At 71.9% G+C, this 188,740-nt stretch carries 168 protein-coding genes; 78 read left to right on the forward strand and 90 right to left on the reverse strand.

The window, feature by feature from the left end; all coding sequences use genetic code 11:
* The coding region (locus tag ACFVS8_RS17395; protein ID WP_387065119.1) for an HYR domain-containing protein at positions 1 to 935 on the forward strand (935 nt) is incomplete at its 5' end.
* Between the two features lie 46 nt (positions 936 to 981).
* Here the strand turns inward: ACFVS8_RS17395 and ACFVS8_RS17400 are convergent.
* Both ACFVS8_RS17400 and ACFVS8_RS17405 read right to left on the reverse strand, forming a co-directional pair.
* A complete protein-coding gene (locus ACFVS8_RS17400) occupies positions 982 to 3,159 on the reverse strand; it encodes a bifunctional lysylphosphatidylglycerol flippase/synthetase MprF (RefSeq protein ID WP_387065122.1) in 2,178 nt (725 codons plus the stop codon).
* Positions 3,160 to 3,218: 59 nt separating this feature from the next.
* On the reverse strand, positions 3,219 to 4,613 hold the full coding sequence (locus ACFVS8_RS17405) for a PLP-dependent aminotransferase family protein (RefSeq protein WP_387065125.1): 1,395 nt from the start codon (positions 4,611 to 4,613) through the stop codon (positions 3,219 to 3,221).
* Between the two features lie 290 nt (positions 4,614 to 4,903).
* Here ACFVS8_RS17405 and ACFVS8_RS17410 point away from each other — a divergent pair, with 290 nt between their 5' ends.
* From ACFVS8_RS17410 to ACFVS8_RS17450, 9 genes are all read left to right on the forward strand, one after another.
* Positions 4,904 to 5,752: a nitrilase-related carbon-nitrogen hydrolase gene (locus ACFVS8_RS17410; protein ID WP_387065128.1), complete on the forward strand. Its 849-nt coding sequence runs from the start codon at positions 4,904 to 4,906 to the stop codon at positions 5,750 to 5,752.
* A 27-nt stretch (positions 5,753 to 5,779) separates the two neighbouring features.
* Positions 5,780 to 7,216 carry a dihydropyrimidinase gene (gene hydA, locus ACFVS8_RS17415; RefSeq protein WP_387065130.1) on the forward strand — a complete coding sequence of 479 codons (1,437 nt, stop codon included), beginning with the start codon at positions 5,780 to 5,782 and terminating at the stop codon, positions 7,214 to 7,216.
* Between the two features lie 32 nt (positions 7,217 to 7,248).
* The gene (locus ACFVS8_RS17420) at positions 7,249 to 8,265 is read left to right on the forward strand and encodes a TIGR03842 family LLM class F420-dependent oxidoreductase (RefSeq protein ID WP_387065132.1); all 1,017 of its coding nucleotides are present in this window, start codon (positions 7,249 to 7,251) and stop codon (positions 8,263 to 8,265) included.
* Positions 8,262 to 9,260, forward strand: a complete 999-nt coding sequence (locus ACFVS8_RS17425) for an ABC transporter permease (protein WP_387065135.1) — start codon at positions 8,262 to 8,264, stop codon at positions 9,258 to 9,260. The genes ACFVS8_RS17420 and ACFVS8_RS17425 overlap by 4 nt, the downstream gene beginning before the upstream one ends.
* A complete protein-coding gene (locus tag ACFVS8_RS17430; protein WP_387065138.1) occupies positions 9,257 to 10,186 on the forward strand; it encodes an ABC transporter ATP-binding protein in 930 nt (309 codons plus the stop codon). Before ACFVS8_RS17425 ends, ACFVS8_RS17430 begins: the two co-directional genes overlap by 4 nt.
* Entirely contained in the window at positions 10,186 to 11,031 is an 846-nt protein-coding gene (locus ACFVS8_RS17435; protein WP_387065141.1) for an ABC transporter permease, read from the forward strand. The genes ACFVS8_RS17430 and ACFVS8_RS17435 overlap by 1 nt, the downstream gene beginning before the upstream one ends.
* Before the next feature lie 37 nt (positions 11,032 to 11,068).
* Complete coding sequence (locus tag ACFVS8_RS17440; protein WP_387065143.1) at positions 11,069 to 12,217, forward strand: ABC transporter substrate-binding protein; 1,149 nt, start codon at positions 11,069 to 11,071, stop codon at positions 12,215 to 12,217.
* 121 nt (positions 12,218 to 12,338) lie between these two features.
* Positions 12,339 to 13,649: an aspartate aminotransferase family protein gene (locus tag ACFVS8_RS17445; RefSeq protein ID WP_387065147.1), complete on the forward strand. Its 1,311-nt coding sequence runs from the start codon at positions 12,339 to 12,341 to the stop codon at positions 13,647 to 13,649.
* A gap of 67 nt (positions 13,650 to 13,716) precedes the next feature.
* Positions 13,717 to 15,216, forward strand: a complete 1,500-nt coding sequence (locus ACFVS8_RS17450) for a CoA-acylating methylmalonate-semialdehyde dehydrogenase (RefSeq protein WP_387065149.1) — start codon at positions 13,717 to 13,719, stop codon at positions 15,214 to 15,216.
* Between the two features lie 155 nt (positions 15,217 to 15,371).
* Here ACFVS8_RS17450 and ACFVS8_RS17455 read toward each other — a convergent pair whose 3' ends face one another.
* On the reverse strand, positions 15,372 to 16,157 hold the full coding sequence (locus ACFVS8_RS17455; RefSeq protein ID WP_387065151.1) for an enoyl-CoA hydratase/isomerase family protein: 786 nt from the start codon (positions 16,155 to 16,157) through the stop codon (positions 15,372 to 15,374).
* 129 nt (positions 16,158 to 16,286) lie between these two features.
* Positions 16,287 to 17,231, reverse strand: a complete 945-nt coding sequence (locus tag ACFVS8_RS17460; RefSeq protein WP_387065154.1) for a LysR family transcriptional regulator — start codon at positions 17,229 to 17,231, stop codon at positions 16,287 to 16,289.
* 539 nt (positions 17,232 to 17,770) lie between these two features.
* Between ACFVS8_RS17460 and ACFVS8_RS17465 the strand changes: the two genes are divergently transcribed.
* From ACFVS8_RS17465 to ACFVS8_RS17485, 5 genes are all read left to right on the forward strand, one after another.
* On the forward strand, positions 17,771 to 19,168 hold the full coding sequence (locus tag ACFVS8_RS17465; RefSeq protein WP_387065157.1) for a threonine/serine exporter ThrE family protein: 1,398 nt from the start codon (positions 17,771 to 17,773) through the stop codon (positions 19,166 to 19,168).
* 62 nt (positions 19,169 to 19,230) lie between these two features.
* Positions 19,231 to 19,803 carry an orotate phosphoribosyltransferase gene (pyrE, locus tag ACFVS8_RS17470; protein WP_387065159.1) on the forward strand — a complete coding sequence of 191 codons (573 nt, stop codon included), beginning with the start codon at positions 19,231 to 19,233 and terminating at the stop codon, positions 19,801 to 19,803.
* Entirely contained in the window at positions 19,803 to 23,162 is a 3,360-nt protein-coding gene (locus tag ACFVS8_RS17475) for a hypothetical protein (RefSeq protein WP_387065161.1), read from the forward strand. The genes pyrE and ACFVS8_RS17475 overlap by 1 nt, the downstream gene beginning before the upstream one ends.
* An 11-nt stretch (positions 23,163 to 23,173) precedes the next feature.
* Positions 23,174 to 24,106: a nucleoside hydrolase gene (locus ACFVS8_RS17480; protein WP_387065164.1), complete on the forward strand. Its 933-nt coding sequence runs from the start codon at positions 23,174 to 23,176 to the stop codon at positions 24,104 to 24,106.
* Positions 24,107 to 24,215: 109 nt separating this feature from the next.
* Positions 24,216 to 24,395 carry a hypothetical protein gene (locus tag ACFVS8_RS17485; protein WP_387065166.1) on the forward strand — a complete coding sequence of 60 codons (180 nt, stop codon included), beginning with the start codon at positions 24,216 to 24,218 and terminating at the stop codon, positions 24,393 to 24,395.
* Here ACFVS8_RS17485 and ACFVS8_RS17490 read toward each other — a convergent pair.
* Positions 24,392 to 25,855, reverse strand: coding sequence for a PLP-dependent aminotransferase family protein (locus tag ACFVS8_RS17490; RefSeq protein WP_387065169.1), 1,464 nt, complete (start codon positions 25,853 to 25,855; stop codon positions 24,392 to 24,394). The two genes, ACFVS8_RS17485 and ACFVS8_RS17490, sit on opposite strands and share 4 nt — an antisense overlap.
* 125 nt (positions 25,856 to 25,980) lie before the next feature.
* On the opposite strand from ACFVS8_RS17490, the gene ACFVS8_RS17495 reads away from it, so the two are divergent.
* The 8 genes from ACFVS8_RS17495 to ACFVS8_RS17530 all read left to right on the forward strand — a co-directional run bounded on the left by ACFVS8_RS17495 (position 25,981) and on the right by ACFVS8_RS17530 (position 36,793).
* Positions 25,981 to 27,033 carry an aldo/keto reductase gene (locus ACFVS8_RS17495; protein ID WP_387065172.1) on the forward strand — a complete coding sequence of 351 codons (1,053 nt, stop codon included), beginning with the start codon at positions 25,981 to 25,983 and terminating at the stop codon, positions 27,031 to 27,033.
* Between the two features lie 284 nt (positions 27,034 to 27,317).
* Positions 27,318 to 28,955 carry an ABC transporter substrate-binding protein gene (locus tag ACFVS8_RS17500; RefSeq protein WP_387065175.1) on the forward strand — a complete coding sequence of 546 codons (1,638 nt, stop codon included), beginning with the start codon at positions 27,318 to 27,320 and terminating at the stop codon, positions 28,953 to 28,955.
* A 61-nt stretch (positions 28,956 to 29,016) separates the two neighbouring features.
* A complete protein-coding gene (locus ACFVS8_RS17505; RefSeq protein ID WP_387065177.1) occupies positions 29,017 to 30,006 on the forward strand; it encodes an ABC transporter permease in 990 nt (329 codons plus the stop codon).
* Entirely contained in the window at positions 30,003 to 30,893 is an 891-nt protein-coding gene (locus ACFVS8_RS17510; protein ID WP_387065180.1) for an ABC transporter permease, read from the forward strand. The genes ACFVS8_RS17505 and ACFVS8_RS17510 overlap by 4 nt, the downstream gene beginning before the upstream one ends.
* Complete coding sequence (locus ACFVS8_RS17515) at positions 30,893 to 32,608, forward strand: dipeptide ABC transporter ATP-binding protein (protein ID WP_387065183.1); 1,716 nt, start codon at positions 30,893 to 30,895, stop codon at positions 32,606 to 32,608. The genes ACFVS8_RS17510 and ACFVS8_RS17515 overlap by 1 nt, the downstream gene beginning before the upstream one ends.
* Positions 32,605 to 34,062: an NtaA/DmoA family FMN-dependent monooxygenase gene (locus ACFVS8_RS17520; RefSeq protein WP_387065187.1), complete on the forward strand. Its 1,458-nt coding sequence runs from the start codon at positions 32,605 to 32,607 to the stop codon at positions 34,060 to 34,062. Before ACFVS8_RS17515 ends, ACFVS8_RS17520 begins: the two co-directional genes overlap by 4 nt.
* Positions 34,059 to 35,372, forward strand: coding sequence for an acyl-CoA dehydrogenase family protein (locus tag ACFVS8_RS17525; RefSeq protein ID WP_387065190.1), 1,314 nt, complete (start codon positions 34,059 to 34,061; stop codon positions 35,370 to 35,372). The genes ACFVS8_RS17520 and ACFVS8_RS17525 overlap by 4 nt, the downstream gene beginning before the upstream one ends.
* Entirely contained in the window at positions 35,369 to 36,793 is a 1,425-nt protein-coding gene (locus ACFVS8_RS17530) for an NtaA/DmoA family FMN-dependent monooxygenase (RefSeq protein WP_387065193.1), read from the forward strand. Before ACFVS8_RS17525 ends, ACFVS8_RS17530 begins: the two co-directional genes overlap by 4 nt.
* Before the next feature lie 16 nt (positions 36,794 to 36,809).
* On the opposite strand, the gene ACFVS8_RS17535 is transcribed toward ACFVS8_RS17530, so the two are convergent.
* The 9 genes from ACFVS8_RS17535 to ACFVS8_RS17575 all read right to left on the reverse strand — a co-directional run bounded on the left by ACFVS8_RS17535 (position 36,810) and on the right by ACFVS8_RS17575 (position 45,424).
* Positions 36,810 to 37,268 carry a hypothetical protein gene (locus tag ACFVS8_RS17535; protein WP_387065196.1) on the reverse strand — a complete coding sequence of 153 codons (459 nt, stop codon included), beginning with the start codon at positions 37,266 to 37,268 and terminating at the stop codon, positions 36,810 to 36,812.
* A gap of 37 nt (positions 37,269 to 37,305) precedes the next feature.
* Positions 37,306 to 38,103, reverse strand: a complete 798-nt coding sequence (locus ACFVS8_RS17540) for an HAD-IIA family hydrolase (RefSeq protein ID WP_387065199.1) — start codon at positions 38,101 to 38,103, stop codon at positions 37,306 to 37,308.
* A gap of 104 nt (positions 38,104 to 38,207) precedes the next feature.
* On the reverse strand, positions 38,208 to 38,549 hold the full coding sequence (locus tag ACFVS8_RS17545; RefSeq protein ID WP_387065202.1) for a hypothetical protein: 342 nt from the start codon (positions 38,547 to 38,549) through the stop codon (positions 38,208 to 38,210).
* Positions 38,546 to 39,526, reverse strand: coding sequence for an MvdC/MvdD family ATP grasp protein (locus ACFVS8_RS17550; protein WP_387065205.1), 981 nt, complete (start codon positions 39,524 to 39,526; stop codon positions 38,546 to 38,548). Before ACFVS8_RS17550 ends, ACFVS8_RS17545 begins: the two co-directional genes overlap by 4 nt.
* Before the next feature lie 2 nt (positions 39,527 to 39,528).
* Positions 39,529 to 40,833: a M12 family metallopeptidase gene (locus ACFVS8_RS17555; protein ID WP_387065208.1), complete on the reverse strand. Its 1,305-nt coding sequence runs from the start codon at positions 40,831 to 40,833 to the stop codon at positions 39,529 to 39,531.
* Positions 40,834 to 41,019: 186 nt separating this feature from the next.
* Positions 41,020 to 41,352, reverse strand: coding sequence for a UBP-type zinc finger domain-containing protein (locus ACFVS8_RS17560; protein WP_387065211.1), 333 nt, complete (start codon positions 41,350 to 41,352; stop codon positions 41,020 to 41,022).
* Positions 41,349 to 42,995: an FAD-dependent oxidoreductase gene (locus tag ACFVS8_RS17565; protein ID WP_387065214.1), complete on the reverse strand. Its 1,647-nt coding sequence runs from the start codon at positions 42,993 to 42,995 to the stop codon at positions 41,349 to 41,351. The genes ACFVS8_RS17560 and ACFVS8_RS17565 overlap by 4 nt, the downstream gene beginning before the upstream one ends.
* 87 nt (positions 42,996 to 43,082) lie before the next feature.
* Positions 43,083 to 44,654, reverse strand: a complete 1,572-nt coding sequence (locus ACFVS8_RS17570; RefSeq protein ID WP_387065217.1) for a transporter — start codon at positions 44,652 to 44,654, stop codon at positions 43,083 to 43,085.
* The gene (locus ACFVS8_RS17575) at positions 44,636 to 45,424 is read right to left on the reverse strand and encodes an ABC transporter ATP-binding protein (RefSeq protein WP_387065220.1); all 789 of its coding nucleotides are present in this window, start codon (positions 45,422 to 45,424) and stop codon (positions 44,636 to 44,638) included. The genes ACFVS8_RS17570 and ACFVS8_RS17575 overlap by 19 nt, the downstream gene beginning before the upstream one ends.
* A gap of 191 nt (positions 45,425 to 45,615) precedes the next feature.
* On the opposite strand from ACFVS8_RS17575, the gene ACFVS8_RS17580 reads away from it, so the two are divergent.
* The gene (locus tag ACFVS8_RS17580; RefSeq protein WP_387065222.1) at positions 45,616 to 46,311 is read left to right on the forward strand and encodes a VOC family protein; all 696 of its coding nucleotides are present in this window, start codon (positions 45,616 to 45,618) and stop codon (positions 46,309 to 46,311) included.
* A complete protein-coding gene (locus ACFVS8_RS17585) occupies positions 46,304 to 46,441 on the forward strand; it encodes a hypothetical protein (protein WP_387065224.1) in 138 nt (45 codons plus the stop codon). The genes ACFVS8_RS17580 and ACFVS8_RS17585 overlap by 8 nt, the downstream gene beginning before the upstream one ends.
* Before the next feature lie 109 nt (positions 46,442 to 46,550).
* Here ACFVS8_RS17585 and ACFVS8_RS17590 read toward each other — a convergent pair whose 3' ends face one another.
* The 5 genes from ACFVS8_RS17590 to ACFVS8_RS17610 form a co-directional block, all read right to left on the reverse strand.
* Positions 46,551 to 47,870 carry a serine hydrolase domain-containing protein gene (locus ACFVS8_RS17590; protein ID WP_387065226.1) on the reverse strand — a complete coding sequence of 440 codons (1,320 nt, stop codon included), beginning with the start codon at positions 47,868 to 47,870 and terminating at the stop codon, positions 46,551 to 46,553.
* A 204-nt stretch (positions 47,871 to 48,074) separates the two neighbouring features.
* Entirely contained in the window at positions 48,075 to 48,728 is a 654-nt protein-coding gene (locus tag ACFVS8_RS17595; RefSeq protein ID WP_387065228.1) for a metal-dependent transcriptional regulator, read from the reverse strand.
* Positions 48,729 to 48,863: 135 nt separating this feature from the next.
* The gene (locus ACFVS8_RS17600) at positions 48,864 to 49,742 is read right to left on the reverse strand and encodes an alpha/beta hydrolase fold domain-containing protein (RefSeq protein WP_387065231.1); all 879 of its coding nucleotides are present in this window, start codon (positions 49,740 to 49,742) and stop codon (positions 48,864 to 48,866) included.
* 104 nt (positions 49,743 to 49,846) lie between these two features.
* On the reverse strand, positions 49,847 to 50,488 hold the full coding sequence (locus ACFVS8_RS17605; RefSeq protein ID WP_387065234.1) for a hypothetical protein: 642 nt from the start codon (positions 50,486 to 50,488) through the stop codon (positions 49,847 to 49,849).
* A gap of 320 nt (positions 50,489 to 50,808) precedes the next feature.
* Entirely contained in the window at positions 50,809 to 52,125 is a 1,317-nt protein-coding gene (locus ACFVS8_RS17610; protein ID WP_387065237.1) for an Nramp family divalent metal transporter, read from the reverse strand.
* A gap of 248 nt (positions 52,126 to 52,373) precedes the next feature.
* Here ACFVS8_RS17610 and ACFVS8_RS17615 point away from each other — a divergent pair, with 248 nt between their 5' ends.
* Complete coding sequence (locus tag ACFVS8_RS17615) at positions 52,374 to 53,012, forward strand: TrmH family RNA methyltransferase (RefSeq protein WP_387065566.1); 639 nt, start codon at positions 52,374 to 52,376, stop codon at positions 53,010 to 53,012.
* A 209-nt stretch (positions 53,013 to 53,221) separates the two neighbouring features.
* Here the strand turns inward: ACFVS8_RS17615 and idi are convergent, their stop codons facing one another.
* From idi to ACFVS8_RS17660, 9 genes are all read right to left on the reverse strand, one after another.
* On the reverse strand, positions 53,222 to 53,779 hold the full coding sequence (gene idi / locus ACFVS8_RS17620; RefSeq protein ID WP_387065240.1) for an isopentenyl-diphosphate Delta-isomerase: 558 nt from the start codon (positions 53,777 to 53,779) through the stop codon (positions 53,222 to 53,224).
* Positions 53,776 to 55,179, reverse strand: coding sequence for an alkaline phosphatase family protein (locus ACFVS8_RS17625; protein ID WP_387065242.1), 1,404 nt, complete (start codon positions 55,177 to 55,179; stop codon positions 53,776 to 53,778). Before ACFVS8_RS17625 ends, idi begins: the two co-directional genes overlap by 4 nt.
* On the reverse strand, positions 55,176 to 56,378 hold the full coding sequence (gene eboE / locus ACFVS8_RS17630; protein WP_387065244.1) for a metabolite traffic protein EboE: 1,203 nt from the start codon (positions 56,376 to 56,378) through the stop codon (positions 55,176 to 55,178). The genes ACFVS8_RS17625 and eboE overlap by 4 nt, the downstream gene beginning before the upstream one ends.
* Entirely contained in the window at positions 56,378 to 57,313 is a 936-nt protein-coding gene (locus ACFVS8_RS17635) for a TatD family hydrolase (RefSeq protein WP_387065247.1), read from the reverse strand. The genes eboE and ACFVS8_RS17635 overlap by 1 nt, the downstream gene beginning before the upstream one ends.
* A gap of 1 nt (position 57,314) precedes the next feature.
* On the reverse strand, positions 57,315 to 58,004 hold the full coding sequence (locus ACFVS8_RS17640) for an EboA domain-containing protein (protein ID WP_387065250.1): 690 nt from the start codon (positions 58,002 to 58,004) through the stop codon (positions 57,315 to 57,317).
* Positions 58,001 to 58,891 (reverse strand): sugar phosphate isomerase/epimerase family protein, encoded by an 891-nt coding sequence (locus tag ACFVS8_RS17645; protein WP_387065253.1) that lies wholly within the window; start codon positions 58,889 to 58,891, stop codon positions 58,001 to 58,003. The genes ACFVS8_RS17640 and ACFVS8_RS17645 overlap by 4 nt, the downstream gene beginning before the upstream one ends.
* On the reverse strand, positions 58,888 to 59,838 hold the full coding sequence (locus tag ACFVS8_RS17650; RefSeq protein WP_387065255.1) for an SCO3242 family prenyltransferase: 951 nt from the start codon (positions 59,836 to 59,838) through the stop codon (positions 58,888 to 58,890). Before ACFVS8_RS17650 ends, ACFVS8_RS17645 begins: the two co-directional genes overlap by 4 nt.
* Positions 59,835 to 61,139 (reverse strand): inositol-3-phosphate synthase, encoded by a 1,305-nt coding sequence (locus ACFVS8_RS17655; RefSeq protein ID WP_387065258.1) that lies wholly within the window; start codon positions 61,137 to 61,139, stop codon positions 59,835 to 59,837. Before ACFVS8_RS17655 ends, ACFVS8_RS17650 begins: the two co-directional genes overlap by 4 nt.
* An 85-nt stretch (positions 61,140 to 61,224) precedes the next feature.
* On the reverse strand, positions 61,225 to 62,331 hold the full coding sequence (locus ACFVS8_RS17660) for a polyprenyl synthetase family protein (RefSeq protein WP_387065260.1): 1,107 nt from the start codon (positions 62,329 to 62,331) through the stop codon (positions 61,225 to 61,227).
* A 245-nt stretch (positions 62,332 to 62,576) separates the two neighbouring features.
* Between ACFVS8_RS17660 and ACFVS8_RS17665 the strand changes: the two genes are divergently transcribed.
* Positions 62,577 to 63,593, forward strand: a complete 1,017-nt coding sequence (locus ACFVS8_RS17665) for a magnesium and cobalt transport protein CorA (RefSeq protein ID WP_387065263.1) — start codon at positions 62,577 to 62,579, stop codon at positions 63,591 to 63,593.
* Between the two features lie 60 nt (positions 63,594 to 63,653).
* On the opposite strand, the gene ACFVS8_RS17670 is transcribed toward ACFVS8_RS17665, so the two are convergent.
* Positions 63,654 to 64,304 carry a TetR/AcrR family transcriptional regulator gene (locus ACFVS8_RS17670; RefSeq protein ID WP_387065266.1) on the reverse strand — a complete coding sequence of 217 codons (651 nt, stop codon included), beginning with the start codon at positions 64,302 to 64,304 and terminating at the stop codon, positions 63,654 to 63,656.
* A 133-nt stretch (positions 64,305 to 64,437) separates the two neighbouring features.
* On the opposite strand from ACFVS8_RS17670, the gene ACFVS8_RS17675 reads away from it, so the two are divergent.
* The 3 genes from ACFVS8_RS17675 (at position 64,438) to ACFVS8_RS17685 (ending at position 66,792) form a co-directional block, all read left to right on the forward strand.
* A complete protein-coding gene (locus ACFVS8_RS17675) occupies positions 64,438 to 65,985 on the forward strand; it encodes a DHA2 family efflux MFS transporter permease subunit (protein ID WP_387065269.1) in 1,548 nt (515 codons plus the stop codon).
* 109 nt (positions 65,986 to 66,094) lie between these two features.
* Positions 66,095 to 66,391 carry a hypothetical protein gene (locus ACFVS8_RS17680; protein ID WP_387065272.1) on the forward strand — a complete coding sequence of 99 codons (297 nt, stop codon included), beginning with the start codon at positions 66,095 to 66,097 and terminating at the stop codon, positions 66,389 to 66,391.
* A gap of 32 nt (positions 66,392 to 66,423) precedes the next feature.
* Positions 66,424 to 66,792 (forward strand): nuclear transport factor 2 family protein, encoded by a 369-nt coding sequence (locus ACFVS8_RS17685; protein ID WP_387065274.1) that lies wholly within the window; start codon positions 66,424 to 66,426, stop codon positions 66,790 to 66,792.
* A gap of 92 nt (positions 66,793 to 66,884) precedes the next feature.
* Here the strand turns inward: ACFVS8_RS17685 and ACFVS8_RS17690 are convergent, their stop codons facing one another.
* The 5 genes from ACFVS8_RS17690 to argG form a co-directional block, all read right to left on the reverse strand.
* Positions 66,885 to 68,786, reverse strand: a complete 1,902-nt coding sequence (locus tag ACFVS8_RS17690; protein WP_387065277.1) for a YhgE/Pip family protein — start codon at positions 68,784 to 68,786, stop codon at positions 66,885 to 66,887.
* Complete coding sequence (locus ACFVS8_RS17695) at positions 68,783 to 69,451, reverse strand: hypothetical protein (RefSeq protein WP_387065279.1); 669 nt, start codon at positions 69,449 to 69,451, stop codon at positions 68,783 to 68,785. Before ACFVS8_RS17695 ends, ACFVS8_RS17690 begins: the two co-directional genes overlap by 4 nt.
* Entirely contained in the window at positions 69,448 to 70,092 is a 645-nt protein-coding gene (locus tag ACFVS8_RS17700) for a TetR/AcrR family transcriptional regulator (protein ID WP_387065283.1), read from the reverse strand. Before ACFVS8_RS17700 ends, ACFVS8_RS17695 begins: the two co-directional genes overlap by 4 nt.
* A gap of 48 nt (positions 70,093 to 70,140) precedes the next feature.
* Entirely contained in the window at positions 70,141 to 71,658 is a 1,518-nt protein-coding gene (locus ACFVS8_RS17705) for a phospholipase D-like domain-containing protein (RefSeq protein WP_387065285.1), read from the reverse strand.
* Positions 71,659 to 71,849: 191 nt separating this feature from the next.
* Entirely contained in the window at positions 71,850 to 73,277 is a 1,428-nt protein-coding gene (gene argG, locus ACFVS8_RS17710; RefSeq protein ID WP_387065288.1) for an argininosuccinate synthase, read from the reverse strand.
* Positions 73,278 to 73,358: 81 nt separating this feature from the next.
* Between argG and ACFVS8_RS17715 the strand changes: the two genes are divergently transcribed.
* The 4 genes from ACFVS8_RS17715 to ACFVS8_RS17730 all read left to right on the forward strand — a co-directional run bounded on the left by ACFVS8_RS17715 (position 73,359) and on the right by ACFVS8_RS17730 (position 85,650).
* Complete coding sequence (locus tag ACFVS8_RS17715; RefSeq protein WP_387065291.1) at positions 73,359 to 74,177, forward strand: NAD(P)H-hydrate epimerase; 819 nt, start codon at positions 73,359 to 73,361, stop codon at positions 74,175 to 74,177.
* An 84-nt stretch (positions 74,178 to 74,261) separates the two neighbouring features.
* Positions 74,262 to 74,804 carry a DUF3151 family protein gene (locus tag ACFVS8_RS17720; RefSeq protein ID WP_387065293.1) on the forward strand — a complete coding sequence of 181 codons (543 nt, stop codon included), beginning with the start codon at positions 74,262 to 74,264 and terminating at the stop codon, positions 74,802 to 74,804.
* A 1-nt stretch (position 74,805) separates the two neighbouring features.
* Positions 74,806 to 76,092 carry an adenylosuccinate synthase gene (locus ACFVS8_RS17725; RefSeq protein WP_387065296.1) on the forward strand — a complete coding sequence of 429 codons (1,287 nt, stop codon included), beginning with the start codon at positions 74,806 to 74,808 and terminating at the stop codon, positions 76,090 to 76,092.
* Between the two features lie 141 nt (positions 76,093 to 76,233).
* Positions 76,234 to 85,650: a DUF5979 domain-containing protein gene (locus tag ACFVS8_RS17730; RefSeq protein WP_387065298.1), complete on the forward strand. Its 9,417-nt coding sequence runs from the start codon at positions 76,234 to 76,236 to the stop codon at positions 85,648 to 85,650.
* Between the two features lie 71 nt (positions 85,651 to 85,721).
* Here the strand turns inward: ACFVS8_RS17730 and ACFVS8_RS17735 are convergent, their stop codons facing one another.
* Positions 85,722 to 85,940, reverse strand: coding sequence for a hypothetical protein (locus ACFVS8_RS17735; protein ID WP_387065301.1), 219 nt, complete (start codon positions 85,938 to 85,940; stop codon positions 85,722 to 85,724).
* 150 nt (positions 85,941 to 86,090) lie between these two features.
* Here ACFVS8_RS17735 and ACFVS8_RS17740 point away from each other — a divergent pair, with 150 nt between their 5' ends.
* A complete protein-coding gene (locus ACFVS8_RS17740) occupies positions 86,091 to 86,735 on the forward strand; it encodes a GNAT family N-acetyltransferase (protein ID WP_387065304.1) in 645 nt (214 codons plus the stop codon).
* Here the strand turns inward: ACFVS8_RS17740 and ACFVS8_RS17745 are convergent.
* The 5 genes from ACFVS8_RS17745 to ACFVS8_RS17765 all read right to left on the reverse strand — a co-directional run bounded on the left by ACFVS8_RS17745 (position 86,719) and on the right by ACFVS8_RS17765 (position 91,420).
* Positions 86,719 to 87,459, reverse strand: coding sequence for a sulfite exporter TauE/SafE family protein (locus ACFVS8_RS17745; protein WP_387065307.1), 741 nt, complete (start codon positions 87,457 to 87,459; stop codon positions 86,719 to 86,721). The two genes, ACFVS8_RS17740 and ACFVS8_RS17745, sit on opposite strands and share 17 nt — an antisense overlap.
* An 85-nt stretch (positions 87,460 to 87,544) precedes the next feature.
* Positions 87,545 to 89,008 carry a cation acetate symporter gene (locus tag ACFVS8_RS17750; RefSeq protein ID WP_387065309.1) on the reverse strand — a complete coding sequence of 488 codons (1,464 nt, stop codon included), beginning with the start codon at positions 89,006 to 89,008 and terminating at the stop codon, positions 87,545 to 87,547.
* On the reverse strand, positions 89,005 to 89,460 hold the full coding sequence (locus tag ACFVS8_RS17755; protein ID WP_387065311.1) for a heavy metal transporter: 456 nt from the start codon (positions 89,458 to 89,460) through the stop codon (positions 89,005 to 89,007). Before ACFVS8_RS17755 ends, ACFVS8_RS17750 begins: the two co-directional genes overlap by 4 nt.
* Positions 89,457 to 90,206 carry a LytR/AlgR family response regulator transcription factor gene (locus ACFVS8_RS17760; RefSeq protein ID WP_387065314.1) on the reverse strand — a complete coding sequence of 250 codons (750 nt, stop codon included), beginning with the start codon at positions 90,204 to 90,206 and terminating at the stop codon, positions 89,457 to 89,459. Before ACFVS8_RS17760 ends, ACFVS8_RS17755 begins: the two co-directional genes overlap by 4 nt.
* Positions 90,203 to 91,420, reverse strand: a complete 1,218-nt coding sequence (locus tag ACFVS8_RS17765; RefSeq protein WP_387065317.1) for a sensor histidine kinase — start codon at positions 91,418 to 91,420, stop codon at positions 90,203 to 90,205. The genes ACFVS8_RS17760 and ACFVS8_RS17765 overlap by 4 nt, the downstream gene beginning before the upstream one ends.
* A 199-nt stretch (positions 91,421 to 91,619) precedes the next feature.
* Between ACFVS8_RS17765 and ACFVS8_RS17770 the strand changes: the two genes are divergently transcribed.
* Positions 91,620 to 91,991, forward strand: coding sequence for a DUF485 domain-containing protein (locus ACFVS8_RS17770; RefSeq protein ID WP_387065320.1), 372 nt, complete (start codon positions 91,620 to 91,622; stop codon positions 91,989 to 91,991).
* On the forward strand, positions 91,988 to 93,616 hold the full coding sequence (locus ACFVS8_RS17775; protein ID WP_387065323.1) for a cation acetate symporter: 1,629 nt from the start codon (positions 91,988 to 91,990) through the stop codon (positions 93,614 to 93,616). Before ACFVS8_RS17770 ends, ACFVS8_RS17775 begins: the two co-directional genes overlap by 4 nt.
* A 268-nt stretch (positions 93,617 to 93,884) precedes the next feature.
* Here the strand turns inward: ACFVS8_RS17775 and ACFVS8_RS17780 are convergent, their stop codons facing one another.
* The 8 genes from ACFVS8_RS17780 to ACFVS8_RS17815 all read right to left on the reverse strand — a co-directional run bounded on the left by ACFVS8_RS17780 (position 93,885) and on the right by ACFVS8_RS17815 (position 100,348).
* Positions 93,885 to 94,874 carry a patatin-like phospholipase family protein gene (locus ACFVS8_RS17780; RefSeq protein WP_387065326.1) on the reverse strand — a complete coding sequence of 330 codons (990 nt, stop codon included), beginning with the start codon at positions 94,872 to 94,874 and terminating at the stop codon, positions 93,885 to 93,887.
* A 159-nt stretch (positions 94,875 to 95,033) separates the two neighbouring features.
* Positions 95,034 to 95,234 carry a hypothetical protein gene (locus ACFVS8_RS17785; protein WP_387065329.1) on the reverse strand — a complete coding sequence of 67 codons (201 nt, stop codon included), beginning with the start codon at positions 95,232 to 95,234 and terminating at the stop codon, positions 95,034 to 95,036.
* A gap of 103 nt (positions 95,235 to 95,337) precedes the next feature.
* A complete protein-coding gene (gene lpdA / locus ACFVS8_RS17790) occupies positions 95,338 to 96,738 on the reverse strand; it encodes a dihydrolipoyl dehydrogenase (RefSeq protein WP_387065332.1) in 1,401 nt (466 codons plus the stop codon).
* A gap of 140 nt (positions 96,739 to 96,878) precedes the next feature.
* A complete protein-coding gene (locus ACFVS8_RS17795; protein WP_387065334.1) occupies positions 96,879 to 97,190 on the reverse strand; it encodes a hypothetical protein in 312 nt (103 codons plus the stop codon).
* 58 nt (positions 97,191 to 97,248) lie between these two features.
* The gene (locus ACFVS8_RS17800) at positions 97,249 to 97,740 is read right to left on the reverse strand and encodes a peptidase inhibitor family I36 protein (RefSeq protein WP_387065337.1); all 492 of its coding nucleotides are present in this window, start codon (positions 97,738 to 97,740) and stop codon (positions 97,249 to 97,251) included.
* 12 nt (positions 97,741 to 97,752) lie between these two features.
* Entirely contained in the window at positions 97,753 to 98,745 is a 993-nt protein-coding gene (locus ACFVS8_RS17805) for a hypothetical protein (RefSeq protein ID WP_387065340.1), read from the reverse strand.
* Positions 98,742 to 99,254: an RNA polymerase sigma factor gene (locus tag ACFVS8_RS17810; protein WP_387065341.1), complete on the reverse strand. Its 513-nt coding sequence runs from the start codon at positions 99,252 to 99,254 to the stop codon at positions 98,742 to 98,744. The genes ACFVS8_RS17805 and ACFVS8_RS17810 overlap by 4 nt, the downstream gene beginning before the upstream one ends.
* A 224-nt stretch (positions 99,255 to 99,478) precedes the next feature.
* Positions 99,479 to 100,348 (reverse strand): carbohydrate kinase family protein, encoded by an 870-nt coding sequence (locus ACFVS8_RS17815; RefSeq protein WP_387065344.1) that lies wholly within the window; start codon positions 100,346 to 100,348, stop codon positions 99,479 to 99,481.
* A gap of 230 nt (positions 100,349 to 100,578) precedes the next feature.
* On the opposite strand from ACFVS8_RS17815, the gene ACFVS8_RS17820 reads away from it, so the two are divergent.
* The 14 genes from ACFVS8_RS17820 (at position 100,579) to ACFVS8_RS17885 (ending at position 112,021) form a co-directional block, all read left to right on the forward strand.
* Complete coding sequence (locus ACFVS8_RS17820; protein WP_387065347.1) at positions 100,579 to 101,601, forward strand: DMT family transporter; 1,023 nt, start codon at positions 100,579 to 100,581, stop codon at positions 101,599 to 101,601.
* Positions 101,602 to 101,802: 201 nt separating this feature from the next.
* Positions 101,803 to 102,162 (forward strand): GntR family transcriptional regulator, encoded by a 360-nt coding sequence (locus ACFVS8_RS17825; RefSeq protein ID WP_387065350.1) that lies wholly within the window; start codon positions 101,803 to 101,805, stop codon positions 102,160 to 102,162.
* Positions 102,159 to 103,061 carry an ABC transporter ATP-binding protein gene (locus ACFVS8_RS17830; RefSeq protein ID WP_387065353.1) on the forward strand — a complete coding sequence of 301 codons (903 nt, stop codon included), beginning with the start codon at positions 102,159 to 102,161 and terminating at the stop codon, positions 103,059 to 103,061. The genes ACFVS8_RS17825 and ACFVS8_RS17830 overlap by 4 nt, the downstream gene beginning before the upstream one ends.
* Entirely contained in the window at positions 103,058 to 103,828 is a 771-nt protein-coding gene (locus ACFVS8_RS17835) for a hypothetical protein (protein WP_387065356.1), read from the forward strand. Before ACFVS8_RS17830 ends, ACFVS8_RS17835 begins: the two co-directional genes overlap by 4 nt.
* A gap of 168 nt (positions 103,829 to 103,996) precedes the next feature.
* Complete coding sequence (locus ACFVS8_RS17840) at positions 103,997 to 104,488, forward strand: hypothetical protein (RefSeq protein WP_387065359.1); 492 nt, start codon at positions 103,997 to 103,999, stop codon at positions 104,486 to 104,488.
* Between the two features lie 192 nt (positions 104,489 to 104,680).
* Positions 104,681 to 105,832, forward strand: coding sequence for a lytic polysaccharide monooxygenase (locus ACFVS8_RS17845; protein ID WP_387065362.1), 1,152 nt, complete (start codon positions 104,681 to 104,683; stop codon positions 105,830 to 105,832).
* 118 nt (positions 105,833 to 105,950) lie between these two features.
* Complete coding sequence (locus ACFVS8_RS17850; RefSeq protein ID WP_387065365.1) at positions 105,951 to 106,691, forward strand: ABC transporter ATP-binding protein; 741 nt, start codon at positions 105,951 to 105,953, stop codon at positions 106,689 to 106,691.
* Positions 106,688 to 108,013, forward strand: a complete 1,326-nt coding sequence (locus ACFVS8_RS17855; RefSeq protein WP_387065368.1) for an FtsX-like permease family protein — start codon at positions 106,688 to 106,690, stop codon at positions 108,011 to 108,013. The genes ACFVS8_RS17850 and ACFVS8_RS17855 overlap by 4 nt, the downstream gene beginning before the upstream one ends.
* 74 nt (positions 108,014 to 108,087) lie before the next feature.
* Positions 108,088 to 108,411, forward strand: coding sequence for a chorismate mutase (locus ACFVS8_RS17860; protein ID WP_092969250.1), 324 nt, complete (start codon positions 108,088 to 108,090; stop codon positions 108,409 to 108,411).
* On the forward strand, positions 108,408 to 109,325 hold the full coding sequence (locus ACFVS8_RS17865; protein WP_387065372.1) for an SDR family NAD(P)-dependent oxidoreductase: 918 nt from the start codon (positions 108,408 to 108,410) through the stop codon (positions 109,323 to 109,325). Before ACFVS8_RS17860 ends, ACFVS8_RS17865 begins: the two co-directional genes overlap by 4 nt.
* Positions 109,322 to 109,582, forward strand: a complete 261-nt coding sequence (locus ACFVS8_RS17870; protein ID WP_387065375.1) for a hypothetical protein — start codon at positions 109,322 to 109,324, stop codon at positions 109,580 to 109,582. The genes ACFVS8_RS17865 and ACFVS8_RS17870 overlap by 4 nt, the downstream gene beginning before the upstream one ends.
* A 163-nt stretch (positions 109,583 to 109,745) precedes the next feature.
* Positions 109,746 to 110,921, forward strand: coding sequence for an alcohol dehydrogenase catalytic domain-containing protein (locus tag ACFVS8_RS17875; protein WP_387065378.1), 1,176 nt, complete (start codon positions 109,746 to 109,748; stop codon positions 110,919 to 110,921).
* A gap of 40 nt (positions 110,922 to 110,961) precedes the next feature.
* Positions 110,962 to 111,570 carry a hypothetical protein gene (locus ACFVS8_RS17880; RefSeq protein WP_387065381.1) on the forward strand — a complete coding sequence of 203 codons (609 nt, stop codon included), beginning with the start codon at positions 110,962 to 110,964 and terminating at the stop codon, positions 111,568 to 111,570.
* 31 nt (positions 111,571 to 111,601) lie between these two features.
* Entirely contained in the window at positions 111,602 to 112,021 is a 420-nt protein-coding gene (locus ACFVS8_RS17885; protein WP_387065383.1) for a pilus assembly protein CpaE, read from the forward strand.
* Between the two features lie 3 nt (positions 112,022 to 112,024).
* On the opposite strand, the gene ACFVS8_RS17890 is transcribed toward ACFVS8_RS17885, so the two are convergent.
* Genes ACFVS8_RS17890 through purL form a run of 3 tightly spaced genes read right to left on the reverse strand, consistent with a single transcriptional unit; the run spans position 112,025 to position 115,645 of the window.
* A complete protein-coding gene (locus tag ACFVS8_RS17890; protein ID WP_387065385.1) occupies positions 112,025 to 112,273 on the reverse strand; it encodes a hypothetical protein in 249 nt (82 codons plus the stop codon).
* The gene (locus ACFVS8_RS17895) at positions 112,273 to 113,283 is read right to left on the reverse strand and encodes a GNAT family N-acetyltransferase (RefSeq protein WP_387065388.1); all 1,011 of its coding nucleotides are present in this window, start codon (positions 113,281 to 113,283) and stop codon (positions 112,273 to 112,275) included. The genes ACFVS8_RS17890 and ACFVS8_RS17895 overlap by 1 nt, the downstream gene beginning before the upstream one ends.
* Positions 113,284 to 113,305: 22 nt before the next feature.
* Positions 113,306 to 115,645 (reverse strand): phosphoribosylformylglycinamidine synthase subunit PurL, encoded by a 2,340-nt coding sequence (gene purL, locus ACFVS8_RS17900; RefSeq protein ID WP_387065391.1) that lies wholly within the window; start codon positions 115,643 to 115,645, stop codon positions 113,306 to 113,308.
* A gap of 302 nt (positions 115,646 to 115,947) precedes the next feature.
* Between purL and ACFVS8_RS17905 the strand changes: the two genes are divergently transcribed.
* From ACFVS8_RS17905 to ACFVS8_RS17925, 5 genes are all read left to right on the forward strand, one after another.
* Positions 115,948 to 116,694, forward strand: coding sequence for a DUF5058 family protein (locus ACFVS8_RS17905; protein ID WP_387065393.1), 747 nt, complete (start codon positions 115,948 to 115,950; stop codon positions 116,692 to 116,694).
* A 42-nt stretch (positions 116,695 to 116,736) separates the two neighbouring features.
* The gene (locus tag ACFVS8_RS17910; protein ID WP_387065396.1) at positions 116,737 to 117,366 is read left to right on the forward strand and encodes a hypothetical protein; all 630 of its coding nucleotides are present in this window, start codon (positions 116,737 to 116,739) and stop codon (positions 117,364 to 117,366) included.
* Positions 117,367 to 117,473: 107 nt separating this feature from the next.
* Positions 117,474 to 118,751 (forward strand): amidohydrolase, encoded by a 1,278-nt coding sequence (locus tag ACFVS8_RS17915; RefSeq protein ID WP_387065399.1) that lies wholly within the window; start codon positions 117,474 to 117,476, stop codon positions 118,749 to 118,751.
* A 36-nt stretch (positions 118,752 to 118,787) separates the two neighbouring features.
* Entirely contained in the window at positions 118,788 to 119,801 is a 1,014-nt protein-coding gene (locus ACFVS8_RS17920) for an Lrp/AsnC family transcriptional regulator (RefSeq protein WP_387065402.1), read from the forward strand.
* 182 nt (positions 119,802 to 119,983) lie between these two features.
* On the forward strand, positions 119,984 to 121,183 hold the full coding sequence (locus ACFVS8_RS17925; protein WP_387065404.1) for an MFS transporter: 1,200 nt from the start codon (positions 119,984 to 119,986) through the stop codon (positions 121,181 to 121,183).
* Between the two features lie 123 nt (positions 121,184 to 121,306).
* On the opposite strand, the gene ACFVS8_RS17930 is transcribed toward ACFVS8_RS17925, so the two are convergent.
* A complete protein-coding gene (locus ACFVS8_RS17930) occupies positions 121,307 to 121,774 on the reverse strand; it encodes a DUF3817 domain-containing protein (RefSeq protein WP_387065407.1) in 468 nt (155 codons plus the stop codon).
* A gap of 219 nt (positions 121,775 to 121,993) precedes the next feature.
* Here ACFVS8_RS17930 and ACFVS8_RS17935 point away from each other — a divergent pair, with 219 nt between their 5' ends.
* Positions 121,994 to 122,527 carry an adenine phosphoribosyltransferase gene (locus tag ACFVS8_RS17935; protein ID WP_387065410.1) on the forward strand — a complete coding sequence of 178 codons (534 nt, stop codon included), beginning with the start codon at positions 121,994 to 121,996 and terminating at the stop codon, positions 122,525 to 122,527.
* Between the two features lie 58 nt (positions 122,528 to 122,585).
* On the opposite strand, the gene ACFVS8_RS17940 is transcribed toward ACFVS8_RS17935, so the two are convergent.
* From ACFVS8_RS17940 to ACFVS8_RS17975, 8 genes are all read right to left on the reverse strand, one after another.
* Positions 122,586 to 123,608 carry a DUF389 domain-containing protein gene (locus ACFVS8_RS17940; RefSeq protein ID WP_387065412.1) on the reverse strand — a complete coding sequence of 341 codons (1,023 nt, stop codon included), beginning with the start codon at positions 123,606 to 123,608 and terminating at the stop codon, positions 122,586 to 122,588.
* A 186-nt stretch (positions 123,609 to 123,794) separates the two neighbouring features.
* A complete protein-coding gene (locus ACFVS8_RS17945) occupies positions 123,795 to 125,387 on the reverse strand; it encodes an AMP-binding protein (protein WP_387065415.1) in 1,593 nt (530 codons plus the stop codon).
* 92 nt (positions 125,388 to 125,479) lie between these two features.
* The gene (locus ACFVS8_RS17950) at positions 125,480 to 126,688 is read right to left on the reverse strand and encodes an alcohol dehydrogenase catalytic domain-containing protein (RefSeq protein WP_387065418.1); all 1,209 of its coding nucleotides are present in this window, start codon (positions 126,686 to 126,688) and stop codon (positions 125,480 to 125,482) included.
* Complete coding sequence (locus ACFVS8_RS17955) at positions 126,679 to 127,593, reverse strand: phosphonatase-like hydrolase (protein ID WP_387065421.1); 915 nt, start codon at positions 127,591 to 127,593, stop codon at positions 126,679 to 126,681. The genes ACFVS8_RS17950 and ACFVS8_RS17955 overlap by 10 nt, the downstream gene beginning before the upstream one ends.
* Entirely contained in the window at positions 127,590 to 128,795 is a 1,206-nt protein-coding gene (locus ACFVS8_RS17960) for a TIGR03364 family FAD-dependent oxidoreductase (RefSeq protein WP_387065424.1), read from the reverse strand. The genes ACFVS8_RS17955 and ACFVS8_RS17960 overlap by 4 nt, the downstream gene beginning before the upstream one ends.
* On the reverse strand, positions 128,792 to 130,462 hold the full coding sequence (locus tag ACFVS8_RS17965) for a PhnE/PtxC family ABC transporter permease (RefSeq protein ID WP_387065427.1): 1,671 nt from the start codon (positions 130,460 to 130,462) through the stop codon (positions 128,792 to 128,794). The genes ACFVS8_RS17960 and ACFVS8_RS17965 overlap by 4 nt, the downstream gene beginning before the upstream one ends.
* Complete coding sequence (gene phnC / locus ACFVS8_RS17970; RefSeq protein ID WP_387065430.1) at positions 130,459 to 131,352, reverse strand: phosphonate ABC transporter ATP-binding protein; 894 nt, start codon at positions 131,350 to 131,352, stop codon at positions 130,459 to 130,461. The genes ACFVS8_RS17965 and phnC overlap by 4 nt, the downstream gene beginning before the upstream one ends.
* 58 nt (positions 131,353 to 131,410) lie before the next feature.
* Complete coding sequence (locus tag ACFVS8_RS17975) at positions 131,411 to 132,334, reverse strand: phosphate/phosphite/phosphonate ABC transporter substrate-binding protein (RefSeq protein ID WP_387065433.1); 924 nt, start codon at positions 132,332 to 132,334, stop codon at positions 131,411 to 131,413.
* A 203-nt stretch (positions 132,335 to 132,537) separates the two neighbouring features.
* Here ACFVS8_RS17975 and ACFVS8_RS17980 point away from each other — a divergent pair, with 203 nt between their 5' ends.
* A complete protein-coding gene (locus ACFVS8_RS17980; RefSeq protein WP_387065569.1) occupies positions 132,538 to 133,278 on the forward strand; it encodes a GntR family transcriptional regulator in 741 nt (246 codons plus the stop codon).
* A 73-nt stretch (positions 133,279 to 133,351) separates the two neighbouring features.
* On the opposite strand, the gene ACFVS8_RS17985 is transcribed toward ACFVS8_RS17980, so the two are convergent.
* Together ACFVS8_RS17985 and ACFVS8_RS17990 are read right to left on the reverse strand one after the other, a co-directional pair.
* Positions 133,352 to 134,281, reverse strand: a complete 930-nt coding sequence (locus ACFVS8_RS17985) for an EamA family transporter (protein WP_387065435.1) — start codon at positions 134,279 to 134,281, stop codon at positions 133,352 to 133,354.
* Positions 134,282 to 134,544: 263 nt separating this feature from the next.
* Entirely contained in the window at positions 134,545 to 134,913 is a 369-nt protein-coding gene (locus ACFVS8_RS17990; RefSeq protein ID WP_387065438.1) for a hypothetical protein, read from the reverse strand.
* Between the two features lie 125 nt (positions 134,914 to 135,038).
* Between ACFVS8_RS17990 and ACFVS8_RS17995 the strand changes: the two genes are divergently transcribed.
* Both ACFVS8_RS17995 and ACFVS8_RS18000 read left to right on the forward strand, forming a co-directional pair.
* Complete coding sequence (locus ACFVS8_RS17995) at positions 135,039 to 135,758, forward strand: flavodoxin family protein (RefSeq protein WP_387065441.1); 720 nt, start codon at positions 135,039 to 135,041, stop codon at positions 135,756 to 135,758.
* Positions 135,759 to 135,838: 80 nt separating this feature from the next.
* On the forward strand, positions 135,839 to 137,188 hold the full coding sequence (locus ACFVS8_RS18000) for a mechanosensitive ion channel family protein (RefSeq protein WP_387065444.1): 1,350 nt from the start codon (positions 135,839 to 135,841) through the stop codon (positions 137,186 to 137,188).
* A gap of 31 nt (positions 137,189 to 137,219) precedes the next feature.
* Here the strand turns inward: ACFVS8_RS18000 and purQ are convergent, their stop codons facing one another.
* Positions 137,220 to 137,918 carry a phosphoribosylformylglycinamidine synthase subunit PurQ gene (gene purQ, locus ACFVS8_RS18005; RefSeq protein WP_387065447.1) on the reverse strand — a complete coding sequence of 233 codons (699 nt, stop codon included), beginning with the start codon at positions 137,916 to 137,918 and terminating at the stop codon, positions 137,220 to 137,222.
* Between the two features lie 4 nt (positions 137,919 to 137,922).
* Positions 137,923 to 138,195, reverse strand: coding sequence for a phosphoribosylformylglycinamidine synthase subunit PurS (gene purS, locus ACFVS8_RS18010; protein ID WP_387065449.1), 273 nt, complete (start codon positions 138,193 to 138,195; stop codon positions 137,923 to 137,925).
* Between the two features lie 164 nt (positions 138,196 to 138,359).
* Between purS and ACFVS8_RS18015 the strand changes: the two genes are divergently transcribed.
* Positions 138,360 to 138,947: a PadR family transcriptional regulator gene (locus tag ACFVS8_RS18015; protein ID WP_387065451.1), complete on the forward strand. Its 588-nt coding sequence runs from the start codon at positions 138,360 to 138,362 to the stop codon at positions 138,945 to 138,947.
* 40 nt (positions 138,948 to 138,987) lie between these two features.
* The gene (locus ACFVS8_RS18020) at positions 138,988 to 140,529 is read left to right on the forward strand and encodes a DHA2 family efflux MFS transporter permease subunit (RefSeq protein WP_387065453.1); all 1,542 of its coding nucleotides are present in this window, start codon (positions 138,988 to 138,990) and stop codon (positions 140,527 to 140,529) included.
* A 91-nt stretch (positions 140,530 to 140,620) separates the two neighbouring features.
* Here the strand turns inward: ACFVS8_RS18020 and ACFVS8_RS18025 are convergent, their stop codons facing one another.
* The 4 genes from ACFVS8_RS18025 to kynA form a co-directional block, all read right to left on the reverse strand.
* Complete coding sequence (locus ACFVS8_RS18025) at positions 140,621 to 141,127, reverse strand: hypothetical protein (RefSeq protein ID WP_387065455.1); 507 nt, start codon at positions 141,125 to 141,127, stop codon at positions 140,621 to 140,623.
* A gap of 163 nt (positions 141,128 to 141,290) precedes the next feature.
* Positions 141,291 to 142,514 (reverse strand): kynureninase, encoded by a 1,224-nt coding sequence (locus tag ACFVS8_RS18030; protein ID WP_387065571.1) that lies wholly within the window; start codon positions 142,512 to 142,514, stop codon positions 141,291 to 141,293.
* 32 nt (positions 142,515 to 142,546) lie between these two features.
* Positions 142,547 to 143,563: an amidohydrolase family protein gene (locus tag ACFVS8_RS18035; protein ID WP_387065457.1), complete on the reverse strand. Its 1,017-nt coding sequence runs from the start codon at positions 143,561 to 143,563 to the stop codon at positions 142,547 to 142,549.
* Between the two features lie 4 nt (positions 143,564 to 143,567).
* Positions 143,568 to 144,446, reverse strand: coding sequence for a tryptophan 2,3-dioxygenase (kynA, locus tag ACFVS8_RS18040; RefSeq protein ID WP_387065459.1), 879 nt, complete (start codon positions 144,444 to 144,446; stop codon positions 143,568 to 143,570).
* A 189-nt stretch (positions 144,447 to 144,635) separates the two neighbouring features.
* Here kynA and ACFVS8_RS18045 point away from each other — a divergent pair, with 189 nt between their 5' ends.
* Entirely contained in the window at positions 144,636 to 145,295 is a 660-nt protein-coding gene (locus ACFVS8_RS18045) for a TetR/AcrR family transcriptional regulator (protein WP_387065461.1), read from the forward strand.
* Positions 145,296 to 145,355: 60 nt separating this feature from the next.
* Here the strand turns inward: ACFVS8_RS18045 and ACFVS8_RS18050 are convergent, their stop codons facing one another.
* Entirely contained in the window at positions 145,356 to 146,198 is an 843-nt protein-coding gene (locus tag ACFVS8_RS18050) for a VOC family protein (protein ID WP_387065463.1), read from the reverse strand.
* A gap of 203 nt (positions 146,199 to 146,401) precedes the next feature.
* Here ACFVS8_RS18050 and ACFVS8_RS18055 point away from each other — a divergent pair, with 203 nt between their 5' ends.
* Complete coding sequence (locus ACFVS8_RS18055) at positions 146,402 to 146,929, forward strand: DUF1269 domain-containing protein (protein ID WP_387065465.1); 528 nt, start codon at positions 146,402 to 146,404, stop codon at positions 146,927 to 146,929.
* A 15-nt stretch (positions 146,930 to 146,944) separates the two neighbouring features.
* Here the strand turns inward: ACFVS8_RS18055 and ACFVS8_RS18060 are convergent, their stop codons facing one another.
* Entirely contained in the window at positions 146,945 to 147,889 is a 945-nt protein-coding gene (locus ACFVS8_RS18060; RefSeq protein ID WP_387065467.1) for a phosphoribosylaminoimidazolesuccinocarboxamide synthase, read from the reverse strand.
* A 52-nt stretch (positions 147,890 to 147,941) separates the two neighbouring features.
* Positions 147,942 to 149,255, reverse strand: coding sequence for a phosphoribosylamine--glycine ligase (gene purD / locus ACFVS8_RS18065; RefSeq protein WP_387065469.1), 1,314 nt, complete (start codon positions 149,253 to 149,255; stop codon positions 147,942 to 147,944).
* 175 nt (positions 149,256 to 149,430) lie between these two features.
* On the opposite strand from purD, the gene ACFVS8_RS18070 reads away from it, so the two are divergent.
* From ACFVS8_RS18070 to ACFVS8_RS18080, 3 genes are all read left to right on the forward strand, one after another.
* Entirely contained in the window at positions 149,431 to 149,844 is a 414-nt protein-coding gene (locus tag ACFVS8_RS18070) for a sterol carrier family protein (RefSeq protein WP_387065471.1), read from the forward strand.
* A gap of 57 nt (positions 149,845 to 149,901) precedes the next feature.
* Positions 149,902 to 150,444, forward strand: a complete 543-nt coding sequence (locus ACFVS8_RS18075; RefSeq protein WP_387065473.1) for a putative immunity protein — start codon at positions 149,902 to 149,904, stop codon at positions 150,442 to 150,444.
* A gap of 92 nt (positions 150,445 to 150,536) precedes the next feature.
* Positions 150,537 to 151,028: a DUF6790 family protein gene (locus tag ACFVS8_RS18080; RefSeq protein ID WP_387065475.1), complete on the forward strand. Its 492-nt coding sequence runs from the start codon at positions 150,537 to 150,539 to the stop codon at positions 151,026 to 151,028.
* A gap of 15 nt (positions 151,029 to 151,043) precedes the next feature.
* Here the strand turns inward: ACFVS8_RS18080 and ACFVS8_RS18085 are convergent, their stop codons facing one another.
* From ACFVS8_RS18085 to ACFVS8_RS18095, 3 genes are read right to left on the reverse strand one after another with little or no spacing between them, the layout of a single operon-like run.
* The gene (locus ACFVS8_RS18085) at positions 151,044 to 151,919 is read right to left on the reverse strand and encodes a heme ABC transporter ATP-binding protein (RefSeq protein WP_387065478.1); all 876 of its coding nucleotides are present in this window, start codon (positions 151,917 to 151,919) and stop codon (positions 151,044 to 151,046) included.
* Positions 151,916 to 153,025 carry a FecCD family ABC transporter permease gene (locus ACFVS8_RS18090; protein ID WP_387065480.1) on the reverse strand — a complete coding sequence of 370 codons (1,110 nt, stop codon included), beginning with the start codon at positions 153,023 to 153,025 and terminating at the stop codon, positions 151,916 to 151,918. The genes ACFVS8_RS18085 and ACFVS8_RS18090 overlap by 4 nt, the downstream gene beginning before the upstream one ends.
* Complete coding sequence (locus ACFVS8_RS18095; protein ID WP_387065482.1) at positions 153,022 to 154,182, reverse strand: hemin ABC transporter substrate-binding protein; 1,161 nt, start codon at positions 154,180 to 154,182, stop codon at positions 153,022 to 153,024. The genes ACFVS8_RS18090 and ACFVS8_RS18095 overlap by 4 nt, the downstream gene beginning before the upstream one ends.
* 153 nt (positions 154,183 to 154,335) lie before the next feature.
* Between ACFVS8_RS18095 and ACFVS8_RS18100 the strand changes: the two genes are divergently transcribed.
* Entirely contained in the window at positions 154,336 to 159,480 is a 5,145-nt protein-coding gene (locus tag ACFVS8_RS18100; RefSeq protein ID WP_387065484.1) for an HtaA domain-containing protein, read from the forward strand.
* A 95-nt stretch (positions 159,481 to 159,575) separates the two neighbouring features.
* A complete protein-coding gene (locus tag ACFVS8_RS18105; protein ID WP_387065486.1) occupies positions 159,576 to 160,022 on the forward strand; it encodes a potassium transporter Trk in 447 nt (148 codons plus the stop codon).
* A 110-nt stretch (positions 160,023 to 160,132) separates the two neighbouring features.
* Here the strand turns inward: ACFVS8_RS18105 and purF are convergent, their stop codons facing one another.
* Together purF and ACFVS8_RS18115 are read right to left on the reverse strand one after the other, a co-directional pair.
* Positions 160,133 to 161,590 carry an amidophosphoribosyltransferase gene (purF, locus tag ACFVS8_RS18110; protein WP_387065488.1) on the reverse strand — a complete coding sequence of 486 codons (1,458 nt, stop codon included), beginning with the start codon at positions 161,588 to 161,590 and terminating at the stop codon, positions 160,133 to 160,135.
* A 129-nt stretch (positions 161,591 to 161,719) separates the two neighbouring features.
* Positions 161,720 to 162,229 (reverse strand): carboxymuconolactone decarboxylase family protein, encoded by a 510-nt coding sequence (locus ACFVS8_RS18115; protein WP_387065491.1) that lies wholly within the window; start codon positions 162,227 to 162,229, stop codon positions 161,720 to 161,722.
* A 73-nt stretch (positions 162,230 to 162,302) separates the two neighbouring features.
* Between ACFVS8_RS18115 and ACFVS8_RS18120 the strand changes: the two genes are divergently transcribed.
* A complete protein-coding gene (locus ACFVS8_RS18120; protein WP_387065494.1) occupies positions 162,303 to 163,688 on the forward strand; it encodes a PLP-dependent aminotransferase family protein in 1,386 nt (461 codons plus the stop codon).
* Between the two features lie 16 nt (positions 163,689 to 163,704).
* On the opposite strand, the gene ACFVS8_RS18125 is transcribed toward ACFVS8_RS18120, so the two are convergent.
* Positions 163,705 to 164,139, reverse strand: coding sequence for a hotdog fold thioesterase (locus ACFVS8_RS18125; protein WP_387065497.1), 435 nt, complete (start codon positions 164,137 to 164,139; stop codon positions 163,705 to 163,707).
* Between the two features lie 42 nt (positions 164,140 to 164,181).
* Positions 164,182 to 164,793 (reverse strand): zinc-binding alcohol dehydrogenase, encoded by a 612-nt coding sequence (locus tag ACFVS8_RS18130; RefSeq protein WP_387065500.1) that lies wholly within the window; start codon positions 164,791 to 164,793, stop codon positions 164,182 to 164,184.
* A gap of 90 nt (positions 164,794 to 164,883) precedes the next feature.
* Here ACFVS8_RS18130 and purM point away from each other — a divergent pair, with 90 nt between their 5' ends.
* Positions 164,884 to 165,987: a phosphoribosylformylglycinamidine cyclo-ligase gene (purM, locus tag ACFVS8_RS18135; RefSeq protein ID WP_387065502.1), complete on the forward strand. Its 1,104-nt coding sequence runs from the start codon at positions 164,884 to 164,886 to the stop codon at positions 165,985 to 165,987.
* 17 nt (positions 165,988 to 166,004) lie between these two features.
* Positions 166,005 to 166,805, forward strand: coding sequence for an LLM class flavin-dependent oxidoreductase (locus ACFVS8_RS18140; RefSeq protein ID WP_387065505.1), 801 nt, complete (start codon positions 166,005 to 166,007; stop codon positions 166,803 to 166,805).
* 24 nt (positions 166,806 to 166,829) lie between these two features.
* On the opposite strand, the gene ACFVS8_RS18145 is transcribed toward ACFVS8_RS18140, so the two are convergent.
* Positions 166,830 to 167,039, reverse strand: a complete 210-nt coding sequence (locus ACFVS8_RS18145; protein ID WP_092969401.1) for a DUF3073 domain-containing protein — start codon at positions 167,037 to 167,039, stop codon at positions 166,830 to 166,832.
* Positions 167,040 to 167,219: 180 nt separating this feature from the next.
* Here ACFVS8_RS18145 and ACFVS8_RS18150 point away from each other — a divergent pair, with 180 nt between their 5' ends.
* Positions 167,220 to 168,404, forward strand: a complete 1,185-nt coding sequence (locus ACFVS8_RS18150; protein WP_387065509.1) for an FAD-dependent oxidoreductase — start codon at positions 167,220 to 167,222, stop codon at positions 168,402 to 168,404.
* A 122-nt stretch (positions 168,405 to 168,526) separates the two neighbouring features.
* Here ACFVS8_RS18150 and ACFVS8_RS18155 read toward each other — a convergent pair whose 3' ends face one another.
* From ACFVS8_RS18155 to ACFVS8_RS18175, 5 genes are all read right to left on the reverse strand, one after another.
* Positions 168,527 to 170,626 (reverse strand): APC family permease, encoded by a 2,100-nt coding sequence (locus ACFVS8_RS18155; RefSeq protein WP_387065512.1) that lies wholly within the window; start codon positions 170,624 to 170,626, stop codon positions 168,527 to 168,529.
* Between the two features lie 123 nt (positions 170,627 to 170,749).
* Positions 170,750 to 171,130, reverse strand: coding sequence for a fluoride efflux transporter CrcB (gene crcB, locus ACFVS8_RS18160; RefSeq protein WP_387065515.1), 381 nt, complete (start codon positions 171,128 to 171,130; stop codon positions 170,750 to 170,752).
* On the reverse strand, positions 171,127 to 171,546 hold the full coding sequence (locus ACFVS8_RS18165) for a fluoride efflux transporter FluC (RefSeq protein WP_387065517.1): 420 nt from the start codon (positions 171,544 to 171,546) through the stop codon (positions 171,127 to 171,129). Before ACFVS8_RS18165 ends, crcB begins: the two co-directional genes overlap by 4 nt.
* Positions 171,547 to 171,610: 64 nt before the next feature.
* Complete coding sequence (locus tag ACFVS8_RS18170; RefSeq protein ID WP_387065520.1) at positions 171,611 to 172,186, reverse strand: GNAT family N-acetyltransferase; 576 nt, start codon at positions 172,184 to 172,186, stop codon at positions 171,611 to 171,613.
* Positions 172,187 to 172,197: 11 nt separating this feature from the next.
* A complete protein-coding gene (locus ACFVS8_RS18175; protein WP_387065523.1) occupies positions 172,198 to 172,956 on the reverse strand; it encodes a MerR family transcriptional regulator in 759 nt (252 codons plus the stop codon).
* A 232-nt stretch (positions 172,957 to 173,188) separates the two neighbouring features.
* Here ACFVS8_RS18175 and ACFVS8_RS18180 point away from each other — a divergent pair, with 232 nt between their 5' ends.
* Both ACFVS8_RS18180 and ACFVS8_RS18185 read left to right on the forward strand, forming a co-directional pair.
* On the forward strand, positions 173,189 to 174,094 hold the full coding sequence (locus ACFVS8_RS18180; RefSeq protein ID WP_387065526.1) for a DUF4097 family beta strand repeat-containing protein: 906 nt from the start codon (positions 173,189 to 173,191) through the stop codon (positions 174,092 to 174,094).
* The gene (locus ACFVS8_RS18185) at positions 174,091 to 174,747 is read left to right on the forward strand and encodes a PadR family transcriptional regulator (protein ID WP_387065530.1); all 657 of its coding nucleotides are present in this window, start codon (positions 174,091 to 174,093) and stop codon (positions 174,745 to 174,747) included. The genes ACFVS8_RS18180 and ACFVS8_RS18185 overlap by 4 nt, the downstream gene beginning before the upstream one ends.
* Positions 174,748 to 174,797: 50 nt before the next feature.
* Here the strand turns inward: ACFVS8_RS18185 and ACFVS8_RS18190 are convergent, their stop codons facing one another.
* Positions 174,798 to 175,553, reverse strand: coding sequence for a YitT family protein (locus ACFVS8_RS18190; RefSeq protein ID WP_387065533.1), 756 nt, complete (start codon positions 175,551 to 175,553; stop codon positions 174,798 to 174,800).
* Between the two features lie 62 nt (positions 175,554 to 175,615).
* Here ACFVS8_RS18190 and ACFVS8_RS18195 point away from each other — a divergent pair, with 62 nt between their 5' ends.
* A complete protein-coding gene (locus ACFVS8_RS18195; protein ID WP_387065535.1) occupies positions 175,616 to 177,079 on the forward strand; it encodes a PLP-dependent aminotransferase family protein in 1,464 nt (487 codons plus the stop codon).
* Positions 177,080 to 177,157: 78 nt separating this feature from the next.
* Here the strand turns inward: ACFVS8_RS18195 and ACFVS8_RS18200 are convergent, their stop codons facing one another.
* Positions 177,158 to 178,558, reverse strand: coding sequence for a chaplin family protein (locus ACFVS8_RS18200; RefSeq protein ID WP_387065538.1), 1,401 nt, complete (start codon positions 178,556 to 178,558; stop codon positions 177,158 to 177,160).
* Between the two features lie 121 nt (positions 178,559 to 178,679).
* Positions 178,680 to 179,813, reverse strand: a complete 1,134-nt coding sequence (locus tag ACFVS8_RS18205; protein WP_387065541.1) for a hypothetical protein — start codon at positions 179,811 to 179,813, stop codon at positions 178,680 to 178,682.
* 135 nt (positions 179,814 to 179,948) lie between these two features.
* On the opposite strand from ACFVS8_RS18205, the gene ACFVS8_RS18210 reads away from it, so the two are divergent.
* Positions 179,949 to 183,392: an efflux RND transporter permease subunit gene (locus ACFVS8_RS18210; protein WP_387065544.1), complete on the forward strand. Its 3,444-nt coding sequence runs from the start codon at positions 179,949 to 179,951 to the stop codon at positions 183,390 to 183,392.
* A 104-nt stretch (positions 183,393 to 183,496) separates the two neighbouring features.
* Here ACFVS8_RS18210 and ACFVS8_RS18215 read toward each other — a convergent pair whose 3' ends face one another.
* Genes ACFVS8_RS18215 through ACFVS8_RS18225 form a run of 3 tightly spaced genes read right to left on the reverse strand, consistent with a single transcriptional unit; the run spans position 183,497 to position 188,077 of the window.
* Positions 183,497 to 185,587 (reverse strand): ABC transporter ATP-binding protein, encoded by a 2,091-nt coding sequence (locus ACFVS8_RS18215; RefSeq protein WP_387065547.1) that lies wholly within the window; start codon positions 185,585 to 185,587, stop codon positions 183,497 to 183,499.
* A complete protein-coding gene (locus ACFVS8_RS18220; RefSeq protein ID WP_387065550.1) occupies positions 185,584 to 187,320 on the reverse strand; it encodes an ABC transporter ATP-binding protein in 1,737 nt (578 codons plus the stop codon). The genes ACFVS8_RS18215 and ACFVS8_RS18220 overlap by 4 nt, the downstream gene beginning before the upstream one ends.
* A gap of 13 nt (positions 187,321 to 187,333) precedes the next feature.
* Positions 187,334 to 188,077: a TetR/AcrR family transcriptional regulator gene (locus ACFVS8_RS18225; protein ID WP_387065554.1), complete on the reverse strand. Its 744-nt coding sequence runs from the start codon at positions 188,075 to 188,077 to the stop codon at positions 187,334 to 187,336.
* A 124-nt stretch (positions 188,078 to 188,201) separates the two neighbouring features.
* Between ACFVS8_RS18225 and ACFVS8_RS18230 the strand changes: the two genes are divergently transcribed.
* A complete protein-coding gene (locus ACFVS8_RS18230) occupies positions 188,202 to 188,633 on the forward strand; it encodes a hypothetical protein (protein ID WP_387065557.1) in 432 nt (143 codons plus the stop codon).
* Positions 188,634 to 188,740 lie beyond the last annotated feature (107 nt).

Below are 188,740 nucleotides of genomic sequence, written 5' to 3' on the forward strand. Positions count from 1 at the left end.
CGTTGCTCGAGGGGATCGTCGGTTCGCCGCCTCCGGGGTTCGACGTTGCGATCACAGACGGGTCTGCGACGGTCACGATCGTCGACGACGAGACCGAGGACACGATCGCGCCGACGGTGACGATCGAGCAGGGCGGGTCGCAGGATGATCCGGCTCTGGTGACGTCGCAGCCGGTGGTGTTCGATGTGGTGTTCAGCGAGCCGGTGACGGGGTTCGTGAACACGGATGTGGTGCTGTCCGGTTCGGGTAACCCGACGATGGCGGTCGTGGTGCCGGTGTCGGCGACGGAGTACACGGTGCAGGTGTCGGGTGCGGTCGCGGGTGAGGTGGTCGCGGAGGTCGCGGCGGGTGCTGCTGAGGATGCCGCGGGCAACCTGTCGGAGGCGTCGACGTCGGTCGACAACAAGGTGATGCTCGAGGACATCGCGTCGCCCGATCCGCTGACCATCACGGCGCCCGATGACCTCGTGGTCGACGTGCCGTTCGGCGAGACGGGCGCGAACGTCGACTTCGACGCACCGACGACCACGGGCGGTGTCGCCCCGATCACGGTCGACTGCGACGCGACATCCGGTGACTTCTTCCCGATCGGGGTCACGACCGTGACCTGCACGGCGACCGACTCGGCCCCGCCGGAGCAGGTCGTGCTCTTCGCCGTCGTCTCCGACACGTTCACGATCACCGTCGTCGAGGGCGAGGAACCTCCGGGCGAGGAGCCGCCGCCCACGACGGGTCCGACCGATCCCGGCACGACGCCTGGCGGCACGAACGGCGGCTCAGGCACCGCGGGCAGCGGCTCGAACGGCTCGGGCGGCATGGCCCCTACGGGTGTCGACGCGGCCCCGATGATCCTGCTGGGCCTCGCACTCATGCTGGCGGGAGCGGCTGCGGTGAGGTTCCGGGGGCGCCGCGCCGCGGCATCCGCTCGTCGATGAGGAGTTGACGAGCTGAGGGAGGCCGGAGCGGGCGGGGGCGCGGCGGCTACTTGCCCATCGTGAGCCCGGCGCGCACGAGCTGCGGCACCGAAGCGTCGGGCAGGTAGGCCCGCACGAGGGCGATGCCGATGCGGGCGAGGTCGGCGCCGTCGCTGTAGAGCAGGTACATCGGCTCGGCGCGCGGGTTGAACTTCTGCTTGAAGCGGTGCAGCGAGCGGAACCCGTACGCCGGTTCGAGGATGCCGCCGAGCCGATCGAGGATGACCTCGATCTGGCGTTCGTCCTCGGGGTCCTCGGATCGCGCCAGCGGGGCGCCCGAGAGCGACAGGAACTCGGCGCCCTCGTCGCGGAACGCCAGGGCCGACGACCCGATCAGGAACTCCATGACGGGTGGGAACGAGCCCCCGTCGCGGCGTCGCATGAGGTCGAGCGTCCACCCGCGCACCCGACCGCCGGGTGCGTAGACCGGCAGCCAGCTCAGGAATCCCTGCACGGTGCCGTCGGCGGCCGTGGCGATCGCCGTGCGCACGGCGGGGTCGAGCGCCTCGTCGATCGAGCCGAGCGTGAAGCGCATCTCGGGCAGACCCTTGTCGCCGACCCACTGTTCCGAGATCTCGGTGATCTGGGCGCGCACCGACCGCGGCTCCGACGATAGGGTCGTGAGCCGGAACGTCACGTCGTCGCGAGCGCCGCGGTTGATCGCCGTGCGCACCGCACCCCACTTCTTGCCCGTGAACTCCAGGCCCGGCAGGTCGACGATGGTGTCCTCGGCGATCTGCAGCGCCCGCCAGCCCTCGGGCATGGCGTCGCGCACGGCCGCTCCGGCGCTGAACACGCAGACGACGAAGCCCGCACGCTCGGCACTGTCGATGAACTCGGTGAGGGTCGCGCCCACCTTCTCGGGAGGGGCGATCGGGTCGCCGAGCACCAGTGCCACGCCATGGTGCGTCTGATAGGCGACGACCGTCGTCGGATCGGAGCCGAAGAAGTGCCGGTTGTCGCGCCAGGTCGCCATCCACGAGAGCGCCCCGCCGCCGTCCTGCTGCACGATGCGGCGGACATCGTCGATGCGCACGCCGGGGCGGTTGAGGCCCTTGTCGCCGGGGAGCCGTCGACGCAGGCGCGCGCGGAACGCCCGCCGGCAGACGGTCAGCCACACCAGCATCACGGCCCAGAGGAATCCGGATGCCGCGGCGAACGCCAACCCTTCACGGCTGTCGTAGTCGGCGGCGTCGTCGTACAACTCGGGATGGACGATGAGGAACACCGCCAGGGCGCCCGCGAGCACGTTGACGCCCGCGAGGATCACCGCGATCACCATCGCGACCCGGTAGCCGCGCAGCAACCCGGGTGCGATCACGAGCACGACGATCGCGTCGATGAGCACGTCGGCCATGTCGATGCCGCCGACGGAGGTCATGCCGAACGGGCCGTACGTCGGCGCGATCGACGCGATGACCTGCACGACCGTGAGCGCGATGATCATCACGAACGCCACGTAGCGCTGTTCGCGCACGGTCGGCTTGGTGAACGAACCCGCGTTGACGAGCAGCACCATGCCGACCGCCATCGCATGCTCCACGTCGGCCACCGTGCCGAGGAACAGCACGCTCACGAGCGTGAACGCGGTGAGGATGAGCAGCGCGCGCCCTCTCCAGGGCGACGGCAGGCTCGCAGCCGCCGCGGCGATGCACGCGAACACGCCCCCGGACGGGCCGACATCGACCTGCGTGACGAGGGTCTCGGCCCAGTGCGAGCCCATCTCGGCGAAGCCGGCGATGACGACCGCCGCGCCGATGACCGCGAGCACCTGTCCGCCGAAGAAGTGCGCGGCCGCACGTCCGGTGCCCCGCCGGAATTCGAGCCAGCCCACGCCGACGGCGGTGAGCAGCAGCACGAGGTAGCCCCACGGGTCGGCGACGAGGAACGTGCCCGTGATCGTCGTCCACCAGCGCCCGTCGGCGAACGACGGCACTCCGTAGGCGAAGGTCTCGTACCAGTCGGCGTCGCTGACCGACGAGACGAACCCGCCGACCAGGATGCCGACGAGCACGAGCGTCGCGAGCAGGGCGATCGTGAACGGCAGGCGCCCGAGCGTTCGGAGCACGCGTTGCGTGGGCGACGGCGGGACCGGCGCTCCGTGCGGCGGTTCGGCCGCGGGCGGTTCGGTCGGCTTCACGGCGACGGATGCCTCGTCGGCCGTCGTCCTCGTCGAGTCGGTCATCCGGACTCCCCCCATGCGACCGCATTCGGGGGCAGACTATCCCACCGCGGGAGCGCGGGTCAGTAGCCGCCCGCCGCGAGGTGCGTCGCGGCCGAGGCGAGGTCGTCGGCGACGGACTCGTAGTCGCCGGTCAGCGCCCCGACGGTCACGCGCACGAAGTCGCCGCCGGTGCGCTGGCGCATGCCGTTCGCGGCATCCGTGGCATCGGATGCCGCGAGGAACGGCGTGCCCGCCGCCACGCGGATGCCGGCCGCCGCCAGCTGCACGAGCGCGGACCGCTCGCCGAGCACCGGCATCCAGAGGTTGATGCCGTCGGCGGGTGCTGCGGCGACGCCGCGGGATCGCAGGGCCTCGCCGAGCGAGCGCTGGCGGGTGTAGTAGGCGCGGCGCGCCTCGGTCACGGTGTCGATCGCGGTGCCGTCGGTGAGCAGGTCGAGCAGGATGGTCTGCAGCATCCGAGAGGTCCAGCCCGGCCCGAGCATGCGTCGGCCGGCGATGTGCTCGACGAGGTCGCGCGGGCCTCCGAGCGCTGCGATCCGCAGGTCGGGGCCGTGCGACTTCGAGAAGCTCCGCACGTGCACGACCCGGTCGGGCAGCCAGGTGCCGAGGGTCACGTCGCCCTCGATGGAGATGAGGCCCGAGTGGTCGTCCTCGATGACGATGAGGTCGTCGACGCGTTCGGCGGCCTCGATCGTGCGCGCGAGCGCCTCGGCCCGTTCGGCGGTCATCGACGCGCCCGTCGGGTTCTGTGCGCGGGGCTGCAGCAGCACGGCGACGGGGCGCTTGCGCAGCGCGGCGGCGAGGGACTCGGGCCGCATGCCGTGCCCGTCGAGGCGAACGGGCAGGGGCACGGCCCCGAGTACCTCGAGCAGGTCGAGGAACGGGGGGAAGCCCGGGCTCTCGACGACGACGCGGTCGCCGAAGCGCACGACCTGCTCGAGCGTGCGCGAGATGGCGTCGAGCGCGCCGTCGACGACCATGATCGACTCCGCGTCGCTCGGCCATGAATCGCGGAGCACGCGTGCGAGCTGCGGGATCACGGGTTGGGCCTGGTAGCTGCCGGTCTCGGCCTTCGCCGAGACGCGGGACAGCGCGGGGCCGAGGGCGGGCAGCAGCAGCGGGTCGGGCGTGCCGCGCGAGAGGTCGAGCCGCACGGGGTCGTCGGGGGCCGCCATGCCGCGCATGCGCGGGGCGAGGCGAGCGGATGCCGCGCCGCGCACGAAGCTGCCGGCGCGGCCGCGGCTCTCGATGAGGCCGGCCCTGGCGAGGGCCTGCCAGGCCTGGCTGATCGTGGCCGGGCTCACGCCGAGTGCTGCGGCGAGTTCGCGCACGGTCGGGAGTCGTTGGCCTGCGGCGAGCTCGCCCGCGTTGATGAGCCGGGCGACCTCGCCGGCGATGCTGCGAGGCGACGAGTCGGCGAACTCGGCGAGGTCGATGAGTCGAACGGCGTCCACACGAGCGGTATCCACTCGAATACTTGACCCCACCATTGCCTCCAGCGGGTGCGAGGGACAGGATGTTTAACCACAGCGTCACAGAGTGAAACAGAAGAGAAATGTTCAAGCCGAACAATAACAGAACGGGCCACAAGCCCCGTCTTCGGCCATTCGTTCGGCAGTTCCACCGGCAGTTCCATCGGTACATCTCGGCGTCGCAGCAGCACCCGACGAACACCTGACACGAGCACCACGCCAGGCGATCCTCGAGGCAACGGCAACGACGCCGCCCGACTCAGGAGACATTCATGACGATCGTCAGAGCGGCCATCACGCAGACCACGTGGACGGGCGACAAGGACTCGATGCTCGACAAGCACGAGCAGTTCGCGCGAGATGCGAAGGCGCAGGGCGCCGAGGTGGTCTGCTTCCAGGAGCTGTTCTACGGGCCGTACTTCGGCATCACGCAGGACCAGAAGTACTACCGGTTCGCCGAATCGGCCGAGGGCCCCATCGTTCAGCGCTTCGCCGACCTCGCGAAGCAGCTCGGCACGGTCATGGTGCTGCCCATCTACGAAGAGGCCGAGACCGGCGTCTACTACAACACCTCGGTGCTCGTCGACGCCGACGGCACGATCCTCGGCAAGTACCGCAAGCACCACCTGCCGCACCTCGACCGGTTCTGGGAGAAGTTCTACTTCCGCCCCGGCAACATGGGCTACCCCGTCTTCGACACGGCCGTCGGCCGCGTGGGCATGTACATCTGCTACGACCGCCACTTCCCCGAGGGATGGCGCGAGCTCGGCCTGAACGACGCCCACATGGTCTTCAACCCGAACGCCACGAAGCCCGGACTCTCGAACCGCCTCTGGGAGGTCGAGGGCCCGTGCGCCGCCGTCGCGAACGGCTACTTCGTGCTGCAGCCGAACCGCGTCGGCCGCGAAGACAACGAGTACGGCGACCTCGCCGTCGACTTCTACGGCACGAGCCAGGTCATCGACCCGCGCGGCAACTTCGTCGGCGAGCGCGGCTCGGGCACCGACGAGGAGATCCTCGTGCGCGACCTCGACATGGACATGGTGCAGCAGATGCGCGACGACTGGCAGTTCTACCGCGACCGCCGGCCCGACTCCTACGCGAAGATCGCGAAGCCGTAACCCGAACGCCGACGCGAAGGAGCGATCATGGCCACCACCCTCATCTCCGGCGGCACCGTCGTCTCGGCCACGGGCCGTGCGGCGGCCGACGTGCTCGTCGACGGCGAGACGATCCGCGCGGTGCTCGCCCCGGGCAGCACCCTGCTCGGAACGGATGTCGCGGCATCCGTCGACCGCGTGATCGACGCCACGGGCAAGTACGTCATTCCCGGCGGCATCGACGCGCACACCCACATGCAGCTGCCGTTCGGCGGCACCGAGGCATCCGACACCTTCGAGACCGGAACCCGCGCGGCCGCCTGGGGCGGCACCACGTCGATCATCGACTTCGCCGTGCAGACCTACGGCCAGCGCATCGAAGACGGACTGGCCGCGTGGCACGAGAAGGCGGCGGGCAACTGCGCCATCGACTACGGCTTCCACCAGATCGTCGGCGACGTGAACGCCGACTCGCTCGCCGCGATGAAGCGCCTGCCCGACGAGGGCATCTCGAGCTTCAAGCTGTTCATGGCGTACCCGGGCGTCTTCTACAGCGACGACGCCCAGATCCTCAAGGCCATGCAGATCTCGCGCGACACCGGCCTGCTCACGATGATGCACGCCGAGAACGGGCCGGCCATCGACGTGCTCGCCCAGCAGCTCGTCGACGCCGGCAACACCGACCCGTACTACCACGGCATCGCCCGCGCCTGGGAGATGGAGGAGGAGGCGACGCACCGCGCGATCATGCTCGCCAAGCTCACCGGTGCTCCGCTCTACGTGGTGCACGTGTCGGCCAAGCAGGCGGTCGAGCAGCTCGCCTGGGCGCGCGACAAGGGCCAGAACGTGTTCGGCGAGACCTGCCCGCAGTACCTCTACCTGAGCCTCGAAGACCAGCTCGGGGCATCCGGACCCGAATGGGGTTCGTTCGAGGGCGCGAAGTGGGTGTGCTCGACGCCGCTCCGAAGCCGCGCGGAGGGCCACCAGCACTCGATGTGGCAGGCGCTGCGCACGAACGACCTGCAGATGGTCTCGACCGATCACTGCCCGTTCTGCATGAAGGACCAGAAGGAGCTCGGACTCGGCGACTTCCGCAAGATCCCGAACGGCATCGGCTCGATCGAGCACCGCATGGACCTCATGTACCAGGGCGTCGTGACCGGCGAGATCACCCTCGAGCGCTGGGTGGAGCTCACATCGACCACCCCGGCGCGCATGTTCGGCCTGTACGGGCAGAAGGGCGTGATCCAGCCGGGTGCCGACGCCGACATCGTCGTCTACGACCCGAACGGGCACACGTCGATCGGCTACGACAAGACCCACCACATGAACATGGACCACTCCGCGTGGGAGGGGTTCGAGATCGACGGCCACGTCGACACGGTCGTGTCGCGCGGCAAGGTCGTCGTCGACGGCGGCGAGTACCTCGGCACGAAGGGCGACGGCCGGTTCCTCAAGCGGGGCCTCAGCCAGTACCTCATCTGACCCGACCAGCCCGCAAGAGAACGGAGCCCCCGATGGATTTCGGCGTCGTCCTGCAGACCAACCCGCCCGCCTCCCGAACCGTGCACCTCGCCAAGCTCGCCGAGCAGTACGGGTTCAGCACCGCCTGGACGTTCGACTCCCACCTGCTCTGGCAGGAGCCGTACGTCATCTACAGCCAGATCCTCGCCGAGACGCACCGCATCAAGGTCGGCCCGTTCGTCACCAACCCGGCGACGCGCGACTGGACCGTGACGGCGTCGATCTTCGCGACCCTCAACGAGATGTACGGCAACCGCACGATCTGCGGGATCGGCCGCGGCGACTCGGCCGTGCGCGTCACCAACGGCAAGCCCGTGACCATGAGCGAGCTGCGCGAGTCGATCCACGTGATCCGCGAGCTCGCGAACTCGCGAAGCGTCGAGTACAAGGGCTCGCAGCTGCAGTTCCCGTGGTCGAAGGGCTCCGAGCTCGAGGTGTGGGTCGCCGCCTACGGGCCCATGGCGTTGAAGCTCACGGGCGAGGTCGGCGACGGCTTCATCCTGCAGCTGGCCGATGTCGACATCGCCGCCTGGATGATCAAGACCGTCCGCGACGCGGCCGAGGCCGCGGGGCGCGACCCGATGTCGATCAAGTTCTGCGTCGCCGCACCCATGTACATCGGTGACGACTGGACCCACATGCGCGACCAGACCCGCTGGTTCGGCGGCATGGTCGGCAACCACGTCGCCGACATCGTCGCGAAGTACGGCGCGCACGGCACGGTGCCCGACGCGCTCACCGACTACATCCGCGGCCGCGAGGGCTACGACTACAACTCGCACGGCCGGGCCGAGAACGACCACGTCGACTTCGTGCCCGACGAGATCGTGGAGCGGTTCTGCGTGCTGGGCTCGGCCGACCAGCACATCCAGAAGCTCACGCAGCTCGCCGAGCTCGGCGTCGACCAGTTCGCCGGCTACCTCCAGCACGACAACAAGGAGGAGACGCTCCGGGTCTACGGCGAGACCGTGATCCCGGCGCTCTCCGAGCACATCACGGCGAAGGCATGACCGACGTCGACGTGCGCAGCACCGACCCGACGACGGATGCCGCGGGCACGACGCCTGCGCGCGGCATCCGCTCGTCCGGGTCGCCCGAGTCGAGGGGCGCACGCCGGCGCGGCGGCTCAGGCGGGCGCCGTCGTTGGGCCGCGATCGGCTGGGGCGTGTTCGGCATCCTGCTGCTCGTCGTGCTCTGGGAGGGCTACAAGCTGCTCGCCCCGGCCGACGGCGTGCTCATCGGCGAGACGCGGGTGCTCCCGCGCACGACCGACCTCGCGATGCCGCACGTGTGGGACATGTTCGGCCGGCTCGCCGAGCCCGTGACCCGGTCGCCGTCGGCGCAGCCGCTGTGGCTCGTCATCGCGCTCGCCGCCCTCACGACGCTCGGCATCGCCGCGGCCGGATGGCTCGTCGGCGTGGTCGTCGGCGTCGGCCTCGCGCTCGTGATGCAGCGGTGGCGCATCGCCGAATGGGGCCTGCTGCCGTGGATCGTGCTCAGCCAGACCGTGCCGCTCATCGCCTTCGCCCCGATCGTCAAGAGCTGGGGGTCGCGCGTCGAGATCGGCTCGTTCGAGTGGCAGGACTGGATGTCGGTCGCGCTCATCGCGAGCTACCTGGCGTTCTTCCCGATCGCGATCGGCGCGCTCAAGGGCCTCCAGTCGCCCGACCGCATCCACGAGGAGCTCATGCAGACGTACGCGGCCGGCTACTGGCCGACGCTCTGGAAGCTGCGGTTCCCTGCGGCCGTGCCGTACCTGCTGCCCGCGCTGCGCCTCGGTGCGGCGAACGCCGTCATCGGCGCCGTGGTCGCCGAGGTGTCGACCGGCCTGCAGGGCGGCATCGGTCGCCTGCTCATCCAGTTCGCCGGGCAGGCCTCCGGCGACCCGGCCAAGGCGTGGGCGCCGATCTTCGGCGCGATCGTGCTCGGGCTCGTGGCCGCCGGATCGGTCGCGCTGCTCGGCGTGATCCTCAAGAACTACCGACGAACGGAGGAAGCCGCATGAGCGCTCCCGAGACCCCCGCCGGGCGCGATGCCGCGCCGACGACGGCAGCCGCGGCATCCGTCGCCCCCGTTTCGACCGCCGAGCCCGCCGTGCGGGTGACCGGCGTCGACAAGCGATTCGAGACGCGCGGTGGCACCGTGCACGCGCTCGAGGGCATCGACCTCGAGATCGCACCGGGCGAGTTCGTCTCGCTCATCGGGCCGAGCGGATGCGGCAAGTCCACCCTCATGCGGTTGATCGCCGACCTCGACGCGCCGACCACGGGGGCGATCACGGTGTTCGGCAAGACACCGACGCAGGCGCGGCTCGACCAGGAGTACGGCATCGCGTTCCAGCAGGCCGGACTGCTGCCGTGGCGCACGGTCGCGGCGAACGTGGCGCTGCCGCTCGAACTGCACGGCGTGGCATCCGGCGCCCGCAAGGCCAAGGTCGACGAGCTGCTCGACATGGTCGGACTCGCCGACTTCGCCGACCGCTACCCCGACCAGCTCTCGGGCGGCATGCAGCAGCGCGTCGCGATCGCCCGCTCGCTCGCCGAGCAGCCGCGCCTGCTGCTCATGGACGAGCCGTTCGGCGCGCTCGACGAGATGACGCGCGAGAAGATGCAGTCCGACCTCGTGCGCATCTCGGCCGAGACGGGCGCCGCGGTCGTGTTCGTGACGCACTCGATCCCCGAGGCGGTGTTCCTCAGCGACCGAGTGGTCGTCATGTCGCCGCGGCCGGGGCGCATCCGCGAGATCGTGCCCATGCGGCTCGGCGGTGCGCCTGCTGCGGCGGCCGGTGGGGCGACGGATGCCGCGGCTCGCGCCGAGCGCACCGAGGGACTCCGCGAGGACCGGTCGTTCTTCGAGATGGTCACCGCCGTGCGCGAGGCCCTGCACGGCGCACCCGTCGCCACCGGCGCACGCGGAGTGGAGACGCGCTGATGAGCGCGCACCTGAGCCCGCGCACCGAGACGACGCTGCGCATCGTCGCGCCGATCACGGTCGGGGTGCTCGTGCTGGGCATCTGGCAGTTCCTGGTCAGCGTCGTCGGCGTCTCGGACTACCTGCTGCCGAGCCCGGCGTCGATCGTCGAGGAGCTCGTCGCATCGTGGGACTCCATCGTCTCGGCGACGATCATCACTGGCACGAACGCGCTGATCGGCCTCATCGTCGGCACGCTGCTCGGCATCGCCCTCGCCGCGCTCGCCGCGAGGTGGCGGGCGGTCGACCAGATGAGCGCCCCCGTCATCGCCTCGCTCGCGGTCGTGCCGATCGTCGCGCTCGCACCGGTGCTGAACTCGATGTTCGGCGCCGACAGCCAGTTCGGCCGTCAGGCGATCGCCGCGATCGCGTCGTTCGTGCCGGTCTTCGTGAACACGCTGCGCGGGTTCCGCCAGACCACGCCCGTGCACCGCGAGCTCATGCGCGCCTACGCGGCGACGCCCGGGCAGGTGCTGCGCACGCTGACCCTGCCGACCGCACGGCCGTTCATCCTCACCGGCATCCGCATCGCCTCCTCGCTCGCCGTGATCTCCGCCCTCGTCGCCGAGTACTTCGGCGGACCGCGCGGCGGCCTCGGCAGCCTCATCTCGACGTCGGCCGCGTCGAGCGCGTACGCCCGCGCATGGGCGTACGTCGTGGCATCCATCGCCCTCGGCCTGCTCTTCTACCTCGCGACGCTCGCGCTCGAGCGCCTCGTGCTCAGGACCCCCACCCAGCGCGCCACCGACCGCACCACCGGAACCAGCACCACCAGCACCAGCACCGAGACCAGCACCACCCACTGAGAACCAGCACCACCACTGAGAATCGGGAAGGACTGACATGAAGCACAGCACACGCCGCGGACTCGCGGCCGGAGCGTTCGCCGTCACGGCCGCGTTCCTCCTCGCCGCCTGCTCCTCGGGAGACGGCGGTGACTCCGGCGGAGGCGACTCCGGCGAGCTCACGCCCGTGAAGCTGCAGCTGCAGTGGCTGCCGCAGGGCCAGTTCGCCGGGTACTTCGCGGCCGTCGACCAGGGCTTCTTCGAAGAAGAGGGCCTCGACGTCGAGATCATCCCGTCGGGCGGCGACATCGTGCCGCAAGACGCGCTCGCCAACGGCGACGTCGACTACGCGATCGCGTGGGTGCCCAAGGTGCTCGGCTCGATCGAGCAGGGCGCGAACCTCACCGACATCGCCCAGATCTTCCAGCGCTCGGGCACCCTGCAGGTGTCGTGGGCCGACTCGGGCATCGACTCGGTCGCCGACTTCGAGGGCAAGAAGATCGGCTCGTGGGGCTTCGGCAACGAGTGGGAGATCTTCGCGGCCATGGCCGCCGAGGGCCTCGACGCCTCGACCGTGCAGATCATCACGCAGGACTTCAACATGAACGCGTTCCTGCAGGGCGACATCGACGCGGCGCAGGCGATGACGTACAACGAGTACGCGCAGCTGCTCGAGACCGTGAACCCCGACACGGGCGAGCTCTACCAGCCCGAGGACTTCAACGTCATCTCCTATGAAGACACCGAGGGCGCCATGCTTCAAGACGCCATCTGGGCCGACACCGAGCGCCTCGAGTCCGACAGCGACTACGCCGACACCACGGTCAAGTTCCTGAAGGCCGTCATCAAGGGCTGGGCGTTCGCGGCGGCCAACCCGCAGGACGCGGCCGACATCACGATCGCGGCCGGCTCCGGCTGGGGCCCGAGCCACGAGCTCTGGATGGTCAACGAGACGAACAAGCTCATCTGGCCCTCCGACAACGGCATCGGCGTCATCGACGAGACCGCGTGGGACAAGACCGTCGCGGGTGCGCTCGCCGCGGTGAACGAGACCGGCGCCCACCTCATCACCGAGGAGCCGCCGGCCAGCGCCTGGTCGAACGAGTACATCGAGCAGGCGCTCTCCGAGCTCGAGGGCGAAGACCTCGACCTCACGGGCGCCGATTGGTCGCCCATCGACGTCACCCTCGAAGAGGGCGGCAACTAGCACGACGGATGCCGCGCCGCCGGCCGATCCCGTCGGCGGCGCGGCACCCGGGGCAGGTCTCGCCCCTTCGGGCACGAAGCGCGTCGAGAGCACCGAACGAACAGGAAAGGGCACCGAAGCCATGACCGACACCGACGACCTCGACGTCATCGCACGCGAGCTCGACCTCGAGCACGTCTTCCACTCCTGGTCGGCGCAGGCGCAGCCCTCCTCGCTCGTCATCGCGAGCGGGCGCGGATGCCGCGTCTGGGACCACTCCGGACGCGAGTACCTCGACTTCTCGAGCCAGCTCGTGAACGTCAACATCGGCCACCAGCACCCGACCGTGGTGGAGGCGATCCGCGAGCAGGCCGAGCTGCTGACCACCATCGCGCCGTCGACCGTGAACCTCGCGCGCGGCGAGGCCGCGAAGCGCATCGTGGGGCACGCGCCCGACGGGTTCCGCAAGGTGTTCTTCACGAACGGCGGCGCCGACGCCAACGAGAACGCGATCCGCATGGCCCGCCTGCACACCGGGCGCGACAAGGTGCTCTCGACGTACCGGTCGTACCACGGCAACACAGGTGCGGCGATCGTCTCGACGGGCGACTGGCGGCGCATCCCCAACGAGTTCGCACGCGGGCACGTGCACTTCTTCGGGCCCTACCTGTACCGGTCCGAGTTCTGGGCGACGACGCCCGAGCAGGAGTCGGAGCGCGCGCTGCACCACCTCCGCCGCGTGATCGAGGCCGAGGGGCCGTCGTCGATCGCCGCGGTGCTGCTCGAGTCGATCCCCGGCACCGCGGGCATCATGCTGCCGCCGCCCGGGTACCTCGCGGGCGTGCGCGAGCTCTGCGACGCCCACGGCATCCTGCTGATCCTCGACGAGGTCATGGCCGGCTTCGGCCGCACCGGGCGCTGGTTCGCCTTCGACGGCCACGACGTGCGGCCCGACCTCATCACGTTCGCGAAGGGCGTGAACTCGGGGTACATCCCGACCGGCGGCGTCATCATCTCCGATCCCGTGGCGGCGACGTTCGACGAGCGCGTCTTCCCCGGCGGACTCACCTACTCGGGGCATCCGCTCGCGATGGCCTCGATCGTCGCGACGCTCGACGCGATGGCGGCCGAGGGCGTCGTCGAGAACGCGCGAGCCATCGGCGAGAACGAGATCGGCCCCGCGCTCGCCGCGCTGGCCGAGAAGCACGACGTCATCGGCGAGGTGCGCGGCGAGGGCGTGTTCTGGGCCATGGAGCTCGTCGCCGACCGCGCGACGCGCGAGCCGCTGCCTGCGGCGAGCATGGGCCGGCTCAAGGCCGCCATGGTCGAACGCGGGCTGCTGCCGTTCGTGCAGGACAACCGCATCCACGTGGTGCCGCCGTGCGTGGTCACCGCAGGCGAGGTCGCCGAGGCCGTGTCGATCTACGACCACGTGCTGGGCACCGCGCTCTGAGCACCGCATCCGGGGCGGCGGGCTTCGAGCACCGCCCCTCACGAACTCGACGCAAGGGGAGAAGAAGATGACCGACATCACCACCATCGACCACTGGATCGACGGGGCGCCCGCCGCCGGGCAGTCCGAGCGCACCGGCCCGGTCTACAACCCGGCGCTCGGCGTCGAGCAGAAGCGCGTGCGCATGGCGTCGACCGAGGACGTCGATGCAGCCGTCGGCGCCGCCGCGCGGGCGTTCCCGGCCTGGCGCGACACGTCGATCGCCAAGCGCCAGCAGGTCATGTTCGCCTTCCGCGAGCTGCTGAACTCGCGCACGGGCGAGCTCGCGGCGATCCTCACGAGCGAGCACGGCAAGGTCACCTCCGACGCCGCGGGCGAGATCGCGCGCGGGCTCGAGGTCGTCGAGCTCGCGTGCGCGATGCCGGGGTACACGAAGGGCGAGTACTCCGAGAACGTGTCGACCGGCGTCGACGTCTACACGCTGAAGCAGCCGGTCGGCGTCGTCGGCATCATCTCGCCGTTCAACTTCCCGGCGATGGTGCCGCTGTGGTTCTTCCCGCTCGCGATCGCTGCGGGCAACACGGTCGTGCTGAAGCCCTCCGAGAAGGATCCGTCGGCCGCGGTCTGGATGGCCGAGCTCCTGCAGGAGGCAGGGCTCCCCGACGGCGTGCTCAACGTCGTGCACGGCGACAAGGTCGCGGTCGACGCGCTGCTCGAGCACCCGGTCGTGCGCTCGATCTCGTTCGTCGGCTCCACCCCGATCGCGCACTACATCTACTCGACCGCAACGGCCAACGGCAAGCGCGTGCAGGCGCTCGGCGGCGCCAAGAACCACATGCTCGTGCTGCCCGACGCCGACCTCGACCTCGCCGCCGACGCGGCCGTGAACGCGGGCTTCGGCTCGGCCGGCGAGCGCTGCATGGCGGTCTCGGTCGTGCTCGCGGTCGACTCGGTCGCCGACGAGCTGGTCGCGAAGGTGAGCGAGCGGATGTCGCGGCTCACGACCGGCGACGGCACCCGCGGGTGCGACATGGGCCCGCTCATCACGCGCGAGCACCGCGACAAGGTCGCGGGCTACCTCGACGTCGCGGTCGACGACGGGGCGACCCTCGTGGTCGACGGGCGCGACCCCGAGGTCGACGGCGCTCCCGACGGGTTCTGGCTCGGCCCGACGCTCATCGACCGCGTGCCGACCTCGTCGGTCGTCTACCAGGACGAGATCTTCGGCCCCGTGCTCTCGATCGTGCGCGTCGACGGCTACGAGCAGGGGGTCGACATCATCAACGCCTCCCGCTACGGCAACGGCACCGCGATCTTCACGAACGACGGCGGTGCCGCCCGGCGGTTCCAGCGCGAGGTCACGGTCGGCATGATCGGCATCAACGTGCCGATCCCGGTGCCGGTGGCGTACCATTCCTTCGGCGGGTGGAAGGACTCGCTGTTCGGCGACGCGAAGGCGTACGGCCCGAAGGGCTTCGAGTTCTTCCTGCAGGAGAAGGCGGTCACGTCGCGTTGGCTCGACCCGAGCCACGGCGGGCTCAACCTGGGCTTCCCGCAGCACGACTGACGCGCGCGGTCGGCCCGTCCAGCCCCTGGCTGGAGGCCGCACCTCAGGCGAACGCACGCTGCTCAGGTCACTTCTCGCGAATACGGCCTGAACAGCGGGCGCGTGCCTGAATCCGGCGCGGGTGGCGGGTGCGGGTGCACTCGGGCGGGCGAGGATCAGCCGCGGGCGCTGCGTGCCGCGAAGGCGGCGACCCTGGCGGATGCCTCGGGGCTGTCGAACGCCGCGCCGATCGTGCGCGCCTCGTCGTCGAGCGCCTCCTGGAACGGGCGCGAGAGGCCCGAACGCACGAGCCGCTTCGCCTGTCCGAATGCCGCAGAGGCTCCCGAGAGCCAGACGTCGGCGATCTCGCGTGCGCGGGCGTCGAGCGCCTCGGGCGCGACGACCTCGGCGACGAGCCCCCAGTCGAGCGCCTCCTGCGCGCTCAGCGTGCGCGAGGTGAGCGTGAGCTCGAGCGCGCGCCGGGTGCCGACGGCCTCGGGCAGCAGCGTGCTGACCCCGCAGTCGGGCGTGAGGCCGATATCGGCGTAGCGGCTGGCGAAGCTCGCGCGTTCGCTGGCGACGATGACGTCGGCGACGAGCATGAACCCGAGGCCGCCGCCGGCGACGGGGCCCTGCACGGCGGCGACGATCGGCTTGGCGCTCTCGCGCAGCATCCGGTGCCCGGCGTGGATCGCGTCGGCGAGCTCGGTGACGACCTGCCCCGCCGACGTGCCGTCGCCCCCGAGCTCCGACATGGCCCGCACGTCGCCGCCGGCGCAGAACGCCCGCCCGTTCGCGTCGAACAGCACGGCGCGGATGTCGTCGCGGGCCGCGATCTCGCCCGCGTGGCGATGCCACAGGGCGATGGCCTCTGGGCCGACCGCGTTCAGGCGCTCGGGGCGGTTGAGGGTGAGGTGCGCGAGCCCGTCGTGCACGCGGAAGAGGATGGCGTCGTCGCTCATGGTCGGGGAGTCTAGCCGCGCGCCCGCCGAGGCCGAAGGCCGTTGTCGATCTCCGACTACCGCGCATGGCGGAGGTGCGCTCCGGTGCACCGAGGGCGATGAAGCGACTGGGGCGTTCGCCGTGGCCGATCAGCCGTGGGCGTCGCCCGCGCCGCGCGACGGATGGGCGTACGACTGCTCGAGCCGGGCGGCGCGGGTGGTCAGCACGTCGAGCACCGTGCGCACGGCCAGCCGCTCGGCGACATCCGGTCGCATGAGCGCGACGATCTGCCTGGCGGAGGTGACGCCTCGGATCGGCTTCAGCACGACGCCCTCCGGCACTGCGCCCGAGGTGTAGCGCGGCACGAACGCGACGCCCTGGCCGGCGGCGATGAACGCCTCGATGATGCGCATGTCGCTGAACCGCTGCGAGACCGTGACCCGCTTGCCGCCCTGCTCCTCGATGGCGTGCAGGATGCGCTCGAACGGGAACCCGAGCGGAACGCCGAGCCAGGTCTCGTCGACGAGGTCGGCGCTCGTCACGTGCGCACGGCCGGCGAGGCGGTGGTCGGTCGGGATGCCGACGTCGAGCGGCTCGGTGAGCAGCGGCACGACCTTGAGGCCGCGACCGCCCCACGGCAGCTCGCCGGGCATCGAGTGCGCCAGCACGATGTCGTAGTCGGAGGTGAGGTCGGGGAACCCCGCCAGCTCGGGATCGAGGTCGGTGCAGCGCACGACGAGGCCGGCGACGCTCGCGAGATCGGTGAGCACGCCCGGCAGCAGGCTCGCGCCGATCGTGGGGAACGTCAGCAGCGTCACCTCGCCGCTCGGGTGGTTGCGGAACTCGTCCCAGAGGGCGGTCGCGCGTTCGAGGGCCACGGCGACCTCGGCGGCGCTGCGGGCGAGCGCGTGCCCGGCGCTCGTGAGCACGAGCCCCCGACCGCTGCGCTCGGTGAGCGGCATGCCGGCCTCGCGCTCGAGCACCTTGAGCTGCTGCGAGACCGCGGAGGGCGTGCGCCCCGTCGCCTCGGCGACGGCGGTCACGCTGCCGCGCTCCGAGAGCTCTCGGAGCAGGTCGAGTCGGTTCACGTCCATGTAGTCAGCCTACATATTCATTACAGTTCTGTGAGCTTGTGCTGAATCATTTTGGAGAGGATGATTGAGACATCGAAGGGTTGCAACGGCGCAACGAACCGCTCGATCACACGCCGTCACCATTCGAAAGGGAACCATCATGGCCACGCTCATCTTCGTCGCAGCAGCATCCATCGCCGGAGTCGTCGGCACGATCGTTCTCGCCTCGCGCGACGGCTACCGTCGCCAGCCGACCGAAGCTTTCGCGCGCACCGTCTGAGGTCGCGCGAACCGCCCGGCATCGCCGGGCCCAGGGCCGCCCACGGAGAGGGACACTCCGCAGGGCGGCCCTTCATCGTGCGCCCGGCGCGCATCGGCATGCACTGGGGGGATGCCGATGCGCGCCGGTCGCCGCGCGGTCGCCGGAGCCCGCGACGCCGCGCCGCGGCATCCGTCGCCCGCGTGTGCTCGCCGACCCGGGGCGTGCAGGCGGATACCGTGAGCCACGATGCGGGCGCGCGAGGCACGCGACCCGCGGGGTGAGTGGGCGAGGGGGAGCGATGACCGACGTCGTGGCCGATCAGGCGGTGCTCGGCCGCTTCCTGCTCGGGCTCGCCCAGGGCATGAATGCCGCGGGCGAGTCGGTCGACAAGATCGGCGAGACGATGGGCGTCGTGTCGCGCGCCTACGGCCGCACCGACACCGACGTGGTCGTGCTGCCCACCGTGGTGCTCATCGAGACCGGGTCGGCCGGAGATGAGCGGGTCGCGATCCGATCGGCGATCAACGTCTCGTTCCGCTTCGACCAGATCGCGGCCCTCTACCGCCTCATCGAACGGGCGCGGGCCGGGTCGATCGAGCCGATCGACGGCATCACCCGCCTGAACGAGATCGGTGCGATGCGCCAGCGCTTCGCGTGGCCCGTGCGGGTGTTCGGCCATGCGCTGCTGACCACCGGCCTCTGCCTGCTGCTCGCCCCGACGTGGCAGGGCGCGCTCATCGCGTTCGCGCTCGGCGCCCTGCTCGGCCTGCTGAAGCTCGTGCGCTCCCCGACCCTGCAGCTCGTGTTCCCCGTGTTCGCGGCGTTCGTGAGCGCGCTGGCGGTCTTCCTGCTCGCGCCGCACATCGAGATCGGCGATCCGATCCGGTTGCTCATCGCCCCCCTCGCCACGTTCCTTCCCGGTGGAGTGCTGACCACGGCGACGGTCGAGCTCGCGGCCGGGCAGATGGTCGCCGGTGCGTCGCGGCTGGTCTTCGGCCTCGTGCAGCTCGCGCTGCTCGCGTTCGGCATCCTCGCGGCCGGAACCCTCATGGGCGTCGACGACTCGAGCTACCTCCCGCTGGAGGCGACCGGGACCCTGCCGTGGTGGATCCCGGCGATCGGCGTGCTGCTGTTCGCAGTGGGCAACTACCTGCACTTCTCCGCGCCGAAGGGCACGTTCGGCTGGGTGCTGCTCACGCTGATCGTGGCGTTCACCGGCCAGCAGTTCGGCATCGCGCTCGTGGGAGAGACCGTGAGCGGGTTCATCGGCGCCCTCGCGATGACGCCCGTGGTGCTCTGGATCGCGACGCTCCGGCACGGCGCCCCCTCGCAGCTGACCTTCCTGCCCGCGTTCTGGCTGCTCGTGCCCGGCGCGGCCGGCCTCGTCGGCATCACCGAGGCCGTCGGATCGAGCGCCGGACTCGAGAACTTCGTGGGCGCCCTGGTGTCGGTCATGTCGATCGCGCTCGGCGTGCTCATCGGCACGGCGCTGTACCGGGTCGTGCACCACGGCGCCGCCGAGATCGCGCAGTTCCACATCGAGGTGCCCGCCGCCCTCTCCGAGTCCGAGGAGCCGCCGTTCTGGGCGCGCATCCTCCCGGGCACTCCGAGGTCGTTCTGGGGGCGGCGGCGACCCCGTGAACCGGAGGATGTCGCGGAGCAGGCGCCGCCCGAAGCGGGCGACCGGCCCGACTGAGGCGTCGCAGATCCCCCGAATACGGACCTTCCTCTCAGGCGAGTCCGCCGTAGAGTATTCGGGTGACGCTCCCAGACCCCCACAGCAGCGCCGACGTCCGTCAGCAGCTCATCGACCACATCTCCGCCGATGCGGTGTTCCACGGCGACTTCACGCTCACGAGCGGCAAGAAGGCGTCGTACTACGTCGACCTCCGCAAGGTGAGCCTCGACCACCGAGTCGCGCCGCTCATCGGCCAGGTCATGATCGACCTCATCGCCGACGTGCCCGACGTCGCCGCGGTGGGCGGTCTCACCATGGGCGCCGACCCGATCGCCTCCGCCGTGCTGCACCAGGGCGCCGCGCGCGGCCTCGCCTACGACGCGTTCGTCGTGCGCAAGGAGCCGAAGGACCACGGCCGCGGCCGTCAGGTCGAGGGGCCGGATGTCGCGGGCAAGCGCGTCATCGTGCTCGAAGACACCTCGACCACTGGCGGTTCGCCGCTCAAGGCCATCGAGGCGCTCCGCAAGGTCGGTGCCGAGGTCGTCGCCGTCGCCGTCGTCGTCGACCGCGCCACCGGTGCGCGCGAGGTCATCGAGGCCGCCGGCGTGCAGTACCTCGCGGCGATCGACCTGGACGACCTGGGCCTGGCCTGATGTCGGGCGATCGGCAGGGTGGCGACGGGGCCGACTGGCTGCTCGCGCAGTTGGCGGCCGGCGGCGGTGCGCCGCGCCCGCAGCATCCCGTGACGCCTCCGTCGTTCGGGCAGCCGGCGCCGTCCGGCGAGGCCCCGATCGCTCCGACCCAGCCGTTCGCCCCCGCTCCCGCACCGTCACCGGCTCCGGCTCCTCGTCGCAACGAGGAGGTGCTCGACTGGTTCTCGCTCGCCGAGCCCCCCGCACGCGACACCGGAACCCGCGCGCTGCCCGTCGTCGGCGAGGTGCTGCCGCCCGCAGCTCCGTCCGCGACCGGCGCCCCGTTCGCCTCGCAGACGCATCCGCAGGCCCTGCCGATCGTGCCCCCTGCGCAGTCGGCGCCGGCGTGGAACCCGACGCCCCCGGCCGGGCCGTCCGCCTCCCCGCAGGCCCCCGTCTGGCAGACGCCCGCGACCCCCGCTGCACCGCCTGCCGCATGGCCCGCGGCCCCGGCCGCGCCCGCAGCTGCGCCGCACTGGGCCCCGACGCCCGCGCCGGGCTCGCCCTCCGCTTCGCCGCAGCCCCCGGCGTGGAACCAGCCGGCCCAGCCGCAGGTTCCCGCGTGGAACCAGCCGGCCGAGCCGCAGGTTCCCGCGTGGAACCAGCCGGTCCAGCCGCAGCCCTCGTCGCACGCGCCGCTGACCGTCGAGCCGCCCGTGGGCAGGCCGCCGTTCCAGCCCGCGGAGCCGACGCCCGCCGCCTGGGAGTCCGCGCAGGCTCAGCAGCATCAGCCGGCCGAGCCGGTCGTGCCCGGCCCCGCGACGCCGACCGGGCCGTTCGCACTCACCTGGGGCGAGCCCGAGGCCGACTCGATCGACTCCGAAGACGCGCTCCGCGCCGCCTTCCGCCGTCTGTCGCAGCCCGAGGCCCCTCCGGCCGCGGTGCCGCAGGCGTTCGTCGCGCCCGCCGAGCCGGCCATGCCGGCGCACCCCGCGGCGAACCCGGCACCCGAGGCGTTCGCAGCGACGACCGACGACGATGGCGACGACTCGCCGTTCGCCGGGTTCGCGCCGCCGCCCGTCGCCCGCAGCTCGTTCACCCCCGTCACCCCCGCGACCGCCTCGGGAGACTTCGGCGCGGACCTCTGGTCGGCGATGCAGGAGACCGAGGTGCCCTCCGTGCCCTCGCAGCCCGCCCCGGAACTCACGCGTCGTGAACGTCTCGCGCTCGAGCAGCAGCAGTCCGCCGCCCAAGCCGAGGCGACCGACGTCGCCCACACCCGGGCGATCCCCGTCGTCGACCAGGCCTCGCAGGCGCCGCAGGTCGAGACGCCGTGGTACGAGGCACAGCAGGTCACGCCCGAGGCTCCGCAGCCCGCGGCGTTCGACGCACCGCGCACGCCGTTCCCCGCCTTCGCCGCAGCACCAGCCGAGGTCGCGCCGACGCCGGCGCCCGCGCAACCGGTCGACGACCTGCTCGCCGCGCTCGGCGGAGGTGCCGCGGCCTCGTTCGCGGCCGGTGCCGCGTCGTCCGCGTCCGCGGCTCCCGCACCCGCGGCTCCGGCGCCGGCGGCCCCCGCGCCCGAGCACAATCGATTCGCCGCGTTCGCCGCCTTCACCGAGGAGACGGCGCAGTTCGAGGCCCGCACCCCGGCCGAGCCACGGCATCCGTTCGACGCCCTCGACCAGGCCGAGCCGGAGCCCGTCGACGCGGTGCAGCCGCAGACCCCCGAACACGACCCGTTCGCCGCATTCGCCGCGCGACAGGCCGCCGAACCGGATGCCGCAGGCCGGCCCGCATTCGACGCGCAGTCCCTCCGCGGGCCGCAGGTCGACGACGAGCCCGACGGGCTCGCGGGCCTGGGCCTCGCCTTCGACGACGACCCGATCGCCGCGGAACCCGAGCCGTTCGTGCCGCAGTTCGGGACCGCCCGTGCCTGGTCGGCCGTACCGGCCGAGGCCGACGACGAGGCCGCCGAGGCCGACGACGAGGAGCCGGTCTACCAGTGGGGCATCCGCCCCGACCCGACGGCCGACGATCCGCACGCCGACGCGCCGATGGGGTCGCCGCTGCGATCGCTGGCGTTCGGCGGAGCCGCTGCCGCGGCGGCCGCACCGATCGCGCCCGTGGTTCGATCGGCCGCACCGGTCGCCGATCCGATCGACGAGGCGGCCCTCGAGTCCGAGCCGTTCGGCGCCGATGGCGACTGGTTCACCGAGCCGGCCCCCGAAGAGCCGACCGCGGCGACGGCGATGCTGCCGGTCGTGCCGGCGCAGCACGACCCCGCGCCGACCGAGGCGTTCTCGAACGATCCGTTCGCATTCGCCGACGGGGCCTCGAACGACCCGTTCGCGTTCGCCGACGAGCCCGATCACGACCCGTTCGCGAACCCGGCGGGCGCCACGCAACGACTGCCGATCGCGCCGACCGAGTCGTGGAACGCCGATCGGCAGCCCGACGCCGTCGAGCCCGACGACGACAACCCGTTCGCGTCGCTGTTCGCGCCGACCGGACCTGTCGGTGTGGCCGCAGGCGCCGGAGTCGCTGGAGCCTCCGCGGCGTCCGGTCGATTCGGCGCGTTCGCGGCGGCCTCCGGCTCCGGCTCGGGGGCGTCCGGCTCCGGCGGAGCCTTCGGCGGCGCCGCGGGCGGCGCTGGCGGCGCATCCGGCGGCGCGACCGGCCCGATGCGCGGCGGTGCGAGCGGCGGCCATCCCGGCGGCTCCGGCGGAGGCTACTCCGGCGGTTCCAGCTCGGGCGGCTCCGGCTCCGGCTCGGGCGGCAAGGGCGGCTCCGACACGGGCTCCGGCGGGCGGGGCCCGGCGAAGCCGCTCATCTGGGTGGCGGGCGGCCTGCTCGTGCTCGTGGTGCTCGCGGGCCTGTTCTTCTTCGGCACGAAGCTCGTGGGCGGCGACGCCGCCGCGTCGCTGTCGCCCTCGGCGAGCGAGAGCGACGCCGCATCGGACACCCCGGCCCCAGAGCCGACCGCACCGCAGCCGATGGGCGTCCACGCGTGGAACACGCTCTTCGGCGGCGAGTGCCTCGACCCGTTCGCATCGGCGTGGGAAGAGGAGTACACGGTCGTCGACTGCGGCGTCGCGCACGCCGCCCAGCTCGTGTACCGCGGCACCCTGCCGGGTGACGAGGCGGCGGCGTTCCCCGGCGAGGCCGAACTCGGTGCGCAGATGAACACCCTCTGCACGGCGGCCGGGATCGTCGACGTGGCGGCGGCATCGGGCGTGCCCGACCTGCAGGTGCAGGGCAGCTACCCGGTGACCGAGGAGCAGTGGGCCGCGGGCGAGCGCACGTACTACTGCTTCGCGAACCGCGCGGGCGGCGAGCCGCTCACGGGATCGATCGCCGGCCCGGGCCCGAGCGCCTGATCCGCGGCCGCATGGGCACACCCGTCATCGTCGACTGCGACCCCGGGCACGACGACGTCTTCGCAGTCTGGCTCGCCGCGGGGCATCCGTCGCTCGACCTCCTGGCCGTGACGACCGTCGGCGGCAACGTGCCGCTCGAGCACACGAGCCGCAACGCGCGCATCGTGCTCTCGGTCGCCGGGGTGACCGACGTGCCGGTCGCGGCCGGCGCCGCCGGTCCGCTCGTGCGCGGGCTCGTGACCGCCGAGTGGATCCACGGCGAGAACGGGCTCGGCGGCCCGGTGCTGCCCGAGCCGACGGTGCCCCTCGACAGCCGTTCGGCGACCGAGCTCATGTCCGACGTGCTCGAGGCCTCGTCTGCTCCGGTCGCGATCATCGCGACCGGCCCGATCACGAACGTCGCGGTGCTCCTCCGCGACCGACCCGACCTGGCCCCTCGCATCCGCGAGATCGTGTGGATGGGCGGCTCGACCGAGCGCGGCAACGCGACGCCGTATGCCGAGTTCAATGCGCTCGTCGACCCGGAGGCGCTCGACCTCGTGCTGCGCAGCGGCATCCGCTTCACGATGGTCGGCCTGAACGTCACGCATCGAGCGCTCGTGACGCCCGAGGTGCGGGCGCGCCTCGCCGCGGTCGGCACCCGCACCTCGGCGTTCGGCGACGAACTGCTGGAGTTCTTCTGCCGCACGAACGACGAGGTGTTCGGCATGCCCGACGGCCCGCTGCACGACCCGGTCGCGGTCGCCGTGCTCGCCGACCCGGCATCGGTCGAGCTCCGGCACACGCGACTCGATGTCGAGCTCGCGGGCACCGAGACGACCGGAGCCACGAGCGTCGACTTCGACGGCATGCTCGGGCGCGAACCCAATGCCCGGGTGGCGGTCGATCTCGACGTCGAGCGGTTCTGGGCGGGCGTCGTCGACGCCGTCTCGCGCCTCGCCTGAGGGCATCCGGCCGCGACGACATCCGGCCGGATGTCCCGGTTCGGAGCCACTGCGCAGGCTGCGGCGATACGATTCGGGCAACCCGTTCCCGACCGTCGAGGAGGTAGCCGTGGACTGGACCTTCTGGGCCGGACTCGTCGGCATCGCCGCCCTGTGGGGCGTCACGCAATGGGCATTCTCGTCGAGGCGGATGGCCGAGCGTCGTCGTGCCCGCGAGCCCGAATCGGCCGATGCCGCGACGAACCTCGATCGCGACAAGGCGCAGGCCGACGTCTGGCGGGGCCTCTAAGCCCCTCGTCGGGCCGGCACCGAGCGGATCGCGGCCGCGAGCCGTGCCACGGCCTCGTCGACGAGCGCGTCCGACAGGTTGCCGTAGCCGATCACGAGCGCGTCGAGCGCGCCCGGTCGCCCGGCCGTCGCCCGGTACCTCGCGAGGTCCGACACGGCGACGTCGAGGGCGGATGCCGCGTGCCGCACGTCGCGGCTCGCGACCCCCTCCGGCAGTTCGAGCATGGCGTGCATGCCCGCCGCGATGCCGGTCAGGGGCAGGTCGGGCAGCTCGCGCTCGAACGCGGCGAGCAGCGCGCCCCGCCGCCGCTTGAACCTCGTGCGTGCGGCGCGGAGGTGCCGTTCGAGGTCGCCCGAGCCGATGAAGCCGGCGAGGGCGACCTGGTCGAGCACGGATGGTCGGGCGCGGTCGGCGAGCGGCACCCGCGACCGCAGCCCCTCGGGGATCACCGCCCACCCGAGGCCGAACGCCTGCGCCATCGACTTCGACAGCGACCCGACGAGCGCGACCCGCTCGGGCGCGAGGCCCTGCAGCGCGGCGATGGGGCGCCGGTCGTAGCGGAACTCGGCGTCGTAGTCGTCTTCGATGAGCACGCCGTCGACGTCCCGCGCCCAGCGCACGATCGCCTCGCGGCGGCCCGACGAGAGCGCGGCGCCGAGCGGGAACTGGTGCGCCGGCGTGATGAGCGCGGCGCGGGCGCCGGTGCGGTCGGATGCCGCGACGAGGCGTTCGACGTCGATACCCCGGTCGTCGACCGGCACGGGCACGGGCGTGAGCCCCGCGGATGCCGCGACCTCCCGGAGCCGGCCCCACCCCGGGTCCTCGACGAGGATGCTGCGGTGCCCGCTCGCGCGGAGCCCCGCGACGATGGCGGCCATGCCGTCGGTCGCGCCGTGGGTCACGACCACGTCGCCGGGCGAGGCGACCGCGCGCCGGGACCGGGTCAGGTAGTCGGCGACGGCCGTTCGCGCGAGCGGATGCCCGTGGGGGTCGACGACCATGAGCTCGGCGTCGGGCAGGGTGTCGAGCGCGTGCCGCACGGCTGCGGCCCACCGTGCGCGCGGCGCGTGGCGCAGGTCGGGGATGCCGGGGCCGAGGTCGAACGCCGGCCGCCGGTACTCGCCGCGGAGCGGGGTGTGCGTGCGGGCCGTCGACGCGGCATCCGGAACCTGCGGAGCGTGCGCGGGCACCCGGGTGCCGGAGCCCACGGCGGCCTCGAGGAAGCCCTCGGCGACGAGTTGGCCGTAGGTCTCGGTGACGACCCAGCGCGAGACGCCGAGGGTCTCGGCGAGCAGGCGGCTGGGCGGCAGCGCCGATCCGGCGGGCAGCACGCCCGTCTGCACGGCGTCGCGGATCGCGCGTTCGAGGCGGTCGCGGAGGGGCGCCGGTCCGTCGCCGAGGGGGAGCAGCGTCTCCCACGCCAGGGCGGTCGCCGGACGCGGAACGGTGGGTGGCGGCATCCGCTCGCTCCTCGAATCGGTCTGGTCTGAAGGCACTCGATTGGAGTGTATGCCCGAACCGATGCCCCCGTACCGTCGAGATCGTCAGGGCGCGCGACGCGCCACGGAAGGCACACGGAGGAACCATGCGATACCGCACGATCGGCGACGGCCGCACCAGCTTCGACGTCTCGACCATCTGCCTCGGCACCATGTACATGGGCACGAAGATCGACGAGGCGACCTCGTTCGCGATCCTCGACCGTTTCGTCGAGGCGGGCGGCCGGTTCATCGACACCGCGAACAACTACAACCACTGGGGACTCGGATACGGCCGCGACAGCGAGGACATGATCGGGCGGTGGCTCGCGAGCCGGGGCCGCCCCGACGGACTGCGCATCGCGACGAAGATCGGCGCGGGCAAGGCCGACCCGAACCTGCCGCTCTCGAACACGCCGCCCACGAACTTCGAAGGGCTCGGCGCCGGCGTCATCGACCGCGAGGTGCGCGAGAGCGCCAGGCACCTCGGCGTCGAGCACCTCGACGTGGTCTACGGGCACGTCGACGACCTCGAGACGCCCCTCGCCGAGACCGTGGGGGCGTTCGGCGCGCTGCAGGACGAGGGCCTCGTCGGCATCACGGGCATCTCGAACGTCGCCCTCTGGCGCGTCGTCGAAGCGCGGGAGGAGGCGCTGCGCCGGGGCATCGCGCCCTACGGCGTCGTGCAGCAGCAGTACAGCTACATCCACCCGGCGCCGAAGCTCGGCCGGCACAACTTCGCGACGCCCGAGCTGCTCTCGTACGCGGCGTCGACGGGCGTCGACGGCCGGCCGCCGCTCGCGGTGACGGTGTACTCCCCGTTGCACCAGGGTGCGCTCACACGCACCGACAAGACCCTCTGGGGCGGCGTCGACCACCCCACCACGCGCGAACGCCTCCGCCTGCTGCACGAGGTCGCCCGCGAGGCCGGGGCCAGCCCGAACCAGGTCGCGCTCGCGTGGATGATGGGGAGCGAGATGCCCGTCATCCCCGTGACCGGTCCGTCGAACGTCGCCCAGCTCGAGGAGGTGCTCGGCGCGGCCGACCTCGACCTCGACCCGGCGCTGCGGGCTCGGCTGGACGCCGAACCCGAGCCGGCGCCTGCCCCGGGCGTCGGGTCTGACGAGCCTGAGCGGGCGGCCGGCGCCGAGGCAGCCTGAGGCCTGGCAGAGCGACCGCCGGCCGGTCCGATTCTCGGTGTCGATGACGCCGTGTGTCGGCCCGGCCGGCCGTTCGCGCGCCTTCGCTGCGTCACGGCACGTCATCAACCGGTGCCGAAACCGGCGCTGGAGCGCTCTCCGTGACCTCGATTGACCTGTCGTGACCGAGCGTGACCCGTATGACGGGCCATGCTCGCGGGGCCTCCGGGTCGTGGGTAGCGTCAGCGCGACCCGAGCCGGACCGAGGCTCGACGGAGCCGATGACCCCCCGAGGAGCACACGACATGACCGTACGACGACCAGTGGCATTCGCGATGACCGCCGCGGCCGCCATCACCGCACTCGGCCTCGCCGGCTGCGCGACCACTCCCGCCGCGAACGGCGGCGAGCGCGTCGAGGGCGGCACCATCGTGTACGGCCACCAGCAGGAACCCGCGTGCGTGTTCGGCGGCTGGATCGAGCAGGCCTACCTCAGCTACAACGTGCTCGACAGCCTGGTCTCGCTCGACGAGAACCACGAGGTCGTGCCCTGGCTCGCCGAGGAGTGGAGCGTCTCCGACGACGGCCTGCACTGGACCTTCGAGCTCAAGCCCGACGTGAAGTTCACCGACGGCAGCGATTTGACCGCCGAGGTGGTCGCCTACAACTTCGACTACTGGGTCAACCAGGGCGGCAACAGCACGGCGCTCGCCTGGCTCGGTGGCTACTACGAGTCGGCCGAGGCGGTCGACGACCTCACCGTGCAGGTCGACCTCTCGCAGCCGTACCCGCGACTGGCCGACAACCTCACCCAGGGCTACTTCGGCATCCAGTCGCAGGAAGCGCTCGAGACCCGCACCGACGAGGAGAACTGCGAGGCCCCGATCGGATCGGGCGCCTTCGTCGTCGACCACTGGGACCGCGGCCAGGAGATCGTGCTCACCCGCAACGAGGACTACACGAGCCCGCCCGCGAACGCGGAGCACACCGGTGCCGCATACGTCGACGAGGTGCAGTGGAAGTTCATCTCCGATGCCACCACGCGCGTGGCGGCGTTGAAGAGCGGTGAGCTGAACGCCATCTACGACGTGCCGGCAGTGCAGTGGGGGAGCACGGAGGACGCCGGCTTCCAGCTCGAGAAGTACATCACCCCCGGCCGGCCCCAGCAGCTCACCTTCAACACCGCGCAGGGCGTCTTCACCGACGAGAAGGTGCGTCAGGCGTTCGCCTACGCGCTCGACCGCGAGCAGATCGTCGAGTCGATCGGCCACGGCGTGATCCCCTACGAGGGCAACGGCGGCGTCAGCCAGTCGACTCCGGGCTACAGCCAAAAGGCCGCAGACTGGTACACGCAGGACCTCGACAAGGCCGCCGAACTGCTCGACGAGGCAGGCTACACCGAGACGGATGCCGACGGCATCCGCTCGAAGGGCGGCGAGCCCCTCGCGGTGACCCTGCCCTACTTCGCCGGCTCGATCATCAACGCCGACGGCGCGTCGATCCTGCAGGGCGTGCAGGAACAGGCCAAGCAGGCCGGCTTCGACGTCGACCTCATCCCGGTGCCGCAGGCCGAGGCGTTCGCCGGCGCCTACAGCCAGCCCGACGAGCGCGACATCTACCCCGGCTACTGGACGGCGGTGACGAGCGGCATTCTGCAGATCAACTGGGGAGCCGGGGCGGACGGCAACCCGAACAACTGGAACGCCTCGTTCACCGACTACCCCGAACTGCAGGCCATCATCCTCGAGGCCAACTCGGAGCCCGACGTCGATCGGCAGAATGCGCTCTACGAGCAGGCCCAGGAGTACATCGCCGAGCACGCACTGGCCATCGGCGTCTACGACCGACTCTCCACGCTCGCCGTCTCGCCCAGCCTGAAGGGTGTCTGGCAGGAGAACGCACAGGGAGGACCGACCTTCTATGACGCCTACTTCGTCGGGTAGCACGCGGGTCGCCGAGCGCGGTTCCTCGCCGGCGACTGCGGGCACGGGGGTTCCGGCCCCCGTGCCGGGCCCGCCGGGCCCACTCGCCGTTCAGGGTCGCCGCGGCGCGCGCACCACCCGCCTCATCGCCTCGAAGACCGTCGGAGCCGTGCTCGTGCTGCTCGGGGCCGCGACCGCGGCGTTCTTCGCACAGGCCTCGCTGCCGGGCGACCGGGCGACCGTGATCCTCAACATCCGCGCCGGGCAGGCGGTGGCCCGCACGGCCGAGGAGCTCGCGCCGATCAACGCCGAGTACCGCCTGCACGACCCGATCGTCGTGCAGTACCTGACCTACCTCAAGGGGCTGCTCGTCGGCGACCTCGGCACCTCCTACCAGCAGCACCGACCCGTGATCGCGATCATCGGGGAACAGCTCGGCGCCACGATCGTGCTCACGCTGACCGCGCTCGTGTTCGCGTGGATCATCATGGTCGTCTGGGTGACCCTCACCGCGGGACGGGGATCGGCGGCGAGGGCCGTCGGCGGGTTCTTCGACACGGCCGCGGCCGGATTGCCGCACTACTGGCTCGGCATCATCCTGCTGCTCGTGTTCGCGCTGACGCTCGGCTGGTTCCCCGTCATCGGCGGCACCGGGCCGGTGGGCATCATCCTGCCCGCGCTCACGCTGGCGATCCCGCTCGCGGGGTTCCTCGGGCAGGCGACGCGCACCGAGTTCGAGCGCGCCCTCGACTCGCCGTTCGTGCTGAGCGCACGCATGCGCGGCATGGGCGATGCCGGCATCCGACTCCGTCACGTGCTGCGCCATGCGGTGCTGCCCGCCGTGACGCTCTCGGGCTGGGCCCTCGGGGCCACGATCTCGGGCGCCGTCGTGGTCGAGGCCGTGTTCGCGCGGCCCGGCATCGGGCAGGTGCTCGTGACCGCGGTGAGCAGTCAGGACATGCCGGTCGTGATCGGCATCGTCATGCTCATCGCCGCCTTCTACGTGCTCGCGAACCTGCTCGTCGACATCGCCTACGCGCTCATCGACCCGCGCCTGAGGAGGACATCATGACCGTCGTGACCCGACCGGTGGAGGGCCGGGGCGCATCGGGCGCCGCGGCGCCCGGAGGCGCGAAGCCGTTCGCCCGCCTGCGCCGTCAGCCATGGGACCTGTTCGTCGCACTCGCCGCGACGGCGGTGTTCGCCCTGGCAGCGCTGTGGCCCCAGCTGCTCGCGACCCAGGGGCCGCTCGCGATGGACCTCGCGAACACGCTCCAGCCGCCGTCGCCCGAGCACTGGTTCGGCACCGACGAATCGGGCCGCGACCTCTACTCGCGCGTGGTCTACGGCACGGCCGCCTCGCTCGGCGTCGGCATCGGGGCCGCGGCGGTCAGCCTCACGTTCGCCGTGCTGCTCGGCGCGCTCGCCGCGCTCGGCAACCGGCCGACCTCGGCGGCCGTCGGATGGCTGCTCGAGGTGGCCTTCGCGTTCCCGGCGCTGCTGCTGTCGCTGCTGCTGATCGCGGTGCTCGGCCCGTCGATCCTGACGCTGATCCTCGCGGTCGGCATCGGCACGGCGCCGGGCTACGCACGCATGGTGCGTGGCCAGATCCTCTCGGCCAAGGATTCCCCGTACGTCGAGGCCGCGGTCGCGCTCGGCCACCCGCGCGGGCGCATCCTGCGCCAGCACGTGCTGCCCAACTCGCTCCGACCCCTCGTCGCGGTCTTCGCCCTGTCGATCGGCCAGTCGATCGTCTGGGCGTCGAGCCTGTCGTTCCTGGGGCTCGGCATCGCGCCGCCCTCGCCGGAGTGGGGCGCGCTCCTCGACGCCGGTCGCGGCTACATCACGGTCGCCGGATGGCTCACCGTGATCCCGGGCCTCGTGATCGTGGTGCTGGCCCTGACCACGACCACGCTCGGCCGTCACCTGCAGTCGTTCCTCGAGAAGGGGGAGAAGTGATGAGCATCATCGAGGCGGATGCCGCAGGGCAGGACCTCGCCGTCGACATCGACGGGCTGCCCGGCTTCCGGCCGCGCCTGCACGTGCGAGGACTCTCGGTCGCCTTCGAGACCACCGCGGGCGTGCGGCCCATCGTGCACGACGTGTCGTTCGACCTCCAGCCGGGTGAATGCGTCGCGATCGTCGGCGAGTCCGGCTCGGGAAAGTCGGTGACGGCTCGCTCCCTCGTCGGGCTCGCGGGACGGGGCGCGCAGGTCGCGGCCGACGAGCTCACGTTGCACGAACGCGACGTGCTCGGCCTGACCGAACGCCAGTGGCGCGGCATCCGCGGGGTCGAGGTCGGCTTCATCCTGCAGGACGCGCTGGTCTCGCTCGACCCGTTGCGACCCGTCGGCGCGGAGATCGCCGAGGGCCTCCGGCTGCACGGGTGGGGCGATCGGTCCTCTCGCCGCCGCAAGGTCGTCGAGCTGCTCGAATCGGTCGGCGTGCCCCGACCCGAAGCGAGGGCGAGGCAGCGGCCCGACCAGCTCTCGGGCGGCCTCCGGCAGCGAGCGCTCATCGCCTCGGCGCTCGCGCTCGACCCCGACGTGGTCATCGCCGACGAGCCGACCACGGCGCTCGACGTCACCGTGCAGGCCCAGGTGCTGGCATTGCTCGAGGCGTCCAAGCGACGAGGCGCTTCGATCATCCTCATCAGCCACGATCTCTCGGTCGTGGCGCAGCTCGCCGACCACATCCTCGTGATGCAGGACGGCCGAGTCGTCGAGCAGGGTCCGGCGCGCGACCTGCTGAGCTCGCCGGCCGAGGAGTACACCCGGGCGCTCATCGCCGCGGTGCCGAGCGAGGAGACCCGCGGCGGGGCGCTCAGCCCGGCGGGCCGCGAACTGCTCGCCGCGGCACCGCCGGCCACCGAGGTGCTCGACGAGGTCGTGCTCGAAGCCCACGACCTGGTTCGGCGCTTCCGTGCGCGCGACGGCTCGGTCACGACCGCGGTCGGGGGCGTCTCGTTCGCCCTGCATCGCGGCGAGACGCTCGGCATCGTCGGCGAGTCGGGCTCGGGCAAGAGCACGACCGGCCGCATCGCGCTGGCGCTCGAGCAGGCGGACGCGGGCACCGTCACGCTCCTCGGACAACCGTGGACCGAGCTTCCCGAGGCCAGGCGGAGGGCGCTCCGCTCGCGCATCTCCGTGGTGTCGCAGGACCCGCTGTCGAGCTTCGACCCGCGCTGGAACGTCGAACGCATCCTGCTCGACGCCCTCGCCAGAGGCGAGTACCCCACGACCGCCGCGCGCGTGACCCGCATCCGCGAACTGCTCGACCAGGTCGGGCTGCCTCACGCCGTGCTCGCCCGGTTCCCGCTGCGGCTGTCGGGCGGGCAACGACAGCGCATCGCGATCGCGCGCGCGCTCGCGGAGGCCCCCGACATCATCGTGCTCGACGAGGCGGTCTCGGCGCTCGACGTCACCATCCAGGCCCAGATCCTCGACCTGCTCGTCGCACTCCAGCGACGCTTCGGCCTCAGCTACCTGTTCATCTCGCACGACCTCGGCGTCATCGCGCACCTGAGCCACCGCGTGCTCGTGATGAAGGACGGCGTCGTCGTCGAGTCGGGAACGCCCGACGACGTCTTCCACCGCCCTCGCGAGCCCTACACGCGCGAGCTGATCGCATCCATCCCCGCCTTCGAACCGCACCGAGCACAGGAGACCCCATGACCGTCCCGCTGCACTTCAACGCCTTCGTGATGAACACGAACTCGCACATCCACCACGGCCAGTGGCGCCGCCCCGATGCGGGCCAAGTCGACTTCGAGGATGTCGAGCTCTGGATCGAGCTCGCCAAGAAGCTCGAGGCAGCGAAGTTCGACGCGCTCTTCTTCGCCGACGTGACCGGCGTCTACGGCGACGCCGACGCGGACTTCGACGTCTACATCCGAGAGGGCCTCCAGATCCCCTCCAACGACCCCATCCCGCTGGTCGCGGCCCTCGCGGTGCACACCTCGCGCATCGGGCTCGCGCTCACCTCGAACGTCGCGCAGAGCCATCCGTACCAGTTCGCCCGTCAGGTCTCGACGCTCGATCACATCTCGAGGGGCCGGGTGGCGTGGAACATCGTGACCGGCCTGCAGGACAACGGCGCGCGCAACTTCGGCCACCCCCGGTTGACCGACCACACCGAGCGCTACGCGTGGGCCGAGGAGTACGTCGACGTGACGTACAAGCTCTGGGAGGGGTCGTGGGACGAGGGGGCGCTCCTCAAGGACCGCGAACGCGGCATCTACTCCGACGCATCGAAGATCCACAAGATCAACCACGTCTCCGAGCGGTACTCGGTGCAGGGCCCGCACCTGCCGTCGCCGTCGCCCCAGCGCACCCCCGTGCTCTACCAGGCGGGCTCCTCGGAGTCGGGTCGCGCGTTCGCCGCGAAGCACGCCGAGGCGACGTTCATCATCTCGCCGAACCCGGCGCTGGCGAAGCAGCTCATCGACGACACCCGCCGCCAAGCGGTCGAGGTCGGCCGTCGCGCCGAGGACATCAAGTTCTTCCAAGGGCTCTCGTTCGTGATCGGCGACACCGAGGAGGAGGCCAAGGCCAAGGCGGCCGAGGTCGAGCAGTACGTCTCGATCGACGGCTACCTCGCCCACTCTGCGCTCGTCGACAAGACCGGGCGGGTCTACGACCCCGAGACGCCGCTGAAGGACGTCGACACGAACACCGCCAAGGGCTTCGGCGAGTGGGTCTCGAAGGCGATCACCGACCGCGAGCCCCTCGTGCGCGACGTCGCCCTGCTCATCTCGAGGTCGACCCGAATCGTGGGCACGCCCGACCAGATCGCCGACGCCCTCGTCGAGTGGCAGGCGGCCGGAGTCGACGGCATCAACGTCATCAACTGGGTGATCCCCGGCTCCTTCGAGGAGTTCGCCGAGAAGGTGTTGCCCGTGCTCCGCGAGCGCGGTCTCGCCCAGAACGAGTACGGCGACGACACGACCCTGCGCGGTCGCCTGTTCGGTGCCCCTCGCCTGAACGACCGGCACCCGGCGGCGAGGTATCGCGGCGCGTTCGGCCGTGATGCGGTTCCGAGCACCGGTGCACGGGTGAACGAGGGCGGGGCGGATGCCTCCGGCTCCGCTGAGGCCGATCTCGTCGAGGCCCAGGAGGCCGCCCGGTGAGCCTGCCCGCCGATGTCCGTGCCGATGCCGATGCCGGTGCAGGTGCAGGTGCCGGCACGGGCGTCCGGCCCGGAGCGCGGCTGACCGCAGCGCGGCAGCGCCTCGCACCCGTTTTCGCCCACATCGCGCAGACCGCGGTGTCGCACGAACTGGAAGGCACGCGCCCGTTCGCCGAGACCCGTGCGCTCGCCGAGGCGGGCTTCGGCGCACTGCGCCTGCCGGTCGAGGCGGGCGGCGGCGGACTGGGCGTCGCGGAGTTCTTCGAGCTGCTCGTCGAGCTCGCCGCCGCCGACCCGAACCAGCCGCAGCTCTGGCGCAACCACATCGCGTTCGTCGAGGATCGCCTGGCGGGCGGCTCCGAGCGGGATCGCGAATGGCTGGTTCGCATCGCCGACGGGGCCGTGATCGGCGGTGCCTGGTCCGAGACCGGCACGACGTCGATCCTCGGCGACACCCGTCTCGAACGCGTTGACGGCCGCCTGCTGCTGAACGGCACGAAGTACTACAGCACCGGGTCGATCTACGCAGACCGGGTGGGCGTGCTCGCGCTCGCCGAGGACGGCGAGCTCAGGATCGCCCTGATCGACGCCCGCAGCGAGGGACTCGAGCTCGTCGACGACTGGACCGGCTTCGGCCAGCGCGCGACGGGCAGCGGCACCACCCGCCTGCGCGATGTGGTCGTCGCCGAAGACGCGGTGCTCGACTTCACCGACCGATTCGTCTCGCAGGAGGCGGTCTTCCAGCTGGTCCTGGTCGCGGCGCTCGCGGGCGTCGCACGCGCAGCCCGTGTCGACGCGGTCGAGTCCGTGCTGGCCCGAGCGAGGTCGTACCCGCATGCGCTCGCGGAACGCCCGCGCGACGACGCCCAGGTGCAGCAGGTCGTCGGGCGGATCGCCGCGCACGCCGCCGTCGCCGAGGCATCCGTCGCCCGTGGTGCCCACGCCCTCGATGCGGTCGTCGCGGCCGTCGCGGGAGCCGAGTCCGTCGCGCCGGCCGCGGCCGGTGCACGCGACGGCGAGGTCGAGACCGCCGCCCGATCCGCGGCGATCGCCGTCTACGAGGCGCAGGTCGCGGTCGCCGAAGCCGCACTGCAGGCCTCGACGCTGCTCTTCGACGCGCTCGGGTCGTCGGGGGTGCAGCGTTCGGCGGCGCTCGACCGGCACTGGCGCAACGCCCGCACGCTCACGTCGCACAACCCGCGCATCTACAAGGAGCGCGTGATCGGGGACTTCTACCTGAACGGCGCCGATCCGCTGAGCATCTACTCGCAGGCACCCAGGGATGCCGCGACGAACGAGGACCCCGAATGACCGAGAAGAAGCAACTCATCCTGAACCTGTTCGAGATGGCGTGCATCAGCCACATCTCGCACGGGCTGTGGCCGCTGCCCGGCAACAACCGGCACCGGTTCGACGAGCTCGAGTACTGGACCGAGCTGGCCGGGATACTCGAGGACGGCGGGTTCGACGCCGTCTTCCTCGCCGACGTGATCGGTGCGTACGACGTGTTCCGCGACGGGCCGGAGACGGCCCTCCGCGAGGGCCTGCAGAGCCCGAACCTCGACCCGCTGCTGCTCGTTCCCGCGATGGCGGCCGTCACGAAGCGCCTCGGCTTCGGCGTGACGTTCTCGACCACATACGAACCCCCGTTTGCGTTCGCCCGACGTGCGTCGACGCTCGACCACCTCACCAAGGGGCGGTTCGGCTGGAACATCGTGACGAGCTACCTGCCGAACGCGGCGCGCAACTTCGGCCTCGAGGGCGAGATCCCGCACGACCGGCGGTACGAGCTGGCCGACGAGTACCTCGACGTGCTCTACAAGCTCTGGGAGGGGTCGTGGGACGACGACGCGGTGGTCTACGACCGCGAGCGCCGCATCGCGACCGATCCGTCGAAGGTGCGTTACATCGATCATGTCGGCGAGACGCATCGCGTCGCCGGACCGCACATCGTGCACCCGTCGCGGCAGCGCACGCCCGTGCTGTTCCAGGCGACGGGGTCGCCGGCAGGGACCGAGTTCGCGGGTCGGCACGCCGAGCTCGTGTTCACGGGCGGGCGCACGACCGAGGAGTTCCGAGCGAACCGGCAGACCATGCGCGAAGCCGCCGTGCGCAACGGCCGCGGCGCCGACGACGTGAAGTTCATCGCCAGCGCAGTCGTGGTGGTGGGGCGAACCGAGGAGGAGGCGGCCGACAAGTGGCGCCTCTACCAGGAGTTCGCGAGTGTCGACGGCTACCTCGCTCACGCGAGCCTGCCCGTCGACCTCACCCTCGCGCCCCGCGACATCACCGTCGCCGAGGCGATCGAGCGGTCGGGCAAGGTGCTCGAGCGGTCGTCGTTCCTGCCGCTGCACCTCACCGTCGGGCAGCTGCTCGACGGCCTCGTCGGCGGCCGTCGCGAGCGGTTCCACGTGGTCGGCACGCCGAAGACCGTCGCCGACGAGATCGAACGCTGGCTCGACGAAGACGGCATCGACGGCATCAACCTGCGGCAGTACCACTCATTTGGCACAGCCCAGGACTTCGCCGAGCTCGTCGTGCCCGAGCTCCGCAGGCGCGGGCGGCTGCCGGATGCGGACGATGCCGCGGCCACGAGCCTGCGCGACCGGCTCTTCGGGCGGGGCGACCGGCTGCCGGACACGCACGTCGCAGCTCGCTATCGCGGCGGCGCGAACCTCCACGTGCCGGTGCCGCCCCTGCGGTTCCCCGGACGGGGCGCCGACGCCGCGTGACGACGCGGGCGTCGGGTCAGTCGCCCTGTTCGACCTCTTCGTCGTCTTCGTCGGGTTCGGCGACGCTCAGCACCTCGATCTCGAGAGCGTCGTCGAGCTCGGCGTAGATCGAGAGGGTCGGGTACTGCGTGGGCGCCTCGTAGACCAGCACGAGCGTGGCGTCGCTCGACACGATCGCGCCCTGCAGCTCGAGCTCGTCGGCGAGCAGCTCGTAGTCGGCCGCTTCGGGGGAGTCGGCATCGCCCTCGAAGTCGGAGTCGACCAGCTCGTGCACGATCTCGTCTTCGAGTCGGTCGAGCGCCTCGCCCGTGAGCGACGCCAGCGCGCGCTGCATGATGGCGAGCATCTCGGCGGCGTCGAACTGCTCGCCGTCGTCGAGCGCGAAGAGCACCGCGGCATGGCGGTCGCCCGGGAGCGCGACGACGGCGCTCAGCTCGCCGTCGTCATCGAGGTCTATGTCGGAGAGTTCGATCATGGCGTCCTCCTCGGGGCCGGTGCGGTTCGACGAACGGTCAGAGCTCGGTCTCGGCGGGCTCGGAGCGCACGAGCTCGTGCACGCCCGACAGGATCTCGTCGGGGCGGAACGGGTACTTCTCGATCTCGGCCTGGTCGCTGATGCCCGTGAGCACGAGCACGGTGTGCAGGCCGGCCTCGATGCCCGCGACGATGTCGGTGTCCATGCGGTCGCCGATCATCGCGGTGTTCTCGGAGTGAGCGCCGATCTTGTTGAGCGCCGAGCGGAACATCATGGGGTTCGGCTTGCCGACGACGTAGGGCTCCATGCCCGTGGCCTTCGTGATGAGCGCGGCGATCGCGCCCGTGGCGGGCAGGGGGCCGTCGGCGGACGGGCCCGTGGCATCGGGATTCGTGACGATGAACCGGGCACCCGCGCCGATGAGGCGGATCGCCTTGGTGATCGCCTCGAACGAGTAGTTGCGGGTCTCGCCGACGACGACGTAGTCGGGGTCGGTCTCGGTCATGATGAACCCGGCCTCGTGCAGGGCCGTCGTGATGCCGGCCTCGCCGATCACGAACGCCGAGCCGCCTGGCAACTGCTGCTTGAGGAAGTCGGCGGTCGCGAGGGCGCTCGTCCAGATGCGGTCTTCGGGCACGTTGAGCCCGCTCGCGCGGAGGCGGGCCGAGAGGTCGCGCGCGGTGAAGATCGAGTTGTTCGTGAGCACGAGGTAGGGCGTGCCGGAGTCCTCCCACTGCTGCAGCAGCTCGGCCGCGCCCGGCAGGGCGTGGTTCTCGTGCACGAGCACGCCGTCCATGTCGGTCAGCCAACACTCGACTTCATCGCGTCGTCCCATGCGCCCAGCCTATGTCGCGAAGGTCACGGCCCGATGACGGCCGAACGGCGGGCGGATGCCGGTGGCGGCCGTCCGCGGCATCCGTCCCCGTCGGCGACGTCGGCTCAGACGACCGCCACGGGCACCTCGCCCGCACGATCGGCCGATGCGCCGAGCGTCTCGGCCGGGATCGAGATCGTCGAGAACAGGTCGCCGCGTGCGAGGTCGCGGCCGCCCGAGCGGGAGACGTGCACGCGCACGATGACCCCCACGGGCAGGTCGTCGTCGGCGTCGATGGCGAACGGCACCCGCCCGCCCGGAACGACGGCGACGTCCTGCAGCACCGTCTCGGAGAGACGGATCGACGAGGCATCCGCGATGCGCGCGTCTTCGAGGCTGACGAAGACCGTCGCCGTGCCCGGCGTCGCGAGGCCGTCGAAGGCAATCGTGCCGAATCTCGTGCTCATGCGACCACCATGCCACTCGCCGCGCGCTCCCGCACGCGGTCGCGACGGGCGAGGGCGTCGGCGACGGCGGCCGTGATCGGCAGGCCGGTGCGCTGCTCGGCGAAGAGCCAGAGCCCCGCCGGATTCACCTCGAAGAACACGTACTCGCCGTCCGGGGTGCGGCGCAGGTCGATCGCGCCGTACACGAGCCCGAGTTCGGCCATGAGCCGGCGCAGGGCGGTCACGACGGCGTCGGGCAGGTCGAACGCCCGCACCTCGGCCTCGTCGAGCACCATGCGCATGTCGGACGGCAGGCTCGTGCCGGTCGCGTCGATCTCGGCGGCGTACGGTTCGCCGTCGATCATCGTCACCCGCAGGTCGACGCCGGGCACGTACTCCTGGAGGATCGTCGGCGCGAACCGCACCTGGTCGAGCCGGTCGACGTCGGATGCCTCGAGCAGGTGCGTCTCGCGCCAGGCGTCGGCCCGTGCGAGGAACGCCTTCGTGATCACGCGTCCGGTGCCGAGCTCGGCCACGAACGCACGGGCGCTCTCGGGGCTGCGGGTCACGACGGTGCGGGGGAGCGCGAGCCCGACGGCGGATGCCACGCTCCACTGGAGCGGCTTGTGATGCGCCCGTGCATCGGCCGCGGGCGGGTTGATCCAGTCCGCGGCGAGCGCGGCGACGACTCCGTCGAACACCTCGGCCGTCTCGCTGTACACGAAGCCGAGTGCCGCGGGGTCCACGATCGAGGGGTCGGCCTCGACGGCTCGGAGGCGTCGCCACCATCCGCCGCGCGCCGCTGCCAGGTCGAACTCTCCCGACTCGTTCACGAGTCGCACGGTCGATGCGCCGGAGCGGTCGTAGCCGAGCTCGAGCGAGCTCGACGTGCCGAGGGTGCCGGCATCGAGGAGGACGACCTCGCGGCCGTCGCCGAGCAGGAGCTCGACGACGGCCGCGGTGTGGTCGTCTCCGGGGTAGCTGACCACGAGGATCATCGTCAGATCCCCGCCTCTGCGGCGATGTCGTCGGCGAGCGCCGCCAGCGACGCGCGCACCGCGTCGAGCGCCGTGACCGCCTCGGCGAGGGCGACGGCGCGCCGCGCAGCCGCTTCGGTCGGGTCCGCGGCGTCGCCGAGCCCCGCCTGGGCGGCGGCTGCCGCCTGGAAGCGGCCGACGAACCCGCTCTCGCGACCGAGCACGAACGGCAGCGCCGGGTTGGTGACCAGTTCACCCGGCCTGATGCCGCCGAGCTGCTCGACGATCGTGGTCAGCACCTCGTCGGCCGGCCGCTTCTGCACGTCGATGATCGGGTCCTTGATCGGCTCCTTGCGGATCTCCTTGAACGGCTCCTTCACCAGTTCCTTGAACCCCTCCTTCGTGAACTGCTTGCCGCCGCCGTCGATGATCGGGTCCTTCGGGATCTCCTTCAGGTGCTCCTTGAACACCGTCTTCGGCCAGGCGAGCCCCGGGTACATGAGCTTGACGCCGGCGACGTCGCCCGCGGAGAGCTCGTCGCGCTGGCCCATGACGACGCCGGGCGGAATGGCGGCGATCGCCACGATCGTCGCCTGCCCGTTCTTCGAGAACGCCGTCGGGCCGTAGTGCATGATCGACCCGAAGTCGTAGGCCCCGAGGTCGGTGCCGTCGTTGATCTGCTGGTTGAAGTTCGGCTCCTTGCCCGCCTCGATGTTCTCGAAGTGGATCTGCACGAAGGAGTTCCGGTCCTCGCGCGACTGCTCGTGCCAGAGTCCGATCGCGTGCCCGAGTTCGTGGATCGTGTTGCCGACCCCGCACCCGGATCCGAGCACGATGTTCTGCTGGCCGCCGCGCCTGCCGACCGACGACGAGCAGCCGCCGCCGTCGACGAACCGCACGAAGTCGGCTTCGCCCGCGCGCGGCACGATCTGCAGCGGGGTCTTGGACTGCCAGTGGGCGATCGCGTTCGTGACGCGCGACGGGTTCGGCAGGTTGGGGTCGATCTCGTACGGGACGCGCCCGTTCGGCCAGCGGAACTGGTCTCCGCTGATGCCGACCGAGCGCATCACGCCCTCCGGATCGCTGGTCAGCCGTGACACGTCGCGCGCCCTGGCCTCGTCGGCCGTTCCGATGATGATGTCGCCTTCGACGATCGCGAGTCCGTCGACCTCCGCCCAGACCACGGGTTTCGAGGTGAAGCCGAAACCGTCGATGAGCGCGGTGCCGCCGATCGGGCCGTCGGCCTCCTCGCAGTGCTTGGGTGCAGCCGCCGGTTTGCGGGTCGAGCGAGCCCGATTCCCGCCTGCCGGGGGCTTTCTCTCAGCCATGTCCCACTCCTCTCGGGATGCGGGCGAGCGCCCGCTCGATCCGGTCGATCCGGATCTCGCGGCCGATCATGCTCCGAGCGGAGGAATGTCGCGTCAGTGGCAGCACGGAGCCATGAGGAATCCTCAGGGTCGGCCGCGTGCGAGTCTACTCCGCCGGGGCCCGTTCGGCCCCGGCCCGGCCCCGGCTCAGTGCAGCAGGGAACGCCACTCGGCCGGCACTCGGCCCTCCGGCCCCGGAGCCGGCTGGTCGTCGGGCCGGGCGAACGGCGGGCTGAGCGGCACCGAGGGTGCGGACGTCTCGGAGAAGTAGTCCCAGAACCAGTGCTCTCCGGGCTCGAACGACGTGGCGACGCGGTGCCCGGTCTGCTCGGCGTGACGGCGCGCGTGCTGCGCGATCGACGAGTCGCAGCATCCGACGTTGCCGCAGTCGACGCACCGGCGCAGGTGGAACCACCATCCGCCGCCGCCGATGCAGTCGTCGCACCCCGTGCCCGACGGCGGAGGCGCGAGCTCGCTCATGCGAACACCTGCGCGGCCGCGAGCGCGAGATGCACCGACGCGACGGCGCTCGAACCCTCGCCGACGGCGGCGGCCACGCGCTTCATCGAGCCGCGCCGCACGTCGCCGGCCGCGAAGACCCGCGGCACCGAGGTCTCGAACGGCAGCGGCATGCGGCCCATCGCCTGCCACTGCTCGTTCAGCCCGATCACGTCGGCGCCCGTGTGCACGAAGCCGTCGTCGTCGCGTTCGAGGCCGCCGAGCCAGTCGGTCGCCGGGTCGGAGCCGATGAAGCAGAACAGGCCGCGGCAGTCGACGGTCATCGGCGCGGCATCCGAGCCGTCTCCGGCGTGGCCCTGCTCGAGCGTGACCTGCTCGAGCGCGTCGCCGCCGTGCAGCGCCGTGACCTGCGTGCCGGTGTGCACGTCGATGCGCACGTCTTCGGTGATGCGGTCGACGAGGTAGCTCGACATCTGCCGCGAGAGGTCGTCGCTGCGCACGACGAGGCGCACGCGGCATCCGCTCATCGCGAGGGCGAGCGCCGCCTGCCCGGCCGAGTTCGCGCCTCCGACCACGATGACGTCGCCGCCGGCCACCTGCCGGAGCTCGAGGGCGGACGCCGCGTAGTGGATGCCGGCGCCCTCGAACTCCTTCCACCGGTCGAGGGCGAGCGAGCGGTAGGCGACGCCCGTCGTGACGATCACGGCACGCGCCTGCACGACCGCGCCGTCGGCGAGGGTCAAGTCGATCAGCCCGGCGCCCGCGTCGAGCCGCACCGCCTCGCACGGTGCGATCACGTGCACGCCGAACTTGATGGCCTGCAGCGACGCCTGCGCGGTGAGGTCGTCGCCGCTCACGCCGAACGGGAAGCCGAGGTAGTTCTCGATGCGCGACGTCGACGACGACTGCCCGCCGGGCGCGACCGAGTCGAGCAGCACGGTCTGCAACCCCTCAGAGGCGCCGTAGATCGCCGCCGCGAGGCCGGCCGGCCCGGCGCCGACGACCGCGAGGTCGACGACCGCGTCGTCTTCGGCCGCGTACGCGAGCCCGAGCACCTCGGCGAGCATGCCCGGCGTGGCGTTCGGGATGTTCTCGCCCTGCACGATCGCGACCGGCAGGTCTTCCACGGTGAGGCCGTGCCCCGAGTACCGCTCGGCGATCTCGGGGTCGTCGATGTCGGCCCACGTGTGCACGAGGTCGAGTCGCTCGGCGTAGCGCCGCAGGGCGACGGCCTCGCGCGAGCGGCCGGAGCCGACGATCTTCAGCGTCCACGCGGCCGGTCCGCTGCGCAGCTGCTCGCGCCTGGCCCAGAGCGTGCGAAGCATGAGGTCGCACAGCTCGTCGTCTTCGGCCATCATTCGCTGCAACGACTCGTGGTCGATGCGGTGCACGAGCCCGGCCTCGGCGACGCGCGCCGTGAGGAACGCGCGCTGCCCGTTCAGCAGCCCGAGCTCGCCCGCGAAGCTGCGCGGCCCGAGCGTGGCGATGCGCGTCTCGCCGATCCACTTGAGGGGCTCGCGCACGATGTCGACCGCGCCCGACTCGACCAGCACGAGGTCGTACCATCGGTCGCCCGTGGCGAACAGCACGTCGCCGGGCTGCGTCGGCGTCGCCACGCCGTAGCGCAGCATCCGGGCCCACTGCTCATCGGTCGGTTCGGGCATGTTTCGGGTTCCTGCGGCTCCCATCCCTCAATCGTGCACGACGATGCCGCGGAGCGGGAGGGTCGGTTTGCGATCCGCCGCGTTCGACTACCCCTGGCGCTGCAGCTCCGCCAGGAGTTCGGGCCCGCGTCGATCGAGGATGTCGCCGCCGACACGGACGCCGACGATCAGGACCACGGTTCCGAGCAGCACTCCGAGCGCGAGCGAGATCCACCCGAAGAGCATCTCGCCGCTCGCGAACCCGATGATCGCGATCACGAGCTCGGGCAGCACGAGGATCGCGAGCGCCGTCCAGGTGATGAACAGCGAGAGGGTGAGGCTGAGGCCGCCTCCGGGCTTCGACTTGAACGGGCTCTCACCCGGAGCGGGCACGGCGAACACGAATCGGCCCGAGATGAGCGACGACAAGCCGAAGCCGCTGAGGAGCACGCCGATCGTGATGCCCAGCAGGCCGGGCAGTGCGCTCCAGGCATGTGTCAGCCAGACCGTTCCGACCACGGTGAGCAGCGACACCGGGACCGCGAACGCCGCGAGCGCGAGCACCCGGCCGATCCGGTCGTCCCGCCCGCGCACGCCCATCTGCAGATGCAGGGCGAACGCGGTGCTGTCGTACGAGACATCCGTGTAGATCGACATGGCGAGCAGGACCGCGATGATCGGCCCGACCGAGTTGAGCGGGGCGAGGTCGCCGTTGGTGCCCGCGTAGAAGAGCACGAAGACCGGCACCAACGGCAGCATGATGAGCGACTGCGCGTACCGGGGATCGCGGATCCAGTAGGTCAGGGCCCTTGCGGCGACCGCGCCCGCAGGGGTTCCGGGGAACACGCCGAAGAACCCGGCGCCTCGGTTCGCGGCCTTCGCTTGCGTCGAGCGCGCGGGGGTCTCGAGCGCCTTGGCGAGACTCCAGCGCCACACCAGCGCGAACACCGCGAGCGTCGCGAGGCCGATCAGGAACTGCAGGCCGGCCCGGCCGAGGTCGCCGGATGCCACGTCGGCCGGCACCGCCCAGATCGCGCCGAGCGGGGTCCACGCGACGATCGACGCGATCTGCGGCAGTGCGTCGAAGTTGTCGCTCAGGAGCCGTTGCAGGCCGAGCAGGATCGGCCCGAGCAGGATCAGCGGAACGAAGACGACGAGCCCCTTGGCCTCGCGGAACCGGCGGCCCTCGCCGATGATCGAGGTGAGCGCGACCAGCATCCGCGATCCGACGACGCACGTGAGCACGCCGATCACGGCGCACACGATCGCCGCTGCAGCCGCGGCGGGGTGCCGCCACCAGGTCACCGCGGTCGAGAGCGCGGCGATCGAGGTCACGATGCCGGGAACGCCGAGCACGCCGCTCACGGCGAGCCCCACGAGCAGTTTCGGGAGCGGGATGGGGAAGGGCACGAGGCGGGCGGGTTCGACCGTCTGGTCGATGCCCGACGTCAGCACCGGCAGGATCGTCCAGCCGAGGATCAGTACGGCTCCCGCGAGCACGACGATCGCGCCCGCCACCTCGACGGGAGCGAAGCTCAGGCCGAACAACCCGGCGACGACCCCGACGAGGATCCCGAGGCCGTAGACCGCGCCGATCGCCGCGGCGGCCAGCTGCCAGGGGCTTCGACGCAGCGAGTTCCACAGCAGGATGAACCGCAGCCTTATGAGAGTCGCAACCACTCGGGCCCACCTCCCGCGCGCCGTCCGCCGACGAGCTCGACGAAGCGGTCCTCGAGCGACGCACCGTCGCGCACCTCGTCGGTGGTGCCGGTGGCGAGCACCCGGCCCTGCGCGATGATCGCGACGTGGTCGCACATGCGCTGCACGAGATCCATCGCGTGGCTCGAGACGATGACGGTGCCGCCGGACTGCACGTACCCGTCGAGGATGTCGCGGATGTTCGCCGCCGAGACGGGGTCGACGGACTCGAAGGGCTCGTCGAGCACGAGCAGCCGGGGAGCGTGCACCATCGCGCACGCGAGGGCGATCTTCTTGGTCATGCCCGCCGAGTAGTCGACGACCAGGCTGGAACCGGCGCGTTCGAGGTCGAGCAGTTGCAGCAGATCGGCGGCACGAGCTTCGACCACGTCGCGAGGCAGCCCGGCGAGCAGGCCCGCATAGGTCACGAGCTGGAATCCGGTGAGGCGGTCGAAGAGCCGCACGCCGTCGCTCAGGATGCCGACGAGCTTCTTCGCCTCGAGCAGGTCGCTCCAGACCTCGACGCCGCGGATGCGGACCTCGCCCGCGTCGGGTCGGAGCAGCCCGGTCGCCATCGACAGGGTCGTGGTCTTGCCGGCGCCGTTCGGTCCGACGAGGCCGAAGAACGAACCGTTCGGCACCTCGAGATCGAGCCCGGCGACGGCGACCTGATCGCCGAAGCGCTTCGTGAGCCCTCGCAGCACGAGGGCCGATGCGGCGGGCGCCTCCGCCGGCCGAGCAGTGTCCGTCATACGTGGTCTCCGATTCGATCGTCGATTTCGCGAACCCGACCCACCCTACGAACCCGAGTGGGCGAGCGGATCCCCCGTGCGACGGATTCGTCGGCCCGAGCGCGTGCGGATGTCGGAGCGCCCCGGTACGGTGGGGCCCTGCCGGGTCCCGGCAGGCGGACCGGGCCCGAACGACGGCGGAGGGTTGCGACATGGGCGACATGGGCGTGGGCGACGTGGGCGACACGGGCAGTGCATCGGGCCGCATCACCGCGGCAGCGTTCCATCGGGCAGCCGGGGTCGCCGAGTGGCGCGTGACGGCCACGGGGCCGCAGGCCGTGTTCTCCGCGACCTCCCTCGCGCAGGCGGCGGGCCTCGTGGCGCCCATCGTGGCCGCGGCCGAACGATTCGGCGTGCAGCCCGACATCGACGTGCGGCCAGAGGCGGTCGTCGTGCGCATCCCCGATCGGGACTTCGAGGGCATCCCCGAGGCCGCGCCCGGCTTCGCGGCGGACGTGTCCGAAGCCGCCGCCGAGCTGGGGCTCGTGGCCGACCCGTCGCGGGCGCAGTCGATCGGCGTCTACATCGCCCAGCACTCCGAAGCAGACGTGCGCCCGTTCTTCCTGGCGGCGCTCGGGTACGACCCGCTGGGCGACACCGATGCGGTCGATCCGCTGCGCTGCGGACCCCAGCTCGCGTTCAACCCGATCGCCGGCGACCGGCCCGCGAGGGGGCGCTCCCACTTCGACGTGTTCGTGCCCGCCGACCAGGCCCAGGCGCGCGTCGACGCCGCGCTCGCCGCGGGCGGCCGGCTCGCCGACGGCTCCCGCCCGCCCTACTGGTGGTCGCTCGCCTCGCCCGACAACCACGGCGTCGACATCGCGCCATGGCCAGACACCGATGAGTGACGCCGGGCCGCGACCGGCCTGCCCGACCTGCGGCGACCCGTTGGGGTTCGAGATCCTCGACGACGAGCGCTTCCTCGTCGTGTGGTCGTGCCTGAACTGCGGTGCGGTGCGCACGACCGAGCCGGCCTAGCCGACGTCGTCGCGGACCAGGGCCTGATCGGCCCGGTTCGTCGATCGCGGGTCGGTCGGTGCGGTCGGGTCGGTCGGGTCGGTCCTGACCGACCGATCGCGTGGCGCCGTCAGCGCAGCGCGGCGATCGCGTCGGCCACGAGCTCCACCTCTGAAGGCTCGTCGTCGGCCTCGGGCGTGAAGCCGAGTCGGGTGACGACCAGGTCCTCCGACGGCACCACGATGATTTTCTGCCCGTCGTGACCCGAGGCGTAGAACGTGTCCTCGGGCAGGTTCGGCCAGCGCAGGCTGCCATCGGGCATCACGTTGACGCGCCAGGCCATGCCGTACCCGGGGTCATCGGTCGCCGTCACGTCGGTCACCGTGAGCGTCTGCTCCATCCAGTCGTCGGGCAGCAGCTGCTCGCCGTTCCACTCGCCGCCCTGCAGGGCGAACTGCCCGAGCGCGGTCCAATCACGGGGGGTCGCCCAGAGGTACGAGGAGCAGACCGGCGTGCCCGCGGCATCCGGCTCGAAGACACCCGACGACAGGCCGAGCGGCGCGAGCAGCTTCTGGCGGGGCAGGTCGGCGCCGAGGCCGGTGCGCTCGGCGAGCACCGAGCAGAGCAGCGTCGTGCTGCCGCTGGAGTACTCCTGCACGGTGCCGGGCTCGCTCTCGAGGGGCAGGCCCGCGACGTAGGCTCCCATGTCGCGCTCGCCGTAGAGCATCTGCGTGATCGGCGTGCCGAGGTCGTAGGTCTCGTCCCACTCGAGACCGCTCGTCATGCGCAGCAGCTGCTCGACCGTGATGTCGGCGCGCCCGTCGGTCCACTCGGGGCGCAGGTGGTCGTCGCCCAGCGAGACGACGCCCTGCTTCACGAGCATGCCCGTCATGAGCTCGGTCGCGCTCTTGGACATCGACCAGCCGAGCTGCGGGGTCGTCGCGTCGAAGCCGTCGGCGTAGCGCTCGGCGACGAGCTCGCCGCCCTTGGCCACGACCACGGCGCGCGTGCCGAGCGCGTCGGCCTGCTCGGTGGGAAGGTCGTCGCCGAACGCCTTCGCGAGCGCTGCGTCGAGCGCCGGATCGGCGGCGGGGGTCGCGGCATCCGTGAACGGGTTGCCCTCGGAGGTCGCCGCCGACGCGGTGCCGAGCTCGGGCCGGTCGCCGTCGAGCGTGCAGCCGAAGCCCTCGGTGTACCAGGCGTGCTGCGCCGCGAGCACGCCGAACAGCGAACCGGTGGTCTGGTCGCCGTCGACCGACTCGCGCAGGTAGGGCACGAGCGGGTTCGGAGGCAGGTCGGTCTCGGGGTCCTCGCGCCCGCTGACCTGGGTGACGGCGCAGGCGTTGTGCGCCGCGTACCCGGTGCCGGTGAGCAGCATCGGACGCTGCCACCAGTAGACGGCGATGACCCCCGCCACGACGACGAGCACGATGACGAGGAGGACGACCATTGTCCTGCGAAGAATACGCACCGCGGGATGCTAACAGGGAAGCCGCCGAATCCCGCATCGGAGTCGGGAACGGGCCTCCGCCTCGCCTCCGCCTCGCCCCGGCGTCGCCTCGTCCGAGGACGCCTCGACGCCGTGCGGTGGGTTCGATCCGACCTCACCGCGTCGAAGCGTCCTCGGCCGTGCGGCGCGGACGAAGGGGGAGCGTCAGGCCGTGACCCAGATCGCCGCCGCGACCTCCGGCTCGAGCTCGGCGACCTCGCCGGCGGCCCGCAGGCCGATGCGGCCGCCCGGGGCATCCGTCACCTCGATCTCGATGCCCGGCACGATGCCGCCGTCGGCGAGCGCACGAAGCACCTCGGGGTCGCGATCGCTGATGCGGATGACCCGCCCCGCATGGCCGGGTTCGGCGTCGGAGAGCAATAGGAACGGCTCGGTCGCGACCTCGCCCGCCGCCGAGGGGATCGCATCGCCGTGGGGGTCGCGCGTCGGGCGGCCGAGTCGCAGGTCGATGGCCTCGAGCAGCCGGTCGCTGAGGGAGTGCTCGAGCACCTCGGCCTCGTCGTGCACCTCGTGCCACTCGTAGCCCATCTCGGCCACGAGCCAGGTCTCGATGAGCCGGTGGCGCCTGACCACCGCCAGGGCTCGCTCCCGCCCGGCGTCGGTGAGTCGGAGCGGCCCGTACGGCACATGCGCGACCAGCCCCTGCGCCGCCATCTTCTTCACCATCTCGGTGACGGATGACGGGGCCACGCCGAGCTTGTCGGCGAGCACCTTGGGCGTGATCGGGTCGGGCTGCCACTCGGTGTGGGCGTACACCGTCTTGAGGTAGTCCTCGATCGCGGGGCTGGTGGCTGGCATCGGCCTCAGGATATCGGGCGCCGCCATCCGCGCCGGGCCGGGTGGCGGTCAGGTGCGAGTCAGGCGCCGATCGGGCGCGGGCAGGCGCCGAGCGGGTGGCGGTCAGGCGCGGGTCAGGCGCCGATCGGGCGGCAGTCAGGCGCCGAGCCGCGCGGCGAAGAACTCCGCGGTGCGGGCCACGGCCGCCGACGGATCGGCGCCGGCGAAGACGTGGCCCGCGCCGGGCACGGCTTCGAAGGTCGCGTCGGCCCCCGCGTCCACGAGCTCGTCGGCCAGGTCGGAGCTGTTCGACGTCGTCACCGTGTCGTCGGCGTCGCCGTGCAGCAGCAGCATCGGCGCGGCGTGCGCAGTGACATGGCTCCGCGGCGACGCCCACGCGGCGATCGAGGCATCGGGATGCTCCGCGAGCAGCGAACCCGTGTAGGAGTACCAGCCGACGACGGCGTCGACGCGCGACTCGACCGCAACGACGCCGACCCGCCCGACGAGCGCGGGATCGCTCGGGCGTAGGCCGGCGAACGCCGCGAGGAAGCCACCCGCCGATTCGCCCATGACGCCGATGCGGTCGGCATCGAGTCCCAGCTCGGGGCCCACGGTGCGCAGCCAGCGGATCGCCGCGTGCACGTCGTGCAGCGCCGCCGGGAACGGCGCCTCGCCGCTCAGCCGGTACTGGGCCGAGGCCGTCGCGATCCCGGCATCGGCCAGGGCCTCGGCCACGCCGAACAGGGGGTCGTGGTGACTGCCCCAGAGGAAGGCCCCGCCGTGCAGGTAGAGCACGACCGGCACCGGGCCGTCGGCGGGGGGCACGCGCAGGTCGAGCACCAGCGGGCGGAACCCGGCGAGCCGCGCGTAGGCGACGTCGGTGTAGCGGCGGTCGCCGCGCTCGTCGACGACGGGCGACAAACCGGATGCCGCGTCGGGCTCCTGCTGCCTCGCGAGCGTCGGAGGCAGGTCGGGGCCGGTCGCGAGCATCGCGGCGAGGTCTGCCGCGCTGAGCGGCGTGCGTGCGGTCACCCGCCCACCGTAGCGCCGACGACCGACCGCCCCGCCCGTCGCGTGGATCGCGACGGGCGGGGCGGTCGGAGTGCTCGGCGGGAGTCGCCGATCGAGGCCTGCGATCAGTCGAGCAGGCCGCCGAGGTCGAGGTCGCCCGCGAGGCCGCCGGTGACGTCGCCGACGAGGCCGTCGACCGAGCCGCTCACGTCGCCCACGAGCCCGTCGACCGTGCCCGTGACGTCGCCGACCGAGCCCGTGACGTCGCCGACGGAACCGGTGACGTCGCCGATGTCGACCAGGTCGCTCACGTCGCCGAGGTCGACGTTGGTCTCGTTGCCCGACCCGATCGGCGCCTGCACGTCGTTGCCGGAGCCGACCACGTTGCCCGAGCCGTTGCCCGACGCGACGTCTCCGACGTCGTTGCCGGAGGCGATGTCGCCGGGCGCGACCACGACGGGGCTCTCGTTCGAGAGGTCGCCGCCGGTGATGTCGCCGCCCGTGACGTCGCCGCCCGTGATGGGCGAACGGCTCACGATGCCGCCCAGGTCGTCGAACGACACGGGGCCGAGGTCGAGCAGGTCGGTCGCACCGCGCACGCCCGTGTCGCCGAACAGGTCGGTCGTGGTGGTCGACTCGGTGACGCTGGTCTCGTCGCCGATGCGGTCGTCGGCCATGGCGGGGGCCGCGACGCCCGCGGCGGCGAGTCCGACGGCCGCGAGGGCGGCTGCTCCGACGAGGGTGCGCTTGGCGGTGAACGTGTTCATGGGATGAACCCTTCCTCTCCGTGCGCCGGCGTCGGTCCCCGTTCGGGACCCTCACGACCGGCACGGGGGTCGATCCGGCACGGGCGCCCGAACGGTTTGGGGGTCGCGGTCGACGCGCCCGGGTTCCGCAGCGCTCGCCGTGACTTGCTGTGACTGGCTGGGTGCGGCGATCAGCAGGATGACGGGGAAGCCGAACCGGTCGCCGAAGAAGGCTGGCAGGACGCCGGGAGCCCGCCCGCGGCATCCGTGCTATTCGCGAGGACCCGGCCGGACCCTCGCGTCGGGGGCGTCGCGCGAGGGCCGGCCGGAGAAGTGCGGGGTCAGGCCCCCGTGAACACCAGCCAGAGCAGCACCCCGTTCAGCGTGATGAGGAACACGGATGCCGCGATGCCCGCCGCCGTCGTCGCCCAGCGGTTGGCGTATCGCCCGAGCACGCCCCGTCTCGCCGTCACCGAGACGAGCGGGATGAGCGCGAACGGGATGCCGAACGACAGCACGACCTGGCTGAGCACGAGCGCCGTCGTCGGGTCGAACCCGAGGGCGAGGATCGCGAGCGCGGGCACGAGCGTCACGAGCCGGCGTGCGAGCAGCGGCACGCGCACGTGCAGGAGGCCGTGCATGATCTCGGCTCCCGCGTAGGCGCCGACCGAGGTCGAGGCGAGCCCGGAGGCGAGCAGGCCCACGGCGAAGAGGGTCGCGACGATCGGGCCGAGCGACGCCGCGAGTGCGGCGTGCGCGCCCTCGAGGCTGTCGGTGCCCTCGACGCCCGCGAGGTTCGCGGCGGCGAGCAGCAGGATGCAGAGGTTCACGGTGCCCGCGATGGCCATCGCGATCGTGACGTCCCAGCGGGTGGCGGTGAGCAGGCGGGCGGTCGGGATGGCGCGTGCCTCGGTCGCGTGCTTGGGCGCGAACCGGTCGCGGGCGAGCGCCGAGTGCGCGTAGATGGCGTGCGGCATGATCGTCGCACCGAGGATCGAGGCGGCGAGCAGCACCGAGTTCGCGTCCTCGAAGCGCGGCACCAGGCCGCCGAGCACGCCCGCCGGGTCGGGCGGCGCGATGAAGACGCCGACGCTGAAGCCCACGGCGATGATCACGAGCAGCCCGATGATGACGAACTCGAAGGGGCGGGCCCCGCGCTTGGACTGCAGCACGAGCAGCACGAGCGAGACGCTGCCAGTGATGAGGCCGCCCCACACGAGCGGCACGCCGAACAGCAGGTTGAGGGCGACTGCGCCGCCGATGACCTCGGCGATGTCGGTGGCCATTGCGACGGCCTCGGCCTGCAGCCAGTACGCGCGGCGGCCCCAGCGGTTGCCGATGCGCTCGCCGAGCACCTCGGGCAGGCTCTTGCCGGTGACCACGCCGAGCTTGGCCGACAGGTACTGGATGAGCCAGGCCATGACGTTGCCGATGACCACGACCCAGACGAGCAGGTAGCCGTACTGCGCTCCGGCGGTCATGTTGCTCGCGACGTTGCCCGGGTCGAGGTAGGCGACGCCCGCCACGAGCGCGGGCCCGATCAGCCACGCGAGACGGGGGGCGGATGCCGCGGGGCGGCGGCCCGAGGCATCCGTCGCCGTGTCGGCGGTCGGCTGCGGTCGCGTCGGGGTCGTCTCGTCGTCGAGCGTTTTCGGCATACCGAAACCATAGCAATATTTAGGCAAGCCGAAAAGTACGGTCGAGCGATACGAGAGGGCGCCCCCGGGGCGCGGCGAGCCTCGGCCGACCGGCGGGCGTGCCGCCGCCCGGTTTCGCGGTCGCAGCCCGTCGTCGCCGTCGCCGTCGTCGCCGCGGTCGTCGCCGTCGTCGCCTGCGCACGCGCGCGGGTAGCGTGGGGCGCGTGAGCGAAGAGCAGCCGTCGACCGAGGCCGGGCCCGAGCGCGAGCTGCCCGAGCCCGAGCGCCCCGAGCCGACCCTGCCGCACGGCGTGCCGCCGTGGCCGGGCGGGCGCGAGGCGTGGCCCGCCGATCCGCACTACGACCCCGACCTGCTCGAGCACGGCGACACGCGCAACGTGATCGACCGCTACCGCTACTGGCGCCTCGACGCGATCGTCGCCGACCTCGACCTGCACCGGCATCCGTTCCACGTCGCGATCGAGAACTGGCAGCACGACCTGAACATCGGGTCGATCGTGCGCACCGCGAACGCCTTCGCGGCCGAGACGGTGCACATCATCGGCCGCCGCCGCTGGAACAAGCGCGGCGCCATGGTCACCGACCGCTACCAGCACGTGCTGCACCATCCGGATGTCGCCGACTTCGTCGACTGGGCCGCCTCCGAGGGCCTGCCGATCATCGCGGTCGACAACGTCGATGGGTCGGAACCCGTCGATGCGGCGCCGCTGCCCACGCGGTGCGTGCTGCTCTTCGGCCAGGAGGGGCCGGGACTCAGCGACGAGGCGATCGCGGCATCCGACCGGGTGGTCGAGATCACGCAGTACGGCTCGACGCGCTCGATCAACGCGAGCGCGGCGGCGGCCATCGTCATGCACGAGTGGGTGCGGGTGCACGCGAAGCACTGACCGGGGCCCGTCACGGTCAGACCGGGCCCTGCACGAAATTCAGGAGATCTCGGCCTCTGGGCTTCTCCGGAGGGCGAAGGCCAGCATCTCCTGAATTTCGGATGTCGCGCGGCTCGGCCGCCCCGGTCGGCGGGGCTGCTCGGTCCGGGTGGGGGCCGGCTCAGCGGGGCCGCCCAGGTCCGCGGAGGCCCGGTCCGTCGGAGGCCGGGTCAGCGGACCCCGAGCAGTCCGGCCGCGCGGAACTCCGCCGCCTGCAGCACGCTCCACGGGCTGAGCAGGAACGGAGCATGCTCGGCGGTCGTGAGGAAGTCGGCGGTCTCCACCCAGACCCACGACACGACCTCGTCGGGGTCGGGCGCGAGTTCGGTCGGCAGTTCGGCGAAGAACACCGGGCACACCTCGTGCTCGACCATGCCGCTCGCGTCGACGGCCCGGTAGCGGAACTCGGGGAGCACGAGCCGGATGTCGCGGGGCTCGACGCCCAGCTCAGACCGCACGCGACGCGCGACCGCCTCGGCGGGATCCTCGCCGGGCCGGGGATGCCCGCAGCAGGCGTTGGTCCAGACGCCGGGCCAGGTGCGCTTGGCGAGCGAGCGCCGGGTCAGCAGCATCCGTCCGTCGGCATCGAAGCCGTAGCACGAGAAGGCGAGGTGCAGCGGGGTGTCGAACCCGTGCACGAGCGCCTTGTCGAACGTGCCGATCGGGGTGCCCGCGTCGTCGAGCAGCACGACCTCCTCGATGACGCGGCCGACGACCGGGCCGCTCACGATGCCGCCGCGGGCTCCGGCACGCGAGCGGCCTCGAGCACGAGGTCGCGCACGCGGGCGGCGGGCACGAGATCGGGCGACGCGTCCCAGAAGGGCAGCTCGGCATCCGAGCAGATGAGGAGCGGCGTGTCGGCGTCGGACTCGGGCAACCGTCCGTGCGTGCCGCGCACGTGGGTCGGATCGAGCGGCACGACGTTCATCGCGTACCGGAACCCGAGCTTCTTGCGCACCAGTCCGAGACCCGCGCGCGCCTTGGCGAACGGGTCGGCCGGGTCCATGAACAGCTCGGCGGGGTCGTAGCCGGGCTTCTTGTGGATCTCGACGCCGCGCGCGAAGTCGGGCGCCCGATCGTCGTCGAGCCAGTAGTAGTACGTGAACCAGGCGCCCGGCGCGGCGACCGCCACGAGCTCGCCCGAGCGCGCATGGTCGAGGCCGTAGCGGGCCTGGGCCTCGCGATCGAGCACCTCGTCGACGCCCTCGAGCCCGAGCAGGATCTCGCGCACGCGCGGCACGTCGGCGGGGTCGCGCACGTACACGTGGGCGACCTGGTGGTCGGCGACGGCGAACGCCCGCGAGGCCATCGGGTCGAGCAGCTCGCGCCCCTGCTGCTCGTGCACCTCGAGCAGGCCGGCGCGGCGGAGGGCGCGGTTGACGTCGACGGGTCGGTTCGCGGGGGCGATGCCGTACTCGGCGACCGCCACGATGGTCGCGCCGGCCGCGATCGCGTCGTCGAGCAGCGGTGCCAGCGCGGCGTCGAGCTCGGTGGCCGCCCGGTCGGCCTCGGGCGAGTCGGGGCCGAAGCGCTGCAGGTCGTAGTCGAGGTGCGGCAGGTACGCCATGACGAGGTCGGAGGCCTCGTCGCGCAGCACCGAGCGGGTCGCCTCGACGATCCAGGCCGTCGAGGCGATCGACGCGGTCGGGCCCCAGTAGCGGAACAGCGGGAACTCGCCGTGCTCGCCCACGAGTCGATCGTGCAGGGCGGGCGGGCGCGCGTAGAAGTCCGGCGACTTGCGCCCGTCGGCGTGGTAGACGGGCCTGGGCGTGACCGTGACGTCGGTCGTCGCGCCCATCGCGTACCACCAGCACACGTTCGCGGTCGTGAAGCCCGGCTCGAGCCGACGAGCGGTCTCCCACACCTTCTCGCCCTCGACGAGCGCGTTGTGCTGGCGCCAGAGGTTCACCTCGCCGATGTCGCGGTGGTACCAACCGTTGCCGACGATGCCGTGCTGCGCCGGCGCGAGGCCGGTCAGCATGGTCGACTGCACGCTGCAGGTGACCGCGGGCAGCACGGTGCCGAGCCTCGCGGAGGCGCCTCCGGCGGCGACGGCGCGCAGGCGAGGCATGTGCGACAGCGCCCGCCCGGTGAGCCCGACGACGTCGAGCAGCAGCACCCGGGTCATGAGAGCACCGCCTCGGTGACGGATGCCGCGGCGCGGCCGCTCGCGTTCGCGCCCCCGTCGTCGGGGTCGCCGAGCAGCTCGGCCACCGCCCAGCGCAGCTCGGATGCGATCCCCTCGACGAGGTCGCCCGCACCTCCGGGGAGCACGGTCCAGGTGTAGGTCTCGACGTCGAGGTGGGCGTCGTCGCCGTCTGGCAGCTCGCGCACGGCCGCCACGGCGCGACGCAGCACGTCGGTCGTCGACGAGAGCGGATGCTCGGGCTCGAGGTGCAGCGGCACGTGGAAGTGCACGCGCCACGGGCCGTCGGTGCGCAGCCCGTCGACCTCGTCGAGGGCGTCGGGCAGGTCGTCGACGCGGATCACCGCGCCGTCGGGCGCGAGCGCCCGCGTCTGGTGCAGGTAACGGGGTTCGGCGAACGCCGTGAGCGCTTCACGCGCAGCCGGTTCGGCGGGGTCGGCGATGTGCAGCGCCGCCGAGGCCTGCACCTTGGGGATGCGGATGCCAGCGGCCCCGACCCGGCGCACGGTCTCCACGGGGTCGGCGAACGAGGTCGCGAGGTGGCACGTGTCGAGGCAGATGCCGACGAACTCGGGGTCGATGCGGCCGAGCGCGGTGGGGCCGAGGCGGGGGGCGAGCCAGCCGACGATGTCGTCGACGGTGTCGAGCACGCACCCGGGCTCGGGTTCGATCGCGAGGCGGATCGTGCGGCTGGTGCGCTCGCGAAGCTCGCGCAGTTCGTGCGAGACTCGGGAGAGGGTGGCCGTGGCCAGGTCGTCCTCGGTCGGGGTCCACGGGAACCGCCAGCCGAGGGGCAGCGTCGAGATGCTGCCGACGCCTCCCTCGGGAAGCAGGTCGGCGAGCACGCGCGCGCACTCGAGCGTGTAGTCCGCGCGCCTCGGGTCGGTCCAGTCGGGTCGGTAGACGTCGAGCTTCACGACCTCGGCGTGGAACGACGTGTAGGGGAACGCGTTGATCGTGCGCACCTCGAGCCCCTCGGCCTCGAGGCCGTCGCGCAGCCGGTCGCGGGCTGCGGAGTCCGATGCGAGGCGGTGCGCGAGCGGCGCGGGCAGCCACAGGCCGACGCCGAGCCGGTCGAGGCCCGCGGCCCGACGCGCCGGGCCGGCGTACCGGGAGAGCTGGTCGAGCACGCCGTCGAGATCCTCGGCCGGGTGCACGTTGGTGCAGTACGAGAGCTCCATCAGGCGGGCACCCCCCGCAGCACCGAGTTGCCCTCGAACGTCGACGGCACCGGCCCCGCGGCATCCGTCGAGCCCGCGGCTTCCGCCGACCCCGCGGCATCCGTGGCCTCCGGATCGGTCGCCCCCTCGAAGCCCGGCACCGGGTCGAGGTTCAGCCGCCCGCTCTGCCCGTAGAACTCGACCGGGTTGCGCCACAGCACGAGGTCGACGTCGTCGGCGGTGAAGCCCGCGTCGAGCATGGCGTTCGCCGTCGCGAGCGTCTTCAACGGGTCGGAGTGGCCCCAGTCGGCGGCGCTGTTGGCCAGCATCCGCTCGGTGCCGTACTCGCGCAGGATCGCGACGAAGCGGTGCTCGTCCATCTTCGTGTCGGGGTAGATCGAGAAGCCCATCCAGCAGCCGCTGTCGGCGACATCCGCCACCGTGGTCTCGTTCAGGTGGTCGACCACGACCATGCCGGGCGCGAGGCCCGACTCGCGCACGACGTCGAGCGTGCGGCGCGTGCCGGCGGCCTTGTCGCGGTGGGGCGTGTGCACGAGCGCGGGCAGGCGATGGCGGAGCGCCAGTTCGAGGTGCGCGGCGAACACCTCGTCCTCCTCGGGCGTCATCGAGTCGTAGCCCGTCTCGCCGACGGCCACGACGCCGTCCTTCGCGAGGTAGCGGGGCAGCACGGCGAGCACCTCTCGGCAGCGCGGGTCGTTCGCCTCCTTCGGGTTCAGTCCGATGGTCGCGTGGTGACGGATGCCGTACTGGGCGGCGCGGAACCGCTCCCACCCGATGAGCGCATCGAAGTAGTCGGTGTAGCTGCCCACGTTGGTGCGCGGCTGGCCGAGCCAGAACGACGGCTCGACGAGCGCACGCACGCCGGCGTCGTACATGGCGCGGTAGTCGGTCGTCGTGCGCGAGGTCATGTGGATGTGCGGGTCGAAGATGCGCATGTCAGTCCTCCGTAGGGTCGGTGGTGCTCGGGGTCTCGTGCCCGGCCGCGAGCCGGGTCATGTCGTCGGTGACGGCGCGCGATGCGGCTCGGCGCTCGGCGACGAGCCCGGCGGCCATGCGCGCGAGCTCGGCGTCGGTGCGGCGGTCGAGGCCGGCCACCGCGTCGAGCGGGATGCCCATGAAGAGGGCCTTCAGCACGCCGTGCCGCCAGGCGTGCTGGTCGAGGTGCGCGGCCGGGAACGGGCCGAGCGCGGCCGCGACGAGGCGTGGGTCGTTGCTGCGCAGCGCCTCGGCGACGAGGCGCAGGCCGGTCGAGATCACGGGGTCGAGGCTCGCGGATGTCTCGGACTGCGCGCCCGCGGCATCCGAACCGTCGGTGGCGATCGCCCCGTTCGACTGCGCCCCGTTCAGGCCGCGCAGCACCCCGCGTTGCTCGGCGTCGTCGCCGAACCGGTACAGGTCGGCGAGCTCAGCGGCCGCAGCCTCGGCCGGGAGTGCCCCGAGCAGTGCGACGACGAGCGCCTCCCGCGCGGCGTCGTCGGAGGTTCCGCCGACGAGGCCGAGCGGGTCGGAGTCGGGCGAGAGGGGCGAGCGCCCGACCTCCCGGCCCGCGGCGGGGAAGAGCTCGGCGATCCGGTCGGGCTCAGCGGCGACGAGTCGCACGGCCTCCGTGGTCCAGGGGTGGTTCATCGTGCCTCCCAGGCGTGTTCGAGCGCGGTCATCGATCTGGCGGCGACGCCGGGGGCGTCGTGGGCGTGGCGGGGGAGCTCGACGGCGGCGAGCCCGCGGTAGTCGAGCTCGTCGAGGGTGCGCAGGGCCGAGGCGAGGTCGAGCGAGCCGTGCCCGAACTCGAGGTGCTCGTGCGCGGCGGGCAGCATGTCGTCGACCTGCACGTTCCGCAGCAGCGGGCCGGCCGCGCGCAGGGCGCCGACGACGCCGTCGGGCTCCACGACCACGCAGTGCCCGAGATCGACGGTCAGGCCGAGCGCGTCGGGATCGTCGAGATCCGCCCGGAGGGCCAGCGCGTCGGCGACGGTCTCGACGAGCATGCCCGGTTCGGGCTCGAAGGCGAGCGGCACGCCCGCGTCGGCGGCGCGGTCGACGAGCCCGTCGAGGCGGAGCCGCAGCCGGTCGTGCGCCTCATCGGCCTCGACGTCCTCGGGCAGCACGCCCGACCACAGCGACACGCAGTCGGCACCGAGGATCGCGCCCAGGTCGATCGCGCGGCGCAGGAACAGCTCGCGCAGGCTCGCGTCGTCGTCGAGCAGGTTCGGCCGGTGCTTGCGGAACGGGTCGAGCAGGTAGCGCGTGCCGGTCTCGACGACGACGCGCCAGCCCAGGTCGTCGAGGCGGCGCCGCAGCCGCGCCGCGGTGCGGTCCGCATCGCTCGCGAACGGGTCGAGGTGCGGGTGCCCGAGCGTCAGCGCGATGCCGCGGTACCCGAGCGCGTCGAGCACCGTGATCGCGTCGTCGAGCGGATGGTCGGTGAACCCGTTCGTGCCGTAGCCGACGGCGAAGCGTGCGCCCGCGAGCCCGGACGCGACAGCGGGGTCGAGGCCGGTCGTCGTGCCGTTCACGTGATGTCTCCTCGCCGGCCGCGCCGCGCACGGAGCCGGATCGTCGCGTGCACCGCCATCAGCCCGGCCGCGACCGAGAGGCCCCCAGCGCGGGCCACGAGCGCCGCCTGCAGGGGCACGACCGATCCGATGCCCGCGCGGGTCGCGTCGCGCACCCGCCCCGGTGTCGGCTTCTCGAGCGCGGCGAACTGGCCGGGCAGCGCGGCCAACAGGTAGGCGGCCGAGCCGAGGGCTCCGCCGATGCGGGCGGCCGCGCCCTGCGGGTTGCGCCCGCCCGACGCTCCCGTCGTCGAGGTGCGCGGTCCGCGGCCGGACGCCAGGGTGCCAGCAGCCGAGGGCGCCGGGCCCGTGACGGCGTCGACCGCGGCGGCGGCCGCACCGGTCGCGACGAGCGCGAGCCCGGCATCGGCCCCGGTGCCGCCGTGCACCTCGCCCCGCGAGAGCGCCGTGACCCCGAGCGTGTGCACCGCGATCGCGAGCGCTGCGGGCAGTGCGCGCGGCGACCCGCCGGCGCCCAGCAGCACGTCGAGCCCCCGGCATGCGGCCATCGCGACGGGGCCCGCCGCCGTGGGCTTGGCGACCACGTCGTAGGCGACGACGGATGCCACGAGCGGCACGGCGACCGCGACGCCGCGGCGTCCGCCGCCGGCCGCGGCCAGCACGAGCCCGATCGCGCCGAGGCCCGCGGCGACCATGAGCGCGCGACGTGGGCTCACCCGGCCCGACGGGATCGGCCGCTCGGGCCGCTCGACCGCGTCGACGTCCCGGTCGGCCCAGTCGTTCAGGGCCATGCCGCCGCTGTAGATCGCGACCGAGGCGAGCGGCAGCACCCAGCCGCGACGGCCGAAGCCGCCGTTCGCCGCCTGGGCGCCGACGGCGGTGTCGCCGAGCACCGTGAGCGCCGCCGGAGCCCGCACGAGCTCGATCAGGTCGGAGGTCGTCGTCACCGCACGGCGCCGATCGGCACGGGGTCGGTGGTCGCCTCGGGTCCGGCGGCGTCCGCGGGCCGTGCCGCGGGCTGCGCCGCGAGCTGTTCGCCGAGGTCGGACGACCACGAGCGCAGGGCCGCCACCTGGTCGGCGAAGGCGTGCACCTCGCTCCCCCACGGGTCCTTGAAGAAGCAGCCGAGCGCCGGCACGACGCCGCGCACGTCGGCCGCGCCCGCCAGCGACAGCAGTCGCGCGAGGTCGATCACGAGCGGGGCGGCGAGCATCGAGTCGTACGCCGTCCACGTGGTCTGCAGCGTGATGCGGCTCGACAGGAAGCCCTCGGCGTGCACGTGGTCCCAGGCCGTCTTCACGTCGCCGAGGTCGGGCACGTTGTCGATGTGCAGCGGCGCGACGACGTGATCGCCGACGAGGCTTTGCAGCCCGCGGGTCTTCGACGCGAGCTTGCTGCGCACGGCCTCTGGGTCGGCGAGCGTCTGCCCGTCGCCGCCGCCCAGCAGGTTCGCGCCGGCCCACGAGAGCACGCGCATGCCCCGCTCGACGAACATGGGCGCGAGCACGGTGCGCAGCAGGGTCTCACCGGTCTTGCCGTCTTGGCCGGCGAACGCGATGCGCGACCCGGCGATCTCGCGGAGGGCCGGCAGGGCGAGCCCGGCCGAGGGCGTGAAGCAGGCGTAGGCCGCCCCGGCCTCGACGGCCGCCAGCGCGGCGAGGGAGCTCGCGGGCAGCACCGCCTGCTCGGGATCGGCGAGCGCTGCGGCCAGGAGTTCGGCGTCGTGGAACTCGGGTCGGTCCGCCGGAAGGGGCTCGGTCGACGAGACGTCGATCACCGTGACGTGGGCGAGCCCGTGGCGCTCGCGGAATGCGGCGATGTCCGACGCGATCCGGGCGATCACGTCGGCCTGGCCCGCGTCGGGGGCAGCGGTGGGCGCCGGCCGGATCTCGGCATCGGTCGCGTCGAGCTCGGCCCGCACCGCGGCCACGATCGCGCCGGGGATCATGCCGGTCGCGGCGAGCTGCTCGGCCCGGTGACCGAGCGGCACGGTGCTCACGTCGTGCCCGCCGATGACGATCTCGTCGAAGCCGGGCAGGGGCACGTCGTCGAAGCCGGGACCGGCCGTCGTGCAGCCGGTTGGCGGCGCGACGTGCGCGGCGAGGGCGTGCACGCCGACCGCGACCGTCGTGGCGACCGAGCCGCGGGCGCCGATCAGCCAGAGCCCCACGCGCCCGCGATCCCAGGCGGCAGCCATGGGTGCGGAACGACCCTCGGCGGTGTCGTGCTGGATGGGAGTGTGCTCCACGTCGGTCTCCTTCGATCGATGGTCGTGCGGGTGTTGCGGTCGTGCGGTGCGGTCGGTGCGCGCGAGGCTGGCGGGCAGTCGGGGTTCAGCTCGCCCGGTGCCTGAGCGCCCCGGCGAGATGCGCGAGGTACTCGGCGAGTGCGCCGGGCAGTTCGGCGCGGGCCGAGCGGATGCCGTGGTCGAGGTGCTCGTCGACGAGGTCGTGCACGGCCGCCCGCGCGCCGGTGGCGGTGACGATCGCACGGATGCGCGCGGCATCCTCGTCGGTGACGTCGGGCGCGCCGAGGCGCTGCGCGACGTGCGCCCGGTCGGCTGCATCGGCGCGCTCGAGGGCGATGCGGATGTGCTCGGTGCGCTTGCCGTCGCGCACGTCGGACAGGCTCGACTTGCCGGTGGTGCCCGGGTCGCCGTACAGGCCCAGGTCGTCGTCGCCGAGCTGGTACGCGATGCCGAGCGCGGTCCCGACGCGTTCGATGGCGTCGAGGGCCGCCGGTCCGTCGGCTCCGGCGGCGATGGCGCCCAGCCGGAGCGGAAGGGTCACGCTGTACGAGGCCGTCTTGAGCCGGGCGACGTCGAGCGGCCTGCTGCGCTCGGGCGGCAGGGTCTCGCTGCGCACGTCGAGCAGCTCGCCGGCGATGGCCTGCTCGATCGCGTCGAGCGCCGCGGTCGCCAGGCGCAGGCGCACGTGCTCGGCGGCGGGTGCGGTCAGCAGGGCGAGCACGGCCGCGTTGAGCGCGAGGTCGCCCGAAAGGATGCCGGATGCCTCGCCCTGGCGGTTCGCCGCGGCGGCGTCGAGGCCGGTGCCACGGGCATGCGCCTCGGCCCGGCCGATCACGTTGGGGCGGCCGTGGCGCACGCGGTCGCCGTCGATGACGTCGTCGTGCGCGCACAGGCCGAGGTGCACGAGCTGCACCGCGCCCGCGACCTGCCGGAGGAGGCCTCGATCGGTGCCCCCGAACGCGAGGAAGGCGGCGGCGACGAGTCGGGGCCGCAGGTACTTGCCGCCGTCCGCGGCACGCGAGGCGGCGACGAGGTCGGTCATCTCGGGGCCGGCGTCGGCGGTGCGGAGGCCGACCTCGATCCAGATCGAGGCGGCGAGCGACGCCGGCTCGCCGAGCACGTCGTCGATGCGCACGGCGAGGTCTTCGGCGAGCCCCTGCTCGGCGGCAGCGGTGACCGGTGCGGGGAGCATGCAGACCTCCGTCATCGTCGACTGGGTGGTGCGGTCACCGGCGGATGCCGGCTCGGATCGAGCCGTCGAGGGAGAGGTGAATCACGCTCGGTTTCGCCGACATCCGACCTGATGTGAAGGCTAACTCGATCAAAGTTACAAAGTCAATGAACGAGATTTGCATGTGCGACATGCAAAAGTGACGGATGCCGAGGCGCGCCGCTCCGGCGCCGATCGCCCGCCGCGAGCCGCGCCAGACTGGTGCCGTGCCCGTCGTCGACAACGCCATCTACCGGGACGGCCTGCGGGTCGCCACCCCGGACTCGCTCGAGGAGACCTTCGAGACCCGCGAGCGGCACGGGGGCTTCGCCTGGATCGGCCTGTACCGGCCGACCGGCGCCGAACTCGATGCGCTCGCGGCCGAGTTCGGGCTGCATCCGCTGGCCGTCGAGGACACCCGCAAGGGCCATCAGCGCGCGAAGCTCGAGCGCTACGGCGACACGCTGTTCGTGGTGCTGAGGCCCGCCAGGTACCTCGACGACGTCGAGCAGGTCGAGTTCGGCGAGCTGCACGTGTTCATCGGGCCCGACTTCGCCATCACGATCCGGCACGCGGAGGCGCCCGACCTCGCGAAGGTGCGCCGACGGCTCGAATCCTCGCCCGAGCTGCTCGCGAAGGGGCCGGAGGCCGTGCTGTACGCGGTGCTCGACGAGGCGGTCGACGAGTACGCGCCGGTCGACTCCGGTCTCGAGAACGACATCGACGAGATCGAGGAGCAGCTCTTCTCCGGCGACCCGGAGGTCACGAGGCGCATCTACGACCTCGCGAGCGAGGTCATGGAGTTCCAGCGCGCGACCAAGCCGCTCATCGGCATGTTCGACGCGCTCGAGCGGGGGTTCGAGAAGTACGGCATCGACCTCGAGCTGCAGCGGTACCTGCGTGACGTGAAGGACCACGTGATCCGCATCGTCGAGCGCGGCGACACCTTCCGCCAACTGCTGCAGAACGCGCTCCAGGTGCACTCCACGCTCGTCGCGCAACGTCAGAACGAGGAGACGAAGACGCTCTCCGAGGCCGCGGTCGCCCAGAGCGAGCAGGCCAAGAAGGTCTCGAGCTGGGCGGCCATCATCTTCGCGCCGACCCTCGTGGCGGGCATCTACGGCATGAACTTCGTGCACATGCCCGAGCTCGACGAGCCGTGGGGATACCCGTTCGCGCTGGCGGCCATGATCGCCTTCGCCGGCGTGCTCTACGGGCTCTTCAAGCGCAAGGGCTGGCTGTAGGGACGGCTGTGCTCTTAGAACGGATGCCGCGGGCGGCCGCCGCGCGAGGGTGCCGCCGCGTCAGCGCGGCTCGCCCGACGGCAGGCCGAGTGCGGGCAGGATCACGCCGTCGATGATCGAGAGCAGGAACTCGCGGTCGACGGGCTTGCGCAGCAGCATGAGCCGGTACGAGGCCATCGAGGCGCTCACGACCGACAGGGTCTCGAGGTCGTGCTCGCCCGTGATCTCGCCGCGATCGACCGCCCGCTGGAACAGCGCGCGGTTGAGGTTCGCCCGGGGGGCGACGAGCGTCGCATAGGCCGCGTCGGCCAGCTCGGGCGAACGCGAGAGCATCGAGGCGAGGCCGGCCATGATCTGCAGCTTCTTCTCGGCCTCGGCGATCGACCGCGGCTTGATGAGGGCGACGAGGTCGCCGCGGAGCGTGCCGGTGTCGGGCAGCGGCGCCCCGAGATCGCCCTGCTTCATGCACGCGACGGCGTCGAGCACGAGTTCGGCCTTCGAGGGCCAGCGCCGGTAGAGCGTCGCCTTGCCGGCCTTCGCCCTGGCCGCGACCATCTCGACGGTCATGCCGTCGTAGCCGGTCTCGGCGAGCACCTCGAGCGCGGCGTCGAGGATCTCGGGGTCGCGCGAGTGATCGCGCTTCCGGCCGAGGCGCGGGGCGGATGCCTCGGCGGCGCCGCCGGCCTGGGCGGGGAGGTCGAGCTGCGTCATTGCGGCTATCCCATCTCGAGCTTCGTGGTCGTGCGGCGTCGAACCGCCGTACGGGACCAGCATAGTTCAGGAACTGTTCATATCCGAAACTTCAAGGTTCCGGAACGCTGGCGTTCCGTATATAGTCTCCGTCATGACCAACGCATCCCCGCCCTCGACGGCCGCGGCGACCGCCGCGACCACGGCCCCGTCGGCTCCCGCGCACTCGTCCCGACGCTGGTGGACCCTCACCGTCGTGGGGCTCGCCCAGCTGATGGTGGTCCTCGACTCCACGGTCGTGAACATCGCCCTTCCGGCGGCGCAGGCCGACCTCGGGTTCACCGACGGACAGCGCCAGTGGATCATCACCGCGTACTCGCTCGCCTTCGGCAGCCTCCTGCTGCTCGGCGGCCGCCTCTCCGACCTCATCGGTCGCAAGCGCACGTTCATCATCGGGCTCGTCGGCTTCGCCGCGGCATCCGCACTGGGCGGCGCGGCGGGCACGTTCGAACTGCTCGTCGGCGCGCGTGCCCTGCAGGGTGCCTTCGGGGCGCTGCTCGCCCCGACCGCGCTCGCCGTGCTCACGACGACCTTCGTGATCCCGAAGGAGCGCGCCCGCGCGTTCGGCGTGTTCGGCGCGATCGCGGGTGCCGGCGGCGCGGTCGGCCTGCTGCTCGGCGGCGTGCTCACCGAGAACTTCGACTGGCGCTGGAACCTCTACATCAACGTCGTCATCGCCGCCGTCGCGATCGTCGGAGCCATCGTGTTCGTCACGAACGCCAAGCGCGTCGGAACGCGCCCGAAGCTCGACATCCCCGGAACCCTGCTCGTCTCCGCAGCCCTCTTCTCCCTCGTCTACGGCTTCTCGAACGCCGAGTCCGAGGGGTGGGACTCGCCGCTGACCTGGGGCTTGCTCGCGGCATCCGGGGTCCTGCTGATCGCCTTCGTGCTCTGGCAGCGCCGAGCGAGCCACCCGCTGTTGCCGCTGTCGATCGTGCTCGACCGCAACCGCGGCGCGGCGTACGCGTCGGTGCTCATCGCCGGCGCGGGCATGTTCGGCATCTTCCTGTTCGTCACGTACTACCTGCAGGCCTCGCTGGGGTACTCGCCCATCCAGACCGGCCTCGCGTTCCTGCCGATGATCGCCATGCTCGTGCTCGCGGCCCAGCTCTCGACGAACCTGTTCGTGCCGCGCTTCGGGCCGAAGGTCATGGTGCCGTTCGGCATGCTGCTCGGCGCGACCGGCATGGTCTCCCTGACCCACCTCGGCCTCGACAGCACCTATGCGGCCGACGTGCTGCCGCCGCTGCTCATCCTCGGATTCGCGATGGGGTCGATCATGCCGGCCTCGATGCAGACGGCGACGCTCGGCGTCGACCGTCGGTTCGCGGGCGTCGCCTCGGCGATGGTGAACACGAGCCAGCAGGTCGGCGGGTCGATCGGCACGGCCCTGCTGAACACGCTCGCCGCGACGGCCGCGACCGACTACCTCGCGGCGCACACGCCTCCGACGGCGCAGATCGCAGCCGAGGCGGCCGTGCACAGCTACGCGGTCGCGTACTGGTGGGGCGCCGGGTTCTTCGCCTTCGGCGCGGTGCTCGCGGCCCTGCTGTTCCGCCGTCGCGGGCACGGCCTGTCGCTCTCGCACACGGCTCAGCCGACGGATGCCGCGACCGCCGTCGAACCGGCCGTCATGGCCTGAGCCACGACGACGCCCTGCGACGCGCCACGGCCGACGCCCTGCGCGACCGGGATCGGGTGTTCATCCGATCCCGGTTGCGTGTTCGCCGCCCGACGCGCACCATGAACGCATGACGACCGATGCCTCGAGATCCGGGCGCGCCCGGTTCACGGGCGTGGAGATCGTCGGGGCTGCGATCATCAGCCTCGCGGCGATCGGCCTGGTCGTCTCGGTCGTGATCTACACCTCCGGTGCCGAGGCCGCGTTCTTCGGGCTGCTCGGGGCGTTCTTCCTCGGCATCACCGGATTCGGCGTGCTGGTCGCCGGACGCGAGGCGAGACGCCGGCGCGACGAGCGGGCGGCGGTCGCGCGCGGCGCGATCGAACGGGAGTCGCCGCAGCGCCCGACTCGACGGCCGGGCCTCTAGCCGCGGCATCCGATCGCGGTTACCGTTGGGCCATGACTGAGATCACCGACGATCTGCCCGCCCGTCTGCTGCACGAGGAGCACGCCGGATGGAAGGCGATCCTCGACGGTCGCGGCGGCGAGCACTACCAGCGGGCGATGACCCGTGATGCGCTGATGGTGGTCGAGGGGGCCACGCTCGGTCGCGACGAGATCCTCGCGCGGTTCCGCGCCACCCCGCCGTGGGAGTCCTACGAACTGCACGAGCCCGCCGTGATCCGCCTCGGCGAGCGCGCCGGCATGGTCGTGTACCGCGCGGTCGCGAAGCGCGGCGACGACGTCGCGAACCTCCGCATGTCGACCACCTACCTCTACGACGACGGCGCCTGGCACGTGGCGGCGCACCAGCAGACGCCCGCGTAGCCCGGTTCGACGCACGACGAGCGCGAGACGAGGGGCGGATGCCGCGGCATCCGCCCCTCGTGTCGTACGCCCGGCGCGGCCCGAGCCAGGCCTCAGCCGATCAGGCTCGGCTGCAGGTCGCGCAGCGTGCGGAAGTGCGTCATGCGGGTCACGCCGATCGCGGCGAGCACGAGCGCGCCCAGCATCCAGATGAGCAGCACGACCGCGTCGGACGCCGCCCGGCCGAGGTCGCCGCCGTACATGGACTGGCGCATCATGTCGACGACGTAGCCCATGGGCAGCACGTGGTGCAGCGCGGCGAGCGGTGCGGGCAGTGTCTGCCACGGGAACGTGCCGCCTGCGGTCACGAGCTGCAGCACCATGAGCACGAGCCCGAGGAACTGGCCGACCGAGCCGAGCCACACGTTCAGCGCGAGGATGATCGCCGCATAGGTCGCCGACGCGAGCACCATGACCCCGAGCGTGCCGAGCGGATGCGTCATCGGGAACCCGAGGGTCACCGCGAGCACGGTGAACAGCCCGATCATCTGCACGGCGCCGAGGATGCCCGGCGTCAGCCATCCGGCGAGCGTGACGCGGATCGGCGAGTGCAGGGCCGTGACCGCGCGCCGCGAGATCGGCTTCACGATGAGGAAGAGCGCGTAGATGCCGATCCACCCGGCGAGCGCCGCGAAGAACGGGGCGAGGCCCGCACCGTAGTTGCCGGCCTCGGTGAGCGCGTCGGTCTCGAGCGAGACGGGGTCGGCGATGGTCTTCGCCTGCGCGTCGCGCGTGGCCTGGTCGGAGTCGGGGATCTGCGCGGCGCCGTCGGCCAGGCCGGACTGCAGGGTCTCGCCGCCGTCCTCGAGCTGTCCGAGGCCGTCGCCGAGGGTGCCGATGCCGTCCCGGAGGGTGGCGGCGCCGGAGGCCGCGGCGGCAGCTCCGGAGGCCGCGGCATCCGCTCCGTCGGCGGCGGTCGCCGCGCCGGCGGCGAGGTCCGCACTGCCGCTCGCGACCTGCGCGGCCCCGTCGGCCAGCTGGTCGATCTGCCCGACGACCTCCTGCACGCGGTCGTTGCCCGCCGCGATGTCATCGGCCAGCGGGTCGAGGCGCGCGAGCACCTCGTCGATGGTCGCCTGATCGACGCCGGCGGCCGCGAGCCGCGCCTGGATGTCGGCGCGGGCCTGCGGCACGGCGGCCGCGGCGTCGCCGACGACGGTGCCGACGCGATCGGCCGAGGCCGCGAGCTGCGCGTTGCCGTCGGCCACCTGCTGCGCGCCGTCGGCGAGCGCTGCACTGCCGTCGGCGAGTTGCCGGGTGCCGGCGGCGAGCTGCTGCGTGCCGGTCGCGAGCGCGGCGTTGCCGTCGGCGAGCTGCGATGCGCCGGTGCCGAGCTGCGATGCGCCGTCGATCGCGGTCGCGGTGCCGTCGACCAACTGCTGCGCGCCGTCGGCGGCCTCGACGAGCTTGCCGCGGATCGTCGAGATCGAGTCGAGCAGCAGCGAGGCCGCCTCGCGCCCGACCTGCTCCGCGACGGTCGTGCGGATGGTCTTCACCGCCTGCTCGCCGATCGTGCCGGCGAGGTAGCTGTTCGCGTCGCTCGTCTCGAGCACGATCTCTGCCTGTCGCGGCTCGTCGGTCTGGATCGACGCGAGCGCGTCGCTGAAGTCGGCGGGAAGCGTGATGACGAAGTCGTAGGTGGAGTCGGCGAGGCCGTCGGCCGCCTGCTCGGCGGAGACCTCGTGCCAGTCGAACGTGCCGTCGGCGATGAGCTCCTCGGCGACCTCGTCGCCCACGTTCCGCGCCGGCGCGTCGTCGGTCGCGGCGGTGCCTTCGTCGGCGACCACGAGTGCCACGGGCACCTCGTTCAGCTTCGCGTACGGGTCCTGGTTGGCCCAGAGGTACAGGCCGCCGTAGAGCACGGGCACCGCGACGAGCGCGATGAGCGCGATCACCGACATGCGCGTCGAGAACAGGCGCCGGAACTCGGCGGCGATCATCTGCGGGATCTTCACGCCAGGCCCCCTTCGGCGATCACGTCGTGCTCGGCCGCCTCGTCGGGTTCGTCGCCCTGCATGCGCGCGAGCATGGTGTCGGCCGCGAGTGCGGCGGCCGACGCGTCGCCCGCGATCACGAGCACGGCGAAGCCGCGGTCGGCCAGCGAGCGGGCCTGGTTCCACCACCCGACCGGGTCGCCTCCGTGGCGGTCGGGGGCGACGATCACGAGCCCTTCGATGCCGTCGCGGAGGATCGCGAGCTCGGTCAGCAGGTGCAGCCGCTCGTGCGGGTCGACGTTCGAGATCGGGATGCGTGCGACATCCGTGAGCCCGAGGTCCGCGAGCCAGTTCGCGACCGCGATCGGGTTCGACGGGATGCCGGCGAACATGAGCTCCTCGGCCGCGACGCCGGCCACGGTGATGTCGGGCGCAGGGTCGCTGACGCCGGGTGCGTCGACGAGGGCGATCCGCCGGCGGATCGCGGCGGCATCCGTTCGGCCGTCGATGGTGACGGTGCCCGAGTCGGGGCGCATGCGGCCCGCGGCGATGAGGCCGAGCACGGTGGGCCGCTGCTCGGTCTCGGCGCGGGCGAGGGTGGCCTGGCCCGACTCGTAGGCGATGGTCGTGTTCGGCAGCGCGTGGGCGCGCCGGCCCTTGGCGACGGCGCGCAGTTCGATCCTCATGCGGAGGCCTCCATGGTGAGTTCGGGTGCCGAGGCGATGAGCGCGCCGGCCTCGCGCCAGCTCAGCCCGGCCGTGCCGAGCACCGACGCCATGACGAGCCGGTGGCCCTCCGCGTCGGTGAGCGGTGCGACGGAGGCCTCGAGCAGCACGGCGATGGCCGATCGCTCGATGAGCCTCGAGAGCGTCGCGGGCGGCATGTCGGGTCGGAAGCCGCCGTCGGCGATGCCGCGGGCGACGATCGCGTCGAGGCGTTCGCGCACGGGCGCGAGCGCCCCGGCGACCTGCTCGACGTGGGGTTCACGCACGGCCATCGCGGCGAGGAGGCGCACGTGGCCGATGGCGTGCCAGAGCCTCGCGCCGAGCATCGCGAGCGCGGTCGGGGCGTCGTGGTGGTCGGTCTCGGTCGCGACCAGGTTGAGCCGGGTCGCGCCGGAGGCGATGAGCGCGGCGACCAGTTCGTCGCGGCCTGCGAAGTGCCCGTAGAGGGCGCGTCGCGTGAGGCCCGCGGCGGCCGCGATGGCCTCGAGCGGGGCGTCGGGGTTCTCGCCGAGGGCTGCGGCTGCGGCGGTCAGCAGGGCTTGGCGGTTCGCCGCGGCATCCCGACGGGGTGCGCGGCGGACCTCGTCGGTGATGGTCGGCATCCCCTCATCGTACGAAACTGCACACCGATGTGCAAGTTAGGGTGCTGACTACTGCAGCGCCGAGGTGAGCCGTGCGACTCCGTCGAAGAACGTGCGCGACAGCGGCTCGCGGTTCCACTCCTCGAGCGTGAGCTCGCGGCCGGCGTCGCGGTACCCCTGCTCGACCTCGCGCATGTCGGCGACGAACGACGCGCCCCGCACCAGCAGCGAGATCTCGAAGTTCAGGTTGAACGAGCGGATGTCCATGTTGCTCGACCCGATCACCGCGACGTCGTCGTCGATCGAGAGGTGCTTCGCGTGCAGGATGTACGGCGCCGGATACAGCCAGATGCGCACCCCGGCCCGCAGCAGGGCGCCGTAGTACGAGCGCTGGGCGTGCCACACCGAACCCTGGTCGCCGAGCTCCGACACGAACAGCTGCACGTCGAGCCCGCGCAGCTTCGCCGACGTGATCGCGTAGACCATCGCCTCGTCGGGCACGAAGTAGGGGCTCGTGATGATCACGCGCTCCTGCGCGGAGGCGACGAGCGAGAGGAACAGGCGCAGGTTGTTCTCGTCGGCGTAGGCCGGCCCGCTCGGCACCACCTGGCACACCAGCGGGGCGGATGCCGCGGCCCCGCCGTCATCGCCCGTCGTCGCCGCGGCGGGCGCCGTCGCCGAGGTCGCGGGTGCCGGGCGTTCGGGCGCCACGCTCGCCTCGTCGAGCAGTTCGTCGGTCTCGGCGTACCAGTCGGAGCGGAACACCGCGTCGACCGACCGCACGACCGGGCCGGTGAGGCGCACCACGAGCTCCTGCCACATGAGCCCGCGCTTGACGTTCTTGGGGGAGTCGTAGTCGCGCGAGATGAGGTTCTGCGAGCCCGTGTAGGCGACTCGGCCGTCGACGACGACGAGCTTGCGGTGGTTGCGCAGGTCTGGGCGTTCGTAGTTGCCCTTGAACGGCTGGAACGGCAGCAGGAAGTGCCACTGCACGCCGATGCGGTCGAGCTCGGCGAACGTGGCCTCGTGCACGCTCACCCGTCGCGACGCCACGTGGTCGAGGAGCAGGCGCACGGTCACGCCGCGCGCGACCGCGCGTTCCATCGCCGCGAAGAACTCCTTCGTCGTCTCGTCGAAGGCCACGATGTAGAACTCGACGTGCACGTAGCGCTCGGCCGTGTCGAGGTCGGCCGTCATGCGCGCGATCGACTCCGCGTAGTCGCCGAGCAGCTCGGCGGACTCCCCCTCGAGGGCGGGCAGGGCGCCGAGTCTGCGGTTCTGCTCGACCGTCGTGCGGAACCAGGCCGGCCACGAGGCATCCGGTTCGAGTGCGAGCGCCGAGCCGCGCTGCTCGAGCGCGTGGTTGATCTGCACCTGCTTGTCGCGCCGCCGCTTCGAGAGCTTCACGTTGCCGATGAGCAGGAACAGCACGATGCCGACGAACGGGATGAGGAAGATCGCCAGCAGCCACGCCATGGCCGCCGTGGGCTTGCGGTCGCGCGGCACGATGATGAGCGCGGCGATGCGGATGCCGAGATCGACGAGCCAGAGGAGCAGGCCGATCAGCGCCGCGAGCTCGGTGCTCATCGTGCGGCCCGCTGCGCGGGCGGGACGGAAGCGGACATCGTGGCTCCTCGAGGTCGAGCCGCTGCGCGGCGCGGACGATGCACCGAGTATGGCACCGCGGGGGCCCGGAACGCGGGACCGCAGACGACGGGTGGGGCCCGTTCCGAAGCGGAACGGGCCCCACCCGTGGTCGTGCCGAGGTGCGGTCGCGCTCAGTCGGTGCCGAGGTCGAACGCCGACGCCTCGTTGGCCGCGTCGGTCGCGGCCTCGAGCTCGGTCTCGCCGGAGCCCGCGATGATCTCGGCCGCGGCGCCCACCGACAGGTCGCCCACGAGGGCTGCGGTCGCGCCGCCCACCAGGTTCAGGTGCGCGTACTGCTCGAGGCGGGCGCGCGAGTCGGCGATGTCGAGGTTGCGCATCGTGAGCTGGCCGATGCGGTCTTCGGGGCCGAACGCCTGGTCACCGACGCGCTCCATCGAGAGCTTCTCGGGCTGGTAGCTGAGCGCCGGGCCGGTCGTGTTCATGATCGTGTAGTCGTCGCCGCGGCGCAGGCGCACGGTGACCTCGCCCGTGACGGCCGAGGCGACCCAGCGCACGATCGACTCGCGCAGCATGAGCGACTGCGGGTCGAGCCAGCGGCCCTCGTACATGAGGCGGCCGAGACGGCGGCCCTCGTTGTGGTAGTTCGCGATCGTGTCCTCGTTGTGGATCGCGTTCACGAGCCGCTCGTAGGTCAGGTGCAGCAGCGCCATGCCCGGAGCCTCGTAGATGCCGCGCGACTTCGCCTCGATGATGCGGTTCTCGATCTGGTCGCTCATGCCGAGGCCGTGGCGGCCGCCGATGCGGTTCGCCTCGAGCACGAGCTCGACCGCGTCGTCGAAGCGCACGCCGTTGAGGGCGACCGGGCGGCCCTGCTCGAACGTGACGGTGACGTCTTCGGCCGGGATCTCGACCGACTCGTCCCAGAACTTCACGCCCATGATCGGCTCGACCGTGGTGATTCCCTCGGAGAGCTCCTCGAGCACCTTGGCCTCGTGCGTGGCGCCCCAGATGTTCGCGTCGGTCGAGTACGCCTTCTCGGCGGAGGCGCGGTAGGGGAGGTCGCGGGCCTGGAGCCACTCGCTCATCTCCTGGCGGCCGCCGAGCTCGGTCACGAAGTCGGCGTCGAGCCACGGCTTGTAGATGCGCAGGCGCGGGTTGGCCATGAGGCCGTAACGGTAGAACCGCTCGATGTCGTTGCCCTTGTAGGTGGAGCCGTCGCCCCAGATGTCGACGCCGTCTTCGAGCATGGCGCGCACGAGCAGGGTGCCCGTGACCGCGCGGCCGAGCGGGGTCGTGTTGAAGTACGCCTTGCCGCCCGAACGGATGTGGAACGCCCCGCACTGCAGGGCCACGAGGCCCTCCTCGACGAGCGCCGTGCGGCAGTCGACGAGTCGCGACAGCTCGGCGCCGTACTCGATCGCGCGGCCGGGCACGGCCTCGACGTCGGGCTCGTCGGGCTGGCCGAGGTCGGCGGTGTAGGTGCAGGGCACCGCGCCCTTCTCGCGCATCCACGCGACGGCGACCGAGGTGTCGAGGCCGCCGGAGAAGGCGATGCCGACGCGTTCGCCGACGGGGAGGCTGGAGAGGACTTTCGACATGGGTACCAGCCTACTTGCGCGCGTCTGCGCGTGCTGACGGGTGACGGCCGCCACGAGGGCCGTCGGCGTAGGCTCGCGCGCATGGATGCCGCATCCGCCCCGCCGTCGCCCGGCGACGGGTACTCCGCCGCGCAGGTGCAGGCGGCCGAGCGACCGCTCATCGACGCGGGCGAACCGCTCATGCAGCGCGCCGCCCTGTCGCTCGCCGACGTGGTCTCCGGGCTGCTGCGGTCGACGGATGCCGCGGGCCGCCGCCGAGGCCCGCGCCCGGTCGTGCTCGTGCTCGCGGGGTCGGGCGACAACGGCGGCGACGCCCTGTACGCGGCCGCGCACCTCGCCGAGCGCGGCGCCGACGTGCGGGTCGTCGCCGTCGGATCGCGCGTGCACGAGGCCGCCGCGGCGGCGGCGCGTGCAGCGGGCGCGCTCGACGTCGCCCCTCCCATGTCCGGTGACCCGGCCGCGTCCGCTGCACCCGGTGCCGGGGCGGATGCCGCGTTCGACGACGCCGTGCAGGCCACCGACGTCGTCGTCGACGGCATCCTGGGCATCGGCGCCGCCGCGAGCCCCGCGCTGCGCGGCACCGCCCGCGACGCGGTCGCGCGCATCCGGGCGCTGCTCGGCCGGTCGTGGACCGATCGCACGGGCGTCGGCGCGCGGCATCCGCTCGTCGTCGCCGTGGACCTGCCGAGCGGAGTCTCGCCCGACGACGGCAGCGTGCCCGTCCCGGTCGTGCTGCCCGCCGACGTGACGGTGACGATGGGGGCCGTGAAGGCCGGGCTCCTGGTCGGGCCCGCGGCCCCGCTCGCCGGGCGCATCGTGCTCGTCGACCTCGGTCTCGGGCCGGCGCTCGCCGACGTGCGGCCGGTCGTGCGAGACGGGAGCCGGCACCGGCCGTCCTGACCGCGCTCGGACACGCGTTCGCGCACCCGCCACCGCCGGAACCGCGCTCCCCGGCCGCAGACGGGCCATGCGTTACGGTTGAGTGTGACTCAGGAACAGACAGGACCCGAGGCCGAGGCGGTGCTCGCCGACGAACCCGAGGTTCGCGAGGCGCTCGCCACCGCTGACCGTGCGTCGCTCGCCGACGTCGTCTCCGAGCATCCGTCGTCGCCCCTCGCATGGGCCGAGCTCGCCGATCTCGCCGACTCCGAGGGCAACCCCATCGCCTCCTTCGCCTATGCGACCGTGGCGGTCGACCTCGCCGAGGAGCAGCTCGCGGCATCCGGCTGGCAGCCGGGCGCCGCCGTGCCGTGGTCCGACGAGCCGAACCGCGCCTACCTGCGGGCGCTCGACGCCAAGCGCCGGGCTGCGTCCCAGCTCGGCCTCGACGAGCGCGCCACGCGGCACGCCGACGAGCTCGCCTCGGCCGACGCCGAGGCGCCCGGCCGCATCGCGTCCGAGTACACGCCCACCCAGGTCATCACCATCGTGACCCCCGGTCTGCTCATCGAGCAGTCCGAGGTCGCGGCAACCACCGGCGACCCGGTCGCCGAACCCGTCGCGCTCGACGCGACCGGAGAGGACTGAAATGCCCGCAGCCGTCCTGATCGGTGCACAGTGGGGCGACGAAGGAAAGGGCAAGGCCACCGATCTGCTCGGTTCGCGCCTCGACTACGTCGTCAAGTTCAACGGCGGCAACAACGCCGGGCACACCGTCGTCATCGGCGACGAGAAGTACGCGCTCCACCTGCTGCCCTCCGGCATCCTGACCCCCGGGGTCACGCCGGTGATCGGCAACGGCGTCGTGGTCGACGTCGAGGTGCTCTTCGAAGAGCTCGAGGCGCTCGAGAGCCGCGGCGTCGACACCTCGCGCCTGCGCATCTCGGCGAACGCGCACCTCATCACGCAGTACCACCGCACGCTCGACAAGGTCACCGAGCGCTTCCTCGGCAAGCGGCAGATCGGCACCACCGGCCGCGGCATCGGACCGGCCTACGCCGACAAGATCAACCGAGTCGGCCTGCGCATGCAGGACCTCTTCGACGAGAACATCCTGCGCCAGAAGATCGAGGGCGCACTCGACCAGAAGAACCACCTGCTCGTGAAGGTCTACAACCGCCGTGCCATCGCCGTCGACGAGATCGTCGACGAGCTGCTCGGCTACGTCGACCGTCTGCGCCCGATGGTCACCGACACCGCGCTGCTGCTGCACCAGGCGCTCGAGCGCGACGAGACCGTGCTCTTCGAGGGCGGCCAGGCGACCATGCTCGACGTCGACCACGGCACCTACCCGTTCGTCACGTCGTCGAACGCGACCAGCGGCGGCGCGGTCACGGGCTCCGGCATCGCGCCCAACCGCATCGACCGGGTGATCGCCGTCATCAAGGCGTACACCACGCGCGTCGGCGCAGGCCCCTTCCCGACCGAGCTCTTCGACGAGTGGGGCGAGTTCCTCAGCGAGAAGGGGCACGAGTTCGGCACGACGACCGGCCGCCGCCGTCGCACCGGGTGGTACGACGCGCCCATCGCCCGCTACACCGCCCGCATCAACGGGGTGACCGACTTCGTGCTGACCAAGCTCGACGTGCTCACGGGCATCGAGCGCATCCCGGTCGCCGTCGCGTACGACGTCGACGGGCAGCGCTTCGACGAGGTGCCGGTCTCGCAGTCCGACTTCCACCACGCGACTCCGATCTACGAGGAGTTCCCCGGCTGGACCGAAGACATCACGGGCGCCCGGGAGTTCGACGACCTGCCCGCGAACGCGCAGGCCTACGTGCGTCATCTCGAGGCGATGTCGGGCTCGCGTATCTCGGCGATCGGCGTCGGACCGGGCCGCGACGAGATCATCCAGTTGCACGACCTGCTGGCCTGAGCCGCGGCACGCGCGGGCGCAGTCACGCCGGGGTCACGGAATGATCCCTGCCCTTCCGTCGGTCTCGCCCCCTCGATAGGGTGGCGGTGATCGCCCTGCCGCATTCGCCGTGCGATGGGGTGCGACGGACCGGGGGGACCGATGCGCAGATTCCGACGTTGGATCGCAGGATTCGCGGCGATCGCCGTCGTGGGCGTGCTCGCGCTGCCGACGGCGATGTCCGCGGTCGCGGCACCCGATGATGCGGAGTTCACGACCTTCACCAAGGTCGTGGCGCCCCCGGTGCAGGAGTCGTACGCGCCGGGCGACCAGTTCAGCTACACCATCACCCTGACCTGCAACAGCCCGATCGTCGACATCTGCGTCGCCGCGAACGTCACCGATACGCTGCCGGCCCCGCTCGTCTTCGACCCGACCGTGCCCAACCCGGTCGTCGTGTCCGGCGGCGGGACGCCCGCGCCGACCGTGACGGTGAACGGCAGCGACTTCGATGTCGCGTTCAACGAGGCCGGCACGGCCGGCACCGGCCTGCGCACCGGGCAGCAGGTCAGCATCACCGTGTTCGTGCAGGTGCCGCCCGACGCGAGCGCCGACTACAACGGAACCGTCACCAACACCGCGACCGCAGCCGCCGACAACGCGCTGCCGAAGGACGCGAACGCCGACGTCGTGCTCGACATCCCCGAGGTCCTCGACACGACCGTGACCAAGAGCGTGGACGACCACGTCGCCGACGGGCAGTCGGTGCCCGCCCTGCCCGGCCAGCCCGTCGACTACACGATCGGCGGCGGCAACGCCTCGAACCGATCCGTCGACGAGATCGTCGTGCAGGATCCGGCCGACGGGGTCGCCAGCCCATTCGACAGCTACCTCGACTTCACGGGCATCACCTCGATCACGCCGCCTGCCGGCGCCGACCAGGTGCAGATCGAGTACCTCGACGAGGACGGCAACTGGGTCGTCGCGTACCCCACCGGCCCGATCCCGACGGACTTCACGAACATCCCCGACGTGCCCGACGACCAGGTGCACGGACTCCGGTTCACGTTCTCGTCGTCGACCGGCCAGTTGCCGCCGACCCCCGCCGGCGAGGAGGCCGCGATCGGCATCTCGAGCGAGACGAACGACTCGGTGCTCGACATCCCGCTCGACGAGTCGGTGTCCGTACCCAACACGGCGTCCTCGAACGTCGTCGTCGACGACCGCACGAGCCCGCCGAAGACCGCCGACGGTGATGTCGACATCGCCAACACGGGCCCGACCGTCGACACGGTGAAGTCGTTCTCCGATCCGACGCTGCTCGCCGGGCAGTCGAGCACGGCGCTCATCACGTCGACCAACGGGCCGCGCCCGGTGACGTCGATGACGATCGAGGACCCGACCCCGGGTCAGCCGAACCTCGCCGACCAGGGCCTGATCTTCGACGGGTTCGGCAGCGGCGTCGAGTGGCCGCCCGACGCGGATGCCGTCTCGGTGACGTACACGTACGCCGACGGCACCTCCGAGACGTTGACCGGGAGCACGCCGAACGAGATCCCGGCGCCCACGGGCGACCCGGCCGACGTCGTCGGGTTCTCCGTCACCTTCACCGGGCCCATCGAGGCGAACGCGATCGCCGAGCTCCCATTCGACGTGATCGCCGATCCGGTCGACGGGCAGCTCGACGTCGTGAGCACGAACGAGACCACGTCGACCGTGACCGATTCCACCGGTCAGACGGGTCAAGACGACGACTCCGCCGACATCACCAGGCAGCCCGCCCGGGTCTCGACCAACATCGACAAGAACATCGTGCAGGACGAGGTGTGGGACATCCCCGGCAGCACGACGGATGTCTCGTTCCTCGCCGACGTGAACAACCAGGGCGAGAACGCCTCGACCGTCGGTGCGGACTCGCTGGTCGTCAGCGACCCCGCCGACCCCCAGCCCGGCGACCCGCCGTCGACCTTCTGGAACACGTTCGACATCAAGCAGCTGTCGGCAGGCGTGCCGGCGAACGCGAACCTGACCATCGAGTACTGGGACGGGAACGAATGGGTCACCCTGCCGGGCGCCGAGCTCATCGAGGGCCAGACCACGTTCAACTACTCGGTACCCGCCGACCTGCAGGACGACATCCAGGGCATCCGGTTCGTGTACACCCCGAAGCCCGGCGAGACGTTGCCGCCGGGGTTCCAGGTGTCGCCGACGATCCAGGTTGCGACGCGCGACCAATTCCGCGACGGCTCGGGCAGCGTGCACGACGCCGCAGAGGCGGCCGACCCGCTCAACGTGCAGAACGACGCGTCGTCGACGGTCACGAATCCCGATGACACCTCGCCGGAGGACAACACCGCCACCGACACCGACGACATCGACGTCAACCCGTGGCCGCCGGACGGCCCCGGCGTCGACCTGATCGACAAGACTTGGCTCCAAGAGGACGTCTTCGCGTTCACCGACGACCAGCGCACCGCGCGCATCTCCTGGTCGACGCAGGGCGTGCCCTTCGAGTCGGTTGCGATCACCGACGACCCGACCGCGGGCGCGGACTTCTCGAACATCGCGGCATCCGCCTACGACGCGTGGGACCTCGCAGCGATCGAGGCCATCGACGCCGCCCTCGACCCGCTGATCACCTACGACCGCATCGCGAGCGTCGAGCTCTACGACGACACCGCCGACGGCTGGGTCGACGTCACGGCGGCGGCGTGCGGCGCGGCCGACACCACGGGCACGGCCTGCGACGGAGGGTTCCCGGGATTCGAGCTGTCGGATGCGCAGCGCGAGTCGACGCTCGGCGTGCGGCTGACCTACGTCGAGGGCTCGAACCGGGGCGCCGGCACCGGTCCGGCGCCGGGCTCGGGCGTCGCCTCGTCGACCGGCAACGGCCGCGGTCTCGACCTCACCTTCCAGCTGCGTCAGGTGAAGCGCTCCGACGGCGGCCCCGTCGTCGGTTCCCTGCACGACGAGACCTACAACTCCGGCCTGAACGGGGTCGTGGTGAACACGGCCGGCATCCACGGCGAGGGCCCCGCTCCGGTCGACGGCACCGACGCCGACGACATCACGATCCTCGACACGACGGTCAACGTCTCGGTCACGAAGACCTTCGACCAGGACGCGCTGCCGATCCCGCCCGAGTCGGCCGCTCAAGAGGACTACCCGCTCGTGAGCGCGACCATCACGGCGCGCAACGAGACCGAGGCGAACATCGCCGAGCTCGTGGTCTCCGATCCGGCGACGCCGCCTGCAGCCCCGACCGACACCTACAACACCTTCAACCTGTACGCGATCGGCACCATCAGCGTGCCCGCCGATGCGACCGAGTCGATCGTGACGTTGACCCGCGAGGGCGGCGGCACCGACGACCACACGATCGCCGAGGCGCAGGCCCTCACGCCGACCGACCTCGCCGACGTCGTCGGGGTGACCGTGACGCATCGTGATCCGGATCGCGTGGCGATCCTCACGACCGAGCAGACGAGCATCGTGCTCACGTACCAGCTGCGCGAGTTCCTCCGGGATGCCCCGACGACCCGCCCGACCGAGGGCGACGTCGTGACGAACGTGGCCTCCGCCGACGGCAGCCGGCCAGGCGGAGCCATCACCGATGAGGCGCACGGCACCGACGACGACACGCTCCAGTTCGTGCCCGCCAGCTACGGTGTGGTCGCGGGCAAGTCGATCTCTCCGACTTCGCGCTACGAGGACGAGCCGCTCGACGGCTACACCGTCACGATCGGCGGTCAGCCGACCGGCAACGTCCGCACGACGGTGCTCACGATCACTGACGACGAACCGACCTTCTGGAACGCGTTCGAGTTGGCGTCGTTCCCGCAACGGACCATGCCGGCGAACATCGGCCAGATCCGCGTCTCCGCGCTCGTCGGCGTCGACTACGCGCTCGTCGGCTCCGACCTCACGCAGACCTGCGGCGGCAGCGCAGACCTCACCGCGTGCTGGGTCGTCGGCGACTGGCAGGACGTCGCGGCGGACAACACGGTGACGCCGGTGCTCCCGGCCGGCGCGGCCGCGGCCGACGTGCGCGGCATCCGCTTCGAGGTCAGGCAGGACGAGAACGAGTCGAACTGGGAGAGCCCGCGCAACCCGATCGTCTCGTTCGCGTTCCTCGCCGATCGCCTCGAAGACCTGCATTACGGGCCCAACGGCGAGATCGACTCGGTGCCCGTGCCCTCGACGCTGCCCGGACTCGAGGCGGCACCCGGCGAGCCCGTGCAGGGCACCATGACCGACGAGGTCGACGTGCACGGCACCGGATCGTGGCAGACGCCCGACGGCGTCACCTGGGAGGCCGACGCCAGCGCCCAGGACACCACGCAGCTGCTGCACCGGCCGAACTCGATCAGCGTCACGAAGGCCCCTGGCAACGGCCAGGGCGGCGCGGCCTCGCAGCAGTTCCCGCCGTTCGCCGAGATCCCGTACGTCATCCGCATCACCAACACCGGTGAGTGGCAGATGACCGGACTCGAACTCACCGACACGATCGCGACCGACGCGCAGGGCTCCTACCTCGTGCCGGTTCCCGGCGCCGATCCCGTGTTCGAGTTCACGCTCACCGATGCCGACGGCAACACACTGCCGAGCGACGGGTTCAGCGGCACGCTGGACACCGCGACCGGCATCGTGACCATCGTCGTGCCCGACGACTTCGTGTTCGCGCCGGGCGACGTGCTCGTGATCGCCGCGCACCTGCAGTTCCGCGACGGCCTCGCGCCCGGCACCCCGGTCACCAACACCGTGAGCGCCACCAGCGACCGCGACTTCGAGACCTGCGAGCACACCTCGAACAACGTGCCGATCGCCGACACCGAGAACGTCGCCGACTGCGCGGCCGACACGTCGGTGACCCCGAGCGCCGCAGCGCCGATCACGCTCGCGAAGTCCGTCAAGGGAGTCGCGGCGGGCGTGCCCGGCGTCGACCCGAGCGATCCGAACTACGACGACCTCGGCGTGCTCAACACCGCGGCGAATCCGAATGCCGCGAACTGCGCCGAGCCGAACGCGGGCAACGGTTACTACGTGAACCAGTGCGTGCCCATCACCCGGCCGGGCGGCGTCGAGGAGTGGCGCATCGACTTCACGAACCGAGGCAACGTGCCGGCCGACGCGATCGGCGGCATCGACGTGCTGCCCGCCGTCGGAGACACGGGCGTCGTCGTGGGCTCGCCGCGCGGGTCGCAGTGGTCGCCGATCTTCCTCGGGGAGCTCGCGCTCCGTCAGTCGACCGCCGTCATCGTCCCCCAGTACATGACCACCGTGCCGAACCAGGCGTGCAACGCGGCCGACATCCAGTACTCGATCCTGACCGAGAGCATTCCGACGACCGACCCCTGCTACGACGACGTCACGACCCGGCAGTGGATCACGTACGACAACACGACGCCGCCCGCCGAGCTGGCAACGGCGAAGGCGCTCAAGGTCGTCGTCGACTTCCCCGACGGAGCAGGGCTCGCTCCCGGTGCCACCGGTGCGTTCAGCTTCCGCACGCAGACGCCGGCCTACATCCCCGACGCCTACGACGACGGCCTCCCCATCGCGTGGAACACCGCGGCTGCCGGTTCGCGAGCGACGTTCCAGGGCGAGGAGGTGTACCGCGGTCCCGTGGAGCCGGTTCGTGCCGGCGTGGCCTTCCCGACCGGCGAGCTCCAGCTGCAGAAGTCGCAGGTGGCGCCCGACAGCTTCCCGTTCCCGCTGCCGGACTCGTACCAGTTCGAAGTGGAGTGCACGTCGGACGGCGAGGCGGTGGCCTTCGTCGACACCGCCGGCGCCCCCGCCTCGCCGGTCACCGTGCCGGCCGACGGCACACCGGTGACCGTCGGAACGGGCACCGACCTGCCCTTGTACTCGACCTGTACGGTCGCGGAGCAGTTCTCGCAGGGATCCACCGTGTCGTACGACCCGCCTGGCATCGGAGGGCGATCGGGCGAGGTGACGGCGATCCGAGATCTCGAGGATCGCACCGACATCCATCACCCGTTCCCCGCCGACCCGATCGAGGACGCGACGGTCACGGTCGAGAACGAGTACGTGATCGGCGGATTCTCGGTCTCGAAGGACGTCATCGACGGCGGCGCCCTCGACCAGGACGGTAACCCGATCCCCTATGACCCGACCTTCACGTTCACCGCGAGCTGCCTCTGGTTCGGCGCCGAAGTGGTGCCCGAGGCCGACCGTACGTTCACCCTGCAGGGCGGGGAGACGAAGGACTTCTCGGGCCTGCCGGTCGGTGCGAACTGCACGGTCACCGAGACGAATGCCGCCGGAGCCACCGACACCACGATGGTCATCACCGAAGACGGCGTCGACACCGACCTCGGCGAGACGACCTCGGCCGACTTCACCCTGCTGCCCGACGAGGAGGACGGCACGCACCTGACGGTGCTCACCGTGACGAACACGTACACGGTCGGGTCGCTCGCAATCCAGAAGGACGTCACCGGCTCCGGCGCCGACGAGTGGGCCCCCGACGAGTTCACCGTGCACCTCACCTGCACGTGGGACCAGGCGACCACGAACCCGGTGTACGACGGCGACCTGGTCGTTCCAGGCAATGACAGCGTCATGGTCGACAACCTGCCGACCGGTGCCGAGTGCACGATCACCGAGCCCGACGACGGCGGCGCGACGGGCGACCCGGTCATCACGCCCGAGACCGTCACGATCGGCGTCGAGGGCGAGGATGGCGACCCGGTGCTCGTCACCGTGACGAACGAGTTCCGCACCGGCGGGTTCCAGATCGAGAAGACCGTGGTCGGTCCTGGAGTGGGATTCAGTGAGGACGTCGACTTCACGTTCTCGTACGTCTGCACGTACGAGCTGCAGGAGGTCGCGAGCGGCGAGCTCACGATCACCGGTGACGGCACGGCGGGTCCGCTGCTGTCGGACGTCGTCGACGGGCTGCCCGTCGGCACGTCGTGCGACATCACCGAGACCGACAACGGCACGGCCGACGGCGACCCGCCCGTGCTGCCCGTGACCGTGTTCATCCCCGAGGAGGCCGACGGTACCCCGCAGGTCGTCGCGGTGGAGTTCGAGAACCGCTACTCGGCCGGCACGATCGCCGTCACGAAGGTCGTCGACGGTGACGGAGCGGGCCTGCCGGGCATCGCCGACGCGACGTTCACGGTGCACGTGACCTGCTCCCTCACCGACGGTGGCACGCCCGTCTTCGAGGGCGACGTGGAGGTCACCGGCGGCCAGACGGTGCCGGTGCTCGACCCCGACACCGGAGACCCGCTGCTGCTGCCCGTCGGAACGCACTGCTGGGGCGACGAGACCGACGACGCCGGCGCGACGGAGTCGAGCGTCGACTTCGACTCCTTCGACAACGCCGTCATCGTCGAGGCATCCGACTCCGACGACCCCGAGGCGCTGTCGCTGACAGCCACCAACACCTTCGACCTCGGCGACGTGTCGATCCAGAAGGAGGTCACGGGCAACCCCGACCACGCCGAGGGCTTCACGTTCGAGATCCTCGTGACCTGCACGTTCGATCGCGGCCCGGACAACGACCCGATCGTGATCTACGACCAGGAGCCTGTCGAGCTGGAGGCCGGCCAGGTCGTCACGCTCTTCGAGATCCCGTTCGGCTCGGAGTGCTGGGCCGAGGAGCCCGACCAGCAGGGTGCGACGGGGGTCGTGATCAGTGCCACCGAGGAGAACCCCGTCACGATCATCCCCGAGGCCGAGGACATCACGATCTTCGTGACCAACGACTTCCCCGACGCGGGCTTCACCGTGACGAAGACGGTCGACGACGGCGGCGCGGTCGACCAGGACGGCAACTCGATCGTCTACGACACGGTGTTCTCGTTCACCGCGGTCTGCACCTTCCAGGGCCAGACCGTGCTCGACGAGTCGTTCCAACTCTCCGACGGCGAGGTGCAGGAGTACGGGACGCTGCCGGCCGGCGCCGAGTGCACGGTCACCGAGACCGACACCGGCGGCGCGACCGGCACCGGGATGGTCATCACGCAGGACGGCACCGAGACCGACCTCGGCGAGACGACGAGCGCGGTCTTCACGCTGTTGCCCGATGACGAGGGCCAGCATGTCAATGCGCTCGGCGTGGACAACCCGTTCACGGTCGGCTCGCTGCAGCTCACCAAGGAAGTGAGCGGCACCGGAGCCGACGAGTGGGCGGGCGAGTTCGGCGATTACGAGGTGCACGTCCTGTGCACGCTCGAGGCTGCCGATCCCGACACCGTCTACGACGGAACGGTGACCCTGACGACGGATGCCCCGGACAATGTCGTGACGATTCCGAACCTGCCGACCGGCGCGGAATGCACCGTCGACGAGACCGACCTCGGCGGCGCGACCGACTGGACCGCTGACCCGAACCCGGTGGTGATCGGCGACGATGAGAGCGGACCGGTCGAGATCACGATCGACAACGACTTCCGCACGGGCGCGCTCAACGTGCTCAAGGTCGTCAGCGGCCCAGGCGTTCCCGAGTTCTCGACCGGGCCGTTCGTGTTCCAGGTGATCTGCACCTACGAGGACGAGACCGTCGTGTCGGTGGATCTGGTCGTCGTCGGGGAGGAGGACTCGACGGGTCCGTACCTGAGCGAGACGATCACGGGCATCCCCGTCGGGTCCGAGTGCGTCGTCACCGAGGTCGACGACGGCGGCGCCGACGAGACGCCGGACCCGGTGACCGTGACGATCCGCGATCAGGATCCCGTGGGCGTGGAGACCGTCGAGACCGCCGGTCCGTTCGAGAACGAGTTCTCCGTCGGCCTCCTCGGCATCGCGAAGGAGGTCGACGGCGAGGCGGCCGACGCCCCCTGGGTCGCCGACGCCGTGTTCACGATCGACCTGACCTGCGAGCTCGACGTGAACGGCATCCGCACCACGGTGTTCTCGCGGACGCTGGAGGTGATGGCCGGCGACATCGAGCCGATCACCGACGCGGACGGCAACGTCGTGGAACTGCCGGTCGGCACCCACTGTTACGGCGTGGAGTCCGACCCTGCGGGCGCGACGGCGACCCGTGTCGACCACGACTCCTACGACAACGCGATCATCGTGCAGGCCGACCCGCTCCCGCAGCCGCTGCTGGTGACGGCGACGAACACCTTCGAGTACGGGCAGGTCGAGCTCGAGAAGACCATCAGCGGGTCTGCCGAGGCTGCGGCGGGCAAGACGTTCACGGTCGAGGTGACCTGCACGTTGGACCGCGGTGACAACAACGAGCCGTACGTGCTGTTCGACCGCGAGCCGGTGCAGATCTCGGGCGGCGAGACCGTGGTGCTCGACAAGCTCCCGGTCGGCGCCGAGTGCTGGGTCGAGGAGACCGAGTCCGGCGGCGCGATCGCCGTCACCGTCAGTGCGCCGGAAACCGACCCCGTCGTGGTCGGCCTCGACGACGTCGTGACGATCACGGTCGACAACGAATTCGCACCGCCGCTGCCGTCGAACACCGCGGCGACCGGTGTCGACGGCGAGGGCCTCGCACGATTCGCCGGGCTGGCCGCACTGCTCCTGCTCGCGGGTGCGACGGTGCTGGTCGTCGTGCGCCGCCGCCGACGTGGAACCGGCTCGCCCGACTAGGCGAACCGCGGAACGCGAGCGGCGCCCCACCCGGATGCGGGTGGGGCGCCGTCGTCGTTCGGCGGAGCCGGCTACTGGTTGCCGACGGCCTTGTCGATGTTGGCCTTCACGTCGTCGATCATGCCGTCGTGCTCGTCGGGCGCGATCTTCTTCACGGCCTCGCCGATGCCGTCGAGCACCTTGTCGCTGATGTCCTCGGCCTGCTCGCTCTTGAGGACCTCCTGGATCTTGTCCTTGTTCTGCTCGATGAACTCCCCGGCCTGCTTGGCGAGGTCGTCGATTCCGGCCATCTTGGTCCTCCAGCTCCCCGGCGCCTTCGCCGGCTCGTTCCAGCCTACGTCGCGTCGTCATCGTGCGGCAGGGCCTTTCGTCGATGGTGCGCCACCGGCAGGTCGCGACGGTGATCGGATGCCTCGGCCGACCGTGCGAGACTGGTCGCCGTGCCAGCCACCAGCCCCGCCGACGCCCCGCTGCACGGGCGTTTCGTGACCCTTGCGCCCCTCACCGCAGACGACCTGCCGGAGCTCGCACGTGCGCTGCGGCATCCGGAGGTCTTCGCGGGCGGGTACGGAGGGGGACCTGCCGGCCTGCCCCGAGACGACGCCGCGTTCGTCGCGTGGGCCGAGCGGTACTACGCCGTGTCGGGTGGCGCGATCTCGTGGGGCGTGCGCCTCGCATCGGGTCCGGGCGCCGGAACGCTCGTCGGCGCGACGAAGCTCGCCGACGTCGAGCTGGGCAACGAGGCCATCCACATCGGCTGGACCGCGTACGACCCCCGCGTGTGGAGCACGCCCGTCAACGTCGAGACCAAGCTGCTGCTGCTCGGCCTCGCGTTCGACCACGGCTTCGGTCGCGTGAAGCTGCAGGCCGATGCGCTCAACGGGCGGTCGCGTGCGGCGATCCTGAAGCTGGGGGCGCAGTTCGAGGGCGTGCTGCGTCGACGGGTTCCGCGCGCCGACGGCTCGTGGCGCGACACCGCGATGTACTCGGTCATCGTCGACGAGTGGCCCGCGGTGCGCGACGGGCTGCAGTCCCGTCGCGACGCCTGGGGCGACGCCCCGATCGGGCTCAGCCCCAGAGCTTGATCGCGCCGTCGATCAATGCGGCCGCGCCGCCGAGGTAGGCGATGCAGATGACCGCGATACGTGCCGCGTGGTGCGGGATGCGCCGGTGAGCGAGCTCGCCGCCTCCGAGCCCCGCGAGTAGGGCGATGATGACGAACGGCCACTGGTCGGCGGCGAGCGCGGGCAGCGACCACCCGGTCTCGACGAGCTTCACGCCCAGCGAGGCGGCGCCGATGACCACGAAGTAGGGCTGCAGGGTCGCGGCGAACGCGGCCTGCGGCCAGCGGGTGGCCTCCGCGTAGACGCTGAGGGCGGGTCCGCCGACGCCGGCTGCGGCATTCATGATCCCGGATGCCGCGCCCGACGCGACGGCGGGCGGCCAGCCCGTTGCGGTGTGCTCGGTGCGCGTGACCAGGAGCGAGACGGTGAGCGCGGCGATCACGAGGATGCCGATGCCGACTTGCAGCACGGCGCCGGGAACCCTGACGGCGAGCAGCCCGCCCACCGCGACGCCGACGAGGGCGGGGGCCACGAGCAGGCCGAAGCGGCGCCAGTCGACGTACCGCCACACGCGGGGCAGGATGATGGCCGACGAGACGACCGCGCAGAGGTTCACGACGATGACGCCGTCGAAGGGACCGAGCAGGATCACCAGCGCGGGCGAGGCGACGAGCGCGAACCCCATGCCGGTGACGCGCTGTGCGAAGGCGCCCACGAGCACGGAGAGGGCGACGGCGACGAGCACCGCAGTATCCTACGCAGGATCGGGGCGCTCACCGGACGCCGTCGTGACGAACGGGATCGCCCGCGTTGTACACCGCGACCGCGACTCAGCGAGCCCGCTCCGGCGTGTGCAGCCGGGCGAGGAACGCATCGGTGCCGCGCGGCCGGCGCCGGCGATCCGCGCGCGACGCGAGCACCGTCACGAGCAGGGCCGTTGGCACGGTCCACGCCGCCGGCTGTTCGAGGAAGGGCCGGATGCCGGGCGCCGCCGCCCCGATGAGGCCGCCGCCGAGGATCGCCGCCCCCGAGAGCACGGCGCCCGTGAGCATGCCCGCGACGGCGCCGCGAGGGGTGAGCCCGCGCCACCAGATGCCGAGCAGCAGGATCGGGCACAGGGTCGAGGCCGTGAACGCGAACACGAGTCCGACGCTGCCGGCGAGCCCGGTCGACTCCGTGGCGAGCGCGACCACGAGCGGCACGAACGACGACGCGACCGCGGCGATGCGGAATCCGCGCACGCTGCCGCCGAGCAGGTCCTGGCTGATGACGCCGGCCAGTGAGACCACGAGCCCAGACGAGGTGGAGAGGAACGCGGCGAACGCCCCGGCGATGACGAGCGCCGTGAGCAGGTCGCCGCCCCATCCGGGCATGAGCCGGTCGGGCAGCACGAGCACGAGGGCGTCGGCGTCGCCCGAGGCGACGAGGTCGGGTGCGAAGGCCCGGCCCAGCAGGCCGAACGCGGTCGGGAACAGGTAGAACACCGAGAGCAGCACGAGCACGATGACGGTCGTGCGACGAGCCGCGTCGCCGTCGGGGTTCGTGTAGAAGCGCACGAGCACGTGCGGCAGCCCGAGGGTGCCGAGCAGCAGCGCGATCATGAGCGAGACCGTGCGGTAGGGGTCGAGGTCGCCCGGCCCGGCGGCGGCCGGGAACGCGGCTGCCGCGTCGAGTGAGGGCTCGACCCCGCCGACGAAGATCAGCAGCACGATCACGGGCACCGCGATGGCGGTGAGCTTGAGCCAGAACTGGAACGCCTGCACGAACGTGATCGAGCGCATGCCGCCCGCCGCGACCACCACGGCGACGATGACCGCGACCGCGAGCGAACCGGCCCACGACGGCAGGCCCGTCGTGATGCGCACCGCGAGTGCCGCGCCCTGGAGCTGCGGCACGATGTAGAACCAGCCGATGACGATCACGAGCGTGCTCGTCACGAGCCGGGCGGTGCGCGACTCCAGCCGCGCCTCGACGAAGTCGGGGATCGTGTACGCGCCCGACCGGCGAAGCGGGGCGGCGACGAACAGCAGCAGCATGAGGTATCCGGCCGTGTAGCCGATGGGGAACCAGATGCCGCCGGCGCCGGTCGTGAGGATGAGCCCGGCGATGCCGAGGAAGCTCGCCGCCGAGAGGTACTCGCCGCCGATGGCCGACGCGTTCCACCACGGGCGCACCGTGCGCGAGGCGACGTAGAAGTCGCTCGTGGTTCGCGAGACGCGCAGCCCGTAGAAGCCGATGAGCGCCGAGGCGAGTGCCACGGCCGTGATCGCCGCGTAGCTGATCGCGGCGTTCATCCGGCCTCCGTCAGGGCGCGGTACCTGGCCTCGTTCCTGGCCGCAGCCCGCGCGTAGAGCACGCCGACCGTGATCGCGAGGGGGTAGACGCCGACCGCGAGCAGCAGCCACGACAGCGGCACACCCCAGACGAAGGTGTCGTCGAAGACGGGCGTGAGCACGATCGCGAGCACGAACAGCGCCGTCGCCGCGGCGAACCCGGCGGCGTACGTGACGCCGAGCCGCAGCTGCGATCGGATCAGCGACCGCACGTAGACGCTCTCGGGCTCGCTCCCCGGGCTCGCGCCGACCGGCCCCCTCGCACGGGCGGATGCCGCGACCGCGCCGGTTCGCGGTGCCGTCACCCGCACCCGGGCCGGCGGGGTCGGCCCGGCCGGGGTCGCCCCAGGCGGGGTGCTCCCGGACGGGCCGTCCGCGGCATCCGGAACCAGGCGGTCGGGCACGTCGCTCATGTGCGGGGCCGCAGCGTCGCGGACTCGAGCCGCTCCCGCAGCGCGGGGAGCAGGCGGCGGCTCACGGGCAGCTCGGCTCCGGCGATGGTCACGCTCGGACGGTCGGTGCCGAGACGGATGCGCGTGAGGTGGGGCAGCGAGACGAGGTACGACCGGTGCACGCGCACGAAGCCGGCATCCGCCCACTGCCGTTCGAGGTCGGCCATGGGCACGCGCACGAGGTAACTCGCCTCGTCGGTGTGCAGGCGCGCGTAGTCGCCCTGCGCCTGCACGTAGCGCACCTCGTCGCGGCGGATCATGCGGGTCGTGCCGCCGAGCGTCACCGCGATCATCTCGGGCGGGGCGACCGTCGGGATGCCGCCGGTCGGCGTCGCCGCCCCGGACTTCAGCACCTCGACGATCCGCCCGATCGAGCGCTGCAGCCGCTCCGTGCGCACGGGCTTCAACAGGTAGTCGACCGCGGCGAGGTCGAACGCCTCGAGCGCCCCCTCCTCGTCGGCGGTGACGAACACGAGCGCCGGGCGATGCTCGAAGCGCTGCAGGGCGCGTGCCAGGTCGAACCCCGTCAGCCCCGGCATGTGGATGTCGAGGAACGCGGCGTCGACCGGCTCGCGGGTCAGCAGGCGGATCGCCTCCGAGCCGGACGACGCCTGGTGGATCGTGCCGATGCGCGGGTCCTGCGAGAGCAGGAACGCGAGCTCGTCGATCGCCGGCTGCTCGTCGTCGGCGATGAGCACGGAGATCATCTGGTCTGGCTCCCGTCTCGTGCGATGGCGGTCGGCGTGTTCGGGTTCGGGCCCGGCTGGGACTTCGGCACGCGCATGCGCACGAGCGTGCCCGCCCCGAGATTGGTCTCGACCACGAGCCCGTGCTCCTCGCCGTACACCTGGCGCAGGCGGGCATCGACGTTGCGGAGCCCGACGTGCTCGCCGGGCGAGCCGCCCGCGAGCACGCCCTCGAGCACGACGGGGTCGATGCCGACGCCGTCGTCCTCGACGCTGATCTCGGCGAACGCGCCCGAGTCCGCGGCCGTGATCGTGATGCGCCCGCCGCCCTCCTTCGCCTCGAGCCCGTGGCGCACCGCGTTCTCGACGAGCGGCTGGATCGACAGGAACGGCACCACCGTCGAGAGCACCTCGGGCGCCACCTGCAGCGTGACGCGCAGGCGGTCGCCGAAGCGCGCACGCTCGAGCTCGAGGTAGCTGTCGATCGAGCGCAGCTCCTCGGCGACGGTCGTGAAGTCGCCGTGCCGCCGGAACGAGTACCGCGTGAAGTCCGCGAACTCGAGCACGAGCTCGCGCGCCTTCGCCGGATCGGTGTTGATGAACGACGCGATCGCGTTCAGCGCGTTGTAGATGAAGTGCGGACTGATCTGCGCCCGGAGCGCCCGCACCTCGGCCTCGGCGAGGGCCGCCCGCGAGGCGTCCAGCTCGCCGAGCTCGACCTGCGAGGCCACCCAGCCGGCGACCTCGCCCGTCGCGCGCACGAGGCCCGCCCGCACCGGCGACGCGAAGGCCACGATGGCACCCGCCGAGCGGTCGGCGACGAGGATCGGCGCGGCCGCGGCATCCGTCTCGCGCGACCCGACCGCGATGCGCCGCTGCACGTGCGGCTTGCCCGCGGACTGCGCCGCCCGCGCCAGGTCGGCGGCGATGCGGCGCACGTCGTCGTCGCCGTCGATCGCGACCCGGCCGGCGGCGTCGACGAGCGCGAGGCTCTCGCACCCGAGCATCGCGCGCAGGTATCGCACGGCGCGGTCGGCGTCGGGCGCGTCGAATCCGCCGCGCACGTGCTTGGCCGCCCGGCTCGCGAGGTGCAGCGTCTGGTACGTCGCCTGCTCGGCGTCGGTGCCGAGCTCGCGCTGCGCGAGCACCAGGCGGCGCAGCAGCAGCACGACGCCGACCGCGAGGGCGCCGGCGACCACGCCGGCACTCGCGGCGAGCAGCATCGACTCGGGCATGCTCGAAAGCGTAGCCGTCGTTCGTCGGCGCCTCCGAACCGTTCGTCGCACAAGCGGTGCCGTTCAGCGACGACGAACGGCGGAGCGACCACGCGCGCCCGGGCACGCGGCAGCATGGGGCCACTGCTCGCCGCCACCGGCATCCGGAGCAGTGGGCGCGGACATCCCCCCGTGCCGGACCCCTCGAAGGAGAGACGCCATGGGCAACGACGCCCTGAGCGCGGAGACGACGCAACCCGACGTCGATTTCACCGCGGTGCAAGCATCACCCCGATTCCAGGAGCTGCGCGGTCGCCACCGCAGGTTCGTCTTCCCCGTGCTCGCGGCCTGCCTGGTCTGGTACCTCGCGTACGTGCTGCTCGCCGTGTACGCGCACGACTTCATGTCGACCCGCGTCTTCGGCAGCGTGAACCTCGCGATGGTGCTCGGCCTCGCCCAGGTCGTCACGACCTTCGCCGTGACCATGTGGTACGTCAGCTACGCCAACCGGCGCCTCGACCCGATCGCGGCCGAGATCCGCGACGAGATCGAGTCCGGCGTCGAGTTCGAGCAGAGGGAGGCCACGCGATGAGCGCGCTCACGATCGTGCACGCCGCCGAGGCGACCGCCTCGCCGGGCGAGCCGTGGTTGAACATCGCCATCTTCGGCGCCTTCGTCGCGATCACGATGGTCATCGTGTTCCGCGCGAGCCGCAACAACAAGACCGCCGCCGACTACTACGCGGCCGGGCGCTCGTTCACGGGAGGCCAGAACGGCTCGGCCATCGCGGGCGACTACCTGTCGGCGGCCTCGTTCCTCGGCATCGTCGGCGCGATCGCGATCACGGGCTACGACGGGTTCCTCTACTCGATCGGCTTCCTCGTGGCGTGGCTCGTCGCACTGCTGCTCGTCGCCGAGCTGCTGCGCAACACGGGCCGGTACACGATGGCCGACGTGCTCTCGTTCCGCCTCAAGCAGCGCCCCGTGCGCATCGCCGCGGCGATCACGACGCTCGTGGTCTGCTTCTTCTACCTGCTCGCCCAGATGGCCGGTGCGGGCGGACTCGTCTCGCTCCTGCTCGGCATCACCGAGACGCTCGGCCAGTCGCTCGTGATCACGGTCGTCGGCGCGCTGATGATCCTCTACGTGCTCATCGGCGGCATGAAGGGCACCACGTGGGTGCAGATCATCAAGGCCGTGCTGCTCATCGCCGGCGCCGGCGTGATGACCGTGTGGGTGCTTGCGCTCAACGGCTTCAACTTCAGCACCCTGCTCGACAACGCGGTCGAGGTCGCGGGCAACCCCGCCATCCTCGACCCGGGCCTCAAGTACGGCGTCTCCGACATCTCGAAGATCGACTTCGTCTCGCTGGGCCTCGCGCTGGTGCTCGGCACCGCGGCCCTGCCGCACGTGCTCATGCGCTTCTACACCGTGCCCACCGCCAAGGAGGCCCGCAAGTCGGTCGTCTGGGCGATCTGGCTCATCGGCATCTTCTACGTGTTCACGCTCGTGCTCGGCTACGGTGCGGCGGCCCTCGTGGGCGCCGACGTCATCGCCGCGGCACCCGGCGGCCCGAACTCGGCGGCCCCGCTGCTCGCCTTCGCGCTCGGCGGACCGTTCCTGCTCGGCCTGATCTCGGCGATCGCGTTCGCGACGATCCTCGCGGTCGTCGCCGGCCTCACGATCACCGCTGCGGCCTCGTTCGCCCACGACATCTACGCGAGCGTCGTGAAGAAGGGCAAGCCCGAGCCGGGCGCCGAGGTCAAGGTCGCGCGCCGCACCGTGATCGTCATCGGCATCGTCGCGATCCTCGGCGGCATCGGGGCCAACGGCCAGAACGTGGCGTTCCTCGTGGCCCTGGCGTTCGCCATCGCGGCATCCGCCAACCTGCCGACGATCGTCTACTCGCTGTTCTGGAAGCGCTTCACCACAAAGGGTGCGCTCTGGAGCATGTACGGCGGCCTGATCTCGGCCATCGTGCTGATCATCTTCTCGCCGGTCGTCTCGGGCTCCGAGACGTCGATGCTGAAGACGGCGGAGATCAACTTCGCGATCTTCCCGCTGTCGAACCCCGGCATCATCTCGATCCCGCTCGCGTTCCTGCTCGGCTGGATCGTGACGATGCTCGACAAGACCAAGGAGGACCCGAAGAAGCAGTCCGAGATGGAGGTGCGCTCGCTCACCGGCGTCGGAGCCGAGAAGGCGACCCAGCACTGAGAGACCGGCCGGCGTGGGGGCGCCGGCCGACCGTGTTCCGACGGCGAGCGGGGGATTGCCCGTCGTCGGAGCGGCTTCGATGCGGCGGGAATGCCTGCCCGTGCCGCATCGAACGAACAAGCGGGGCGGATGCCGCGGCTGCACGCCGTGACATCCGCCCCGTTTTCGCGTGCACGCGCACTGCGAGCGACCCCGGCCGGACCTCTCGACGGGGGTCGTGCACCGGGCGGGCTGAGTCCGTCGGGCGCTTCGGGCGCGCCGGGTGCGGTCAGCCCCAGAAGGCGGTGAGCTCCGGGGCGAGCGCCGCCCCCTGGTCGAACCCGGCCTGCGCCGCGAGGGGGCGCAGCGACGGGTCCATCGCGTTCGCCCCGAACAGGTGCTCGACGTCCGCGCGGGGGAAGACCGTCTCGACGCGGCTGCCGCCGGCACGGAGAGCCTCGACCTGCACCTCGAGCCGCAGGCCCCACTCGGCCGGGAAGAGCGAGCGCCCGCCGAGCGGCGACAGCACGAGCACCCGTTCGAACCCGGCGGCCAGGTCGGCGTTGTCGGGATTCGAGCGGTAGCCCCCGTCGAGGTACCGGCCGGCGCCGATGCGGAACGGCTGACCCCCACCCGACGTGCTCGCCGCCACCGCATCGACGAGGTCGACGTCGCTCTCGCGGCCGAAGACGACCGAGTCGCCGGTGGTTGCATCGATCGCCGTGAGCCGGAGTCCGCGATCGACCGGCCAGTCGCGGGCCGCGAACCTGGCCGCGACCGTCGAGCGCCACTGCGCCGACCACGACCCGTCGGACGCCGCGTCGCGCGCCAGCGCCTGCGCGCCGAGCGTGCGCCGCAGGTCGGCGGGGCCGGCGGCGTCGGCGATCATCGCCTGGAAACGTGCGAGGTGATCGGAGACGGGGCGGTTCGGGGCGCCCTGCGGAGACGGCGGGGTCTGTGTGCCCGGTGCGTTCTGCGTGCCCGGGGCGTTCTGCGCGGCCGGTGCGCCGGCGGGGCGCCGCGAGGCGATGCCCGCGACGGCCGAGACGGTCGCGGCGAACAGATCGGCCGGGGTCGCGCCGGCGAGCTGCGCTGCGGCGGTGGCCCCGGCCGACGTGCCGACGGTGAGGTCGGCCGAGGTCACGTCGAGTCCGGCATCGGCCAGGCCCGCGACGATGCCGATCAACCAGGCGTTGCCGGTCGAGCCGCCGCCGCCGAGCACGAGCGCGCGCCCTTCGGGGGCGCCGTGCGTGGACGTAGAAGAGGAGGAATGTTCCATGGGAGTCGCCTTTCGCGAATGCGGTCGAGCGCTCCCGTGACGACGACTATGCGCGTCGCATGATCGTGGACTGCGTGGGAGCACCCGGTGCGGATACTGCGTGCATGGGGCTCACCTCCTCAGGTCGGATCACGATCGAGGGAACAGTACCACCGGTGGCTACGACTTCGATCCACGCCGCCGTCGGGCGATGCCCCAGCCGAGGATCGCCAAACCGACGGCAGCGACGATCGGGCCGACGAACGCCCAGAGCATCTCACCGCTCATCGCCGATCCCGGCAGGATGCCGACGCCCTGCAGCGTCCAGACCACGCCCGACAGCGTCAGCAGCGCGCCGACGACCATGAGCACGAAGTTCATGCGATCCGCCCTTCCTCGAGGTGCAGGCGATGCGAGTGTCCAAGGCGGGCCGGCCGCGGCATCCGATGCCACCTCCTGGACGCTCGCGGCGCGCACCATCCGCCTACATGTTGATCATGTGCCCCGTGAGCCCGTGGAACGCCTCCTGCAGCGCCTCCGACAGGGTCGGGTGCGTGTGCACGTTGCGCGCGAGCTCGAGGGCGCCGAGGTCCCACTTCTGGGCGAGGGTCAGCTCGGGCAGCAGCTCCGAGACATCCGGGCCCACCATGTGGCCGCCGAGCAGCTCGAGGTGCTTCTTGTCGGCCACGAGCTTCACGAAGCCGACGGGCTCGCCGAGGCCGTTGGCCTTGCCGTTGGCGCTGAACGGGAACTTCGCGACGACCACGTCGTAGCCCTCGTCGCGGGCCTGCTGCTCGGTGAGACCGAACGAGGCGACCTGCGGCGAGCAGAACGTGGCGCGCGGCATCATGCGGTAGTCGCCGAGTTCCATGGTCTCGGCGTCGCCGATGGTCTCGGCGGCGACGACGCCCTGCGCCTCCGCCACATGGGCGAGCATGAGCTTGGCGGTGACGTCGCCGATGGCGTAGATGTGCGGCACGTTCGTGCGCATGCGCTCGTCGATCGCGATGGCGCCGCGCTCGGTCAGCCGCACGCCGGCGGCCTCCAGGCCGAAGCCCTCGACGTTCGGCGCGAAGCCGACGGCCATGAGCACCTTGTCGACCTCGAGGCTGCCCGCGTCGCCGTTCGACGCGGTGTACGAGACGGTGACCGACGAGCCGTTGTCGACGACCGTCTCGACCTTCGTCGAGGCGAGGATCGGCACGCCGAGGTTGCGGTACTGGCGGGTGATCTCCTTCGAGACCTCGACGTCTTCGTTCGGCAGCGCCCGGTCGAGGAACTCGATGACGGTCACGTCGACGCCGTAGTTCTTCAGCACGTAGGCGAACTCCATGCCGATGGCGCCCGCGCCGACGATGGCGATGGAGCGCGGCAGGTCGCGCGTGAGGATCTGCGTCTCGTAGGTCACGACGTTCGGCGAGAGCTGCACGCCGGGCAGCAGGCGCACGCGCGAGCCGGTCGCGATGATCGCGTTCGCGAAGGTGAGCTGCTCGACCGTGCCGTCGGCCTTCGCCACGTCGATCGCGTTCGGGCCGGTGAACGACCCGCGGCCGTCGAACTCGGTGATGCCGTTCTTCTTCATCAGGAAGTGCACGCCCTTGACGTGCTTCTCCGAGACCTGGCGGCTGCGGTCGAACGCGACGCCGAAGTCGAAGTGCGCGTCGCCCGAGATGCCGAAGGTCGCCGCCTGGTCGTGGAAGATGTGCGCGAGCTCCGCGTTGCGCAGCAGCGCCTTCGAGGGGATGCAGCCGACGTTGAGGCACACGCCGCCCCAGTACTTCTCCTCGATCACGGCGACCTTCAGGCCGAGCTGGGCTGCGCGGATGGCGGTCACGTAGCCGCCGGGGCCCGCGCCGAGGACGATGACGTCGAAGTGTGTGGTCATGCCTGCCAGCCTATGCACCCGGGCCCCCGCCCGGGGCGGTCAGGCGGACGGTTCGTCGTGCGGATCGGGCAGGTAGGCCGTGATGTCGAGCGGTTCGGTCGGCGGCAGCTCGAGCGCGGCCGGGTCGATGGTGGGGTTGCTCATGCGGTGCTCCTCGCGTCGTTGCGTTCGGTCGATCGGGTTCCGGATGCCGGTGGCGTGCGGTGCGGCTCCGGACTCGGCATCGGCGCTCGCCGGCCGGGCCTGTCGGCCACGGCGACCATCGCGAGCACGGATGCCGCAGCGACGGCGATGCACGCCGCGACGACGGTGAACGCGAGCACGCCCGGCCCTCGCGACTCCGGCGCGAGCGCTGCCGAGAAGGCGAGCATCGCGGCGCCGGCCGCCAGCCCGGCGATGCTCGCGGCCAGGGTCGCCCCGGCGATGCCGACGATCACGGTACGGACGCGCATGCGACCACCTCCCTCTGCAGGTGGTGTTTCCGCTTCGCGCGTGGGCGTTACACCGCGGTCAGCATCCGATCTTCGTGATCGACCAGCTCGTGTTCTGCCAGCTGTTCGCCCCGACCGATCCGACGGCGCCGAGGTCGTTGTACGCCCGGACGACCGCGTCGCCGGAGTTCGCGATCGATCGCACCGCCGAGCCGAGCGGGGCGACGGAGGCGGTGGCGCACGAGGAGAAGCTCAGCCGGTCGCCCTGCAGGTTCGTCGACGAGTACACGCAGTGCGCGCCGGTGGCGCAACTGCCGATCGACCTCGCCGCCGCGTCATCGGGATCGGCGCCGGAAGCGGGATCCGGGTCGGAGAGCGTGAGGGTGACCTCGCCGTCGCCCCACGTGATCTCGTTCGATGCGGACTGCACGCCGCCGGGGAACTCCACGAGCGCCAGGTCGATGCGCTGCTGGAGGTCGTCGTCGGGTTGCGATGCGGCCACTGCGCCGGCCGGGGCGACGAGCAGCGCGAGGGCGACGGCCGTGGTCATCGAGATCAGGGTGATGCGCATCGAAGCAGCCTCTCACTCCCAGGCGACATAGCTCCAGACGGAGGGCGCCTGCACGTCTTCGCGGTCGTGGCCCACGTACGTGGTCTCGCTCGAGAGGATGCCGAGCCCCTCGTCGGAGACGATGATGCGGTCGACGAACTCCCCGGGGGGCCGGGTGGCGGTGGCGAACGAGATGCCCGGGCGACCGAGCCGGTCGACCACTGCGCCTTCGACCTCGAGGTCCGGAAGGGTTGCGAGGAACCCGAGCGCTGCCGCCGTCTGCTCGGTGGTGAGCCGGCGCTCCCCGAGCAGGTTGGTGAGCTCGGTGAGGTACGCGCCCGTCGTGAGCTCCGTGCCGCCGGTCGGCAAGCTGAGGAACGGGCCGAACTCGGCGGCGGTCGTCGGGGGCTCGCCGTAGAAGTACGGGAACTCGCCCGGGCCGAACTCCTCGGCCCAGACCAGCTCGCCCACCTGGTACCCGTCGACGTGGATCGGGCGACCGTCGGAGTCGTAGGGCTCGCCGCGCCGGACCTCGATCCGGGATCCATCTGGGCTGTGCTCGACCGTGCGGCGCTCGGGCTCGATCGTGGACTTCTCGATCTCGCCGTCGTCGCCGACCAGCATCGAGCGCGCCCATGACTGGGTCGTGATGGTCGTGGGGCCGGGGGTGCCCGAGGCATCCGACGGCCCGCCGGCTGGCTTCAGGCTCGTGCTGAGGTGCGTCAACAGTTCCTCCGCGGTTCCCTCGATCGGCGTGGGCTGCAGCAGTGGCGGGGAGGCCGAGGCGTACACCGCCGACGGGCGCGGCACGACGAGCATGCCGATCGTGACGGCGAGCAGCACCGCCACGGCCGCCGCGATCGAGAGGGCCATCGGCGTGCGGCGGCGTGCGTGCGGCTTCGGGGCGACGGCGCCCGAGACGACCGCTCGCATCGTGACCTCGGCTGCCGGCGAGAGCGGGTCTCCGCGGTGCGGCAGGTCGGGGCGGGCGCCCGTGAGGCGCCGGCTCAGCTCGAACTCGTTCACGACGCCTCCCCGTTCACGACCTCGACGACCGGGGGGTCCTCGGTCAGGGCGGTCTCCAGTCGCTTCTTCGCCCGATGCAGGCGCACCCGGAGCGTCGCGGCGGAGCATCCGAGGATCTCGGCCATCTCGTCGCGCGTCAGGTCCTCCCAGAACGCCATCCAGATCAACTCCCGATCGGCCGGGTCGAGTCGGTTCACGGCCGTGCGCACGTCGAGCGCGTCGTCGGAGGCGCCTGCGGCCGGATCCCGGTGGTTCGTCTCGGCCTGCTCGACCCGGCGGGCGTGCCGGGTGCGTCCCCGGTACTGGTTGCCCACCACGTTGCGCAGCGTCGAGTAGAGCCAGGCGATGCTGAACACGTGCGCGGCCTCGTCGCGGCGGCGCCAGGCCTGGGCGAACACTTCGGCCGCGGCATCCTCTGCATCGCCGAGATCATTCAGCCGGTTGTACGCCGCCGAGACGAGCACCGGATGGTAGGTGCGGAACAGCACCTCGAACTCCCGCTCACCCATGCGGGATCGCGGACGTCGAAGCTGGAGGCACCATCACATTCTGGGGTGTTTCCGGCGCGCGTCAGTTCGTTACACCTCGTCGTCGCAAGCGTCGCGTCGACCGGGTCGGTCCCGGATGCCTCAGGCCGTCGCGGCGTGCGTTCGCGAAATTCAGGAGATCACGGGGTTCGCGGTCGGTGAGGCGCCCATACGGCCGGATCTCCTGAATTCCGTGAACCGCGAGGTCAGGCGGATGCCGCGAGCAGGCCGTCGAGCGACGGGTGCAGGTGCCGCGTGGTGAGCGCGGTCGCGGCGTGCCGCGCGCCGGCCTCGAGGGCCGCGTCGAGCCCGGCGCCCGCCAGGTGCGCGTCGAGCACTCCGGACATGAAGGCGTCGCCCGCCCCGTTCGTGTCGACGACCTCGACCGGTACGGCCGCGACGCGGTGCACCGTCAGGTCGGCGTCGACGGCGACCGCCCCCTGTGCGCCGAGCGTGCAGACGACGACGGATGCCCCGCCGAGCACGCAGCGCTCCATGAACGGCACCGGGTCGTCGCCGATGCAGTCGGCGTTCATGAAGATCCAGTCGGCGGCCTCGATGAACGGGCGGTGGAACTCCGCCCGCCCGTCGTAGTCGTGGATGTCGGTCCAGATCGGCGTGCCGGTCGCGCGCGCCGTGGCGATGAGCCCGCGAGAGCGCTCGGAGAGGTCGAGCACGATCGCCGCGGCATCCGTCATCGCCTGCACGAGCCCGGCCGACGGAGGCGTGCCGGGGTCGGCCGGCGTCGACAGGTAGAGCGACACCCGCTCGCCGGCCGCGGTCATGAGGTTGAGGTGGCGCTCGGTCGCCTCGACGGGCAGGTCGTCGACCTCGATGCCGGATGCCGCGAGCACGCGTCGCACGCGCTCGCCGTCGGCGTCATCACCGATGAGCGTGTGCAGGCGCACCGGTCGCCCGAGCCCGACGAGCCCGAGGGCCTTGCCGGCCGAGGTGCCGCCGATCGTCTCGTGCTCGGCGAGCGCGAACTGCATGTGCGGCACGGGCTCCGGCAGGCGGTCGAGCAGCACGATGCGGTTCCACGAGGCGGCGCCGGAGATCACGATGGGTGCGGTCATGCGGGCAAGCCTGCCGCACGGACGGCTGGCACTGCAAGCGCTTGCAGTGGGTCGGGCCGCCGTCGTCTCGGTCGCTCGTGGCCGGCTGGACGCCCGTGGCGCGACCAACGAGTGACCGAGCGATGCCGGTTCGCCGACGAACGGCGCCGGGCTGCCGACGTTCGGCGGATTCCGGACAACGAGTCGCCGAGCGATCGAGGCGGCCCGTCCGCGGGCGTACCCTCACGAGAGTGAACTCGAGCCCCACCCCGACCGCAGCCGCCGCGAGCACGACCGGCGGCCCCGCGGCATCCGCCCCGGGCGACGGGCCCCGCACGTCGGGCCAGGTGTCGACGTGGGTGCAGTTCATCGCGATGGGCCTCGTGTGGGGATCGAGCTTCCTGTTCATGAAGGTCGCCCTCGACGGCGTCGCCTTCGGCCAGGTCGCCTGGTCGCGAACCGTGCTCGGCGGGCTCGCGCTCGGCGTGATCGTGCTCGTCATGCGCCCGCGCGTCGCGGGCCCCGACGGAACGCCTGGTCCGATCCTGCCGCGCGAGGGCATCGTGTGGGTGCACTTCCTGGTGGTGTCGCTCACGACCTGCGTGATCCCGTACCTCTGCTTCGCGTGGGCCGAGCAGTACGTGTCGTCGAGCCTCGCGTCGATCTACAACGCGACGACGCCGATCATGACGGCCCTCATGGCGACGCTCGTGTTCCGCGTCGAGAAGCTCGGGCTCGGCCGCTGGTCTGGCGTGGCCGTCGGCATCATCGGCGTCGTCGTGGTGATCTGGCCCTGGCAGTACTCCGCGTTCACGGGCTCGCTCGCCGGGCAGCTCGCCTGCCTCGTCGCGACGCTCTGCTACGGGTTCACGTTCGGGTACCAGCGCAAGTTCCTCAGCCAGCGTCCGATCGCGCCGGCCACGTTCGCGTTCCTCTCGATCGGCGTCTCCGCGATCGTCATGCTCGCCCTCACGCCGTGGCTCGCGCTCGAACCCGTCGACCTGTCGTGGCCGGTCGTCGGCTCGCTGCTCGCGCTCGGCATCCTCGGCACGGGACTCGCGTACATCTGGAACATCAACGTGCTGCGCAAGTGGGGCCCGACCGCGACCTCGACCGTGACCTACGTGACGCCGGTCGTCGGCGTCGCGCTCGGCGTGCTGCTGCTCGGCGAGCGGTTCTCGTGGCACGAGCCCATCGGCGCGCTGCTCGTGCTGCTCGGCATCCTGCTGGCGCAGGGCAGGCTCCGGATGCCGCGGCGCGGCGCCCGCGCATGACGCCGACCCGAGGCATCCGCTCGCGCTGATCGCCCGCACGGAGCGCCTGCCCCGCGGCATCCGCCCACTCCGGTCGCGTCAGATCGTCCAGTGATTGCCCGTCTGGGCACGAGTTCCGGATCAGGGGTTGACAGGCGCGCCCGCAGGTGGTTGGTTAGTCAGTGAAGTAACTAACCAACGAACCGAGCAGGGCGAGGCGGCATGGACGAATCGCGACCGATCTTCATCCAGATCACCGAACAGGTCGAGAACGACATCATCGACGGCACGCTCGCCGAGGGCGCGCAGATCCCGTCGATCAACGAATTCGCGACCTTCCACCGCATCAACCCGGCCACCGCACTCCGCGGGGTCAACCGGCTCGTCGACGACGGGACCGTCGAGAAGCGAAGGGGCATCGGAATGTTCGTCACCATCGGCGCCAGGGAGCGCCTCATCGAACGGCGCCGGGCCGACTTCGCCGCCGCCTACATCAGACCGCTCATCGTCGAGGCCGAGAAGCTCGGGCTCGACGTCGACCAGCTCGCTGCGCTCATCCGCGCGGAAAGGATCGAATCATGACCACCGTCGTCCGCGCACAGGGGCTCACCAAGCGCTACGGCTCGTTCACCGCCGTCGACGCCGTCGACTTCACGCTCGAGGAGGGTCGCATCTACGGCCTGCTCGGTCGCAACGGTGCAGGCAAGACGACCATCATGCAGATGCTCACCGGCCAGCTCTTCCCGAACGCCGGCGAGCTCGAGGTCTTCGGCCGCACGCCCGCCGAGCACGCCGACGTGCTGCGCCGGCTCTGCTTCATCGCCGAGTCGCAGCGCTACCCCGAGGACTTCACCCCGGCGCACGTCTTCAAGTCGGCGCCGTGGTTCTTCGAGAACTGGGATGCCGCGTTCGCCGAGCGTCTCGTCGCCGACTTCCGCCTGCCGACCAAGCGCCGCATCAAGAAGCTGAGCCGCGGGCAGCTGAGCGCGGTCGGCGTCATCGTCGGGCTCGCGAGCCGTGCACCGCTGACGTTCTTCGACGAGCCGTACCTCGGACTCGACGCGGTCGCACGCCACATCTTCTACGACCGGCTGCTCGAGGACTACGCGGAGCACCCCCGCACGATCGTGCTCTCGACGCACCTGATCGACGAGGTCGCGAACCTGCTCGAGCACGTGATCCTCATCGACCAGGGCCGCATCCTGCTCGACCGCGACGCCGAAGAGGTGCGCGGCTCGGCCACCACCATCGCCGGCTCGCGGGCCGCGGTCGACGCGTTCACCGCCGACCGGCCGGTCATCGGCCGCGAGGGCATCGGCGGACTCGCATCCGTCACCATCGACGGGCGGCTCGACCAGGCCGAGCGCGTGCGCGCGGCCGAACTCGGACTCGAGCTCGCGCCCGTCTCGCTCCAGCAACTCATCGTGCACCTCACGGGCACCGACCTCGCCGGCACGGCCGAACAGGAGAAGGCAGCATGACCACCGCAACCGCGACCTCACCGGTGCGAACCGAAAGCCGTTCGCGCTTCAACGAGATCTGGCGCATCGTGCGCCTGCACACGGTCAACCCGTCGATCTTCTTCGGCGTGCCGTGGTTGATCCTCGGAGGCGCCTGGGCGATCACCATGGTGCTCGCGCTCATCGTGGCGAGCGCCTCCGGGGCGCCGGCCGACGACATCCTCACCGGGTTCCGCTACAGCTGGGCCGTGCTCTCGCCGCAGTGGTACCTCGTGGCGGTCGGCGTGCAGGCCATCGCGTTCACGTTCTCGTTCGCGCTCGGCTTCGGCGCGACCCGCCGCGACTACTGGATCGGCACGGGCATCATGTTCGTGGTCGTCGCCGTCGAGATGGCCGCCGCCATCGCCACGCTCGTGCAGCTCGAGAAGCTCACGAACGGCTGGTGGATCGGCGCAGGCATGTTCGACGCCCTCTGGTACGGGCAGACCACCTGGCTGAACGATTTCTACACGTCGTTCGCGCTGCAGATGTTCGTGCTGTTCGTCGGCGCCGGCGTCACGACGATCTACATGCGGTGGCGCATGAAGGGCATGCTCTCGCTCACCGCCGCGGTCGTCGTGATCGTGCTCGGAGGCCTCGCCCTGCTCACCGCGACGAACTCGTGGATCGGCCTCTGGTCGTGGCTCGGCTCGATCGGCATCACGGGCGTCTTCACGATCGTGCTCGGGCTCGCGGTGGTCTGCGCGGTCGGCGGGTATCTCGTGATCCGGCGGGCGACACCCCGCTGATCGGTGCCCCAGGTCGGGGCGCTCACGGCCGCGGCGCGGCATCCGATGGGGGTCGGATGCCGCGCCGCACCCGTGTTCGGACGGCGCCGTGACTCCTCCCGAGGTAGGAGGGTGGTACTGGTGAGTGCCGCCCGTAACGCCGACGGCCCTCGTGGAAACATCGCAGGCATGCCCATGAAGACCACGCCCGCCGTCGCCGTGATCGCAGCACTGGCGGTGATGCTCGGCGGCGCCGGGTGCGTGGCCGATCCCCGGACCGCCCCGCCGCCGCCCGCGTCGACGCCGCCCGCGTCGACGCCGCCTGCGTCGACGCCCGCGGCCGAGGCGTTCGATCAGATGAATCCCGATGCGAGCCATATCTGCGGCCAGGTGAGCGCACTGGCGGGCATCGCCTTCCGTTCCGACTGGGAGCACGAGCAGGGCCTCATCGACGATGCGTCGTACGCCGCGCGGGTCGTCGCGGTCGAGCAGGGGTGGACGACACTCGTCGCCGGGGCCGATGAGCTCCGCGCCGAGGTCGCGTTCGCGAAGCGCGCCGCCTCCGAGGGCGGCATCTCTGACAACCCCGAGTTCACCAGGGCGAGCGAGGAGCTCGCGGCGGCGTGCACCGCGGCCGGATCGCTGATCGCGATCTCGGCGCTGCCCGGGCAGGGCGGCTGACGCTCGAAGTCAGGTGCTCGCGTCGCGCGGGGACTGCGGTTGCGCGAGGGCCGGTGTCGCGCGTCGGCCGGCGTGCCGTGCGTACGGGGAATTGCGGATGCCGCGCCCGCACATCGCCCGTATCGTGCGGGCCGGGCAGGGCGGCTCGCGCTGCCTCGGAACGCGGCCCCTTCGCCGCGGAGAGGACGGGACATGGACATCGCATCTCGACCGCAACACCGACATCGCAGGCCGAGGGCGCTCGTCGCGCTCGCGGTCGCCACGGCGCTCGCGACGCTCGGCGTCGCCGCACCGGCGTTCGCGCACGGCTGGATCGGCGGCTCGGCCTCCGAGCTCACGGCCCGCCAGGTGATGCCCGGCAACACCGGCCTCGGCGCCATCCAGTACGAGCCGCAGAGCCTCGAGGCACCCGGCGGCTTTCCCGAGACCGGCCCGGTCGACGGCAAGATCGCGTCGGCCGGCGTCGCCCAGTTCTCCGAGCTCGACGCCCAGAGCTCCACCCGGTGGGTGAAGAACCAGATCACCCCGGGGCCGCACAAGTTCGGTTGGACGTACACGGCGCCGCACAACACCGATCAGTGGCGGTACTACATCACGAAGAACGGGTGGAACCCGAACGAGCCGCTGAAGCGCTCGTCGTTCGAGCTGCTGCAGGTCGTGACGCACGACCACTCGGCGGCGAACACGAAGCCCGTGCACACGATCACCGTGCCGAGCGACCACACCGGGTACCACGTGATCCTCGCGGTGTGGGAGGTGTGGGACACCGCGAACGCGTTCTACAACGTGGTCGACGTGAACATCTCGGGTTCGGCGACGACCCCGCCGACGACCCCGCCGACCGCGACGCCCACGCCGACGCCGACCGTGCCGCCGACCACGCCGCCCGGCCCCGACACGCAGGCGCCGACCGCGCCGACCGGTCTGCACACGATGTCGGTCACCGCGTCGGGGGTCGACCTGATGTGGACCGCGTCGACCGACGACCGGGCAGTGGCGGGATACCGCGTCGAACGTGCGACGGCGACGGGCGCGTTCGCCCAGATCGCCCAGGTGACCGGCACGAGCCGCGCCGACTCGGGCCTCGCGGCCTCGACGGCGTACCGCTATCGGGTCGCCGCTGTGGATGCCGCGGGCAACGTGTCGGCGTACAGCTCGGTGCTCCAGGTGACCACGCTCGCCGCGACGACGCCGACGGCGCCGGCGTGGAACCCGAGCGGCGCGTACACGAAGGGCGACCGCGTGAGCCACGGCGGTGTCGTCTACGAGGCCGTGCAGACCCACCAGGGCGTCGGCGATCCGAGCTGGATCACGGCCCGCTCGCTCTGGAACCCGGTGGGCTGACCGGGCGGCGCGGCATCCGGTTCGCCGTCGCGGCGTACATCGCGAGTCGGATGCCGCGTGCCGCACGATCATCCCGCCGCCCGACGCGCGGCGGCGACCGCCAGCGCAGGCTGGAGGCATGAGTTCGTTCGTGATCGAGGCGGCAGGCCTCACCAAGTCCTACGGGTCGACGCAGGCGCTCGCCGGCGTCGACCTGGCCGTGCGCACCGGCGAGTCGCTCGCCATCATGGGCGCGTCGGGGTCGGGCAAGACGACGCTGCTGCACTGCCTCGCAGGCATCGTGCGACCCGACTCCGGAACGGTCGGCTTCCGTTCCGGCATCGGGCTCGTGCCGGTCACCGAGCTCGGCGAGCGCGAGCGTTCGCGGCTGCGACGGGAGGCGTTCGGGTTCGTCTTCCAGCAGGGGCTCCTCATCCCGGAGCTCGCGGCGGTCGAGAACGTCGCGCTCGCACTCATGCTGAACGGGATGCCGCGCGCCGCCGCCGAGCAGCACGCCGCCGGCTGGCTGGCCGCACTGGGCCTCGCGGGCATGGAGCAGCGTCGCATCGGGGAGCTCTCGGGCGGCCAGGCGCAGCGCGTCGCCATCGCCCGCGCCCAGGTCGCCGGTGCGACCGTCGTGTTCGCCGACGAGCCGACCGGTGCGCTCGACTCCCAGACGAGCGCCGACGTCATGGGGGCGCTCCTGCACTCGACCACCGGGCAGGGGCGCACACTCGTCGTCGTCACGCACGACGCCGAGGTCGCGGCCCGGTGCTCGCGCGTCGTCGAGATGCGCGACGGACGGATCGTGGGGGAGCGGCCGGGCGCCCGCATCGTGCACCCGGCCGCGGCCGCCCGAGCCGACGGGGTGCAGCCGTGATCGCCCGCGTCGCGTGGCTCCTCGCACGGCCGGGATCGGGCGGCGCCGCGGCATCCGTGCTCCCGATCGTGGCGTTCGGTGTGGTCACCGCGCTGCTGCTCACGGTCGCGGGCGGCGCGCAGACGTTCTTTACCTGGACCGACGACACCGCGATGGTCTACCAGTCGCTCGCCGTCATCGCGCTCGTGCTGCTCGTCGTGCCGCTCGTGTCGCTCGGCGGGGCGGCCGCGCGGCTCTCCGCACGGCGCCGCGACGACCGGCTCGCGACGCTCCGCCTGCTCGGCGCGACGCCCGCGACCGTGCGCGCGCTCGCCGTCATCGAGGCCGCAGCGCTCGCGTTCCTCGGTGCCGTGGCGGGCGTCCTCGTCGCACTCGCCGCGGTGCCGCTCGTCGGGCTCATCCCGTTCCGGGGCGAACCGCTCGGTGCGGCGGGCGTGCTGTTGCCGTGGTGGGTGCTCGTCGGAGCCCCGTTCGCGATCGCCGCACTCGCCGCGGTGAGCGCCGTGCTCGGCCTCCGCCGCGTCGTGATCTCGCCGCTCGGCGTGCGCATGCGCCAGGAGGCAGCGAAGGTGCACTGGATCCGCATCGTCATCGGCGTCGTCGCCGTCGCGGGAGCCTACGGGCTGATGAGCCTCATCGGGGTCGCGCAGTTCGCGCTCGCGCTCATGGCGATGCTCGCGGTCGCCTTCGGCGGCACGCTCGCGGTGCTGAACCTCGTGGGGCCGTGGGTGCTGCGCCTCATCGCGTCGGGCCAGGCGAAGCGTGCGACGACCCCTCAGCGGCTGCTGGCGGCGCGGGCCGTGCTCGAATCGCCGAAGGCGGCATGGCGACAGGTCGGCGGCGTCGCGATGACGAGCTTCATGGCGGTGTTCGCGGGCGTGGGCGTCGGACTCCTCGACTCGGTCGGCGGCGCGGAGGGCATGGACCCCGAGGGCGCCCTGCTCCTCGCGGACATCCGCACCGGCATCCTCATCACGGTCGTCGGCTCGTTCCTCATGGTCGCGTGCTCGGTCGGCGTCGGCCAGGCCGCCGCGATCCTCGACCGCGCCGATCTCTACCGCAGCCTCGACATGCTCGGCATGCCGATCGCGACGATGGATGCCGCGCGCAGGCGCGCCGTCATGTCGCCGCTGCTCGTGACTTCGGTCGGCTCGGCCGTCGTCGCGGCGATCGTCATGCTCCCGCTCACGGGCATCGCCCTCATCGTGGCGCCGCTCTCGCTCGTGGTCATCGCGGCCGTGCTCGCCGCCGGCATCGGGCTCGTGCGGCTCGGCGTCGCGTCGACCCGGCCCGTGCTCGTGCGAGCCGCGGCGGCGGGCTGAGCGCACAGGTCGCGCCGGCCGGTGAGCTCGGCCATGGCGGTCGCGGAGCCCGCCGGCGCGGGTAGGGTCGACGTATGACCAATGGCCCGATCGACGAACGAGATGCCGCGATGACCGAGCTCCTCGGCATCCGATCGAGCATCGACAACATCGATGCGGCCCTCATCCACCTGCTCGCCGAGCGGTTCAAGTTCACGCAGAAGGTCGGTCGCCTGAAGGCCGAGCACGGCCTGCCGCCGAGCGACCCGGGTCGCGAGCAGCGCCAGATCGCGCGACTGCGCGACCTCGCGATCGACGCGCACCTCGACCCCGCGTTCGCCGAGAAGTGGTTCAACTTCGTGGTCGCCGAGGTGATCCAGCACCACGAGGAGATCGCGGGCGGGGCACGGCCCGAATGACCTGGTACCCGCTTGCGCTGCCCCCGCAGGCGGGCCGCCGATTCCTCGTCACGGGCGCCAATGCCGGCCTCGGGTTCTTCACCGCTGCACGGCTCGCCGCCGCGGGCGCGCACGTCGTGCTCGCCGGGCGCAGCGCCGAACGGCTCGACGCCGCGCGGTCGGCGATCCGGGAGGTCAGGCCCGCGGCATCCGTCGAGGCGATCGTCATCGACCTCTCGTCGCAGGCGTCGGTGCTGCGCGCGACCGACGCGCTGCTCGCGGTGGAGCCCTTCGACGGCATCGTCGCCAACGCCGGCATGGTGCACACGCCGAGCACGCGCGAGCTCTCGCCCGACGGCGACGAGCTCGTGCTCGCGACCAACGTGCTCGGGCACTTCACGATGCTGGCCCGGCTCGTGCCCCACCTCACGCTCGGCGCCCGCGTCGTGTCGATGGGGTCGCTGTCGTCGCGGCTCTCGACGTTCCGCATGAGCGACCTGCAGCTCGAGCACGGGTACGACTCGTGGCGCGCGTACGCCCAGTCGAAGATCGCGACGCAGCTGCTGGGCTTCGAGCTCGACCGGCGCCTGCGCGCGGCCGGCGTCGCGGTGTCGAGCGTGGTCGCGCAGCCCGGATACTCCGTCGGCGGGCTGACGCCGACCGTTCCCGGCGTCAACGAGCCCGACCGGGGCAAGCGGCTCCGCGACTCGTTCCAGCTCTGGGCGCAGGGCAAGCACCGCGGTGCCGAGATCGCGCTGCATGCCCTGACCGCGCCAGAGGTGACCGGCGGCCAGTACTGGGGGCCCCGGTACCTGACGCGCGGCCGCCCGGCGCTGCAGCGCCCGACGCGAACCTCGACGAGCGCCACGATCGGCGCGAGGTTCTGGACGTTCGCCGAGGAGACCACCGGCCGCGAGTTCACCGTCGGCGCATGAGCGCGCTCGAGCGCCGTGGCGAGGCCGACGCCGGCGGCGATCCCCGCCGCGGGGCCGGGGCCGGTGAAGGGCGTGGGTTCGTCGCCCGCTTCTTCGGCCGCCCGTCGGTGCGGCGCACCATCGCACGCGTCGTCGTCGTGATCGGCGTGGTGTTCGCGCTCGTCGGCGTGCTCACGGCTCGCTACGGGTTCCTCGTGGTCGGCGTGATCGTCATCGGCCTCGGCGCGGCGTTCGGTCCGGCCCGCATCAGGCGCTGATCGCGCCGCGGCGGCCCCGCCCGCGTCCCGCGAACGGGCAAGCATTCACCTGTCGGTAACCGTGCCGACGGATGCTGTTGGCGGCGCCTGCCTACGGTGGAACCCGAACCGCACAGAACGCGCTCCCCGGGCGCATCGGCCACGAAAGCGAGGGGCAGCCGCGATGCACACCGTCGACCGCCTGAGTGAGCACGACGTGCTCGTCAAGCCCTCGCCCGTCGCCATGGTCTGGAACGAGCCCGGCCGCGCGCAGGAGGCGCTCGCGGTGCCGGGCGTGCACCTCTGCGACGGCGAGGCGCTCGTCGAGGTCGAGCTCGCGACGATCTGCGGCGCCGACGTGCACACGGTGCTCGGCCACCGTCCGGCGCGGGCGCCGCTCGTGCTCGGCCACGAGCAGGTCGGCCGGATCGTCGCGCTCGGCGCCGGCGCGGTGCGCAGCGACGGGTCGCCGCTCGAGCTCGGCGACCGCGTGGTCTGGTCGGTCACCGTCAGCTGCGGCACGTGCGACCGGTGCCGCCGCGGGCTGACCCAGAAGTGCCGCACGCTCGCCAAGTACGGCCACGAGCGCGTGCACCGCGGATGGGAGCTCTCCGGCGGCTTCGCGACGCACGTGCAGCTGCGCGCCGGCACGGCGATCGTGCGTGTCTCCGAAGACGTGCCGGCGGTCATCGCGGCACCGGCCTCGTGCGCGACGGCGACCGCGGTCGCGGCGCTCGCCGCGGCATCCGCCCGGGTGCACCTCGACGGCGCGGTCGTGCTCGTCACGGGCGGGGGCATGCTCGGACTCAGCGCGGCGGCGCTCGCGCTCGACGCGGGGGCGACCGTGATCGTCTCGGAGCCCGACGCCGAGCGCCGGGCGTTCGCGCGGAGGCTCGGCGCCCTGAGCGCCGACCCGCGCGCCAGGGCCGACGGGAGCGAGCGACTCGAGAACGTGCTCGCGGCAGCGCTCGGCGGGGGAGCAGCCGGAGGCGAGGCGCGCGAGGTGCTCGTCGCGATCGAGGCGTCGGGGGCCGCCTCGGGCGTGCGCACGGCCGTCGCGAAGCTCGGCGTCGGCGGCATCGCGGTGCTCGCCGGCAGCGTCACGAGCGGCACCGAGCTCTGCGTCGATCCCGAGTCGATCGTGCGCAGGCTCGTGACCATCACGGGCGTGCACAACTACGACCCGCACCATCTCGAGCGCGCGGTCGCATTCCTCGAACGGGCCTGGCGCACGCTGCCGCTCGACGAGCTCGTCGGCTCGACGCACGCGCTGGCCAAGCTCGACGTGGCGCTCGAGGAGGCCGCGGCAGGCCGACACATCCGGGTCGGCGTCGCGCCGGGGCGGCGGGTCGCCCACTGAGCTGCTTCCGCCGGGGTCCGGTTCGAGGGAACATTGGGGGATGACCCCGAACCCCGACCCCGGCGGGAGCGTCCATCCGACGGCATCGCCCTCGACGGTTCCGGATGCCGCGGGCGCGCCGGGCACGTCGGCCGGCCCCGATGCCGCGGCACTGGTCGGAGCGCTCGTGGCGGATGCCGCGGCGCGCCTCTCGGCCGCGGGCGCACGCACCGAGGTGCTCGCCGAGTACGAGCCCGCGCGTCGGGTGCTCGGCATCCCGCGCGCGGCCCGCATGACCCGCATCGGCGAGGTCTGGCGCCTCGGCGTGCTGCTCGTCTCGACCGACGGCCGGCTCTTCGCGACCGGCCGGGTGGTGCGCGCGGAGCGCGCGGCCCGCAAGAGCATCACCGCGGAGTCGGTCGCCGAGCAGCGGGCGCTCCGCGCGGCGGCGGTCAAGGGCGGCATCCCCGAGGGGGCGGCGGTCTCGTTCGACGCCAGGCCCGTCGAGCTCGACGAGGCTGCGGCGGCCGCGGCATCCGACCCGCTCGTCGTGCGCGGAGCCGAGGTGTTCGTGCGCTGGAACCCGAACTCGCCCGAGGCGCTCGCGCCGTTCGCCCGGTACCTCGGCGAACGCGTGGCGCTGCTCGCCGACCCGCCCGAGCGCGCGTGAGTGCCGCTCGGCACCCCGGATCGGGGGAACGATGATCAGCAGGGAGCTCGCCACCGCGCTCAAGGGCGCCGGACTCGTCTGGCACCCGGCGTCGGGCGACCGGTTCCAGCTCGACCTGCCCGACGAGGTCGAGCCAGAGGTCGACGCCGAGGTCTTCACGGTCAGCGAGATGACGATCGAGTCGCACCCGACGCCGTCGGGCACGATCCTCGGGTTCAACGGCACGACCGAGTGGGCGCTCGACTCGCTCACCCTCGCCGACGCGGTGTGGCTGCCCCGCGAAGACCAGCTGCGCGAGCTGCTGCGCAGCACGTTCCGCAGCCTGAGACGGCGCGACGACGCGTTCGAGGTCGAGGTCGAGATCGCGGGCACGGCGCTGCGGTTCGAGCACCCCGAGGTGGCCGAGGCTTACGGGCGGGCCCTGCTCGAGCTCATCGGCCGCTCGCGCTGACGATCAGCGGCCGTCGGCGGCGTCGCGCTCGTGCCCGCCGCCCTGCTCCTGCTCCTGCACGGCCTCCAGCATCGTGTCCTGCACCCCGCGCTGCCCGGTGTGCAGCTCCTGGTGCTTCTCGAGCGCCCCGACGTACGGCGAGAAGGCCGCGCGCAGGCGACCGCCCTTCGGGGCCCGAACCGCACGAGCGATCGTGCCGACGACGAGCGCGAGCGCGAACGCGACGGCGAGCCAACCGATGAGCAGTTCCATCAGAGCCCTCGCACCCAGCGTCGCCAGTCGAGCTGCTCGGAGTAGCCGAGCGACGTCCAGAGCGAGCGGCCGAGGTCGTTGCGCTCGAGCACCATGGCGTCGGCCCGCGTCGCGCCGAACGCGGCGAAGCGCGCCTCGGCACGGCGCATGAGTTCGCGCGCGATGCCCCGGCGGCGGTGCGACGGCGCGACGGCGAGCCGGTACAGGTGCACCCGCCAGCCGTCGACACCCGCGATGACGGTGCCGACGATGCGGCCGCCGTCGCGCGCGACGATGAGCGCGTCGGCGTCGCGTTCGAGCAGGCGGGCGACGGCCTCGGGCGTGTCGGTCGGGCGGCCGTCGTTCTCGCCCGCGACCTGCCAGAACGCGATGAGCTCGGCGACGTCGTCGCGGTGCGCGACGCCGAACGAGAGGCCGGTGGATGCGGCATCCGCCCGTTCTTCAGCGGGCGAGTCGGCCGCGACGGCCTCGGCGGAACCGGCGCGCCCCGGCTCGACGCGCTCTGCCTCGAAGCCGTAGGAGGTGATGGGCTCCAGGTCGCCGGCCACGACTCGCTCGAGCACGAACCGCTCGTGGTGCACGACCTGATCGGGCAGGTCGTCGAGGTCGAACCAGCCCAGGTCGTCGGCCTTCGTCTCGCGCAGCGCAGGCTCGCCGGCCCACGAACGGCAGGCGAAGAAGAAGTCGACGCGCTGCTCGACCGACGCCGTGGTCGGCCCGGTGCGGTGCATGGTCGTGAGCGGGACGAGGTCGGCCGGCGCGATCACGACGCCGATCTCCTCCGCGGCCTCCCGCACGGTGCCGTGCACGACGGACTCGCCGGCGTCGACGTGACCGGCGGCCGACGCGCCCCACCAGCCGTCGTAGTAGCCGGTCGCGGCGCGGTGCTGGAGCAGCACCCGGCCGGCGTCGTCGAACAGGAACACGTAGCCCGCGGGGATCACACTGAAACGGCCGTGGGCGGCGGCGTACTCCTGCGAGTACGCCTGCCGCCCACGGCCGTCGGTCACGTCTGGCTCCGGGTCGCCGCGGTCAGTACCCGACGACGGGCCCGAACGCGTCGGCGAGCGGGGCGCGGTTGACGCCGCGGAGCTCGTCGATCGACACGGTGAACGCGTCCTGCACCTCGAGCGCCTGCGACGCGGCATCCGTCACGCCGATGCGGCGCACGGGGTAGCCGCGACCCTCGCAGAGTCCGCGGAACTTCACGTCGTCTTCGCGGGGCACGGTGACGATCACGCGGCCGGCCGACTCGGAGAAGAGCGCCGTCGCGAGGTCGATGCCGGCGTCGGCCGTGACCTCGCCGAGGAACACGCGGGCGCCGACGCCGAAGCGCGAGACCGCCTCGGCCAGCGCGATCGCGAGGCCGCCGTCGCTGAGGTCGTGCGCCGAGTCGACGAGGCCCTCGAGGGCTGCAGCCGCGAGCAGCTCGCCGAGCACCTTCTCGGCGGCGAGGTCGACCGCCGGCGGGCGGCCGCCGAGGTGGCCGTGCACGGTGCCGGCCCAAGCCGAGCCGTCGAGCTCGAGCGCGGTGTCGCCGAGCAGGTAGATGTTGTGGCCGTCGTCCTGCCAGCCCGAGGGCAGGCGGCGGGCGACGTCGTCGATGACGCCGAGCACGGCGATGACGGGAGTCGGGTGGATCGGCACGTCGCCGGTCTGGTTGTAGAACGACACGTTGCCGCCCGTGACCGGGATGCCGAGCTCGAGGCAGCCGTCGGAGAGGCCCTCGATGGTCTCGGAGAACTGCCACATGACCTCGGGGTTCTCGGGGGAGCCGAAGTTCAGGCAGTCGCTGACGCCCATGGGCTTCGCGCCGGTGACGGCGACGTTGCGGTACGCCTCGGCGAGGGCGAGCTTCGCGCCCTGGCGCGGGTCGAGGTAGGAGTAGCGGCCGTTCGCGTCGGTCGCGACCGAGACGCCGAGGCCGGACTCCTCGTCGACGCGGATCATGCCCGCGTCGTCGGGGGCGCCGAGCGCCGTGTTGCCGAGCACGTAGGAGTCGTACTGGTTCGTGACCCACGCGGCATCCGCCTGGTTGGCCGAGCCGACGAGCTTCAGGAACTGCTCGCGGATCTCGTCGGGTGTCGCGGGGCGGTCGAGGCGGGCCGCCGAGTCCTCCTGGAGTGCGTCGATCCAGGTCGGGTAGGCGACGGGGCGCTCGTACACCGGGCCGTCGACGGCGACGGTGCGCGGGTCGACGTTCACGATCTCCTGGCCGTGCCACATGATCGAGAGGCGGCCGGTGTCGGTGACCTCGCCGAGCACGCTGGTCTCGACATCCCACTTCTTCACGACCTCGAGGAAGCCCTCGAGCTTCTCGGGCTTGACGATCGCCATCATGCGCTCCTGGCTCTCGCTCATGAGGATCTCCTCGGGCGTGAGCGTGGGGTCGCGCAGCAGCACGTCGTCGAGCACGATCGCCATGCCGCCGTCGCCGTTCGAGGCGAGCTCCGACGTGGCGCACGAGATGCCTGCGGCGCCGAGGTCCTGGATGCCCTCGACGAGGTCGCCCTGGAACAGCTCGAGGCAGCACTCGATGAGCACCTTCTCGGCGAACGGGTCGCCGACCTGCACCGCGGGGCGCTTGGTCGGGCCGCCCTCGGCGAACGTGTCGGAGGCGAGGATCGACGCGCCGCCGATGCCGTCGCCGCCGGTGCGGGCGCCGAACAGCACGACCTTGTTGCCCTGGCCCTTGGCGTTGGCGAGGTGCAGGTCCTCGTGGCGCAGCACGCCGACCGCGAGGGCGTTCACGAGCGGGTTGGCCTGGTAGACCGAGTCGAACCAGGTCTCGCCGCCGATGTTCGGCAGGCCGAGGCAGTTGCCGTAGAAGCTGATGCCGCTCACGACGCCGTGGACCACGCGCGCGGTGTCGGGGTGGTCGATGGCGCCGAAGCGCAGGGCGTCCATGACGGCCACGGGGCGCGCACCCATCGAGATGATGTCGCGCACGATGCCGCCGACGCCGGTCGCGGCGCCCTGGAACGGCTCGATGTAGCTCGGGTGGTTGTGCGACTCGATCTTGAAGGTGACGGCCCAGCCCTCGCCGATGTCGAGCACGCCCGCGTTCTCGCCCATGCCCACCATGAGGTGCTGCTTCATGTCGGGCGTGACCTTCTTGCCGAACTGCTTCAGGTAGATCTTCGACGACTTGTAGGAGCAGTGCTCGCTCCACATGACGGAGTACATCGCGAGCTCGGCGCTCGTCGGGCGGCGGCCGAGGATGTTGCGGATGCGCTCGTACTCGTCGGGCTTCAGGCCCAGTGCGGCGTACGGCTGCTCCTTCTCGGGAGTGGCTGCGGCGACCTCGACGGTGTCGAGCACCGGCGCGTTCGGGGTCTGGGCAGCGGTCGTGGCGGTGGTTTCAGTGGTCACGAGTGGCGAACTCCAAGATGGGCGGCGAGCGGATGCCGCGGGCGGATGCCTGACCCAGCAAGTCTACCGGCAGCCAGGTCGGCCCGACGCGGCCGGCGGCCGGGCGGCCGGACGGCCTCGCGGAGCGACACGACCGGGCCGGAGGATGCGCCCGTAATCGGGAATTTACTTGCGAGGTCGGCCACGGAAACGAATGAACTGTGAAATTACAGCCACGAAAGTCTTTGAATTTCACACTTACGGCCGTAGAGTCCCATCACCATCGGATGTATCGGTCAACGGAGATCGGAGTACCCCAGCACATGTCCCCCACCATCGTTCCCGCGGCAGACGGCGAGCTGCACGCCATCGCGTTCCACCCCGTGCTCTGGGTGCTCGCGATCGCCGTCTTCGCGGTCATCGTGCTGCAGTCCGTGATCTACCTGCGGGCGATCCGCCGCTCGGCCGAGGCCGCGGAGCTCACCCAGCAGGAGGTGAGCCAGGCGGTGAAGACCGGCGCGGTCGCCGCGATCGGCCCGTCGCTCGCCGTCGCGCTCGTCGCGCTCTCGCTGCTGCCGCTGTTCGGCACGCCGGCCGTGCTCGCCCGCATCGGCCTCGTCGGCTCGGCGCCCTACGACGTCGCCGCCGCGGGCATCGGCGCCTCCTCGCTCGGCGCATCCCTCGGCGGCGAGGACTACACCGCCAAGGTCTTCGCGGTCGCCTTCGCGTCGATGTGCGTGCTCGGCGTGCTCTGGATGACCGCGGCGCTCATCATCACGCCGCTGTTCAACAAGACGAGCACCGCGCTCCGCAAGGTGAACCCCAAGGTCGGCAAGGTGCTGACCATCGCCCCGCTCGTGGTGCTGCCGCTCGCATTCGCATTCCTCATCGTCGGGGAGCTCGGCAAGTCGCCCGTCAACGGCGCGGTGCTGCTCGCGAGCGCGATCATCGGCGGCGCCTGCCTGTTCATCGCCACGAAGTGGGGGGTGCACTGGCTGCGCGAGTGGGGGCTCGGCATCGCCATCTTCGGCTCCCTGCTCGTCGGCGCCGGCATGGCCGCGGCCGCCTGACCCAGACCTCCTGACGACGAAGCACCCGGAAAGGCATCCTCCATGGCACACGGCACCTCCATCCCCGCACGCGGCAGCATCGCGGACTTCGACCGCACGACCTCGATCTGGGGGCCCATCACCCTCTGCCTCGGCCTGATCGTCACGATCGCGGCCGCCCTCTTCATGGCCTTCGGAACGGGAGTCGGCGTCACCGCCGGCGAGTTCTGGACGGCCGTCGGCTCGGTCGCGGTGCTGCTCGGCGTCGGCGCGATCGTCGAACCGATCATGTACTACCCGATCCTCGGCAAGTCGGCCATGTACCAGGCGTTCATGATCGGCAACATCGGCAACAAGCTCCTGCCGGCCAGCATCGTCGCGCAGAACAAGCTCGGCGTGAAGGCCGGCACGAAGCGCGCCGAGTTCGTCTCGGGCGCCGCGATCATCGGCGCCGTCATCGTGCACATCATCACGCTGGTGGTGCTCGTGGGCCTGCTCGGCACCTGGCTGCTCAACCTCATCCCCGCCGAGGTCATCTCGACCGTGCAGACGTTCATCCTCCCGGCCGTCTTCGGGGCGATGGTGCCGCAGCTCCTGTCGTTCCTGATCAAGCCGAGGTCGAAGCGGGCCACGCCCGAGGAAGCCCGTGAGGAGGCCCTCGAGGAGACGGCCGCCGCCGGCCTCTCCGACTGACGCACGCCGCGCGACCGCACCCGCGACGCCCGCACCCGCACGCGCGACCGCACCGAACCGCTTGACCGCACCGAACCGCACGACCGCACCGAACAGAAGGAAGACCCATGAGCGACCCGTTCGCCACCGCCCTCGCCGCCCTCACCGACGCGGCCGAGGCCTCGAACCCCACCGAGCTCTCGGAGGAGTTCATCGAGGAGCACATCGAGATCTACCGGCACCTGCACGCGCACCCCGAGCTCTCCTCGTGCGAGCACGAGACCGCCGCCTTCATCCGCACGCGCCTCGCCGAGCTCGGCGTCGAGTCGTTCGTCTCGGGCGGCACCGGCGTCGTCGCCGTGCTCGAGAACGGCGATGGCCCGGTCATCGCCTTCCGCGCCGACACCGACGGGCTGCCGATCCTCGAACAGACCGGGCTCGACTACGCGAGCGAGGCCACCGGCACGCTCCCGAACGGCGACATCGCCCCCGTCATGCACGGGTGCGGACACGACACGCACGTCACCGCCGCACTCGGCGCCGTGCAGTTGCTGCTCGAACGCCGGAGCGCCTGGGCGGGCACCGTGGTGTTCGTCTTCCAGCCGGCTGAGGAGACCGCCGCGGGCGCGAAGGCCATGATCGACGACGGACTGTGGGAGCAGGCGCCGAAGCCGAGCGTCGTGCTCGCCCAGCACGTGGGCCCGCTGCCCGAGAACGTGGTGTTCATCTCCGAGGGCTCGATGGCCATGCTCGGCGACTCGCTGCGCGTCACCGTGCACGGCAAGCAGGCGCACGGCTCGTCGCCCGAATCGTCGATCGACCCGATCGTGCTCGGGGCGTCGATGGTCACGCGCCTGCAGACGATCGTGTCGCGCGAGACCTCGCCCCGGGTGCCGGTCGTCGTCACGGTCGGCACGTTCCACGCCGGCCTCAAGGAGAACATCATCCCCGCGGCGGCGGAGTTCACGCTCAACGTGCGCACGCCCGACGAGGCGACCCGCGACCAGGTGATCGAGGCCATCCGCCGCATCATCTCGGCCGAGGCCGCGGCATCCCGTGCTCCCGAACCCACGGTCGAGTGGATCAACAGCTTCCCGCGCCTCTACAACGACCCCGAGCACACGTTCGCCATGAAGGGCGCGCTCGAGGCCGAGTTCGGCGTGGGCCGGGTCGTCGACGAGAAGATGGGCATGGGCTCCGAGGACGCCGGGTGGCTCGGCGACGCGATCGGCGTGCCGGTCGTGTTCTGGGGCTTCGGATGCCTCCCGCTCGCGTCGTTCGCGACCGGCGAGATGCCCGCCGCGAACCACTCGCCGTTCTTCAGGCCCGACGCCCGCGGCGCGGTCGTCACCGGCGCCCGCGCGGCCATGGCCGGCATCCTGCACTACGTGGGAACCGCGCGCTGACTCGCGCCGGGGCCTCGCGTCGGGAAGACTCGCAGCATGCCGATCGCACTCGATGACGTGGACCGCCGCATCGCCGCGGCGCTCGTGCAGGACGGCCGGGCGCCGTGGCGCCGCATCGCCGCGGCGATCGGGGAGCCCGAGCGCAGCGTCGCCCGCCGCGGCGCCCGCCTGCTCGAGAGCGGCGTCGTGCGCGTGCTCGCCATTCCGAACCCGCGGTCGGGCGTCGGCCGCGAGGGGTACGTGCTGCGGGTCTCGGCCACGCCGGGCGAGCTGCGATCCGTCGCCGAGGCGCTCGCGGCCCGCGAGGACGTGCCGTGGGTGTCGATCCTCTCGTCGTCGAGCGCCTGCATCGGCGAGGCGTACGTGCGGCCCGGTGAGCTGCCGGGGTTCCTCGCCGACGGGCTCGGGTCGATGCCCGGCGTCGTCGACTACCGGGTCGAGCCGATCTCGCGGTACCACCGCACCTCGTCGGGATGGCGCCCCGACGTGCTGACCGCCGAGCAGCAGGAGCAGCTCGGCGAGCTCGACGAACGCGCCAACCTGTTCTCCGAGGAGGTCGAGCTCGACCAGACGACGCGGTCCCTGCTCGAGGCCATGGCGCACGACGGTCGGGCGACGGCCGAGTCGCTGGCCCGTCGGCTGTCGGTGTCGAAGGCCACGATCGGCACCTGGATCGAGAAGGCGAGGGCATCGGGCCAGATCTACATCCGCGGCGTCGTGAGTCCCGTCGTGCTCGGCCTCGCGACCGAGGTGCACGTGCGTCTCACGCCCCGCCTCGCCGAGCTCGACGCGCTCGCCGACCGGCTCTCGTCGCTGCCGATGACGCGCGTCTGCGCCGTGACCGGGGCGACCGTGACCGCGAACCTCGTCGCGAGCAGCTCGACCGCCCTCGAGCGGGCTCTCCGCGAGGTCGCCGAGGAGTTCCCCTCCGTCGAGCCGATCCGCCTCGACCATGTCGCGGAGAGCATCAAGCGCTCGGCGGTGCGGTTCGTCGACGAGCTGCCGACCGACGTGTCGTACGCGTGGGCCGACCGCGAGGCCTCCGCCTGACGCGCGGATGTCCCGGCATCCGCTCGGGGCATCCGCTCGGGGCGGTTCGGTAGACTGGCGGCGGTCGCCGGATCCCGGCGGCCCTGGGCGCGCACATCGGCGCGCAGTCCCCGTCGCCGTTCGCGCACTTCGCGGAGCCCCGCACCGCGCCGCCTCGGGAGACGTCCGATCAGGCGCATCACATGACCTCTTCGATCCCCACCGTCCACCCTGCCCCGCCGTTCCCCTGGCTGGGGCTCATCGTGCTCTCCGCCGCCGTCTTCCTCTCGGTCACGATCGAGATGCTCCCGACGGGCCTGCTGCCCGACATGAGCCGCGACCTCGGCGTCGGCGAGCCCCTCGTCGGGCTGCTCGTGACCGTGTTCGCCGCGACCGTCGTGGCGCTCACGGTGCCGCTCGCAGCCCTCACCAAGCGCGTCGGCCGTCGCCGGCTGATCGTCATCACGCTCTCGGTGCTCGCGCTCAGCTGCGTGCTCACCGCGATCGCCCCGAACTACCCGACCGTGCTCGTGACCCGCGTGATCGGCGGCGCGGCCCACGGCGTCTTCTGGTCGGTGGTCGGCGCGTACGCCGGGCACCTGGTGCCGAAGGAGCAGCTCGCGCGCGCCGTCTCGCTCACCGTCGCCGGAGGCTCGGCCGCCTTCGTGCTCGGCGTGCCGCTCGGCACCGCGCTCGGACAGGCGCTCGGCTGGCGCATCGCGTTCGCCGCCATGGGCGGCCTCACGCTGCTCGGCGCGGTGCTCGTCGGCCGGTTCCTCCCGCCGGTCGAGCATCACGCCGGCCGGGCCGACGCCGCGCCGGTGCGGGTGCGCACGGACCCGACGTTCGTGCCCGTCATCGTGGTGTGCCTCATCACCGCGACCGCGATGATCGGCATGTACAGCTTCTACACCTACGTCGCGCCGTACATGACCGACGTCATGGGCCTGCCCGCGACCGCGATCAGCCCCATGCTGCTCGCCTACGGCATCGCCGGCGCGGTCGGACTCGTGCTCGCGGGCGCGGTGCTCGGTCGGCGACCCACCATCGGGCTCGTCGTGGCGATGGTCGCGACGGCGCTCGGCGCGGCCGGCCTCGCCGCGTTCCCCGAGGTGCCCGTCGTGTCGATCGCGAGCTTCCTGCTCTTCGGCACCGCGTTCGGCGCGCTGCCGACCATGCTCAACACCCGGCTGCTGCACTCGGCGTCGGCCAAGATCCGCGACGCCGCGGCATCCTTCTACACGACCGCGTTCAACACCGGCATCGGCGGCGGGGCGCTGCTCGGCGCGGCGCTCTACGGCCTCATCGGGCTGGCGGCGCTGCCCTGGGTGCTCGTGGCGCTGTTCGCGTGCGCGACGATCGCGCTCGTGTGGACGGCGCTCGTGAACCGCGTCGGGCAGTAGGCCCCGCGCTCTCGCGAGGGCGTGAGAACAGGAAGACGCGCCGTGGTGGGCTCCGAGACAGGAACCGCGGCGGCGTGTCGACCGCGCCTTCCTGCTCTCGCACGCGCGGTCGCCGCCAGGCGGTCAGCCGACCGACGGCGCCGGCACGGGCGGGCCGACCATGAGCAGCACCGTGAAGACCGCCGCGACGCCGACGACCCCGACCGCGATCGACACGATCGGGCGCGCGAGCACGAGCCGCAGCACGCGGTTCGGGAACGACCCGTCGGCGGGGTGGTCGCCGCGCTCGCGGCGCCAGTCGCCCTCGAGGTGTCCCTTGCGAACCAGCCAGAGCTCGAACGGCACGGTCGCGTAGGGCACGATCGCGGTCAGCAGGGCGAACGCGATGCGCCCGACGTTCCAGCGCTGGTTCACGCCGACGACCACGGCGATGACGGCGTACGCCAGGAACACGAACCCGTGGATGCCGCCGCCGATCGTCACGGCGATGTCGACGCCGAAGCCGTACTTCAGCACCATGCCGGCGATGAGCAGCGTCCAGGTGATCGCCTCGGCGACGGCGAACGTGCGGTACAGGCGTTTCGGTGACACGGGATGCTCCAAGCGGGGTCGGGTCCTTCCATGTTCGCAAACGGCCCTGAACGGATGCCTCCGTCGAACGGTTGAGATCGGGCGAGCGGATGTCGCGGGCCGGCGCCCGAACCCGGGGCCCGTTCGGTCGAGTGGTCGTTCCGCGCGCCCGAACGAGACCGCGAATGACCGGACGCGTGCGCTCAGGATCAGCCCGAGCGTGCCGAGTACCCTTGACCGGTGACCGAACACGACGTACGCGCCCTCGTCGAGGCGCACCTGGCGACGATCCCCGACTTCCCCGAGCCTGGAGTCCTGTTCCGCGACCTGACGCCCGTCTTCGCGAACGGGCCGGCGTTCCACGCCCTGTCCGAGGCGTTGACGGCGCCGTTCGCGGATCGGTTCGACGTGCTCGCGGGCGTCGAGGCCCGAGGGTTCCTGCTCGCGGGTGCCGCGTCGGTGCTGAGCGGCGCGGGCGTGCTGCCCGTGCGCAAGGCGGGCAAGCTGCCGCGCAAGGTGCTCACCGAGGAGTACGCGCTCGAGTACGGCACGGCCGCGCTCGAGGTGCACGAGGGCGAGCTGCCGCCCGGCACCCGGGTGCTCGTCGTCGACGACGTGCTCGCGACGGGCGGCACGGTCGGCGCCGCGGCGCGCCTCATCGAGCGCGCGGGCTGGGAGGTCGCGGGCGTCGCTGTCGCGATCGAGCTCGTCGACCTCGGCGGGCGCGAGGCGCTCGGCGACCGCTACGAGGTCTATTCGCTGCTGCAGTACTGAGCCGGCGGGGGCGCCCGGTTCGCGGCGGGCGCGGCGCTCGCTGCCGCGTCAGCCGGCGTCAGTCGGCGTCGGGTGCGCCGATGTCGACGGTGTGCCTCGGCACGTACTCGACGATCACCCGGCCCGGGTCGACGCCCGCGGTGCGGAGCAGGGCGGCGAGGTCCTCCGGCGCGGGTTCGTCGCCCTCGCCCTGCAGCTCGACGATCACGTCGTCGCCGCCGGCGTCGCCCGGTCGGATGTCGACGACCTCCCACCCGCTGTCGGCGGTCCAGGTGTCTGCGGCATCCTGCACCAGGCTCTGCTCGGTGAACGCCTGCACCTTCTGCACGGTGGTGATCGTGAGCGGCACCACGATCAGCAGTGCCATGAACGAGAGCACGATGACGGTCTTGCGCCGACCCTTCGCGAGGCGCTCCCGGTCCTGCGGCGGCGTCGCGAGCCGGACCGCGCCGTAGACGGCCATCACGACGATGCCGGTGGCGATGATCGCCGCGACGTTCGTGAGGAACAGCAGGAGCGCGCCCCACGACTCGTTCGGCGCGCCGGACTCGAGCGTGAGCCCGACGACCGAGAGGGGCGGCACCAGCGAGATCGCGATCGCGACGCCGGGCAGGGCGTCGGAGATGTCGCGGCGCACGAGCGCGATCGAGCCGACCACGCCCGTCGCGAGCGCGGCGAGCAGGTCGATCAGGCCGGGCGAGACGCGGCCGGCGACCTGCGAGTTGGTCGCCGCGACGACGTCGGTCACCACGACCAGCCCGACCGCGAACCCGATGGCGACCGCGGTCGCGGCGCCCGCGACGAGCAGGAGCAGCGAGCGGATGAGCGCGCGCCGGTCGCCGAGCACGGTGGCCAGCATGGTGCCCTGGATCGGCAGCATGAGCGGCGCGACGATCATGGCGCCGATCACCGTGGCGGTGGAGTCGGCGACGACGCCCGCCGAGGCGATGATCGAGGCGAGCACGAGCAGCAGCCAGAACCGCGTGAATTTGTGGTGCGCCTGGGGGCCCTCGAACAGCACGGCGTCGCGCATGTAGGCGAGGTCGTTGAGCTGGGGCTTCGGCTTCGCGGTACCGGTCATCTGGCTGTCCATCGTCTCGGAGCTCAGGGAGGCCTGCGCCGACCGCGCCCGCCCTGCCGGTCGCCGGTCGTGGGCTCATCATCGCGCACGGCGGACACGCCGCCCGGCAGGCACGGCGGATGCGCCGCCCGGCCGCCGACCAGGGCGAGGGCGGCGTGGTTCGGGCGCCCGGCCGGGCGACGTCCGTCAGCGCGCGGCCGCGGCCTCCCTCGCACGCAGGTCCTTGCGGAAGATCTTGCCCGAGCTCGACTTCGGCACGGCCTCGATGAACTCCACGGCGCGCACCTTCTCGTGCGGGGCGACGTGCTCCGCCACGAAGGCGATCACCTCGTCGGCGGTGAGCTCGGCACCCTGCTGGAGCACGACGAACGCCTTCGGGATCTCCTGGCCGTCGTCGTCGGGCACGCCGATGACCGCGGCATCCGCGATCCTCGGGTGCTCGAGCAGCACCGCTTCGAGCACTGCCGGCGCGACCTGGTAGCCCTTGTACTTGATGAGCTCCTTCAGCCGGTCGACGATCCGGTAGACGCCGTCGGCCGTGACGGTCGCGATGTCGCCGGTGTGCAGCCAGCCGTCGGCGTCGAGCATGTCGGCGGTCGCCTCGGGGTTGCCGAGGTAGCCCTTCATGACCTGCGGCCCGCGGATCCACAGCTCGCCGGGTTCGCTCGGGCCTTCGGCGGGCACGTCGACGTCGGCGCCCGACTCCACGTCGACCACGCGTGCCTCGGTGCTCGGCAGCAGGTGGCCGATGGTCGACCGGTCGAGATCGGGCCGGTCGACGGCGATGACGTGCGTCACCGGGCTCGTCTCGGTCATGCCGTAGCCCTGGCACACGATGCAGTCGAGGCGTTCGGCGACGAGTTCGGCCAGAGCGCCGTCGAGCGGCGCGGCACCCGAGAAGACGACCTTCACGCTCGAGAGGTCGGCCTGTTCGACGAGCGGATGCTTCGCGAGCGCGACCGCGATGGGCGGCGCGATGAACACCCAGGTCGCCCGGTGCTCGCCGATGACGCGCAGGAACTCGACGAGGTCGAACTTGGGCATCGTCACGAGGCTCGCGCGGCGCTTGAGCGCGTAGTTCAGCAGCACCGTCATGCCGTAGATGTGGAAGAACGGCAGCACGGCGAGCACGCGGTCCTCACGCTCGAGCCCGATGGCCGCGATGCTCTGCGTGACGTTCGCCACGAGGTTGCGGTGCGTGAGCATGACGCCCTTCGGCCGCCCGGTCGTGCCCGAGGAGTACGGCAGCACCGCGAGGTGCTCTGCGGGGTCGAACGAGACGTCGGGCGCCGGGTGCCCCTCCGACAGCAGGTCGCGGAGCGACGGATGCCCCTCCGCGCCGTCGAGCACGACGAGGCGCTCGTCGGGGATGCCCACGCGGGCGGCGGCGGCCTTCGCCTGGGGGAGCAGCGGCGACACCGTGAAGAACCAGCCGGCACCGGCATCCGTCAACTGGTTCGCGAGCTCGTCGGCCGTGTAGAGCGAGTTCATGGTCGTGGCCGTCGCACCCGAGCGCAGGATGCCGTGGAAGACGGTCGCGAACGCCGGCACGTTGGGGCACAGCAGCGCGACGACGTCGCCGACGCCGACGCCGCGCGCGGCCAGCGCTCCGGCGAGCAGCTCTACCTGCCCGACGAGCTGTCGGTACGTGGTGGTCGCCCCGCTCGTGCCGTCGACGATCGCGACCGAGTCGAGGTCCGACTCGTCGAGGTCTCCGAACAGGAACTCGAACACGGACTGGGCTGGAATCGTCGCATCGGGGTGCGGACTGCGGGCCATCTGATCTCCTTCGATCTGCGGGTGCAGCAATCCTCCGTCATCGACCCCGAGGAAGGAAGAGCGGATGCCGCGTCGCACGGCACCCGCTCGGCTCAGGCGTCCGTGCCCTCCGCCGCGCCGACGGCTGCGAGCTCGTGCCGGGGGTGCGGAGCGTCGTGCCGCTCCGGCACCACGGCGACGCGCACGTGCCGGCCCGACGCCGCGGCCTCGAGCGCCGCATCGAGTTCGTCGAGCGGGTACCGCGCGCCGACGAGGTGGTCGTCGGCGAACGCCCCAGGCGATCCGGCGAGGAACTCGACGGCCAGCTGCAGGTGCCGGGCCGCGTAGTTGTGCACCCCGGTGATGGTGAGCAGGCCGCGCACGACCCGCTCGGGATCGAGCTCGACGGCGGGGCCGGGCGACACGCTGCCGACGAGCACCACGACGCCGCCGATCGCGCACGCCTCGACGAGGGCGCGCACCGAGGGCGCCGCTCCGGATGCCTCGATCGCGACGAGCGGGGCGGGCAGGCCGAGCTCGGCGATCCGCTTCGAGAGCTTGCCGGCGCCCGGGGCGAGCACGGCGGTCGCGCCGAAGCGCGTCGCGGTGTCACGGCGCACCGGATCGGGATCCACGACGACGACCTCCGCGCCCGCGCGCGAGGCGAGCGCCGTGACGGCGAGGCCGATCATGCCCGCGCCGCCCACGAGCACCACCGTGCCGTCGAGCCGCGCCGGATCCGTCGACCCGAGGCCCGCGGTCGCGGCCTCGACTGCGGCGACCGCGGTGGCCGTCGAGCACGCAGCCGGGGCCGCGAGCTCGGCGGCGACGTGCTCGGGCACGCGCACGATCGCGGTGCCGTCGAGCAGGTGCACGTGCGTGGCGAATCCGCCGGAGAGCTCCCAGCCGCGCTCCAGGCGTTCGTGCCCGTACTTCCGCAGCTCGACGCACTTCTGGGTCAGCCCCCTGCGGCAGCGCTCGCAGCGCCCGCAGCTCGCGGTCACGCTCCACACGACCCGGTCGCCGAGCGCGAGCGGCGTGCCGTCGACCGCGTTCGCCCCGCCGTCGCCGAACGCGACCACGCGGCCGACCTGCTCGTGCCCGAGCACCGTCGGTGCGGGGGATCGCCGGTGGCCGAGCACCGTGTGCACGTCGGAACCGCAGATCGTCGCGAGTTCGACCTCGACGAGCACCTCGTGCCGCCGCAGCTCGAGGCCGGGCACCGCGATCGCCGCGTGCGGGCGGCCGGGCTCGTGCCACACCATGGCCGTCGGCGACGGGCGCATGAGCACGGAGCCCGCCGCGGTGCGGATCATCGCCATTCGCGATCCGCATCCGATCCGGATGCCGTGGCCGAAGCCGGTCGGGCGAGGGTTCCGATGGGTTCGACCGCATCGTCGCCGAGGCCGAGCAGCGCCGGCAGGTCGGCGATCGACGCGATGACCTCGTCGGCGCCCGCATCCTCGAGGGCGTCGCGGCCGTGGGCGCCGGTGAGCACGCCGACGACGAGACCGGCACCCGCGTTGACGCCGGAGGCCATGTCGCTCTGCGTGTCGCCGACGACGGCCATGGCGTCGACCGACGACGTGCCGGTGCGCAGCAGCGCCGTGAGCGGCATGTCGGGGTGCGGGCGGCCCCGGCCGGCCTCGGCGGGGGCCAGCACGTGGTCGGCGAGGCCGTGCCAGCCGAGGGCGTCGAGCAGGGCGTCGCGCGTCGAGGGCGAGAAGCCCGTGGTCAGCACGACCGAGGCGCCGGCGCCGCGCAGGGCGCGGATCACGGCCTCGGCGCCGGGGATCGCCTCGACGCCCACCTCCGCGATCAGCTCGGCGTAGGCCCGCTCGAACTCGTCGTTCGCCCGTTGGGCGAGCTCCTCGTCGCCCGTGAGCACGCGGAACACCTCGATCTTCGACTGGCCCATGGTCTCGCGGACGTAGTCGAGGGCCGCCTCTCGGGCCGTGCCTTCCGGTGCGAAGCCCGCGCGCTCCGCAGCGAGGGCGAACGCGCGCTCGACGAGGCCGTCGTCGCGCACCGTCGTGCCGGCCATGTCGAGCACCACGAGCTCGATCTCATGCGATCCGTCGAGGTCGTCGAGCCCGTCGAGCTCCTCGGGTTCGACCAGGTCCTCGATGGGAGTTCCGGCGGCGAACCCGGCGACGACGCCGCGGCCGGCGGGGCCGTCGCGATCGGGGGTCGTGGGGTCGACGGCGGTGTCGGTGTCGATGGTCATCTCGTGCCTTCCTGGTGGTGCCGCGGTCGCGGCTCGTGGTCGATGCGATCGGCGAACCCGGCGACGACGTGCTCGGCGAGCCCGAGGCCGGTCGTCATGCCGATGCCGGTGGTCGCGGCGGCGAGGTGCACGCCGGGCAGCGGCTCGAGGTCGAGGAACTCCTCCGGGCCGCTCGCGTACACGCCCTGCCAACGCTCGAGCACCCGCGGGGTCGCGCCGAACAGCGTCTCGAACTCCTCGAGCAGCGCGTCGGCGGCCGCCTCGCCCTGGAACGGCGTGATGGCCGCACCCCGGTAGTGGGTGTCGCCGACGATCAGCGAGCCGTCGGGCAGCTGCGTGTACATCTGGTTGAGGTCGAGCGCCGTGAGGTCGGGGCGCTCGCCGTGCAGGCGCTCGCGCAGGGCGTGCACCGCGGTCGTCTCGGCGAACGCGCCGTACCGCAGCAACGACCACCCCGTGAGCAACGGGGCCGCGAGCGGGGCCGCGAGCGGCGCGGCGACCCGCAGCATGTCGAGCCCGCAGCGCACGATGCCGAGGCGTTCGGCGACCTCGGGGAAGAGCTGGTCGACGTCGTGGTTGGTCGCCACGACCACGTGCTGCGCGGCGACGGGCCCGCGGCTCGTGCGCACGATCCCCGGTTCGACCGCCCCGACGCCCGTGCGGAACCGGAACTCGACGCCCCGACCCGCGAGGTGCGCCGTGATCGCCTGGAGCGCCTGCCGGGGATCGGCCTGCAGATCGGCGGGCAGGAATGCGCCGCCGACGGCGACGCCGGGCGCGAGCGGGATCCGCCCGGCCGTCTCGGAGGCGTCGAGCAGCTGCACCTCGTCACGTGCAGCGGCACCGCCCCGCGGCATCTGCTCGCCCGGGGACGCACCCGAACGCGCCTCCGCGAGCTCCTCGAGCACCGCGAGCTCGTCGGCTGCACGGGCGACGACGAGCGTGCCCGACTCGCGAAGCCACACTCCGGCGTCACGCGCGAGGCGCAACCACAGCTCTCTCGCGACGAGCCCGTGCCGACGTGCGACCCCGGTCTGCGGAGTCACGCACAGGTGCCCGAAGTTGCGGATCGAGGCACCGGTCGCCTCGCTGCCCCGTTCGACGACGAGCGTCCTCAGGCCGCGGCGCATCCCGGCGTACGCGGCGCCGAGGCCGATCACGCCGCCGCCGACGACGACGAGGTCGAACCGCTCGGCGCTCAACGGAACACCCGCCGCATCCAGACCGCGAGGCCCTCGACCGCGAGCACGGTCACGAGGATCATGAGCACGATCGCGGTGACGACGCCGTAGTTCGACCCCTGACCGGCGTTCAACAGGTAGTAGCCGATGCCGCCGCCGCCGACGATGCCGAGGATCGTCGCCGCCCTGATGTTGGTGTCGAGCAGATAGAAGCTGTGGCCGATGAGGGCGGGGGTGCCCTGCGGCAGGGTGGCGGATGCGTAGCGCTGCAAGCGCGTCGCGCCGACCGCGGTGATCGCGCGCTCGGGGCCCGACTTCACCTCCTCGAAGGAGTCGGCGATGAGCTTGCCGAGCAGGCCGATGCCTCCGAAGGCGAGGGCGATCGTGCCGGCCTGGGCGCCGAGCCCGGTGATCACGATGAGCACGATCGCGAGGATCACCTCGGGCACCCCGCGGATGCCGACGAGCAGGAACCGCGCGCCCGTGCGCGTCGCGGGGTTCGGGGCGACGTTCCGTGCGGCGAGGGAGCCGATGACGATCGAGGCCACGAGCGTGAGCAGGGCGGCCGCGAGCGCGATCGCGACGGTCTCGAGCATGGCGCCCGACATGGTCTCCCAGTCGTAGGAGCCGAAGGTCGGCGGCCAGAACTGCACGGCGACCGGGGGGATCTTCGCCCAGACGGTGACGAAGTCGCCCCACTGGATGTTGCACACCGCCACCGCGCCGATGACGACGGCGACGGCCAGCCAGCCCCACAGGGTCGACCGCACGCGCGAGCCGGTCCAAGGCCGGCGGAGCGCCGCCTCGGGGGTGGTCGCGGTGAGCGGACCGCCCGACGCGCCGCCGCCGTGCAGCATGGCGCGGCGCACGGCGCTCGACACGACCTCCATCACGACGCAGAGCAGCAGCATCACGATCGCGATGCCGATGCCGAGCGAGTAGTCGAGCGACTTGAACGCGAACGACATCTCGAGTCCGAGCCCGGCGACGCCGACGTACCCGAGCACGACCGAGCCGCGCAGGTTGATGTCGTTGCGGTGCAGCACGGTCGCGACCCACGACGGCAGCACCTGGGGCAGGATGCCGCTCGCGAACTCCTGCAGCCTCGACCCGCCCGCGGCGCGGATCGCGCGACGGGGGCCCTCGTCGATCTGCTCGATCGCGTCGGCGAAGAGCTTGGAGATCATGCCGATCGAGTGGATGCCGATCGCGAGGATGCCGGGCAGCGCGCCGAGCGAGAACATGAGCACGAACACCATCGCGAGCACGACGTCGGGGATCGCCCGGGTGAGCACCGTCACGAAACGGGCGGCCGCGCGCCACGCCGGGCCGGGCGTCGTGTTGCCCGCGGCGAGATAGGCGATCGGCACCGAGATGAGCGCCGCGAGCACCGTGCCCGAGATGACGATGCCCAGGGTGAGGGCCGTGAGCTGCACGAGCTCGAGCGGCTCGGGGAACTCGATCGTGCCGACGCGCGCGAAGAAGCGTTCGGCGTTGCCCCAGCTCTCGATCATCGACGGCAGCGAGATGCCGATCGAGTTCAGGGCGAAGACGGATGCCGCGAGCAGGGCGACGAGCGTCAGGCCGGCGGCGATGCGCTCGGGCGAGATGCGGCGCTTCGGTGCGCGGTCGGCGAGCGACGGGCGGGCCGGCGGAGCCGGCGAGACATGGGGGGCGAGGGCGGTCACGGAGCGAGGCTCTCGGCGGGGGCGGGGGCGGGGGTGGGGGTGCGAGCGGCGGCGGCGACCGGAGCAACGGGCTCGGGGCGCTCGGCGTCGGCTGCGGCATCCGCCAGCTCGGTCTCGATCGCGGCGAGCTCGGCCGTGGCGGTCGACACGCGACCGTAGATCTCCATGACCTGGGCCTTCGTGATGCCCGCGGTGGGGGTGTCGAGCACGACCTCGCCGTGACGGAGGCCCACGATGCGGTCGCCCCACGAGAGCGCGAGGTCGACCTGGTGCAGGCTGCACACGACCGTGAGGCCGGCGTCCATGGCGATCTCGCGGATGAGGGCCATGACCTGCTCGCTCGACTCGGGGTCGAGCGAGGCGACGGGTTCGTCGGCGAGCAGGATCTCTGGCTCCTGCATGAGGGCGCGCGCGATGGCGACCCGCTGCTGCTGCCCGCCCGAGAGGGTGTCGGCGCGCTGGTAGGCGCGGTCGAGCAGGCCCACGCGGTCGAGGTGTCCGAGCGCGGCGAGCTTGAGGGCCCGGGGGTAGCTCCAGAGCCCGAGGCGCGGGCCGCGGAGTGTCGCGAGCGCGCCCGTCAGCACGTTCTCGAGCACGGTGAGCGAGGGCACGAGCTCGAACTGCTGGAAGACGAATCCGACCTTGCCGCGCAGGGCCCGGAGGCGCCGTCCGGTGAGGGACGGCACCTCCTGGCCGAGCACGCGCACCGAGCCCGAGGTCGGGGTCTCGAGGCCGTCGAGGTGCCGCAGCAGCGTCGACTTGCCCGAGCCCGAGAGCCCCAGCAGCACCACGATCTCGCCGCGCTCGACGCTCAGGTCGACGCCGCTCAGGGCCCGCGTGCGATCGAATCGCTTGTCGAGGTCGTGCACCTCGATGACGGGGGTCTGCATGGTCTCGTTCCGTTCGGTGGCGGTCGTGCGTGGGGTCGAGGTCGTCAGGCCCGGGCGATCAGCCCTGGCACTGCTCGGCTTCGGTCTGCTCGCAGATGTCGCGGATGGTGTCGTAGTACGCGTCGTCGACGGGCTTGGTGGCGTAGAACACCGAGCGGAAGCCGTCGCTGTCGGCGCTCTCGACGCCCGAGTCGATGATCTGGTCGATGGTGACCTCGCCGAGGATGTCGGTGAGCTGCGCCTTCAGGTCGTCGGGCAGCGTGTTCGACACGACGATCGGGGCGCCGGGCACCATGGTCTCGGCGACGACCTCGACCTTGTCGCTCTTGGCGACCTCGCTGTCCTCGGCGAAGCCGGCCTCGCACTCGACGCCCTCGCCGACCTTGGTCACGCTGACGTCGTGCTTGCCCGCGAACACGGGGGTGATGTCGGCCTCGGGGTCGATGCCTGCCTGCAGCAGGTTGTAGGTCGGGAACAGGTAGCCCGAGGTCGACGACGGGTCGACGAAGCAGACCTTCTTGCCCTTGAAGCCCTCGAGGTCGGTGATGTCGCTGCCCACGGGCACGATGGCCTGCGAGTAGTAGCCGGGCTCCTGGCCCTCGGCCGTGACGATCGACGAGATCGGGGTGATCTCTGCGCCGTTGTTGGTGGCGGTCACGTAGGTGAAGCCCGAGAACGAGGCGACGTCGATCTTGCCGGCGACGGCGGCCTCGATGAGGGCGGCGTAGTCGGTCGACTCGTGGTACTCGACCGTCTTGCCGGTCTCGGCCGCGATGTAGTCCATGAGGGGCTGGTAGTTGGTCTCGGTGTCGACCGAGTCGGGCACGACGCCGAAGACGAGGGTGTCGGCGTCGACGGCGAACGCCGCGGCATCGGCGCCGGTCTCGTCGGCGGTCGCGGGCGCCGAGCAGGCCGAGAGGCCGAGGGCGAGGGCGGCGGCGCCGAGCAGGGCGAATGCACTGGTCTTGGTGCGGGAGATCATGACGGCCTTTCAGGCAGGGGTCGAGGATCGGACGACGGATACGCTGCCAGACGGACCGCAACGTGTATACCGATCTTGCTTGCCATTCACGAGGTGTTCACTCAACTCGTTCGGAGATGGACGGCGGATGTCGCGTGCCGGTCGAACTGGGGCCGTTCTACCGGGCGGACGGCTGGCGCAAGTAGTATGCCTACGTGACTTCCATGGTGTACAAGCTGATCGCCGACGACCTCCGCGAACGCATCTCGAGCGGGCAGCTCGCCCCCGGCGACGACGTGCCGACCGAGGCCGAGCTCGCCGAGCTGTGGAGCACCTCGCGCGGGCCGATCCGCAACGCGCTCGCGACCCTGCGGCACGAGGGCCTCATCGAGACCACGCGCGGGCGTCCGGCCAGGGTGGTCGAGCGCAAGGCGCACCAGGCTGTCGACGTCTCCATCCCGTTCACCCGCTGGGCGCGAGACCTCGGAGCGGCCCCCGGCGCGATCACGCAGGAGGTCTCGCTGCGGCGGGCCGACGCCGAACATGCCGAAGCACTCGGCGTCGAGCCGGGCACGCTCGTCGTGCACGTGCTGCGCCTGCGCCTGCTCGACGGCAGGCCGACCATGCTCGAGCGGCTCACCTACATCGAGCCGGTGGGCCGGGTGCTCTTCGGCATCGACCTCGACGCCGTGTCGATCACCGAGGTGCTCGCCGAGCACGGGTTCGGCTCGTCCGATGTCGACCACGAGATCGATGCGATCGCCGCCGACGAGCTCGACGCGAGCCTGCTCGGGCTCGCTCCCGGCGCCCCGGTGCTGCGCCTGCGCCGCGTGTCGCGCGACGACGACGGACGGGTGTTCGAGGCATCCGACGACCGGTACCGCAGCGACCTCGTGCGGTTCACCGTCGCCGCCTCCGGCCGCGCGCAGCGCGGGGAGCACTACCTGCGGCCGATCGGCGGCTGACGCACCGAGCCGCAGATGCTCGGCGGATCGCTTTCGTCGTCGTCGTCGGCCGGTCCCGTCGCCGCGCCGCGCCTCAGATCGCGAGCAGCGCGATACCGCCCACGACGACGGCCGAGGCGGCCAGCCGCCACCCGGCCCGCCCCTCGCGCAGCACGAGCGCGCCGAACAGGCTCACGAGCACGACGCTGACCTCGCGCATCGGCGCGACGAGCGCGACCGGCGCCATGGTGATCGCCACGAGCACCAGGATGTACGACAGCGGCGAGAGCGCGCCGAACAGCAGGATCCGCGGCCAGTGCCGTCGCGCGACGGCGGCGAGCTCGGTGCGGCGCCTGCCGAGCACGGCGGCGTACATCGGGATCTCGACGAGCGTGCAGCCGACCATGTAGGCCACGGGCGGGATCGACCACTCGCGCACGGCGTGCGCGTCCCACACGGTGTACGCCGCGATCGCGACGCCGGTCACGAGCCCCCACCCGATCGCCGGGTCGAGCCGGCCGAGCATCGCGAGCCCCCGACCGATCCGGTTCGGGGATGTCGCGGTGGCCGTGGTGCCGGCGGCAGCCGTCGAAGCACCACGGGCGCGGTCGAGGCATCCGATGGCGACGATGCCCGCGAGGATCACCGCGACGCCGGCGATCGCGACGGGCGACGGGCGCTCGCCGAGCAGCGCGACGGCGACGACCACGGTGAGCGCAGGGCCGGTGCCGCGTGCCGTCGCGTACACCGTCGAGAGCCGACCGCTCGCGTAGCCGCGCTGGAGCACGAGCATGTACGCGCAGTGCACGAGCGCGGAGACGCCCACGCCGACGGCCGTCGCGACGGGGTCGGCCTGCCCAAGACCTCCCGTGAGCGGCACCACGGGCAGCCAGAGCACCGTCGCCGACAGGGCGCCCCACCAGAGGAACGGCACGCCGATGCGGCTCACGCCGTGCGCGAGCACGTTCCATGCCGCGTGGCAGACGGCGGCCGAGAGCACGAGGGCGAGCGCGGTCGGAGACATGGGACCCTTCGGTCCGTCGCGGGGCGCGACGGACGGGTCCTCCGGGCTTTTGTCCTGTCAGATGACGCCCGCCGATCGCGGCTGGCGTGGCGCCGCTCGGACCAGGCGGCCGCCCGCTCGGGCGGCCCGGAACCCTAGGCGCTGTCGGGCCTCACGCTAGCAGCGGGACGGTGGGGCGCACGGCGGATCGGCGGCCGCCGCCCCGGAGTTCACCGCGAGTTCGGGCGGTGACCCGCTCGCATCCGCGGGGGTCGGTGAACGGATCAGGAATTCGTGCCGTCCGACGTGTCCGACCCGCCCTGCGTGCCCTGGTCGCCGGGTTGCCCGCCCTGCCACGGGCCGCCGCCGTCGGGCATTTCGGGCATCTCGCCGTCGCCCGGGAACTGGCCGGGGCCGCCCTGGAACCCGGTGCCGCTCGCCGGTCCTCCCAGCATGCCGTTCAGCAGCGCGCTCGCCGAGCCGACGGCGAACCCGCCCGTGAACGAGAGCAGCACCAGCAGTGCTCCGCCGGTGACGAGCACCCAGATCCGGCGGTACCACGGGGTGCCCGTGGCAGTCGGGGCGACGGCGGGCTGAGCGGATGCCGCGGCCGCCGTTCCATCGGCGGTCGGCGCGGGGTACGTGGCGGTCATGGGCTCCTCCGGAGGACTGGGCGGACGGGTCGGTCTGCCCTCCACTTCACGCTGCATCGCTATGCCAGCACCATCCGGAGGCAATGAATCGGCCGAGAATGCGGGCGAGGAGTACCATCGCCCTCATGGCGGAGCTGCCTGCGTTCGACGACCTGCGCGCGCTCTACGTGAACTGCACGTTGAAGCGGAGCCCCGAGGTGAGCAATACCCAGGGCTTGATGGACGCGAGCATCGCGCTCATGCGTTCGCACGGCGTACGGGTCGACACGATCCGACTCGTCGACCTCGACGTCGCGACCGGCGTCTACCCCGACATGCGAGAGCACGGGTGGGCCGCCGACGCGTGGCCCGACGACGTGTGGCCGCTCGTCGAGGCGGCCGACATCCTCGTGATCGGGGGGCCGATCTGGCTCGGCGACAACTCGTCGGTGACGAAGCGCCTGGTCGAGCGGCTCTACGCGATGAGCGGCCTGCGCAACGACCGCGGCCAGTACGTGTACTACGGCAAGGTCGGCGGCGTGGTGATCACCGGCAACGAAGACGGCATCAAGCACTGCGCGATGGACCTGCTCTACAGCCTGCAGCACATCGGGTACTCGATCCCGCCCGGCGCCGATGCCGGGTGGATCGGCGAGGCCGGGCCCGGCCCGAGCTACCTCGACGAGGGGTCGGGCGGCCCGGAGAACGACTTCACCAACCGCAACACGACGTTCATGACGTACAACCTGCTGCACCTCGCGCGGCTGCTGAAGGATGCGGGCGGGTTCCCGGTCGGCGGCAACCTGCGCGACGTGTGGGACGACGGCGACCACTCGGGCTTCGAGGCCAACCCCGAGTACCGCTGACCGCGGCCGGCGGCTGGCCGGAGGCTGTGAACCCGTCCGTCCGGTTGCGCCGGCCCCTCCGACGGGGTCAGGCTGAATCGATGACCCCGACCTGGCAGTCCTGGTTCTCGTTCGCCATCGCCGTGCTGGTCGTCATCGCCGCGGCGGTGGCCATCTCGGCGATCGTCTCGCTGATCGTGCGCACGATCGCACGTCGGAAGGAGTGGGCCGGAATCCTCATCCGGCGCACCAGATGGCCGTTCCGATCGTTCCTGCTGGTGCTCGGCGTCTGGGCCGCCTTCGTGGCGACGTTCCCGGAGTCGGACTGGCTGCCCGCCATGAACCACTTCTTCCTGATCGCCTCCATCGTGACCGGCGCGTGGCTGGTCGCGCAGGGGTTCCTCTTCCTCACCGACCTCGGCATGCGTCGATACCGCGTCGACGTCGCCGACAACCGCGAGGCCCGTCGGGCGCGCACCCAGTTGGCCATCGTGCGGCGGCTGGTGGTGGTCGCCCTGGTGATCCTCGCGCTCGGGCTGATCCTCTTCTCGTTCGAGCAGGTGCGTGCGCTCGGGGCGTCGCTGCTGGCCTCGGCCGGCGTCGTCTCGATCATCGCCGGACTCGCCGCCCAGTCGGTGCTCGGCAACCTGTTCGCGGGAGTGCAGCTGGCGTTCAGCGATGCGATCCGGGTCGACGACGTCGTGATCGTCGAGGGCGAATGGGGGCGCATCGAGGAGATCACCCTGAACTACGTGGTCGTCGGACTGTGGGACGACCGGCGGCTCGTGCTGCCGTGCACCTACTTCACGACGAAGCCGTTCCAGAACTGGACCCGCACCTCGAGCCACCTGCTCGGGTCGATCGAGCTCGATCTCGATTGGCGCGTGTCGCCCGCCGGCATGCGCGAGCACCTCGATGTCGTGCTCGGGCGCACCGATCGCTGGGACGGCCGTGCGAAGGTGCTGCAGGTGACGGATGCGGTCGGCGGCTACGTTCGGGTGCGCATCCTCGTGACCGCGGTCGATGCACCGACCCTCTTCGACCTCCGCTGCGAGGTCCGTGAGGAGATGGTGCACTGGATCCAGCAGCAGCAGCCCGACGCGCAACCCGCGCAGCGCGTGCTCGTGACCGGTCTCGACGGCGTCAGGCTCGGGTCGCGCGACGGCAAGGGACGCGCGTCGACGTCGAACGGCGGCGCGACGACCGACGAAGCCCCGGCGACGGCGCGCGAGGGGCGGTCGTCAGATCGGGTGGAGCCGGCCGACGGGGCGCGGGCCGGGCTGTTCACCGGCACCGCCGAGGCGGAGGAGCGGGCTCGCCCCTTCACCCAGGCGATTCCGGTCGTGCGCGCAGAGTCGGACGACACGGAACCGGGTGCCGACGACGATGCGACGGCCCCGCTCCCGGACGGTCGGCGCCCGGACGATCGCCGACCCGACGAGCGGACCTAGCGCCGCACCCGGGGGCCGGGCGGGGCGGAGATCAGGCCTCGACGAGCGCCTGCTTGACGACGCTCGCGAAGAAGCCGAGGCCGTCGACGCCCGAGCGCATGGCTGCGGCGGTGTCGGGGCCGAAGCCGGGCTCGACGGCGTGCTCGGGGTGCGGCATGAGGCCGACCACGTTGCCGCGGGCGTTCGTGATGCCGGCGATGTCGCACATCGAGCCGTTGGGGTTCACATCGACGTAGCGGAAGACGACGCGCCCCTCGCCCTCGAGGCGGTCGAGCGTGTCGGCGTCGGCGATGAACCCGCCCTCGCCGTTCTTCAGCGGGATGGTGATCTGCTGGCCGGCCTCGAACTCGGCGGTCCAGGCGGTCGAGGTGTTCTCGACCGTGAGCACCTGGTCGCGGCAGATGAACGAGCCGTGGTCGTTGCGGATCAGGCCGCCCTCGAGCAGGTGCGCCTCGGTGAGCATCTGGAAGCCGTTGCAGATGCCGAGCACGGGCATGCCCGCGTTCGCGGCGTCGACGACCTCGGTCATGATCGGCGAGAGCGAGGCGATGGCGCCGCAGCGCAGGTAGTCGCCGTAGCTGAAGCCGCCGGGCAGGATGAGCGCGTCGACGCCCTCGAGGTCGTGCGAGCCGTGCCAGAGGGCGACGGGCTCGCCGCCCGCGAGGCGCACGGCGCGCTGGGCGTCGCGGTCGTCGAGCGAGCCGGGGAAGGTGATGACGCCGATGCGCATGGCGTCAGGCCTCGGTGTTCTCGTCAGCCGAGTCGCCGAAGTCGATGTTCACGACGTCTTCGATGACCGAGTTCGAGAGGATCTCTTCGGCGATCTGCTGCACGCTCGCGCGGAGCGCGTCGTCGACGGGTCCGTCGACGGTGAGCTCGAATCGCTTGCCGATGCGCACGGAGGAGAAGCCCTCGTGGCCGGTGCGGGCGAGGGCGCCGGCGACGGCCTTCCCCTGGGGATCGAGCAGTTCGGCCTTGGGCATCACGTCGACGACGATGGTGGGCACCGCGGTTCTCCGTCCGGTGTCGAGGGGTGGTTTGCGTCGATTCTACCCGGGCGTGCGGATGCCGCGTGCCGCCGGCCGGGCGACGGGCGCGGCTTGCCGCATCCGTATTCCGCATGTACTATTCCGGTCGGAATACTTTCGATGTCGCCTGAGAGGAGCACCGGATGTCGCAACTGACCCCGCTGGCCGTCTCGGCGCTCGCCCTGCTCGTCGAGGCACCGATGCATCCGTACGAGATGTACCAACTGATGCTGCAGCGCCGGGAGGACCGGGTCGTCAAGGTCAACGCCGGATCGCTCTACCGGGCGGTCGAGCGGCTCGCCCGCGACGGCCTGATCGTCGAGAGCGCGACCGAGCGCGAGGGCAACCGCCCCGAACGCACCGTGTACGCGGTCACCGAGGCCGGGCGCCTGGCCTTCCTCGACACGGTCGAGGAGATGCTCGCCCGTCACGTCAACGAGTTCCCCGAATTCCCCCTCGCCATCGGCGAGGCCCACAACCTGCCCGCCGACCGTGTCGTCGAGCTGCTCCGCACACGGGCCGACGAGGTCGCGTCGGCGATCGCGCTGCTCGACGACGGGCTCGCGCGCATCGCCGCGAAGCACCTGCCGAAGCGCTACGTGCTGAACGTGCACTACTCGCGGGCGATGCTCGCGACCGAGCTCGACTGGCTCACCCGGACCATCGACGACCTGACCACGGGCGCTCTCGACTGGTCGTCGCCCCGCGGCGCGAACCGCACCGCCCACTGACCTGCCCGCGCACGCCGCGGCATCCCACTGGAGAACACACATGCAACGCGAACTCCGCCCCTGGCCGGCCCTCTGGGCCCTGGTCATCGGCTTCTTCATGATCCTGGTCGACTCGACCATCGTCTCCGTCGCGAACCCCGCCATCATGCGCGGCCTCGACGCCGACCTGACGGCCGTGCTCTGGGTCACGAGCGCGTACCTGCTCGCCTACGCCGTGCCGCTGCTCATCACCGGCCGCCTGGGCGACCGGTTCGGGCCGAAGAACATGTACCTGATCGGCCTCGTGATCTTCACGCTGTCGTCGCTCTGGTGCGGCCTGTCCGGAGACATCGGCATGCTCATCGCGGCCCGCGTGGTGCAGGGCCTCGGCGCCGCGCTCATGACGCCGCAGACCATGGCCGTGATCACCCGCATCTTCCCGCCGAACCAGCGCGGTGCGGCCATGGGCCTCTGGGGCGCGGTCGCGGGCATCGCGACGCTCGTCGGGCCGATCCTCGGCGGCGTGCTCGTCGACACGCTCGGCTGGGAGTGGATCTTCATCGTCAACGTGCCCGTCGGCGTCATCGCCTTCGTGCTCGCGCTGCGTCTCGTACCGCAGCTCGAGACCCACCAGCACTCGTTCGACTGGCTCGGCGTCGTGCTTTCGGCCGTCGGCATGTTCCTCGTGATCTTCGGCATCCAGGAGGGCGAGACCTACGACTGGGGCACCATCACCGGGCCGATCACCGTCTGGGGCCTCATCATCACCGGTCTCGTGGTGCTCGTCGCGTTCGTCGTGTGGCAGCGGTTCAACCGCAAGGAGCCCCTGCTGCCGCTCGGGCTCTTCCGCGACCGCAACTTCTCGCTCGCGAACGGCGGCATCACGCTCGTCGGCCTCGCGATCGTCGCCATGCCGCTGCCGCTCACGTTTTACTTCCAGGTCGCCCGCGGCCTGGAGCCCACGCAGTCGGCCCTCATGCTCGCACCCATGGCCGTCGTCGCCGGCATCATGGCCCCGATCATCGGGCGCCTGACCGACCGGGTCGACCCCAAGTGGATCGCCGCGGTCGGGTTCGCGGTCACCGCCGCGTCGCTCGCGGCCATGTCACTGCTCATCACGCCCGACGTCGAGCTCTGGGTGCTGCTCATCCCCGCCGCCGGCCTCGGCCTCGGCACGTCGGGCATCTGGGCGCCGCTCGCCTCGACGGCGACGCGCAACCTGCCGCCCGCGCAGGCCGGCGCCGGCTCGGGCGTCTACAACATGACCCGTCAGGTCGGCTCGGTGTTCGGCGCCGCGGCCATCACCGCGCTGCTGAACGCGCGCCTCGAGGCGAACCTGCCCGGATTCTCCGAGTCGGGCTCGCAGTCGAGCCAGGCCGGGCAGGCGCTCCCGCCCCAGATCGCTGCCGGCTTCACCGATGCGATGAGCCAGGCGCTCTGGCTGCCGGTCGTCGCCTTCGCGCTCGGCGCCGTGCTCGTGCTGTTCTTCGCCAAGCCCAAGCAGACCGTCGCCTGGGGCGAGGGCGCGGGCGAGCACTCGGGCGCCGCCGCGTGGAAGGACGGGGCCGCCACCACGACGGGCTCGCTCAGCGCCGTCGACTGAAGCGGCGGCCGGATCGGCCGAGCACGCACGCAGACGCCGGGCCGCGGCATCCGTTCACCTCGAGCGGATGCCGCGGCCCGGCGTCCGTGCTTCAGCGGCGGCTGATGCCGCGGATCAGGAGCCCGAGCGCGACCACGGCTGCAGCGCCGACGGCGATCACGAGCCCGGGGTTCTCACGGTACTTCTGCTTCACGTAGCCGACGCCGTCGTCGACGACCCCGCGGCCCGACTCGTAGGCCTGCCCGGCCAGCGCCTGCGCGGAGTCGAGCGCGTCGGCCCCGGCCTCCTTCACCTGCGAGGCCGCCGATGAGAGGTCGTCGCGCGCGCTGCCGGCGGCGTCCTTCGCCCCCGCGAGCGCATCCGTCGCCGCATCCTTCGCGGCGTCGACCATGGAGGTCGCGGCGCCCGTCGCGTGCTTCACGGCATCCGCGAGGCGATCGGATGCCGCGTCGGCAGCCGTCTCGGCCTTCGCGGCGAGGTCATCGGCGGCGCTTCGAGCCGCCTCGGTCGCCTGCGTCGCGGCGGCGCGCGCTGCGTCGGCCGCGTCTGCGACTGCATCCGTGGTCGCGTCGGTGCTGGTGTGGTGCGGATCCGTCATGCTGTCTCCTGCCGTCCGGGAGCGGGGAGTCGAACGCTCGCCCGTCCGCTGAGGGAGCAATGCTACGTCTGCGACCCTCGGTGGTGCCGATCCGCCCGGAGGGGTTGCCAGGTCGCCGTGTGCGGTGTTATCCGGCCGCCCGATCGGGAGCCGCCGAGCCCGGCTACGCGAGCCCGGCGCGCTCGAGCAGCACCTGCTTGAGCACGTCGCGTGTCGCGGCCATGCCGCGGTGCACCTCTTCGAAGCTCGTCGAGAGCGGGGAGAGCCCGATGCGGATGCCGCCGGGATCGCGGTAGTCGGGGATGACGTCCTGCTGCCAGAGCCGGGCGACGACCTCGCGCATCTCGGGGTGGAAGAACGTCACGTGGCCGCCGCGCTCGTCGGCGTCGTCGGGGGAGGCCAGCGTCACGCCGAGCGGCGCCAGCCAGTCGGCGGCGAGCGAGATCGCGAACTCCGTGAGGGCGACGGACTTCGCTCGGATCGCGGGCATGCCGGCCTCCTCGATCATGGCGAGCGTCTCCTGCATGGCGAGCATGCCGACGACGGGCGCCGTGCCGCTGATGAACCGCTGCATGCCGGGCGCCGGACGGTACTCGGGCCCCATGAGGAACATGTCGGTCGTGCCCCACCAGCCCTGGATCGGCTGCTCGAGCACGTCTTGGAGGTCTTCGCGCACGTAGGCGAACGCGGGAGATCCGGGCCCGCCGTTGAGGTACTTGTAGGTGCAGCCCACGGCGAGGTCGAAGCCCCACTCGTCGGCCTTGACGGGCACCGAGCCCGCGGAGTGGCAGAGGTCCCAGAGGATCAGCGCGCCGGCGTCGTGCGCGATGCGCGTGAGCTCGGGGGCGTCCGCGAGGTACGCCGAGCGGTAGGCGACGTGCGAGATCACGACGAGCGCGGTGTGCGGCCCGACAACCTCGGCGAGCTGCTCGGGCGTGACGCCCGACGAGGTGTCGACCTCGATCCAGCGCAGCACGAGCCCGCGTTCCTTCGCGATGCCGTCGAGCACGTAGCGGTCGGTCGGGAAGTTGTCGGTGTCGAGCACGATCTCGCGGCGGGCCGGGTCGCGGGCGACCTGCGCGTCCACCGCGGCGCGGGCCAGCTTGTAGAGCAGCACGGTCGTCGAGTCGCCGATCACGGTCTGCCCGGCCTTGGCGTCGATCACGGCGCGGCCGATGCGGTCGCCGATCTCGTTCGGCAGGCGCAGCCATGATTCGTCCCACCCGCGGATGAGGCGCCCGCCCCAGCTCTCGCGCAGGAACTCCTCGACGCGGGTGATCGCCGACACCGGCGGGCGACCGAGCGAGTTGCCGTCGAAGTACACGAGGTCGGTGTCGGCGCCCTCGAACTTCGCCCGGTGGTGCGCGAGCCCGTCGGCGCGGTCCATGCGTCGGGCGAACGCGAGTTGCGGGTCGAGGGTCACAGGGTCTCCAGTTCTTCGGCGGGCACGACGACGGCACCGGCGAGCCACGCGTGCAGGTCGCCGAGCGTCTCGGGCGGCGGGCCGGCGGCGAACGTCGCGACCCCCTCGGCCGGCTCCTCGCGCGGCCACGGGTCGGTGAGGGCGTCGAGCACCTCGGATGCCGCGAGCCCCGCCTCCACGAGCAGCTCGAGCTCGTGCGGGTTGACGCCGGCCGGCTGCTCGCCGTTGCCGAGGTCGGTGCCGTAGAGCACGCGCCCGCCCGCGGCGTGGAAGCGACGGAGGTTGTCGACCGCGCGTTCGGCGTCGGGCGTGCGCTCGCCGTGGCCGGCGACGAACAGCGTCGAGATCCACCGCTGCCCGATCGCGACGGCCCGCGCGATGAGCTCGTCGTCGACGCGCTCGGTGAACGGCGTGTGGGCGAGCGCGTCGACCCCGGCCTCCACCGCGAGCCGGGTCATGCCGGGCCCCTCGACGTGGGCGACCACCGGCATGCGTCGCTCGCGGGCGGCGGCGACGATCGCGCCGAGCGTCGCGGCGTCGAAGACCGGACCGGCCGCGGCGTTCAGCGCGACCTTGACGACGGATGCGCCGAACGCCTGCTGCTCGGCGACGGCCGCCTCGGCGGGCGAGGGCAGCGCGCCTCGGCGCTCGCCGTCGACGGCCGGCACCTCGAGCGCGCAGCTCTCGGGCGCCCACGGGCGATCCGTCGGGTACCCGCCGGGAGCCGTGAGGAACCGGCCGGCGAAGTCGGCGCGGGGCAGGCCCTCGCGGCTGCGTGCCGCGGTGACGACCTCGAGCGGCGCTCCGAGGTCGACCACCCCGGCGAGGTTGCCGCCCGCGAGGGCGTCGGGGCTCACGAGCATGAGGTGCACGTGGTGGTCGACGAAGGGCGGTAGCACGACGCCGACCTCACCGGGATGCCCGCCGTTCAGCGACCTCCTGGCGGCAGCGGCGAGCGGACCGAGGTCGAGCCGTACGCCGGGAACGGGAGTCGAGTCGTCGAGCTGCGGCATCCGATCACCCCGGGATCTCGGTACGGACGGCGTAGAGCTCGGGGAAGAAGGTGAGCGAGAGCGCGCGCTGCAGGAAGGGTGCGCCGCTCGACCCGCCGGTGCCGGGCTTCGAGCCGATGATGCGCTCGACCGTCTTCAGGTGGCGGAACCGCCAGAGCTGGAAGTTGTCCTCGAGGTCGACGAGCTCCTCGCAGGTCTCGTACGCGGCCCAGTGCTGGTCGGTGTTCGCGTAGATCTCGGCGAAGACCGGCACGAGTTCTGGCACGAAGGTCCACGCCTGCGTCACGTCGCGTTCGAGCACGCTCGTCGGGATCGGGTAGCCGGCGCGGGCGAGCAGCCGCAGGAACTCGTCGTAGAGGCTCGGCGTCTCGAGGGCGGCGGTCAGCACGGCGGTGGCGTCGGCATCCGCCTCGAAGACCTGCAGCATCCTCGCGTTCTTGTTGCCGAGCACGAACTCGACCGCGCGGTACTGGAACGACTGGAACCCGCTCGCGTTGCCCAGCACGCCGCGGAACTGGGCGTACTCGGCAGGCGTCAGGGTGGCGAGCACCGACCACTGCTCGGTCAGCGTCTTCTGGATGTGCTTGACGCGGGCGACGCACTTGAGTGCCCGGGCGAGCTCGTCGGCGCGGAGCAGGTCCCTCGCGGTCTCGAGCTCGTGCAGCACGAGTTTCAGCCAGAGCTCGGTCGTCTGGTGCTGGATGATGAAGAGCAGCTCGTCGTGGTGCTCGGGCCGCGAGATCGGGCGCTGCGCGCTGAGCAGCGTCGGCAGGTCGAGGTAGCCGCCGTAGCTCATGCGATCGCTGAAATCGGTGACGACGGATGCCTCGATGTGCCGGGTGTTGCGTTCGACGCCGTCGGTCGCGCCCTCGTCGGTACTCACACGCCAAGCCTAGCCGCGGGGCCTCGCCGCGAGCGGTTCGGGCGCGGCGGGCGCTCCCCCCGACCGGTCGTACCGGCGGTCGCCCGCCGCACCGCGTCCTTCTCCCCCGAGAAGGCTGGCCACCCCGTACTGAAGAAACGGAGCAGACCCTCCGAATCATACCGGATGCCGCGGCGTACAGTGAACTCCATGACGTCGAGCGTTTCGCCACGTCGCGATGCGCGACGGAACCACGAGCGGCTCCTGGCCGAGGCGAGGATCCTCTTCACCGAACGCGGCATCGATGCGCCGCTCGACGAACTGGCCACGCGGGCGGGGGTCGGGCCGGGCACCGTGTACCGCCATTTCGCGAACCGCGACGCGCTCATCCGCGAGCTCTACGACGCCGGCATCGCCGACCTGCATTCCTTGGCGCCCGAGATCCTCGGCGCCGAGACGGGGTGGCGGTCGATCGAGCTGTACCTCGAGCGGCTCGCCGAATGGCTCGCGGGCTCGCCCTACGTGCCCGCGGTGCTGCGGCGCATGGCCGTGCTCGACCCGACGTACAAGCCGGGCACCGAGTTCGCCGACGCGATCGCCGGCATGGTCGACCGCGCCCAGGCCGAGGGCACGCTGCGGCCCGACGTGACCGCCGTCGACCTCAGCATCCTCGTCGACATGCTCGGCAGCCTCGGGCAGTACGGCGGCGCCTATCTGCCGTACTGGCGCCGCCAGCTCGTCGTCGTGCTCGACGGCCTGCGCGCCCGCCCCGACAACACGCCGATCGACGGCGAGGCGCAGGCGTTCGACGAGTTCCACGACATGTCGCACGCCAAGGGCCCGCAGAGCCCGGCACCGCGCACCGAGTGAGCCACGGCTCCGGCTCCGGCTCCGGCTCCGGCTCCGGCCGTCCGGAGTGACGTGGTGCGGTTACTCGGCGGCGCGCACCTCGACGAGGTTCGCCCACGGGTCGTCGAACGCCAGGCCGCGACCGTCGTCGCGCGTCGGAACGGCGAAGTGCGACATCCGCTCGCCCAGCTCGCCGAGGTCGTCGGCGGTGGGCACGATGATCTCGACCTTGCCGAGGCCGAGCGCCAGCTGCCTGCGGCCGGCGCCGCGGCTGCCCCACGTGTTCATGGCCATGTGGTGGTGGTACCCGCCGGCCGAGACGAAGAGCGCCTGGTCGCCCAGCGCCGCCGTGGTCTCGAAGCCGAGCCGGTCGACGTAGAACTCCCGCGCGCTCGCGATGTCGCCCACCGAGAGGTGCACGTGGCCGACCACGGCGTCGCCGAGCCCGGTTCCGGATGCCGCGGCATCCGCCCCGGCCTCGCCGAGGTGCTCGCGCAGGTAGCCGTTCGGGTCGAGGGAGATCGTCGCCATCTCGACCTGGCCGTGCACCCAGCTCCACATGGAGCGGTCGCGGTCGAAGTAGAGCTCGACGCCGTTGCCCTCGGGGTCGGTGAAGTAGAACGCCTCGCTCACCAGGTGATCGGCGCTGCCGGTGAACGTGCCGGGGTAGCGGGATGCGACGGAGTAGATGGCCGTGGCCAGTGCCTCGCGCGAGTCGAACAGCACGGCCGTGTGGTACAGCCCGGCGTCGCTCGGGGAGGCGTGCTTCAGCTCGGGGGAGTGCTGGAGGATCACGACGGGCGTCGTGCCGCGGCCGAGGACGGCCACGGGGCCGTCGTGGCTCAGCAGGTCGAGCGTGACGCCGTCGCGGTAGTAGCGGATCATCGCGTCGAGGTCGCCGACGCGGAGGGTCACGGCGCCCATGCCGCTGTCCGCGGCGAGCAGGCCGGATCCCTGGGGGGTTCCATTGGTTGTAAGCACAACTAATACTAACGCGTGGCGGCCGAACCTATTCCGGGTCGCCGCGAAGTCGGCCGACGGCCCCTCTTGAACCCGGCCCACGACCCTCCCTACTGTTGAGGCAGCGCGGCTCCGGGGGGAGGCGCCGATTCGAGGGGGAATCGATCATGGGGATGGACAACCTGCAGCTCTACGTCGCCACCTACGACGACGCCGATGTCGCGACCGACCAGTACCGCACGCTGAAGGACGCGGCGGCCGCCGACGAGCTCGAGGTGGTCTCGTCGGTCGTGATGCGCCGCGACGACGACGGTCGGGTCACGGTCGACGAGCACGGCACCGGTCAGGTCGCCTCCGGCGCCTGGATCGGCGGTGCCGCCGGCCTCGTCGTCGGGCTCTTCGCGCCGCCGCTGCTCGCCTCGACCGCGATCGGCGCGGGCATCGGCGCGATCGCGGGCAAGCTCACCAAGGAACGCGACGAGAAGAAGATCGGCGTCGACCTCGAGGAGGCGCTCCCCAAGGGGTCGTCCGCGATCGTCGCCGTCGTCGACGACCGCTACCTCGACCGCGTCGATGCCGCTCTCGCCAAGGCCGCGAAGAAGGTCACCAAGGCCATCGACCGCGACGACTTCGAGGCGCTCGAGAAGGCCATCGACGAAGGCGGCGACAAGATCGCCAGGGCGATCTCGTCGTAGTCGGAAGCGGGTCGGTCAGGCCGCGCGCAGGCGGTCGAGCAGCTCGCGGTACTTGGCGGCGGTCTGCTCCACGATCTCATGGGGCAGGGTCGGGGCGTGCTCGACCTCGGACTGGTCCCAGTTCGCCGAGAGCCAGTCGCGCACGATCTGCTTGTCGAAGCTCGCCATGCGGCGCTCGGGAGTGGTCTCGGACGCGTACGTCGCGGCATCCCAGTACCGGCTCGAATCGCTGGTGAGCACCTCGTCGCCCAGCGTGACGATGCCCGTCGCCCGGTCGGCGCCGAACTCGAACTTCGTGTCGGCGAGGATCAGGCCGCGCGACTCGGCTATCGCCTGGGCCTTGGCGAAGATCTCGAGCGAGAGTTCGCGCAGCTGCGCCGCGACGACCTCGCCGACGATCTCGACGGTGCGCTCGTAGCTGATGTTCTCGTCGTGCTCGCCGAGGGGCGCCTTCCACGCGGGCGTGAAGATCGGCTCGGGCAGGCGGTCGCCGTTCGAGAGTCCCTCGGGCAGGCGGATGCCGCCGATGGCGCCCGTCTGCTGGTACTCCTTCCAGCCGCCGCCCGTGATGAACCCGCGCACCACGCACTCGATCGGGAACATGTCGAGCGTGCGGCAGAGCGTCGCCCGCTCGGCGAGCGCGGCCGGCACCTCGGGGAGGCCCAGGGCCTCGAGCCGGTCGTCGAGCGGGTGCGCGAGGTGGTTCGGCACCTCGGGCAGCTGGTCGAACCACCAGTGCGTGAGTTCGGTGAGCATCGCGCCCTTGCCGGGGATCGCGGGCTCGAGCACCTCGTCGAAGGCGCTCACGCGGTCGCTCGCGACCACGAGCACCACGGGCGAGAGCCGCAACGGGTCGCCGGTCCAGGTGTCGTCGTCGTCGAGCACGGAGGTCGGCACGTACAGGTCGCGCACCTTGCCCGAGTAGACGTGGGTCCAGCCGGGGTACTCGGCATCGGTCATGGTGTCTCTCCCCTTGCTCTGCGTCTGCTCGTGCTCGTGCCGCGCTGCCGCGCTACTCGGCGACGCGCGCGGCGATGTCGGTGCGGTACTGGCCGCCCTCGAGGCTCAGGTGCGCCAGCGCTTCGTACGCGCGGCGACGGGCCTCCGCGAAGTCCTCGCCGACGGCCACGACGTTCAGCACCCGGCCGCCGGTCGCGAGCAGGGGCGGGTCGACGTCGGGCTCGGTTGTCGAGCCGATCGCGGTCGCCGCATGGGCGAGGTGCACTCCGGGAACGGATGCCGCGGCATCCAGCCCCTCGATGGCGCGCCCGGTCTCGGGGGCCTCGGGGTAGCCCTCGCTCGCGAGCACGACCGTCACCGCGGCATCGGGGCGGAACTCGGGCCGCGGGAGCTCGCCCAGTCCGCCCGTGGCGGCGGCCAGCAGCAGGCCCGACAGCGGGGTCGCGAGGCGGGGCAGCACGACCTGCGTCTCGGGGTCGCCGAAGCGCGCGTTGAACTCGATCACGCGGATGCCGCGCGTCGTGAGGATGAGCCCCGCGTAGAGCAGTCCGATGAACGGGGTCTGCTCGTCGGCGAGCTGCTTCACGGTCGGCAGCGCGATGGTCTCGATGACCTCGTCGACGAAGGCCTGCTCGCTGCCGAAGTCGGCGTCGAGCCACGGCAGCGGCGAGTACGCGCCCATGCCGCCGGTGTTGGGGCCCTGGTCGCCGTCGCGCAGGCGCTTGTAGTCCTGAGCGGGCGAGAGCGGCAGCACGTTCGTGCCGTCGGAGAGCAGGAACAGCGAGACCTCCTGGCCGTCGAGGAACTCCTCGACGAGCACCGGGCCCTGCTGCAGGTAGTGGGCGGCGTGCGCGAGCGCGGCGTCGCGGTCGTCGGTCACGAGCACGCCCTTGCCGGCGGCGAGGCCGTCGGCCTTCACGACGTGCGGGGCGCCGTACTCGTCGAGCGTGGCCTCGACGTCGGCGAGCGTCTCGGCGAGGCGGGCGCGGCCGGTCGGCACGTTCGCCTCCTGCATGATGCGCTTCGCGAACGTCTTGGAGCCCTCGAGCGCGGCGGCGGCCCTGCCCGGCCCGAACACGGGGATGCCGCGCGTGCGCAGCGCGTCGGCGACGCCCGCCACCAGCGGGGCCTCGGGGCCGATGACGACGAGGTCGACGGCGTTCTCGAGCGCGTACTCGGTGACCACCGATCGGTCGGTCGGGTCGAGCGCGATGGTCTCGACGCTGCCGCGCGCCGAGGAGGTGGCGGATGCCGCGATACCGGCGTTGCCGGGTGCCGCGACGATCTCGTGCCCGGCCTCCTCATCGAGGAGCGCGAGGATGATGGCGTGCTCGCGCGCGCCCGAGCCGAGGACGAGGATCTTCACCGGATCAGGCTACCCGATGGGGCTCGCGGCCCCGCGGGCGTGACGCCGCGCATCCCGCGGCGAGACGCCGCGCATCGCCGGCGTGACGATGCTTCGCCGCACCACCGCGGATGCGCGGTCGCCGCGGAGCATCGTGGCGCGGCCGAAGGTCGTGGCGGTGCGGGAGGATGGATCCATGGCACGAGCGAGGATCGGCGACGACGAGGGGCGGGCGGCGGTGGCCGCCTGGGCGGCCGCACAGGCCACGGGCGACGGTGCGGCGAGCGGCGCCCCCGAGGCATCCGCCCCGCCCTCGATCGATCGCACGACGCTCGCGCTCGCCGTGCGCTACTCGCTGCAGCTGCTCGCCGAGCGTGCCCCGGGCGGTACGGTCGAGGTTCGCGTGCCGCCGTTCGCCGCGGTGCAGTGCGTCGAGGGCCCCAAGCACACGCGCGGCACCCCGCCGAACGTCATCGAGACGGATGCCCCGACCTGGCTGTCGCTGGCCACGGGGGCGCTCTCGTGGGCCGACGCCCGATACGCGGGCCGCGTGCACGCCTCGGGCCAGCGCGCCGACCTTGAGGGCCTGCTGCCGGTGCTGCGCGGCTGACGCCGTGCGGCCGGGGCCCGCGACGCGGCGCCCGGCGGCGTGTGGCAGGATGCTGCGATGCTCTCCCCGCAGACGCTGAGTGAATCGGACCGCCGCCTCGTCGCCGCGTGGGCGGCCGACTGCGCCGACCGCGTGCTGCCGCTCTTCGAGGCCGAGGCGCCCGACGACGACCGCCCGCGCGACGGCATCGCGCGTGCCCGAGCGTTCTCGCGCGGCGAGCTCAGCGCCGCCGACGAGATCCGGCAGCGCTTCGTCGCGGGTCGCGCCGCGCAATCGGTCGAGTCGCCCGCGGCGGTGGCCGCCGCCCGCGCCGCCGCCCAGGCGGGCGGGGTCGCGCACATGGGGGCGCATGCGCTCGGCGCCGCCGCCTACGCGGCCAAGGCCGCCTCGCTCGCCGGCTCCGACGCCGAGGGCGGCGATGCCCTCGATCGCGAGGTCGCCTGGCAGCTCGCCCGCATGTCCCCGTCGACGCGCGTCGCGCTCGCACGACTCCCCCTCCTCGGAACGGATGCCTCCGGGCCGCTCGGCTCGGGACTGCTCGCGTCGGGCGTGCTCGGCGACGTGATCCGGCGCATCCAGGCGGAGATCCGCCCGGCCTGAGGTCGCTCGGCCGCCGCGCCGCCCCGCGCCGTCCAAGCCCGACGCGCGGCTGCGCGCTAGAGTTCGGCACAGCCGTGTCGTGGGGGTGCCGCATGTACTTCGTCGTGGTCGGACTGCAGACCGTCGTGCTGCCGTTGGTCTCGGGCGTGATCCATCTGGTGGTCGTGCCGGGCGCAGACCCTGTCGCCGTGTTCGGCATGTGGTGGGCGTTCTGGGGCGTCGGCACCCGGCTGCTCTTCGCCGGCATCGTGCAGCTCGTGAAGCCCGACGTCACCGCCGGGATCATGGGTTCGACCGAGCCGACCGTGGCCGAACGCACCGTGACGCGCGAGCTGGCGCAGGCGAACCTCGCGTTCGGGGCGGTCGGGCTGCTGGTGCTCGTGCCCGGGTGGTGGCCGGTCGCCGGCCTCGCGGGCGGCGTGTACCTGTTCCTCGCGTTCCTGGGCCACGTCGGCAACCGAGACCGCAACGCGAAGGAGGACTTCGCGCTCTGGACCGACCTCGTGGTCGGAGTCGTCGTGATCCTCGCGGGCCTCTGGGGCCTCTGGGGCCTCTGGGGCCTCTGGTCGGTACTGGCCGGCTGAGCACCGCCCGCGTGCTCAGCGCACCGGCAGCACCAGCGGCACCCCGGTGCGCGGGTGCTCGACGACCTCGACCGGCTGGCCGTAGACGGCCTCGATGCGTTCGGCCGTGAGCACGTCGGCGGGCGCGCCGTGCGCGACGACGCGGCCGCGCTCGAGCAGCGTGATCTCGTCGGCGTAGGCCGCGGCGAGGTTGAGGTCGTGCAGCACGACGACCACGGCGTCGCCCGAGGCGGCCTGGGCGCGCGCGAGGCGCAGCACGTCCTCCTGGTGCCGCAGGTCGAGGGCGGCGGTCGGCTCGTCGAGCAGCAGCACGGGGGAGCGCTGAGCGAGCACGCGGGCGAGCGCGACGCGCGCCTTCTCGCCGCCCGAGAGGTTCGCCACCGGGCGATCGGCGAGGTGCGAGACATCCGTCGCCGCCATCGCCCGCTCGATCTCGAGGTCGTCGTCGGCTTCGGCCGGCGTGCGGGCCCACGGATGACGGCCCATCTCGACGATCTCGCGCGAGCTGAACGCGAAGGTCACGCTGTGGTCCTGCGTCAGCACGGCCCGCGTGCGGGCGAGGTCGCGCAGCGGCCACTCGGGCAGCGGCCGGTCGCGCAGCAGCACCCGACCCGCCGAGGGCGCGCGGTCGCCGGCCAGCACCGAGAGCAGGGTCGACTTGCCGGCGCCGTTCGGGCCGAGCAGCGCGTGCACGCGCCCGGGAGCGGCCGCGAACGAGACATCCGTCAGCAGGTTCGCCCGGTCGATGACGACCGAGACCCGCTCGGCCACGAGGCCCGCCGCCGATTCGTCGCGCTGGAGGCCCCGATGGGCGACGGAGTGCGGTCCGGTACGCCCGCGAGGCGCACTCCGCTGCACGGCGGGCTCGCCGGGGGGCGTGGTCGCGCTCATCGCCATCCGCCTGCACCCTTGCGCTGACGTCGCAGCAGCCAGAAGAAGAAGGGGCCGCCGACGAGCGAGGTGAGCATGCCGATCGGCAGGTCGGCCATCGGCACGGCCGTGCGCGCGACGAGGTCGGCGACGAGCAGGAGCAGGGCGCCGCCGAGCGCGCTCGCCGCGATGAGGCCGCGGTGCGCGGGCCCGATGACCATGCGCATGAGGTGCGGCACGATGAGGCCGACGAAGCTGATGATGCCCGCGAACGCGACGGCCGCGCAGGTGAGCACCGCGACGACGACGATCGAGACGATGCGCACGCGTTCGACGTGCACGCCGAGGTGCCGGGCACTGCGCTCGCCGAGCGAGAACAGGTCGAGCTGGCGGGCGAGCGCGAACGCGAACACGAGCGACACCGCGACCAGCGGCGCGATGACGCCGATCTCCTGCCAGCGCGAGCCGTTCAGCGACCCGAGCTGCCAGAACACGATCTCCTCACGACTGGCCGTGTCGCCGAGGAACGTGAGCAGCGCGAGCCCGCCCGCTGCGAAGGCGTTGACCGCGATGCCCGTGAGCACGAGGGTCACGACCTCGGTGCGACCGCCCGACCTGCTCGCGAGGTAGACGACCAGGGTCGTCGCGAGTCCGGCCAGGAACGACGCCCCGGCGGTGACCCAGTCGCTCGTCGCGGTGAGACCGAACACGATCGTCACGGCCGCGCCGAGCGCCGCGCCCGACGAGACGCCGACGACGCCCGGCTCTGCGAGCGGGTTCGCGAAGACCGCCTGCATGATGGCTCCGGCGACCGCGAGGGCGGCGCCGATGAGGATCGCGGCGACGATGCGCGGGAACCGGATCGTCCACAGGGCCGAGTCGACGTGCGGCGCGGCCGCGGGGGCGTCGCTCAGGCCGAGTCCGCGCAGCAGGCTGTTCCACACCTCGCCCGGGCCGATCTGCAGCTGGCCCATCACCGCCGAGAGCAGGGCGAAGACCACGAGCGCGACGCCGAGTCCGGTGAAGAGCGCGATGCGGCGGCCGGCCGAGCGGCGCGATCCGAGCGGGGCGGATGCCTCGGCTGCGGTGTCGGCGGCGGCGTCGGTCGCGGGTGCGAGCCGCGTCATCCGTTCGTCTCGGCTGCGGTGTCGGCGGTCGCGGTCGAGGGCTGCGGTGCGTAGACCGCCCGGGCGAGTGCGTCGACGACGGCCGGCGTGCGCGGCCCGAACCCGAGGATCTCGGTGTCGGCCATGTCGACGATGCGGCGGTGCTCGCCCGCGGGCGTCGAGGCAAGCGCGGGCAGGCGTTCGAGCAGCCCGTCGACTCCGCCGGTCGAGGCCAGCCCCTCGGTCATCACGAGCACGACGTCGGGCGCCGCCTGCACGAGGGCCTCGGCGGTCACCGGCCGCATGCCCTCCCAGCCGATCTCGCCGGCGACGTCGAAGCCGCCGACCGCCTCGATGAGCGAGTCGGCGCCCGACTCCTCGCCGAAGAGGTAGTAGACGTTCGCGCTGCCGCGGACGTAGAGGAAGATCATGCGGGGCCGGTCGGCGGGGTCGGCCGGGATCGACGCCTCGATCGGCGTCATGACCGCGCTCAGGTCGGCGTCGATGGCCGACTTCAGCAGCTCGGCGCGCTCACTCACCCCGAGCGCACCGGCGATCTGGTCGACGAGCTCGCCGATGTTCTCGACGCTGCGCTCCTTCGTGACGATGACGACCGGGATGCCCGCGTCTCGCAACTGGGCGAGGGCGTCGCGCGGGCCGAGGGTCGTGTCGGTGATGACGACGGTCGGGTCGAGCGAGAGCACGGCCTCGGCCGAGAGCGTGTGGCCCTCCTGCGTGACCACGGGCAGGTCGGCGGCCTCGGGGAACCCGGTCGACGAGTCGCGGCCCACGACCTGGTCGCCGAGACCCAGGCTGAAGACCGTCGCGGCGATCGTGCCGGTGATGTCGATGGGCAGGATGCGCTCCGTCGACTCGACGGTCACCTCGACGCCGTCGACATCGGTCACGGTCAACGGCACGGCGGATGCCTCGTCGGACTCGATGATCGGCAGGCTGGTGTCGGCGAGGCATGCCGTCGACGGGCCGTCGAGTTCGCGCACGTCGGCGGCGAGCTCCAGCTGGTCGAAGGGCGTCGATGCGCCCGGGCACTCGGCCTCTGTTGATGCGCCCGCGGCGGTCGTGCCGTCTGCGCCGGTGGCCGCGCACCCTGCGAGCGCGAGCGCCGCGACTGCCGCGAACGCTGCGACGGCGGCGCGCGCGTTTCGATTCTTCGTCATCTTAAGGTTAGCCTTACCTCACCTTGCGCGGTGAGTATTCGTTCGCATAGGTTAGATGAGCCTAACCTAACTTCAGGCATCCCCCTCACCCGCTGCACCGCCACGGAACCCCTGGTTCCGTCGCGCTCGCGCGCCGACCCGGAGGTCCGCGTCTTGACGTCGACACTGCCCACAGCTCCGCCCCCTGAGACCGGAGCGAGTGCTCCGCCCAAGCTCCGGCGATGGCTCGCCGCCATCCTCGCCACCGCGCTCGCGCTCGGCGGAGCGGTCACGGCCGCGGCGCCGGCCTTCGCCGACGGCGCACCGACGGTCACCGTGACCGAGGCGCCCCGCGAGGGCGGACCCGTCACGATCAGCGGCACCGGATTCAAGGCCGACGGCACCGGCGTCTACGTGGGGATCGGGCCGGCAGAGGCAGCCGGCTTCTACACCGCGGGCATCGTCGAGTCGGGAACCGTCTGGGTCGCGACCGGCCTGGGTTCGACGGCGACTCGTGCGCCGATGGCCGCCGACGGATCGTTCTCGCTCGAGCTCGCCGCACCGGCCGTCGGCGACGCCGACCTCGCCGTGTTCACGTCGCGCGCGCACGGCGGCGGCATGATGGGCGACGTCTCGCAGGACACGAAGACCCCGGTGCGCTACGCCGCGGCAGTCGAGGAGCCGGGTACCGAGGAGCCGGGTACCGAGGAGCCGGGTACCGAGGAGCCGGGCACTGAGGAGCCGGGTACCGAGGAGCCGGGCACGGAGGAGCCGGGCACGGAGGAGCCGGGCACCGAGGAGCCGGGCACCGAGGAGCCGGGCACGGAAGAGCCGGGCACGGAAGAGCCGGGTACGGAAGAGCCGGGTACGGAGGAGCCGGGCGTCACCACGCCCACCGTGGTGGTCTCGAAGACCTCCGGCCTCGACCCCCACGGCGAGACGGTCACGATCACCGGGTCGGGCTTCGTGCCGAACGGCGCAGCCACGACGGGCACGAGGCCGCCCCTCGCCGGCAAGTTCACGGGCGCGTACGTCGCGTTCGGCGCGTTCGCCGACGCCTGGGCGCCGAGCACGGGTGCCGCCGCATCGACCAGGCCCACGGGCGACGTGAAGTGGGGCGTGCACGAGTCCGAGCTCGCTGCGATCGGCGGCGCTGCCAGGGGCGGCATCGTCATCGCCGACGACGGCACATTCGAGACCACGCTGACCGTCTCGTACGACTACGCGGGCGCGCTCGCCGACGGCAACTACGGCATCTACACCTACCCCGGCGGCGGCGCGAAGAACGCCGAGTTCGAAAGCTTCACCCCGATCAGCTTCAAGCCGGGCGTCTTCGTCTCGAAGACCGAGGGCCTCGACCCGTTCGGAGAGACGGTCACGGTCAAGGGTGTCGGCTTCACGCAGACGGCCGAGACCACGGCCGCACGGCCTCCGCTCGCCGGCAAGTTCGGCGGAGCGTACGTCGCCTTCGGCGCGTTCGCCGACGCCTGGGCGCCGAGCACGGGTGCCGCCGCATCGACCCGGCCCACGGGCGACGTGAAGTGGGGCGTGCACGAGTCCGAGCTCGCTGCGATCGGCGGCGCTGCCAGGGGCGGCATCGTCATCGCCGACGACGGCACCTTCGAGACCACGCTCGCCGTGAGCGCCGACTACGAGGCGCTCGTGACCGACGGCGCCTACGGCGTCTACACGTACGCGGGCGGCGGCGCGAAGTACGCGCCGTTCGAGATCGAGACCCCGATCTCGTTCGCGCCGAAGGTCACCGTCTCGAAGACGAGCGACCTCGACCCCGCCGGCGAGACCGTGACGGTCCGCGGTGCGGGCTTCCTCCCGGCGGGTGCCGCGACCACCGGCACGCGCCCCCCGCTCGCGGGCAAGTTCACGGGCGCCTACGTCGTCTTCGGCTCCTTCGCCGAGGGCTGGCAGCCGAGCGCGGGCGGCGCATCCGCACTGCGCAAGGTCGACGCGCAGAAGTGGGCCGTGCAGGAGGGGGACCTCGCCACGATCGGCGGGGCGAACGCCGGCGGCATCACGATCGGCGCGGGCGGCACCTTCGAGACCACGCTGACCGTGCGCGAATTCGAGGGGGCGCTGGCGAACGGCAGCTACGGCATCTACACCTACCCGGGCGGCGGCGCGAAGTACGCTCCGTTCGAGACCGCGACGCCGATCGACTTCACCGTTCCAGCGCCCGTCATCGACCCGAAGCTCACGGTGACGCCGTCGACGAACGTCGACTCGACGGTCTCGAACACGTTCACCGTCTCGGGCACCGGGTACGTCGGGGCCGGTGCGGCCAACGGCGCCTACGTGCTCATCGGCGAAGAGGGCGTGTGGAACGGCAGCGGTCCGCTGCCGTCGGCCGGGTGGCTCGTGCAGGGCTGGGTGATGCCGCAGCGGATCGCCGACGGCTCGTTCACGACGACGCTGACCGTGCCCGCGGGCAAGTTCGACCCGGCGAAGCGGTATGTCGTGGCGTCGTCCGCGGCGCACGGCCTGTCGGTCACCGACCGCACGCTCGATGCGTTCGCGTCGATCACGGTCGCACCGCTGGCGCCGGTGATCGAGCCGGAGCTCGCAGTGACGCCGTCGACGAACGTCGACTCGACCGTCTCGAACACGTTCACCGTCTCGGGCACCGGGTACGTCGGGGCCGGTGCGGCCAACGGCGCGTACGTGCTCATCGGCGACGCCGGCGTCTGGAACGGCAGCGGTCCGCTGCCGTCGGCCGGGTGGCTCGTGCAGGGCTGGGTCATGCCGCAGCAGATCACGGACGGCAAGTTCACCACGACGCTGACCGTGCCCGCGGGCAAGTTCGACCCGGCGAAGGGCTATGTCGCGGCGTCATCCGCCGCACACGGCCTGTCGGTCACCGACCGCACGCTCGATGCATTCGCGTCGATCACCGTTGCACCGGTGGCGCCGGTGATCGACCCGAAGCTCACGGTGACGCCGTCGACGGACGTCGACGGGTCGGTCTCGAACACGTTCACCGTCTCGGGCACCGGGTACCTCGGCGCGGGCGCGGCGAACGGCGTGTACGTGCTCCTCGGCGAGGATGACATCTGGACCGGCGGCCCGCTCGTCGCCGACGGATGGCTCGCGCAGGGGTGGGTGATGCCCACGCAGATCGTCGCGGGCACGTTCACCACGACGCTGACGGTGCCGGCGGGCAGGTTCGACGCGGCCGAGGGGTACGTCGTGGCCACGTCCGCGGCGCACGGACTCTCCGCCGTCGATCGCAGTCTCGACGCGTTCGCGCCGATCACCGTCGCGACGGGCACGGTCGACCCCGGTGAGCCCGGCGAGCCCGGCACCCCGGTCGATCCGAGCGGCCTGAAGCTCAGCGTCTCGCCCGCCAGGGACCTCGACGGTTCCAAGTCGAACGTGCTCACCGTCACCGGCACGGGGTACACCGGCGCGTCCGCCGCGCAGGGCGTCTACGTCGTGTTCGGCGAGAAGTCGGTCTGGGCCGGCAACGGCCCGCTGCCGGCCGACGGCTGGATCGCGATCGAGTGGGTGCGGCCCGACCAGCTCTCGAAGGGCGCGTTCACGGTGAAGATCACCGTTCCCGCCGGGAAGCTCGACGCCGCGCGTTCCTACGTCGTCGCGAGCTCGGCCGCCCACGGGCTGTCGCAGACCGATCGCAGCCTCGACGCGTTCGCCGCGGTGTCGGTGAAGGCGGGCACGAAGCCCGAGACGCCGAAGCCCGAGACGCCGAAGCCGACCGATCCGGCCACCCCTCCGGTGGTCGGCGGCAACCCCGTCGTCGCGGGCGGCTCACTGAGCTGGGGCGTCTACGACCGCTTCGTCGCGTACATCGGCGGCACGATCGCCAACGGCAGCATCAGCGTGAGCGGTGCGACCCGTTCGGGCGGCGTGTTCCAGTTCGGGCAGTCGGGCGGCGGGTACGATGCCGGTGCGGGGCGCGGTACGGCCGAGTACTCGGGCTCCGTGAACTTCCGCGGGCACGGCGGTGCGCTCGACGTGACCTTCGCCGACCCGGTGCTCCGCGTCGCTTCGCCGCAGTCCGGTGTGCTGAGCGTCGCCGTCAACGGTTCGCGCGTCGACCTGGCGAGCGTCGATCTCGGCGCCGCCGCGACGAGCGTGCAGAACGGGGCCACGCGGTTCGCGAACGCGCCGGTGACCCTGCTCGCGACCGGCGTGCCCGCGTTCAACGGCTACTACGGCGCCGGCCAGGCGCTCGCTCCGCTGACGGCCGTGATCGGCGCGCCGGCGGCGGCACCCGCCGGAGACAGCGGCACCGTGGTCACCGCTGCCGCAACGGCGAGCCCGACCCGCGACGTCCCCGCGACGCCCCCGGCCACGACGGGCATCGTGCTCGACACGGCCACCCTCGCCGCACTCGGCGCAGGCAAGCAGGTCACCGTGACCGCCGCCGGCTTCGAGGCGAACGAGGAGGACATCGCGGCGGTCGTGTACTCCACGCCGATCGTGCTCGCCGACGACCTGGTCGCCGATGCCGAGGGCGTCGTGACGTGGACGGGCAGCATCCCGGCTTCGCTCGAGCCCGGCGTGCACACCCTGACGTTCCAGGGGTCGACGAACGTCGGCGTGCAGTTCACGGTCCCGGCCGAGCAGGCGGGCGTGTGCACGGTGTCCGCCGGCGACCTCGACTGGGGCTTCAAGGAGTCGTTCCGCAGCTACCTCACGAGCGGCATCGCGAACGGCGACTGGGCGCTGGCCGGCGTCGGCGAGAACGGCGGCGTGTTCGCCTTCACCGGCGCCACCGGGTCGCTCGACGAGTCGGGTCGCGGTGTCGTGGCCTACCCCGGATCGATCGAGTTCACCGGCCACGACGGCGCGCTCGACACGACGATCGCCAACCCGAAGGTCGAGCTCGACGGCAGCGGCGGGGCGTTCCTGCTGCTCGACGTCACGGGCACGACGCAGGACGGCCAGCCGATCGACCTGAAGCAGGTGCGCTTCGCCGAGCTCGGGCTCGGCGACGGCCTCGCGCTGGCGGACGGGAGGCTCGCGGGTGAGGCGACCGCGGTGCTCACCGAGGCCGGGGCGGCCGCGTTCGGCACCTACCCGGCGGGTGAGGAACTCGACCCCGTGGCCTTCACGGCGACGGTGTCGGGCGACTGCACCACGACCGAGCCCGCTGCCGCGGAGACGACCGAGGTCGAGGAGCCGACGAGCGCCGGCGGCGACGCCGCGGCCGCGGCTGCCGACGCGAGCCAGACCGGACCCGCTTGGTGGGTCTGGGTGCTGTCGGCCGCACTGCTGGCGCTCGTGCTCGCGGTCGTCGCGGTGCTCGTGATCCGCGCGCGTCGCAGCACGACCGGGAGCTGATCCGCTTCCGACATGCCGGGCCGTCGACCTCACCGGTCGGCGGCCCGGCGTCGTTCGATGATCCCGCACTCAGGCTGGTGCGCGACAATGGTCGGGTGAGCAACGCCCCCACCCCCGCAGACTCGCCAGAGCGCGCCGAGCAGAACCCGCCGTCAGTGTCGGCCGAGGCCGCTGCGGCGTCGGCGCCGGTCTCCGGCCTGCAGCCCGAGGCATCCGAGACCCTGATCGAGACCGAGGTGTCGAGCGACACCGCGACCGTGCGCCGGGCGCCGAAGTACGGCCGGTTCATGACCCTCGGGGCAAGCCTCGGCGCGGTCGTCGCGCTCGTGCTCACGCTCTCGTTCACGCCCGAGCAGAGCGAGTTCGTGCCCGTCGGGTTCGACGGCGGCCAGGTGTTCGGCTTCCTGCTGCTGATCTGCGCGTCGATCGGTCTGGCCCTGGGCGCCATCGTCGCGCTCGCATTCGATCGGGCGCTCGCACGTCGCACCACCTCGGTCGGTGTCGAGCACGAGGTCGCCCACCGCGTCGACGAGACGCCGTAGCACCGCGGAGCATCCGCTCGCCCATGCCATGACGAAGGGCCGCCCCGATCGACGGGGCGGCCCTTCGCGCATCGCCTGCTCGCGGCATCCGGATGCCGCGTGCTCGGCCGTCAGCTGAGCTGGGTCTGCTCCACCCACTCGAGGTACTCCTCGCTGACCGTGCCCGTGACGTAGTCGCCCGTGAAGCACGAGAGGTCGAGCGCCTCGATCGAGGTGCCCTCGGTGATCGCCGCCTGCAGGTCGGCGACCTCCTGGTAGATCATGTGGTCGGCGCCGAGCTCGGCCGCGATCTCGGGGATCTTGCGTCCGTGGGCGATGAGCTCCTGACGGCTCGGCATGTTGATGCCGTACACGTGGGGGAACCGCACGGGGGGCGCGGCCGAGGCGAAGGTCACCTTGTTGGCGCCGGCGTCGCGGGCCATCTGCACGATCTGCTGCGAGGTCGTGCCGCGCACGATCGAGTCGTCGACGATGAGGATGTTCTTGCCGCGGAACTCGGTGCCCATGGCGTTCAGCTTCTGACGCACCGAGCGCTTGCGCTCGGACTGGCCGGGCATGATGAACGTGCGGCCCACGTAGCGGTTCTTGTAGAAGCCCTCGCGGTACTCGATGCCGAGCTTCTGCGCGACCTGCATGGCCGACGGGCGCGACGAGTCGGGAATGGGCATGACCACGTCGGCGTCGCCGAGCGGCATGTGCTTCGCGATCGTGTCGGCGAGCCGGTCGCCCATGCGCAGCCGGGACTCGTAGACCGAGATGCCGTTCATGACCGAGTCGGGGCGGGCGAGGTAGACGTACTCGAACGAGCAGGGCACGAGGCGCGGGTTGCGCGCGCACTGCTTCGAGACCATCTCGCCGTCGAGGGTGATGAAGATCGCCTCGCCCGGCTCGACGTCGCGCACGATCTCGTAGTCGCCGTTCTCGAGCACGAGCGATTCGGATGCCACGATCCACTCGTCCTTACCGGAGTCGGCCGTGCGCTTGCCGAGGATCAGGGGGCGGATGCCGAACGGGTCGCGGAACGCGAGCAGGCCGTGGCCGGCGATCATCGCGATCACGGCGTAGGAGCCCTCGACGCGCTCGTGCACCTGCTCGACGGCGCGGAACACCTGGTGGGCGTCGAGCGAGAAGCCCTGGATCTGCCCGGTGAGCTCGGTCGCGAGCACGTTCAGCAGCATCTCGGTGTCGCTCGTGGAGTTCACGTGGCGGCGGTCGATGTTGAACAGGTCCTGCGAGAGCTCGCGGGTGTTCGTGAGGTTGCCGTTGTGCACGAGGATGATGCCGTACGGCGCGTTCACGTAGAACGGCTGCGCCTCCTCCTCGCGCTCGGCGGCACCCTTCGTGGTGTAGCGCACGTGCCCGAGGCCCATGTTGCCGATGAGCGAGCGCATGTCGCGGGTGCGGAACGCCTCGCGCACCTGGCCGCGGGCCTTCGCCATGTGGAACGCCGACCCTTCGGCGGTCGCGATGCCGGTCGAGTCCTGCCCGCGGTGCTGCAGGAGGAGCAGGCTGTCGTACACCTGCTGGTTGACGGGTTCGGTCGAGACGATTCCGACGATGCCGCACATGCGAGCAATGGCTCCTCGAAGGTGGGGGAAGGTGTCCGATCGGACTGCATCATCCTCCCACACGCGCGCATGTGCGCCGACTGGGTGCGGGTCGCTGCTCAGGTGAGCGGCGACCCGCACCGTCGAGCGTCAGCCTTGGAGGCGCGGGCGCCATCCGCGGGTCGAGACGGCGAGCTGGTTCCAGGCGTTGATCGCGACGATGACGGCGAGTAGCGCGGCGATCTCGTCGTCGGTGAAGTGCGCGGAGGCCTCGTTCCAGACCGCCTCGGGCACGTGCGTCTCCGAGAGGCGCGTGACCGATTCGGTGAGGGCGAACGCGGCCCGTTCGCGAGCGGTGAAGAAGTTCGACTCGGGCCAGACCGCGACTGCGAAGACGCGCTGGGCGGGTTCGCCGCCCGCGATCGCGTCGCGCGAGTGCAGGTCGACGCAGTAGGAGCAGCCGTTCAGCTGCGAGGCGCGGAGCTTCAGCAGGTCGCGCAGGGTCGCGGGGATGCCGGCGCGGTCGGCCTCGGCGTCCGCCGCCTCGTCGAGCGCGGTGACGGCGCGGATGAACGCGGGCGCGACGCCGTCGAGGTCGAGGCGACGTGCGGGCGTGATGGGTCCGGCGCTCGGGGCGGCGGAGGCGGTCGAAGTGGTCATGCATCCACGCTACGGAGGGCGGCTCTCACTGGTAACGTCCACTTGCATGGCGGATGACTGGGCCAATTCCGGATTGGATCTACACGTCCGACTCGATGCGCGCCGCAAGGCCGCCTCCCTCGAGGAGGCGCTCCGCGACGCCGTCCGCGACGGCGTGCTCGCCCCCGGCGTGCGCCTGCCGGCCACCCGCTCGCTCGCCGCCGACCTCGGCATCGCGCGCAACAGCGTGGCCGAGGTCTACGCCCGGCTCGTCGGCGAGGGATGGCTCGACGCGCGCGTCGGCGCCGGTACCTGGGTGCGTGAACGGCCGTCGCCGCTGCCGTCGGCCGGCGCCGACCGGTCGACCAGGTTCGACCTCGACCTCAGGGGCGGACTGCCCGACGGATCCGCGTTCCCCCGCTCGGCGTGGGCCGACGCCGTGCGCAGGGCCCTCGCCGACGCCCCGACCGAGGCGCTGGGCTACGGCGCGCCCGAGGGCGCGGCCGCCCTGCGCGAGCGGCTCGCCGAGTACCTCGCCCGCACGCGCGGCGTGCTCGCGACGCCCGACGACGTCGTCGTGACGCACGGGTTCGGCGGACTGCTCGGCCTCGTCGCCCGGGCGCTCGTGGCCCGAGGCGCCGGGCGGGTCGCCGTGGAGAGCCACGGGCACGCATCGCACCGCGCCGTGCTCGAGTCCGCGGGCCTCGAGCTCGTGCCGCTGCCGGTCGACGCCGACGGCGCCAGGGTCGACCTGCTCGACGGGGCGCTCCCGAAGGTCGACGCGGTGCTGCTCACGCCGGCGCACCAGTTCCCCATCGGGGTGCCCCTGTCCCGCGAGCGCCGCGCGCGGCTCGCGGAATGGGCGACGACCGAGGGCCGCTTCGTCATCGAAGACGACTACGACGGGGAGTTCCGCTTCGACGGCCGCAGCATCGGGGCGTTCCAACCTCTCGCGCCCGGCCGCACCGTCTACGGCGGCACGGCGAGCAAGGCGCTCTCGCCCGCGCTCGGGATGGGGTGGGGGGTCGTGCCCCGCGAACTGCGCGGCGAGGTGCTCGAGGAGCGGGTCCGCACCGGGTCAGCGACCGACGCGCTGTCGCAGCTCGCGCTCGCCGCCTTCATCGGTGCCGGGGCCTACGACCGGAGCGTGCGCGCGCTCCGCCTGCGCTACCGCGCGCGTCGCGAGCGGTTCGAGGTGTTCGTCGAGGCCCGCCTGCCCGACGCGCGGGTCGTCGGGCTGGCCGCGGGCGTGCAGTGCCTCCTCGAACTGCCGCCGGATGTCACGGAGCAGGCGGTCGTCGACGAGGCGGCGGCGCTCGGGCTCCGCATCGGCGGGCTGGCCGAGTACGCGGTCGATCCGGCGGCGGCGCCCAGACCGCCCGCGCTCGTCGTCGGCATCGGCGGCCCGCCCGACCACCGGTTCGACCAGGCGATGGCCGTGGTGCTCGAGGCCGTCGAGCGGGCCAGGCCCGTGCGTTGAGGGGCGCTCGCGCGGGTCAGTACTCCGAGGGCTTCGCGAGCACCGCCATGGTGCAGCGCGACACGCAGACGAGCTTGCCCGCCTCGTCGGTGATCCGGATGTCCCACACCTGCGTCGTGCGGCCCCGGGTGATGGGCCTTGCCTCGCCCGTCACCCACCCGCTCGACGCCGGGCGCACGTGGTTGGCGTTGATCTCCATGCCGACGCAGTAGTACTGCTCGGGGTCGACGGTGAAGCTCGCGCCCCAGCTCGCCAGGGTCTCGGCGAGTGCGACGGATGCCCCGCCGTGCAGCACGCCGCCCGGCTGCTTCGTGCGGCCGTCGACGGGCATGCGCCCCTTCAGCGACTCGTCGGTGATCTCGGTCATCTCGATGCCGAGGGAACGGATCGCGGTGCCGTCGCAGCGTGCGTTCGCCCACTCCACCGAGGGCTCGCCGAACCAGATGCTCATGCGTCCGAGTCTCGCACGCCGACGTCGGCCTGCGGCAGGCGGTCAGGCCAGCTCGGCGATGATCGGGTGGATCGCGTCGTCGAACGCGGCGGCGTCGGCCCGCAGCGAGTCGGTGACCGCGACGGTCTTCTCGCCGATCCACCAGACACCGGATGTCGCGAGCGGCAGCACCTCGACGTTCAGCTCGAACGAGTGGGCCCGCCGCCCGACCTCGCGCTCGTGCTCGGCGATCGTGCCCGCATAGGCGCGGTACGAGTCGCCGCGGCGGGCCGAGGATGCGGCCCGGTAGGCGTCCTGCGTCCATTCGGCCCAGGCCCGGGCGGCCTCGGCGTGCGGCGGGATCGCGGCCAGCAGCACCTCGGCGCCCGAGACGGGCAGCGCGATCTCGGTGTCGTACTCCTCGACGAGTTGGAGCGGCACGGGCGAGGGATGGGCCTCGGGCTCGACCGTCATGGCCCACCAGTCGCGCCACTGGCGCTCGAGCAGGTCGTGCTGGTCGATGACGAGCGTCGCGCCGACCTTGCCCACGTCGCGCACGCGCGGCAGCTCGACCGGTGAGGCGACCCCGAGGGCCGCGCGGAGATACAGCGCGATCAGCACAGGCCGACTCGCGTTCTCCCGGATCACCCACGACGGGGTTCCATCCGCCTGCATGCGACGGATTCTACGCTCGGGTGCCTCCTGCGGCCGGGATGCCGGGACGAGCGGGCCTTCGGCGCGCCGCGCGCCGGGTACCCTTGACGGGTGAGCGCGAACTCGTCCTACGCCGCTGCCGGAGTCGACACCGCAGCAGGCGACCTCGCCGTCGAACTCATGAAGGCCTCGGTGGCCGCGACGCACGGTCCGAACGTGCTCGGCGGCGTCGGCGGCTTCGCGGGCCTGTTCGACCTGGCGTTCGCCAAGGAGTACGCGCGTCCGCTGCTCGCGACCTCGACCGACGGCGTCGGCACGAAGATCGCGATCGCGCAGGCGCTCGACAAGCACGACACCATCGGGCAGGACCTGGTGGGCATGGTCGTCGACGACATCGTGGTGGTGGGCGCGAAGCCGCTCTTCATGACCGACTACATCGCGTGCGGCAAGGTGGTGCCCGAGCGCATCGCCTCGATCGTCACGGGCATCGCGAAGGCGTGCGCCGAGACCGGCACCGCCCTCGTGGGCGGCGAGACGGCCGAGCACCCCGGACTCATGGGCGTGAACGACTACGACGTGGCGGGCGCCGCCGTCGGCGTGGTCGAAGCCGACCGCCTCCTTGGCGCCGAGCGCGTGCGCGACGGCGATGCGGTCATCGCCATCTCCTCGAGCGGCCTGCACTCCAACGGATTCTCGCTCGTGCGCCACATCCTCGCGAACGCCGGACTGCACTACGGCGACACCGCGGCCGATCTCGGCACCACCTGGGGCGAGGCGCTGCTCGAGCCGACCCGCCTGTACAGCGGCCAGCTCGTCGAGCTGCTCGACGGCCCGCACGGGTCCGCCGTGCACTCGCTCTCCCACGTCACGGGCGGCGGGATCGCCGCGAACCTCGCCCGTGTGCTGCCGGTCGGCTCGTGGGTCGAGGTCGATCGGTCGACGTGGTCGCCCGCGGCGGTGTTCCGCTCGCTGAGCGCCCTCGCCGGGTCGACGCTCGAGAGCTCCGAGGGCACCTGGAACCTCGGCATCGGATTCTTCGCGGTCGTCGAGGCGGATGCCGCGGCCGACGTCATCGCGAGCCTCGAGCGTCTCGGCCTGCCGTCCTGGCAGGCCGGAACCGTGACCGTCGGCGCACGCGACCTCGACGGCTTCGAGCAGGGCGCCAAGGGCGTCGACGGCGGAGCGGTCCGCCTCGTCGGCGGCTACGCGAGCTGAACCGGGGACTGTCTCCGATGCCGCGGAACCCGCGTGCGAGCACCGCTCCAGCGGTCTCGATCGGCCTCATGGGCACGACGCCGCCCGAGACGCTGGCCGCGCTCGCGCCGCGCATCGAGCGCCTCGGGTTCGCCGGGCTGTGGCTGAACGACGTGCCGGGCGGCGACTCGCTCGACGGGCTCCGCGTCGCGGCATCCGTCACGTCGACGCTCCGGCTCGCGACCGGCGTGATCCCGATCGACCGGCGTCCGGCCGCGTCGCTCGACCTCGACGGCCTGCCCGCCGAGCGCACGGCGATCGGCATCGGGTCGGGTCGAGCCGACCGGCCGGTCGCGTCGGTGGGCGAGGCCGTCGCGCGACTGCGCGAGCGCACCCGGGCGGAGCTCGTGGTGGGCGCGCTCGGCCCCCGCATGCGCCGGCTCGCGGCCGAGGAGGCCGACGGCGTGCTGCTGAACTGGCTGACGCCCGATGCCGCGTCTGTCGCGATGCGCGAGCTCGCCGCCGACGCGGCCGGGCGTCGCGTTCGCGGCGTGCTCTACGCACGCACGATCGTCGACGAGGCTGCGAGGCCGGTGCTCGTGGCCGAGGCGTCGGCGTACGACGCCTACCCGGCCTATGCGGCGAACTTCGACCGTCTCGGGTTCCGCGCGATCGACTCGACGATCGATCGTTCGGGCCGGCTCGCGGACTACGCGTCGGCCTCGGAACCCGTCGACGAACTCGTGCTCCGCGCGATCACCCCGGGTTCGACCCTGGGTGAGTTCGAGTCGTTCGTCGAGCGCGCCGCAGTCTGGGCCGGAACGACCGAGGAGTCGTGAACCGGTCAGCGGTGATCGGGCAGGCTAGGCGCGCTGCTCGTGCTGTTCGTCGTCGGTGACGTAGCTGTCGTCTTCGTCGTCGGCATACTCTGCCCACTTCGCAGCTTCTTCGGAATAATCGTCATGCGAACTCGTGAGTTCGCGCTCAAGCGCCGAGTAATCGGTGTTCGGGCTGAAGTACTTCAGCTCCCGAGCGACCTTGGTGTGCTTGGCTTTCTGACGGCCGCGCCCCATGCGTGACCCCCTTACGACGTCTGGCCGGGTGGCATTGTCTTCACCCGGCGCTTCTGGTTTGTATGAATTCGTCCGACCGCCAGTTTAGCACCGCCGTGAGCCTGCCGATCTCGCCGTGCACAGGCGCGTCATGACCGTGCAATTGGGCGGGCGCACAGCTGGACGTGGTTCGATGGAACCGTGACGTCGAGCCCTGAACGCGTGAAGATCGCGGTGATCGGCGCAGGGCAGGCGGGACTCTCGGTCGCGTACTACCTGCGCCGTTTCGAGCTGGTCGCGGGCGAGGATTTCGTGATGCTCGACCGCGCGCCCGGTCCGGGCGGCGCATGGCAGCATCGCTGGTCGTCGCTGCGCCTCGGCACCGCGCACCGCGTCAACGACCTCCCCGGCATGGCCGACCTCGGCCTCAGCTTCGACACGGCCGACCGCACGCTGCCGGCACGCGACGTCGTCGCCGATTACTACGGCCGGTTCGAGCAGCACTACGACCTCCGGGTGCGTCGCCCCATGGACGTGCGCTCGGTCTCGAACGAGGGCGTCGACCTGGTCGTGCGCTACGACGACCTCAGCCCGCAGCCGATCGACGAGCAACGCGCCCGCGGGTTCTTCGGCCGCATGCGCAAGTCGTTCCAGGAGCCGCCCGAGCAGGCGCCGCCGCGCCACGAGCTCGCGGTGCAGTTCCTCGTCAACGCGACGGGCACCTGGGGCTCCCCGTTCGTGCCCTACTACCCCGGCATGACCTCGTTCCAGGGCCGGCACCTGCACACCTCCGACTTCGCCGACGCCGAGGACTTCCGCGACAAGCACGTCGTCGTCGTGGGCGGGGGCACCTCGGCGATCGGGTTCATGCTCGAGCTCGAGGGCATCGCGTCGCAGCTCACGTGGGTGTCGAGGCGGCCGATCGACTGGCTCGACCGGCAGGAGCTCGACCTCGAGGGCGCGTCGGCAGCCGTCGCCAAGCAAGACGAAGCCGCGCGATCCGGTCGCTCTCTGCCGTCGATCGTCAGCGGCACGGGCGTGCCGAAGAACCGTCGCATCGCGGCGGGCATCGAGCGAGGGCTGCTCGTCGCCCGGCCGATGTTCGACCGCATCGACGCCGATCGCGTGGTGTGGGAGGGCGACGACGACCACCCGGCGAGCGAGGTCCGCGCCGACGCGATCATCTGGGCCACGGGGTTCCGCCCCGAGCTGCGCCACCTCGCACCGCTCAAGCTCCGCGAGAAGGCCGGCGGCATCACCGTCGGCCAGGGCGCGTCGTGGAACGATCCGCGCATCTTCCTCGCCGGCTACGGCCCGCAGGCCTCGACCGTCGGCGCCAGCCGGGCGGGTCGCATGATCGCACGCCAGATCATGGCGATGCTCTGACGCTCAGTCCAACGAGTCGCTCGTCGTCAGCGGCATCCGCCGTGTCCTGATCGCTCGGGCTCCGGAACCCGGGCGAGAACGGAACGGGCGACGGATGCCGCGGCATCCGTCGCCCGTGACGACTACGGCTTGTGCTGCTTCGAGCCCGATGCCGGCTCGACCGAGCGCCGGGGCGGACGCACGGGCTCGCCACGGCGGTCCTGACCGGGCAGCGGGCGGGAGCGCCGGCCGTAGATGAGGTCGGAGGAGTCGAGCAGCCACGGCACGAGCGCCACGGTGACGCCGTGCACGAGCAGGAGCTTCTGGCTGATGCGGCGGGATTTGTGGTTGTGGAGGATGCCCTCCCACCAGTGCCCGACGATGTACTGCGGCAGGTAGACCGTGATCACCTCGGAGCCGTGTTCCTCGCGCCGCTGCTTGATGTACTGGATCAGCGGGTAGCTGAGGTCGCGGTAGGGCGACGACAGGATGCGCAGCTTCACGTGCACGTTCTGCTTGACCCAGTCCTTCTTCAACTGCTTGGTGGCGTCTTCGTCGAGCGAGACGTGCACGGCCTCGAGCGAGTCGTGACGCGCGGCGATCGCGTAGTCGAGCGCCTTCAGCACGGGCTTCTGCATGCGGCCGACGAGCACGATCGCGTGGTCGCCCGACGAGCCGAAGGTGGTGGTCGGGTCGGGTTCGATCTCGCGCTCGACGTCGCGGTAGTAGCGGTTCACGCCCACCATGAGCGTGAAGAGGATCGGCATCATCACGAACACGATCCACGCGCCGTGCGTGAACTTGGTGACGGTCACGACGATGAGCACGATCGCGGTCATGCCGGCGCCGATGGCGTTGATGACGAGGGCGCGCAGCATCGCCGACCGCGAGATCGCGCGCTCGTCGGCCGCCGCGGCGCGAGGCGATCCCTTCGACGACGGATGCCGGCCCTTCGACAGCTCGCGCAGCCAGTGGCGCACCATGCCCGTCTGACCCAGCGTGAAGGAGACGAACACGCCGATGATGTAGAGCTGGATGAGCACGGTCAGGTTGGCCTGGAACACCACGAGGATCACGGATGCCGCGAGCGCCAGGATCAGCACGCCGTTCGAGTAGATGAGCCGGTCGCCGCGGGTCGAGAGCGACTTGGGCGCGTACCCGTCGCGGGCGAGCACCGAGCCGAGCAGCGGGAACCCGTTGAACGCGGTGTTGGCCGCGAGCAGCAGCACGAGGGCCGTCGCCGCCTGGATCAGGTAGAAGAACGCGCTCGAGTCGCCGAACGTCGCGCCCGCGACCTGGGCCATGAGGCTCAGCTGCGGCTCGGTGGCGCATTCGGCCCAGCCGATGAGGTGGCACGGGTCTTCGGCGTAGTGCACCTGCGAGATGAGCGCGAGCGCGGTGAGGCCGGCGAACAGGATGATCGCGATGCCGCCCATGAGCACGAGCGTGCGCTGCGCGTTGCGCACCTTGGGGCGGCGGAACGCGGGCACGCCGTTCGCGATGGCCTCGACGCCCGTGAGGGCGGAGCATCCGCTCGCGAACGATCGGAGCAGCAGCAGGATCACGCCGGCCTGCGTGAGCGACTCGGCGTCGACCTGGTAGACCGACGACTCCGCGACGGGCGCGTCGCCCATCACCGTGCGCGTCAGGCCGACCACGATCATCACGAAGACGCTGCCGATGAAGAGGTAGGTCGGAATGGCGAAGGCCTTCGACGACTCGCTCACGCCGCGCAGGTTCACCGCGGCGAGGATGATCACGAAGATCACGGCGAGCTCCACGCGGAACGGGTCGAGCTCTGGGATCGCCGAGATGATGTTGTCGACGCCCGAGGCGACCGACACGACGACCGTCATGACGTAGTCGACGAGCAGGGCGGAGGCCACGACGAGGCCGGCCTTCTCGCCGAGGTTGCGGTGCGCGACCTCGTAGTCGCCGCCGCCCGACGGGTACGCGCGGATCAGCTGGCGGTACGACGCGACGACCGTCACGAGCAGCACGACGACGGCGACCGCCACCCACGGCGCGAAGCTCAGGAAGGCGAGTCCGCCGACCGTGAGGATCATGAGCAGTTCCTGCGGCGCGTACGCCACGGAGCTCAACGGGTCGCTCGCGAAGATCGGGAGCGCCAGGTGCTTCGGAAGGAGCTGCCCCTCGAGCTTCTCGGTCGGCAGCGGGTCGCCGATGATCCAGTGCTTCGGCGATTTCAGTTCGGGGGGCGGTGAATCCGCCTCATTTGTCACGGCGGATGACACTACACCCGCTGCGGGCCATGTCAAGTCGACGGATGCCGCGTGGCTCGAGACCCGCGGAAATCCGCCGCTCACCGGGGGCTGCGTCGGACGTCCCGACGAGCGGGAGGGCGTTCAGCGCAGCAGCAGGTAGGCCGTAGCAGCGGCCGCGATGCCGAGCGCGAGCGTGACCAGCACGTTGAGGATCGCCGCGCGCCATCTGCCGCCGTCGAGCAGTTCGATCGTCTCGACGCTCCAGGTGCTGAAGGTCGTGAGCCCGCCGCAGAAGCCGGTGACGAGCACGAGCCGGAGGTCGCCGTCGATCGCCGCGCGCTCGGCGAGGCCGAGCACGGCGCCGGCGATGCCGGAGCCGACCACGTTCACGATGAGGATTCCGCCGGGAAGGTGCCCCGGGCGCACGGGCAGGGCCCGGGAGAGCGCGAAGCGGATCACGGCGCCGACCGAGCCGGCGACGATGACGGCGACCGCGACGAGCGGGGCGAGCGAGGCCGTCACAGCGTCTGTCCGGCGTCGGTGACGGTGGTCGGCATGGGCCGACGGGCGAGGAGTGATCCGAGCCGCAGCCCGGCGGCAGCCAGCACCAGGCCGCCCACCACTGAGACGCCGAGGTACAGCGCCGCGAGCCACGCCTCGCCGGCCCCGGTCAGGAGCACGACCGCGGCGAGCACCGCCGACATCGTCGTGAACGATCCGAGCAGGCCCGACCCGAGGCCGGCCTTCACCCAGTTCGGCGTCGAGTGGCGCTTCCAGAGCCCGCCGACGAGCCAGCCGAGCACGAACGCGCCGATCAGGTTCACGGCGAGGGTGCTGAACGGGAACGCGTCGTCGTCGTGGGGGAGCGCGAGGTCCCAGCCGAGTCGCAGCCCGGTGCCGACGAGGCCGCCGACCAGCACGGCGAGGTAGGAGCGCACGCGTCGAGCGTACGCGACCGGCTCGCGGCCGGCCCGCGAAGCGCCGTGTCGAGACCGGTCAGGGTTACGACACGGGCTGCGCGAGGTCGTAGGCCCAGTCGTTCGTGTGCAGCACGATGCCGGGCTTCACCTCGAACTCGAGCGGCCCGAGCAGCGCGAACCCCGCCTTGCGGCACACGGCGTTCGACGCGGCGTTGTCGACGCGCGGGTAGGCGTGCACGGTCAGCACCTCGCCCGAGGCGCGCGCGAGGTCGAGCATGGCGCGCACTGCTGCAGGTGCGATGCCCATGCCGCGGTACTCGGCCTCGACCGACCACCCCGACTCGAGTGCGGGCTCGCCGCCGTGCTCGTGCTGCCAGTACCCCACCATGCCGACGCCCTCGGGGTGCCCGGGGATCGTGATGCGGAACTGGTTCGCGGTGCCCTCGGCCTGCAGGCGCAGGTACCTCGCGTGCCGCGCGATGACCTGCTCGTCGGTCTCGGGGCCGCCCATCTGGTCCATGAGCTCGGGCGTGTTCGCCCGTCGGAGCAGGTCGAGGTCGTCGTCGGACCAGGGTTCGAGTGCGACATCCGTCATGCCCTCACCCAACCACGACCCGCCGACGCCGGTGCGGGCGCCGTCGCCGGACGGCACCCGCACCGGCCGAGTCGCTAGAGGTAGCGCTCGGCGTACGCCGTCATCGCGTCCCGCACGAATCGGGCGCCGTCGACGCCGCCGTAGTTGGCGCCGAAGCGCTCGTCGGCCACGTACATCTCGCCGAGGCCGAGGAAGTACTCCCTGCTCGGGCCATCGGCACCGCCGCCGGGCGTGCCGGGGATGCCGCGCAGCCACTCGAAGTGGCGCTGCGCGAGCGCCTGCGCCTCGTCGCCGGCGGGGTCGATGCCGCGGTCCGCCGCGGCGACCCAGTCGGCGTTGAGCGCGGCGAGGCGCTGCTGCCACGCGCGCTTCTCGTCGGCGCCCATCGAGCGCCACCACGCGTCGCTCCTCGCGTACGCGTCCGCGCCCCAGCGCTGCTCGACCTCCTCCTTGTGCTCGGTGTGGTCGAACCCGTCGAACATCTGCTCTGCCATGAGTCGTTCACCTCCTTCCAATGCGTCGATGGTCTTCTCGACCGACACGATCTGCCGTGCCAGCCGATGCTGCTCCCCACGCAGCCACTCGAGGTGGCTCCGGAGGGCGTGCGGAGCGCGGTCCTCGCGCTCGAGCACGTCGGCCACCGCCGGGAGGCCGAGGCCGAGCTCGCGCAGCAGCAGGATGCGCTGCAGTCGAACGAGCGCCTCGGCGTCGTAGTAGCGGTACCCGTTCGCGCCGATGCGCGCCGGGGCGAGCAGCCCGATGTCGTCGTAGTGACGCAGCGTGCGGCTCGTGGTTCCGGCGAGCTTCGCGATCTCCTGGATCGACCAGTCCACGGCGGGCTCCCTTCTCTCGTGCGGTGGGTCGGCCGTTCATCCCGACGAATGCCACGGTAGAGGTTGACGTTACGTCAAGGTCAAGCACGCGGCATCCGCTCGCCCTTGCAATTGGGCAAGACGCGATATATCGTGTTTCCAGCAGACGCGATATATCGCGAGCCTGTCTCGGCAGAAGAGTCAGACCATGACCGATGCCGCGGCATCCCCCCCGCAACAGAAGGAGCACCCCATGAGCATCGAGCAGTGGGTCATCAACCCCGGCGAGACGCGCGTGATCGACCTCGAACTCGTGCGCCGGCTCAAGGTCGGCCTCATCGGCGGCAAGGTCGACGTCATCGCGCACGACGAGCCCGGCGCGCGCGTCGAGATCGGCGGAGTCACGGGCAAGGACCTCAAGGTCTCGATCGTGGGCGACGTGCTCGAGATCGACCACCCGCAGCTCGGGTGGGACAACTTCATCGACGTGTTCAAGGGCTGGGCGGGCAACGCCAAGGCCGATGTCTCGATCCTCGCGCCCCGCCACGTCGCACTGAAGCTGGGCATGGTCTCGGGCGACGCGCTCATCGCCGGCTTCACGACCGACGCGAAGGTCAGCACCGTCTCGGGCAGCGTCGTCGTCGACAACCACGAGGGCGACCTCGAGGTGTCGAGCGTGTCGGGCGAGATCTCGGTCGGCAACCACGTCGGCGCGATCGACGCGCACTCGGTCTCGGGCGACGTCGTCGCGACCGGCGACATCTACGGCTTCGACGCCGACACCGTCTCGGGCAACATGATCGTCGATGCGCAGGGCACCCCCGGCAAGATCGACACCAACACTGTCTCCGGTTCGCTCACCGTGCGCTACGACGCCGGTGCGGGTGCGCGCTACCGCATCAACACGGTCGGCGGCACGGTGCTGCTCGACGACACCCGCATCAAGGGCGTGCTCGGCAAGGGCTTCGAACGCGTCACCGGAGAGCTCGCGGGCCGCTGGCTCGATCTCGCCGCGAACAGCGTCTCGGGCTCGATCTCGGTCATGACGCGAGCACGCAGCGACTCCGACGGCACGGGGACGACGGATGCCGGCGGCTCCGCCGACTCGAGCGGCGCGGACGGCGCGGGCGCAGAGCGTGACGCCGAGGCATCCGTATGACTCCGCCGGTCTTCGCGCACGGGAGCCTGAGGCTCTACCTGCTCGCGCTGCTCGACGGGCGGTCGCGCCACGGGTACGAGCTCATCCAGGCGCTGAGCGAGCAGTTCGGCGGCACGTACACGCCGAGCGCGGGCACGATCTACCCCCGGCTCGCGAAGCTCGAGGAGGAGGGGCTCGTCACCAAGGCCGCCGACGGCCGCAAGACCGTCTACGAGATCACGCCCGCGGGCCGTGCCGAACTCGAGTCGCGGCGCCACGAGCTCGACGACATCGAGAACGAGGTCACCGACTCGGTGCGACGCCTCGCCGACGGCGTCCGCGCCGAGGTGAACGACGCCATGCGGTCGCTGCGCGCCGAGTTGGCGAGCGCCGCCCGCGAGGCCAAGCGCGCCGCGACGACCACGACGGCCGGAGCGGGCTCGTCGGCCGGCTCCGGCAGCGGCGCGACCTCGTCGGGCGCGGCCGAGGGCGACCGCATCGCGTCGGAGCGCGCGCTGCAGGAGGCCGACCTCGCGATCACCGAGTTCCGTCAGCAGCTGCGCACCGACCTGCGCACGCACCGCGACCGCGTGCGCCCGGAGGCGGTCACGATGCTCAAGGCGCGGCTCGCACAGGTGCGCGCCGACGTGCTGGCCACCCTCGCCGACCGCTGAGGCGAGGGGTCGGAGGGCCGACGGGTGTCCCGACGCGCCGACCCTCCGGGTCAGGGGGCCGGTGCTGCGGGTGCGGCCGTCGACGACGCGACGCCGGGGGAGGTCGGCGCGGCAGGCGCTGCGGTGGCGGTGCCCGCCTGCTGCGGTGCGGTCCCGCCGGAGGCGCCGGCATCCGCTCGCTCGACCGACGCCCGCCTGATGGCGAACAGCGGGATGGTGTAGCCGCAGAGCGGGCCGATGAGCACCGCGAACGCGACGGTGCCGATGCCGACGTTGCCGCCGAGCAGCCAGCCGGCGGCGAGCACGACGAGCTCGATGCTCGTGCGCACGATCCAGATGCGCCAGCCGGTGCGCGCGTGGATGCCGGTCATGAGGCCGTCGCGCGGGCCGGGGCCGAAGTGCGCGCCGATGTAGAGGCCGGTCGCGATCGCGAGCACCAGGATGCCCGCCGGCAGCAGCAGGATGCGCACCCAGAGGTCGAGGCCCGCCGGGATCAGCCAGAGTCCGAGGTCGGCCGCGGGGCCGACGAGCAGCACGTTCATGATCGTGCCGAAGCCGGGCCTCTGCCGGATCGGGATCCAGAGCAGCAGCACGAACACGCTCGTGATGACGGTGATCGGGCCGAAGTTGAGGCCGGTCTGCTTGGAGATGCCCTGCGTGAGCACGTCCCACGGCGCGACCCCGAGCTCGCCGCGCACGATGAGCGCGATGCCGATGCCGTAGAGCAGCAGGCCGACGTAGAGCTGCACGAGACGGCGTGCGAGGATCGGTGCCGGATCGCGGAACGAGGTGAAACGGGGGAGCATACGGTCAATCCAATTCCATGATTGGCCTTCTCGTACACATCCAATCCTCGTAAAGTGGCCTGATGGTGGATCGCTCGCTCAGTGCCCGTTCGCTCGAACTGCTCCTCGGCGACTGGCGCGGTCGCGGCAGCGCCTACGAGGCGCTCGCCGACCGCATCCGGCTGCTCATCGTCGACGGGCGCATCCCCGTCGAGACCCGCCTGCCGGCCGAGCGCGACCTCGCCGACCGCCTCGGCGTGAGCCGCACGACCGTCGCCGCCGCCTACCGGCGCCTGCGCGAGCTCGACCACCTGCACAGCGTGCGCGGCTCGGGCAGCGTCGCGCGGCTGCCCGGAGCCCCGGCCATCCTGCCCGCGGCGTTCGAGTCGGAGTACCTCGACTTCTCGAAGGCCGCGCCGCCCGCACTGCCCTGGCTGTCCGACCTCGCCCGGCGGGCCGCCGAAGACCTGCCCGCGCACCTCGGCGACTCCGGGTACGACCCGATCGGCATCCCGCCGCTGCGCCAGGCGATCGCCGACCGGTACGCGCAGCGAGGACTGCCGACCTCGCCAGACCAGATCATGGTGACGATCGGTGCCCAGCACGCGATCGCGCTCGTCTCGCGCGCGGTGCTCGGCCGCGGCGACCGCGCGCTCATCGAGATGCCGACCTACCCGCACGCCTACGAGGCGCTCCGGGGTGCGGGTGCGAGGCTCGTCGGGTCGCCCGTCGTGCCGCACCCCGCGGGCGGCGCCGGCACCGCCGCCGCGATCGACGCCGACCGCGAGGAGGCGGCGGGCCTCGTGCAGTCGATCCGGCATTCGAACCCCGCGATCGCCTACCTCATGCCCGACTTCCAGAATCCGACGGGGCGCACCATGAGCCGCGAATCGAGGGCGCGCGTGCTCGACGCCGCGGCCAGGCAGGGCACCGTGGTCATGGCCGACGAGACGATCGCCGAGCTCGACATCGACCGGTCCGAGGCCTTCCCGCCCATGGCGGCAGACGGCCCCGCGGTGCTCATCGGCAGCGTCGGCAAGACGATCTGGGGCGGCATCCGGGTCGGCTGGATCCGCGCCGACCGGCCGCTGATCCGCCGCCTGCTCGCGGTGCGCGCACCCGGCGATCTCGGCACCCCCGTGCTCGAGCAGCTCATCGTCGCGCGTGCCCTCGAGCGCATGGACGACGTGATCGCCCTGCGTCGCGAGCAGCTCCGCGCGGGCCGCGAGCTCGTCGAACGGCGGGTCGCCGAACTCCTGCCCGAGTGGCGCGTGCCGCACGTCGACGGCGGCATCGTGACGTGGATCGGCCTCGGCGCGCCGGTCAGCTCGCAGCTCGTGCTCGCGGCGCGCCAGGAGGGCCTCATCGTCACGGCCGGCCCGAGGTTCGGCGTCGACGGCGCCTTCGAGCGGTTCCTGCGCGTGCCGATCTGCCAGAGTCCCGAGGCGACGGATGCCGCGGTGCAGGCGCTCGCACGGGCCTGGCGCTCGCTCGGTGGGGTGCCCCTCGGCGAACCCGATCCCGAACTCCTGGCCTCCGTGGTCTGACCCGCGCGGCTGTGCCCGAGGTGCGGCGGGCGCGCCGACGGTCGGGGCCGCCGAAGACGACGACCCCGACCGTGTCGCTCAGTGGCGCTTCGGCTGTCGGCGGAGACCGACGAGCCCGAGCCCCGTGGCGAGCAGAAGCCCGCTCAGCGAGAGCCAGCCCGACTCGAAGCCCGTCGAGGCGAGCGATCCGACGCCGGCCTGCTCGAGGCCCGTCACCGTGCCGCTCGCGACCGTCGTTCCCGAGCCGCCCGAGCCGCCCGAGCCGCCCGAGGTTCCCGGGTCGCCGGGCGTTCCCGGGTCGGTCGGGTCGACCGGGTCGGTCGGGTCCGTCGGGTCGACCGGGTCCGTCGGGTCGACCGGGTCGACCGGGTCGACCGGGCCGGTCGGGTCGCCCGGGTCGCCGGGAACCACGACGGTCGACGATCCACCCGTGCTGCTGTCGCCGACGACCGAGATCGCGTTGCCGCCGACCGTGATCGGCAGCGCGACGCTCGGGATCAGCTGCGTGCCGCCGAGCAGGCCGTCGAGACCCGACGTCGTCGGGCCTCCCGTGCCCCCCGTGCCCGGAGCGACCTCGGTGGCCGCGTCGGTCGACGTGGAGTCGCCGATGACGCTGATGGCGTTGCCGCCGACCGTCACGGGTACCGCCGCGTCGACGACCGCCTGGGTGCCGCCGAGCAGCGATTCCTCGCCCGAGGTCGAGGCGCCGTCGCCGCCGGTCGCCGTCGCTGCCGGGGTGACGGATGTCGCGGCATCCGACGACGTGGAGTCGCCGATGACCGAGACGGCGTTGCCGCCGACGGTGACCGGGATCGCGAGGTCGACCAGGCCCTGGAGCCCGCCGAGCAGCGAGTCGTCGCCCGACGTCGAGGCGCTGCCCTCGCCCGTCGTGGCGCCGCCCGACGCGGCCGACGGTGCGGAGGACGCCGCGTCGGTCGACGTGGAGTCGCCGATGACGCTGATGGCGTTGCCGCCGACCGTGACCGGGATGGTCGCGTCGACGACCGCCTGGGTGCCGCCGAGCAGCGAGTCCTCGCCGCTCGTCGCGGGGGCCGCCTCGGGCGCCGGTTCGGCAGCCGGTGCGACCTCGGTCGCGGCATCCGTCGACGTGGAGTCGCCGAGCACCGAGATGCCGTTGCCGCTCACGGTCACCGGCACGCTCACGTCGACGAGGCCCTGGAGGCCGCCGAGCAGTGAGTCGTCGCCGCCGGTCGTCGCCGCTTCGGAGGCGGGCTCGGCGGCGGGCGCCGGTGCGACCTCGGTCGAGGCATCCGTCGACGACGAGTCGCCCAGCACCGAGATGCCGTTGCCGCTCACCGTGACCGGCACCGTGATCGACACGAGGGCCTGCGTGCCCGAGAGGATGCCGTCGTCGCCGCTCGTCTCCGAGGCGTGCGCGACGCCGGCGCCGAGGAGCGTGAGCCCCCCGGTGACGAGGGCGGCGTACAGCGCCCTCGTGGCCAATCGCTTGAGTTCCATGGTGTTGCTCCTGACTGATCGCTGGGTTGCCCGCATCGGAGCGATGCAGGCGATGACCGGGTCCGCCGGAGGCTCGAGGCACGCCTGAGGCGCGCCCGATGAGCGGGCGGAGCGGTCCCCGTCAGTCAGGGGTGGTGTCGGTCTCGAAGACCGGCGACGACGGAAGCGCGTCGTCGACAGAGGAGAGCGTTCGGGACGCCGAGGCGTCGAGCGACTGCGATGCGTCGACCGCGTCGGAGCCGGTGAGGCCGGCGCCCGAGCCAGAACCGGCGCTCTGCCCGCCGGCGGGAGCGGAGGAGCCGGCCGGGCCTCCCGTGGGACCGCCGGCGTCGCCGGGAGGCGCGGCCGTGCGGATCTCGCCGCCGTGCGACGTGCCCGCGACTCCGGGCGTCGCGGCTCCCGAGGCGCTTCCGTCTGGTCTGAAGGACGCCTCGGCTCGCGCGGGCGCATCCGACGCCCGCTGGGCGGGCTGCGCGGGTGGGGCACCAGTGGCGGGCTCGGCGGGCACCTGCGCGCCGGGCGGCGATGACGTCCCGCCGTCGGAGCCGCCGGGATCCGCCGGTCCGCCGTCGCCGGGCGAGACCACGCCCGGCAGGAGCGGCACCTCGGGAAGGTCGGGCAGCACGCCGCTCGGGAGCTCGCCGGTCGAGCCGACCACTCCGCCGAGCAGGTCGTCGACGCCGCCCGTCACGGGCGTGACGACGGCACTGACGCCGCCTTCGCCGAGCACCCCGTCGACGACGCCGCCGACGATCGGCACGCCGCCGACCACGCGGTCGACCACGCCGACCACCGGATCCACGATGGCGCCGACGGTACCGCCGCCCGCGACATCCGTCACCGTCTGCGTCGTCTCGTCGACCACGACCACCACGGCCTCGTCGGCCGTGTCGAGCACGGCGTCGACAGTGCCGGTCGCCCCGTCGACGACCGACGGCACCACCGCGACGACGGGAGACAGAGCTTCGGGCACGACCTCGACGACCGGGTCGAGCACGGTGTTCACGGGTTCGACGACCGTGTCGACGACGGCCCCGAGGGTGTCGCCCACGGCATCCGTCGTCGCCGAGACCCCGCCGAGCAGGGATCCGACCGCGCCGAGCAGACCGTGGCCCTCGGGTTCGTCGGCCGAAGCGCTCTGGGCGCCCGAGAACAGGGAGATGGTGAGCCACGCGGCCGAGATGCCGGCGCCGAGGAGGGCGTACCTGACCCCGGTACGACTGAATGAACTCGTCGTCGAACCCAACCGGATCACCCCCATCCTTCCTGCACCATATCGGGTGTCCCCCGAACAGGGCTAGTGGCGCGTCGCAGAAGTCCGGTGCCGGATACGTGCTTTCACAGGCATCCGTGACCGAATCGGGCCTCCCGCACTGCGAGGATTGACCCCATGTCACTGCTCGCTGCGCTCAGCATGAAGAACCGTGCGCTCATCGCGCTCGTCACCGTCGTCGTGGCGATCTTCGGCGGAATCTCGCTGACCTCGCTCAAGCAGGAGCTCGCGCCGTCGATCTCCTTCCCGCAGCTCTCGATCATCACCCAGTACCCGGGTGCGTCGCCCGACGTGGTGAACACCGACGTCTCGACCCCGATCGAGACGGCCATCCAGGGCATCACCGGGCTCGAGGACACCTCGACCAACAGCTCGACTGGCGTGTCCCGCGTCACCGCGAGCTTCACGTACGGCACCGACCTCGCGTTCGCCGAGCAGAAGCTGCTCTCGTCGATCAACCGCATCTCGAGCCAGCTGCCCGACGACGTCGACCCGCAGGTGCTCGCGCTGAGCCTCGACGACTTCCCGGTGCTGCAGATCGCCGTGACCGGCGCCGACGACCCGGCGACGCTCTCCGACGAGCTGACCCGCACGACCCTCGGCGAGATCAAGGACGTCGACGGCGTGCGCGACGCGACCCTCGTCGGAGACTCGGGCCAGCGGGTGACGATCACGCCCGACCCCGAGCAGCTCGCGGCGTACGGACTCACCTCCCAGGCCATCGGCGACGCCCTCGCGCAGAACGGCGTGCTCATCCCCGCCGGATCGATCACCGAGGGCGACAAGACCTACTCGGTGCAGACCGGAGCCCGCATCGAGAGCATCGACGAGCTCGCGGCGCTTCCCGTGCTCGGCGGCACCGAGGCGGCGCCGGTCGCTCCGGATGCCTCGGCCGGCGCACTCCCCGACGGCACCGCGCTGCCCGGGGCCGGCGCCGCGGCGACCGTGCCCGTCGCACTCACGATCGACGACGTCGCCTCCGTCGAGCTCGACGAGAACCCGGTCACGAGCATCTCGCGCGTCAACGGGGAGCCGGCGCTCACCATCCAGGTCACGAAGCTGCCCGCCGCGAACACCGTCGACGTCTCGACCGCGGTGACCGCGCTGCTGCCCGACCTCCAGGCGTCGCTCGACACGACCAACCCGGGCGCCGAGTTCACGGTCGTCTTCGATCAGGCGCCCTACATCCAGCAGTCGATCGAGTCGCTGGCGACCGAGGGCCTGCTGGGCCTCGCGTTCGCGGTCATCGTGATCCTGCTGTTCCTGCTCTCGGTGCGCGCGACCCTGGTGACGGCCATTTCGATCCCGACGTCGGTGCTGATCACCTTCATCGGGCTGCAGGCCACGGGCTACACGCTCAACATCCTGACCCTCGGCGCGTTGACGATCGCGATCGGGCGCGTGGTCGACGACTCCATCGTCGTGATCGAGAACATCAAGCGGCACCTCGTGGCGGGCGTCGACAAGTCCGCGACCATCGTGCACGCCGTGCGCGAGGTCGCCGGCGCGATCACCGCCTCGACCATCACGACGGTGGCTGTGTTCCTGCCGATCGCGCTCGTCGAGGGCGTGACCGGCGAGCTCTTCCGCCCGTTCTCGCTGACCGTGACGATCGCGCTGCTCGCGTCGCTGCTCGTCTCCCTCACCATCGTGCCCGTGCTCGCCTACTGGTTCCTCAAGCCGGCCAAGGTGCACGCGCACGGGGGCGAGGCCGGAACGGATGCCGCGGCCGCGGCGTTCGTCGACGAGGCGGGCGCCGGCGCGCCCGACGAGCTCGAGCACCCCTCGCGACTGCAGCGCGGGTACCTGCCGATCATCGCCTGGACCCTGAAGCACAGCGTCGTGACGATCCTCATCGCGGTGCTCGTGCTCGGCGGCACGATCGCCATGGTGCCGCTCATGAAGACGAACTTCCTCGGCTCGTCCGGCCAGAACACCTTCCAGGTCACCCAGGAACTGCCGGTGGGCTCGAGCCTCGACGCGATGGACGCGGCGTCCGAGCCCGTCGAGCAGGCGATCCTCGACACCGAGGGCGTCGAGACGGTGCAGACCTCGATCGGCTCAGGCAGCGGGCTGGCCGCGATCTTCGGAGGCGGCAGCGCGACGGTGACCTACTCGATCACCACCGACGAAGACGCCGACCAGGAGGCGCTCCAAGACGACGTGCGCGAGTCGCTCGACGGGCTGTCGTCCGACGTCGGCGAGGTCACGCTGACCGCGTCGAGCGGGTTCGGCGCGTCGAACGACATCGCGGTGAACATCACCGCGTCGAACGCCGAAGACCTGCAGGCGGCCACCGACGCCATGGTCGAGGAGTTCGAGGGCTTCGACTCGCTCACGCAGGTCAGCTCGAACCTGTCCGAGTCCCGCGAGTACATCGCGGTCGAGATCGACCGCGACGCCGCGGCCGCCGCCGGCTTCTCCGAGGTCGCGCTCGGCGGGTACGTGTCGGGCAAGATGTCGCCGCAGGCGAAGGGCTCGATCGTCATCGACGAGCAGACCCTCACGATCTACATCGCCGACGAGAACCCGCCGACCACGGTCGAGGAGCTGCAGGCGCTCGAGGTGCCGACGCCGACGGGCCTCGTGCGTCTCGACGAGCTCGCGACGGTCGAGACGGTCGACGGTCCCACGTCGATCACGACCGTGCAGGGTCTGCGCAGCGCGACCGTGACGGCCACCCCGGCCGGCGACGACCTCACGGCGGCCAACGCCGACGTGGCGACGGCGCTCGCCGAGGTCGACCTCCCGGCGGGCACGACGGCCGAGATCGGCGGCGTCTCGGCCGACCAGGCCGAGTCGTTCTCGCAGCTCGGGCTGGCCCTGCTCGCGGCGATCCTGATCGTCTACATCGTGATGGTCGCGACGTTCCGCTCGCTGCTGCAGCCGCTGCTGCTGCTCGTCTCGGTGCCGTTCGCCGCCACGGGCGCCATCGCGCTGCAGGTCATCACGGGCGTGCCGCTCGGCGTGCCTTCGCTCATCGGCGTGCTCATGCTGGTCGGCATCGTCGTGACGAACGCGATCGTGCTCGTCGACCTCGTGAACCAGTACCGCGACCGGGGCATGAGCGTGCGCGACGCCCTCGTGCACGGCGCGTCCCGCCGTCTGCGCCCGATCCTCATGACCGCGCTCGCGACGATCTTCGCGCTCGTGCCCATGGCCCTCGGCATCACCGGGCACGGCGGGTTCATCTCGCAGCCACTCGCGATCGTCGTGATCGGCGGACTGCTCTCGTCGACGGTGCTCACCCTCGTGGTGCTGCCCGTGCTCTACAACCTCGTCGAGGGCGGGCGCGAGCGTCGGGCGGCCAAGCGCGCGGCCCGCGCAGCGAGCGCCGCCGACGACGCGTCGACTGCACGGGTGCCGGCGACGGTCGGAGCCCCGGCCGACGCGGCAGCGACGACGGACGCCGCGTCCAGCGCGCCCGCTGCGCCGGCTGCGCCCGAGGTCTCGGCAGCCCCGGCCGCGCCGGTCGAGCCCGCGACGCCCGGCGAGCCCGCCGCACCGCCCGCCCAGAGCGACGCGCGTGACGACGACGCCGACGGGAAGCCCGGAGCCTGACTCGCGGCATCCGCTCGGATGCGGAAGGGCCCGCGTGCGATCACTCGCACGCGGGCCCTTCGTCGTCGCCGGCCGGATCACGCCCGGCCGGGGCATCCGTTCGATCAGACCTGCTCGTCGACGGGCGCCTCGAACTGGGCGTTGTAGAGGCGGTAGTACGCGCCCTTGGCCTCGAGCAGCCCAGCGTGCGACCCCTGCTCGACGATCGAGCCGTTCTCCATCACGAGGATCACGTCGGCGTCGCGGATGGTCGAGAGCCGGTGCGCGATGACGAAGCTCGTGCGGTTGGCCCGGAGCGCCGCCATGGCCTTCTGCACGAGCACCTCGGTGCGGGTGTCGACCGAACTCGTCGCCTCGTCGAGGATCAGCACGCTCGGCTGCGCGAGGAACGCGCGGGCGATGGTGATGAGCTGCTTCTCGCCGGCCGACAGGTTGCCGGCCTCGTCGTCGAGCACGGTGTCGTAGCCATCGGGCAGCGCGTGCACGAAGCGGTCGACGTAGGCGGCGACGGCCGCGGCGAGGATCTGCTCCTCGGTCGCACCGGGGTTGCCGTACGCGATGTTCTCGCGGATCGTGCCGCCGAACAGCCACGTGTCCTGCAGCACCATGCCGGTGCGCGAGCGCAGGTCGTCGCGCGTCATGTCGCGGATGTCGACGCCGTTGTACGTGATGCGCCCCGAGTCGACGTCGTAGAACCGCATGATGAGGTTCACGAGCGTGGTCTTGCCCGCGCCGGTCGGCCCGACGATCGCGACGGTCGAGCCCGGCTCGGCCACGAGATCCATGTGCTCGATGAGCGGCTTGTCGGGCGAGTAGCTGAACGACACGTCCTCGAACGCCAGGCGGGCGCCGGCTTCGCCGTCGTCGGCGACGGATGCCGGTGAGGCGGGCGTCTCGGGGTCGGCATCCTGCTCCTCGGCGTCGAGCAGCTCGAAGATGCGCTCGGCGCTCGCGACACCCGACTGCAGCAGGTTGGCCATGGAGCCGAGCTGGCTGAGCGGCTGCGTGAACTGGCGCGAGTACTGGATGAACGCCTGCACGTCGCCGAGGCGCATCGTGCCGCCGGCGACCATGAGCCCGCCGACCACCGCGATCGCGACGTACACGAGGTTCCCGACGAACATCATGGCCGGCATGATGATGCCCGACACGAACTGGGCGCCGAAGCTCGCGGTGAACAGCTCGTCGTTCTTCTCGTCGAACGCGGCGTCGACCTCCTTCTGGCGGCCGAACACCTTGACGAGCGAGTGCCCGGTGAACGTCTCCTCGATCTTGGCGTTCAGCATGCCCGTGTGCTTCCACTGCGCGGCGAACAGCTTCTGCGAACGCTTCGCGATGACGACCGTGATGATCGCCGACAGTGGGATCGTCACGAGCGCGACGAGCGCCAGCACGGGCGAGATCGTGAACATCATCACGAGCACGCCGACGACGGTGAGCAGCGAGGTGAGCATCTGGCTCATGGTCTGCTGCAGGCTCTGCGACACGTTGTCCATGTCGTTGGTGACCCGCGAGAGCACCTCGCCGCGCTGCATGCCGTCGAAGTACTTGAGCGGCAGGCGGTTGATCTTGTCCTCGACGTTTTCGCGCAGGCGGAAGACCGTTCGCTGGATCGCGCCGTTCAGCACCCAGCCCTGCATCCACATGAACAGCGACGCGAGCAGGTAGAGCGCGAGCACGCCCATGAGCACCATGCCGAGGGCCTGGAAGTCGATGCCCTGACCGACGCTGAAGTCGCTCATCGCGGACACCATGTTGGCGATGTCGTCCTGCCCCGCGGCGCGGAGCGCCTCGACGGCCTGCGCCTGGGTCGTGCCCGGTGGCAGCTGCCCGCCGAGCGCCGACGAGACGACGCCCTCGAAGATGATGTTCGTGCCCTCGCCGAGGAGCTTCGGCCCGAGCACGCTGAACACGACGCCGATGACGGCGAGCACGGTCACGGTGATGACGGGCCACGCCTCGGGGCGCAGCCGGCCGATGAGGCGCTTCGCCGAAGGCCAGAAGTCGATCGCCTTCTGCACGGGCGCGCCCGCACCGCCGCCCGGGCCACCGCCGAACGGGCCGCGGCGCGGGGGCGTGGCCGGGGCGGGTGCCGCCTCCGCCTCTGCGGCGACCTCGGCCTGCGTGGCCGCGCTGATCGAACCGGTGTCGACGGGCTCTGCGGTCTGTGCGCCGTCGCGCTGCTCGGTGGTCATGCTGCGGCCTCCTCGGCGCTGAGCTGGCTGGAGACGATCTCCTCGTAGGTGGGCGAGCTCGCGAGCAGCTCCTCGTGCGTGCCGCGGGCGACGATCTCGCCGTGCTCGAGCACCAGGATCTGGTCGGCGTCGACGATGCTCGACACGCGCTGGGCGACGACGAACATCGACGCGTCGCCGATGTCGGCCCGCAGTGCGCGCCGCAGCCGGGCGTCGGTCGCGACGTCCAGCGCCGAGAACGAGTCGTCGAAGACGTAGATCTCGGGCCGTTTCACCAAGGCCCGCGCGATGGCCAATCGTTGGCGCTGGCCGCCGGAGACGTTCGTGCCGCCCTGGGCGATCGTGGCCTGGAGCCCGCCCGGCATGGCCTCGACGAATCCGCGGGCCTGGGCCACCTCGAGCGCGTGCCAGAGTTCGTCGTCGGAGGCGTCGGGCTTGCCGTAGCGGAGGTTCGACGCCACCGTGCCCGAGAACAGGTAGGGCTTCTGCGGCACGAGCCCGATGCGCTCCCAGAGCACGTCGGGGTCGAGATCGCGCACGTCGACGCCGTCGATGCGCACGCTCCCCTCGGTCGCGTCGAAGAGGCGCGGCAGCAGGTTCACGAGCGTGGTCTTGCCGGCACCGGTGCTGCCGATGACGGCGGTGGTCGTGCCGGGCTCGGTGGCGAACGTGAGGTTTCGCAGCACCGGCGCCTCCGCGCCCGGGTAGGCGAAGCTCACGTCGTCGAGCTCGATGCCGCCGTGCACCTCGAGGTGCATCGTGGGCTCGAGCGGCGGCACGACGCTCGAGCTGGTCTCGAGCACCTCGCCGATGCGGTCGGCGCTCACGGAAGCGCGCGGGATCATCACGGCCATGAAGGTCGCCATCATGACCGCCATGAGGATCTGCATCAGGTACTGCAGGAACGCCATGAGGGTTCCGACCTGCATGCTGCCGTCCTCGATGCGGAACGCGCCGAACCAGAGCACCGCGACGCTCGAGACGTTGAGCACCGCCATGACGACCGGGAACATGAGGGCCATCAGGCGCCCGGCGCGGGTCGCGACATCCGTGATCTCGGTGTTGGCGACCTCGAAGCGGTCGCGCTCGACCGGCTCGCGCACGAAGGCCCGGATGACCCGGATGCCCGTGAGCTGCTCGCGCAGCACGAGGTTCACGCGGTCGATCTTCTGCTGCATGACGCGGAAGAGCGGCACCATGCGCGTCACGATGAGGCCGACGGCGATGAGCAGCACCGGCACGCTGATCGCGATGAGCCACGACAGCTCGAGGTCCTGCTGCATGGCCATGATCACGCCGCCGATCGCGAGGATCGGCGCCGAGACGAGCATGGTCGAGGTCATCAGCACGAGCATCTGCACCTGCTGCACGTCGTTCGTCGTGCGGGTGATGAGCGACGGGGCGCCGAACTTCGAGACCTCGCGCTCCGAGAACTCGCCGACCTTGCGGAACACGCCGCGCCGCAGGTCGCGGCCGACGGCCATGGCGACCTTCGCGCCGAAGTACACGGCGGTGATCGAGCAGGCGACCTGGAGCAGGGTGATGAGCAGCATCCACCCGCCCGTCGTGACGATGTACCCGGTGTCGCCGGTGGCGACGCCCTGGTCGATGATGTCGGCGTTGAGCGTGGGCAGGTACAGCGAGGCCATCGACTGGGCGAGCTGGAACACGATGACGCCGACGACGAGCCACGCGTACGGCTTGACGTAGCGCTTCAACAGGGAGAGGAGCATGCGATGCGGCTTTCTACGCGATGACGGATGCGGTGGCGGATGCGGCCGAGTGTGGCGCGGCCGAGGGCGGCGCGGCCGAGGGCGGTGCCGTCGACGGCGGCACGACGAAGGGCGAGTCGATGACGGATGTCGCGGCGCGGCGCCCTTCGGCGCCTGCCGGCGTGCCGGCAGCATCCTGACGCGCCGAGAACCCGTGCAGCAGCAGCTCGCTGATCTCGGCGGCCGGCACGATGTCGCCGTTCGTGATCAGCGGATGGGTCATCGAGAACGTGGCGTAGCGGATGAACTGGGCTGCGCGCCGCGGCGGGATGGCGAGCTGTTCGCGGTGCGGCAGCAGCACGTCGGTGATGGCCTGGATGACGGGTTCGTTGTCGGGCGGCCGGCGCCTCGCCTGCTCGGGCGTGCGTTCATGGAAGCCGAGGATCGCGACGAGCGCGAAGATCTGCTCGGTGCGGTGCTGGGTGAGCTCGACGACCGCGCGGATCACGTCGTCGAGCTCGGCCGAGGCCGGGATCTCGCTGATCGCGTCGACCATGGAGGTGGCCTCGATGTGCCGGTGGATCGAGTCGTGGATCAGCTCGTCCTTGTCGGCGAAGACCGAGTAGAGGGTGCCCTCGGCGACGCCGGCGGCCTCGGCGAGTTGCTTGCTCGTCACGTCGCGCCCGTACTGCACGAGCAGCGGCACCGCGGCATCCATGATGACCGCACGGCGTTCTTCGCGGGCGAGCGGTTTCGCCCTGGTGGTTCGATCTGCCATTCCGGAATCATAACTGAGTGAGCGCTCATTCAGAATGGCGGATGAGGAGTGGCTGGTGTCGCCGGGCGGCAAGTTGGTACCGTCGCCGCAGGGGTGAGCCGAGCCGCACCCGAGGCGGGAACCGATGGAACGAACGGATGTCGCGGTCGACGCGTTCCTCGACGGCGTCGACGACCCCCGGGCGGGCGACCTGCGCGCCCTCGACCGCGTGATCGCCGACGAGCTGGCCGGCCTGGAGCGCGTGCTCTGGCAGGGCGTGATGTGGGGCGGAACCGAGCAGCGCATCATCGGCTACGGCGGCATCAGGCAGCCGCGGCCCCGGGGCGCCGACGTGGAGTGGTTCCTCGTCGGCCTGGCGATGCAGCAACGTCATCTCAGCGTCTACGTCAATGCGGTGGAGGGCGGCGAGTACCTCGTGCAGGCTCGCCGGACGGTGCTCGGCAGGGTGAAGGTCGGGGCCGCCGCCATCACCTTCACGCGGCTCGACGACCTCGATCTCGAGGCGTTCCGCCTGCTCGTGCGGCGGGCTCGCGAGCTGGCCGGCGACGCGACCTGATCGCTGGTTTGTGGGTGCGACACGCCCGGGGTGTGGGGTGGATTTGTGTGGGGTGGGGTGGGGTGCGTATGTTTGTCCTTGTCGCCGCGGCGGTCTGGTCTTCGGGC

Source organism: Agromyces sp. NPDC058110 (genome assembly GCF_042884735.1).
Lineage (GTDB): Bacteria > Actinomycetota > Actinomycetes > Actinomycetales > Microbacteriaceae > Agromyces.

Coding starts and splice junctions, on each gene's coding strand:
- ACFVS8_RS17550 (WP_387065205.1), bottom strand. CDS start 39,526: ATGATCCTCGTGGTCAGCTACCCCGGAGACGACCACACCGCGGCCGTC.
- ACFVS8_RS17860 (WP_092969250.1), top strand. CDS start 108,088: ATGACCAATGGCCCGATCGACGAACGAGATGCCGCGATGACCGAGCTC.
- ACFVS8_RS17705 (WP_387065285.1), bottom strand. CDS start 71,658: ATGAGCACCGAGCTCGCGGCGCTGATCGGCCTGCTCCTCTGGCTCGTC.
- eboE (WP_387065244.1), bottom strand. CDS start 56,378: ATGGAGCTCTCGTACTGCACCAACGTGCACCCGGCCGAGGATCTCGAC.
- ACFVS8_RS18000 (WP_387065444.1), top strand. CDS start 135,839: ATGACCCCGACCTGGCAGTCCTGGTTCTCGTTCGCCATCGCCGTGCTG.
- ACFVS8_RS17610 (WP_387065237.1), bottom strand. CDS start 52,125: ATGCCGAAAACGCTCGACGACGAGACGACCCCGACGCGACCGCAGCCG.
- ACFVS8_RS17695 (WP_387065279.1), bottom strand. CDS start 69,451: ATGAGGATCGAACTGCGCGCCGTCGCCAAGGGCCGGCGCGCCCACGCG.
- ACFVS8_RS17530 (WP_387065193.1), top strand. CDS start 35,369: ATGACCGAGAAGAAGCAACTCATCCTGAACCTGTTCGAGATGGCGTGC.
- purF (WP_387065488.1), bottom strand. CDS start 161,590: ATGTGCGGCATCGTCGGAATCGTCTCGACCGAACCCGTCAACCAGCAG.
- ACFVS8_RS17670 (WP_387065266.1), bottom strand. CDS start 64,304: ATGACGCAGCTCGACCTCCCCGCCCAGGCCGGCGGCGCCGCCGAGGCA.
- ACFVS8_RS17595 (WP_387065228.1), bottom strand. CDS start 48,728: ATGCCAGCCACCAGCCCCGCGATCGAGGACTACCTCAAGACGGTGTAC.
- ACFVS8_RS18075 (WP_387065473.1), top strand. CDS start 149,902: ATGCTCTCCCCGCAGACGCTGAGTGAATCGGACCGCCGCCTCGTCGCC.
- ACFVS8_RS17910 (WP_387065396.1), top strand. CDS start 116,737: ATGGCACACGGCACCTCCATCCCCGCACGCGGCAGCATCGCGGACTTC.
- ACFVS8_RS17465 (WP_387065157.1), top strand. CDS start 17,771: ATGACCGACGTCGTGGCCGATCAGGCGGTGCTCGGCCGCTTCCTGCTC.
- ACFVS8_RS17835 (WP_387065356.1), top strand. CDS start 103,058: ATGACCACCGCAACCGCGACCTCACCGGTGCGAACCGAAAGCCGTTCG.
- ACFVS8_RS17450 (WP_387065149.1), top strand. CDS start 13,717: ATGACCGACATCACCACCATCGACCACTGGATCGACGGGGCGCCCGCC.
- ACFVS8_RS17830 (WP_387065353.1), top strand. CDS start 102,159: ATGACCACCGTCGTCCGCGCACAGGGGCTCACCAAGCGCTACGGCTCG.
- ACFVS8_RS17455 (WP_387065151.1), bottom strand. CDS start 16,157: ATGAGCGACGACGCCATCCTCTTCCGCGTGCACGACGGGCTCGCGCAC.
- ACFVS8_RS17635 (WP_387065247.1), bottom strand. CDS start 57,313: ATGCGCATCTTCGACCCGCACATCCACATGACCTCGCGCACGACGACC.
- ACFVS8_RS17925 (WP_387065404.1), top strand. CDS start 119,984: ATGACCTCTTCGATCCCCACCGTCCACCCTGCCCCGCCGTTCCCCTGG.
- ACFVS8_RS17520 (WP_387065187.1), top strand. CDS start 32,605: ATGACCGTCCCGCTGCACTTCAACGCCTTCGTGATGAACACGAACTCG.
- ACFVS8_RS17760 (WP_387065314.1), bottom strand. CDS start 90,206: ATGATCTCCGTGCTCATCGCCGACGACGAGCAGCCGGCGATCGACGAG.
- ACFVS8_RS18140 (WP_387065505.1), top strand. CDS start 166,005: ATGCCGCGGAACCCGCGTGCGAGCACCGCTCCAGCGGTCTCGATCGGC.
- ACFVS8_RS17980 (WP_387065569.1), top strand. CDS start 132,538: ATGGTGTACAAGCTGATCGCCGACGACCTCCGCGAACGCATCTCGAGC.
- ACFVS8_RS18185 (WP_387065530.1), top strand. CDS start 174,091: ATGACTCCGCCGGTCTTCGCGCACGGGAGCCTGAGGCTCTACCTGCTC.
- ACFVS8_RS17880 (WP_387065381.1), top strand. CDS start 110,962: ATGACCCCGAACCCCGACCCCGGCGGGAGCGTCCATCCGACGGCATCG.
- ACFVS8_RS17685 (WP_387065274.1), top strand. CDS start 66,424: ATGACTGAGATCACCGACGATCTGCCCGCCCGTCTGCTGCACGAGGAG.
- ACFVS8_RS17435 (WP_387065141.1), top strand. CDS start 10,186: ATGAGCGCGCACCTGAGCCCGCGCACCGAGACGACGCTGCGCATCGTC.
- ACFVS8_RS17515 (WP_387065183.1), top strand. CDS start 30,893: ATGAGCATCATCGAGGCGGATGCCGCAGGGCAGGACCTCGCCGTCGAC.
- ACFVS8_RS17420 (WP_387065132.1), top strand. CDS start 7,249: ATGGATTTCGGCGTCGTCCTGCAGACCAACCCGCCCGCCTCCCGAACC.
- ACFVS8_RS17475 (WP_387065161.1), top strand. CDS start 19,803: ATGTCGGGCGATCGGCAGGGTGGCGACGGGGCCGACTGGCTGCTCGCG.
- ACFVS8_RS18055 (WP_387065465.1), top strand. CDS start 146,402: ATGGGGATGGACAACCTGCAGCTCTACGTCGCCACCTACGACGACGCC.
- ACFVS8_RS17795 (WP_387065334.1), bottom strand. CDS start 97,190: ATGCGCGTCCGTACCGTGATCGTCGGCATCGCCGGGGCGACCCTGGCC.
- ACFVS8_RS17750 (WP_387065309.1), bottom strand. CDS start 89,008: ATGAACGCCGCGATCAGCTACGCGGCGATCACGGCCGTGGCACTCGCC.
- ACFVS8_RS18080 (WP_387065475.1), top strand. CDS start 150,537: ATGTACTTCGTCGTGGTCGGACTGCAGACCGTCGTGCTGCCGTTGGTC.
- ACFVS8_RS18025 (WP_387065455.1), bottom strand. CDS start 141,127: ATGACGGATCCGCACCACACCAGCACCGACGCGACCACGGATGCAGTC.
- ACFVS8_RS17940 (WP_387065412.1), bottom strand. CDS start 123,608: ATGACCGGTACCGCGAAGCCGAAGCCCCAGCTCAACGACCTCGCCTAC.
- ACFVS8_RS17780 (WP_387065326.1), bottom strand. CDS start 94,874: ATGGAACATTCCTCCTCTTCTACGTCCACGCACGGCGCCCCCGAAGGG.
- ACFVS8_RS17680 (WP_387065272.1), top strand. CDS start 66,095: ATGACGACCGATGCCTCGAGATCCGGGCGCGCCCGGTTCACGGGCGTG.
- ACFVS8_RS17430 (WP_387065138.1), top strand. CDS start 9,257: ATGAGCGCTCCCGAGACCCCCGCCGGGCGCGATGCCGCGCCGACGACG.
- ACFVS8_RS18225 (WP_387065554.1), bottom strand. CDS start 188,077: ATGGCAGATCGAACCACCAGGGCGAAACCGCTCGCCCGCGAAGAACGC.
- ACFVS8_RS17460 (WP_387065154.1), bottom strand. CDS start 17,231: ATGGACGTGAACCGACTCGACCTGCTCCGAGAGCTCTCGGAGCGCGGC.
- ACFVS8_RS17915 (WP_387065399.1), top strand. CDS start 117,474: ATGAGCGACCCGTTCGCCACCGCCCTCGCCGCCCTCACCGACGCGGCC.
- ACFVS8_RS18035 (WP_387065457.1), bottom strand. CDS start 143,563: ATGCCGCAGCTCGACGACTCGACTCCCGTTCCCGGCGTACGGCTCGAC.
- ACFVS8_RS17765 (WP_387065317.1), bottom strand. CDS start 91,420: ATGCCCGAGTCGATGCTGCTCGCCGCGAGTGCCGGCGTGGTCGCCGGC.
- hydA (WP_387065130.1), top strand. CDS start 5,780: ATGGCCACCACCCTCATCTCCGGCGGCACCGTCGTCTCGGCCACGGGC.
- ACFVS8_RS17825 (WP_387065350.1), top strand. CDS start 101,803: ATGGACGAATCGCGACCGATCTTCATCCAGATCACCGAACAGGTCGAG.
- ACFVS8_RS17875 (WP_387065378.1), top strand. CDS start 109,746: ATGCACACCGTCGACCGCCTGAGTGAGCACGACGTGCTCGTCAAGCCC.
- ACFVS8_RS17555 (WP_387065208.1), bottom strand. CDS start 40,833: ATGGCTGAGAGAAAGCCCCCGGCAGGCGGGAATCGGGCTCGCTCGACC.
- ACFVS8_RS17730 (WP_387065298.1), top strand. CDS start 76,234: ATGCGCAGATTCCGACGTTGGATCGCAGGATTCGCGGCGATCGCCGTC.
- ACFVS8_RS17575 (WP_387065220.1), bottom strand. CDS start 45,424: ATGACGGACACTGCTCGGCCGGCGGAGGCGCCCGCCGCATCGGCCCTC.
- ACFVS8_RS17660 (WP_387065260.1), bottom strand. CDS start 62,331: ATGCTCCCCGCACCGGTCACCGCTGCCGCCGAGCAGGGGCTCGCCGAA.
- ACFVS8_RS18190 (WP_387065533.1), bottom strand. CDS start 175,553: ATGCTCCCCCGTTTCACCTCGTTCCGCGATCCGGCACCGATCCTCGCA.
- ACFVS8_RS17425 (WP_387065135.1), top strand. CDS start 8,262: ATGACCGACGTCGACGTGCGCAGCACCGACCCGACGACGGATGCCGCG.
- ACFVS8_RS17995 (WP_387065441.1), top strand. CDS start 135,039: ATGGCGGAGCTGCCTGCGTTCGACGACCTGCGCGCGCTCTACGTGAAC.
- ACFVS8_RS18085 (WP_387065478.1), bottom strand. CDS start 151,919: ATGAGCGCGACCACGCCCCCCGGCGAGCCCGCCGTGCAGCGGAGTGCG.
- ACFVS8_RS18210 (WP_387065544.1), top strand. CDS start 179,949: ATGTCACTGCTCGCTGCGCTCAGCATGAAGAACCGTGCGCTCATCGCG.
- ACFVS8_RS18230 (WP_387065557.1), top strand. CDS start 188,202: ATGGAACGAACGGATGTCGCGGTCGACGCGTTCCTCGACGGCGTCGAC.
- ACFVS8_RS17850 (WP_387065365.1), top strand. CDS start 105,951: ATGAGTTCGTTCGTGATCGAGGCGGCAGGCCTCACCAAGTCCTACGGG.
- ACFVS8_RS18130 (WP_387065500.1), bottom strand. CDS start 164,793: ATGCAGGCGGATGGAACCCCGTCGTGGGTGATCCGGGAGAACGCGAGT.
- ACFVS8_RS17845 (WP_387065362.1), top strand. CDS start 104,681: ATGGACATCGCATCTCGACCGCAACACCGACATCGCAGGCCGAGGGCG.
- ACFVS8_RS17920 (WP_387065402.1), top strand. CDS start 118,788: ATGCCGATCGCACTCGATGACGTGGACCGCCGCATCGCCGCGGCGCTC.
- ACFVS8_RS17675 (WP_387065269.1), top strand. CDS start 64,438: ATGACCAACGCATCCCCGCCCTCGACGGCCGCGGCGACCGCCGCGACC.
- ACFVS8_RS17890 (WP_387065385.1), bottom strand. CDS start 112,273: ATGGAACTGCTCATCGGTTGGCTCGCCGTCGCGTTCGCGCTCGCGCTC.
- ACFVS8_RS17990 (WP_387065438.1), bottom strand. CDS start 134,913: ATGACCGCCACGTACCCCGCGCCGACCGCCGATGGAACGGCGGCCGCG.
- ACFVS8_RS17510 (WP_387065180.1), top strand. CDS start 30,003: ATGACCGTCGTGACCCGACCGGTGGAGGGCCGGGGCGCATCGGGCGCC.
- ACFVS8_RS17625 (WP_387065242.1), bottom strand. CDS start 55,179: ATGACCCGGGTGCTGCTGCTCGACGTCGTCGGGCTCACCGGGCGGGCG.
- ACFVS8_RS18220 (WP_387065550.1), bottom strand. CDS start 187,320: ATGCTCCTCTCCCTGTTGAAGCGCTACGTCAAGCCGTACGCGTGGCTC.
- ACFVS8_RS18090 (WP_387065480.1), bottom strand. CDS start 153,025: ATGACGCGGCTCGCACCCGCGACCGACGCCGCCGCCGACACCGCAGCC.
- ACFVS8_RS18070 (WP_387065471.1), top strand. CDS start 149,431: ATGGCACGAGCGAGGATCGGCGACGACGAGGGGCGGGCGGCGGTGGCC.
- ACFVS8_RS17540 (WP_387065199.1), bottom strand. CDS start 38,103: ATGGGACGACGCGATGAAGTCGAGTGTTGGCTGACCGACATGGACGGC.
- ACFVS8_RS18095 (WP_387065482.1), bottom strand. CDS start 154,182: ATGACGAAGAATCGAAACGCGCGCGCCGCCGTCGCAGCGTTCGCGGCA.
- ACFVS8_RS17810 (WP_387065341.1), bottom strand. CDS start 99,254: ATGGGTGAGCGGGAGTTCGAGGTGCTGTTCCGCACCTACCATCCGGTG.
- ACFVS8_RS18115 (WP_387065491.1), bottom strand. CDS start 162,229: ATGACCACTTCGACCGCCTCCGCCGCCCCGAGCGCCGGACCCATCACG.
- ACFVS8_RS17490 (WP_387065169.1), bottom strand. CDS start 25,855: ATGCCGCCACCCACCGTTCCGCGTCCGGCGACCGCCCTGGCGTGGGAG.
- ACFVS8_RS18020 (WP_387065453.1), top strand. CDS start 138,988: ATGCAACGCGAACTCCGCCCCTGGCCGGCCCTCTGGGCCCTGGTCATC.
- ACFVS8_RS18030 (WP_387065571.1), bottom strand. CDS start 142,514: ATGGACCGCGCCGACGGGCTCGCGCACCACCGGGCGAAGTTCGAGGGC.
- ACFVS8_RS18200 (WP_387065538.1), bottom strand. CDS start 178,558: ATGGAACTCAAGCGATTGGCCACGAGGGCGCTGTACGCCGCCCTCGTC.
- ACFVS8_RS17905 (WP_387065393.1), top strand. CDS start 115,948: ATGTCCCCCACCATCGTTCCCGCGGCAGACGGCGAGCTGCACGCCATC.
- ACFVS8_RS17535 (WP_387065196.1), bottom strand. CDS start 37,268: ATGATCGAACTCTCCGACATAGACCTCGATGACGACGGCGAGCTGAGC.
- ACFVS8_RS17545 (WP_387065202.1), bottom strand. CDS start 38,549: ATGAGCACGAGATTCGGCACGATTGCCTTCGACGGCCTCGCGACGCCG.
- ACFVS8_RS17715 (WP_387065291.1), top strand. CDS start 73,359: ATGGATGCCGCATCCGCCCCGCCGTCGCCCGGCGACGGGTACTCCGCC.
- ACFVS8_RS18050 (WP_387065463.1), bottom strand. CDS start 146,198: ATGGGCGCCGTGACCCTCCGCGTCGGCGACCTCGACGCGATGATCCGC.
- ACFVS8_RS18195 (WP_387065535.1), top strand. CDS start 175,616: ATGGTGGATCGCTCGCTCAGTGCCCGTTCGCTCGAACTGCTCCTCGGC.
- ACFVS8_RS17755 (WP_387065311.1), bottom strand. CDS start 89,460: ATGAGCGACGTGCCCGACCGCCTGGTTCCGGATGCCGCGGACGGCCCG.
- ACFVS8_RS17840 (WP_387065359.1), top strand. CDS start 103,997: ATGCCCATGAAGACCACGCCCGCCGTCGCCGTGATCGCAGCACTGGCG.
- ACFVS8_RS17815 (WP_387065344.1), bottom strand. CDS start 100,348: ATGACCGCACCCATCGTGATCTCCGGCGCCGCCTCGTGGAACCGCATC.
- ACFVS8_RS17985 (WP_387065435.1), bottom strand. CDS start 134,281: ATGTCTCCGACCGCGCTCGCCCTCGTGCTCTCGGCCGCCGTCTGCCAC.
- ACFVS8_RS17735 (WP_387065301.1), bottom strand. CDS start 85,940: ATGGCCGGAATCGACGACCTCGCCAAGCAGGCCGGGGAGTTCATCGAG.
- ACFVS8_RS17480 (WP_387065164.1), top strand. CDS start 23,174: ATGGGCACACCCGTCATCGTCGACTGCGACCCCGGGCACGACGACGTC.
- ACFVS8_RS17565 (WP_387065214.1), bottom strand. CDS start 42,995: ATGCCCGAACCGACCGATGAGCAGTGGGCCCGGATGCTGCGCTACGGC.
- ACFVS8_RS17410 (WP_387065128.1), top strand. CDS start 4,904: ATGACGATCGTCAGAGCGGCCATCACGCAGACCACGTGGACGGGCGAC.
- argG (WP_387065288.1), bottom strand. CDS start 73,277: ATGTCGAAAGTCCTCTCCAGCCTCCCCGTCGGCGAACGCGTCGGCATC.
- ACFVS8_RS17950 (WP_387065418.1), bottom strand. CDS start 126,688: ATGGCGATGATCCGCACCGCGGCGGGCTCCGTGCTCATGCGCCCGTCG.
- ACFVS8_RS17440 (WP_387065143.1), top strand. CDS start 11,069: ATGAAGCACAGCACACGCCGCGGACTCGCGGCCGGAGCGTTCGCCGTC.
- ACFVS8_RS17585 (WP_387065224.1), top strand. CDS start 46,304: ATGAGTGACGCCGGGCCGCGACCGGCCTGCCCGACCTGCGGCGACCCG.
- ACFVS8_RS17865 (WP_387065372.1), top strand. CDS start 108,408: ATGACCTGGTACCCGCTTGCGCTGCCCCCGCAGGCGGGCCGCCGATTC.
- ACFVS8_RS18215 (WP_387065547.1), bottom strand. CDS start 185,587: ATGACCACCGAGCAGCGCGACGGCGCACAGACCGCAGAGCCCGTCGAC.
- ACFVS8_RS17700 (WP_387065283.1), bottom strand. CDS start 70,092: ATGCCGACCATCACCGACGAGGTCCGCCGCGCACCCCGTCGGGATGCC.
- ACFVS8_RS18060 (WP_387065467.1), bottom strand. CDS start 147,889: ATGACCGATGCCGAGTACCCCGGCTGGACCCACGTCTACTCGGGCAAG.
- phnC (WP_387065430.1), bottom strand. CDS start 131,352: ATGCAGACCCCCGTCATCGAGGTGCACGACCTCGACAAGCGATTCGAT.
- ACFVS8_RS18180 (WP_387065526.1), top strand. CDS start 173,189: ATGAGCATCGAGCAGTGGGTCATCAACCCCGGCGAGACGCGCGTGATC.
- ACFVS8_RS17495 (WP_387065172.1), top strand. CDS start 25,981: ATGCGATACCGCACGATCGGCGACGGCCGCACCAGCTTCGACGTCTCG.
- ACFVS8_RS17945 (WP_387065415.1), bottom strand. CDS start 125,387: ATGGCCCGCAGTCCGCACCCCGATGCGACGATTCCAGCCCAGTCCGTG.
- ACFVS8_RS17870 (WP_387065375.1), top strand. CDS start 109,322: ATGAGCGCGCTCGAGCGCCGTGGCGAGGCCGACGCCGGCGGCGATCCC.
- ACFVS8_RS17560 (WP_387065211.1), bottom strand. CDS start 41,352: ATGAGCGAGCTCGCGCCTCCGCCGTCGGGCACGGGGTGCGACGACTGC.
- ACFVS8_RS18045 (WP_387065461.1), top strand. CDS start 144,636: ATGACGTCGAGCGTTTCGCCACGTCGCGATGCGCGACGGAACCACGAG.
- ACFVS8_RS17975 (WP_387065433.1), bottom strand. CDS start 132,334: ATGATCTCCCGCACCAAGACCAGTGCATTCGCCCTGCTCGGCGCCGCC.
- ACFVS8_RS17785 (WP_387065329.1), bottom strand. CDS start 95,234: ATGAACTTCGTGCTCATGGTCGTCGGCGCGCTGCTGACGCTGTCGGGC.
- ACFVS8_RS17590 (WP_387065226.1), bottom strand. CDS start 47,870: ATGGTCGTCCTCCTCGTCATCGTGCTCGTCGTCGTGGCGGGGGTCATC.
- purQ (WP_387065447.1), bottom strand. CDS start 137,918: ATGCGCATCGGCGTCATCACCTTCCCCGGCTCGCTCGACGACCGCGAC.
- ACFVS8_RS17580 (WP_387065222.1), top strand. CDS start 45,616: ATGGGCGACATGGGCGTGGGCGACGTGGGCGACACGGGCAGTGCATCG.
- ACFVS8_RS17500 (WP_387065175.1), top strand. CDS start 27,318: ATGACCGTACGACGACCAGTGGCATTCGCGATGACCGCCGCGGCCGCC.
- ACFVS8_RS17400 (WP_387065122.1), bottom strand. CDS start 3,159: ATGACCGACTCGACGAGGACGACGGCCGACGAGGCATCCGTCGCCGTG.
- ACFVS8_RS17955 (WP_387065421.1), bottom strand. CDS start 127,593: ATGACCATCGACACCGACACCGCCGTCGACCCCACGACCCCCGATCGC.
- ACFVS8_RS17770 (WP_387065320.1), top strand. CDS start 91,620: ATGGGCAACGACGCCCTGAGCGCGGAGACGACGCAACCCGACGTCGAT.
- ACFVS8_RS17885 (WP_387065383.1), top strand. CDS start 111,602: ATGATCAGCAGGGAGCTCGCCACCGCGCTCAAGGGCGCCGGACTCGTC.
- ACFVS8_RS18125 (WP_387065497.1), bottom strand. CDS start 164,139: ATGAGCATCTGGTTCGGCGAGCCCTCGGTGGAGTGGGCGAACGCACGC.
- ACFVS8_RS17445 (WP_387065147.1), top strand. CDS start 12,339: ATGACCGACACCGACGACCTCGACGTCATCGCACGCGAGCTCGACCTC.
- ACFVS8_RS17800 (WP_387065337.1), bottom strand. CDS start 97,740: ATGCGCATCACCCTGATCTCGATGACCACGGCCGTCGCCCTCGCGCTG.
- ACFVS8_RS17775 (WP_387065323.1), top strand. CDS start 91,988: ATGAGCGCGCTCACGATCGTGCACGCCGCCGAGGCGACCGCCTCGCCG.
- ACFVS8_RS17640 (WP_387065250.1), bottom strand. CDS start 58,004: ATGAACCACCCCTGGACCACGGAGGCCGTGCGACTCGTCGCCGCTGAG.
- ACFVS8_RS17725 (WP_387065296.1), top strand. CDS start 74,806: ATGCCCGCAGCCGTCCTGATCGGTGCACAGTGGGGCGACGAAGGAAAG.
- ACFVS8_RS18015 (WP_387065451.1), top strand. CDS start 138,360: ATGTCGCAACTGACCCCGCTGGCCGTCTCGGCGCTCGCCCTGCTCGTC.
- lpdA (WP_387065332.1), bottom strand. CDS start 96,738: ATGACCACACACTTCGACGTCATCGTCCTCGGCGCGGGCCCCGGCGGC.
- ACFVS8_RS18145 (WP_092969401.1), bottom strand. CDS start 167,039: ATGGGGCGCGGCCGTCAGAAAGCCAAGCACACCAAGGTCGCTCGGGAG.
- ACFVS8_RS17605 (WP_387065234.1), bottom strand. CDS start 50,488: ATGAACACGTTCACCGCCAAGCGCACCCTCGTCGGAGCAGCCGCCCTC.